The organism is Ruminococcus sp. OA3 (assembly GCF_022440845.1).
Classification (GTDB): Bacteria; Bacillota; Clostridia; order Lachnospirales; family Lachnospiraceae; genus Ruminococcus_G.
This window is the reverse complement of sequence record NZ_JAKNTO010000001.1, coordinates 3,859,927-4,045,533: the sequence shown is the minus strand read 5'-3', so window position 1 is coordinate 4,045,533 and position 185,607 is coordinate 3,859,927. Positions and strand designations below refer to the sequence as shown.

The following is a 185,607-nucleotide window of genomic DNA, read 5'->3' as shown; positions in this document are numbered from 1 at the left end:
TACGGGGGAAATGGCGTAAATACGCACTTTACTGAAATATGCTTGATACGGGTTCAAGTCCTGTTGCCCGCAGCCTATAGAGTGCGCGTTTGCGCGCTCTATTTTTTTCCGTGTTGCATTTCGTGTTGCATAATGTTCATGAAATGTGAGTTTGCAAGATTGTTCATCTCTTTTTCTTTCTCTTCAAGGGCGTGTCTGTATACTGCTTTTAGGACTCCATCATTGCCCCATCCTCCGCGCTGCATAATATATACGTCCGGAATCCCGAGTGCGTGTTGTATGCTTGCTGAATAATGACGCAAATCGTGAAAGCGAAAATGAGGGAGATTAGACTTTTCCAAAATGTGCCTGAAGCGGTCTGTGACCATGCATGGATTTAAGTTTACAATTCTTCCTTCCTTATCCTTCCACTTTTCAGCTACGAAATCCGGGAATTCGATATATCTGTCACCTGCATATGTTTTGGGCTGTCTTATGATCCATTTATGATCAGAAGACAGGACCATGTTTTCGCATACATGGACAATATTACTGTGAATGTTTCTGCTGTGAAGGGCACAGATTTCGCCGCGCCTCATTGGACCGAATGCCGCGAGTAGGATAGGGAGTTCCATCTCAGTCCCTTTTACCTGATCAAGCAGGACTCGTATTTCGCTGTCTGACGGAATATATAGCTCTGGACGTATCTTCTTAGGCAGCGCAGTATTAAGCGCGAAATCAGGGCGATACGTGCGAAGTACCGCCGATATAATCCCGTGTGTATTCCGTACTGTCTTTGGTTTATGTGTACGAGCTTCGATGTTAATTGCTTCCTGTATATCTTCCTGTGTAATATCACATATTTTAATATCCATCAGGCCTGGCACAGAACTATTTAGGGTACGCTTGTATTCTCGTACAGTAGACGGGGACAATACAGATGTGCGCTGATTGATATATTCTGTTAGGGCCTCTCTGAAAGTAAGTGAACAGTATGAACTTGCTTTCTTTCTGTCGGCTGCGTATTGAGTGGCAGCCAGCTCTGCCAGCTTCTTTCCTTCTTTGCTGGGATCGTCACTGGTGAACGATTTATATATCCTCTTCTTTTTTGTAGATCCGTCTTCAAGTGTCACGGTCTCGTAGTGGCTGAACACCTGACACCGCCATGACCCGGATGGTAATTTACGAGCTGTTGGCATAGTATCATCCTCCTTAAAAAATGGTATAAAAATAACAGCCAGCAGGAAACATGTGTTCCGCTTGCAGTAGCTGTCCGAGAATGATACAATATGTATGAATTTGGGTATGCATTCTCGGATGTATGCTTGCCGTCTCCTGTTGGCGCAGGGGGCGGTTTTTTATTATTCAAATGTACAGTCTCTTATAAGTACATTTCCAAATTTTCCATCACATCTTCCGACAATGGTTACTATATCACCTTCCGCAAGTTCCATGACTTTTTTGATTTGCTCATCGTCACTAAAATAACACTGTACAGAAGTAATTGAATATTCCTCTGCAGTGGCAAAAGTTATGTACACATCCTCCATAATATCTTTTCCGATACTTCCCACTGTGCCAGAGATGCGCATCATCTTTTCGTCGTATAACTCATCGCCGCGAACTTCATTTGCTTCATAATCTGTCAGTAAAGTGTCTGGGTCGATTTCCATTATTTCTTCTTGTGGCTGAGCTTCTTTTTGTGACTCTTCTGTAGCTTTCGCAGCAGTGTTTGTAGAAGATGTTTTTTTTGTTTCTTCTTTGTCGCCACCGCCCCCAATGGCTGCTATAACTGCAACTATTGCTATAATTACAATAAGCCCACCAATACAACTACCTTTCTTTTTTTTCTTTTTCTCTGGCTGGTTTGAGGTATAATTGCTCTTAATGTTACTATTTTCTGATGTTTTGAGTTTCATCGGATGTCCACACTTAGGACATGTTGTCGCAAGACTACTTACCTCGTTTCCACATTCTGGACAATTAATCATTGCCATATAAATCCCTCCTCTTACAAGTGTTTTTAGATCAGGTCAATTCGACGGTGATCTGGTTTATCTTAATCGCCGAAGCGGTTAATTCATTTGCCCCCGGTGTTGGCGCTGGGGCGGTTTTTAAATTATTTCAAAAATATCCTTTACTAGAAAGTATTAATTTTTCTAATCTTTGCAAATGAACCTGAGTGTCGGGTGAGTCTATTGCATCATATCCACGGTACACATATTTAACACATTCCAAGGCTTTGAAACCTAGTTTTGAAAGATCAAATGTTTCAGGAAATGAACAGTCAAGTAAAGTACCATAGTACATTGTTAGCTCCATCTTTAAATTATCAGTGTAGTAATTTGGATAATTATTTTTTATGTAATTGTAGGCTATTTCCAAATCATAATCTAATGCAGTTTTTGAATTTAAACGAGCAATTTCCAATATTTTATCAACAGATTCATTCGTATTGGGCTGTAATCCCGAAAGATCATTTGGTAATTGCGTTGGTGCGTCATACGAGTTGGGGTATTCAAATTGTATACTTGTAGTTTCTTCTAAGTTTGTAATTGCTTTATTCACTGTATCAATTTGACTTAAGCTTGCTTTATCTATGCAAGCAACATAGTAAGGTATTGCTTTTTCTGGATCATCGAGCGCGTATCCATACACCCACGCAATACTATAATACGCCGAAGCTACAGATGAACTGTTGGGATAATTTATAATAACTTTAGAGTATGACTCAAGTGAATTTTCATAATCTTCTAAATTATCGAAGCATACTCCAATGTAATACTGGGCATCATCTGCTAAATCACTTTCTGAATATGTTTCCAAAAATCCCTCAAATTCTTTTAAAGCTTCTTCTGTATCACCTTTATACCAAAGATCATGAGCAAAATCGAATTTTGTTTGTTCTTCTGCTGATGGGTTATCTGTAATATCAGTTTTGAACTCTATCTTTATACTACTTGGTATTTCAGGAACGGGAATTTTATCAATTAATTGTGTGTTTGCAGTATTCGTTTTATCAAATGATGTTTGTTCAACGGACTTGTTTTCTCCGCAGGCAGTCATAAATAAGACAAGCGAACAAGTAATCGAACAAAAAATTACAGTAATAATTTTCTTTTTCATACATATTCCTCCCTTGAATATTTTATTATTAATCGCCACTGGCGGTTAATTCATTTGCCGCCCCTGGTTGCCGCCGGGGGCAGTTTTTGTATTATGATAAACCTAATTTTGTTTTTTCTTCTTCAAGAACAGCTTTATAATCATTTAATGATTCATTTGTTTTATCCATGTATTTTTGGAAATGATCAATGTATTCTTGTTTCGGGTTGTTAGTATAATCTTGAAGGTGCTGCATAGCAATTGTATATTGACGCAATGCAGATTGAGCATCCGATAGAAGTGTCATGATTCTAGTACCCATTGGGGCGGAATTTCTATCTTTGTCAAACTCATCATAATATAATTGCAGGATCTGCTCTGAGGATTCTAGGCGCGTTAGAGTGTCAGAAATTACTGATTGTAGTTCCCCCATAGTTCCGTTATCATTTATAATTTTTGCTATCTTATCTTCGGAAAGAATAGAAAGTTCATTCATAAATACGGAATCATATTCGGTTAACATTTTTGCATATCCCACATTACTAATATGGTTGTACAAATCTGAAGTATCTATATTTGTTTGCTCTTCAGCAGTTGGAGTAACCGCAACTTCTGGAGTAGACTCTGGAGTTGCTTTTAGTGTGGGTGACTCGGTGACGGATGGTTCTTCTTCGGGAGAAATGGCAGTATCTTTAGAAACCTGATCTAATTCAGTGGTTGTAGTTGTTCCCATCACTGAAACTTCATAGCTTATTTTTCCACTTTTATATGTAAAGTCTTTAGTGTCATCTGTGGAGGCCAGTATTGCAGAGTCTGTTTTTTCTTTATCTCTTTTAGAAGTCCAACTATACTCATCTACGGACTTTACAGGCGCTGTGTAAGTGCCGATCCAGTAGATTGATTTAGTTTTGCCACCATCAGTAATCCAATTTATTTCAATAGTATCTCCAGTTATTACCGCTTCTTGATAAGAACCATTATTGTCTTCTGAGGCCCAAGTTCCAGTTAAATCGGTAGGTTCATTCTCGTCTGTGGAAATCTTTCCGGAACTACACGCTACCATAAAACAGGAAAAGCACAAAGCCAGTAAAATAATTGAAACTTTCTTTTTCATACATATCCCTCCTTGCATATTTTATTATTAATCGCCGAAGCGGTTAATTCATTTCTTGCCGTCCTGGTATTGGTAGCACTGGGGCGGTTTTTGCTGAAAAATTATTGTGCAATTGAACAGTGTGACAGAATAAGATATTGACCGTCCGAAACGCTTATATAAGATTGCCCTTCAAAATTATCGTTTGAAATAATATCGCTTTGTCTGCTATCTGGATAAATGCAATAATACCCTTCGTCTTCTGATGTTACCATGTATTCACCGGCAGGGATATTGACGCCGACTTTCATCATGCATCCTTCTTTTGCTGTGTCAAATGTATTCTGCAAACACCATTCATCAAACTTGTACGCTTTTGCGTGCGATAATTCTAAATATTCGCCATCTTGTATTGTTATTATAGAGTTATAGTCAAAATTATCATTAAATAAGATGTCATCGCCATTTGCATCTGAATTTACAGAAAAATAACCGCCGCGGCTTTCATTTGTGGCAAGCACCATATATTCGCCAGCAGGAATGTCTACTCCAACTTTAAGTGTACCAGCACCATAAGATTCAATTGTTGGCTCTGGCGGCTGCGTAGGAGTGACTGTAGGTTCAGGTGTGGAAATGGGAATGAGCTCCAAGGTGTTTAAAATTGATTTGAAATCTTTATCATAATTAATTGTATTTTCGTCAATAACACACATTCCGATAGACGCTATTCCGTAATCTGTAGGAAACCCAACCACTTGCACTGTATATGATATGCCGTCTACCTTTTGTTTATATGATAAAAATTTCGTATGTATTTTATTGTATTCAATATTCTGTACACCGCTTACCGAAATAACACCTTGACTTTTTCCTATTCCTTCGACCCACCCGTCCATATTCATATCTATATATTCATCATGTGCATTGTTGAAACCTTCGATATATCCATTTGTTAGCATAAGAAAAGTTGAATTATCGGAAGACGCATAGAAATATAAATTGTCAGAATTTTCAACATTTCTCAACTCCCAATTTGTCGGAACTTCTACTGAAAAGCTACCATGAGTAACTCTTTGTGTTCCTTTCTCAAAATCCACAGATTCAGTAATGGATTCTTTTGTTTGTTCTGGAGTTGGTGTGGAAGTCTCCAATTTCTTTTTTAACTCTTCATTTTCTTTTTGCAATGTTTCCAACTGCTTTGATACATCAGAAGATTCAGGTGAAGCGTTGGAATTGCACCCGTATATAGACGTAACAAATATGCAGCACAGCATTAAACAAATAATTTTCTTTTTCACACAAATTCCTCCCTTAAAAGTGTTTTTTCAGATCAGCCTTGAATGGTGGTCTGGTTTATTATTAATAATAAGTTTCATTTCTTTCCCGCAAACTCTCAGCGGCGTAAAATCCCGGTATGTATTCGATAGGGTGCCGAATCCGTTGGCGAGCCTTTGCAACTAACAGCTTGTTTTCTTCATACAAATAATCCGGTCTGTGTATATACATTTTACAGTAATCACATTTGTCTTCCAGCTGATTAAACAGCTCTTTTTTGCAGTTCAGACACTTCCTGATATTCCACACAAAGCATTTCAAATCATCATTGTAGAAATGTTCGTACATCAGCTTGTCAAGCAGATTCTTTTTATGGTAAATAGCATAACGCCGCCAACGCCGGTAATCATCAAAGGCATAAGTGGATGCTTCATAAGTTATTTGGAATATTTTGGACACGTCGTTTGCATTTTTGCATTCTGCATAGTATATGGCTATGCGCGGTGCAAGCAACCGGCTGGCAAAGTAATTGGCTTCCCGTTCCTTTACATTTGTATAAGGCGGTTGATGCCCCAGTACAATGTGTCCCAGTTCGTGAGCGAGTGAGAAGCGCCGCCGGCAAAACATAGCCTGGTCATTATAATAGACTTTGTTGTTTAGCCGGAAAGCATCATCACTGATCTGTTGGCATGCCTCCTGTTTCACTTTGGACTGTTCTGTATATTCGATACACTCATATCCATATTGCTCAATCATATCGAACAGATTGATCGGAAACGATTTTACGTTACATTTCTGAAAAACCTCTAAGATTTTCCATTCAATTTCCTCATGCGTCAAACAAAATCACTCCTTATGGGAGCTTAATCATCTTCTGACAAAAGTGTCCTGATCAGCTCCTGTTTTTGTTCGAGCGTGAGTTTTTTTCCGTTGCGTGCAACCATGGATTGAATATCCTCGTAGGTTGGTTCGTATTGTTTTTTCTTATTACCGTTTACCATATCTTCCAACTCTTCAACCGTGATTCCCAGTTCTTTGCAAATTTTAATCACAGCTTCTACGCTTGATTTATTAACGCCAGTTCTTTTTAGCATTGTGTATAGGCTGGTATAGGGAAGACCGCACTTTTCAGCAAAGGAACGTAAACTGTAACCATGTTCTTTAATAAGTTCTTCTAATATTTTAGCTCTTTCCATGACAGCACCTCTTTTCTGAATATCTATATTATATACGATAATGCGAATATTGTAAAGCGAATAATATGTTAAAACGTATAAAGGTATAGAATAAAATATAAAAGTATTCTCACATGCAAATATTACTATTGACAATGGTTGCTAGTGAGAATATAATACAATTAAGATATTTGCAGGAGCGAATATCAAGGAGGTGAAATTTTGTATAAGAACTTAATCCAAATTATGAAAGCTGAAAAAATAACTTTCACTCAGATTGGAGAACTTCTCGGATGTAGATATCAAACAGTTAGTGACATCGCTAATGGTAATACACAAAAGGGATTCTACTACGAGGATGCCTGCAAAATACAAAAAGTATTTTTCCCAAAATATGATATGAGCTATCTGTTTGAACGCTCATAATACAAACACACGTTCGATAAAAGTAATATACTATGGATGTATGTATATGTCAATGGGAAATGGAGGAGGTGATGTGAGAGATGAGGATGTTTTTGGTATGTGTGATAGTTTCAAGTATTGTGTCGGCGATAACAACAAAAATATTGGTCACCTACTATTATAAAATTGTAGATGACCATGTAGCGATCATGTGCGATATGACAAAAAAGTTTGTTTCTAATATTTTGGAGCAACGCATGCACGAAAAAAATTTTGACCGAGAGGGGTAAGCTTAGCACAATAATTTCTGGTTTTTGCTATTTCAAACGGGGAATGACGTTTTGTTTCCTGTGAAAACTCTTTAAAGAAATCTGTTTGTGTAAATGGATCATAAAAATCTTTGTCAGGTATTTTATCGGTTTTAGTAGCATCAATTATACCCAACCTGATTAATGATGATATTGATGCACTAGTTTGAAATATATCATAATCTTTAAATGAAGAAATAAAAACGTTTTCCAAGGCTACGGAAAATGAGCGGCTCCTAGTGTCTTCTTTAATGTAATCTACGATGGCAACAACGTCTTTTAAAGGAAATTCTTTAAGTATTTTGGCATCGAGAGGACTCATTTGCTTAATAATTTCCGCGAAACATGGGTGTACAGATGGATTATAGGCAGAATCCATCGAACTTGAAATAAGGTTCACGAAAAGTTCACGAAGCTCTTTTTCGGATACGCAAAATTTTGAATTTTCAAGCGCTTGAGCAGTGACTTGGATAGTTGGCTCAATCTGTCTCTCAATAGGAATTTTAGAGATGGAGTTAGTTAATTCATTTTCATAAATTTCAAGGTCATGCGTGTATTTGATCTCTCGTTTTCTGGCAGCCTTCGATATGCCTCCGAAAACAAGAAGCCAACAATCAGCAAGGGTAGAACCCACATTTCGAGTCGGTTCATCAGTAACATTTTTGATAGCATTATCAACACAATCGGGCAGTACTTTCATTAAAAATTCCTCCTATCGTTCATAATCGGCGCTGCAACGCCTGTATATAAATTATAGGAGAAATAGAAGAAAAAGTAAATAAAATCAAGGAGGTGTAACACATGTCAAAACAAAATTTAGTCAGAGATCCAACAAAAGAGAGAGCAGAGCTGTTTGTTTCTCTTGCCAAATATTACATGGATCTTCATAACAAAAAAAATTCAGATGTTGCAAAAGCGATTGGCGTATCTGATCAGGTGTTATATAAGCGCAGGCAATCGCCGCGTAATTTTAAATTGTCAGAAACCTTAAAAATAATGGATTATTTAAAATTTAGCGAAGCTGATCGGGCACGTGTGGTCGGTGTTAAAGTTAAAATTTATGCAATGGGAGGAAAGGACGATTGAAGCAGAAACTTATCACATCCACACTGGCTGCGTACATAGCGGTAGACCTTACCGGATGGTATGAGACGATCCCCGAGCAGCTGATCTGCTGCATAGGGCTGGGGCTGGCGGTCGCGGCGGTGTGGACGTGGATCGAAGAGAGGAGGCTGCATCATGACAAAAATGGAACAGCTGAAGTTGGAAAACGAAGTGTTGAAAAACGTTATCGCTTGCGTACAAGAGGAACTGGATCATAAAGAGGATAATCCATATATAACCTTAGGGGCGATCAGCGGTGTGATTAAATACGACGAAAAAATGAAATTTGCGCTGAAATATGGATACACAATTGACTACCGAAGATGCGAAGAAAAGAGTCCCCGCACCGACCAAAGCTTGGGGACTCAACAATAAAAATAACAATTAAATTATAACAATCTGGGGAGGAAAATGCAATGTTCTATTCGAACAATCCCGTGCTGGATGCGGAGAAAGAATCAGAACGGCAAGAGGAGCTGGCAGAACGCCCTCACATAGAGTGTGACTGGTGTCATGGTTACATCTACGAGTGTGATGATTGGCATGATGGGGATTTTAAAACAAAATTAAATGGTCTTATCATTTGCGACGACTGTCTGTCGGATTATATCAAATCGATTAGAAAGGAGCACACAGGATGAATGATATGGAGCAGCGGAGAGAACGCCTGTTGGCGCTTTTGGACACGGCGCTATCCTATGTGGACAAGGAACCCATCTATGAAAACTACACGTCCAGGAACATATTGAATTATTTAAGGAGCATCCAGGCAATCAACCAGATCATGAAGGAGGAGAGCTGATGGCGATACCAGTATTAATTATCGGGCGCTCCGGGACGGGAAAAAGCCGGAGCATAAAAAGCTGTGTGGGTAAAGACGTTAACCTGATCCGCGTATTAAACAAACCATTGCCGTTTCGGGGGAAGATTGACGGGTGGTTTACGGATGATTACCAGCAGGTCATGAAATGCCTGTTGGCGTCCAGGGCAAAATCCATCGTCATCGATGACGCGGGGTACCTGATCACAAACCATTTTATGAGGTGCCATGCAAATACGGGGGGCGGGAATGGGGTGTTTAGCCTCTATAATGACCTGGGCGATTACTACTGGAACCTGATCCAGTTCACCATCAACAAGCTGCCGGGCGACAAGATCGTCTACTTTATCATGCACGAGGATAAAAATGAGGCGGGTGATGTACGGCCCAAAACGATAGGGAAGATGCTGGATGAAAAAGTCTGCATCGAGGGCATGTTTACGATTGTCCTGCGCAGCGTGAAGGAGGGCGATGATTACCTGTTTGTAACGCAGGCGCTGGATGGGGCGGTGAGCAAGTCACCGGAAGAAATGTTCGAGAGTGTCAAAATCCCAAATGACCTGTGGCTGGTGGACCAGGCAATCCGAAACTATTACGAAATGGAGGAATTACAGAATGCAGAAACCAAATGATTATGAGACAACCAAACCCTATGGGGAGTATGAAGCCTTGCCGGCCGGCGGCTATGTGTGCCGGATTGTCCAGGTGATTGAGACTAGGAGCAAAAAAGGAAAGGACATGCTCCAGATTGCACTGGATATTGCCGAGGGGGAATACCAGGGCAAGTTTCAAAAGGAGTTTTCTGAGAATACCAGGGAGGATAAAAAATGGCCCTGTACGGTTTACCAGCTGGTCTTGGATGCGGAAGGGAAGACCAACCGTGGGCTTAAGACGTTCCTGGATGCGGTTGAGGCATCCAACCCGGGGTTCCGGGTGATCTGGGGTGACACGTTCTGCGATAACCTGCGGCACCGCCTGGTAGGGGGGATTTTTGGAAGGGAAGCGTATGAGAAAGCAAATGGGAACGGGACCGGCTGGAGCACGAAGTGCCAAAGCTTCCGGGAAACCACGGCCATCCGGGAAGGGCGGTATCAAATACCGGAAGATAAGCCATTAAAAGCAGGGCGGCAGCAGTGGCAGCCGGCAACCGATCCCGATGGTTTTATGAGCATCCCGGACGGGGCCTGCGAAGAACTGCCGTTTAACTAGGGGGAGGATATGGGGAATTATACAGAACTTGAGATCAATGAGATCATGAAGACTATGGTTGTTCTCGTGGATACACGGGAGCAGCCCACCCCCCGGTACTACCACCGCATCCGGCAGTTCCAATTCCCATACCGCCGGCAGAAGCTGGAATTTGGGGATTATTCCTGTGAGTGTACGCTTCCGGGCGGAGACGTCCTGGACTTCTCTTCGCATGTTTCGGTAGAGCGCAAACAGGATATCGAAGAACTCTGCATGTGCTTTGGGACACAGCGGAAGCGGTTTGAGAAAGAGTTTGAGTGGGCCCGCCAGAGGGAGGCGCGGCTATACCTCCTGACGGAACATCCGGACCCGAAGGAAACCCGCAATGATGTCGGGTGGTCGCAGGTATTTAACGGGTCCTATGACAGCCGACTTCCCTCAAAATCTCTCCTGGCAAGCATTTTGGCGTGGGGGGCACGCTACAACATGGTCTTCCAGTTTGCGTGCTGGAAATACAGCGGGCAGCTGATAGAAAACATCTTGTACCGGGAACTGAAGGAATATCTGAGAAACCAGGAAGCGGGTGATTAAATGGCGGCAGGATGGGTGAAACTGTACCGGAGCGTAATGGAGACGGACCTTTGGCAGGACAAGCCGTTTACGAGGGGGCAGGCCTGGGTTGACCTGATCATGCTGGCAAACCATATGGACAAGGAATTTCTTTTTGACAGTACTTATATCAGCGTGGAAAGGGGCAGTTTTATTACGAGCAAACGGAAGCTTTCCGAGCGGTGGGGGTGGTCGATCACCAAGCTGACAAAGTTTTTAAACGAACTGGAAAAGGTTGAAATGCTGGCCCAAAACAGTGACACGAAAAAAACCACCCTGAAAATCCTGAATTACGAGAAATACCAGGGGTTTGAGACGATCCTGGAAGTTGCAGAAAAAACAGGGAAAAGAACAGCAAAAGAACACCGGAAGAACACGGAAAGAACACCGAAAGAAACAAACAATAAGGAAAAGAATGATAAGAATGAAAAGAAGGTAAGGATGGGGGCACACCAGCACATCAAAATCGAACCGGTTGGGTTTGATCAACTTGTTAATGATTTTGGAAAGCCGGTCATTGATGAGTACGTGGAGAGGCTTGACCGCTATATTGAGGAGAACGGGCGGTATAAAAATGCGAACCATGCGGGCATAATCCGCAGGTGGATCACAGAGGATGCAACCAAGAGCAAAAAGAAGCCGGGGAACAACAAATTCAACAACTTCCATCAAAGAGCGTATGATTACTCGGAGCTGGAGAGGCAGTTGTTGGGGAAATAGGGGGTGTGGCATTTGCCGAGTGGAAAACCGATATCCATGGAGATAAAACAGCAGGTCTGCCGTATGGTGGAACAAGGGTATACGAACCGGAAGATTGCAGCAAGCGTTGGGGTCTGTGAAGCGACAGTCAGCAGGCTGCGCAGGCGGATGCCCATGGAGGCGAAAAACAACTCCATTAAACAAGAGGAATGGGAGAAGTGGGACGAACTTACCCGGCCATACTGGAAGGACCTCTGGGAGAAATGGGATCAGGGGATCCGGGATTTTAACATACGGGTTATGTCCTGTGCGAAAGAGCGGGAACGGCTGCGGCAGTCACAGAGGCAGAAAGAATCTGCGGAGAAAGCCAACCAATACCAGAAGCTCATACAGCAGATCGGAGGGAAAGATGATTGAGATTGAATATGTGGAGCCTACGCTGATCGATAAGATACGCCTGATCTCCGAGAAGTATAGCAAGAAACATCAGTGGGTAAAAGCTATCGAGGAGGTCCACGAATTACTGCGAGAATTAATTCTTACGTCTGAGCCGAGCGAAAATCTATGGTTGGAGATGGTAGATGTGGCGGTTATGTCAATTCAAATCGCAATGCAGCATAATGCAATGGATAAACTTGGTATTGGAATGGAGTATAAAGTTAGCCGACAACTAAAGAGGATGCTTGAAGAGGGGGTGATTACTACTGAAGAGTATGAAAAATATCAATCAAACACAAGGCATCAGTTTGACTAAAAGATGTTTAGAAGAGACATATGTACAAAATGGGAGGAGAAAATATGCTGAAATACATGACAGGTATTATCACCGGTATCGGGATTGTGTTACTGGCGGCGGTGCTACTGTCACCCCAAATAGAAGATTTGAACGATATGTGGAGGGAGATGAGCTATGAATGAGAATTATATGACCTATTTGTCTGCTTATACCGCCCATCACAACCGACGGGTGAGAACTTACGGCGGAAATATCATAACTGAGAAGGGGGCGGAATCACATTCCACGGTCAAAGAGGTTAAAAACTATTACGAAGCCATGGCGGGAATTGACAGCACAGGAGATTAACGAAATTAAGCGTGAAAAGTGCCTGCACTGTGTCTACTCCAACCGATACGGATATAGCGGGAGTATAGATAATATCAGCTTGGTGACTTGTGATTACATAGGCATTGTTGGTCAAAGCCGTGGCTGCCGCCCGGATGCGTGTGATAAGTTTATGCGCAGGCAGGCGGGGCAGAAGCGTCCGAGTAATAGGGTGATCAGTCTAAGGAGGTGATAGCGGTGGCGGAATTTATTAAAGTTCCATTGACAGCGAGGATGAAGAAGGATTATGAAGAATGTGCGAAATTGATGGATGATGGGATAGAAAAAGATTGCAGTGAATGTAGTATGAATGGCGGAAATCTGGGGTGTATAGGAGAATATTCGTGGCGTCGTGATGTAAATGACTAACTGGGGAGGTGATACCATTGGAAAAGCATATCCTTGAGCAATACACAGACTTGCAACAGGAAGAACGGGATATGGTGCGTCGGATACAGTCGGTCAGTGATAAGCTTCTGAACATGGAGATGAGCGGGTACATGGTCGCAGACTCCGTGACATGCGGGAAGAAGGGCAAGAAGCCACTGGGGACCAGGACGATCAAAGGAATCCCGATCCCTGAGTATGATAAAAAAAGGTCGGCACTTAAGACGTATAAGATGCAACTAAAGTTATTGGATGACAAGTTATTGCAAATGCTGATAGAAGTCGAGAAATACATACAATCCATAGAGGACAGCAGGATCAGGAGGATTATCAGATACCGGTACATTGATGGTCTAAGCTGGGTGCGGGTGGCTCACCGGATGGGCGGAAAACATACGGCTGATAGCTGCAGGATGGCGCATAATTTATTTCTGAGAGATGAAAAGTAATTTCGTTTTTTTCGTTTTAACTGTGCTACTATGATAGCATGGACGAAATGAAAAGAGTTCACGGCCATTAAAAACTTCCTTTACGACCGCCGGTCTTCACCGGTCGGTGGTTGTTTCGCCGCTGCACAATAGGCAGTAGGCACCTGCAGGATATGTGACTGGGTCCCAGAATGGGGTAGGCACATTATATACCGAGCATTCCTATGTCACATAAACACAGAACGTACCCGGGTGATCTTCGGACCCCGGGTCTTATTCGGAATATAGCTCATTTGTAGAGTAACCGGATGATTCCGTGATGTACCGGGTTCGATTCCCGGTGTTCCGATTTTCAGCGGCTGGCATTATCTGTGTTGGTCGCTGATCTCCCCCAAAATACAATTTTTCCAAGGCGTCCTGTAGAAATATGGGGCGTTTTTGTTGAAAAATGGAAATATTTGGTGTAGAATAAAAGAAAATATGTGCGGAGGGTATAAAAATGCCTGGATGGAATGAAATACTGGATGAGGTACATTCGACAAAGTCGCAATATGATTATGTAAGGACAAAGTATCTTAGACAACTTTCAGAATATACAAAACGAAATACAATTGCGTATTATTCGTCCTTTCTTACTAAGAGTGCAGATGGTATTGAGATTGCGGACATTGATATGACGGGGTTTATGAATGCAGTCAGGGGGATGGATTGTTCCTTGGGATTGGATTTGATCTTACATACACCCGGGGGATCTCCAACGGCGGCGGAAACTATAGTGAATTATTTAAGAGATAAGTTCAATAATGACATTAGAGTGATTGTTCCACAACTTGCTATGTCAGCAGGAACAATGATAGCTTGCTCAGCAAAAGAAATTATAATGGGGCGTCAATCAAGTTTAGGGCCAATTGACCCTCAATTCAATGGGATTCCAGCATATAATATTAAAATGGAATTTGAGGAAGCAAAAGCAGATTTAGCGGAACATCCAGAAAATGCCCAATATTGGGCAATTAAATTGCAACAATATCCAGCGGCTTTCATGAAATCCGCAATTGACGCCATAGAGTTATCAGGAAAGTTATTAGAGGAATGGTTGGGAAGTTGCATGTTCGATGCAAACTTTGAATCTGATCGGGAAGTCATTAGTAGAATTGTGTCGAAATTGAATGAGCATAATAACTCAAAAAATCATGGTAGACATTTAAGCCTTGAGTTTTGTAGAAATATCGGTCTTAAAATAAGCCAGATGGAGGATGAGCCATCATTGCAAGATCTTATTTTAAGTGTACATCATTCATACATGATTACGTTGACAAATTCTGATGTTATCAAGATAATTGAAAATCACGATAACAAAGCATATATAGCCCATTTCAGCGGAGCTTGAATTTTTTAAAAATTTGTGTTACTGTACGTTATAGGAGGAAATATCTATGGCACTGATAACAAGCGAGGAGATTCAAAAACTTTATAAAAAATGTGGAGTTACAGAAGAAAATGAAGGCATGAGAACAAAGATAAATACTGGTACATTAGGGAATAAACTAAATACCTGTAAATTATCTGCACACAACAACAGCACTGTGATGAAAATCAACTTATGATTAAAAAAAGAAAAAGGGCCACGCCTCCGGGCAGGCTCTTTTTTCACTGTTAAAACTGGATTTATTATCAAATCCCATTGACAAATACGTATAAAATGCGTATAATATAATCATAAGGAGGAGGTAATATTGAAGCGACGAATCTTAATCAAAAAGCTTGAGGAGGCAGGATTTGAATTCAAGGAACACGGCGGAAATCATGATACCTACAAAAGGGGAAGTGACACGGAGCAGGTTCCAAGACATACCGAAATCAACGAGATAACGGCAAAAAAAATCCTGAAAAAATGGGGATTGAAATAAATCCCCTCCTCTCAGGTTGTGAAAGGAGTATAGAGATGAAAAAAGCATATCCAGTTTTTATTAAACAAAGTGGTAAAGATTATCTGGTGTATGTTCCTGATATGGAGCTTTACACAGAGGGACAGGATTTACCGGATGCGATTGCAATGGCAAGAGATGCTATTGGTTTAAAGGGGATGGATCTGGAAGATGACAAACAAATCTTACCAGAACCGTCCACAAAAGAAGCTGCTGTAATGAAAGCTGCAAAAGATGTTGATGAGGATTTCGATTATTCAGATGGTCTTTTAACGTATGTTGACGTGGACTTTACTGCATACAGAAATCGAATGAAAAACAGAGCGGTAAAGAAAAACTGTACGATACCTTATTGGCTGAATGAAAAGGCAGAGGAACAGGGAATCAACTTCTCTAAAGTGTTGCAGGAGGCATTGCTGCAGCAGGTAGGAAATAAATAACGTCGATTCAATATTTACGATACAGGCATCTATCCAGTAATGGGTAGGTGCTTTTTCTAAACGAATAAGAGGTGACTTCGGTCATCTCTTTTTGATTGCAGAAAGCGAGGCGGTCGGCATGCCGATGTTCAAACGCTGTAGCAGGTGTGGTAAGAGGATACCAAGCGGAAGCAGGTGCAGCTGTCATACACAGCGTCATAAAGAGTATGACAGATTATCCAGAGATCGTAGGACAAAACAATTCTATGACAGCAAAGAGTGGGAGCATGCAAGAGCGGCAGGTCTTGAAGCTGACGAAGGAATTGACGTATACCTGTATATGACTTCTGGGAAGATCATGGCAGCGGATACCGTGCATCACATTATCCCCCTGAAGGATAACTGGGAGAAGAGAAATGATGTTGACAACCTGATGAGCCTGCATCATGATACGCACAGTATGATCGAACAGATGTACAAGCAGGATAAGGACAAAACCGTGAATCAGTTGCAGGAAATGCTTCGGGAATATCGGGGAAAATTGAAAGCAAGCGAAGGGTAGGGGCGGGTTAAAAAGTTTTCAGAAAAACCCTCCCGACCGCACGTCCTCCACACCTTACGCAAAATTCTAAAAATGACAAAAAAGTTGGAAAGGAGGGGCTGATATGCCAAGGCCGAGAAAGCCAATTGAAATGCAAAAAGGGAATCTGACCGTTGTAAACGGGCAAAAACGCAGAATGGAAGAAGAAAGCGTTATGACTGACAAAAATCAGCTGAAACGCCCTCCAATCTGGCTGATTGATGACGTTGCAAAGAAAGAATGGCGCCGGGTTGTAAAGGAGTTGGAAAAGATCAGCCTGATTGGGAATCTGGATCGGAACAACTTGGGAGGGTATTGCAATGCCTTCGCAAATTATGTGAAAGCAACAGATATCCTGAAGGATCAGGCATTTTATATTGATCGTGAGACTCGCACCGGCATAATTGTTGTAAAGAACCCGATGGTTGATATCCAGCGCAGCTACGCAGAAGAAATGCGCCGGTTCGCCGCTCTTTGCGGGCTGACGATCGATGCGCGGCTGAAAGCAGCAGCGGTCAAAATAAATACAACGGAAGACAGGGTACGGATGAAGTTTGGAGAGATCTAAGATGTCGATACTGATGGAGCTGATCTCATATGCCAAGGACTGCATTGACGGGAAGATCATCAGCAATAAGAAACACAAGTGGGCCTGCATGCGGTTGTTACGTGACGTGGAGCAGATGGGAAACGAGGAATTCCCGTACTCCTGGAATGAGGAGGCGGCGCAAAATATCGTGGATTGGTTTGCGCTTCTCAGGCACTCGAAGGGAGTCCTGTCAGGGCAACCCATCCACCTGACACTGTGGCAAAAGTTCCGTTTATGCCAGATCTACGGGTGGAAACATAAAAAGACAGGGTATAAGCGGTTTAAAAAATCATTCACAGAGGTAGCTCGTAAGAACGCCAAAAGCCAGGAGGAGGCAGGTGTTGCACTTTATGAGCTTTCTGTTATGTCCACAAAAAATCAGGAGATGTATGAGATCTACACCGCAGGTGTGAAACGTGACCAGTCGAAGATTGTATTCAACGAAGCGGGACTGATGCTGAAAGGATCTCCGTTGCGGACAAAATTCAAGATTACCCGGGATGCCATTATCCACATCAAGACAGGGAGCTACATGAAAGCACTTAGTGCAGAGGACGGGAGAAAAGGGGACGGGACCAACCCGGCCGTACTCGTGATCGATGAGTACCACCAGCATCCAACGACAGAATTTTATGATCTGGGGCTGGGCTCCAACACGAAGGAATACCTGCTGATGATCATCACGACGGCAGGGAAAGACTTGACCTATCCCTGCTATGTGACAGAGTATACGTATTGTTCCAAGGTTCTTGATCCGAATACGGATGTAGAGAACGACGAGTACATGATTGATATCCTCGAGCTGGATCCGGAAGATTATGAACCCATTGACAAGCTGGCAAATGAAAAAAACTGGATAAAAGCAAATCCCATACGGATGTCATACCCGGAGGGTGTCGATAAGATCCGCGGCGAATACCAGATCGCAAAAGAGATTCCGGAGCATATGACGTCATTTCTTACAAAGTGCATGAACATCTGGGTACAGGCAAAGGAAAACGGCTACATGGATATGGCGAAATGGAAAGCCTGCCAGGTGGATAAAATCCCGATCAACACCAAAGGAATGAGCGTCTATGTAGGTTTCGATATGTCAGCTAAGATCGACCTAACGTCGGCAGCGTTTATCATCCCGTTTTTATCCGGAGAATTTGACCAGACCGGGAAAGAGATCGTGAAATACATCGTGTATTCACACTCTTTCATCCCGAACCGGGAAAAGCTGGCCGAACGGAAAGCAAAAGACAAAGTAGACTACGATGCCTGGGAGCGGATGGGATTCCTTACAGTGACCAATACGCCGATCGTTGACCAGAATGCAGTCATGCAATATGTGCTGCAGACCTGCAACGCGCAGGACTGGCAGATTGAATGCATGTGCTTTGACCCGGCGAACGCCAGCAAGCTGATGATGGACCTGTCAGATGAGGGATACGTGGTGGAGGAGGTTTTTCAGAGTCATAAATCCCTGAATGAATCAACGCAGGGATTCCGGGAACAGGTCTACAGCAGGAACGTACTGTATACCTATAACCCGGTGCTTAATTTTGCCATGAGCAATGCGGTGATCCGGCAGAATCAGGGACTAATCAAGATCGATAAAGATGCGACTGCAAGACGGATCGACCCGGTGGATGCCGTATTGTGCGCCTTTAAGCTGGCGCTGTACCATGAATTCACATCCAGCTATCTGGAAGCAATTGATGAATTTTTAGAAAGTGACTGGTGACGATGAAGATAACAACACGAATTAAAAACGCGGTCAGTGCCTTAACGCGGCCGGTAGCAGACTTAAATGAGCAGGAACTGCTGGAGTGGCTGGGGATTTCCGGTGTGAAAAAGAATATCTTAAGCGAGGTCACGTATTATACCTGCTTAAAGATGCTCAGCGAAACAATGGGGAAGCTGCCGCTGAAATATTATCAGAGCACAGAACAGGGGAGGATCCGGGCAGACCCGACACCCATGACAAGCCTTTTGACGGTTCGCCCGAACGAGATCATGACACCGACGACTCTGTGGAGCACTACGGAAATGAACTGTCAGCATTACGGAAATGGGTATCTTTGGATCCGGCGCGTATACAACCGACACGGTGCATACGGCGGAGACTATGTTCCGCTTGATATCTGGCCGATGCAGAGCAATTATGTGGATGTTTTCATGGACGACGCCGGAATATTTGGTGGAAAAGGGAAACTGTACTATCGGTATAATGACCCAAAGACCGGGCAACAGTACCTATTCAAGAGCGACGAGGTCATGCATTTCAAGACATGGGACAGCTTTGATGGGATCATGGGGAAACCGGTGCGGGCAATTCTGGAAGAAACGATAGATGGTGCTGCGGAAAGCCAAAGCTTTATGAATAAGCTCTACAAACAAGGGCTGACAGCGAGTATGGCCATGCAGTACACAGGAGACCTGGAGGAAGTAAAGCGCAAAGCGCTGCAGAAGAAGTTTGCAGATGCACTTTCCGGACCGAAGAATGCAGGGAAAGTTATACCGGTTCCGGTCGGTCTTACTTTGACGCCCTTGAAAATGAACCTGACTGATGCGCAGTTTTTTGAACTAAAGAAATATTCCGCATTACAGATCGCCGGGGCACTCGGTATCAAACCGAACCAGATCAACAACTATGAAAAGTCCAGTTATGCGAACAGTGAGATGCAGCAGCTGTCTTTTCTGGTGGATACGATGTCTTACCGGCTTAAGATCTACGAAGAAGAGATCAACGCGAAAGCGCAATCTGATCAAGAGATTAGTGACGGATATTTCTATAAGTTCAACGAAAAGGCAATTCTTAGAACTGACGCAAAATCACAGATGGAAGTTCTGCGCGGAGCCGTGCAGGATGGAATTTACAGCAGAAACGAAGCGAGAAGTTATCTTGATCTGCCGAGTAAGGAAGGTGGGGATGAATTAACCGCAAACGGAAATTATATCCCGATTACCATGATTGGAAAACAATACGAGAAGTAGGGAGGTGAAGAAAATGGCGAAGGTTGATATCAAGGGAGATATTGTCTCTAATGACGATAAATGGATCTACGACTGGCTTGACTGGGAATCCACCTGCCCAAACGATGTAAAACGCGTTATTGATGAAACACAGCCGGAGGAGACGCTGGAGGTTATTGTAAACTCAGGGGGTGGCTCGGTCATGGCGGGTCAGGAAATCTATTCGGAGCTTCGAAAGCATTCGAATGTACAGATCGAGATCCAGAGCATTGCCGGAAGCGCAGCCGGTGTTATCGCGATGGCGGGGAAATCGAAGATCAGTCCGGTCGGAATAGTGATGATCCATAACGTATCCATAAGCGGAGCGTCCGGGGATTATCACGATATGCAGAAAAACGCAGAAATTTTAAAACAGATGAACGCTGCGATGGCAAGCGCCTATACGGCAAAATCCGGAAAACCACTAGATGAAATTTTAAAGTTGATGGATCGGGAGACCTGGTTGACAGCGAACCAGTGCCTGGAATACGGTTTTGTGGATGAAATCATGACAGACCAGCCACAGTATACCAATGGCATTTATGGCATTCGCTTAACGGATGAAATCCGGCAGAAAGTACTTGCAGAAAAGCAGGCACTGGAAGAAAAAGAAACATTAAAACAAGAGTTACTGAAAGATTTAGACCTTTACGGGGTTTAAGTCTTTTTTATTACATCAAAAAGGAGAAGAAAGATGAACAAAGAATTGTTAAAACTGCTCGACAGCATCAACCAGAAGAAGCAGCAGGTGCAGCAGCTGGCTGCAGAAGACAAACTGGATGAGGCAAAAACTGCCAAAGAGGAACTGAAAAACCTGCAGGATAGATTTGATTTACTGAAAGACCTGGAAGACCAGGCACTGGAAGGAATGCAGCAGAAAATCAATGACGGGACGGCAACGCCGGTACAGAAAAAAGACGCGGTCAAAGAGTTTGCCGATGCTGCGAGAGCCGGATTTCGGGTTACGAACTCTATGAGTGAGGGTGCACCAGCTGACGGTGGCTATACGGTGCCGGAGGATATCCAGACAAAGATCAATGAATACCGTGAAAGCAAAGCATCTTTGATTGACCTGGTGGATGTAGAATCGGTAACGACAAATAAAGGCTCCAGGACATTCAAGAAACGCTCTCAGCAGACCGGATTTACCAAAGTCGGAGAGGGCGGGAAGATCGGGGCGAAAGCGACACCGCAGTTTGAGCGTATGAGTTATGAGATCGACAAATACGCCGGATATTTTCCGGTGACCAACGAACTGCTTGATGATTCCGATGCCAACGTTACCGGCACGCTGATCAGCTGGATCGGGGATGAATCCAGGGTAACCAGGAACAAGATCATCCTTGGCGTTATCGGACAGAAGACAAAGACAGTGATCGCCGGACTGGACGATATTAAGAAAGCCCTGAATGTGACCCTGGGCTCTGCCTTTAAATCGACTTCTAAAATTGTGACCAATGATGACGGCCTGCAGTATCTGGATACCTTAAAGGACCAGAACGGCCGTGATATGCTCCAGCCGAATCCGTCCGACCCGGCGAAACTGCAGCTGAGAGCAGGCGCGACAATCGTGCCGATTGTGGTAATCCCAAACAGTGATCTGCCGTCCGATACTGCAACTGCCGGAAAAAGAAAAATCCCGCTTATCATTGGCGACCTGAAAGAGGGGATTAAGTTCTTCGACCGCAAACAACTGAGCATCATGACCTCCAACGTGGCGGCAATCGGTGAGCTGAACGCTTTTGAAGAAGACCTAACCTTATTCCGTGCGATTGAGCGCGAGGACTGCCAGCCGAAGGACACGGAAGCATTTGTCAATGGCGAGCTGACCATTGACGAAACGACACCGGCGGGGGAATAAACAGCTATAGCCTGGACAGCAGCTATACGGCCGAAGACCTGCAGGCGATGACTGTCGCACAGATTAAGTCTTTGGCCGGTGAGCTTGGCTATAGCATTACGAAGACTGTCAAAGCGGAAATAATTCAAGAATTTCTGCAGCAGCAAGGGTAGGTGATAAGATGTTTGATATGGTAAAAAGTCGATGCGGCATTGCTGATTCCGTTACGGTGTATGATGATGACATTGAAAGTTACATTGAAGACTGTAAAGAGGATATGATAACATCCGGTGTGCCTAAAGCGGTCCTAGACAAAGCCGATGCACGGGTAGTGACGGCCATAACGTTGTACGTAAAGGCATACTTGGGGAATGACAGGTCGGATACGTACAAATACCTGAACCTTTACCGTCAAAAGGTATTTCGCCTGACATTGGAAGGAAGTGAGGAGCCATGTGGAACGGGAGCGTAAGCATTCCGGTCGGAAAACATACCGTTACTAACGCAAATGGGTTTGATACAGATCAATGGGAGTTCCTGGGCGGCGTACCGGCAAACTTTACCGATGCTACCAGGGACGACTTGATTCTGGCCAACCAGAAGGGGTATACCGTTGACCAGAATATTGAAATCGCGGTCTGCAATTATCATGGGGAGGGATTTCTGGTGGATGAATCCACAGGAACTGTTTACGATATTAAACGTACGTTCCAGAAGGATAAAAGCATGATGATCCAGTTATCGTGCGAAAGGAGACCGGATGGCCAGATTTGATATTGATGGTATGAATGATTTGATGCGCGACCTGGAGAACTTGGGGCGGTTTGATGAGATTGCCACGAAAATGATTGAGGAGAGCATGCCAATCCTTGAGCAGGAAGTACGCAAAGAAGTATCGAAGTATAAAGATACCGGCGCAATGGCCGCATCTATAAAGGCTACCGGTGCAACGGCCCATAACGATGGATATTATGCAGCTGTCCGGCCAACGGGCAAAGATGCAAAAGGAGTCCGGAATATGGAGAAATTGGCTTACTTGGAATATGGAACATCAAGAGAGGCGGCAAGACCAATTCTAACAAAGGCGGTGAACACCGCGGAACCCAAGGTACTAAAAAAACAACAGGAAGTGTTTGACCGCGAGGTGGGGTTATGACCATTCATGCAAGAATCATCCAGGCGTTAAAACCGTTTGGAATGCCAGTAAAACCGGATCTTTATACAGGAACCGAAAAACGGTATATCACATTTAATTATGCGGATGATAAGGCAGTCCTTTTTGCGGACAACGCACCGCTGTGTGTGGTTGCTTATATGCAGATTCATCTTTTTATCCCATTGGATAAAGACTATTTGAACATCAAAAGCAGGATCCGGAAGGCGCTGTTTGATGCAGGGTTTACTTATCCAGAAGTGACAGAACAGATTGAAAACGATACAAAAAAACGACATATTATCTTCGAATGTGAAATCGAAGAAGAAAGTGAGGAATCATAATGGCAAAAGTAGGGTTAAAATATCCGGTATACGCGAAACTTGGAGAAGATGGCACTTATACAGGAGGAGCCGTAATCGCGAAGGCGATCAAAGCGTCTGTAACAGCAGAAAGTAATGATGTGAAATTATACGCAGATGACGGTGTGGCTGAGTCCGACAAGAGTTTCAAGGGTGGTAAGATCTCCCTGAACGTGGACGACCTGACCAACAAGACCTACTGCGAGCTGCTTGGCCATAAATTCACAGCGGCAAGCGAGTCTGATCCAGCTACACCGGAGACAGTGCTGGCAAATGCAAATGACATTGCTCCGTTTGTAGGTGTTGGTTTTTATGGAAAAGTGGTAAGAAATAATAAACCTTGCTACCTTGCAAAATGGCTGAAAAAAGTACAGTTTGCAGAGCCTGCGGATGAAACAGACACAAAAGGCGATACCGTTGCCTTCCAGACCCCAACCATTGAAGGCGATGTGTTCCAGCTGGACAATGGAGACTGGAAAGATCAGGCGGAGTTTAAAAACGAAGCGGATGCAAGAAAGTGGCTGGAGACACAGGCTGGCATCACAAGTGAATAATGAGGTGATTGTATGAGGGATTTGAGGCCAACAGGCGTACCGATTACACTTGACGGGGTGGAGAGGAATTTCCTCTTCACCTTAAACGTCATTGATGATATCCAGGAACATTTTGATAAGCCACTGGATGAAGTGATAGATCTGCTGCTGGACAAGCGGTATGCAGGGAACACGATGAGATACCTGGTTATGGTATTGGCGAATGATGAGGTTGACCGGGAGCGGCATAAAAATGAACAGTGTACGTTAAAAAAGGTCACGGAACAGGAAGTAGGATGGATGCTGACAAATAATAATATACAGGACGTCACACTGGCGGTCTTAAAAGCATATGGAATATCTCTTCCGGAAGTTGATGAGGATGACATCCCAAACACACAGAGCGGGCAACTGAGCAGCTAAACGTTGCCCGCATTCTTTATATTGGCTGCAAAATCCTGAATTATACCGAAACGGAGCTTTTCTCCATGACGCTGCGCAAATTTTTCCTACTGTACAACGAATACCTGGATATGAACGGGCTGCGGGAAAAAGAAGTAACCGTAGATGATATTTTCTAAAATGCTTGTTATGTGGTGTACCATATGCTATAATAAGAGAAAAACGAGGTGCACAATGCCGAAGGGAAACCCAAAAGCACAGACGATTGCAAGCGAAAAATATCAAAAAAAGGCTGGATATATCAGCAAGTCCTATAAACTGAAAAAAGCAGTTGTTGATGAATTTGCCGTTGCCTGCCAGCGTGCAGGCGTAAGCCAGGCAAAGCAATTGACACAGATGATGGAGGATTTTATCCGGGGGGTGGAATAGATGGAACAATGGTTCAAGATTAGACGGGTGTTATGGGGAAGCTGGTATTTTCTGTGCGCGCTTTTAGTCATCTGGCTTCCAATGTTCGGGACTCCGATTCTTATGACAAGCGTTTTCGTAATGTGGAACGGCCAAAGAAAACGCTACGAAAGGGTTGAAGATTTTTGGAAAAAGTATGGTGGACTATTTTGGCTATGTTGCATCTATCATATGTTTCGAGAGCCGGTCACGGGGTTTGCCTTCGTAATAATCGGAATTATCATGGGAATAGTTTTTAAGGAAAAATAATGTTTTATAATAATCAGGGTATAACAGCCCTGATTTTTTTATGAGGTGAAAAATGGGAGCAAGGAAAATCGGTGCGGTTATTGCGTTGGACGGAGAAAAACAATTTAAGAGTGCAGTTACAAGCGTCAATAAGGAACTGACAAGCTTAAAAGCTCAGCTCGGGCTTACCAAGGAGCAGTTTGATGGACAGGCAAACTCACTGAAAGCGCTCCAGGCAAAACATGAAGTTTTGAATAAGGTGCTGGATGCCCATAAGAAGAAGGTTGAAGAAACCAAAAAAGGGCTGAGCAACGCACAAGATTCCTACGAAAAGGTAGGAAATGGAGTTAAAGAGTTACAAACACGGTTGGAAGAGGCAAAGAAAAAAATGGAGGATATGAAAAAATCTTCCGACTCTTCTAAGAGTGCGTTAAGTGCACAGCAAAAAGAGATTGACGAGTTAAGCGCAGCGATTAAAAAAGGCGAAAATAACTATACGACCGCCGGAAACCGTGTAAAAGACTGGGAGACAAAACTCAATACCGCAGAAACGCAAGTCATTCGGGCGAATAAGGCGCTTGACAAAAATGCTCAATACATGAAAGAAGCAGAGAATTCTGCCGACCATTGCGCGACCAGTATTGATCAATATGGAAAACTGGTCAAAAAATCCACGGAGATTACGGCTGAGTTTGGAGAAAAACTTGAAAGTGCCTTTGCAAATAAGCTTGTGACCGACGGTATTGATAAACTCAAGGAGATGGGCGGCTATGTTGCGTCCGGTATCTTGGAGGCAGACTCCGCCGCAAGCCAGCTTGAGGCCAGCATGGATGTGTCCACGGCGTCGATGGAAAAATACAAAGACGTCATGAATGAAATCTATGCCGGAAATTACGGAGACAACTTTGACGATGTGGCCGGTACGATCTCCAAAGTGACGCAAAACATGGGGGAGATGGATCCGTCGAAGTTAAAAGACATTTCCGAAAATGCGATTACGCTTCGAGATACCTTCGATATGGATCTTGATGAATCTATCCGTGGCATTAACGGACTAATCACCAACATGGGAACCGACAGCCAGGAGGCGTTTGATCTTGTGGCAAAAGGCGCGCAAAACGGACTGAACCGGTCAGGTGAACTTGTAGAAAACCTTGCAGAGTATTCACAGCTATGGGGGCAGGCAGGGTTTTCGGCAGAAGAAATGTTCTCAATTCTTCAAAATGGGCTTGATTCTGGTGCCTACAACCTTGATAAGGTCAATGACTTTGTCAAGGAATTTGGAAACAGCCTCGCAGATGGAAGAATCGAGCAGCAGTTAGATTCCTTCTCGACCGGAACACAGAATCTGTTTTATCAAGTAAAAAACGGGCAGGCGTCCACAAAAGATCTCTTCCAGTCTGTAATCGCAGATTTGGCAAGCATGGAAAATCAGCAAGAGGCATTAACTATTGCCAGTGAAACGTGGAGCGCACTTGGGGAAGATAATGCGATGAAAGTAATTACATCGCTGAATAATGTAAATAATACCTATGCAGATGTTCATGGGACAATGGAAAAGATTAGGGAAGTCAAATACGATAACTTGAGCAGCCAGATCACGCAAATCGGACGGGAAATTCAAATAAAACTTGCGGAAAAGCTGGAAAAACTGCTTCCAGTCATCAAAAACGTTGCCGAATTTGCAGAAGATCATCTGGACGTATTGATTTCTGGAGCATTGGGACTAGGTGCTGCGGTCAGTGCGTGGAAGTTTAGTAAAATGAGTTTTTGGAAGGATATCATTTCTGGTCTTTTGCGAATGACAACGTCTATCGAAGGCGCATCTGCGGCTCAGGGAATCTTAAACGCAGTCATGAACATGAATCCGATTGCGCGAGTAGTAGCGGTGGTCGGTGTTGCGGTCGGTGCGTTTGCGGCATTCTATTCCATTCTGAAGGATACAAAGGATGAAAATGACAGGCTGGCAGAATCCAGTGATAAACTGAAGCGCGAGACGGATGACTTGCTGGAAAGTCAGAAGAATACCGCGCAAAAATACGAGGACACAACTTCAGAGCTGGCTGCACAGGGTGAGGTTGCGGATGATATTGCCGGGAAGTTGTTCAGCCTGTCAAAAGAGTATCAAACTACCGGCGAAGGCATGGGCGTGATGAAGAGTTATGTGGATCAGTTAAACACGATCATGCCGGGGCTCAATCTTACCATTGATGAAGAAACTGGAGCACTTAACAAAAATGCAGAAGAAATTTATGCCTCTATTGATGCATTGAACGCCTATGCGCAGGCGAAAGCAGCACAGGAACGTCTTGTTGAAATTACAAAAGAGCAGATCGACGCAGAGATTAAACTGGCAGAGATGCAAGACGAGAACAGTGATGCTGGTAAGGCTGCTGCAAAGTACGATGAATATATCAAAAAACAAAAAGAGCTGAATAAACAGCTTGAAGACGGAACCATTAACGGACAGTATTATGAGGCTCAGTTTGAAAAACTTAATTTGACGTATGATGCATATAACCTGGAGAAGGTTATCAATCAAAATCAAAAACAAGAAGATTCCTTAGAAAAACAGATCGAAGGCTTTGATAAGGAGAGAGAGGTTCTTTCTGATGTTTGCGAAGAAAATTTAAAACTAAGCGACGGAATTGCACAGACAACGGAGGCCTTAGAAGGTTCCGGCGATGCCTTTACTGCCACGACGGATGCAGCAACTGCAGCAACCGAACAGATGAAGGAAGTAGTGGCGGAATATCAACAGCAAGTCGCAGATACGATCGAAAGCCAGGTCGATCTTTTTGACGAGTTTGAAAAGCAGGAAGCAGTTAGTACGGAAAAAGTGATATCCAATATGCAACAGAACGTTGCGGCGCTGGAAGAATGGTCCAGCAATGTTCAAGCGGCAGGAAACAGGGCATCAAGAGGGTTTGCTGAGGAAATTGATAAGGGTCTGCTACAGAAATTAATTGACATGGGGCCGGAGGGAGCGGCAACCTTAGCGGCATTTGTGAATGCGACAGACGAACAGGTGCAGGCGGCAAATGAAGCTTACCGCAGAAGCCTTGACTTGGAAAGTTCAACCGCAGAAGAAGCTGCCAATGCTGTATATGAGATCGAAAACTCTGGAATACCTGAAGCAGCCGGGAAAGTCGGAGAAAAGGCAACAAAAGCAGAGGCGAGCGGCTTACAGTCCGGAGGCGGAGAAGTTGCAGAAGCGGCGAAAAACGTCAAAGACCTGACAGTAAACGAGCTGATCAAGTTGACGGATGATGCAAAAGCTTGTGGAGTGAAGGGGATGGATGCGCTAAGCATGTCGATCGCAACCGGAGCAGTAAGCGCAAGCGATGCAGCGGGTAAATTAAATGCTTCTATACAGAACCGGTTTTCTGAACTTAGCCAGAAGGCAGCGGTGAGTGGCATTTCTATCCCGGAAAATATCAGTTCCGGAATTCAGGCTGGTGGAGGAAGTGCGGTAAGTGCGCTGCAAGCGCTTGCCGGACTTTTGGAACAAAACGGAATTGATGCAGGTGAAAAGTTTAATACTGGAACCGCACAGGGAATGAAAAACACAGAGAGCAATACATCGACTGCGGCACAGGATGTTGTGTTATCTGCAAGGAATCAGGTCAGCGGATCCATCCGGTCTTTCTACAACCAGGGGCGTGAACTTGCCTTGGCGTTATCTCGTGGGATCCGATCGGGTACAAGTAATGCCGCAGGTGCCGCTACTGATGTTGCAGCATCGGCTTATGCCGGGGCTTCGCAATATGATTTTTCCAATATCGGTTATAACATGTCTGCTGGTATAGCGAGGGGGATTTACGCAGGAAAAAGCATGACGGTAGAGGCTGCTGGAAATGTCGCAGCATCCGCAGTTGCGGCAGCGAAAAGCGCAGCGGCGATCCAGTCTCCATCCAGAAAAATGCGGGATGAAGTGGGTGTTATGCTCTCCCGTGGTATGGCGGAAGGAATTACGGACGGCAGGCGCGACGTGGTGTCAAGCATCACGGAGGTCTGCAAAGGGGTTCTTGTGGCAGCACAAGATGAGTTGGAAATTCAGTCACCATCCAAAAAATTCCGAAATCTTGTAGGAAAGCAAATTTCAAGAGGTGTTGCGTTTGGAATTACCGATAACGTCAAAGGTGTCAAAAAGTCAGCAGAATGGCTTTCAAGCCAGGTGTATCAGGCGGCCAGCAAATGGATGACAAATTATAGAAAAAGCCATAAGACGAGCCTTGATGATATTGATTATTACTGGCGGGAAGTCCTCAAAAAGACAAAGTATGGAACAGAAGCCTATACCAAAGTGTGGGACCGGATTGAGGAAAACCATTTATGGGGAAAGATTGACAGCAAATTTGGCGTAAAGCGCGGGACTGGAAAAGACAGAAAATCAGACAAGGACTATTACAGTGAAATTTTTCAGGCTGCTCGGCAGTATCTTGATAACTATAGCATTACATATGATATCTCATTGAATCAGCAAAAGTGGTACTGGGAGACCGTGATTAAAAAGTTAAAAGCGGGATCACAGGCCTGGTATGACGCAAAAGGACAGCTGCAAAGCGTAAATGCACAGATTCTGCAGAGCAAACAGGACACGATCACGGAGCTTGCGAGCGTACAGGACAAGGCGCTGGATGGGTATAAGACTTATTACAAGGTATCTGCAAAGGCAGAGATGGATTATTGGAACATCTGCCGTAAACAGTTTAAAACTGGAACAGCGGAACGAATTGAGGCGGATCAGAAATACTTTGAAGCCAGGGAATCCTATTATGATCAACTTACAGAGCGGCAGCAACAGTTTAAAGACGATGCGAAGGAAATTAATGATCAATTAAAAGACGATATCAAGGATCTGGAAGATGCATACAAAGACGCGGTCACAGAGAGAAAAAATGATATCGTTTCATCTTTTGGTCTGTTTGAGAAATTTCAGAGCGAATCGGATTCCGGCGCAGTATTATTACATAATCTGAAAACGCAGGTTGCCGGAATTGCGGACTGGGAACAGCAATTAGAAGAACTTGGTGGAAAAAACATTCTGTCAGAAGGATTGTTAGAAGAATTAAGAAACATGGGACCAGAGGCATCTGCATCTATCCATGCCTTAAATACTCTGACGAAAGAGCAACTGAAGGAATACAACGATCTCTGGAACCAGAAAAACGACCTTGCAGAGTCCCAGGCTGTGAAAGAGTTGGAGCCAATGCGGCAAGAAACGATCACTCAAATTCAGGGACTACGTAAAGATGCAAAAGAAGAACTAAAAAAACTGACGGATGAATTTAATCAGGAAGTCGCGTCACTAAGCGCTGGAATGTCAAATGCCTTAAAATACCTTGCAGAACATGCGAAGACGACAGGAGAGGAAGCAATCTCCAATCTTGTCATGAACATCAGCAAAAAGGCAAGTACTGCAGAGACAAAATCGGCGATAAAGAAAGCCACAGCTTCGCTAACCGACGGGTTCAAGGACCTTCCAAAAGCAGGAGAAATTATTGGAGGGGATACACTCCAAGGAATTCTTGACGGCCTGACGGATTCAAAAAAAATCGAAACCTCCGCGAAAGGATTTGTCGAAGGGTTAAAAGCGGCAATCCAGGATGCGGCGGAAATCCATTCCCCGTCCAGAGTGTTTAAACGTGCGATCGGTATCCCAATCGCGGAAGGGATTGGCGAAGGCATCAAGGAAGGTGCACAGATAGCAGACCGAAGCGCTGCGGAGATGATTACAAGGCTTGTGGAAAATGCGAAAACGCAGATTGCAGGCCAGCAAAGTGCAATCGCAGAGTTCCAGCACAATTTAAATACATCCGGAATCTATGCAGCGAATCGGCTGATGGAGATGCCGACGGGGCAAGTATCTGCGGTAACCGGGAATTCGGGGACGGGGCTTTTGCAGGAAATGATTGCCCTTATGCGGGATTATTTTCCATACCTGGCCGAAGAAAAGCAAATCGTATTTGACGCAGACAGTGCATCTGCGGCATTACAGCCGGGAATCAGCCGGGAGATGGCAAGCGCAATAAGGAGGAGACGGTAATGCTAATTGACAACATAAACATTGCGCAGTTTTCGGCAAAACAATGGAACGTGAAAGTAGGTCATTCAGAAATTGAAAATGCGAGTGAGTGGGTACCAGGAAGACTGTTACCCGCTTTTTTTCGCAGCAGATCCGGATTTAAAGAGATCGAAATTACACTATTGGTTAAAGGAGAAAACAGGGAAGCGATCATCTCAAATCGTGGGGCAGTCCTTTCTTTGCTGATGGAGACCAGGACACTGACGCTCGATGGGTTTACGCACAAATTTCGCGTGATTTTAAAAAAGAGCAGCGCAACAGAGAGCAGTATCCACAGGTTTCACAAGCTTGTGCTGACATTTTATGGGTATGAATTCGGGGAAGAAGTGATTGAAATGTTCGAAAGTACGGCGAATATCCAGATACAGAATACGGGAACTGTACATACCCCGCTGTATCTCGAAGTCACGCCACTTACCGCAATGGAAGAACTGACGATTGCTGGAGTATGCAGGGACCAATCGCAGGTGAAGGATGAGGTGGTCATCCTAAAGAATCTAAGCGCTCAAAAATCAATTGTCTTTGATGGAGAAATCGGACTGCTAACAGAAGACGGTGTGATCAAGCAGGACTCGGACTTCTGGTCACTTCCGTGCCTTGCACCGGGGGTTAACCAGATTGATTTCAGTTCCGGGCAGGTGAACGTAACTTTGAAATGGAGGCCGAGATATATGTAAGGAAGGTGCTTTGATGCTGAAAGTCTATGATTTTGATAAAAATTTCATCAGTGTGATCGATAACTATAAAGATTTAAAAATCGAAAGCGAGCTGAAAAGTGCAGATAAAACCCTGTCTTTTACCTATCTTGGCGACCTTAAACTGCAGGAAGAATATTACCTGGAAACACAGGAAGATGAATACGTCATCAAGGAAATCAATACGGAAGGATTTCCTAAAGTGACAGCTCTTTTAAATGTAGAGGAGCTGGAAAGCAGGATATGGGAAACCTTTGCGGCTACAGATTCCACACTTAAAGAAGCGGTGAACATGGCACTTACGGATACCGGTTGGCGGGTCGGAACCTGTGAGATCGAGAAACGCAGAAGTGTTGCGCTTACCAATACCGATTCTCTGCAGGTGATCGGGAAATTGTGTGCGGCCTGGATGTGCGAATGCATCTATGACACCAAAGCAAAAACCGTGTCTTTTTTTGAAAAAATAGGAAAGGATCGGGGCATCTATTTTATCCGTGACCTGAATCTGAAGAAATCAACCGTAAATACGGATACTTACGATTATTACACGCAAATCGAGCCGGTGGGAGCGGACGGGCTAAAAATTACAGAGGTAAATCAGGGGAAAGCCTATCTTGAGAATTACCAGTATACGAAGAAAAAGAAACGGTATCTATGGATCGATGAGTCTTATACGGATCCGGAGGTCCTAAAAGAAGATGCTGCCTTAAAACTGGAAGACCTCTCCAAGCCGAAGAAATCCTACAATGCGCAGATTAGAGATCTGGCAAAGCAAAGACCGGAATATGAAATCCTTGCCTATCATCTGGGGGACCGCGTGCTATTGATCGATCCGGAGACTGGAGTGAAAGACAAGCAGCGGATCGTAAAACTGACAGTGTGGCCGGATGACGCGGATAAAAACTCCTGCGAGCTGTCCAACACGGTACTGACTTTTGAGGAATTGCAGCAGCAGTATAAGGATGCCGCGGACGTAGTAGCAAACATCACAACAAATGATGGGACTGTAAAAGGAAGCGCGGTTGATAAAATTGTCATCAGACAGATCGTCGATTTTGAAGCGAATGTAGCAGTAATCGCCCAGGGTTATTTTTCGGAATTGAAAGCGGATTACGTCTATGTTGCCGGAGAATTGGGGGCGGTAAAGGCTGCAATCGGAGAGATCACAACTACTTACTTAAAAGCTACGGACGCGGATATTAAATATGCGCAGATCGAAAACCTGAAAACAGAGTATGCTAGAATTGACCTGGCAAATATTGCACGCGGGGCGATCAAGACGGCGATGATCGGGGATGGCGTGGTTGGATCCGCGCAGATTGCTGATGGCAGTATCACAAATGCAAAAATCGTGGAGCTGTCCGCAAACAAGATCACAGCCGGCGTACTGTCGGTGGAGCGTCTGATCATCCGGGGCAACGAAAAGAGTATTGTCTATGCTCTTAACAATATTGATGGTGCACTGCAGGCACAAAACGTTGATACCCTAAACGGCGAGGTGCTGACAGACAGGACGATCACCGGTGACAAAGTTGTGGCAAAATCTATTACGGCAGGTGAAATCGCATCAAAAACCATTACGGCGAATGAAATTTTGGCCGGAGCCATCACCGCTGCTGAGCTGGCTGCGGAATGTATCACGGCGGATAAGATAGCGGCCGGTGATATCGTCGGAACCAATGGAATGATTGACTTAAAAGCAGGTACTTTTGACTACGGCAGGGGTAAAATGAGGTGGGATGGACGTAACCTGAACATCGAGGCGGACAATATGTCAATCGGCGGGAAACCGGTAGCATCAGAGGAGCAGGTGGACCATGCGAAAAGCCTGCTTGTATCTCTGTCCAATGATTATGTGACGGTTCCAACGGATTACAAAGGGGACTATACGGTATTGCCAGACTGTAAAACAACAGCGGTAGTCTACTGGGGATCAGAGGATATTACAAATTCTGTGTTTTTCTCTGTTTCCGAAAGTCCGGGTCTGACTGGAACATGGGATGCAGGGACAAAAACCTATGAGGTAACCGGGTTAGAAGAAGATTCCGGATGGGTTGAGATACGGGCGACTTATCTTAACACGCTGCGGGCATCCGCAAAGATGACGATTGTGAAACAGAAAGATGTTTCAACGGTTGGCGATAAGGTGCAGGAAATTGAATCAAAAAAAATGTACCGCGTTGAGACCCGGGTGGAAGGAAAAAGCATATTTACGGATAAAGGCGAAACATCCCTTATGCGTTGCTATGTATATAGTTGGGATGATGATATTACGGATACACTTAATCCATCCCTCTTTTCCTGGCACAGGAATTCCGGGGATGAAACCGCAGATGAGGAGTGGGATGCTTACCATACCGGAATGAAACAGATCCATATTAACACGGAGGACGTCATGAATAACGCCTCCTTTTTTTGCGCCGTAAATTTAGAGTAAGGAGAAAAAGAAAATGCCAGTATTAACGAGTTCACAACAGACGTTTGTCGACATCACAGACCAGAGGAAGCTGTCTGCATATTTAACATCAAACTTACCAAAAACACAGGTGGAAAACCCAAACGTACTGCCTCATACTTATGCGCCGTGCTGGGCATCGACAAACTTGAAATTAACGCCAGTGATCTTTCTGGACCAGACACCGGTTGCACTTGGGTCTGCCGGGCTTACTATTAATTGGAAACGAAAAGAGGGGACTGGATCGGAGGCAGCACTTGCCTCAGGTGAAACTGTATCCGGTGGAATCCTCACAGTTAATCAGAATAAGCTTTCTGGCGCTGCATCGGGGATGATTACTTATATCTGTTATATCAGCTATTATGACAGTGAGACAAAAAATACGGTTAACATCACGTCAGACATAACTTACACACTGGTCAAAAATGCAGAAAATGCCAGACTTGCGGATGTCACGGGTGACACCTATGTATTTAAGTATAACACCAGCGGAACGCTCGTAGGGGCTACGCAGGCGACACTTACCGCGTTGGTACAGGGCGTCAATATTCAGAAGTGGCAGTACAAAAACGCATCCGGCGTATGGGCGGATTATCCCACCACATCCGACAACGCGAACATTACCGGGGCGACACTGATCGTCAAACCAGCGCATGCCGTATTTTTTGATAACGTGGCAACGATCAAGCTGCTGACGGATGATGCCGACGTATATGATGTTGTAACAATCACACGGATTTATGACGGTGTCAAGGGAGAAACCGGATCACCGGGAAAGGGGATTAAGTCCACGGCAGTTACTTATCAGGCATCTGCCAGCGGAACCACAACGCCAACCGGGACCTGGAATCCCACAATACCTGCTGTTGCTGCCAATCAGTACTTATGGACACGGACAGTTATTACTTACACGGACAACTCGACCAGTACATCATATAGTATCGGTAAGATGGGGGCGAGTGGCGCGGATGGAGCACCTGGGAAAGGAGTTAAATCTACTGAGGTTACTTATCAGGCATCTTCCAGTGGAACAGATGTGCCAGCAGGCACTTGGGGGCCAACGATTCCATCGGTATCTGCAAATCAATATCTTTGGACGCGTACGGTGATTACTTATACAGACAACACAACGAGTACCGCCTACAGCATTGGCAAGATGGGGCAAACTGGGGCAACGGGTCCCGGTGGGCTTTCGGTGGTGCTCGGTAACGAATCACAGTCCATCTCTTGCACAACGGCCGGCCTGGTAGCTGCAGCGGTGGATGTTACGATTCCGTTTTGGGGATACATTGGCATTACACAGGCGGCATGTACCTGCACAGTGGGAGCATTACCATCTGGTGTAACTACAAAAAGTAATTCAGCCGCTACAGCTTCGGCACCTGGATCTGTTGTGCTTACATTTGCGGCGAATGGAACGCTTGGGGCAGCGGCGACAATGAATGGTACGATTGACCTGACATTTACGATTTCCGGAAAGACGGTGGTGAAAAAGTTCGGCTGGTCGAAATCACCAAAAGGGAACACCGGCGCGGCCGGCGTAAATGCAGTGTCGTTTTCCATTTATGCGCCGGTTGGAACGCTGGTGCAAAACCAAAGCGGATCCATAACGCTGGATATAAATGCTTATGACGGTGCGACCGCAATTACATCCGGCGCCACCTACCAGTGGGCGAAGTACACAGGTGGCAACTGGGTAGCTATTTCCGGTGCGACCTCAAAGAGCTTAAGCGTCAGCGGGGCAGACGTAGTCAATATCCAGTCTTATCGCTGTACGATGACTTATAAGAGCAAAACGTATGTGGATGTCATCACTGTAGAGGACAAGTCGGATCCGTATGTGTCAGAAATGCTGTCTATCGGAGGGTTTACAGTCAAAAATAATCAGGGCGGCGTTGTGCCATATATTATCGTACGCACAAATCAGAAAGAGGTTGACGCTTTGAAAGGGCCGATATCTGAAACGGCACCATCAAGTCCGAAGGTCGGGAATTTTTGGTATAAGATTGACCACACTGCAAAAACGGTCACGTTGATGAAATACTCTGGAAGTGCGTGGGCGGCGGCAACGGAAAAACAGAGCCTTACCTATACATGGTATAAACAGGATAAGAACGGAAATGCCGTCAGCGGGTTTAATAAGACAGGAAAAGTCATTTATTTATCTGCGGATGACATTGACAGTCTTGCATCCTTGCAGTGTGATGTATCCAATTAGAAAGGGGAGCAGCAAATGGCTACAATAACATCGTGTCAAGGTACATTCAGTGACCTAGAAGATGGAAGAATCTATGGCATGGAACTGAATACGCAGATACTCGAATTGGATAGCCAGTATTTCACAAACCCGAGCACAGTCACAGCGTCTGCGTATTACCGTGAGGGCGCTGATACGGACAGGGTGATATACTCCGGAATATTTATTATTGAAGAGACCGCCGATGGAGAAACGTGGAATATTGCATATAAGTCACGTTCAGAAGAATACGAAATACAGTTTGAGCTGATGGATGGAATTGTTACAGGGGATGGGGATACCATAGTTACAGGCGATGGATCTATGATTGGAATGAAAAGAAATATGTCCGCTGTCAGGATCTCATTGTATTCGAAGGACAACACACTGATCGACAAGCAGAATATACCGGTTGTCATCACTGCAAAGTCATTGACAACTGAACAGGTATTTAATCTGCTTACGAATAATGGGCAAGCTAAAGGAATTTATAAAGTAGGCAATCAGCTGTATGTATCTTTTGACTATATGAGGGGCGGAGATTTAACACTTGGAGGCATAGACAATAAAAATGGTGTGGTACGCATCTACGATGCTAACAATGTATTTACACTGCTCTTGGATAATCGTGGTCTTCATACGACAGGAATGACCTCTATATATAACACAAGAAAGTGGGTCGATCAAAAGGCCGGAGTTGTAAGCGGTGGTGTGTTTAGTGGTGAAGCGAAAGAAAAAGAATTGACCGGAAAGCTGGATCTTAGTGCAGCTTATTATGCGCCTGATGGTGGAGTTAATTACTGTGCTGTCCTGGAAGCGATAAGCACGATATATTTAAAATCAAGAGGTTCCACAGCCGCTTCCCTTTCAGGAAAAAATGCCACTTTTTATGGCGATATAGATGCTCATGGAACAATCCGCACAAACGAGATCAGAACACATAATAATTCAAATCTTTTTACAAAATCCTGGGATTGTGGATATGGAATTATTGCGAAGATCGCAAAGTACTATGCGGAAAATACGAGTGCTTATTACCTGTGGGTAAAGGGCGAAGATGATGACACACTTGGGCTCATTACGATAGACAACTCAGATGAACGAAAAAAGAAACATATTCAGGACTCAACAGTAGATGCGCTTTCCGTTATTAATAAAATCCGGCACGTAGAGTATGACTGGAAAGAGAATGATGGACATGTAGAAAACGGTTACATCGCACAACAACTGTCAGATGTGTGCCCCAGAATGGCGCTGCATATGGAAGAAAGTGACACATGGCAATTTGAATCGAGTGCAATTTTGCAGTATGCAACAAAAGCAATACAGGAACTAAGCACAAAAGTAGAAAGGCTTGAAAAGGCATTAAAAACTGCAGGAATATCATTAGAGGAGGTGCGAACATGGCACTAAAGAAAATAAAAGATCTGGAATTGATTACAGAGCCGGCAGACGCTGATGACGTCATCATCGAGAATACATCGTCTCAGACAAAGAGAACGAATATAGGATCCATACTTGAATTAGCAGTTGAGAAAATAAAAAATGTAACCTTCCCCGGATTGACCACAACAGCAAAGCAGTTGGTAGAATCGGTAAATGAACTGGATGGAGAGATCGGAAAACTAGAAGACCTAACAACAAACAATAAAAACAGCATTGTGGTAGCAGTTAATGAGTTGGATGGCAAAATGCAAGACAGCGATTGGAAGACAGGGACGCTGTCGACGTCTTTTGCTGCGGCTGGCGGAGAATCGGCAAATACACCTGAATACCGGAAAATTGGGAAGACAGTATTTATACGTGGGAAGGTGTCACCGCGGGCAGCTCTTGCAGGGTCCGCTTCGAGTGTTACCATTTTTTCTTTGCCTGAGGGATACCGTCCGAGCAAAGCGGAAACGCTTGTGTGTCAAGGAACAGGGAAAAGCACTTGGCTTCTTCAGATTTTTGCGGGCGGCACAGTAACATTTTCGCGATACGGAACAAATACGCTGGAAAGTTGCCCAACAAGTGCACAGCTTATGTTTAGTGCATCGTATTTGGTTGATTAAAAGTAGGGGGTAATTATGATGTGGAGATAATACGGCAACTGTTAAAGTTTTGTACAGACAACCCGTGGATTACAATCCTCGGCACCGTCACACTGATCCAGATTGCGCCGATCCGAATTGACCCGTGGAGCACGCTGCTGGGCTGGATTCGGGCGGCTCTGATCGGTGAGCTGGAGTATGACGTCAAAGAATTAAAAAAAGATTTTGATGCGGAAAAGGTAAACAGCAAACGCTGGAACATCCTTGACTTCGCGAACAGCTGCCGCAATGGCAGGCAACATACGAAGGAGGAGTGGCAGCACGTGATCAGCCAGCTGAAGGAATATGAAGTGCTCACAGACCAGAAGGGCATTGAAAATGGTGTGATCGAAGAAGAAGCGAAGTATCTGCGGAAGCTGTATGCAGAGAGAAATGAAAAGAATGATTTCCTGTAGGAGGACAAGCAGAATGAAAAATGAAACATTACATTGGTTAAAAGCAGCAGGGATTCGGGCAATTAAGACTGTGGCACAGACTGCGGTTGCCACGATCGGCACAGCAGCAGTCCTGGGAGAAGTCAACTGGGCGATGGCAGCCTCTGCGGCGGCACTGGCCGGGGTGTTATCCTTGCTGACAAGCGTTGCCGGGCTGCCGGAACTTAAAATGACAGAGGGCGAATAATCGTCCTCTTTTTTGATGCGGAGGTGTAATCATGACAGATGAGGAGATAGAAGATTTTGTGCGATACCTGGATGCGGAAACACGCTGCTGCTGTGTGGCGCCAGACCAGCAGACTTCAGAGTGTTGTGACTGCTATCTCTGTAGATTTACGTTTTTTAACCAAGTACGAGAGGAGCTGAGAAGGTTATGAAATTGACCGATTACCAGATGGACGTTATGTGCAACATTCTGGCTGCGGTGGAGACCGGCGGGCAGGTATACGGGCAGGGGCGCTGGGATGACTTTACCGAGGCTGGTAAGAATAGTGCAAATGAGAAAGCGATCACGATCGGCTGCTATCAGTTTTATGGTACAAATGCCCAAAAACTCCTGAACCGGATCCGGTCTTCTTACCCGGCGAAATTCAGGGAACTGGATACCGCCGGCATCGCTTCCGACCTGGACTGTAAAAACTGGGCGGCGTACAAGCTGTCAAAAACTTCAGCCAAGGCAAAATGTATCCAGCGCATCATAGGTTCGCAGGTGGGGATGGCTGCCCAGAAATCCCTCATGGCAGAGCAGATCGCTACGTATATTAACCGGGCTGCCACAGAGGGAGTCACAGAGGTCCAGGCTGCCATGTTCTGCGCCAATATCCAGCACCTGGGCGGGAAAGGCCCGGTGCAGCGGATCATCAAAAAGACGGGGAAACCCCTGACCATTGACCGGATCTATGCGACGCTGAAACTGGACCAGCAGGATACCAGCAACAACAACCAGGTAGGGGACAAGATCTACTGGTCCCGGCATGTGAAGGTTTATGGCTGGATCAAACAGTATATCAAGGAGGACGGGATGACAAAACAAAATGCGATTGACAAGCTGATCAGCGTGGCGTCCGCAGAAGTCGGATACCTGGAAAAGAAGAGCAACAGCCAGCTGGACAGCAAAACAGCGAATGCCGGCAGCAACAATTACACCAAATATGCCAGGGATTACCGGACATTTGCAGGCGTCAACTACCAGGGACAGGCCTGGTGTGATATGTTTGTGGACTGGTGTTTTGTACAGGCATTTGGGCAGGAGAACGCAAGGGAATTGCTTGGCGGGGGATTCTCAGCCTATACACCGACCAGCGCCCAGTATTATAAGAATAAGAAGCAGTGGCATTCCACACCGCAGGCAGGAGACCAGGTCTTTTTCCATAATGCCAGCAGGATCTGCCATACCGGTATCGTGTACCGGGTATCCGGAAATATCGTATACACGATCGAGGGCAATACGTCGGGGGCATCCGGGGTGATCGCCAACGGCGGCGGGGTATGCAAAAAGTCGTATGCACTTGGCAACTCACGGATCAGCGGTTACGGTCGGCCGGATTGGAGCCTGGTGACGGCGAGTGGGGGAGATGTACCAACAACACCGAAAGGAGATGCAGTATATATGTTCAGTATGAAAACAGTGAAAAGAGGAGAGGCCGGCACCCATGTGCTGCTGGTACAGGAAATTTTAAGGGCCCGTGGTTATAAGGGCAAAGACGGCAAGGTCCTGGAGCTCGACCGGAGCTGCGGGGACAACACGGTCTATGCCATTACTGCTTATCAGAGGGACCGGGAAAAGCAGTCCCCGGGCATCTGCGGCGGTGTAGACGGTGTTGCAGGGGAGAAGACCCTGCGGGATCTGATCGCGCTTTAAGCCTGTCCTGTGATGGGCTTGAAATAGTCTTATCAGAGAGGAGGGCAGTGTGTAACTCATTGACGTTGCAATAAGCAATCGAAGTTTCTGACGCTATATCTTGTGAAAACCCCCGGCTGCGCTATGCCGGGGGAATGTTCTTATACCGGGAACGGTTGCTGATGCTCCTCTCCCCATTCCATTCATTCAATTGGATCCAGGTCTTTTGGTTTGCTAACTTTAAAAAACTTTTCCAAAGTTGCAATTCTATCGCCGATTATATCGACTCCTTTCTTCCGGTATTATCCGGAACGCTATATATGTTTCAGAGTTTTCTTTACCTTGTACATCATTGGTAACTAATAGTCAATGGTTTTTTTTAAGTTTTTATTGTTTTTGGTAACCAATAATGTTATTATATAGGTAACCAATACAAGGAGGGTAAAACATGGTAGAGAGAAACATCATCATAGCAAAGGCAGGAGGGACTGCCGGGAAAAACTCGGTCAATTATAAAATCAGCCTCCCGGCGGATATGGTCAAGGAAATGGGAGTGACACCAGATGATAAATGCGTTACGGTATCTTATAAGGACGGAAAAATAATCATAGAAAAGAAGAAAAACGCTTGAATATTGGTAACCAATATGATATAATATACTTAAGTTAAGAGATTAACTTAATGACCGGGCAAGCGGGGAAAGGAGAGCGAAATGGAAGAGATGACAAAAGACGAATTTAAAACAATCATGGAAATGGTCAGAATGATAGTCGAAGGAAGTAAAGATAAAGAAGAGGCACTGAAGAAAATCGACAGTTTGACAATCCTTAAAGACGCAGAGAAAAAGGCTGAATAAATCAGCCCGGTAATGCAAAGGAGGGCGGGCTTGCCACCGCTCCCCTGCAAAGATATTATAACAATTTTGGATGTAGATTACAAGGTGCCCTGTCAGTTTTGTCCGGAAATATATCTTATATATGAAGGAATTCCGTGTTGCATTTCGTGTTGCATAGCCTTATTATTGGGGTCTAATAATTATATTTAAGTTACAATTATTATATTATAGATACACGCAGAAACGCAGTAAATACGGGGCTTACGGGGGAAATGGCGTAAATACGCACTTTACTGAAATATGCTTGATACGGGTTCAAGTCCTGTTGCCCGCACTGAACAGAATCGCCGGAGCTCTGATTAAAGATCAGTGTTGCGGCGATTTCTGTTTACTGAAAATTCCTTCTGGATTCGATGGTAAGCGCCCTTTTCTGTCTGTGTTAATCTCGAATTATCTTCTGAAGAAGGTATTTATGAGCTGTTTGACAGACAATTTATTATCATGTAGAATATTCCGTAATAAATACGTTACAAGTGACTGAAGTGCGGCATGGGAGGTTAAAATGGCGGTTACATCAAAACAGATCGCAGAGCTTGCAGGTGTTTCGCGGGGAACTGTTGACCGTGCACTGCATAACCGGGGGCGTGTTAAACCGGAGGTTGCAGAGCGAATCAGAAGAATTGCGGATGAGCTGGGGTACCAGCCTCATCCTGCGGGGCAGGCTCTGGTGCTTGCGGGCAGAGAGTTTAAATTTGGCGTTTATGTGCAGTCGGTTGCGACGCCAACAATGCAGATGGTGCTTGCGGGGGCAGAGAAGGCGGCTGCTGAACTAAAAGCATTTGGAGTGACGACTCTGATTAAAACGCATCCGACAATTGATAAGAAGGCGGAGATGTCGGCGATCGATGAGTTTTTGGAGGAGGGATGTCAGGCGATCGCATTTACGCCGGTTACGGAACCGGATGTGGCAAAGCGGGTTGACGGCCTTGTGGAGTCCGGGATACCGGTGGTGGTTTTCAACGGAGACTTGCCGGACAGCAGGCGCCTGTGTTATGTGGGAATGGACAATTATGTCGGGGGTCAGATCGCGGGTGTCATGATGGGATATATGTTTGCGGGTGGCGGGAAAGTGCTGCCTATCACGGCGCACCTGACGAACTATGCCCATTACATCCGTGCAAAAGGTTTTATGGAAGTGCTGCAGAGGGATTTTCCGAAGGTTGAGCTGCTTCCGCTGCAGGCCTGTTTTGACAATGATACTTTTGCGTATGAGATTACTAAGACGGCCCTCGGCGAGCATCCGGACATTGCGGGAGTGTTTTCGGCATCGAACGGTACACAGGGTGTGTGCAGCGCGATTGAGGAAGCGGGGAAGACGGGGCAGATTCGTGTGTTCACCTTTGATGCCAATCCGATGAATGTCAAAGATCTGAAGGCGGGCCGTATCAGCCTGCTGTTTGGGCAGGGGGCCGAATACCAGGGGTACCGCCCGCTTTATATTCTCTATGATTATGTGGCAAAAGGATTGAATCCGGCGGAACCAAGTGAGTATATTGAGCCAAGCGTTGTAACAAAATATAATTTGAAGTAAGCAAAACAGCCCTCTTCAGCAGAGGGATAAAAAAGCGTGCATATTGAACGCAAATTAAAATAACTGTATCAGCATTGATACGGTTATTTTTTTGGCTTGCGTGCATAAAGCTAAAAAAAACGCTGAAATTGGGAAAATAGCCTAAAAAACATAAGCGTTTATTGTAATATCCTATGAAAAAAGGATTTTTTGGTAAAACCTATTGCGTTCTCGTGAACGCTAGAATATAATGTACGTAACAAATAGATGGACACGAATACAAAATGTATGAGTGCAGAGCAAATTAGCTATGGAGGATTTGAGAATGGATTTGAGAGTGGGTATTATCGGGTGCGGAATGATTGGTAAAGAACATGCAAAACGTCTTCAGTACAAGATCCAGGGAGTCACAGTTACCGCTGTATGCGATGTTTTTGAGGAAGGTGCAAGGGCAGCATCTGAGCTGGTCGGAGGAGTCAGGGTTTATACGGATGCTGCAGAATTGATCAACGATTCGGAAGTTGATGCGGTTGTTGTTACGACTCCTGGAAATTATCACAAAGATGCCATTCTCAGGGCCATCGCTGCGGAAAAACCGGTGTTCACAGAGAAGCCTCTGACTACAACTGCGGCAGAATGCAAAGAGATTGTAGATGCAGAAATTGCCTCCGGAAAACATCTGGTTCAGGTTGGTTTTATGCGCCGCTATGACCGCGGATACAATCAGGTCAGAGAGCTGATTGAAACTGGTGATTTTGGAGCTCCTCTGGTTTTGAAATGTACTCACCGTGCGGAGTCTGTTGCAGATGACTATACGACAGAGATGGCTGTCACAGACACAGCAATCCATGAGATCGATGTACTGCCCTGGCTGATCGGCGGTGATGAGTGGGATGAAGTTCAGTGCATTATGCCTAAAGTAACTAAAAATGCGCATGAGGGACTGAGAGATCCACAGGTTATGATTATGAAAACAAAAGGCGGCGTTGTCTGCATGCTGGAAGTCAATGTGAACTGTGGATTCGGATATGATATCAACTGCGAAGTTGTCTGCGAAGACGGCGTCATCAATCTGCCATGCCCGTCCTTCCCGACCACACGCAGGAATTTTGAGGTGGCCACTGCCATTGAAAAGAACTGGATCCTGCGTTTTATTGATTCTTATGATGTGGAACTGCAGGACTGGGTTGATAATGCAAAAGCTGGAACTACGGGCGGTTCTTCTGCATGGGACGGCTACACGGCTGCGATTACAGCAGATGCTCTTGTTGCATCTCAGAAATCCGGAAAAACAGAAAAAGTCATCACCGGCGGAACACCTGACTTCTATAAAAAATAATATGATCAGTTTAAGAAAGGAACAGGCTATTATGAAAACGGGATTTAATGAAGGATGTAATCGTTTTTGCAAAAATCATTCAGTAATGGAGGATCTGGAACTCTGTGAAAAATACGGCTTTGACTACATAGATATTCAGTCGGAATGTCTTGAGCGTGATCTTGCAGAAGGGAAATATACGGTGGATGATCTCGCTGCATGGTTTGCTGATCCGAACCATAAGCTGAAAATGCTTTCCTATAATGCACTGGTCTTTTTCAATATGAAGCAGACGCAGGAGGAGAAAGATGCAGTGATGGCCAGACTGGACAGAATTATTGGAATCTGCAACAAACTTCAGTGTAAGATGATCGTTGTTGTGCCTTCCATGGATCTGCCCGTTCATGCTACAATCGATGAGATTCGTGAAGATGCTGTCGCAGTACTCAGGGATATGGTGAAAAAAGCAGAACCTCACGGAATCAGGCTTTCGCTGGAATTCTGCGGCGCTCCGGGTATGTCGATCAATCGTTTTGAAGACGCGTATGCGATTGTGCAGGAAGTGGATTCTTCGATGGTAGGAATCACGCTTGACCAGTATCATTTCCATGCGATGGCGTCCTCTTTTGATAACCTTGAAAAGGCCGACGGAAAGAAGATTTTTGTATGGCATTTGAACGGGATGGAAAATATGCCTTGCGGTGCCGCGTATAATACAGATGAAAAGCGCCTGTGGCCGGGATTGCCGGGAGACTGTCTGGATCATAAACGCTACGCGGATACACTCAAAAAGATCGGATTTGAGGGCGGTGTATGCACGATGGAGGTGTTCCGTCCAGAATATTATGCTCTCTCAAATGAGGAGAATATCAGGACGGCGGCAGAATATACGAAAACACATGTGGAGAAATACTGGAATTAACGACGCTAAACTTATAATATGTAATAAATCAGGTGCATCTGCGAATGGAACAACAGTTCGCAGATGCACCTTTTATCAGGGTTGTGAGAAAGGAAAATTTTTCGGTGTTGTATGAAAGGTTATGATTTGGTATACTGGAAGTAACTGGAACCTGATTTTCGAATACGAGGTAAATGGATTTGATGAGAGAAAAATATGAAACATTACAGGTAGGAGTATTGCGTGATGCTGCTAAAAGACGTGGTTTAAAGGGAATATCCACGATGAAGAAGAGCGAGCTGATTGAACTTATGGTGCAGGAAGATGAAAAAGAGAAACTTGAAACCGCACCTGAGAGTGATTCAGAAAAACGGATTGAAAAAGAGACAGAAGAAAAGGGCAGGGTAGATTACAATCAGCTTGACAGCGGTGAATCAGCGAACGGTATCCTGGAAGTGATGAGCGACGGATATGGGTTCATCCGATGTGAAAACTATCTCCCAGGGGAACATGATGTTTACGTTTCTCCGTCTCAAATACGCCGTTTTAATCTCAAAACCGGTGATATTCTTCAGGGTAATACCCGGGTGAAATCCCAGAATGAAAAATTCAGCGCGTTGCTGTATGTAACTAGGATAAACGGCCTGTCTCCGAATGAAAGCGTGAAACGCTGCAACTTTGAGGATATGACGCCTGTTTTTCCGAATGAACGCCTGCGGCTGGAACGCCAGGGTGGAAGTCTGGCGATGAGGATTGTGGATTTGGTAAGCCCTATCGGAAAAGGACAGAGAGGTATGATCGTTTCACCTCCAAAGGCAGGAAAGACGACACTTCTCAAGGATGCTGCAAAATCAATTCTGAAGAACAGTCCGGACATGCATCTGATTATTCTGCTGATTGATGAACGGCCGGAAGAAGTGACGGATATAAAAGAAGCGATCAAAGGGCCGAATGTAGAAGTTATATATTCGACGTTTGATGAACTACCGGAACATCACAAACGAGTTTCGGAGATGGTTATTGAAAGGGCGAAGCGTCTGGTTGAACATAAAAAAGATGTGACGATCTTTATTGACAGTATTACACGTCTTGCGAGAGCGTATAATCTCACGGTGCCGCCAAGCGGCAGGACGCTTTCCGGCGGTCTGGATCCGGCAGCGCTTCATATGCCGAAGCGTTTCTTTGGCGCCGCCAGAAATATGAGAGAGGGCGGAAGCCTGACGATACTGGCAACGGCTCTTGTGGATACCGGCAGTAAGATGGATGATGTTGTGTACGAGGAGTTTAAAGGAACGGGTAATATGGAACTTGTTCTTGACCGGAAACTTCAGGAGAAGCGGGTGTTTCCTGCTATTGACATTGGAAAATCAGGAACACGCCGTGATGATCTTCTTCTGACTCAGGAAGAGCAGGAAGCAACGTATATTATGCGGAAAGCGCTGAATGGAATGAAATCAGAAGATGCGGTAGAAAATATCCTGAACATGTTTTCGAGGACGAAGACAAATCTGGAATTTGTACAAATGGTGAAAAAACAAAAATTTCTTTAAAGAAACTTGCATTTGTAATAAGGACATGATATAATTCAAAAGCTGTTTAAATTGAGAAAATCGTGATATGATTTAAATAATGAAGAATAACAGATAGAAGAGGTGAAAAAAATGAGAGAAGGAATCCATCCAGAGTACCATCAGGCAACAGTAACCTGCAACTGCGGTAATACATTTACTACGGGATCTACAAAGAAGGATATCCACGTAGAAATCTGCTCAAAATGCCATCCGTTCTACACAGGACAGCAGAAGGCAGCAGCTGCACGCGGACGTATTGATAAGTTTAATAAGAAATACGGAATGAGCGATAATAAATAAGAGACGTTAAAACAGGTTGAGATTGGCACAATCTCAACCTATTTTTCTAATGTGAATAGATTTAAGGGGACAATATATATATGAAATCATCAAATATTGGCGGGCAGGCAGTGCTGGAAGGAATCATGATGCGCCATGAGGATGTGTATTCGGTGGCGGTACGTAAACCGGACGGTGAAATCGAAGTAAAGACGGAGCCGTATAAAAGCATTATAAAAAGTCCGCTGCTGAAAAAGACGCCGATTGTCCGTGGAGTGTTTAACTTTATAGAATCACTGGTGGTCGGGATGAAATGTCTGACCTATTCCGCAAGCTTTTATGAAGATGAAGAAGAGGAAACGGTGACGCTGACAAGGGAAGAACAGGAAAAGGCGGACGTAAAAAGAGAGAAGCAGGACAAATTGCTGATGTATGGGACGGTTGCATTTTCCATCGTACTGTCGGTGGCTATTTTTATCATGCTTCCTTATTTTATTGCAGGATTTCTGAGGAGTATCACATCATCAGAACCCATTATCGCGATCGCGGAGGCGGTCGTTCGAATCATCATTTTTCTTGGATATATCATGCTGATTTCCAGGATGAAGGATATTCAGAGGGTATTTATGTATCACGGTGCAGAGCATAAGTGCATAAACTGTGTGGAACACGGAATGGACCTGACGGTTGAGAACGTCATGAGCAGTTCTCGGGAGCATAAACGCTGCGGTACCAGTTTCCTGCTGTTTGTCATGGTGGTAAGCATTATTTTCTTTCTGTTTATCAGAGTCTCATCACCGTGGCTTCGTGTAGTGGTTCGTCTGCTGCTGGTTCCTGTCATTGCGGGGGTTTCCTATGAGATTATACGGCTTGCAGGGCGCAGTGATAATAAAATTGTAAATCTGCTCAGCAAGCCGGGAATGGCTCTCCAGAGACTGACAACAAGAGAGCCGGAAGCGGATATGGTAGAAGTTGCGATCGCGGCAGTTGAAGCAGTGTTCGACTGGAGGACGTATTTAACTGCGAATTTTTCAGACGAAGCCTTCCGGGAAGGACAGCCCGAATGAGGACCCTGGGCGAACTTCTCAGGGAAGGAAGACAGTATCTGTCGCAGCGCGGAATAGAAAACGGCGAAGCAGATGCATGGTATTTGTTGGAATACGTATGCGATATCGATAAGAACTATTATTTTATGCATACGGATGATATAATAGAGGAAGCAAAAGAAGAGCAGTACAGACTGCTGGTCGGGCAAAGAAGCCGGCATGTTCCGCTTCAGTACCTGACCCATACAGCTTATTTTATGGGTCTGTCTTTTTGTGTAAATGAACATGTATTGATACCCAGACAGGATACGGAAATCCTGGTTGAGACTGTGCTGGAGAGGATTCCGGAAGATTCACGGGTCCTGGATCTCTGTACGGGCTCAGGCTGTATTGTAGTCAGCCTTCTAAAATACGGCCGTCGCCTTCAGGGCACCGGGTCGGATATCTCTGAGTACGCACTTGAAACAGCGGGAAAAAACGCAGCCAAAAATGGAGTGAATGCCAGGTTTATAAAAAGCGACCTGTTTGAGAACATAGAAGGGCGTTACGATGTAATCGTATCCAACCCGCCGTATATTCGCACGGATGTCATACCGACCCTGATGGATGAAGTGCGCCTTCATGAACCGCTGCTTGCGCTGGATGGAAGAGAAGACGGCCTGCATTTTTACAGGCAGATCATCCTGCAGGCCGGACAATATCTGGAAGAAAATGGACTGCTGGCGTTTGAGATCGGATTTGATCAGGGAGAAGCGCTGACAGAACTGCTCTGTGATGCGGGGTACCGGGATATACAGATCATCCGGGATCTTGGTGGACTGAACCGTGTGGCACTGGGGAAAAAGTGCGGCAAAAGAAAGAAATAACAGGAGGAGAGCATCATGTTTGATAAATTGGAAGATCTTCTGATCCGTTTTGAGGAGATTTTAAGTGAATTGAATGAGCCGACGGTGGCTAACGATCAGACCAGATTCCAGAAGCTGATGAAAGAACAAAGTGACCTGCAGCCGATAGTGGATGCATATAAAGAATATAAGAAGTGTAAGCAGACAATAGAGGACAGTCTTTCCATGTTAGAGGAGGAATCTGATGCGGATATGCGGGAGATGCTGAAGGAAGAGCTGTCTGATGCAAAAAAGAGGACGGAAGAGCTGGAACATACGCTGAAAGTCCTGCTGCTTCCGAAAGACCCGAATGACAGCAAGAATGTAATCGTGGAAATCCGCGGCGGAGCGGGTGGAGATGAAGCGGCGCTGTTTGCGGCGGAAGTATACCGTATGTATGTGAAATATGCCGAATCACACCGCTGGAAAACGGAATTGATCAGTCTGAATGAAAACGGAAACGGCGGTTTTAAGGAAGTCACTTTTATGATCAATGGAAACGGAGCCTATTCACGTCTGAAGTACGAAAGCGGTGTACACCGGGTGCAGCGTGTACCGGAGACTGAATCCAGCGGGCGGATCCATACGTCGACGATCACAGTTGCGATCATGCCGGAGGCAGAGGAAATTGATTTTCAGCTTGATATGAATGACTGCAAATTTGATGTGTTCCGGGCATCCGGAAACGGAGGGCAGTGCGTCAATACGACGGACTCTGCCGTGCGTCTGACACATATACCGAGTGGTATCGTGATTTCATGTCAGGATGAAAAATCACAGCTCAAGAATAAAGAAAAGGCACTCAAAGTGCTGAGGGCCCGCCTTTATGAGATGGAGCTTGAAAAACAGCATGATGCCGAGGCGGAGGCCAGGAGAAGCCAGGTCGGTACGGGGGACCGTTCCGAGAAAATCCGTACCTATAATTTCCCGCAGGGGCGGGTGACGGACCACAGGATTAAACTGACTTTGCATAAACTGGATAACATAATGAACGGAGACCTGGAAGAAATCATTGATAGTCTGATAGCCGCTGATCAGGCTGCAAAACTCAGCAAACTGCAGGATGATTAAAGATCAGGCTGCTGAGGAAAAGAAAAAGCACAGGAGAGAAGTTATGGAGAAGAAAACAGCACTGGTAATCATGGCGGCCGGTATCGGAAGCCGGTATGGAAAAGGTATTAAGCAGCTGGAGCCGGTAGGTCCGAACGGGGAAATTATTATGGATTACTCCATTCATGATGCACTGGAAGCCGGGTTTAATAAGGTTGTGTTTATTATTCGAAAAGATCTGGAGAGCGACTTTAAACAGATAATCGGAAACCGGATTGAAAAGCTGACAGAAGTAGTATATGCATTTCAGGAGCTTCAAGACCTCCCGGAAGGATTTGAGAAACCGGATGACCGAACAAAGCCATGGGGTACGGGGCAGGCGGTTTTGAGCTGTAAAGGGCTGATAAAAGAACCGTTTGTAGTGATCAATGCTGATGATTATTATGGAAAAGAACCATTTGTAAAACTGCATGATTATCTCGTAAGTGAGATGCCCGCAGCGGACGGACACTACGACATTTGTATGGCGGGATTCATGCTTGGAAATACACTCAGTGACAATGGTGGTGTGACCCGTGGAATCTGCCGGATGGATAAAGAAAATAATCTGGTCGGTATTGCGGAGACGAAAAATATTATAAAAACCCCGGAAGGTGCCGGCATCCAGACAGAAGACGGAATTGTTCCGGTTGCTGCTGATGCTAAAGTATCCATGAACATGTGGGGGATGCAGCCTGAATTTCTGGATGAACTGGAGAGTGGATTTGTGAAATTTCTCTCTGGATTATCAGCTGAAGATTCGAAGCAGGAATATCTTCTGCCTACGATAATAGACGGGCTGCTGCAGGAGAAACGTGCAGATGTACACGTGATCAATACCGGTGCACAGTGGTTTGGCGTAACGTACCAGGAAGATAAGGATTCTGTTGTGGAGGCGTTTAGAAAGCTGATTGCCCAAGGAGTCTATCGGGAAAAGTTGTTTGATTAGAGTGATAAGGAGAGGCAGTATGGGAAAATATTTCGGAACTGACGGATTCAGAGGGGAAGCCAACATCGATCTGACGGTAGAGCACGCTTATAAAGTCGGCCGTTTTCTGGGATGGTACTTCGGACGGGAGCATAAGGCACAGATCGTGATCGGCAAAGACACAAGGCGCAGCAGCTACATGTTTGAATATTCACTTGTGGCTGGACTTACGGCGTCCGGAGCGGATGCGTATCTGCTCCATGTTACGACAACGCCGAGTGTATCATACGTTGTGAGGACCGAAAATTTTGACTGCGGCATTATGATCTCCGCAAGCCATAATCCGTTCTATGATAATGGAATTAAAATTATCAACGGTATGGGACAGAAGATGGAAGCGGATGTGGAAGCGAAAATAGAGACGTACATCGATGATGAGATACCGAAGATCCCGCTGGCTGTTAAGGAAGATATTGGACGGACGGTAGATTTTTCAGCGGGCAGAAACCGATATATAGGCTATCTGATTTCATTGCCGACCCGCTCCTTTAAAAATATCAGAGTCGGTCTTGACTGTTCCAACGGAAGTGCATTCTCCATCGCAAAGAGTGTTTTTGATGCGCTGGGCGCAAAGACGTATGTCATTCATAACGAGCCGGATGGCACGAATATCAATCAGGACTGCGGATCGACTCATATCGAAGTTTTGCAAAAATTTGTGAGGGAAAAACATCTTGATGTGGGATTTGCCTATGACGGAGATGCAGACCGCTGTATTGCTGTGGATGAGACTGGCAAAGTGATTGACGGAGATCTGATTTTATACGTATGTGGAAAGTACCTCAAAGAGCAGGGACGACTGGATAACAATACCATCGTAACGACTGTCATGTCTAATCTGGGGCTCTATAAAGCCTGTGACCGTGAGGGCATCCATTATGAAAAGACGGCAGTGGGTGATAAGTATGTCTGTGAAAATATGATGACATACGGTCACAGCCTGGGTGGTGAGCAGTCGGGGCATATTATTTTCAGCAAACATGCGACGACGGGAGACGGGATCCTGACTTCGCTGATGGTCATGGAAGTGATACTGGAAAAGAAGCTGCCGCTTTCCGTGCTTGCATCGGAGGTTGTCATCTATCCGCAGCTGCTGAAAAACGTGCGTGTTGCAAACAAACAGGAGGCCCGTGAGAATTCAAAGGTACAGGAAGTCGTGAAGTCTGTCAGCGAGCAGCTGGGAGAAGACGGACGTATCCTGGTGCGTGAGAGTGGTACAGAGCCTGTCATCCGTGTGATGGTTGAGGCGGAAAATGATGCAATCTGTCAGGAGTGTGTGGACAGAGTGATCCGTGTTATGACGGAAGAAGATTTGATTGTGGGTTAAGAGGAACTGTTCAGATGAGAAAAAAGTGTTTGGTGTTTGCAGCCTGTGTGGTTATCCTTACAGCAGGCTGCGGCAGTTCTGCAAATGAAGAATACTATGATGACGGAATTGCCTGTATGGAAAACAGTGATTATGAGGAGGCCGTTACACTGCTGAATCAGGCGATTGAGCAGGAAGAACGGCTTCCGGAAGCTTACCGGGCGCTTGGCATCAGCCAGTATGAACTGGGAGACAGTGCAGCTGCCATTGCTGCATTTTCAAGGAGCCTGAATTCCCTTGAGAATACAAACGTAGAGTTTGAAAAGGATGTCATGTACTATCTTGCACTGGCACGGAAGAATTATGGGGAGTATGAGAAAGCAGCCGAAGTGTATACGGATGTGTTGAAACTGGAAAAAGATCCGGAGACCTATTTTCTAAGGGGCGGTGTATATCTGGAACTGGAGGATGAGGAACAGGCCAAAAATGATTTTGACAGTGCAGTGGAAGACAGCCGGGATTATGAAATGTATCTGAAAATTTATCAGGCATATGCGGATAAAGGTGATACGATAACAGGAGAAGAGTATCTCCAGAGGGCTCTTGGGTTAAAGCCCAGGGAGGCATCCGATTATTATAACCGGGGCAGGATCTATTATGAACTGAAGGACTATGAGAGTGCCAGGGAAGAGCTGACTCAGGCCATCAATGAAGGGGATGCAGATGCAGTTCTGCTGCTTGGAAAGGTCTATCTGGCGATCGATGATGCGGCCAGTGCCCGAGGCCTCTACCAGGATTATCTGAAAGAGGAAGAAAATCAGGCCAAAGCATATAATGGGCTTGCGATGTGTGATATTTTCGAAAAAAATTATGATAATGCGCTGAGCAACATAAAAAAAGGTCTGGAGTGTAAAGATGCCACGGAAACCCAGAGCTTATTGTTCAATGAGATCGTCGTGTATGAATATATGCTTGATTTTGAGACAGCAAAATCAAAAATGGCAGAATATCTGGAAAGGTATCCGGACGATAAGACTGCCGTGAGGGAAAATGAGTTTTTGAAAAGCAGATAACTGCGCAATGGGGAGCGCAGGTAAGGGGAGAAGTAACCAAAAAAGTTGCATTTTACAAACAGGGGTGGGCTATGCAATTATATGAGTCAAAAAACATTGAAGAGCGGGTCATTTTGATTGGGATTCAGACAGATGCCGGCGACGACACGCAAAAATCATTGCGGGAGCTCGAGGAACTCGTCGAAACAGCCGGAGCTGTTACGGTGGGCGAGGTCATTCAGAAAAGAGAAAACATACATCCGGGAAGCTATGTGGGACCCGGGAAGCTGGAGGAGCTCAGAGAGCTGCTGTATACACTGGATGCTACGGGAATCGTCTGCGACGATGAATTATCCCCGGCACAGTACGGAACTCTGGAAAGTGAACTGCAATGTAAGGTTATGGACCGAACGCTTGTAATTCTGGATATTTTTGCCGGGCGTGCCGTCACAAAAGAGGGAAAACTGCAGGTTGAACTTGCGCAGTTGAAATATCGTGCCGCCAGGCTGGTGGGGCTGCGAAATTCGATGTCCCGTCTTGGAGGCGGGATAGGTACGCGCGGACCCGGTGAGAAGAAGCTGGAGATGGACCGCCGTATGATCCGCAACAGAATCACGCAGCTGAAGCAGGATCTGGAAGAAATGAAACGTCACAGAGAGCTGCTGCGCGGTCAGCGAATAAAGAGTAATCAGAAAGTGGCGGCGATCGTAGGATATACCAATGCAGGAAAATCCACTCTTTTAAATACCCTGACAGGTGCGTCGGTACTGGAAGAGAACAAGTTGTTTGCGACGCTGGATCCGACGACCCGCGTGCTTGACCTGCCGGGCAAACAGCAGATTTTATTGACAGATACCGTTGGTTTTATACGGAAACTGCCGCACCATCTTGTAGATGCATTTAAGAGTACGCTGGAAGAGGCAAAATTTGCAGATATTATTATACATGTGGTGGACGCGTCAAATCCGCAGATGGATGAGCAGATGCATATTGTGTATGATACGCTTCGGCAGCTGGGAATAGAAGGAAAGAAAATTATTACGCTCTTCAATAAACAGGATCAGGTAGACTGTCCTGAAAATCTGAAAGATCTTCAGGCTGACTGTATCATCAGGACATCAGCGAAGACCGGGACAGGCATGGAAGAACTGAAGGAAGAACTGGTGCGCATGCTTCAGGCCGAGCAGATTTATATTGAACGTTTCTATGGATACGACAGAGCGAATGTCATCAGCATGATCCGACAGGTCGGACAGGTTGTGGAAGAGGAATACTATCCGGAAGGTATTTCTGTCAAGGCTTATGTACCGGTGGAAATATATGGAAAAGTGTGATGGAAAAAGTCCGTAAATTTGCGGGAGCCCCTAGAAATGGGGGCTCCCGGTTGTCCAGCATACAATATATGGTATTTTGCGTATTGACGGGTCCGGCATCCTTTGATATGATAGTTCCATAGCGCAGTCAGGGACTTAAGGATTGCAGAGGAGGCAGATGTAATGTTTAAAGTAGAAAAAAGAGACGGAGCCATAGCTGATTTTGAGCTTGCGAAGATTACCGAGGCGGTCGGCAAGGCATTTGAAGCAAATCAAAAGCAATATAGTCAGGATATGCTGGAGATGGTGAGTCTGCGTGTCACCTCTGATTTTCAGAAAAAAATCAAAGAGGATAGGGTTAATGTAGAAGATATTCAGGACAGTGTGGAAAATGTTTTGATACAGTGCGGATATTCTGACGTGGCAAAAGCGTATATCCTGTACAGAAAACAGCGGGAAAAAGTCCGCAATATGAAATCCACGATCCTGGATTACAAAGAGATCGTAAACAGCTATGTCAAAGTGGAGGACTGGCGTGTAAAAGAGAATTCCACAGTAACGTATTCAGTAGGCGGCCTGATTTTAAGCAACAGCGGTGCGGTAACTGCCAACTATTGGCTGTCCGAGATTTATGATCCGGAGATTGCAGATGCACATCGAAATGCAGATCTGCATATTCATGATCTGTCCATGTTGACCGGGTATTGTGCAGGCTGGTCGCTGAAACAGCTGATCATGGAGGGCCTGGGTGGAATAAAAGGAAAGATTACATCCTCGCCGGCGAAACACTTAAGTGTTCTCTGTAACCAGATGGTCAATTTTCTGGGCATCATGCAGAATGAGTGGGCAGGAGCACAGGCATTTTCCTCTTTTGATACATACCTTGCACCGTTTGTTAAGGTAGATAATCTTTCTTATCCGGAAGTAAAGAAATGTATTGAATCATTTATCTACGGGGTCAATACGCCAAGCCGCTGGGGGACGCAGGCACCGTTTTCCAATATTACACTGGACTGGACGGTACCCCAGGATCTTGCAGAACTCCCGGCGATTGTCGGCGGAAAAGAGATGGATTTCAGGTATAAAGACTGTAAGCCGGAGATGGATATGATAAACCGCGCGTTTATTGAGACAATGATTGAGGGAGATGCCAATGGAAGAGGCTTCCAGTATCCGATTCCCACATATTCCATCACATCCGATTTTGACTGGTCGGATACGACGAATAACCGTCTGCTGTTTGAGATGACCGCAAAATACGGTACACCGTATTTTTCAAATTATATCAACAGCGATATGGAACCGAGCGACGTGCGGAGTATGTGCTGCAGGCTGCGCCTGGACCTGAGGGAGCTTCGCAAGAAAACAGGAGGATTCTTCGGTTCAGGTGAGAGCACCGGTTCGGTGGGGGTTGTGACCATCAATATGCCACGTATCGCTTATCTGGCAAAGAACGAAAAAGATTTCTATCAGAGACTGGACCATATGATGGATCTGAGTGCAAGGTCACTTCATGTGAAGCGAGAAGTCATTACAAAGCTGCTGAATGAAGGGCTTTATCCATATACGAAACGATATCTGGGGACTTTTGACAATCATTTTTCAACAATCGGGCTGATCGGTATGAATGAAGTTGGACTGAATGCGAAATGGCTCGGGGGAGATATGACGGATGTGCGTACACAGGAGTTTACAAAAGAAGTGCTGAACCATATGCGCAATAAACTATCTGATTATCAGGAAGAATATGGAGATCTCTATAATCTGGAAGCGACACCTGCTGAATCGACAACGTATCGTCTGGCAAAACATGACCGGGCAAAATGGCCGGATATCAAGACAGCCGGAAGCAAGGGAGACACGCCGTACTATACCAACAGTTCACATCTTCCGGTCGAGTTTACATCGGATATCTTTGATGCACTGGATATCCAGGATGAACTTCAGAGTCTGTATACTTCGGGGACGGTGTTCCATGCGTTCCTTGGTGAAAAACTGCCGGACTGGCAGTCTGCAGCGTCCCTGGTCCGGAAGGTTGCAGAGAATTATACGCTGCCGTACTATACATTATCACCCACTTATTCTGTATGCAAAGATCACGGATATATTGCAGGTGAACATTTTACATGCCCGACCTGCGGACAGCCGGCAGAGGTTTACAGCAGGATCACGGGGTACTATCGCCCGGTTCAGAACTGGAACGACGGCAAGAGTCAGGAGTATAAAAACCGGACAGTATATGATATCGGGAATTCTGCGATAAAGAAATCGAAGAAGGCAGCGGCAGCTGTCATCGATGAGACGGTAGCCGTGGAAAACGGTGAAGGATTTAAATACCTGTTTACGACAAGTACCTGTCCCAATTGTAAAGCGGCGAAGGAGATACTGGAGGGAGAGGCATTTGAAATAATCGATGCTGAGGCGAATCCGGATCTTGCAGCGAAGTATGGGATCATGCAGGCGCCGACACTTGTGGTAGTGGACGGCGATAACATGAAGAAATATGTAAATGCTTCAAATATTCAGAAGTATGTGGAGACACACTGAAGATTTATCTGTAAAAGTCCGGGACAGCGGTTGTGCGTAAGCGCGGAGCAACCGACTTTTATGATTGGTGATGTCTGTTTAGCAATTTGAAAAGAGATGGTTCGGAAGGTGGAAGCCTGGAACCATCTCTTTTGTATTTCGCCAGACACTTTTGACGAGTTTCTGAGACCGTGCTATGAAGAAATCATTCCATTCCTCAGAGAGCGCGGAGTACAGAATGTATTTGTTGATACAGATGGTGATTTTACGAAACTGATTCCGAATTTTACATCATCGGGTGTCGATGGATTCCTGCCCGTGGATGTCAATGCAGGGGTTGACATCGTGGATGTAAGAAGACGGTTTCCGGAGGTGAAATTTATCGGTGGATTCAATAAACTGGAGATTCTGAAAGGACCAGAGGCGATTGACCGGGAATTTAACCGTCTGCGACCTGTGATCCTGCAGGGCGGATATCTGTGCGGTATCAACCATCAGGCGGCTCCGGGGACTCCATATGAATATTATCAGTCCTACATAAAACGTCTGGGCGAAGTCATGGCAGAATGCCGTGGGGAGCACATTATAAAATAAGCCTGTAATACTCTCGTTTCATAATATCATAGATGAAAACACAGGGACCATAAAAGGGGAAATCTTTTTATGGTCCCTGTGTTTTCTTATGTTATATCTGGAATATGGGTAATGAAAAGCGTGAATCTCTTATGTAAAATTTAAGTATACGATAACAAATTAAAATAGTATGGAGGTACATATGGGAACAAAAAAAGCAAATATTTTGTTTTTCTTCACGGATCAGCAGCGCTGGGATACCTGCGGCTGTATGAATCCGAACCTGAATCTTACACCGAATCTCGACCAGCTGGCAGAAGACGGAGCCTGTTTTGAAAAAGCTTACACGTGCCAGCCTGTCTGTGGACCGGCGCGGGCATGCCTTCAGTCAGGGATGTACGCCACAGAAACTGGCAACTATCATAATCTGTGCAGACTGGATCCGGGGTCCTGCGCTCCCCTGGCCGAGTATGTCAACAGAGACGGATATAAAACGGGTTATGTCGGAAAGCTGCATCTGGCACAGACGACAGACGGACCGGTGCCGCCCGAATTTCACTATGGATATAAAGATTACTGGCGGGCAATGGATGTTGTGGAATGGGGCTCGCTGCCCTACGAAGGGGGACTGTACGATGAAAACGGAACTTTAATACCCTACAAAAATCAGTACAGGGTGGATTTTACAACTGATCTGCTTCTGGAGTTTCTGGAACGGGAAAAAGACTCAGAGGAACCTTTCTTTACGATGATGTCATTGATCGAACCGCATCATCAGAACTGTATGTACCGGTATGTTGCACCAAAAGGTTATGCCGAACGGTATCAGAATGCCTGGATTCCGGGGGATCTGGCTGTACGGCGGGGACAGGGAGACTGGGAAAAGAATCTGCCGGATTATTACGGCATGATCAGGAGAATTGATGAAAATCTTGGACGCGTGGTGAAGGCGCTGAAGAAAAACGGTCAGTATGAAAATACATACATTATCTTCAGCAGCGACCACGGGAGCCATTTTCGGACAAGAAACGGAGAATATAAACGTGCATGCCATGATGCGTGCACACATATTCCGCTGGTGGTTCATGGGCCGGGTATTAAAAAAGGCTATCGTGAGAGTGAAAAGCTTGTCAGCCTGATCGACATACCCGCCACGATCCTGGATATGGCAGGAATAAAGAAACCACACCATTATCGTGGAAGATCGCTACTTCCTCTGATGAGAGGTGAAGAGGTCAGCTGGAGAGAGGAAGTGTTTATACAGATTTCAGAATCTCAGGTGGGACGCGCGCTCTGCGATGGAAAATACAAGTATTCCGTGTCTGCTCCGGGAGTCGACGGGTTTGCTGTTCCGGGCGCGGACATATATCGGGAGGAGTTTTTATATGACCTTCAGGCTGATCCGGATGAAAATGTAAATCTAGTTGCAGATGGCAGTTATGAGGGGGTGCGGAAAAAATTGCGCATAGCCATGCTGGGGTATATTGAGGAAGTGGAGCATTATACTCCTGAGATTCTTCCGGCTGAATGCAGATAAAGTGTCTTTAACAGTGCAGGGAAAGAATCATTTTTTTTCTGCACTGTTTTTTTGATTTGTCGGACATATTTCGCACTGAAAAAGGCAGATTATTGTTGGTTTTGCTGTAAATAAAGTGAACAATCTGTAATTTCTTATGTTATATCTGGATTCTGAATAGTGAAAACTGCAAAATATTCACGTAATATATAACTATGTTGTAAAGCAGAACGGCAAGATAGAAGGAGGTGTAAGAAAAGCCGGATGAAGACAGTATTTATTTTATGTGACACAGTGAACCGCAGGATGCTGGATATCTATAACAGCAATCCGGCAGAGACGGCTCAGATGCCCAATCTGGACCGCCTGGCACAAAAAGGAATGGTTTTTGATAATCACTGGTGTGGGAGCGCGCCCTGCATGCCGGCGCGAAAGGACATTATGACCGGGCGGCTGAATTTTCTGGAAAAGCCATGGGGGGCGATCGAACCTTATGAGCAGACGCTTCAGAATGTATTGGCTGAAAAAAATGTACATACGATGATGTTCAGCGATCACTCTCATTATTTGATTCCGGGAGGCGAAAACTATACGAAAGGATTTACTGCATGGGAAGTGTTCAGAGGACAGGAAGGAGATTCGTGGTGTGTGCCCCCTGACCAGGGAGGGATTCGAAAAGAAGTAAGACCGAAGGGATTCAAGGGAGAATATTCTGCGTCAGAGGAGGCAAACAGACAGAGACTAAAAACGGAAAAAGATTATCCGAGTGTCAAGACGTTGAGCAGTGCTGCAGAATGGCTGGAGCAAAATCATCAGGCTGATAATTTTATGCTTTGGGTGGAAGCATTTGACCCGCATGAGCCATATGACGTTCCTGAGAAATATCTGGACCTCTATGAAAAAGATTATATTGGTTTTGATGTGAATCACCCCGATTATCAGCCGAATATTTTCACACGGGAAGAGACGCAGCATCTGAAAAACCGGTGTAAGGCATTGATGACGATGACAGACGCCCATATTGGTGAAATCCTGGACGTATTGGATGCATATGGCATGTGGAAGGATACGATGGTAATATTTACGACGGACCATGGATTCCATCTGGGGGAACACGGATATATGGCAAAAAATTATATGGCACCGTACAACGAGGTATTCCATATACCGCTGATCATCTGTAAACCCGGGTGTGAAGCGGGGCGGAGTCAGGCGCTGACACAGAACATTGACGTGATGCCGACTATGCTGGATTACTTTGGGGCTGACAAAAAACTTCATTATCCGCTGCACGGGAAAAGTCTGATGCCGGTCCTGGACAGGGAGGCCAGGCAGGTCAGAAGCGGAACCATCTTTGGATACTTTGGAAAACAGGTTGGCTATACAGACGGAACTTATGTGTATATCAAAGCAGCCAAAGACGACAGAAACCGGCCGTTAAATGTTTACACAGCCGTGCCGAGCATTCTCAGACAGTACTTTGGAGCGGACGATGCGGTCAGTAAAACAGACTATGACAAAATTGAGATGGGAAGATTTTTATCCTGGACGAACTATCCGGTATATAAAATACCGGCTGACATCATTAACTTCAGAAATCCTTCGCAGGAGTTCTCTTGCCGGTCCCAATATAACGGGGACAATCTTCTGTTTCATATAAAAGAAGATTATCTTCAGGAATATCCCATTTCAGATGAAAAACTGGAGCGCAAATATATCAGGCAGTTAAGAGACTGCATGCAGGAGTGCGATGCGCCGGGGGAACAGTTTGAGCGGCTGGGTATTTGATGCGGCTGAATACGTATTCGGATTAAGACGTCCGATAGTAGAATAGAAGTTTTAAGAAAGCGGGATATAACATGACATCCAGAGAGCTTGCCGCGTTGGCAGGAGTGTCGCAGTCGACAGTCTCCCGGGTTTTGAATAACTGTGAAAATGTTTCTGACAGAAAACGACAGAAAGTGATGGCACTTGCCCGTGCCTATAATTTTGAACTGGATGGCAACGCTAAAAGTTTAAAAACACAGAAACTGAACAGAGTTGGAGTTTTTCTCTCAGACTATTTTGTAGGGTTCGACAGGAATCTGTTCTGGTCCAGCATCTATTCTAAGCTGCATACACAGCTGCAGGGGAAAGGATTCACGACACTCCCGGTATATGCCTGTGAAGACACGACAAAGGCCACGCTCAACCGGCTGATCGGGCAGAGACAGATGGACAACATAATTTTGGTTGCTACTGACAAGTTTTATGAAGAAGACAGCCTGCAGATCCTGTTTGAAAAAGAAATTCCGTTTGTGTGTCTTTATGATATGACAGAAGATAACCACTATTATCATAGACAGAATGTCAATATCATAGAGCTGGATTTCAGGGGTGCGGGAAGAATTGCGGCTGAATTTCTATATCAGCGTGGGCACCGACGGCTCGCGCTGCAGGTGAATCCGAAGGATCAGTCCAACAACAGCAGATGCAGCGGATTTCGCGGGGCGCTGCCCGGGGACTGCAGTGTCCGGGAAGTCAGTGCGGGGAGTGGAGTAAGTCCGATTACATTTGAAGGGGGATATGCGGCGGCAGAAGACCATATTGATACATTCAGGAAATGTACAGCGGTTCTTGCTGCAAATGATGCAGCTGCAATCGGTATGATAGCTGCGCTGCAGGAGCGTGGACTGAAGGTTCCGGATGATATCAGTGTTATCGGTATCAATGATATTCCAATGTGTAAGTGGTGGAGACCGCATCTGACAACGGTTGCGTTTGATGTTCAGGAGATTATAACACATACGATAGACCTGCTGACCCGGGAAGGCGAGGCGAGGCAGATTATGATAACCCCAAAACTTGTTGTGAGGGAGTCAGTAAAGTGAGTGCGGGGTGTAAGACAGATTTATGAAGCGATAACAGCTTTGTAAATAAAACAATATCATGTATAGGAGGATGACAAATGAAAGGTATGAAAAAAATAATCAGTTTATTGCTGGTTCTGGCAATGGCAACGGCATTGTGTGCGTGCGGGGGGAAAAAAGAAGAAGCTAAGGAAGAACCTGGAGCGACCAGTGAGAATGAGGCTGCGGAAACGGCACCCGATGAGAAAAAAGACGGCGAATTGACGCCGAGCGGGGATACCATTCATATTGCGGCGCTGATTAACACAGACGGTCTGGCGGTATGGTATGCTGACAAAATGGGGTATTTTGATGAACTGGGATTAAAGACGAATATCACATATTTTGTAAATGGAACACTGGAAAATGAAGCGCTTTCTGCAGGAGAAGCAGAGATTGGGTTTAACGGATTTGCAGGCGTGTATGCACTGGCCACGGGAGATTACACAATGGTTGCAGACTGTGATGACGGAAAAGGGCTTGCCGTTTATGTAGATCCCGAGTGTCCTGTTGCTGATGTGCAGGGGGAATACAGTAAAGAAAATCCGGATGTCTACGGTAATGCTGAGACGGCAGCCGGACTGAGCTTTGGCGTGACGCTGGGAACTGTTCAGCAGATCATGGTGGATTCTTATTATGCAAATCTGGGACAAAAAGATTATAATCTTGTGAGCATGGATGCGGCATCCTGCTATAATGCACTGATCAGCGGTGAGGTTGATGGAGCAGCATTAACTATGAATTACTGTGCGGCAGCTGAAGCGGCGGGTATGGTATGTCTGGGAACGTATGAGGGAATCACGGGTGTCGGAACCGGATCAACAGTGATTGTGCCGAATGACTATCTAAAGAGCAACCGTGATGACATTGTACTCACACTGAAAGCGGTATTCAAAGCACTGGACGAGATTCAGAACGATGAACAGCTGGAATTTGACCAGGGAATGGAATTTTTTAAAGAGATGGGAACGGAGTATACAGAAGATGAGATGTGGACAGAAATCAATGTCCGTGACCTGTATTCTTATGAAAAACTGAAGGACCTTAAATATGGAAATCATGTGGTATTCTCGGCGATTGAGCTGACCAAACTGGGTCTGCTGGATGAAGGAAGTGCAGATGCAGTGGCTAAGAGCATCAATAAGGATCTGCTGGAAGAGGCAACGGGCGTTTCCATTACAGTTGAGATGCCGGAAGGATATTAAATATTCACAATGCCGTGGGCAGCTTCCACGACAAACAACGGGTTAAGACGGGAGGGTTTATTATGCCTGCTGAGAAAGCTAAAAAGAGAAAAAAGAAACAGTCTTATATCTGGCTGTCGGTCTTGTCGCTTGTATTGTTTTTCTGTATCTGGTGGCTGTTTACGGAGGGGAGTCTCGGAACCATCAAGGAAAATGTACTGCCCGGGCCAATGAAAGTACTGCGTACACTGATCGACAAATTTTCAAACAGGAATCCCGACGGAGCCACGATGCAGATGCATCTGTGGGCGAGTCTCAAAATTACGTTGATTGGTTATATCATTGGCTGCCTGGTGGGAGTGCCGCTTGGGATATTTATGGGCTGGTATGAGAAGGCGGATATGTTTATCAATCCGATTTTCGATTTTATCAGACCGATTCCGGGGATTGCATGGACACCGCTGTTTATTCTTCTCTTCGGTATCGGTATGTTGCCGAAGGTGATCGTGATTGCACTGGCAACCTTCGGACCGGCTCTGGTAAATACTTATACCGGTATTAAGCAGACGAAAGAGGTTCACATCTGGGTTGGACAGACCTTTGGCGCCACGAAGTTTGAGATTCTCCGCAAAATAGCTATCCCATCATCGATTCCGTTTGTACTGACCGGAATGCGTGTCGGTCTTGGGGTTGCCTGGTCGACAATTATAGGGGCAGAAATGCTGGCAGCTACGGCAGGACTTGGATATCTGATCAATCTGTGCCGCGGAATCTACCGTCCGGATATCATTATAGCCGCCATGATCTGTGTAGGACTGATAGGGGCAGCGCTCGGATATCTGCTGACACTTCTGGAACGGCAGCTGATGAAAGGGGGAAGATGGTGATGACTTTGAGAAAAGCGAAATTCTGGCAGAAGCTGGCCGCGGGGGTGATATCTTTTGCGGTTCTGATCATGATTTGGCAGCTGGCGGCCATGAACCCTACTTTCAGTCAGGTAATGCCCGGACCGTTTGAAGTTCTGCGTAAATTTTTCGGATCATTTGTAGAACCGATAGGGAAAAATGTCATGGTTTACCATGTGCTGATCACGCTGTCAAGATGGGCAGTAGGATTTATCACGGCGACAGTACTGGGAATTGCACTGGGACTTGCGATGGGATGGTATCCGAAGTTTGAATCCTTTATGCGGCCTCTTTTTGAACTGGTCCGCCCGATACCCACGCTTGCGTGGATTCCGCTGGTGATCCTGTGGTGTGGAATCGGTGAATTTGCGAAATATACACTGGTATTCATAGGAGCTTTTATGAGCATTGTGCAGAATGCCTATCACGGAGCCAAGTCTGTAGATCATTCCATCGTAGATGCAGCGCAGATGCTCGGCTGCAATAACCGGCAGCTGTTTTTCACAATCGTCATTCCGGCTTCTGTACCGGCAATATCGGCGGGGCTTCAGATCGGCGTGGCTTCGGCATGGTCGTCTGTCGTAGCAGCAGAGCTGGTCCGCTCATCGAGCGGTATCGGATGGATCGTGGTGACAGGACAGCAAAACAACAACATGACACAGATTCTGGTGGGAATCCTGGTCATTGCGGTGATCGGACTGATATTGGCACTGTTGATAAGGAAAGTTGAGGATGTGTTATGCAGATGGAACAAACGCGGAAGATAGATGAGAACTTTATTATGCTGAAACATGTGGATAAAGAATTTGAAAAAGTCAAAGAGGGAGGCGTATTTAAAGTTGTTTGGGATCTCAATCTTAATGTCAGAGAAAATGAATTCCTGGTACTGTTCGGCCCGGGACAATGCGGGAAGACCACAATTTTAAATATGATCGCAGGTTTCCAGGAGCCGACTGCTGGTACGATTGAAATGAAAGGAAAAGGGATTCATGGACCGGCCCCTTCCAGGGGCATGGTGTTTCAAAATCTTGCCATATTCCCGTGGCTGACCGTCATGGGAAATGTGGAATACGGTCTGCGGATGAAAGGGGTAGATAAAAAGACACGCCGCGAAAGGGCACAGTATTATATTGATCTGGTAGGTCTGAAAGGATTTGAGAATCATTACCCCATTCAGATATCCGGAGGCATGAAGCAGCGCGTTGGCATTGCCAGAGCATACTGCAATGAGCCCGATGTGATCCTGATGGATGAACCGTTCGGCGCCCTTGATGCACAGACCCGTTACCTGATGCAGGATGAGATCATCAGGATATGGGAAGCAGAGAAACGGACGGTTATCTTTGTCACGAATAATATTGAGGAGGCGGTCTATGTGGCAGACAGGATCATTGTGATTCGCAACTGCCCTACCAATGTAAAAGCGGAGTATGAGATCAATCTGCCGAGGCCAAGAAGCTATATTGATCCTGAATTTCTGGAGCTGCGCCGCGAGATCAACAGTGTTGTGGATCATACGCTTTAATACGGGAGGTAAATATGGCTGATAAAAAAATTAAAATTCAGGTAGATCATCTGACGAAAAGGTTTGGGGATCTTACAGTCCTGGATGATATCTCGTTCGATGTGGAGGAAGGGGAATTCCTCTGTATTGTCGGGCCAACCGGATGTGGAAAGACCACTTTTCTGAACAGTGTAACGAAACTGTACGATATCACTGCCGGACAGATCCTTGTAAACGGCGAGGAGGTCAATCTGCAAAAGCACAATATTTCATACATATTTCAGGAGTTTTCAGCGATGCCGTGGCTTACAATCGAACAGAATGTCGAATTTGGTCTGGATATCAAAAAAGTTCCGAAGGCGGAGAAAAAGGAACTGGCAGATGAGATGCTGGAAATCGTAGGATTGTCTGATTTTCGTAATTTCTATCCGCAGCAGGTCTCGACAAGTATGAACCAGAGGATTGGAATCGCGCGTGCATTTGCTACGAAGCCGGAAATTCTGTTGATGGATGAACCGTATGGACAGCTGGATATTGATCTGCGTTTTAAGCTGGAGGATGAACTTGTAAAACTGTGGAAAAAGACCGGGACTACCGTTTTGTTTATTACGCATAATGTGGAGGAGGCAGTTTACCTGAGTGAACATATCATGGTGCTGACGAATAAACCGTGTCATGTGAAAACTGTGATAGAAAATACGCTGCCCAGGCCGCGGGATGTCATGTCCCTTGAGTTTGTAAAATTGAGAGATCATGTGACAGAAATGATTAAATGGTGGTGAGCAGCTCATGGCATTTGTCTTATTTGCAGTAAGCCTGCTCGCATCGGCAGTCGGTGCGGTAGCAGGATTTGGGGGAGGGGTTATCATAAAACCGGTGCTTGACGCATTTGGAATCCTACCTGTGAGCACGGTCAGTTTTCTGTCCGGCTGCACTGTGCTCGGTATGTCGGCGGCATCCCTGCTCAGAGGAAGGAATGACGGTGTGAAACTTATGGTTAAGACAAGTACACCGCTTGCCGCCGGTGCAGCTGTCGGGGGATTGATTGGGAAAACATTGTTTGACCTGGTACGCCGGCAGTTTGCAGATGAAAATATGCTGGGATTCATACAGACGGCACTGCTGCTGGCTACGACGGTCATGGTGCTGGTCTATGTAATAAAAAAGAACCGGCTGCGTACGCTGCGGGTGGAAAGTATTGCGGTGTGTCTGGTTATTGGTGTTTTTCTGGGCACAGTCTCTTCATTTCTCGGTATAGGAGGGGGGCCCGTCAATGTTGCGGTGCTGTTTTTTTTCTTTTCCATGGATGCAAAGACAGCAGCCAGGAATTCGATCTATATCATTCTGTTCTCGCAGGCCTTCAATCTGGCTGCGGCAATTGCAAAAGGAAATGTCCCCGTATTTTCCGGCAGCAGTCTGGTGCTGATGATGGCGGGCGGCATTGCCGGTGCCTTTGCAGGAGCGGAGATTTCGAAGCGAATTGATTCCAGGAATGTAGAAATACTGCTGTATATACTGATGATACTGATCGTCGGGATCAACTGTTATAATCTGGCTGCCTTTGCAATGCTTTCGCCTTTTTAAGACTGGAAATTTGTGACCTGCTGTACTGCTCCGGCATATAATGTTAGCAGCGAAAAATATAGCTGTTGCAAGGAGGACAAATAGGAAATGCGTAGTCAGCAAAGGTTCAGTGATGTTGCCAGGTCTTATCTCTGCTGTTATTATGAAATACTGAAGAATATGATTGATGATATGGATGGTGCACAGCTCACTGACAGTCTCTCACACAACTTCATCGTCCAGATGATTCCGCACCACAGGGCTGCCATTGAAATGTCTTATAATATTCTGCAGTACACAACCTGTATACCATTACAGGATATCGCCATTGGTATCATAGAAGAACAGACCATGAGTATTCAGAATATGCTCAGTATTCTGGACCGTTGTGCTGAGCTTAGGAATTCACAGCAGGACTTGTGCCGTTATCACAAGAGTTATCAGCAAATTACGCAGACCATGTTCACACATATGCAGGATGCCTGCTCGACCAATAATATTAACGCCGATTTTATACGTGAAATGATTCCGCATCATAAAGGAGCGATCAGTATGTCTCAAAATGCACTGCAGTTCGACATCTGTCCGGAACTTGTGCCCATCCTACGAGCGATCATTAAGTCGCAGCAGAAAGGGGTATGTGAAATGGAACGGTTGCTCAGGTGTATATAAAAATCGGGAGAAAAACGCAGATCTGTTGGCAGTGGATCTGCGTTTACTGTCTTTATCTTAAATACCGCGAATCTTAAGATTGCGGTATTCGGTAGGTGTTTTGTGAAACTGATTATGAAAATAGTTTGAGAAATAAGCATCACTCTGAAACCCCGTTTTGTCAGCGATTTCCCGGATACTCCAGTCTGTATCTCTGAGAAGTATTTTTGCAGCGTTCAGCCGTGTCTGGATCAGATACTGCTTAGGTGTGATCCCTGTCTGGCTTTTGAACTTTTCTGAAAAATAACTGGCGTTCAGGCAGGCCATACCGGCAAGCTCCTGTACGGTCAAAGGCAGATAGTAGTTCGCCTCGATGTAATGAATGGATTGATCAATCACAGATTCCCTGCCGGCTTCTGAACCGTGCTGCAATGTGAGCAGGTCACTCAAAATCGTATGAATATGGCTGGAAATGATTTCCTCATAGAGCGGTGTCTGCTGAATGAATCCTTCTGCAATGTCCATCAGTGCGCGGTGTGTGCGGTTGATATGGGGTGGCGTATATGCGTGCTGATACTCGTGAATACGGGAGACAAGCTCCGGAGAACGATTGCCGCGAAAACGTACAAACAGCAATTCTGTATCCTTGCATGCTGCATACAGATGAGCCTTGGAGGTGTCGATGACTCCGATCTCATGATCGTGCAGCAGATATTCTTTCCCATCGATAATGATCAGCATTTCACCGTGTACCACATATTGAAAAGAGAAATAGCGGAAGTTAGAGAGAGGACGAGAGGTAACGTAATGCCTGTTTAAATGATAATGCCCTCCCTGCTCGGTATAAAACAGATTTTCCTTAGCAAAATCAGAGGGGAAATTAATATAGTATTCGGAATCTTTCAGCAGGATTCCGGCTTCGCCAAAAGGTTTCATAACAGCACTCCTGAATCTGTATTTTCTTATGTTATATCTGGATTCTGAATAATGAAATAAAGGTAAAAATAGCGTAATATTATAGATATATTATAACACGTAAGGCTAATAAATAACAGAGAAAACATGGGAAAAATGAAGTTGGAGGAAAAGAATGTTAACGAGAAAAAGTTTCATTGCGGCAATGCGGGGAGAAAAAACGGACAGGGTTCCACTGCTGATGCGGGAGGGGTTCGAGTACTGGTGGGAACCCAGGGGAAAAGATGAATTCAAAGCGGGCTGGATGAATGATTCCGGATACCGCAGGCTGATTCAGGCTGTCAGGGAGAGCGATGCCTACATACTTTGTCAGGATCAGTCTTTTCTGTTTAATCGTTTTATGATGTCAAGCACGGACAGAATTAAGACTGTGACGAAAGATGTGGATCATAATACAAAAGACATCTTCGGAGAGCTGCACACAAAAAAGGGTGTACTGAAATTCCGTGATTCCGTATTTCGAAACCAGTGTACCCAGTGGATCATGGAAGTTCCGGTCACAGAGGTGGAACAGATGGAAGAACTTCTGGATACGCCGTTTGAGATTAATGATGAAACGGTTGCACATGCTGCCCGGGAGGTGCGAGATACCGTGGAACGTCTTGATGAACGAGTGATCTATCAGTTTTTCGTGCCTTCACCGATCGTGACAATTTCGCGGTGTATGACGTTTGAAACATTCCTGGAGCTGTCACTGACAGAGCGGGATCTGATGATGGATGCACTGGAAGAGATCACCCGCAGACAGATAAAAATGGTAGATGCAGTTGCACCGAAACTGCCTGATCAGATTGTGTTCTGGATGGGAGGCTCTGAGCAGTGCACGCCTCCGATGATGAACCCTGAAGCATTTGACCAGCTGGTGGAACCATATGATTCCAGGGTCGTGAAAAAAATTAAAGAGTATGGATATGCGGTGGGATGCCATTGCCATGGCAAAGTACGCCATGCTGTCGAGGTCATGCGAAGGATCGGATATGACGCGACGGAGCCGGTGGAACCAAAACCACAGGGAAATGTATCAATGAAAGAAGCATTTGAGATCACAGAAGGACAGCTGACGCTGATCGGCAATCTGGAGTGGGCAGATCTGGAACTGGCATCAGAAGAGGAAATCCGCCGCAAAGTCAGAGCGCTGGAAGAGGTCAGGAATGAGCGCCTGATCGTAGCATCTTCTGCCGGTCCCATTACGACGGTGACGGAAAAGCTGGTTGACAACCATCTGGCGTGGCTGGATGAATATCAGAAAATATTTGGATAAAACTGGCGTATTTGTTTTACCGGTTTGTATTGGCGCCTCTAGTATATTAGTGCCTGTCTTGCAGGCTGACAAAATTCTGAAACAGAACAGGAATTACATAGAATCTTCCGTATTTGATGTTATAATAAAAACAGTTAACGGGATATCGATGTGGAGGATTTTTTTTATGCGGGGTTGGGACGAAAGAAAGGTTTATGTTGCCAGGCACTGTCATCAGGATTGTTTCTGGGGACTCGGGTTTCAGGATGGCTATCTGGAATTTCCTGTGCGTGATACTTCCGCCATAACAGTGCTGCCATGGGAAGACAATATATCTGTGAAGCCGCATCGGCATTCATATTATGAATTTGCGCTGGTAACAAAGGGATCCTGCATCCACAGCTATAAAGGTGTCAAGGCGCCTCTGGTGCCGGGGGATGTTTTTTTAATAGAGCCGCATCAGGAACACAGTTATGAGATTCAGGCATCGGTTCATATCATAAACTGCAATTTTATTGCCGAGGGGCTGGGAGATGACTGCAACGAGGTGATATCAGGGGCTTCCAGGCACAGATCTGCCAGTCATATGGAGGAGGATACAAAACGGCACTGGGATGAGCTGCTACGGTATGTCTCGCTGGATGAGCAGGAGATCAGCCAGGAGGTGCGGCAGTCATATCTGAACACACAGGGGATCATCCATCTGGAGAGCAAGGAGATGGAAGAGGTAGAGCGGCTGCTGTGGGTGATGATTGATGAGCAGGAAAAAAATGGACTCAATTCAGGGTATGCAAAAGCGGCGTATCTGCAGTTGATCCTGATCCTGTTTCAGCGGGTACAGGTGCAGAAAAATCAGCGGATCAGCAGATACTCCACTCAGAAAAAGGCGATGATCTATGATGCACTTGCCTATATAGAAGAACATCTGGATGAAAAAATAGATTTTGAAGAGATCTCCGGAAATTCATTTCTGAGCCCCAGCTATTTTCGGGCAATTTTTAAAGATGTGACAGGTTTGACACCGATCGAATATCTGAATCGTATGCGGATCGTCAAGTCGCTGGAGTATCTGGAGATGGAGCAGCTGTCCATTACAGACGCGGCTGCCAGAGTCGGGATCTTTGATTCCAACTACTATTCGCGTCTGTTCAAGAAAGTGATGGGATATTCGCCGCGTTATTTTAAGAGCATCCGGGAAAAGGCATAGATAACCTAGGCGTGCAGTGATTCGTCAATCATAAATGAAATCATCAGATGAGTCAGTTGTTTCATATTTTGAAAATCAATTCCCGTCAGTTCGATGATCTTATTAAGGCGGTAAATACACGTCGTCCGGTGGATGAACAGTGCTTCTGCTGTATGGGAAGTATTAAATTTGTGCTCGATCAGGGCTTTAAGCGTCAGAATCAGGCAGCTGTGCGGATGAAGGGTATCATATTGCTTTAAGATACGGATTGCCGGATGGCAGAGCTCAGATGCAGGATATTGGGACACACACTGGGACTTCAGATAATCGTATATAAAATCAGAGAAATAGTAATACCAAAATGACGGCGCCCTCTTATCGCCGATGGAGAGTGCCGTATCTGCTTCACTGCAGAACGTTTGTATGTCGTAAATGTGCGTAAAAGGGTTGCTGATGCCTATCTTGCATAACGTATCCCGCAGGAACACTTTGAAGTTGTCTGGAAGCGGTTCTTCACTTCCCGGCAGTGACAAATTCCGTACACAGAAAATGCCCGCCGCATTACTGATAAAACAGCTGTTTTTAAGCAGAGCCTCAACCTGCATGCGAATAAAATCAAAAGAGATCGTAAAATGATCCTCTTCCAGAAATTTAAACTTGATCACCTGATAACGATGCTCCTTTTCCCAGCCATACGAGGAGAGTACAGCAGTGTATCTGTGCATGTCCTCAACAGTTCCCTGTATGATATGATTCACGATACGGTACAGACTGTGCCTGCTGTCGGAATAGGGAGAGGAGCTGCTTTCAACGGAGAAAGCATGTGTTATGGAGTCGCCAAGCGCTTCAATCACGGAGAGTTTTCCGTCGAAAAATGTGAGCTTTTTAAATTTAGCCACCAGCCTGGCGCAATATCTACGGTTTAAAAAGATGTTGATATAGTACAGAAGCTGATCGGGATTGCCTGACGAATAGTTTTGAACGCCGTGGAGTGAGAACGCTTCTTTGAATTCTTTCTCCTGATTGTATTCGGTGACCTGTTCCCAGGTCATACTTGAGGTCTGCGGGAAATTTGACACTTTGTAGAAGTCTTTCGTCGTGACCAGATAATGATAATCGGCGTCGATCAGGGCCATTTCCATATTCGTCAGCCGTGAAGCAGTATCAAACAGTTCTTTGGCGTACTGCAGACCGGATTGCACCCTCAGCAGCAGGCTGTTGAAACGGTCAAACTGTGTCCGGAACTGCTGAAGCTGATTGGCCAGTTCAAAAACGGAGATCTTTTCATTGACATAAATGACATCGAAATCTTTGTGAAAGAGTGGTTTCTCCTCCGGATTCTTCAGGCATATCCATGTATAACCGCTGCGGTCCTTCAAATTTACAAATGTGGGGTAGGAGATGATCTGCAGGTATTGCATGCTGAGCTCGGCAGCGGATGGATAAAACAGAAATCCTTTCAGGGGAATGTCCTGAAAAGACCTGTCCGGACGTTCCATGCAGAGTGTTGCTGACAGTGTTTCATATATAAGACTTGCAGTGAGTTCCATAACCTGCCTCCTTTTACTGTTACTACAAAATGTAGCAAAAACATTTATAAATGTCAATATTCCGTGAGTTAATCATGGCGGGCCAGAATGCTATAATAGAGACAACAGGATGATGCAGAGGTCAGAAAGGATGTGCAGTATATGGGCAGAAAAAAATTTGATAGCAGTGAACTGGAGATTATTGACTACAGGAAATGTGGAGCCATGGCTATTTTTAAACCGCTGTTCGGAGGAGATGTTCCGCCGGAACCGGTCTATAACACACCCATAACTCCAAAAGAAAACTGGAGACTTGCGGCAGCGGGCAAAAAGCCCTGCTGGATTCCCAGAGGAGGATGGGGGTTCTGTGATATCAATGTGTTCAGGCCCAGAATTCATCCCGACAATGTTGTGACGCATATCATATGTGACGGGGAAGGGGATTACCCGTATACTTCCAATACCATGACGAGCAGTTGGTTCGGGCTGGAATGGGTATTTGTGCCGCATGTGGGCGGGGCCACGGTCAAGCCGGGACATCCCAGGGTTCTGGATGCCTCCTGCTGGGATGGTTATGTGTCTCTGCCGAATCTGGACGATATGGACTTTGCAGAATGCGGAGAAAAAAATAAGGAGTTTCTGAATACGCCGAAGATGAACCAGCTGGGGATCCTGTCGGGATTCTGGGAGAGACTGATGTCCCTGATGGATGTGGAGGGTGCAGCCGTTGCTCTGATCGATGAGGAGCAAAAAGGCGGAGTACACCGGCTGTTTGACGCCCTGTGTAATCTGTATGATGCGTATATTGAACGCATGGTAAAGCACTGTGAGATCGACTGTGTGCTGGTTCACGATGACTGGGGAACACAGAACGGTCCGTTCTTCTCGCTGGATACCTGTATGGAGATGATTGCTCCTTATCTGAAGCGCATGGTGGAATCGGCTCACAAGCGCGGTCTGCTGTTCGAACTGCACAGCTGCGGAAAAATGGAGAAACTGGTGCCCGCCATTCTGGAGGCGGATGTGGATATCTGGTGTCCGCAGAGCATCAATGATTTTGACTGGCTGGTTGAGACCTATAAAGAGGAACCTCTGATCTTTGGTAAACAGGGAATCGAGGTGCCGCAGGGACTCGACGACGAGGAGTACCGCCGGCTTGGCAGAGACTGGGCGGCAAAATATATTGACTATCACGTGTGTACGGCGACCCGGGGGATTCCGGAAGCGTTTACGCAGGGTGTATATGAGTACAGCCGGATGGCTTATCAGGATGCGGAAGATTAATTGATAATTTGCAGGGGATGCCCTTTCCGGGCAGAAGTTTGCTTAATGCAGGCTTCTGCTGGGGAAAGGGTATTTTTGTTGGAATAACTTGTTATATAATGTAATGAATGGATAAAATGCAGCGTATTCTTTTAAATTAATACATATTCATATTGCATATACGGTCAATAACTCAAAGAAAACGGTCAGTTTTTGGATAAATATGAATTGATGATAAAATATAAAAGAAAGAGGGATGGCAATGATCAGGGTTGCGATAACGGATGATAATGAGTTGTTTTTAAAGATTGTGGAGTCTATTGTGAAAACCTGTTTAAGAGAGAGGAAGGTGGTATACGAGATAAAGACCTATGCAGCTTCGGGGAATTTGCTCTGGGATTTGGAAGAACACGCTTATTTTGATATCCTGCTAATTGATATCGAAATGCCCGGAGTCAATGGTCTGGAACTGGCACGGCAGATACGTTTGCGATACCTGCAGCCTTATCTGGTGTTTATAACCTCCCATGTGGAGTACAGCGTGGAAGGGTATGAGTACAATGCTTACCGATATGTTTTAAAAGACTGCGTGGAAGATAAGCTTCCGCTGGTATTGGAAAAGATCGTGGGGGAACTGGAGAAAAAAGTTCAGAGGCAGTATATCATTGAATTGTACTCGAAGGTTCAGAAGATCGATTATGAAGAAATTTATTATCTTCATGTTGAAGGAAAGTATACATATTTCCACACGGGCAATGAAGTTTTCCGTGAGCGGATTACACTGAATAAGGCATATCAGAAGCTGAATGCAGACGAATTCGTCTACATTGATAAAAGTAATGTTGTAAATCTGCATCATGTGATGGAATTAAAAGACCGGCTTGTGGTGATGCGCGGCGGAGAAAAGCTGCCGGTCAGTATTCCGCAGTATCGTGGAATCAAACAGGCAATCAGCAGTTATTGGAGCAGATCATGATCAGTGGCGGCCAGATGTTAAGGATTCTTGAGATCATCGTTACTACCTGCTGTGGAATTCAGTTGGGATTCCAACCCTGTAAGATGCGATGGAGTCATTGGGCGGCGAAAGTGATGTTTGGCGTGTTGGTGGGGTTCTGGCTCACGATAGAGATTGGGAATACGTTTTTTGGAAAATATGCAGATATAGAATATGCAATTACAGAAGCATATTATTTTGTGATAATTTTTATTTTTTTTGACATTGGACTTTTGCAGGCGTTTGTGCAGAGTGTTTTTTACTGGCAGAGCTTAATGATAATACAAGCCTTTGCTATTCAGTGTTGCTGCATGGCAGAACAGATAACTTTTTTTGATTACAATGCAAAAACGCAACCATGGCATTGGATTCATATTGGAACGACAATAGGAACGATTGTGATGTCTGTGGCGTTGTATCGCTGGAGGAAAGGGAAAGCATTTGTTGAATTCCGACATAAAAGACATTATGGCTTTGCAGTTGCTGCGCTGGTGGCAGAAGCGGCGCTTTACAATTTGCTGATGTTTGACGCTGAACGATCGGGGAATATACCATCCAGTGATGATATGGTGTTTGTTACTTTTTTTATGGTATTTCTTGGCAGCGTAGGGATGCTGATGTGGATGATATCAGCTTATGCGAATGCGAGATATAACAATATTATGATGACAGCGAATTATCAGCAGGTCAGCAAACAGTATCGGCTCATCCATGAATTATATGGAGAAAAAAGAAGGCAGATTCATGATTCAGTTCAGCAAAATATTTTATTGACAGAGTATCTGGAGAGTGGAAATATTGAGGATGCGCTCACTTACCTAAGGGACATTAATCAACAGATAAAACAGAAAAGTGTTTGCACCTATACAGGAATTCCATTCATTGATTTTATGTTGGACTATAAAAGGAATGCAGCGAAACAGTCAGGGATTGAATTTGTCATGGAAATGGATGTGTATTTTTGTCCAATGGAACAGAACGATATGTGCATTCTGCTGGGTAATCTTCTTGATAATGCAATAGAAGCAGTGCAGAATATGGAGAGAGATAAGCGCTTGATTCATATCAAAATGCGCACAGTCAACCAGATTTTTATTCTGCGGATTTCGAATTCATATTATGGAAAACGCCGAATTATTGATGGCAAATATCAGACGACAAAAAGTGAGCGGCAGATACATGGGATTGGACTTGAGAGTGTCATGCAGATTGTGGAACGATATGGGGGTGAAATGAAAATTCAGAATAGTGGAGAAAGGTTTGAGGTTACGGTTACTATTTTTAAAAATATGTTAATTGAAGAGGAAAAAAATGGAAGATAAAGCGATGATAATGGAATTTGACAAGTGTGTAGGAGATATATTATTGGAGTTTAAGAACATAGAAAATATAAGTGGACACTATGATGGTGATATAGAACTATTATGGACCAAGCAAGGAAACTTCTTAAGTGTTCTTTGTTGCTGACATATATAATGCGACGGACAGAACGAAAAATTCTGTCCGTTATTTTTTGAGGGGAATCAGTACATGACATTTGAGACTATACAAAAAACAATCAATGAAAATGAATATTTAAAAAAAATTCTTAGCGGAGAATTGTGTGAAACAATATGCCAGGATACCTGTCTTGCAGACATGCTGCATCGCCTGCTGGAAATGAAGGAGCGGGATCACGGTGAGTTCAGGATGACTATGGACAGAGATAAGCCATGCCCAATATCCGATGATTTACCGCTGTATTTACCTGTTTATCAAAATTTTTTTGAGCACGCTCAAAAGTCTATATCGGACATGTGTGAATCCCGGGGGCTGAGTGAACACATCATTGGTCAGTTATCGGATAAGTTAATCCGGCATTTGCAGTGGATTTATCTGCGGTGTCTGATACAGGATATGCATAATGTCAAAAACCAGAAAAAGCTGAAAGGCTCTGATGAGCAGGAGGAGTATCAATATTATCTGGAACGATATTTGAAAAGCAGTGAATATCAGGCCGCTTTTTTAAAACGGTATCCAACTATTCTGCCGGTAATGTTTGAGAAAACAGAAAAAGTGGCCATATACATCGATAAGATTTTGCGCCATTTGGAAAAGGATCATCGGGAGATTGTTCACACATTATGCAGGGATCATGAATTTCAAAGTGTTGTGGATATGCAGCTGGGAATGTCGGATGAACATTGTCCGGGACAGACGGTTGCAAAGCTTAGATTTGATAATGGGTATACGATTTATCATAAACCGCGAAGCTTGAAGTCAGCAGTGAACTTTGAATGGATCAATCGTTGGCTTTGCGTAAGCTGCGGGCTAAAGCATTATCACCGGGCTCTGATCGATTGCGCAGATTACGGATGGGAGGCAGAAGTCACGTTTCAAAGCTGTCAGCAGGAGGAAGAAGTTGAGCGGTTCTATCGGAGAATGGGAATGCAGCTGTGTCTGGCGTATGTGCTGCATATCTCTGATCTGCACTATGAGAACATGGTGGTTCACGGTGAATATCCGGTCTTGATTGACCTGGAGGTTTTTCCTAATCGCAAGACATTAAAGGGATCTTCAGGTCAATCTTCGGTCTTGTGGGATACGGTTATGAATGCGGGGATACTGCCGGATCACGCATGGGACCGACCGGTAAATGCCGGGCTTTTTGGAGAGCAAAAAGAACAAAAATTTCCGTTTAAAATGCCCCGGATCATAAATCGGCATCGGTCAGATATGCAGGTTGCGTACGATTATCCTGCGATGTCTGCAAAAAATATTCTGCCGGTGCAAAATGGATACACCGTTGATTATTGGCAGTATATTTCATCGGTTTTGTCCGGGTTTACGGAGGCGTACAGGACGATTATGGAGAGACGGGAAGAATTTAAAAATCTTGTCAATCCTGTCGCTGAACAAAAAAGCAGATATCTGTTTCGTCATACACAGGAATATGTCATGTACCAGAATATCTCTAATTTTCCGGAGCTGATGCAGAAAAAGGAACATCGTTATCTGGTGCTGCTGCGTATGAACCAAAATCTTTCCTGTCAGGAAAAACATCGATACCGGATTTTAGAATATGAGATGGAAAGCATTTACCAAATGTGTATCCCTGTTTTTTATGTACAGGGAAATATCTTATACATGGGAAACGGGGAGAAAATTTCAGGTTATTTTACAGACTCCGTACAGGAAATGCTGTTCAGTAAAATAGAACATTTATCTGAAAGAGACCTTGCACTGCAGCGGAAAGTAATATTGACTTCGTTTTTACCGGCAATCAAAAATCCCGGGGATGGCACAGCGCAGCCGCAAAAGAGATTAAATCTGCCTGAATTGGCAACGCCCTGTGCAATCGCAGATCATCTGTTGGAGAACCGGTATGAAGAGGGAGAAAACGGCACCTGGTTTGGCATTGGATATGGACGGGAAGGGCGGGTATATCTGGAACCGGTGGATATGTACCTGTATCGTGGGATTTGCGGGATTGCGGTATTTATGACTGCTGTAAATCGTCAATACCCTTGTGAAAAATATCAGGAGGCATGTAAGCAGCTGACGAAAAAGCTGTTTTGCTATACGGATGAATGGTCAGATGAAAAGAAGAGGAGGCAGCGGCATCGGTGGGGGTTGTTTACCGGGGAGGCATCTTTTGTGTATACATATCTCCTTTTATACCGTATTAAAAAGGATGAGAGGTATCTGGAATATGCAGACAGGCATGGAAGGATCGTATGCAGACATCTGGAGAATGTAAAAGAGAATGATCTGCTGGATGGAAAAGCCGGAGTTATGTTGGCGTTGATTTCATTATATGAGCAGACGGGGAAAAACAGATATCTGGATGCCGCAATGCAAGCGGCGGAACTTCTGATCGAAACAGCTGTTTTGACAGATGAGGGAATTGGCTGGCTGACGGAAGGACAGGCATATCCGTTGGCTGGGATGGCTCATGGCTGCTGCGGCATTGCATTGGCATTCGCCAGACTGTGGAAGATGACGAAGAATAAGCGCTATCATCAGGTCGTGGTAAATGCAATCAAGTATGAAAATTTGCTGTATGATGAAGAGTCGGGAAACTGGAAGGATCTGCGCAACAATAAGGAGGGAACACAGGACACATCGGCGTGGTGCCATGGAGCTCCCGGGATTCTGGCGGCGCGGCTTACGATCAGAAAAATCATGGACTTGTCTGCGGAACAACTATTATTGCCTCAGGCTCTAAAAAAAACACAGGAAACTTATAAAGCATCTGAGTGCCTGTGCCATGGGAATATGGGGATTCAGGAAATTCTGAGGTATGCGTCCGTTGGGAGACAGGAAAAGTATTACAGTACATGCAATATATTCTGTTTGTCACTTGAAGATTATCTTAATCCGGGTTTTATGACGGGCCTCTCAGGGATTGGATATGCACTTCTGTGTAAAGATATTCATTCTCTGCCTGACGTAATGTGTCTCTGCTGAAAGGATAAAAGATATAAAAACAAAGAAAAAAGACAAAATGAAAAAGGATGATATTTATATGATAGGGTGTGTACAAACAATGAAAGTAATGATTGAGATTTTCGTTGTCTGTGACAGCTCATCACAATCAGTGTATAAGGCAAGGAGGAGAAGTATGAAGCAAATGAAGAAAAAAATAGGAGCGTTTTTATTGATTAGCATACTTGTAATAGGAAACGTGATTCCTGTATCTGCCGCAGAGATGTCGGGATTTCCGATGCTGAGCTCGTCTTCCTATACGTCAAGATATGCCAAGGCAATTCAGGTTATGATGCTTAATTATAATAGTACGACGAGACGTTATATAACACAAACGGGCGGCGCGGATGGAAGCTATGGACAGGGTACAGTGAATGCTGTTCAGAGAAATAGAACATTTATCTGAATCCAGGGCTTATGACCGGGCTGGCGGAGATCGGATATGCGCTTTTGCAGAAGGATTTTTCATTAAATAATATTTTATGCTTTTGATGAGTGAATAATAAGTCAATAAATAAAAGATAACGGACAAAATGGAAAAATACTGAAAAATTATGTTATTGTATGTGAAGGAAATGAATTATTTGTTCGATATTAATATTTGCAGGTGGAAACGTTAAGCAAACAATGAAGGGGGGGAGGTTCCAATGAGAATTAAGTGAAGGTGGGCGGAAGTCAAAGGCTAAAATCATGTCACAAAGAACACTGGTTATTACAGGTATGAAAGGAGAAGCTTATGAAACGTTTTAGAAATTTATTTGTCACATTCTGTATGATTATCACAATGATTACACCTGTGGCAGTTTTTGCAGAGGGAAATAATGCACAAGCAGGTGCTGTTCAGCCAAGATCAGATCTCAGTAAAACTGTAACAGATAACGGAAAAAACAGATATAGTGTTTCAGCACACACGTCTAGAGCTGGAAAAAATGCAATTGTAAGTACATCTTTTAGCGTATCATATTATTATGGTGGGACGGCTACAGATAAAGCGAGAGTAAATGGATATACAAAGAGCCTAACCGCTAGAGCACAAGTCGCTTTGAGTGGAGGCGGTGGCAATACTCTTGGTGGTAGTGGTTCAAAGACAGGTGCAAGTGGCAGCTATTCTAAAGCACAAACGTATTTGTATAATATTTCTGCTGTTTCCGGAACACATGCATTTTCCTGCAATGGCGGAAGTACAAGTATTGCTACAAGTGCATAAAATGATGATCGCTACCCAGTGCTTATAGCCGGGTAGCGATATTGAGTTTTAAAATGGTGATTATTATGAAAAGAAAATACATACTTCCCCTTATCATTCTGGCTGCTCTGGCGGCCTTTCTGTTCTTTGGCGTCAGAACACGCAGCATGCCTGCAGAAATAAAGCTTTCACAAACAAACGAAGATGCGGTTGTCTACGGCGCAGATGGATGGGGAGAATCCTATTCGGTCAATGATTATGGGATGCTGTATGCCAGGGACAATGTCATCCGATACTATGATCTTGGGGCAGAAGAGTCGTATGCGTTGTGTGACAAGGCAAATTGTCTGCATTTAAACGAGAAATGTACGGCATGGTACCGTGACTGGACGGCGGTACATGGCATCGCATATTATCAGGACGGCATCTGTTTGTTTAAGCGAAATGATGATAAAAACACATACGAACTGATCCGCATGGATGTCACCGGAAAAAATCAGAAAGTGATCGCCAGACTCGACATTGGGGACTGGAAAAGCGGTTCCTGGTATCTTTCATCGCTTGGGGATATTTATTACAGCGCCGGTCGGGCGGTTGTCGGGGCAGATTATACATGGATCGAGGGAGAAGGGGATTCCTCACAGACGCAAAACTGCATACAGTATCTGCTGATCGATATGGTGGATGGAGCGGTGTCGGAGGTCAATGAAAAGACCACGGACTCGACCGTGTATGAACTCCAAGGAATCTCGGAGGACGCCTTGTTTTTTAAGAAAACAGTATCGGAAATTGAGCAGTTATCGGAAAAGGAATTTGAAGAAGCGTATGCTTCCGGAATGTTCCGCGGAGAAATCCATACGGAGGATTCGATGGAGCGCTATCTGGAGTATCAGGGCAAATGGTATCCGGCTCACAGCGATCAGAAAGATGAGTATATCAAGTACAATATCAAGGATTCGAGTGAAACACTTCTGGAAGAAACGCCATTGACCATGACATTTGATGAGGAGGGGTATCTGGTCGAGACACTTTCCAAATATATAGTGTTGGGAAGCTACGAACAATCTTATCTGGTCAGTGAACCGGATTGGGATCATGAGAGCGGCGAATATTTCCTGTGGGATCTGGCGAAGAATGAAAAAACCCCTCTTTTCAACATTGAACACGGTGGTACGCTTGCCTGGGAGACGGGCAGCTTAGCACTCGGCATTTATGATGAGTCGAAGATTTTGTATTGCGAGTATATAGATGAGACGACGGCGAACATACTGGAGCATGACTTAAAGACTGGGGACAGTCGGGAACTGTTCGAGGATGTGCGCAATATTTCCTTCCGGATTATCAACGTGACGGAAGAATTTTTCATCGGAAAGATCTATACAGATACGGGGTACGGCGTATATAAAATACGGCGGGAAGACTATTTTGCGGGGAATCTTGACAAGGTGGTTAAACTCAGGGTTTAAAAGGGAGATGGGTATGAAACTTGAGGCGGTGGAGCTCGATAAGCGGTATCAAAAAGTACATGCGTTAAAAAAAGTCAGTTTTTCTCTGGAAGAGGGAATTTATGGACTTTTGGGACCGAACGGTTCCGGTAAAAGCACTTTGATGAATATTGTTACAACGAATCTCAGACCATCATCAGGAGATGTCCTGTGGAATGGGCTTGAAATCAATAAGCTTGGCAAAGAATACCGGAAAATTCTGGGTTATGTTCCGCAGCAGCAGGCGTTATATCCGGATTTTACGGTCATGGATTTCATGCAGTATGTGGCGCTGCTGCGGGAGGTGCCCGCAGATGCTGCAAAAGCAGCCATCGCAGATATTTTAAGGGAAGTGGAACTGGAGGAGGTCAGCCGGTTTAAGATCCGCATGCTGTCCGGAGGGATGAAGCAGCGGCTTTTGATCGCTCAGGCTCTGGTGGGCTCGCCGGAACTGCTGATTATGGATGAACCCACGGTGGGATTGGATCCCAAGCAGCGCTGTCAGATTCGCACGTTAATCGAGCTGATTGCGAGAGGGAGAATCGTTGTAATCGCAACCCATATTGTATCGGATCTGGAATCGATTGCGGATGAGATCCTTCTGTTGAAGGAAGGGCAGCTTCTGAAAGCTGGAAGCCCTTCCGGCCTGATGCGCGAAACGGCCGCTCTGGCGAAGAAACCCATGCATTCGCTGGAAGAGGTCTACCTCTATTACTTTGGAGCGTGATATGCATAAGATCATCTTTTATGAACTGAAAAAAGTATTTCATAAGCGAACACTGCTTCTCTTTGTCGGTCTTGGTTTCCTCATCAATGCCCTGCAGCTTCTTTATCGGATCGAAACGCCGGACGAGGATGGTTATTCGGTGCGGGAATTCTCTGAGGTGTATGAAGCTTATGCGGGCGACGGTAGGACTTCTTCATTTTTCGAGCACGAGATCGAGCGGAAGACACTGTTACTGGATGAGGAATTTTTTCAGCGGGACTACACAGAGATACGTGTGCTGGAGCATATGCGGCAGCAGGCTTGGCAGCTGGAAGGCTATGATACATTTTTGACCGATGTAGCAAAGCGAACGGAAAAAATGCAAAAATCCCGCCTGTTTGCGCAAAAGGGGGCGTATTTCTACCGCAATTTGCAGCAGACACAGGAGGCCTATGACACCTTAACAGATGTCGCCGTTGCAGCGGATTTCGATGAGGGTGTGCTGCTCTATACAGACAGTCGGGTTACGGATGTTTTCTGCCTGCTCATTGTCATGGTTGTTGGCGTGCAGGTCTTTGCGGCTGATTACGAATCCGGCGCCGGGGCGCTGTTCCGGTGTATGAAGCGCGGGCATGCAGAACTGTTTTTTATGAAGATTTTGGCTGCCTGCATGATCACATTTGCCATCTATGCGCTGTTTTATGGGACAAATTATCTCTTAATTGACCATATCGTTGGATTTGGGGATACGGACAGGGCGATACAGTCTGTGGTCGGGTATTTTACGAGTGCGCAGCGACTGTCAGTGGGTCAGTACCTGCAGGTTTTTTTCCTGGCTAAGATCGTCGGAGCCGTCACGATCGGCATATTATTTGCCGCAGTGTGTACCGTGGTTCGAAATTCTGTGTTATCGATTGGGATCGGAACTGCCATCTACGGGATTGCGTATCTTGCACATACGAAGATACCAGCTTATTCCTGGTTGGGTGTGCTGAAAATGATCAATCTTTATCCACTGGATCAGGTGCGGTACTATTTTATGGAATATGAAAATATCAATGTGTTTTCACTTCCGGTCAGCCGGTTTGCCTGTGGCGTGGTCAGCGTGCTGTTGTTTATGCTGCTCGGAACGGCAGCAGCATTTATCTGTTATACGAAAGATATCCGCATCGTTTTGGCAACCCCCATACGGCTGGGGCAGGCGGCAGCGCACTATGCCAGGCGGGTACGAAACCGCCGCCGACCAAAACGAAGCCTGCTGTCGTATGAGATGGATAAGCTTTTTCGGATTAACAAAGGAATTTTTGTCATGTTGTTTTTGGTCGGCTTTCAGCTGGTCAACGGCATAACTGCCAACTATTTTATCGACAGCGGTGAATTTTATTATCGGTCGTACTCGGATCGGCTGTGCGGGGAACTGACGGAAGAAAAGGATGCGTATCTGGAAGCGGAAAAGGAGCGGTTCGCAGCGTTGGAGACAGAGCGGGAGCAGTACCTTGTAAAATATAATCACGGGGAGATCAACCAGACAGAATTGGATTATTATCTCGAGCGTCTGGAGGCGGATGCGGCACGGCAGAACAGTTTTGAGCGGGTCTATGAACAGTACACTTCTCTGCGCGCCAGGGAGGAGGAGGGGGCTGCTGTGCAGTATCTTTATGTTACGCCCTGGAATCTGCTGTTTGGTCCGGAAGCTGTGAGGGGGACGCTGCTGCTGTACGGAATCGCAGCTGGTGTTTTGATCCTTTTGTTTTCTTCCTGTGGTGCACTGGAGTACAGTACGGGTGTGGAGCAGCTGATTCAAACGTCAGTTGTCGGGAAACGGGGGATCTGGCGGCGGAAGTTTGCGATCGGGCTTATAACGTCCGCCGTGGTAAGCGGGATCACGTTCCTGCCCCAAATGGTGAGAATCATCCGTGTGTTTGGTTTGTCCGGATTTGACGCTCCGGTATCCAGTTATATTCCGCACTCTGTGCTGCCGGAAGCTCTTACAATGGGAAGTTATTTTATCATGCACATTGTGATCAGATTGATAATGATGGAAGCGGTAATGACAGGGATGCTTTTTCTGTCAGAGCGGTCGAAAAATCGAATTGTTGCCATTATATTGGGAACGTTGGTGTTTTTGGTTCCGGTTCTTATTTTGTTTGTGTTGTTGCCTTCTGCGTATAAATTATAGATTATGAGAGATTTCAGAATGAGAATGTCAATTCCATTTTGGTTTACCGGTGGTGCGCCGAACAATCTGTACGCCGTTGGGGTTCGGAGAACATCTTAAGCGAAAAAATTTATCGATAAGTGAAAAAATGTAGAAAAACAGTATGCAGAAGATTATAATGAAAGTTATACTATTATGAATGTTATAAGGAGGCGGATAATATGAAACACCATAAATTCTGGGCGTGGGGCATTGTGATTTGTCTCATTATGGCAATTTATACAGGCTATAAACATAAGTAGAACGGAGGTACATAAGATGTTGGATTGTTTTAAATGTATTAATTTTAAAAAGACCGGAATTTTTGCAGCGGGTGTGCTGTTTGGAACCGCGGGAATCAAACTGTTGTCCAGCAAGGACGCAAAAAAAGTTTATACAAATTGTACAGCAGCGGTATTGAGAGCAAAAGAATGCGTGATGAAGACGGCTACCACGGTTCAGGAAAATGCTGAAGATATCTATACGGAGGCAAAACAGCTGAATGAAGACCGGATGACGGAAGAAGAGATCGATGATGCCAAGACAGATGCTGAAGGTCCGGAAACAGCAGAAGAAGCAGTAACCGAATAAAAAGCGCATGGCACCTGTAGAAACTTCTACAGGTGTTTTTCGCCGAAGCGTACAAAAAGGGCTGCCGGCGGCAGGCTTTTTTGTTGGAAAGAAGGATAATATGAAGTTTAAGATCAAACACGAGATGCAGGGCAGAATCCGCATTCATGTGATGCAGAAGCACATGACATATGAAGAGGCAGATATCTTATTATATTATCTCCATAACCTGAAATACGTCACATTTGCGAAAGTATATGAACGCACGCAGGATGCAGTCATCCATTATGTGGGCGGAAGAGATGAGACTGTGGATTCTCTTAAAAAATTTCAGTATCGGGACGTAAAAGTTCCGAAAGGACTGATTGAAAATTCCGGCAGGGAGCTCAATGCGAAGTACTGGGAGAAACTGACGAACAAGGTCATACTGCGGGTGGGCAACAAGCTGCTGCTCCCATACCCCGTTCAGGCGGTATTGGCGGCTGTCAAATCTGTCAGATACATCTGGAAAGGATTACAGACGCTGGCTAAAGGAAAAATTGAAGTACCGGTTCTGGATGCCACGGCAATCAGCGTATCGATTCTGAGAGGCGATGTCAATACGGCAAGTTCCATTATGTTTCTGCTTGGAATCGGAGAGATTCTGGAAGAGTGGACTCATAAAAAGTCGGTGGATGATCTGGCAAGGACGATGTCGCTGAATGTGGGAAAAGTCTGGATGGTGCGCCAGGACCAGGAGGTCCTGGTGCCGTCTTCCGAGATAAAAGCGGGGGACCAGGTTCGGATACGGATGGGGAATGTTGTGCCGTTTGACGGCATTGTCACGGAGGGTGATGCCATGCTGAATCAGGCATCGCTCACCGGAGAGTCCGTGCCGGTCAGAAAGACTGTCGATAAATACGTTTACGCCGGAACGGTTGTGGAAGAAGGTGAGATCACGGTCTGCGTGAAGGAGGCGGAGGGCTCCAGCAGATATGAAAAGATCGTCACGATGATTGAAGAATCAGAAAAACTAAAATCGATGCTGGAGAGTAAGGCGGAGCATCTGGCTGACCGTCTGGTTCCCTACACACTTGCCGGGACAGTGGCTACCTATCTGGTTACCGGAAATATAACAAAGGCACTGTCAGTTCTTATGGTGGATTTCTCCTGCGCACTGAAACTGGCGATGCCGATCTCCGTACTGTCGGCGATCAGGGAAGCAAGTTTGTATAATGTGACAGTTAAGGGCGGGAAATATCTGGAGGCAGTTGCGCAGGCAGATACGATCGTTTTTGACAAGACGGGGACGCTGACGAAAGCAAAACCGACGGTTGTGGATGTAGTCTCGTTCTGTGATCTGGAACCGGATGAATTGCTTCGCACGGCAGCGTGTCTTGAGGAGCATTTTCCACATTCCATGGCTAAGGCGGTTGTTCAGGCGGCAAAGGCGAAAAAGCTATACCACGAAGAAAAACACTCAAAAGTGGAGTACATCGTCGCCCATGGAATCTCAACAATGATTGATGGAGAGCGGACGGTGATCGGTAGCTATCACTTTGTCTTCGAGGATGAAAAATGTGTGATTACAGAAGAACAGAGACAGAAGTTTGAGGAACTTCCCGCGGAATATTCTCACCTTTATCTTGCGATTGAAAACCGTCTGGCTGCTGTCATCTGTATTGCTGATCCATTGAGAAAAGAGGCTGAAGCCGTAGTGAATTCTCTGAAAAAAGCGGGAATCAGCAAAGTGGTTATGATGACGGGGGACAGTGAACGCACGGCTAGTGCCATCGCATCCAGGATTGGTGTGGATGAGTATTATTCGGAAGTACTTCCGGAGGATAAAGCGAAATTTGTGGAAAAAGAGAAAGCACAGGGTAGAAAGGTTATCATGATCGGAGACGGGATCAACGATTCACCGGCACTTTCCGCTGCGGATGTCGGGATTGCAATCAGCGATGGCGCAGAGATCGCCCGGGAGATTGCGGATATTACGATCGGGGCAGATGATCTGTTTGGAATTATGACGTTAAAGGCCATCAGCGACGGATTAATGAAGAGGATCGGCAGGAATTACAGATTTATCGTGGGCTTTAATGCGGGACTGATCGTGTTGGGGATCGGAGGAATCTTACAGCCTGCTGCATCTGCGTTTCTCCATAATACATCGACGCTGGCGGTCAGCTTAAAAAGCATGCAGAATTTATTAAATTAAAATGTGCAGATTGGGCAATGGTAACGCGTTTCTTTACCAATGTTGCATTCGGGGGTTCTTTTGTTATAATGGTTAAAGATTATTAACGAAAGGAGTTCGCGATGTCAGATCATACGATAAAAATTAACCGGGAGACATGTATTGGATGTAGTCTCTGTGCAAAGACTTGTGTTGCGCATAATATAAAACTGGATGATGGAAAAGCTAAAATTATATCTGATAACTGTGTCATGTGTGGGCAGTGTTCTGCTGTCTGTCCGAGAGAGGCGATAACCATCTCCGGCTATGATATGAATCCGGTCCCCCGTAAAGAAACGGTTCGTCTGGACCCGGATGATGTATTAAATGTTATACGATTTCGAAGAACGGTCAGGCAGTTTCAGAACAGAGGAATTCCAGAACATGTACGGGATCAGATTCTGGAGGCGGGAAGACTGACCCACACGGCAAAGAACCTGCAGGATGTTTCTTTTGTTGTTCTGGACAAACAAAAAGGGTGGATTGAACAGATGGCTGTCCGTTTATTCCGAAGAATAAAGCCCTATGCTGATCTGTTCAGCCCCATGGCGAAAAACGTTGAAATAGATGATCACTTTTTCTTCTTTCATGCGCCTCTTGTGATTGTTGTTTTGGCGAAGGACACAACCAATGGTATTCTCGCGGCACAAAACATGGAATTTGTAGCGGAGGCGAACGGACTGGGGGTACTGTTCAGTGGATTCTTTACATCTGCAGTCAATGCTTCACGTAAGATAAAAAGAGCGCTGAGAGTTCCCCGGGGGAAAAAAGCGGCGGCGACGCTGGTGCTTGGTTATCCGGATGTAAAGTATTTGCGCTCCGCACAGCGTGAAAAACTGAATGTCAGATACATGTGAGGAGTTGATGATGGAAAAGGATTGTGAAAAAAGATTACAAAAAATCGTGTGCGGTTTTCAGGATTGCAGACACGCTTTTACCGCTATTGGTGATGAGACAAGACAACTGATTCTGCTTGTACTCCTGGGCAGTGATCTGTCTGGAATCCGGGTTGGTGAAATCGCAGAGAAAACTCATCTGACAAGGCCTTCTGTCTCTCATCATCTGCAGATATTAAAAGAGGCCGGAATTGTAGCCATGAGAAAAGAGGGCACAAAGAATTATTACTATGTCAGCCAGGACGAAACGCAGTGGAAAGAAATGGCTGATTTGATCAGTCTGATCTATGAAAGCGTCAGGCATATCAGCAGTGCGCAGACATCGCCTAGGGGGAGGGGACGGGACATCTGTCACAGTAAGAAGTGAAGACAGCTGCCGGAAGTATTCCGGCAGCTGTCTTAAGTTATGTGGATTCTTTACAGGAGATTGTAACCGGCAGCACCATGCGATACGGGTCCATCGTACCGTTTTCGATATAATCGATCAGAACCTGCACACAGGTTTCCGCCTGCAGGGCACACTGAACATCGATGGATGTGATTGACGGGGTACTCATTTTTCCGATGATGCTGTTGTCAAATCCTACCAGAGCAATATCATTTGGAACAGAAAGCCCAAGTTCGGCAAATATTTTTGCAGCGAGCACCGCCATGTTGTCGTTGGTGCAGATAAATGCTTCCGGATAGTTTTTCATCTCGCTGAGTTTGCTGCGCAGGCGTGCCAGATCATAGACATGAGTTTTGTCCAGGTCAGTTACCATCCATTCCTGGCGGGGCAGGACGCCAAAATGGAACATAGCCCCCATAAATCCCTCATAGCGCTCCATGAAACCTGTGCTGTGGAGCGGATTTCCAATGAAACCAATTTCACGGTATCCTTTTTCGAGCAGATACTGCACTGCCTTGTGAGCTCCTTCCAGATTGTCTTCGATGACAGTTGGCACTTTCAGAGTATGGTAGCGTGTCCCCGTGGCGATCAGCGGCAGGTTTGTCGCAGCGATCTTGGCCACGATCCGTTCCTCCATATCACCGAGAACAATAAGTCCGGAAATTGAATTTGTCTCAAAAATATCTCTTAATGCATCCGGCTGTGTATCGCACGCATCACCCTTAAAGACCATCATATTATATCCGCGGTCGTGAACCCTGGACAGGATATTCTGATAAAAGCTCATATAAAAATAAGAATCCTGCAGGCGTTCTCCGGTGGAAATCAGGCCTATATTGTGAAGGTCAGGTTTATTTTTCTGTTCCAGGTATCCCATCTGCAGTGCGGTCTGCCATATTAACTCTCTGGTTTCTTTCCTGACCGAAGACATGTTGCGAAGAGCAAGAGAAACCGTGTTGATAGAAACGCCCGTCTTCTCTGCAATATCTTTCATTGTTACCTTCATAAAGAGCTCCTCATCTAATCCATAAGTTTGTATATCCTAATCTTCCTTCTTACTATAATCAATCCGTGTCGGAATGTCAAATCCAAACATAATATTAATATTAATTTCAATTCTATACTTTAGCATTCCTGCTGAAAATAAAAGGAACCGTGGTTTTAATGTTTTGAAAACATGGTGAAATATTGTATTTCTGCGCATTTTTCAATGCAAATGAGCGAAAAACTAAACTTTTTTTAGGATTCTTGCACGGAAAGTACAATGCCTGAAATTTGATGTAAAATTCCATAAAAAACCTGCAGGTGTTTTTGGTAAATATTAATAAAAATGAAAAATAATATTATTGAATGTGATAAATAATATTAAAATACAGGACAAAAATTCCTAATAAAATCGTGAAAATAGATGGTTATTAATATTAATTTATGCAAGAAAGCAATAGTAATTTCTGATGATTAATAATACTATGGTGGCAGGTCGAAAAAGAAAAACATGAACGTGATCAAGAGAAGGAGGGTAAAATGGAGGAATATGTAGTTAGCCTGAAGCACATAACAAAACGTTTTCCCGGTGTTGTAGCACTGAGGGATATGTCCCTGAACATACGTCCCGGAGAAATTCATGGTCTGATCGGGGAAAACGGTGCCGGAAAATCGACTTTGATCAAAGTGCTGACAGGGGTCAATATCCCTGAAGAAGGCGAGATTCACATAGGCGGGCAAAAAAGAGCCATCCGATCACCGGTTGATTCGAGGAATCTCGGTGTTGCATGTGTGTACCAGGAGCTGAACATCGTTTCACTGCTGTCAGTTACAGACAATATTTTCATCGGCCGATCGATTAAAAAGAAGAACGGACTGCTGGATTATAAAAAAATGGATCAGGAAGCGAGGGAGGCGCTGGAATCTCTTGGACACGGGGAAATTGATGTTCATACTCAGTGCGGAAAACTGGGCATCGGACTTCAGCAGATGGTGGAGATCGCGAAGGCGGTTGCCATCAATGCACGGCTGATCATAATGGATGAGCCGACCTCAAGTCTCGGCGAGGGAGAAGTCAGGCAGCTGATGAAAACGGTCCGCCGGCTGAAGGAAAAGGGAATCGCTATCCTGTTTGTATCACATAAACTGGAAGAACTTTTTGAACTCTGTGACCGGGTGACCGTTATGCGCGACGGCCAGCATATCATCACAGAAGACATTCAAAATATGGACAATGACAAATTGATAGAGGCGATGGTTGGAAGGACGCTTGAGAACCTGTATCCGAAAGAACAGGGGGTAAAGGGAAAAGAAGGGCTGCGGGCAGAACATCTGATGGCGGAGGGGGTGCTGCATGATGTGAGTTTTACCGCATACCACGGCGAGATTCTGGGATTTGCCGGGCTGGTAGGTGCCGGCAGAACAGAGACAATGCGTGCAATCTTCGGGGCAGACCCTTTGGACAGCGGCAAAGTTTATGTTGAAGGAGAGGAAGTACAGATTAAAAATCCTACGGAAGCCATCGCAAAGAAAATTGCATTTCTGACAGAGGACAGAAAAGGGCAGGGGCTTGTTCTCTCTCAGAGTGTAAAGACGAACCTGATCATGTCAAGTATGAAACGGTTCCGCAGAAATGGTCTGTTTGATTTTAAGAAGATAGAAACGGTCAGCCGGGAGAATATTGAAAAGCTGAAGATTAAGACACCGACGAGTGAGGAGGTTGTCGCTCAGCTCTCAGGAGGAAATCAGCAGAAGGTGGTCATTGGAAAATGGCTGAACAGCGATTCGGAGATTTTTATCTTCGATGAGCCGACAAGAGGGATCGATGTCGGTGCCAAGATTGAAGTTTACAACGTTATGAATGAGCTGGTAAGACAGGGAAAATGTATCATTATGATTTCATCAGAGCTTCCCGAGGTGCTTGCCATGAGTGACCGTGTAATTGTCATGCGTGAAGGCAGGATAACCGGAGAGATCGAAAGGGCAACCGAACATTTTAATCAGGAATCAATTATGAAAGCTGCATGGGGAGGTACACTGTCATGAAAAAGAATATGAAAAGTGCATTGATGAAGATCGCGCCACTGCTGGCGCTGATCATACTGGGAATCATCCTGGCATTTATGCTTCCGGGGAAATTTTTAAGGGGCAGCAACCTTATGAATATTCTGAAGCAGGCCGGTATCAACTGCATGATTTCCGGGGGTATGCTGGTGGTACTTATCACAGCCGGTATCGACTTATCCGTTGGTTCCAATACGGTACTGGGTGCCTGCTTTATCGGAGTGCTGATGCAGAAATTTGGAATCACAAATCCATTTGTACTGATGGGAGCGGCGCTGCTGATCTGCACGCTCATGGGATTTGTCAACGGGACACTGCTGACAAGACTTAACCTGCCGCACCCTTTCGTATCGACACTTGGTATGAAAAATGTACTGCTTGGATTTGCGCTGCTGATTACAGATTCAACCCCAATTGGTTTTATGAACAAAGGTGTTGATTCGACACTGTTCCTGGGGTCTGCAACGATTGGAGACTTTCCGGTCAGCTTTATCGTGGTAATTATTGTTTACGCTATCTTTCATGTTTTTCTTACCAGGACAGCCCTGGGCCGCCAGATCTACTGTGTTGGGGGTAATGCAGAAGCGGCCCGTCTGTCCGGAATAAAGTCAAAGAATGTATTAACATTTGTCTATTCACTCTCCGGGTTTATGTGCGGCCTCGCCGCAATCATCCTGGTTGGCCGCGTGACAACGGCAAATGCGACGGCAGGCACTACATATGATACGGATGCGATCGCAGCCTGCATTATTGGCGGTGCGTCATTTACAGGCGGAAAAGGTACAATCTGGGGGACTATGATGGGCGCAATCCTGATCGCCACGATTCGAAATGGATTGAACCTGTTCGGAACCAAAAATGATATTCAATACATTGTCATTGGAGCGGTTATCATTCTTGCAGTTACGATAGATGTTGTCCGCAACCAGATGGAGGCAAAGGCCAGAAGACTGGCGGCCAAATAACAGTTGATTGAGAAAGGAGATCATAAAAATGAAAAAACTGAGAATCGGTGTCATCGGTCTGGGGAGACTGGGATATCATCACGCAATGAATGTAACAAAGAGTCAGAGGGCAGCGCTTACTGCGGTATCAGATCCTTTTCCGGATGCACTGAAAAGAGCCGTCGATAATTTCGATGTAGAGGGCTATGCGGATTATAAAGAGATGATAGTCAGTGATGATGTGGATGCGATCGTGGTGGCGACCCCTACCAAGACACATTATGATGTACTGATGGACTGTATTGCAACCAAAAAACCGATATTTGTAGAAAAACCGATCACCTTTACGGTAGAAGAATCAGAGGTGATTATGAAGGAAGTGGAAAAGCAGGGTGTATTCCTTCAGGTAGGGTTCATGCGGCGGTTTGATCCCGGCCATATGGCGGCGAAAGAAGCTGTTATGAGTGGAAAATGTGGTAAGCCGATCTACATTCATGACTGCCAGAGGGACCCCAACGGTCCGCCACCTGCATACGTTCCGGAAAGCGGAGGCCTCTTCGTGGACATGGGTATTCATGACCTGGACGTTGCGCGATGGCTGATGGGAAGAGAGATCACAGAGATCTATGCACAGGGTGCAGTGCTGAAACATGAGTTCCTGAAAGAATTAAATGATGTGGATGACGGACAGATGCTGTTGAAATTCCAGGACGGCGGCCTCGGTATGATCGAGATCAGCAGAAATGCAAATGATGTATACGATACACGGACAGAGGTTATCGGTCTTGAGAAGAGTGTATTTGTCGGACAGAATCAACTCACACCGTACACAATGATCGGAAATCAGGAGATCACCGTAGACATGGCAAACTGGTGTCTGGGAAGATTTAAAGATGCTTACGAGATAGAGATGCAGACATTTATCGACTGCGTACTCGAAGGAAAACCGTCGCAGGTGACGGCTTATGACGGTATGATGGGGATTAAGCTTGCACTGGCTGCAACAGAATCACACCGCTCAGGCAAATCGGTTACATTAGAATATTAAACCATAAAAACAAAAGGGAGGATTTTAGGATGAAGAGAAGATTATTGGCAGTGTTGCTGACTGCAGGACTGGTTCTGTCGATGACAGCGTGCGGAGGGAAGTCTGAGGAAAGTGCTTCGGGCAGTGCGTCAGAGGATGCATCTGCAGAGGACACGGGAGGCGGCGAAGCAGACGCAGGCGGAAATGATGCAGCAGAAGATGCCGGCGGAGCAGATGCGAAAGATATCAGCATCGCAGTTAATCTGAAAACACTGAACAGTGAATACTGGGGAAATGTTAAGGCCGGATGTGATAAAGCGGCTGAAGAGCTTGGTATCGAAGTCACTGTCAACGGGCCGGATGCGGAGAGTGAGATCGCTCAGCAGGTTACTCAGATCGGTGATCAGCTGGCGCAGGATGTAGATGCCATCATCGTCGCACCGTGTGATACGGATGCGGTATCCGGTGCACTGGAAAGTGCTTCGGGCGAGATCCCTGTCTTTTTTATCGATCAGGACGTGGATTTTCCGGGAAAAACATCTTTCGTAGGAACCAGTAACGTGGACGCTGCTAAAAAGGGCGGTCAGTATATCGGAGAAAAAATCGGAAAAGACGCCAAAGTAGTCATCATCTACGGACAGGAAGGCGAGAGTACATCCAATGCAAGAACTCAGGGTTACAAAGAGGGGCTTGCTGAGTTCGGAATCGAGCCGATTGCTGAGATGTCGGGAAATAACGTTTCCGATACTGCAAAGGCGGCAATGGAGGATCTGCTGACCCGTTTCAACAACGAAATTGATGCTGTTCTGTGCATGAATGATGACACGGCAATCGGTGCACTGTCAGCATGCCAGGATGCGGGTGTTGCAGAAGATATCACGATCATCGGATTCGATGGCAACCAGTCTGCAGTTGAACTGGTTGCGGCAGGCGATCTGGAGGCTACGATCGCGCAGCAGCCGACTGAAATGGGATACATTGCGACCATGAACGCGTACAAGGCAATTAACGGCGAAACTGTAGAAAAGGAAGTTCCGGTTGAAACGATCTTTATCACCAAAGATAATGCTGCAGAATATGTGAAATAAGTAAAAAAGAGGAATCCCGGGAGATGGGATTCCTCTTTTTTGATTCTCTGTCATCAGAATACAAAACCCCGGTATTGCAGGTCAGCGCAATATCGGGGCTGTCAGCTATTTTGTGGCTTCTTTCAGCACACGCACATCCTCTTTCATCAGTTCAAAATAATCCGGATTCAGATGGCGCATCGGTGCAAGTTCATACAGGTTCTCAAGGATGATCCAGCCTTCATAATTCTGCTCTTTCAGATAGTCGATGGAGCCGTAGAAATCTGCGACGCCAGTCCCGATCACCGCGTTTGCGATACAGCCCTTTGTACTGTCTTTCACATGCAGCTGATTGCCCATATGCGGATAAATCCCTTTTAGCACATCCACCTGTTTATATTCTGTAAAGTATGTATAATTATCACTGTCGTAGAACAGGGAAAAGTTTTCACGGTCAACCATGTCCACCAGCTGAAGCTGTTTCTCGACACTCAGAGGATTCTCACATGATATTTCAATGCCCTTGTCAGCGGCATAGTCACAGAGATAACGGTACCTCTTTGCTGTCAGTTCCAGTTTTTCCTCCGTGTCTGCCAGGCTGGCATTGAAGTTGGAGAAGAACACCATCGGTATTTTCATGTATTCTGCGGCATCCACAGCTTTTGTTACCCAGTGATTGACTGCGTCGTACATGGGATCACCCTCGGGTGTGAAGAATGGTACATTGTCACCGTCACTGCATCCGATATTGGCATATTCAATGCCATATTTCTGCTGTGCGTCCAGGTATAAATCCTGAATCTTTTTCTGGGACAGGGCCCAGCCGTGCTCGTAGCTGCCGAACTCCAGAGACATTCCATCCAGCCCCATTTCCGATACGATCTGCGGTGCAAAAACTCCGGTTCCCGGAACGCAGAAGTTACAAATCCCCAATTTTACATTCATAATAGTTGCTGCTCCTTTCAGATATTCGCCGCTTTTTCGGACGACATATTAATAAGTACATGATATCATGTGCGCAGAAAAAGAAGCGCTCATATACCACCATTATTATACCTTATCTGAGTCATCGAAAGAAGTGAAAAGTGCAGCCTGGGGCAAAGTGTGCAAGAATTGGAAAGTCTGGATGCACAGGGATATCAGGGGGCCGTCTCTTCATCGGAGGAAGCGATGACGACATCCACGCCGGCACTTCTCAGGTACTCGATAGATTCTGCAGGCGCTTTTGAATCTGTGATCACAAGATCCAGTGCTTCTGAAGAACATGTCTTATACAGAGCGTTGATGGAAAATTTACTGTAATCTGCTGCCACCAGAATTTTACTGGCTTTTTCAAAGATGCTGCGCTTCAACATGCCCATCTCGATATTAAAATCGGTCAGCCCTTCGTTGACGTTGAATCCGTCTGTACTGACGATTGCCAGATCGATTCTGGAAAAGCAGTTGAGAAAATCCACAGACAACATACCTGTGGTGATCAGTTCATCCTTTTTCATGGCGCCTCCGATGAAATAAAGCGTATGGTTGGTTCGGGTACTGATCTCCAGCGCAATGTGTATGGAGTTGGTGATGATCGTAAGATCCTCTTTTTGATTCAGAAGTTTCGCCAGTTCGAAAATTGAGGTGCCGGAATCCAGTGCGATGGTGCAGCTGTCCGGAATCCGGTGAAGCATTTCTACTGCAATCTGAGCTTTTTCGCGCTGGTTCTGTACAGAGCGGACATTCCAGGGCTCCATGTCAGCGGGGGAATCGTTGTCCGGGCGCAGTACGGCTCCGCCGTAAACGCGCTTAACGATCCCTTCCTGCTCCAGCTGCTTCAAATCACGGCGTACTGTTTCGAGGGATATGCTGAAAGTCTCACACAGCTCTTTGTTGGAGATATTTTTTTTTTCATAATATAATTGTTTCATTTGACCAAGTCTGTCTTGCTTCATTTTGGACCCCTTATGTGGAATCATCGATAGGATGATTGTAATATAGCAAATTATACCAACAAAACGGTCAAAAAGCAATGGATTTAAAGAAAGAAAATAGATAAAGCAGACAAAAAATGAGGGAAAAATATAAAAATCCAACTAAAATGACAATAAAACGACTATATTTGTTGGGATATATTGACAAAATAATGAGGAAATGGTAAAACATAAATATAAATGACAATGTTATGAGGGGGTTAATGACTAAGTTTTGAGTAAGTGAGGTGATAGGAGGTGCGTTTGACTTGTGATCTGCATATTCACAGCCGGTATTCATTTGACAGCAGTGAGTCGCTTGCGGAGATCTGTCGTTGGGCCGTGAAACGAAATATAGGTGTCATAGCGATAACTGACCACTGCGATATGATACAGGGCAGGGATGGAATTGCTTACTATCTTGAGGTGGAGAAACAGAGGATAAAAGCATTCGAAAAAGTCCGTGAGGAGTATCAGCAGCTGGAGGTACTGTACGGTATTGAAATTGGTAATGCCATTGACTGCCCGGAGGAGACGAGGAAGTTTCTGAAATTAAGGAAATTTGATTTCATTATAGGTGCTATTCATTTTCTGCCTGACGGGGGTGATATTTATAAGCTCCCCTACCGGGATGCCGGGGAAGTAAAGAGGATGTTCCGGGATTACTTTATCTCAGTGGAAAAACTGGTCCGGCTGGGAGGGTTTGATTCCCTGGCACACCTGGATTATCCGCTGCGCGTACTGAAAGGGAAAGTCTCAGCTCCTACCATTGAGAACTATCGCGAGCTGGTTGAACCCATACTGTCAGGACTGATCCTCCAGGGTATTGCGCTGGAAGTAAACACCAGAGGAATCTATGACTGGCAGGGAAGGGTTGGACCGGAAGACTGGGTGCTGACACGTTACAGAGAACTGGGCGGCAGACTGCTTACTATTGGAAGTGACGCTCATACGGCATTCAGGACGGGTGTCGGATTTGAAAATGCGGCGGAAATGTTGCGGCGGACCGGGTTTCGGTCTTACACCATCTACCGCGGCAGGAAGCCAGTGGAAATACCTATATAGGGACAGCTTAACACGGGAACGTATCTGTACAGAGAGAGAAATGTAACCAATCGAGCGAAGGGTGAATGAGAAAGGATGAAAAGTATGAAGTTTAGAAAAGCGGCGGCGTTAGTCCTGGTGACCGTTATGGCTACAGCGGTCTTTGCCGGGTGTGGAAAAGGTGATGCGGGGGAAGGAGAAGTGAAAGGAGAGGATCAGGAGAAAGCACTGGACCTTCGTACGTTAACTTTGGATGAAATTGAAGAGGGAGCAAAAAAAGAGGGCAGAGTCTCTTCGGTGGGAATGCCGGATGAGTGGGCGCACTGGGATCTGAGCTGGGCTTCTGTCCTTGAAAAGTATGGACTGGAACATGACGATGTGGATCTGAGTTCAGGCGAAGAGATCGCAACTTTTGTGGCAGAAAAAGATGATCCTACGAAAGATGTAGGAGATGTGGGCTATGCATTTACCTCCACGGCAATGGCCGAAGAGTGTCTTCAGCCCTATAAGGTTTCCTGCTGGGATTCCATTCCTGACTGGGCAAAGGATCCGGACGGTAACTGGACCGTAAGTTATACGGGAACCACATGTTTTATTTTTAACGATGCGGCTATCGAAGGGGAAGACCTTCCGACAACCTGGCAGGAGCTTATGGAAAGCGATATTGTGGTAAATATGGGGAATGTAGTAGGAGGGGCGTCTTCTCAGGCAAATATCCTTGCATGCGCCATCGCCATGGGAGGCGGATTCGACGATGTGCAGCCAGGGATTGATTATTTTAAAAAGCTGGCCGAACAGGGGCGGATCCATCCCTCAGAGGGACAGGTGTCAGAAATGGTTTCCGGTGAGGTGGAGTGTTTTGGAGGAAGGTTTGATTTCAACGGCACTGCGTGGGCGGATGAGTACAATGCCCAGGAACTTGAGGGACTCCATATTACGACTGTAATTCCACAGGACGGCGCCATTACGACGGGATATGCACTCATCATTAATAAATGGGCACCGCATCCCCATGCGGCTGCTCAGACTGTGGAATATATGCTCAGCGAAGAGGGACAGATCGAGAGGGCATACGGCGGCGCGCGTCCCATACGGTCAGATATCGAGATTCCGGCAGATGCGCCTGTACTTGGAGACGAATGGTATGAAAATACGACATCCCCGGAAAGTGCAGATGCCCTGCAGGAAGCCTGTGATGAGATCGCACGCCTCTGGGAAGAGGAGGTTATTCCGCTGCTTGGATGACTCTGGCGGGAAATAACGAATGATACAGCCGGATGACGTCATGTTCTCCGGCTGTGTGCTGAATGCAGTTTTGCTTTGAACCAGGGAGGAGATTTGTATGGCTGATGCAAAAGTAATATTGATCATGATTGATGCGCTGGGGTATGAGACGGCGTGGGCGAGATGCGGGTATCTCGGCCATCTGGTGGAACAGAATAAAGGGGCTCTCTATCGGGTGAAAGGAGAGCTTCCGGCACAGTCAAGACCCATGTACGAGACTGTGCTGACGGGGCTTACCGTCCGGGAACACGGGATCTGTTCAAATGAAATGGTCCGCCCAAGTAAATGTGAAAACCTTTTTTCAATAGCGAAGAAAAACGGGAAAACGACAGCCGCAGCTGCTTACATGTGGATTGCAGAATTGTACAATGGGATTACGGCGTATTGTTCGCTGACGGACCGTTATCAACTGGGAAATGCTGCAGGGCTTATTGAAAACGGGATTTTTTACTGTGTTGATGATTACCCTGACAGCCATCTTTATGCTGACGGTGACTATCTGAGAAAAGCATTTCACCCGGATTTTCTGCTGATCCACCCCATGAATGTAGACGATCAGGGGCATAAACACGGACAGGGAAGCAGAGCGTATGAGCATGCGGCTGAAATGTCAATCAACATCATCGACTGTTATCTTGACCAGTGGCGCCAGGATGGGTATGATGTGGTCGTTACTGCGGATCACGGCATGGATGAGCTGGGGTATCATTTTGGGGATACACGGCTTCAAAGAGAGGTTCCCTTGTTTATTATTTCAGATCAGATACAGCCGGGGAACTATGGGGACCATACGGTTTCTCAATTAAATGTAGCTCCGCTGGTATGCAGATTAATGGGAATGGAGTTCTCCGGGGGCATGGTGGATCCGTCAAAAGAAATCAGGTGGTGAATATGATGAAACAGAAACTGAAAAAAATGATTCATTTACTCCCGGCTGCTCCGTTTTTTATTCTGGTGTTCTTCTTTTTGGCGCTTCCTTTCTGCAATATGGTCATCCAAAGCTTTCTGGATCCGAAGAGCGGGAGCGTGACCCTGCAGAATTACGTGGCAGTCTTTACGAAACCTGCGTATTATATGGCTACCTGGAACAGCGTAAAAGTTGCAGTGATCGGTACTGCAGCGGGCATGCTCCTGTCATTTTTTGCAGCACTTGCTGTGTCTGCGCTGGGAATCCCGGCCAGAAAGAGGTTTATGCCTGTTTTGAATATGACGCAGAATTTTGCAGGGTTCCCGCTGGCGTTTGCGTTTATGCTGATGCTGGGACACAATGGTTTTATTCGGCTTATGGCGGAAAATTCAAAGTTCCAGGTGCTCACCGGTTTTAATCTTTACAGCAGTGAGGGGATGGTACCGATGTTTGTATGGTTTGCAATTCCCCTGGGAACGCTGCTTTTGATTCCTGGATTTGAGGCGATTCGCAAAGAGTGGAAGGAATCAGCCACTCTGATGGGTGCCACGGGCTTTCAGTTCTGGATAAAGGTTGGCATACCCAACCTGGCGCCCACTCTGCTGGGAACCACCAGCATGGTGTTCGCGGATTCCATTACAACTTATACGACAGTGTATATGATCATGGGTTCCAATGCAACCATGCTTCCAATTAAGATTGCAGGTATGTTTTCGGGCGATTCCAAGCAGCAGACAGAACTGGGGTCGGCGCTTTCGATCACCATGATCGTTATCATACTGGCTGTGATGGGGATTACGAATCTCATCAAGAAAAAATACGTAAAAGGAGGGATTGGACAATGAAAAAAAACAGGATCTTGTATCATACAATATTGATCGTACTGGCAATTGTTCTTTTACTTCCGGTGATCGTGACGCTGGTTTATTCTCTCTCGGAAAGCTGGCTGACCCTTTTGCCCAGCGGATTCCCCAATTTTGCATACTGGAAAGAGCTTTTCACTGCAAGGCCGGATTTCTGGGCGGCGATCGGACGAAGCCTGGTCATCAGTGTATTTCCGATCTTTATCTCGGGAATCTGTGTGATCATGGGCATGTATGTTGCGATCTTGTATTTTCCAAAGGTCGATACTGTCATGCAGAGCATATCCATGATTCCCTATACGCTGCGGGGGGTAGTCCTTGCTATCTCTGTACTGGCCCTCTATGCGGGAAATGTGACGATATTCGGCAACAGAATGGTCATGCTGGTGTGTGTCTACTGTGTGGTGATTCTGCCTTTTGTGTACAGGGGTATTCGCAATAATCTTTACGCCATCAATGTGCGGCAGCTGCTGGAAGCGGCGGAGCTTCTGGGGGCAAACGGACTTTACACGTTTTTTCGGATCATTGTACCCAATATGCTCTCTGGTATTCTTGTATCTGCGCTGATGGCTCTGGGTGCTATTTTTACGGACTATGCCGTTATTAAAATTATTGCAGGCAGCAGGTATGAAACAGCGCAGGCGGTGCTGTATAATGCCCAGAAAAGAGAAGCGGGACCTATGACCAGTGTTATCGTAGTTATGATGTTCGGCATTACGCTGCTGATCGCTGTCATCTCATACAGTCTGCAAAACAGAACCAGAAAAAGTTCAAAAACGGAGCGGGGGGAATAAGGTATGTCGTATATCAGGTTTGACCATGTCAATAAATATTTTGGAGAGAATCACGTTTTGCGTGACATAACGCTGGATATTGCGCAGGGGGAACTGGTGACTTTTCTCGGACCGTCCGGGTGCGGAAAATCAACACTGCTCCGCTGCCTTTCCGGTCTGGAGTCTGTGACGGACGGGAAAATCTATCTGGAGGGAAATGACATCACGGAGCTGGAGCCAAAGAAACGGGGCATCGGCATGGTGTTTCAGCAATACAGTCTTTTTCCGAATCTTACGGTGGAGCAGAATGTGGCGTTTGGCCTGAAGATCCAGAAACGGCCGAAGCGGGAAATCTATCAGCGGGTACAGGAAATGCTGGAGATCGTCGGTTTGAAAGAAAAGCTTCATCAGTATCCGGGAGAATTGTCCGGCGGGCAGCAGCAGCGCGTTGCACTGGCACGAGCCCTGGTGACGGAACCGAAAGTTCTGCTTCTGGATGAACCACTGTCTGCGATTGATGCGCTGCTCAGAAGAAATCTGCAGGTGGAGATCCGCCGTATACAGAAAGAGTTGAACATTACAACCTTATTCGTCACACATGATCAGGATGAGGCGATTGTGATGTCTGATCATATCCATCTCTTCAATGTGGGCACCATTGAACAGTCCGGAGTGCCGGTGGAACTGTATACGAAACCACGGACGAGGTTTGCGGCAACCTTTATCGGACACTATAATATCATCGATGCAAAGCTTTTTGAGAATTGCAGCGGCATAAAAATCGCCTGTAAGGATATCGCCATCCGCCCTGAGATCATTGAGATCAGCAAAGTACCTCGGGAGCATATGGATACAGTTACCATGAAAGGAAGCATAGCGGGAAGCCTGTCACATGGAAATATTATCAGATATATTGTTGAGTGTGGCGGTTTTCAGCTGGATGTGGATATTCTGTTTGATGCATCCAAGCTGTTTGCAGACGGAGAAGAAATCTATCTTTCATTTGGAAAGGAACACGTATTAGAACTGGAATAAAGGAGGCTTAAAGTGTCTTTGGTACACGAACTTTTTAAGGTTATGCCTTTGCAGCAGGAGGTCATATATTCCCTGAGGATCCTGACCGCCTGTGTCTGCGGACTGGCCATCGGAATCGAGAGAACTTCCCGTCTGAAACAGGCGGGTATCCGTACGCACTGCATCATTGCCTGCACGGCTTCGGTTATGATGATCATATCTAAATACTGCTTTGGCGACATGGGAGACGCCGCCGGGAATTTTCTGGAGGGAACAAGAGGTGCGGACCCTGCCCGGATCGCGGCGCAGGTTGTAAGCGGAATCAGTTTTCTCGGAGCAGGAGTACTTTTAAAAAAAGGTGATACGATCAAAGGACTGACCACTGCTGCCGGATTCTGGGTGACCACAGCCATCGGTCTTGCCATCGGCTCCGGCATGTATTACACGGGGATTTTCACCACTGTTCTGGTCATTGTGATACAGGTGATTTTTCACCGGGTACATATCGGGGGAGATACCTCCACCTATACGGTAAAAGTTATCATGGAAGAGTCTGCGGCGCACCGGTCGCAGCTTGTAGAAGAACTGAAGCAGAATCATATGAAGGTATCGGTGGGAAAGGTGGAAAAAATGGAGGGCGGTCTGTTGACAGTGGAGCTTCTGATCACCACATCACTGCCCTTAAGCCTGGAGGAGGCTGTGGTGATTCTGAAAAGAAATCAGGCGATTTCCTCCATATCACTTTGAGTAAACAACAAAGTCATTAAGATAAAATTCCTCAGCTGTGCTGTCAGGAGCCTTATCTTAATGACTTTTTTTGCGATTCCATTTTGTTTTCGTACTATTGACAAACATATCCTGTGATGTTCTGCCATGGATGAGCCCATGTGCCAAATACTCTGTAGAAAATCAAATTTATCACATCATATTAGAAAATTCTCTTATTGTGCTTGTATAGTCTTGAAATGTGCTAGGAACAGACATCTGGAATACGGTAAACTTTAATTACCATATGGAAACGGACATAACAAAAAGAATGACCAACAAAAAGGAGGAATGTAACAATGAAAAAACTGGCAGCGATGATACTGAGTGTAGTAATGGTGTTTTCCATGGCTGGATGTCAGGGGAATACCGAAAAAGAAACAAAGGAGCCGGCGGGCACTGGCAGTGTATCAGAAGAGAACGGCAAAGAATCCAGAAGATATGCACTTTTTCTGGCAAGCGTTCCGAATGAGACCACCACATCGATCAGGGACCAGGCGATAGAGACTGCAAATGAGATGGGAATCACAGTAGAAGTTTTTATCGGAAATGATGAGCAGGCGACACAGGTGGGGCAGATTGAAACATGCATCACAGAAGGATACGATGGGCTGATGATTGAACCGATCAGCAGTGACGGCTGTCTGTCTGTTATGAAATCAGCGAAAGAGGCAGGGATTGCAATGGTTACAGTCATGCAGGATTGTGCGGACCCAAGTCTTGTAAGTGCACACATTGGCGCTGACCATGAAGGTGCGGCTGCGCTGCAGATGAAAGAAGTCTGTGAAGCACTGGGCGGCAAAGGCAAGATTGCGATCATTGACGGTGTCATGGGATCCACAGGTCAGATTCAGCTGACGGCAGGATATGAGTCCGTACTGAAAGACTATCCGGATATTGAAGTGGTGGAGGAGCAGAGCGGCAACTGGATGATCGACGAGGCGATGGATATCACAGAGACGTGGCTGCAGAAGTATGATGATCTTGACGCCATCCTTGGACAGAGTGATCAGATGGCACTCGGTGCGCTTCAGGCATGTAAGGATGCAGGTATCACGATTAACATTTCCGGACGTGATGCACAGACAGCGGCTCTCAAAGAAGTGGAAGCGGGGACCATGTATGGAACGGTGAGCCAGAGTGCCTGTCAGATGGGGGACATGGCTGTGAAAGTTATCACGGATGTACTGGACGGAAAGAGCGTGGAGGATAAGTATTTTACAGAGAATGCATTTGTAACAAAAGATAATGTTGCTGACTATATGTAAGTAATTGTACGAAAACAATGCGACAGGGAAGGTGAGAAGGTGTCAGTATGTCAGAGTATGTATTGGAGATGACAGATGTCGAAAAAAGTTTTCCGGGCATTAAAGTTTTAAAGGGCGTCAGCCTCCGGGTAAAACCGGGGGAGGTCCACGCCCTGATGGGGGAAAATGGAGCGGGCAAATCGACGCTGATGAAAATTCTGATGGGAATTTACACTGCCGATGCGGGAACCGTGCTGATTGACGGAAAGCAGGAAAATATCAGGGGACCCAAAAGTGCGATGGAGCACGGGATTTCCATGATTCACCAGGAACTTAATCCGGTGCTTGACATGCAGGTTTTTGAAAATGTTTATATGGGGCGGGAACTGAAAAGCGTCCCGGGGTTGGTTGATAAGAAGAAAGAACAAAGAGAAACGCAGAAACTTTTGGATGCTCTTGGGATTCCGATCTCTGCGACCCGGATGATGCGGGAATTAAGTGTCGCTCAGTGCCAGCTGATTGAGATTGTAAAAGCGATTTCGATCAATGCCAGACTGGTGATCATGGATGAACCAACATCAGCGATTACTGACAGGGAAATCGCCACGCTGTTTGAACAGATCGCCAGGCTGAAGAAAAATGATGTGGCCATTATTTATATCTCACATAAGATGGATGAGATCTTTCAGATCTGTGACCACATCACCGTGCTGCGGGACGGGGAATATGTCGGGGATGATGAGGCATCCAACCTGAACCAGGAAAAGCTCATACGCATGATGGTGGGAAGGGAAATCAATGATGTCTATCCCAAGAGCGAGGTGCCGATAGGTGAACTTGTCTTTGAAGTGAAAAATCTGAATTATAAAAATAAAGTGAAAAATGCAGGGTTACAGCTGCATGCGGGGGAAATACTCGGAATTGCCGGACTTGTAGGGGCAGGCAGAAGCGAACTGGTAGAAAGCATCTTTGGAATTCGTAAAAAAGACAGCGGCAATATCTATAAAGACGGAAAAGAACTACATATCACGCATCCGCGCCATGCGATAAAGAATAAGATAGCATTGATTACAGAAGACAGAAAATTTACCGGCTTGAATCTGATGGGATCTGTAAAAGAAAACATTACGCTGGCCTCTCTGGCAGATACCATCTCAAAAGGAGGACTGATATTAAAAGGAGAGGAAGCAAAGCAGGCGGATCAATATATTGATCAGCTTAAGATCAAGACTCCTGGCAGAGAGACGCTGACTGGAGATCTGAGCGGCGGAAACCAGCAGAAAGTAGTTGTGGCAAAATGGCTGTTGACAGAACCGGACGTTATTATCCTGGATGAGCCTACAAGAGGTATCGACGTTGGGGCAAAGCGTGACATCTATCTCCTGATCGGGGAGCTTGTCAGGCAGGGAAAAGCGGTTGTTGTGATTTCATCTGAGATCCCCGAGATTATGGGGCTTTGTGACAGGGTCATCGTGATGGCGGCAGGAAAGATAACAGGTGAAGTTATGAGAAAAGACTTTACGCAGGAGCTGATCATGACATATGCTGCAAAATTTGGGGAGGATGGCAGTGATGAAAAAAATACAGAAAAGTAATATCTTAAGAGATTATGGGCTGATTATCATTTTTCTCGCCGTGGTGATTGTCCTGGCGATCGTAACACCGACTTTCAGGAAGCCCATGAACCTGCTGAATGTCATCAAACAGGCGTCTGTGAACGGCATTCTGGCGTTTGGCATGATGATCGTAGTGATTACCGGGGGGATTGACCTGTCGATGGGGTCGATCGTAGGTTTTTCCGGAGTCTGTGCCGCACTGTTTGCACATCCGGGAGAGTACCTGCTGATTGTTCCTGTGCTGATTGCACTGTTGGCAGGGGCGGTCTTTGGTCTGATCAATGGCGTCGGTGTGGCATACGGCGGACTGCCTCCGTTTATCATCACGCTGGGAACGATGAGCATCGCACGCGGACTGGCACTTGTTTTCAGCGGCGGGATACCGATTATCAATCTGTCTGAGACATTTACGAACATGTCTTCCGGTTCACTGGCAGGCATCCCATATCTGTCATTTTATTTCATTGGGACCGCTTTGGTTTTTGCTTTTATACTGAATAAAACAGTATTTGGACGTCACGTCTATATGATCGGCGGCAACAGCGTTGCGGCAAAGGTCTCCGGTATCGATGTAAAGGCGCACTTATTACTGGTATATATGATTTCGGGACTTTGTTCCGGACTTGCAGGGCTTTTGATGGCGTCCAGGACGAACCAGGGGTCTCCTACAATGGGCGTGACTTATGAGATGGATGCGGTAACTGCGGTGGTGATCGGCGGCGTGTCTATGTCAGGCGGAGCTGGCAAATGGTATGGTGTCGTGATCGGCGCCCTGCTGATTGCAGTTATTGAAAACGCGTTGACGATATTCGGCGTGGATCCGAACTGGAAACAGGTAGTGAAAGGTGCGATCATCATCGGTGCTGTGCTGCTGGATGTCAAGAGCAAAGGATCGAAAGAATAAAGCGAAAAAAATGGAGGGAAGAAAATGACAGCAAAAGAAAGAGAGTACAAAACCCTGTGCTTTTCAAATGAAGGACTGGACAGGGGGGCAAAAGAAGAAACGATGGAACCGTGGGATCTGACGGTGGCTAATTGGGAGGCATCCGGCCTGAAGTCGGACTTTACAAAAAAGATGAAGACGCCTCCTGTGCCAACGGAACTGGGCTTTCTCCCCAAAGACCGCGTGACAGAACCGTGGGAACATTATTATATGACAGTACTTGCAGATGAGGTGTTTGAACTGGAGAAAAAAATCGGTTATGATCCGCTGGTGCGCATGGCATTTCGCATTCCGTTTCTGAGTTATGAGGAAGAGGTGCTGGAAGAAGACGAAGAGACCTTTGTGAGGAGAGACGTTGACGGGTGGCAGAGAAGGTATTATAAACATAAAACTGTGAAGACGTCACTGGACGCCATACCGGTAAAGCCGATCGTCTGGGATGAAGAGTCATGGGAAAAACATAAAGCACATACGCTGGAAGCATACCGGACATACTGCACGGATGAAAACATGGAAAAGATGTATGGAACATACAGAGAAATCAGTGAGAGCGGGGCGTATCCGATCCGGTTTCGTCTGATGGGATTTTTCTGGATTCTGCGGGATCTGATGGACAATGAACCGATGCTGTATGCATGGTATGACTATCCGGAGATGATAAGGGATATTCACCGTTTCCAGCTGGATATGTATAAAGAACAGATGGATAAAATTCTGAAGATCGTAAAACCGGGCGTACTGTTCTTTGAGGAGGACCTGAGCGGAAAAACGGGGCCGATGATTTCTCCGGATACGTTCGATGAATTTCTGCGACCATGTTATGAGGAAATCATACCTTTCCTGAAGGAGCGGGGAGTCGGACACGTGATCGTGGATACAGACGGTGACTTTACAAAATTGATTCCAAACTTTATGGAGTCTGGTGTGGATGGATTTTTACCGATTGATGTCAATGCAGGTGTGGACATTGTAAAGGTGAGGGAGCAGTATCCAACGCTGAAATTTATCGGCGGATTTAATAAACTGGAACTGTTGAAGGGACCGGAAGCGATCGACCGTGAATTCAGACGTCTGGAACCTGTCATCCGCCAGGGCGGATATCTCTGTGGGATTGATCACCAGGCCGCTCCGGATACGCCGTGGGAGTATTACCAGTACTATGTAAAGCGGCTGGGCGAGGTAATGGCAGAGTGCCGGGGAGAAAAATAAAGTCACAGTGCATTTGCGTATTGTGCTTGCATCGTGTCATATTGTGCTAGTGAAATATAAGAATTCCGTGATAACCTTGCAGTATACAGAGTTTTTTGGGATAATCTTATATAGGAAATTTTCTTTAATTGGTATTATTTATATAACAGGAGGCGGCGCCAATGACGCAAAAAGCACAGATTCCGGAAAAAAGCCAGTATCCCTATAAGAAATTTAAAGTATATGATTCTACTCCGATTTCGGTCGAGATGTGGAACGATCAAAAATCCGTGGAAATGCACTGCCACCGGTTTTATGAGTTTACCTTGATTACCAAAGGGTCCTGCATTCACAATTACCGCGGCGTACAGGTGCCGCTGATTCCTGGGGACATCTTTATGATCGAGCCTAACCAGCCGCATGGGTATGAGATTCAGGCGCAGGTGAGCATCGTCAACTGTCTCTTTTACCCGGAACAGTTAAGCTATGAAAATAATCAAATGCTGCAGAGTACCCGGATGGGAGAGAAGAGCGAGGACATTAAAAGGCAGTGGGAGGAACTGCTACAGTATGTCAGTCTTGAGGATACCGGGACAGAGAGTAATGTGCGTCAGGCAAATCTGAATGCCCAGGGAATCATTCATCTGAACAGTACAGAACTCAGCTATGTAGAGTCATTACTGCGGGAGATGGTAAGGGAACAGGAAAATAAGGAAATCAATCTGGAATATGCAAAATCGGCTTACCTGCAGCTGATCCTTGTGATGCTGAGCCGTGTACAGATCAAGAGAGCGGAAAAAATCAATCATCATTCCAATCAGAAAAAAGATATGATTTTTGATGCCCTGGTTTATATAGAAGAACATCTGGATGAAAAAATTGATTTTTCCAGTCTGGCCGAACAGAGTTTTATGAGTCCCAGTTATTTTCGGTCTATTTTTAAGGATGTGACGGGACTGACACCTGTGGATTATCTGAACAGGATGCGCATTGTAAAGTCTTTAGAGTATCTGGAACTGGACAAATCCACGATTGCTGATGCCGCCGCCAGAGTTGGGATCTTTGATTCCAACTACTACTCCAGGATGTTTAAGAAGGTGATGGGTTACTCACCAAAGTATTTTAAAAGTATCCGGGAGTGAAAATGAGTGAAACAGAAACGCCGCAAAACGAAATGTTTTGCGGCGTTTCTTGCTTTGACGTATTGAATGAAAATAATAGGATTATTATAAATTTGCGTGCACGTTTACAGGATAATAAAACTGAAAAGCTGTTGCGTTTTGTGCTTGTATCGTCTCATATTGTGCTCATAGAAAGTGAGAATTTTGTGCTATACTCAAACTAGAAAGCAACGAAATGTACATAAAAAACAAAAACGATAAGAAAAATTTATGCAAAGTGCACATTAATTGAGGCGTTTGTATAATAAATTACAAAAACATTTATCTTGGGAGAATGTACTGATTTATTGAAAACGGGGTAATGAATTAAGTGCTAGTAGCAATAGGAAATCACCTCTGATCCAAGAGGACGGGGGATTTTATAAAAACGGGATCAAAAGATTCCAGAAACTATCAAACAGGTTTAGCAAAGGGAGGCATTCAAAAAATGAAGAAGAGAGTATTAGCGGGTATTATGGCAGGGTGTATGATCATTGGTACATTGACAGCCTGTGGACAGGGCGGCACAGATGCAGAAAAAACTGACGATTCTGCATCGACGGCAACAACAGAAGAGGCAGGAGACTCATCCGAGGGGGAAGCATCCTCAGAAGATCTGAGAGTGACCATGATATTATCAGACCGTGATGAGTGGCTGAGTGAGATGGAGTCCGGAGCACTCGCAGCAGCAGAAGAAATAGGAATTGATCTGGTTACGCAGGATGCGCAGAAAGATACGAGTAAAATGCTGCAGTTTATCGAGACAGCTAAAAATGATGGTCAGAAAGCAGTTATTGTCAATATGGTAGACCCGGAAACAGGTCAGGAATGTATCGATGCTGCCGGAGATATGAAAGTCGTATTTGTAAACAGATATCCTACGGATTTGAGCCTCTTGAATGAAAGTGCTGTATACGTTGGATCTGATGAGAATCAGGCAGGCGATCTTCAGGCTGAATATCTGACAGAGTACTTTGAGGAAAAAGGACAGACAGACATTAAATATATTCTGCTGAGCGGAAATTATGGTCTGACCGCTACAACGCTCAGAACAGATTCTGCATTAAATGGACTGAAAGAAAGAGGCATAAATGCAACAGAAGCAACGGCCCCGCTTGTTGCGGACTACAACCGTGCTGAGGCACAGGATATGATCACCCCTATTCTGGATACAACAGAGTTTGACTGTATTATCGCTAACAATGATGCGATGGCATTGGGTGCGGTTGAGGCAATGATCGACGTAGGACAGGACCCGGCAAGCGTTCCGATCGTAGGGATTGATGCATCTACGGATGGACGTAAATCCATTGCAGAAGGCCAGATGGCTATGAGTGCATTCCAGAATGCGATCGGTCAGGGAAAAACTGCTGTACTGGCAGCGAAAAACCTGCTGGAAGGAAAGGCTGCCAACGAAGGCAGCGAGTACAGTGTAGATGCTGAGAATGAATTCATCATCTGGGTTCCGTTTGAGCGCGTAGACAAAACAAACGTAGCGGATTATGACTGATTGTAATTAACAGACAACTATAAACATTGGTCACAGATGCCGGTCCTTGACCGGCATCTGTCAATATAAAATTAGGACTGAGGTGAATGGGTTTGAGTGAAGAATATGTTCTGGAGATGCATGATATCGTAAAAGAATTCCCTGGAGTTCGCGCATTGAAGGGCGTTCAGTTAAAAGTACGCCCGGGAACCGTTCATACGCTGATGGGCGAGAATGGTGCCGGAAAATCCACATTGATGAAATGCCTGATCGGCATCCAGCCGGTAACATCAGGAAAGATTATCTATAAAGGAAAAGAAGTCAGCTATAAATCCACACAGGAAGCACTGGACGCCGGGATCTCGATGATCCACCAGGAACTCTCCCCGGTGTATGAGCGCTCCGTGTGTGACAACGTATGGCTTGGCAGGGAACCGAAAAAAGGGATCCTGACCGACCACAGGAAGATGTATGACGACTGCGTGGAACTGTTTTCGCGCATGGGCCTTGACATAGACCCGCATGATAAGATGAAAGACCTGACCGTCGCAAAAATGCAGATGGTTGAAATTGTAAAGGCGGTATCCTATGATTCGTCGATCGTAATCATGGATGAGCCGACCTCGGCGCTGACGGAGTCAGAGGTTGAGGACCTGTTTCAGATAATTGCAGACTTGAAAGAAAAAGGCGTGGCCATAGTTTATATTTCGCATAAGATGGACGAGATCTTCCGGATCAGTGATGACATCACGGTGTACCGTGACGGGGAGTACATCGCGACGGACCGGGCGGAGAACCTGACGCAGGACAAGCTGATCCAGCTGATGGTAGGGCGCGAGATCACGGATATGTTCCCGAAGACGGAGTGCCCGATCGGGGATGTGGTGCTGAAGGTGGAGGACCTGTGCGCAGGCCGGCTGGTACAGCACGTATCGTTTGAGCTGAGGAAGGGAGAGATCCTGGGATTCGCAGGGCTTGTGGGAGCAGGCCGGACGGAGACGATGGAGACGATCTTCGGGATGCGGCACAAGACGTCGGGAAAGATCGTAAAAGACGGGAAAGAGCTGGACATCAAAAGCCCGAAGGATGCGATTGAGAACCATATCAGCCTGCTGACGGAGGACCGGCGCGGGAATGGGATCGTGGGGCTGTTGAGCGTGCGTGAGAACATGGTCATGGCAAACCTGAACCTGAAGGCGTACGGGATGCCGCTGAATGCGAAGAAGATGTGCGAGGACGCGCAGACGTACATAGATAAGATCCGGGTGAAAACCCCGACGATGGAAACCCCTATCCAGAACCTGTCCGGAGGGAACCAGCAGAAAGTGCTGGTCGGCAGATGGCTGCTGACGAACCCGGATGTGCTGATCGTGGATGAGCCGACACGAGGGATCGATGTCGGGGCGAAGTCCGAGATCCATGCCCTGCTGTCGGAACTGGCAGGCCAGGGGAAAGCGATCATCGTGGTATCATCGGAGATGCCGGAAGTCATGGGAGTGGCGGACCGCATGGTGGTGATGCACGAAGGGCACGTGAGCGGAATCCTGGACCGTTCGGAATTCTCACAGGAATTGATCATGAAATATGCGACTTCCCATGAAGGGGAAGCGAAAGCGAATTAGAAGGGGGCAACCAAATGAACGCGAAAACAAAGAAACGCTTATCTGATAATATGATCTGGATCGTGCTGATCGTCCTGGTCATCCTTGTAAGTATCATCAACCCGAAATTCTTAACGATTGCCAACCTGCGGACCCTGCTGACGGGAGAGTCCATCAAGGGGATCATGGCGTTCGGTGTGGCATTTGCGATCCTGACGCGAGGCATCGACCTGTCGATCGGGGCATCCGCGGCGCTGATCGCGTGTGTGACCGGTGCGCTGGTACAGCCGGTGGACCTGGCAACAAAAGCGCTGGCAAACTTCGGCGTGCAGGTACCGGCGATTGTGGCAATCCTGCTCGGCATGGTGATGGGTATCGCCATCGGGGCGATCCAGGGTGCGCTGATTGCGTACACGAAGATGCCGGCATTCATCGCGACGCTGGGCGGCCAGCTGATCTGCCGTGCGGCGGCGAAGATCTTCACGACGCGCCCGGTATCGAACCTGTCGGACGGCTACCGCGTGCTGGGAAGCGGGAAGATCGGGCCGATCCCGATCATCATCGTGGTATTTTTGATCGTCTTCGGGATCGCAGCCTTTATCCTTGGGCAGACCCGATTCGGAAAGAGCTTATATGCGATCGGCGGAAATGACCAGGCGGCGCGTGTAGCGGGTATCAACGTAGAGAGAAACCTGGTGCTGACATACGTATGGTGCGGCGCCTGTGCAGCCCTCGGCGGAATCCTGCTGGCAGGGCGTGCGGGATCAGCGGACCCTGCAAACTCCGGTTTGAACTACGAGCTGGATGCAATCGCAGCGGCGACGGTCGGGGGGACATCCCATACGGGAGGAATCTGCCGCGTGACAGGAGTGCTGTGCGGTATCCTGATCCTGGGAGTCATCAACAACGGCCTGGTACTGATCGGAGTGAATGACAACTTCAGTAATATCATCAAGGGCCTCATCATCGTCGGAGCGGTTGCGATGGATATGAGAAAGAACGCAAGAAAAGCATAGTAATTTCCTATAGTCTTTTACTCCGGCTAAGAGCGGAAAGACCTTGTGATAAAAGTTGAATCGCAGGGTCTTTCCTACATTAAATAAGAGTAAAAAAATATTTGCGTATTGTGCTAGTATCGTGTTGTATTGTGCTCACATGGCAAATGGAAATCATGCTATACTCAATATAGAAACAAGGAAAAAATGCAGAAAACAAGGGCTTTCATAGGAAATTATAAAATGAATAAGTTGTACGGATTTTTTTGAAAGGTATTTTTTTCTGTGACTATGTTTTGTGCTTGAACAAAAAATAAAAACATATTATCAAAGGTAATTGAAAGGAGAAAAAGACAATGAATGCATGGGAGAGAGAAGTTGCAACGTTAAGTTTTTCAAACGAAGGCCTGGACCGCGGATGTATCGAGGAGAGTATGTATCCATGGGACAAGACAGTGGCCAACTGGGCAGAGCAGGGATATGACACAGGTTTTCTGGAGCAGGTACATTTTGCAACACTGCCGACCGACAACCTGTATGCTTTCAACGAACCGTATGAGCCATGGCAGGATTATTACAATACCATGATGGCAGAGCCGGTCTTCCGCCACGAGACAGGACTTGGATGGGACCCGGTAATCCGCATTGCTTTCCGTATCCCGTTCATCTCTTACGAAGAGGAGATCAGGGAAGAGACGGATGAGTACGTGATCAAAAGGGACCGTGACGGCTGGGTGCGGAAATATCCGAAAGACGGCAGCCTCGTAACGCCCGTAAAACCGGTGGTGACCTGTATGGAAGACTGGCTGGAGTACAAGGCACATATTCAGGAACAGATCAAGATTCACCTCACGCCGGAGAACATGGAGAAGGCTTACGGAAAATACCGGGAGGGCTGCAAAAACAAGGACTTCGTAGTGAGACTGCGTGTCAGCGGATTCTTCTGGACGCCACGGTTCCTGATGGGAAATGAGGAGCAGCTGTATGCTTACTATGATGAGCCGGAAGTACTGCAGGACATCTGCCGTTTCGTGACCGACGTATACAAAGAGCATCTGGACGGTATCCTGAAGATCGTGACGCCGAGCCTGGTATTCTTTGAGGAGGACCTGAGCGGAAAGACAGGACCGATGATCTCCCCGGATATCTTTGAGGAATTTATGACCCCATACTATAAGGAGATCATCCCGTTCCTGAAAGAACGCGGTGTGCAGAACGTGATCATGGACACAGACGGCGACTTCACGATCATGATCCCGAAAATCCTGGAATGCGGGCTGGACGGTGTGCTCCCGGTTGATGTAAACGCGGGGGTGGATATCGTAAAAGTAAGGGAACAGTTCCCGACACTGAAATTCATCGGCGGATTTAACAAGCTGTGCATTATTGACGGAAAAGAGGCCATTGAGGCAGAACTGGACCGTCTGCGCCCGGTAATCAAACAGGGCGGGTGTATCGTATGCACAGACCATCAGGCAGCACCGCACACACCGCTTGAGAACTACAGGTATTACAGCCGCAGGCTGAAAGAAGTGGTTGCCGAACTGCGCAATGAGAATGTAGAGATAGGATAAAACTTTCGATTTTCTGCACAATTTGATCAAATGATAGAAAAGCGCTTGCACATACTAAAATGCAGGGGTAAACTTAATACAGAACAAGCAGGAAAAGATGCCATGAAGACATAGTGCTGCGTGGCATCTTTATTTCATTTGACGGAAAATGCGATTTGGGGGAGACAAGAGTGAGAGAAAGCTTTCACTCATCCCTGATATTAGCCGCAGTGAATACGGCGGGGGAGGTAAATATGAAAATGACATGGGAGCTGGGAATCCTGATTTTTGTTGCGCAGTTTATCGGTTATATTATTAAAGGGCTTGTCGGGTTTGGCAATCCATTGATAGCAAATCCCGTTATGGCAATGAGAATTGATAATAAGTTTATCACTCCGGGAGTGCTTCCGGTAGATACCTGTGTCAATATTTATATGTCTGTGAAGAACAGAAAATCATTTTTGCCGGGGCTCGCATTGCCGATCGCCGTCTGTATCATGGTCGGTGTGGTTCCGGGCATTTTATTTTTAAAAGTTGGATCCCCATGGATTATAAAAGCCCTGCTAGGCGTATTGATCATCGGACTGGGAGTGGAGATGCTCACAAGAAAGCGGGATCAGGAAATAACCACAAAAAATAACCCTGTTATCATGGGATTTATTTCCGTGATCTCCGGTTTTCTCTCCGGCCTCTTCGGAATCAATATGCTGTTTCTGGCGTATCTGGAACGCCGTGTGGCAAACAGGCAGCAATTCAGGGCTAACGTATGTTTTATCTTTGTGTTTGAAAATGTATTTCGTCTTATTATGTATGCGATAAACGGCATGTTCAGTATGTTCACGGTAGGAATCACACTGCTCTCTATACCGGCGGCAGTATTTGGAATCCTGATTGGAAGCAGGATCGATCTGCGCCTGAATGAGAAGACAGCGAATCGCCTGATTAATGCGGTATTCATTTTAGGAGGTGTCAGCATCCTGGTAAAAGCATTGATATTTAAAGCATAATTTAATAAATAAAAATGTAATAAAAAATGCATGGATCTGTTTACAGGAACCGTGCATTTTTTGTTCTGTTATGGGCAGTATTTACATAAAGTGGATGTTGCAGAGACTATATTCTTTGATAAAACTATAACGTACAATTTTGCGGATAAGATTTCATAAATAGGTTATGATAAATACTGGAATTCTGGTATAATATTCAGTAAATTTGAAAAAAAAGAAAAAAAAGCTCGCTAATTGATTGACAAACTTTTAACATTCAGGTATATTTATGTAATAGTAAGAAGGGTGGTGACGGTGTTGTTAGAAGATACGATTAAAGTGGTAAAAGAGGCGGAGACAAAGTCCGGTGAAGTCGTAAAGGAAGCGGAGGAAAAGGCGCAGGCCATGATTCTGAACGCAAAAGAAGATGCGGTGCGAATTGTGGCGGAGAGAATGGCACAGGCCAGAGGAGAAGCGTCCAGACGCCTTGCGGCGGAACAGGAGAACGGAAAGATACTGGAGGAACAGTCCCTGCAGGAAGCCGATAAGCTGATTGCAGGCTTGAAAGAGACTGCATCCCAAAAAGAATCAGAAGCCGTCCGGCTGCTGATTTCTGAGGTAATCTGAGAAAAAATAAAAAAGTAAGGAGGGATGCGGGTATGGCAGTATTGAAAATGCAGCGGATTTCAATCTGTGCCCTCAAAAAGCACAGGAAGGCAGTACTGGAACGGCTGCAGTCACTCGGGGCTGTTGAAGTGGATATCCGTCTGGAAGATGACAGCGGGCTTTTCAGAATGGATACTTCCGGTTCCAGAAGTGGTTTCTTAAAATATGCGCAGACGGCAGAGCGCGGACTTGAAGTACTGCAGAAATATCTGCCTGAGAATCAGTCAATGTTTTCCAGCCTGGCAGGAAAGCCGCTGATTGGGCAGAGGCAGTATGAAGGGGTCATAGAACAGCGGGATAGATACATCGCTGTAGCGAGAAAACTGATAGATCTGGAAAAAGGAATCGCTGAACACATAGCAGGGATACAGAAGCTGGAAACACAGATAGAAGGACTGACTCCCTGGCTGCCACTTGGAATTCCCATGAGTTACAGGGGAACACGCCAGACCGATATTCTGATCGGAACACTTCCGCAGGTGATGACTCTGGAAGAATTGTATACCGTGTTCGCACAGCATGCACCGGAGGTGGAGGCGGTAGACTTTGAAATCATTTCAACAGATAAAGACTTTACTTATCTGGCAGTTATGTGCATCAAGGCAGACAGAATCCGGGTTGAGACGGCGCTTCGTACGATTGGATTTGCTTTCCCGTCACAGCTGCCGAGGAAGAAGCCGGCAGTGGTCAGGGAAAAGCTCGAGGAAGAGAAACAGGTACTTGAGATGGAAATCCAGGAATTAAAGCAGAAAGTTACAGCCTGCCAGGACGAAAGGCAGAACCTGAAGCTTACCGCTGATTATTTCCGTATGCGTGCCGATAAATACGAGGTACTGGGACAGTTGCCGCAGACAGAAAATGTGTTCTTTATCAGTGGCTATATCCCCCAGGAAAAGGCACAGTCAGTTGCAGACGATCTGATCCGGAATTTTGAAGCGATGGCTGAACTGGAAGAGGTCTCGGAGAAAGAGGAGCCACCGGTTCTGCTGAAAAATAATAAATTCGCACAGTCTGCGGAAGGTGTGCTTGCTTCATTTGGACTGCCTGGCAAAGGCGAGATAGATCCGTCGATGGTAATGTCGATTTTTTATGTTTTCCTGTTCGGGCTGATGCTTTCGGATGCCGCGTATGGATTGATCGTGATGATAGCCTGCGGAGCGATGCTGGTAAAATTCCCGAGAATGGGTGAGAGCCTGAAAAAATCAGTACAGTTGTTCTTCTGGTGTGGTGTATCCACATTGTTCTGGGGAATCATGTTTGGAGGATACTTCGGAGATCTGATCACAGTTGTCTCAGGGACTTTCTTTGGCCATGAAGTGACGATACCGGCACTGTGGTTCGTGCCGCTGGATGATCCTATGAAGCTTTTGGTATATTCAATGCTGTTCGGACTGATCCATCTTTTCACCGGGCTGGGAATGAAGGGATATATGTGCCTGAGAGACCGGAAGTATATGGATTTCTTCTGTGATGTGGTTCTGTGGTTCTGCCTGCTGGTCGGACTGGTACTGATGCTGCTTCCAACGGAAATGTTTGCTTCGATTTCCAAGATGACATTTCATTTTCCGGCAGCGGTGGTTACCTTAAGCAAAGTTCTGGCTCTTGGAGGTGCGCTTGGAATCCTGCTGATGTCGGGACGGTCATCAAAAAACTTTGGTGTCCGCATTGCACTGGGAGCCTATGATCTTTACAATATAACGGGCTGGCTCAGTGATATCTTGTCTTACTCCCGGCTGCTGGCTCTCGGGCTTGCCACAGGCGTAATGGCCTCGGTATTCAATCAGATGGGCAGCATGGCGGGCGGAGGAGTTCTGGGTGCGATTCTGTTTATTCTGGTTTTTGTCGTCGGACACACATTTAATATCGGAATCAACCTGCTGGGCGCGTATGTGCATACCTGCCGTCTGCAGTATGTAGAGTTTTTTGGTAAGTTTTATGAAGGCGGGGGAAGAGCATTCAACCCCTTTAAAAAGAATACAAAATATGTAGATATCAAGGAGGAAAAAATTCTATGAGTGGTATTGTTTGGGCATTAGCGGGAGCAGCGATTGCAGTAATTCTTGCGGGCATGGGGTCCGCGTACGGTGTCGGCGTGGCAGGTCAGGCAGCCGCAGGTGTAGTGACGGAGGATCCGGATAAATTTGCCAAGGTGCTGATCCTTCAGCTGCTTCCCGGTACACAGGGTATATATGGTCTTCTGGTAGCCTTTTTGACATTGTCCAAGGTAGGTGTGCTGGGAGGCAATCTGGCGGACATCAGTCTGTCTACCGGTCTTTTGATCTTTGCAGCCTGCCTGCCTATCGGAATTGTTGGTCTGATCTCAGCAAGAAATCAGGGAAGGACTGCAGTAGCGTCCATCGGTATTATTGCAAAAAAACCGGAACAGTTTGGTAAAGCGATACTGTTCCCTGCGATGGTGGAGACATATGCGATTCTTGCTCTGCTGGTTTCCATTCTTGCAATCTTTGGAATCCCTGTATAAACCGGTAGAAAAAGGAGAGCTGATAGATGACTGGATTGGATAAGATTATCAAGCAAATCGCGGAAGAAGCCAGCAGCGTAGCTCAGCAGAAAATCAAAGCAGCTGAAGTGGAGGCAAAGAAAATCACAGATGCGGCGAGGGAAGAAGCAGAGAAACAGGCAGCGGCTGTTCTGAATCAATCAGATGCCGATTGCAGGAATTACCGGGAGCGTGTAAAATCCCGGGCAGACTTTCAGAAAAGGACTGAAATTCTCAAGGCAAAACAGGCACTTATCTCGGATGTGATAGAAAAAGCATATCAGGAGATGGTGAATGCGGATGATTCGACATATTTCGAATACATCGAAAAGATGCTGGAAGAATTTATCCGTCCAGAAGAGGGCCTTATATGTTTCTCTAAAAAAGATCTCGCCAGGCTGCCGTTTGGATTCAAGGCGAAAGTAAAAATGACTGCTGCTAAAAAAGGCGGTTCCCTGAAAGTTTCTGATGAAGCGGGGAACATTGAGGGAGGCTTCCTCCTGATCTATGGAGGGATTGAAGAAAACTGTACGTTCCGGGCACTTTTTGATACGAAGCAGGAACAGCTTGTAGACCGCGTTCATGAATTTTTATTTTCCTGATGCGCCTTAGAACCGAGGAGGGTTATGCATGTCTGATATTGATTACACCTATGCGGTCGCGCGGATCCGTGCCCTGGAAGTTTCTCTGTTCTCTGCGGCAACGCTGGAACAGCTGATAGCCTGCGATTCGTTTGAAGGCTGTATCGCTTTTCTGCAGGAACGGGGCTGGGGTGACCCTCAGGGAGAGGCGGACGCGGATGCGATATTAAAGCGGGAACGGGAGAAAACATGGGAGACAATTCGGAGCATGGTCTCAGATATGAAGCCATTCGATGTATTGTCCTACCAGAATCTGTTCCATAATCTGAAAGCGGCCATAAAAGAGGTCTGCACAGAAGAGATCAATCAAAATATATTTTATGAAGAATGCCCGATCGGGCGTGACGAGATGCTCCGTATCATTCGGGAGAAGGACTTCTTAAGTCTTCCCGTATTTATGCAGGAGCCGGCAAAAGAGGCATACGAAACACTGCTGCATTCACGGGATGGACAGCTTTGTGATGCGATTTTGGATCAGGCAGCGCTGAAAGCCATTTATCTGGCGGGACAGCAGTCAAAAGACAGGATCGTGAAAGAATATGCAGAATCGCTGGTGGCAGTCACTGATATTAAGATTGCAGTGCGCGCGCAGCGGACAAAAAAATCCCTGGAATTTATGAAGCGATCCATGGCAGAGTGTGAAAGCCTGAATATCGAAACACTCTGCAAGGCGGCACTCCAGAGCTTTGAGGCGATCTGTGAATATCTGATTTCCGCAGGATTCAGAGAAGCGGCAGAGGCACTGAGCCAGTCTTCTTCAGCATTTGAATGCTGGTGTGACAATCGTCTGATCGAAACGATCCGGCCCCAGAAATACCAGCCATTTTCGATAGGACCGCTGATCGCTTATATTCTGGCAAGGGAGAATGAAATAAAAACGGTGCGAATTATTCTGACCGGCAAGCTCAATGACTTTCCGGAGCAGTCAATCCGGGAAAGGATAAGGGAAATGTATGTTTAGAATTGCAGTTATGGGTGCATATGACAGCATCTTCGGGTTCGCGACGCTTGGTCTTGAGACATTTCCGGTATCTACCCGGGAAGAGGGTGAGAAAATACTGAAGCAGCTGGCTTCAGGAGGAAAATACGGTGTGATTTACATCACAGAGGCGATGGCCGCCGAGCTCGAAGGGCTCATTGAAAAATACAAAGAAAATCTGCTTCCGGCCATCATCCTGATACCTGGAGTGTCGGGAAATACGGGAGCCGGCATCAAAGGGGTAAAAAAATCCGTAGAACAGGCAGTTGGATCGGATATTCTGTTCGGAGATGATGAGAATAATGGATAGAAAGGCGGGTGGCAGTGCACATGAGCAGAGGCACGATTAAGAAAGTAGCAGGACCTCTGGTCATCGCGGAAGGAATGCGGGACGCCAACATGTTTGATGTTGTGCGTGTCAGCAACCAGCGACTGATCGGAGAGATTATTGAAATACACGGAGACCAGGCATCCATTCAGGTATACGAGGAGACTTCAGGACTGGGGCCTGGTGAACCTGTTGAATCTATGGAGGTTCCGCTGTCTGTGGAGCTTGGACCTGGTCTGATCTCCAGCATTTACGACGGTATCCAGAGACCGCTGGATGATATCATGAAAGTATCCGGCAACAACCTAAAGCGTGGGGTGGAGGTTCCTTCACTGAAACGTGATAAAAAATGGAAGTTCGAGCCTGTTGTCAAAGTGGGCGACGTTGTACAGGAAGGTGATGTCATCGGGACTGTACAGGAGACCGTCGTCGTGTGTCAGAAAATCATGGTGCCGTTTGGAATGAAAGGCACGATCAAAGAAATCCGAGAAGGAGAGTTTACGGTCGAAGAGACTGTGGCTGTACTTACTTCTGCAGATGGTGAAAAGAATCTGAAGATGATGCAGGAATGGCCGGTAAGGCGCGGCCGCCCCTATCAGAAAAAACTTCCGCCGACAATGCCGCTGGTGACAGGACAGCGTGTTGTTGATACATTTTTCCCGATTGCCAAAGGCGGGGTAGCAGCAGTTCCGGGGCCGTTTGGAAGCGGTAAGACTGTGATACAGCATCAGCTCGCAAAATGGGCTGAGGCAGACATTGTCGTCTATATCGGGTGCGGTGAGCGCGGTAATGAGATGACAGATGTTTTGAATGAATTTCCGGAGCTGAAAGATCCCAAGACCGGTGAGTCTTTGATGGAACGTACAGTTCTGATCGCAAATACCTCAGATATGCCGGTTGCGGCACGAGAGGCATCTATTTATACAGGTATTACAATCGCTGAATATTTCCGTGATATGGGTTATTCTGTTGCGTTGATGGCGGATTCCACATCACGATGGGCCGAGGCTCTCCGTGAGATGTCGGGACGGCTGGAGGAGATGCCGGGTGAAGAAGGATATCCGGCGTATCTGGGAAGCCGCCTGGCGCAGTTCTATGAACGTGCAGGCCAGGTAATATCACTCGGAACGGAAGGACGCGAAGGTGCGCTGTCTGTGATCGGTGCGGTATCTCCTCCTGGAGGGGATATCTCCGAGCCGGTATCCCAGGCGACACTTCGTATCGTAAAAGTGTTCTGGGGACTGGATTCATCACTTGCTTATAAACGGCATTTTCCCGCGATCAACTGGCTGACGAGTTATTCGCTTTATCTGGACAGTCTGGGACCGTGGTTTGATGCCAATGTGGCTGATGACTGGATTTCGGACCGGCAGAAATTGATGAGTCTTTTGCAGGATGAGGCGGAGCTGGAGGAGATCGTGAAGATGGTCGGTATGGATGCACTGTCTGCATCAGACCGGCTTAAGATGGAAGCGGCGCGTTCCATCCGCGAAGACTTCCTGCATCAGAACTCGTTCCACGAGATCGATACGTACACATCTCTGGAAAAGCAGCTTCTGATGATGCGTCTTGTAATTGGCTATTATGAGAAATCCAGGGAGGCACTGGAACAGGGCGCATCCATTCAGGGACTGATCAAGATGGCTGTCCGTGAGAAAATCGGACGGTATAAGTATACGAACGAGGCGGATATAGAAAAAGAATATCGACTGGTCAGTGAAGAGTTGACGAAGGAAATTGCCAAACTGATCGGGAAGGAGGACGACTGATGCCAAAAGAATATAGGACAATTCAGGAAGTCGCCGGCCCTTTGATGCTGGTTCGGGGAGTGGAACATGTAGCATATGACGAACTGGGTGAGATTGAGCTTGCCAGCGGTGAAATACGCCGTTGTAAAGTTCTTGAAATTAACGGAAGTGATGCGCTGGTTCAGCTGTTTGAGAGTTCAACCGGTATCAATCTCTCCAACAGTAAAGTGCGTTTTCTGGGAAAAAGTATGGAGCTCGGTGTATCTGAGGATATGCTGGGCAGGGTCTTTGACGGACTGGGCAGACCGATCGATGACGGTCCTCAGATTTTGCCGGATGCAAGAATGGATATCAACGGACTTCCGATGAATCCGGCAGCAAGGACCTACCCTGAGGAGTTTATTCAGACTGGAATTTCAGCAATTGACGGACTGAATACGCTGGTAAGAGGGCAGAAGTTGCCGATCTTTTCTGCTTCCGGTCTTCCGCATGCCAATCTGGCTGCTCAGATCGCAAGACAGGCGAAAGTACGCGGTACAGACGAACCGTTTGCCGTTGTATTTGCAGCGATGGGAATCACATTCGAGGAATCCAATTTCTTTATTGAGAGTTTTAAGGAGACGGGAGCAATTGACCGAACAGTACTGTTCGTCAATCTGGCAAATGATCCGGCAGTGGAGCGTATTGCGACACCGCGAATGGCTCTGACTGCTGCAGAATACCTGGCGTTTGAGAAGAATATGCATGTTCTTGTTATCCTGACGGATATCACAAACTATGCGGATGCACTTCGTGAAGTATCCGCGGCACGAAAGGAAGTTCCCGGGCGCCGTGGCTATCCCGGATATATGTATACTGATCTGGCTTCTCTGTATGAAAGAGCCGGGCGCCAGCATGGAAAGAACGGCAGTATCACCATGATTCCGATCCTGACGATGCCGGAGGATGATAAAACTCATCCGATCCCTGACTTAACAGGGTATATCACAGAAGGTCAGATTATCTTAAGCCGTGAACTATACCGGAAGGGCGTCACGCCTCCAATTGATGTACTGCCGTCCCTGTCACGTCTGAAAGATAAGGGAATAGGTGAGGGGAAGACGAGAGCTGACCACTCTAATACCATGAATCAGTTGTTTGCAGCTTATGCCCGCGGCAAAGAGGCGAAAGAGCTGATGGTTATTTTGGGAGAGGCTGCACTGTCTGATATCGACCTTATCTATGCGAAATTCGCAGATGCGTTTGAGAAAGAGTATATTTCCCAGGGTTATATGACAAACCGCGATATTGAAGAGACACTGGCTATTGGATGGAAGTTGTTGTCTATTCTGCCGAGGAGTGAACTGAAGCGTATCGATGATAAATTCCTGGATCAGTACTATGAGGAACAGGAGTAACGCAAAAAACACCCTTTGGGTGTATCGGAAAGGGGTGATGGCAGTTGGCACAGGCACAGGTAAATCCAACCCGAATGGAGCTGACCAGACTGAAGAAAAAGCTGGTCACGGCGACGAGAGGCCACAAACTGCTGAAAGATAAACGTGATGAGCTCATGAGACAGTTCATGGACCTGGTCAGGGAGAATATGCAGCTGAGACAGCGTGTGGAGCAGGGGATCCTGTCAGCGAACCAGAACTTTGTCATTGCAAAGGCAGGTATGACCGAGGAAGCGATGCACACTGCGCTGATGGCGCCGAAACAGGAGGTCTATCTGGAACCGGATGAAAAGAACATTATGAGTGTGGATATTCCCATCTTTGATTACAGGACCAGAACGCCGGATGACAATGATATCTACTCTTATGGATTTGCGTTTACTTCCAGTGACCTGGATGACGCAGTCAGGTCTCTGGCAGACATACTGCCTGAGATGATAAGGCTTGCGGAATGTGAAAAATCCTGCCAGCTGATGGCGGCGGAGATCGAGAAGACGAGGCGCCGCGTAAATGCTCTGGAACATGTGATTATTCCCGAGACCCAAAAGAATATTAAATATATTACGATGAAGCTGGATGAGAATGAACGAAGCACACAGATCCGTCTGATGAAGGTTAAGGATATGATGCTGGAAGAAGCACATCACTATAAAGAAAAGATGCAGTAAAGCGCGCAAAAAAAGAGTTTCGAAAAAGAAGCTCTTTTTTTGTGCGCTTTTTTAGACGATGAGCAGAAATACCGCATAAAATCAAAAGAAAAAGACATACTATTCCCATGTTTTATCTTGTAAGTAAATAAGACTCTCACTTCTACAGGTGGTGAGTAATAACAAATCCGTCCTGGTGGGAGTCTGGTCTCCTTCCAGGATAAAGCCTCCGGCGGATTGCAGAGTCGCACAGATGTAGGAGTTCATGCAGGGCATGACGTGCGGCTCGCAGAAAGTACGCTGGAGCGTACTTGAATTGAAAGTTCCGGACGGCGGTTGGGCAAGCTTGCTTGCACAGATGCCCGGACATTGGACTTTCATTCATGTGATGTCTGTTTATTATGAAAGGAAGCGGGGAAATGGCATGGAGCAGTTTAGTCTGAAAACAGAAATTATCATTGGCAGTGCCGATTTAAAAGAGCTGTTAAAAGACATACAGAGGGTATTTATCGTGACGGACGGCTTTATGGCTGAGAGCGGAAAAATATCTTATGTGACGAAACAACTGGAAGACGCCGGAATCACGTATGGGGTTTTCTCCGAAGTGCGTGCAGACCCGGATATTGCTACGGTAGCAAAGGGAATGGAGCAGATGGAGACACTGGAGCCGCAGGCTGTGATTGCATTTGGAGGCGGTTCACCCATAGACGCGGCAAAGGCAATGGTGTTTTTTGGGCAGAAGCAGAAACCGCAAAACGGGTGCAGATTTATCGCGATACCGACGACGAGCGGAACGGGATCAGAGGTCAGCCGGTTTGCAGTCATCAGTGATCCTCTGAAAGAGGCTAAATATCCGCTGACGGATGATGCGCTTCGGGCGGATATAGCGGTTCTTGATGCGTCGCTGACTTTAAGTGTTCCTCCGGGAGTGACAGCTGATACGGGGGTTGATGTGCTGACGCATGCGATGGAAGCATTTGTCTCTGAGACGGCAAATGATTTCACGGATGCCGCAGCCGAAAAAGCAATTCGTATGGTGCATGAAAATCTTCTGGAGGTTTTTGCACATCCGGATAACCGGTGTGCGCGTCAAAAAATGCACAATGCATCATGCCTGGCGGGAATTGCGTTCAGCAGTGGAGGGCTTGGGATCAATCACAGTATGGCTCACACACTTGGCGCGCATTTTCATCTGCCGCATGGAAAAGTCAACGGGATACTGATGCCCTATGTGATCTCATATAATTCAGGTTACCGTGAGGGGCTCACAAAAGCAGCCGGACGATATGAACTGATCGCCCAAATGATGGGAGTTGAGAACGGGGACAGCAGACAGAGTGTCTTTAATCTGATACGTCTGATACGGCAATACAGAAAACAGCTGAATATCCCCAATACGATTGCCGAGGCAGGCGTGACAGCGGAGGAATTCGAAGAAAACTTAAAAGAAATGGCACAGGCAGCCTATGCAGATGGCTGTACAAAGACGAATCCAAGAAAATGTACGATCGATGATCTGATCGGCATTTTCCGGAATGCCTATGACGGCAGGCTTTGATAAAAAAGAGGTGATGAATCTATGACAGACCAGGAGAAAACCCGTATTGTTCAGGAGTTTGTACCGGGAAAGCAGGTAACGCTGGCACATATCATTGCTCACCCGGTAGATACACTCTACGCGAAGCTTGGCATGACAGACGCTCCGGGTGCGATTGGGATCTTTACGATCACCCCGAGTGAAGCCGCCATAATAGCAGCGGATGTTGCCAGTAAAGCGGCCGGTATTTCTATTGGGTTTATCGACCGGTTTAACGGATCTCTGGTGATCAGCGGTGATGTGTCAGGTGTAGAGGCTGCACTTGGGGGCGTTCTGGACGTTCTGTGTGAATCCATGGGTTTTGCGTCTGTTCCGGTGACCCGGTCATGAAAAAAGTTATTTTAATCGGAAAATCAGGGTCAGGAAAGACATCACTGTGTCAGCGCCTGAGCAGTCAGGATATGAAATACTGTAAAACGCAGAGTGTGCAGCTCATCAATGAGACATTTCTCGATACGCCGGGAGAATATCTGGAACGGCCGCGGATGCGCGGGGCGCTCAGCGTGACTGCGGCGGATGCACAGCTGATTCTTTTTATACAGGAAGCGGCGGCAGAGGACAGCATGTTCCCGCCGGGTTATGCATCTTCATTTAACAAGCCCTGTGTCGGAGTTGTATCAAAAGCCGATATGGCTGATGGGGAACAGACAGAAAGGGCAAAGAATTTTCTGAAGATGGCGGGAGCCAGTAAGATCTTTGTAACCAGTGCGAGAGAAGGCCAGGGGCTTTATGAGCTGGCTGCATTCCTGGAGGACGGGAAGAGGTGAGTGTTGTGAGAGAGTCGATATACAGTGTGGGAATTGATGTAGGGACTTCGACGACCCAGCTCATTTTCTGCAGACTGACGATGGAAAACCAGGCAAGCAGTTATGTAGTGCCGCGTATAGGCATTGTTGAAAAAGAAGTGATTTATAAAAGCCGGATTTATTTTACACCACTCTCCACACAGTCAGACATTGACGTGGAGAAGCTGAAAGAAATCGTACGTGTGGAGTATCAGGCTGCCGGTATGACACCGGCAGATTTAAAGACAGGAGCTGTGATCATTACAGGAGAGACGGCCAGGAAGAAAAACGCAGATGATGTGTTGGCAGCCCTGAGTGATATGGCGGGTGATTTCGTGGTGGCAGTGGCGGGTCCGGACCTGGAATCGGTTCTGTCCGCCAAAGGTGCCGGGGCAGACCGGATTTCGGAAGAAAAACGTATCACGGCGGTCAATATTGATATTGGCGGAGGAACCAGCAATATTGCACTGTTTGAAAAAGGAAGCCTCCGGGGAACAGCGTGTCTGGATATTGGAGGACGCCTGATTAAGGTGTCGGATGGTGTTGTAGATTATATTTATCCCAAGATCACGGCGCTTTCCAGGACACACGGTATAGATATACAGGTGGGAGACCCAGCAGACGTTCAAAAGTTGTCAAAAGTCTGCGACCTCATGGCGGAACAGCTGGCGATGGCAGTACATCTGTCCAGGCCGGACGGGATACACCGGAAGATGTATACAAACGACGGTGTGGAGATGACAGATTCTCCCAAAGCCGGGGCAATTATGTTCTCCGGCGGTGTGGCTGAGTGTATGCGTGAGGCGGACGGTGAAGATGTTTTCAGATTCGGGGATATCGGCGTATTGCTGGCGGAAGCAATCAGCCGTAATGCTTCTCTTGGCAGTATACCGTGGTATCCGGCCAGAGAGACGATCCGGGCAACCGTTGTGGGGGCGGGGTCCCATACGACGGAAGTGAGTGGAAGTACAATATCCTACGTTTCAGACTGTCTTCCCCTGAAGAACGTTCCGGTGCTTCGGGTAGAGCAGCAGGATGAACAGAATCTGGAGACGTTTCGAGATTCCATCGCTGCGCAGCTTCCCATGTTCGGTGAAAATGGAGAGCCGGGTCTTGCCGCAGTTTCATTTTCTGGAAATTTTCATACGGATTTTGTGAGGATTCAGGAGCTGGCAGCAACACTGGCTGATGTTCTGAAAGACAAGATGAAAACACATCCCCTGATCCTGGTGATGGAAAATGACATTGCGAAAGTTCTGGGGAATGCACTGAATGTAATGCTGGAAAACAGCAGGAAAGTTTTATGTATCGACGGAATCCATGCCGGGAGCGGAGATTACCTCGACATCGGAGAGCCGGCAGCGGGGGGAAGAGTTGTCCCCGTAGTGATTAAAACATTAATATTTAATTCCTGAATGACAGGAAAGGAGAGTGAACAAATTGATTCTGAAGACATCATTATTTGGACATACGTATGAGTTTCAGTCTCTCAGGGAAGTGATGGCGAAAGCCAACGAAGAGAAGTCCGGCGATAAGCTGGCGGGTGTAGCTGCTGAGTCCGCGGAGGAACGCGTCGCGGCAAAAGTAGTTCTCTCACAGATAACCCTGAAAGAACTCCGGAATCATCCGGCCGTCCCGTATGAGGAGGACGAAGTAACAAGAATCATCCAGGATGGGGTAAATGAATCCATCTACCGGGAATTTGAGCATATGACGGTGGCAGAGTTCCGGGAGTGGATCCTGGACGAGCGTACATCGGGGGAGATGATAAAACGGGCATCCAGAGGCATTACGAGTGAGATCGTCGCTGCAGTCTGCAAGCTTATGGGAAATCTGGATCTGATCTATGCGGCTAAAAAGATCAGGATTACTGCACACTGCAACACGACGATCGGTCTGCCGGGAACATTTTCCTCAAGACTTCAGCCCAATCATACGACGGATGACCCAAAGGGAATTATGGCTTCTGTCATGGAGGGATTCAGTCTCGGATGCGGAGATGCGGTACTCGGGCTGAACCCGGTAGATGATTCTGCAGAGAGCGTCGCACGTATCTTAAAAGGCTTTGATGAATTCAAGCATAAATGGGAAATTCCGACTCAGATATGTGTATTGGCCCATGTGACGACTCAGATGGAGGCGATTCAAAAATTTCATGCGCCGATGGATCTGATGTTTCAGTCGATTGCAGGATCCCAGAAAGGTAATGAAGCGTTTGGGATCAGCGGGACAATGATTCAGGAGGGTTATGACATGATGATGCGGGAAGGGACTTCGACCGGACCGAATGTCATGTATTTTGAGACCGGGCAGGGATCAGAGCTCTCCTCCGAGGCACACCATGGATGGGACCAGGTTACGATGGAGGCAAGATGCTATGGATTTGCCAAAAAGTATCACCCATTCCTGGTAAACACGGTAGTCGGTTTTATCGGTCCGGAATACCTTTACAATTCAAAGCAGGTGATCCGCGCAGGTCTGGAAGATCATTTTATGGGAAAACTAAGCGGAATTTCCATGGGATGTGATACCTGTTATACCAACCATATGAAAGCTGATCAGAATGATCTGGAAAATCTGGCAGCGCTTCTAGTGGCAGCGGGCTGTAATTATATCATGGGTGTGCCGCAGGGCGATGACTGTATGCTGATGTATCAGAGCAGCGGTTATCATGAGGCTGCTGCGCTCCGGGAGATTTTCGGACTGCGTCCGATTCCTGAATTTGATGCATGGCTTGAAAAAATGGGATTCTCGAAAGACGGAAGACTGACATCTCTGGCGGGTGATGCTTCCGTATTCCTGACAGACAAAGGAGGGATGTGACATGGTGGATGAAAAACAGCTGCGTGATATTATCCAGCAGGTGCTGGGTGAAATGGAAGTGACAAAAGACAGTCAGGGGAAAGCCAGTGTACAGCAGGCAGTGCGCCGGACACAAGATGTAAAAGAACACGTCGAGGCAGGATGCATACCGGATGTATCGGAAGTAGATATCCGCAGACAGTATCTGGTAGAACATCCGCTCAACCGCGAAGCATATTTTGAGATCAAACAGGCAGCACCGTGCCGGCTCGGCATCGGAAAGGCAGGGGCACGTTATAAGACACTGCCGTACCTGCAGTTCCGTGCAGCACATTCTGCCGCTCAGGATGCCGTATTTTCAGATGTTGATCCTGAATTTGTGGGACAGCTCGGACTGTTTACAGTCCAGACACAGTGTGAGAATAAGGATGTCTATCTGACCCGTCCGGATCTCGGCAGGAAGCTGAATGAAGAGGGAGTTAAGACTGTCAAAGAAAAATGTGCCAAAAACCCCAAAGTACAGATTTATGTTTCGGATGGCTTGAGCTCAGCGGCAGTTGAGGCGAACACCAAAGATGTGCTGCCGAGTATCCTGCAGGGATTGAAAAGCTACGGAATCGAAACTGGCACACCATTTTTTGTAAAGTACGGACGCGTTGGAGCGATGGACCAGATCTCAGAGCTTACGGGAGCAGATGTCACATGTGTGCTGATCGGTGAACGGCCGGGACTTTTGACGGCGGAATCCATGTCAGCCTATATCGCATATAAGGCAACGGTTGGCATGCCGGAATCCAGAAGGACAGTCGTATCCAATATTCACAGAGAAGGAACGATTCCGGCAGAGGCAGGCGCTCATATCGCTGATATTATCAAGACGATTCTGGATAAAAAAGCGAGCGGAACTGATCTGAGGATCTAAGAAAGGAGGGATGACGGATGAAAGGCGATTTATTGAAAGCAAAGGTACTTGCGGCGAGGGTGATCCCCAATGTAAGTCCTGAACTTGCAAAACAGCTGTCTCTAACAGAGGAGCAGAAAGCTGTGGCACTGCTGACAAGTGACTGCGATGATGTGACATATACAGCACTTGATGAGGCGACCAAAAAAGCGGATGTCTCGGTTGTCTATGCCAAGAGCTTTTATGCGGGGGCGGCTAACGCAAATACCAAACTGGCAGGGGAAGTGATAGGCATTCTTGCCGGACCCACACCGGATGAAGTGAAAAGCGGACTGGAGCAGGCGATGTACACGATAGAACATGAAGCGGCGTTTGTTTCAGCAAATGAGGATGACAGTATTGCATATTATGCCCACTGTGTCTCAAGCACAGGATCATATCTGTCGGAGGGTGCAGGAATCCGAAAAGGGGAAGCGCTGGCATATCTGATAGCGCCGCCGCTGGAATCCCTGTATGGGCTGGATGCAGCTCTGAAGGCGGCAGATGTACGCCTCTGCGTATTATATGCTCCTCCGTCGGAGACGAATTTCGGAGGCGGACTTCTGACAGGAACACAGTCTGCCTGCAAATCTGCGTGTGAGGCATTTGCACAGGCAGTAGAATCAATAGCCGATAATCCAGTCCGATAACCTGCGGAGGTAAAAAATGAAAGCATTAGGCATGATCGAAGTATATGGAATGGTTCCGGCTGTGGAAGCGCTCGACGCAGCACTGAAAGCGGCTGATGTGCATGTGACAGAAGTGAAGCCTGTCAAGGGAGGTCTGGTGACTGTCATGATAAATGGTGATGTTGGGGCTGTCAAAGCTGCGGTCGATGCGGCACAGTCCGCAGCAGCGCGCACCGGGACAGTAAATGCGGTGCATGTTATCGCAAGACCCGCCGGCGGGCTTGAGAAAATATTGGGAGCAGAGACAACTTCTGTGCCGGAGCCGGTACAGGATAATCCGCCGGCCGACAGTTTGCAGCAGCCGGCAAAAGCACAGCCGGCAGATGCACTACAGGCGACAGAGGGGCAGCAGTCTCCGGAAGAAAAGCCTGTTAAAAACAAGACAGTCAGAACGAAGCCGGCACAGGCAAAAGAACAGGAGTGATAACGTATGCAATTGTATGACAAAGACCTTTTGTCGGTACAGGAAGTCCGGGAGCTGGTGGAAAAGGCCAGAGCTGCACAGGAAGAGCTGAGTAAAAAAGATCAGCAGGATGTGGATCGTCTGGTCAGATCCATAGCACACGCGGGGGTGCGTAACGCACAGAGACTGGCAGAAATGGCCCACAATGAAACAGGCTTTGGAGTGACAGCAGATAAGGTGATCAAAAATGTATTTGCAAGTAAGGGTGTCTATGATTATATCAAGGATATGAAAACGATTGGGGAACTGTCCAGGGATAATGAGAAAAAACTTCGGACACTGGCAGTTCCGGTCGGTGTGATTGCCGGGTTGATACCCTCTACAAATCCGACCTCAACAGCACTTTACAAGGCGCTGATATCGGTGAAAGCCGGCAATGCCATTGTGTTTTCACCGCATCCGAATGCTTTGGAATGTATCCTTGAGACGGTGAAAGTCATCCGTCAGGCACTTGCCGAAGCGGGCGGAAATGAAGACCTGGTATCCTGCATCACCATACCGACGATGCAGGCGACCGACAATCTGATGAAGCATCCGGATATCTCGATGATCCTGGCAACAGGGGGCTCGGCGATGGTAAGAGCAGCCTATTCTTCCGGGACACCGGCGATCGGTGTGGGCCCCGGAAATGGTCCGGCATTCATCGAGAAGACAGCAGATTTGAAAACAGCCGTACGCCGTATCCTGGATTCCAAGACATTTGACAACGGAACCATCTGTGCGTCGGAACAGTCGGTGGTATGCACATTTGAGATGGAAGCGGCAGTAAAGGAAGAGATGCAGCGCCAGGGGGCCTATTTTCTGAACGAACAGGAACGGAAAAAACTCGGAGAATTCATCCTGCGTGCAAACGGGACGATGAACCCGATGATCGTAGGACGGGATGTGCAGCATATTGCCAAACTGGCGGGACTCACGATTCCGGAAAATACCCGGGTGATCGTTGCGAAAGAAGACGGTGTCGGACGTGGCCATCCGTACTCGAATGAGAAACTGGCTCCTATCCTTGGATTTTACACAGCCAGCGATTATGTGGAGGTATGTGATCTCTGCAGGGAGATTCTGTACTACGAAGGTGCGGGACACACATTTTCCATCCATACCCAGGATGAAAAAATTGTCGATTATTTTTCCAGACGGATTCCGGTTTCACGGCTTCTGGTGAATACCTCAAGTGCAATCGGAGGAATCGGAGGTTCGACAAATCTGGCGCCTGCCCTGACGCTTGGATGCGGAGCCATCGGCGGAAGTGCCACTTCAGAAAATGTAGGGCCAATGCATCTTTACAACCTGCGCTATGTGGCATATGGAACAAAAGAGATTGATGAGATCAGAGCGGAAGCACCGAAGTGCCCGGAAGGAATCTGCAGTGACTCTGAGGTTTCACGGGAATCAGTGGATGCAATTGTTAAAAAAATCATAGAAAAACTTCAGGCAGTTTGATAAGGAGGAATTATTATGGCAGCAATGCAGGCTTTAGGTATGATTGAGACAAAAGGACTTGTCGCAGCAATTGAGGCGGCTGATGCAATGGTAAAAGCGGCAAATGTTATGCTGATCGGCAAAGAGCACGTTGGAGGCGGACTGGTGACAGTCATGGTTCGCGGAGATGTGGGAGCAGTGAAAGCGGCTACAGATGCGGGCGCAGCGGCAGCAGAGCGCGTGGGAGAGCTGATTTCCCTGCATGTAATCCCAAGGCCACACGAGGAAGTAGAGAGTATCCTTCCCAAATAGTCAAATACCTCGCGGCAAGCTACGGGGTATTTGACCCTCGCGGCAGTCACCAGAGTCAAACAAGCCTGACTTTGGCTCGTTGCCCGCGGGAATAAAGGGAGGTGTTAGACGTGAAAGTATTCACAGAGACAATGGTCCGGGATATGATGAAAACATCCCGGGTCCCGGTATTTCAGGTGCCGGAGGGAAAAATTCTCTCTCCGGCAGCAAAAGAATACCTGCAGCAGCAGAAAGTGGAGATCAGTTATCAGAAGGATGATTCAGCGGCCAGACCGGCAGCTGCAGCGACAGGGTATACGGACTATGAGACGGGTATGAGTTATGCGGCGAAGCCGGAACATATGACACAGCTTACAGGAAATCTGCTGGTACCCAAAAACCACTCCCGCATTATATTCCGCGGAAAACTTGACACACTGGAGGCAACTGTAGTGCTTACCCAGATTCAGCTGGAGGCAGTGCAGGGACCGAAGGAACTGATTGCAGATCTTTCGGATATCATGCGGGTGCTCAGAGAAATGATGAAATGTGATGTGCTGGATGAGCCGTTTAAAAATGACATGATTATTGGCCTGACCCATGCACAGTTAAGAGAACGTTCACATGATCCGCTGAAATTTTACGGGGTAAAGCAGATGATTCCCCCGGACTACAGTCTCGGAGCAGTCCATGCACTGCTGAACCGTCTGCGGACGGCGGTACGGGAGACAGAAACCGCGGCAGCCGGTGCATTTCTGCAGGGCGAACAGGTGATGAGAAAAGATATACTGGAAGAGCTGAACCGCCTGTCAAGCGCCGTGCACATTATGATGTGCAGGTATCTGGGCGGTGGTTATGGAGTGAATAAGGAGGAGTAAGATGGAGCAGACAGTACAGACCGTGCTGGAGGTCATGCAGAAAGAGGGGCTGATACAGGTTGAAGTCTCTGCAAGACATGTACATCTGTGTGAACGGTCAATAAAAGTTTTGTTCGGGCCGGACGCAAAGCTGACACCGAAGCGTGATCTCTCACAGATTGGACAGTATCTTTCAGAGGAAAGAGTCAATTTAATCGGACCAAAAGGAAGAAAAGACAAGATAGCAGTTCTCGGACCGCTGCGGAAGGAAACACAGGTGGAGCTTTCAAAAAGTGACTGTATCTCACTGGGCGTAACTGCTCCGGTTCGTCAGTCGGGGGATACGAAAGATTCCGGTGCGATCACGATCGAAGGTCCTCGCGGGACTCTTGAGATCAAAGAAGGAGTCATCATTGCCCAGAACCATGTACACATGACGCCAGAATCTGCAGGACTTCTGGGCCTTAAGGATAATCAGCACGTGAAAGTTGCCGTTTTTTCTGAACGTCCCATTATCTATGGAGATGTGGTGATCCGTATCAGTGAAAAATTCAGGACCAGAATGCACATTGATTTTGATGAGGCCAATGCCGCATTGATCAGCGGATTTACACTTGGGAGGATCATAGCAGATGAATCCTGATCTGGAACGAATCGATACGTATCTGGAGAAGGTGGAAAAATCAGAGTACGAGGCCATGATCCCTCAGAGTAACGGGCTTAAAGTCGGCGTTGACCTTGGGACAGCATATATTGTCCTGGTTGTGCTGGATGCTCAGAACAATCCGGTCGCATGTGAAAAACAGGCGGCACAGGTACTGCGTGACGGGGTGGTGGTGGACTATACAAAGGCACTGCAGATCGTCAGGGAACTGAAAGAGAAGCTTGAGACCAGGATTTCTCATGCCCTGCAAAACTGTGCTATCGCAATGCCTGCGGACACCGAGAGCAGTGTAAAGACGCATCAGTACGTTGCAGAGGGTGCCGGATTTGAAGTGACTGATGTGTTGGATGAACCGACAGCGGCAAACGCGGTTTACGGTATCAGAGACGGAGTCGTCGCAGATATCGGAGGCGGAACAACGGGAATAGCCGTATTTAAAGATGGAAAAGTTATACATGTTCATGATGAGCCGACTGGCGGAACACATGTATCATTGGTGCTTGCGGGTCATTACCATATGACTTTTGACGAGGCGGAACGTTTTAAGCAGGACGACCGCAATCATGAAGAAGTACTTTCGGTGGTGCATCCGGTCCTGGAAAAAATGGGAGTTATTATCAGACGCGGTGCGGGTACTTACAACCCGGATGCTGTTTACCTGTGCGGCGGAACCTGCTGTCTGACCGGGATCGAAAAAGTGATAGAAAGGGAAACCGGGATTTTAACAGTAAAGCCAAAGCATCCGTTTTTGGTGACCCCGGCGGGAATCGCCATGAACTGCAGGCTGTAAGGAGACGATGTGATGGATTACGACGCACTGATTGATGAGGTCGTAAGAAGAGTTTTGGAACGGCTTCGGGAAGAAAAGAAATGGAAACAGAAAAAAAGGCTGCTCACGGAGCATGATGTGATGGAAGCATACAAAAGCGGAATCACAGAGATCGAGCTGTGTGAAAAGGCACTCGTATCGGAACTCGCAAAAGACTGTGCACGCGAGAAACATGTCGCGCTGATCTGGCCTGGAAAACAAAAAGAAAGGCCGGGTGAGACGTTCTGAAGACGGGAATTGTAATTGGAAATATATGGGCGACCAGAAAAGAAGAACGGCTTCTTGGATACAAACTTCTCCTTGTGAGGCCAATCGACATGACAGACCAGTCCTTAAAAGAAGCACCGATTGTGGTGATCGATACGATCGGTGCCGGAATGGGAGAAACGGTGATATTCGTAAGCGGCAGTTCTGCACGCAGTATGGCGAGAGAAACAGATGCGCCTGTGGACGCTGCGGTCGTCGGTATTGTTGACGGACAGGAAATTGATGAGACGGAGGGAAAAGGATGTTTCAGGAACTAGTGAACCATATTACAGATTTCAGTGTATTTACGGACAGCATAAGAGAATGGGTAACTCACTTATCCATAAACTCCGTCATCATATTTATCATGATGATTTTTATGATTGTGGGTGCGGTGGATAAGATCCGCGGAAATAAACACGGATACGGAGAACAGTTTGATGAAGGATTTATGGCGATGGGACCGCTGGCAATCGCAATGGCTGGTGTGGTAGCCGCAGCTCCGGTTCTTGCCATCCTGCTGAAGCCGATCATCGTACCGCTTTATCAGCTGGTAGGTGCGGATGCCTCCATGTTTGCGACAACACTTCTGGCATGTGACATGGGCGGATACCCGCTTGCCATGCAGCTCGCGGGAAATGATGCGATCGGAAATTTTGCCGGGCTGATCCTGGGAACGATGATGGGACCGACCATCGTCTTTACGATACCGGTCGCGCTGTCCATCATTTCCAAAAAAGACAGGCCTTATCTTGGGGCGGGAGTTCTGGCAGGACTTATCACAGTGCCTATTGGATGTATTGTAGGCGGGCTACTGATGAATCTGACACCGTATAAGATTAATTTACTGACGATTCTGGTGAATCTGATACCGGTTATTATCATTGCCGGTCTGATCGTGATCGGACTGTGGTTTGCTCCCGGGAAAATGATCTCAGGATTTAATAAATTCGGTACTGCAGTGACAGTCATCATTACAATCTTTACGGCAATCGCAGTTTTTGAATATCAGACAGGTATTCATCTTCCGCTGTTTGATATCATGGTGATTCCTGATGCGGACGGTGTTGTTCCGCTGGAGTCAGGCCTTCTCGTCTGCGGACAGATTGCAATCGTGCTGATCGGCGCCTTCCCGATGGTGAAGTGGATCACGAAGACGTTTGGCAGGGCACTGAATAAGATCGGCGGTGCGCTTGGCATGGATGAAACAGGATCCGCCGGTCTGGTGGCGACGCTTGCCAATAATATTGCCATGTTTAATATCATGGGTGAGATGAATCCGAAAGGTAAACTGCTGAATGTTGCATTTGCCGTAGGGGCAGCTTTTGTTTTCGGTGATCATCTCGGATTTACTGCGGGAGTCAATTCAGATATGATTTTTCCGGTCGTTATCGGCAAACTGGCAGCCGGCATTACAGCACTGGTACTTGCCAATATACTGGCACCGAAACTTCTTGCCAAAGTACAGAACAGTGTGAAAGAGACAGCATAGGAGGAGTGTATGAATATCAGTGAACATTTAATACGTGAGATAGTAGAAAAGGTTCTGGCAGAATCGGCAGACGCGGGCAGAGATGAATTTGTCAAAAAGAAAACTCCGGAAGGAGTACTTATGGTAAAAACGGAGACTGTAAAATGTGAGCCATTCGAACAACAGGGTGTAGCGGTCAAAGATATTGTGTCTCTTCATGAAGCGCCCCGAATTGGGGCGGGAATCATGGAGCTGGATCATACAGATTTTGCATGGACTCTGACTTATGATGAATACGATTTTGTGATTGACGGGGTTTTGGAAATTGAAGTCGGCGGGCAGGTGCTCCGTGGGGAAAAAGGAGATATACTCTATATACCAAAAGGAAGTCGGATACATTTCCGGACTCCATCGACAGCGAGGTTTGCATATTTTGTCTATCCTGCGGACTGGCAGACACAGTCATGATTCCTCTTCATTCGTTTCAGAAGGCGGACTCAGAAGGCTTCCACGTGTGACTGCCTTATCACCGAACCGCTTTCTGATACTGTCAAGTGCGGCATCCAGTTTTTTTTGTTTCTCAGAGTCCACAGAGGATTCTGTTGCTGCTATATCCCCGGAATTTTGTATGGGCACCTGAAAATCAAAGATAGACATCTGAGTGGGGGTATCCTCCGGAACCAGTTTTGTGGTGCGGATACCGAGAAGGCGGATGGGAACTCCATTCCAGATTTCGTCAAACAACTGGCAGGCATACCGGTGAAGTATGCCTGTTGTATTTGTAGGTGTCAGCAAAGTAGTCTGGTGGGAGACTGTTTCAAATGTGTGATATTTTATTTCAACACAGACTGATCCGGCGAGCTGACCTGCCTCCCTCAACCTGCCTGAGACGCTGATCGCAAGCGTAAGAAGTACCTTTTTGGCTTCTTCCGCTGTGACAGCGTCTTTTTTCAGTGTTGTAGAATTACCAATCCCTTTGGCATCCTGCGGATTTGCAGTGACCGGACGCCTGTCTATTCCGTTTGCAAACTCCCACATCTGTCTGCCATGGCTCTTGAAATGAGTCATTAAGAATTCTGGATTGGCAGCAGCAAGCTCACCGATCGTGTGGATGCCAAGTTCGTTCAGGCGGGATGCACTTGAGTGTCCGACCATATACAGTTCGCCTACCGGAAGAGGCCACATTTTCTGCGGAATTTCATCTTTCCAAAGGGTATGGACACGGTCGGGTTTCCGAAAGTCACTCGCCATTTTAGCGAGCAGTTTATTGGGAGCTATGCCGATATTGACTGTAAACTTAAGTTCCTCACGGATCCGGTCTTTGATCGTCTGCGCGGCTTCCATGCAGGAAGGAAAACGATGGGCTATGGGGGTATAATAAAGAAAACATTCATCTACGGACAGTTTCTCAATGTCAGAGGTATAGGAGTGCAGAAGCTCCATCAGACGGCGGCTGTACTGACCGTAGAGTGTGTGATCGGGCGGAGCAATCGTGAGCATCGGGCATTTTTTCAGCGCCGCTGCTACCGGTTCTCCGGTTACGATGCCGAATGCTTTTGCGGGAACAGATTTTGCCAGTACGATACCCCGGCGGCTTTTTTCATCGCCCCCGATAATAGATGGAATTGTTCGCAGATCAAGCGTTTCACCATTCTCGAGCATGTGGGCGGAAGTCCAGCTTAAGTAAGCTGAGTTTACATCTATATGGAATATAATGTCAGACACAATCACTCACCTCCTGAGAGCATTTTAGCAAGATCTGTGAAGAGATGTCAAATCTCACGTTTTACTTTTCACCAAAAGTTTATTATAATGGAAGAAAAGTGTACCAAAGGAGAAATTAAGATGAATACGACGGCTGATGAGATGGAACTGGAATGGCTGAAGATGGAAGACCCTGAACGGTTTTCCAAAAAAGCAAAACAGTTTTCAGACGCGATGATGATATATCGATGTGCAATTCGGGAAGTTCAGACGAAGCTCGAGGTTCTTGATGATGAATTTTCTGTGCGTCACAGAAGAAATCCTATCGTTTCTATTAAAACAAGAGTGAAAAAACCTTTGAGCATAGGGCGAAAACTGGAAGTAAACAATCTGCCGTATACTGTGGAGAGTATGATCGAAAATCTTCATGATGTTGCAGGGATACGCGTGATCTGTGCCTTTATCGATGACATTTATCACATTGCCCAGATGCTCTCACAGCAGGATGACATTCGTGTGCTGCGAATTAAGGACTATATAGAGAAACCCAAGCCGAATGGATACCGGAGTTACCACATGATCATAGAAATACCGGTGTTTTTCTCGGACAGGAAACAATATGTGAAAGTGGAAGTTCAGATCCGCACGATGGCAATGGACTTCTGGGCCAGCCTGGAACATCAGATACGCTACAAAAAAGAGATTGCCGGCCAGGAAGATCTGGAAGTCATCAGCAGGGAACTGACGGAGTGTGCGCAGATCATCGCACAGACTGATGTGAGGATGCAGAATATCAAGGAGATGATCGGAGAATTTTCTAAAATAGATTAAAGCAGAGTCTAAATACGAGTATCTGCATATACTATACCAAACAGACTGACAGGAGCAACCCGGATGTTTTACGAAAAACCAAATCCGTTTTTTATGGCATATCCATTTGCCGATACATGGGAGCAGGAGCAAAGACAGGAGAGGGAAGCGCGGTTGATGAAGTCGTTCTACCCGAAAACAACATCTAAAGTGCAGGATACTGTCGAACGGGAATGTGACCGGATGGAATATGAAGGCAGTATGATGTATGATGAGTATCCGGACAAATTTATGATGGAACAGATATGCAAAAGAATTGAAGAAGAGATCTTGGACAGTGAAATTGAGATGCAGGAAAAGAGGAATCCGTGGCTTTCTGACCTGGTTCGTGTGATGTTTTTCAATGAGATGTACCGCAGACGCTGCCGCCATCAGAGATGCCGCAGATATTTTTAATTCTTAACTGTCAGGACGGCTCATCTTCCTGACTGAAAATTCTTTATAAATAGTAGTTGTGGTTTTTTTGCAAAACCATTACAATAATAGGGTGACCGGGGTATGGACTTGTCAATACCGGGTCACTCTCATTATTTTAACGGGGTATAAGATTAATATGGAAGAATTAGAAAAATTACTGATGGAATATGTCAATATAGATTTAAATCAAATGATTTTGAGCAAGGCCAGGGGAAAACAGACAGTCTCCAAAGTCAGAATCCGCCCGGTACTGTTAAAGGAAGAGCTATTTTTTCAGATGACATGCACGGAAGGTGCTAAGGAGCTCCACAGCAACTGTTCGCAGGAGGATACGATAGATGCTGTTCTGAAATGGATGGAGGAACAGTTTGGCCAGCTGCAGCTGCATGCGCGTACTGCCGATGTGACAGCACTGGTCAGTAAAAAAGGGAAACTTACAGTAAAATGCAAAAAACATACACCGGTACAGCAGCAGAACAGAAATCTTGCACATAACCGTGTGAAGGACTACATTCTCCCGGCTGGCAGACCAGTTGATTTTCTGGTCGATCTGGGAGTAATGAAACCGGATGGACAGATTGTTACCAAAAGATATGATAAATTTCGCCAGATCAACCGTTTTCTGGAGTTTATTGAGGACATCATTCCCAGACTGGACAAAAACCGTGAATTGACAATCTTGGATTTTGGTTGTGGGAAGTCCTATCTGACATTTGCAATGTATTATTATCTTCATATTGTTAAACAATATGAAATACAGATCATCGGCCTGGATCTGAAGGCAGATGTGATCGAGCACTGCAATCATCTTGCAAAAAAATACGGATATGACAAATTACAGTTTTATGTGGGAGATATTGCCTCCTTTGACAGGAATGAACCGGTTGATATGGTAGTGACGCTGCATGCGTGTGACACTGCCACAGACTATGCACTTGCAAAAGCGGTTGCCTGGAATGCGTCCGTGATTCTGTCTGTGCCATGCTGCCAGCATGAACTTAACGGACAGATACATAACGAGATCCTGGAGCCGGTGCTGTCATATGGAATCTTAAAAGAACGGATAGCAGCTCTGATCACGGATGGACTGCGGGCAGGTATGCTGGAAGAACAGGGGTATGAGACACAAATCCTGGAATTCATTGATATGGAACATACGCCGAAAAATCTGCTGATCCGGGCAGTGAAAACAAATCGTCCGGCAGACAGAGATAAGGCGCTGGAGGCATGTATGCAGTCTTTACATGCGGAGCCGACACTTAAGAAATTATTATATGACCAGGAACATCCGGGAGGAGCCGAATGAAAAGAAGTTTATTAAAGGGACTGATTCTGGGTACAATTTTTGTATTTTCAATCATTCTCTTTTCTAATATATTAAATAAAGATGTATCGGAGGAGACAGGGAAAATGGGGGAACCCACTCTGCCGGTACTTTACATGGAACTTGCGGACATGCTGGTAAATCCCATGTATGGATATCACGAGGAGATGCAGCCGCAGTATTACCGCGAGAGCATCACGCCACTCACAACGAAGAGGGAACTTTCGGTGACGGTCAATACTTACGGAAATGATATCAAAAGCATTTCTTATAAAGTGATGAGTGCGGATGGGTCAGAGACGGTTGAAAATGGGAAGATTGGTAAACTGACCAAAGAGGACCAGTATGTAACGGCTGATTTTAAGCTCGAAAACCGAATTTTGATGAACCAGGAATATCTGCTCTGTTTCCAGGTTGACTGCGGGGAAGAAGAGCCAGTATATTACTACACGCGCATCGTACAGCGGGCGGGGCTGAATGTGAGCCAGTATCTGGAATTTGTCAGGGATTTCTATGAAAAGTGTTTCAATAAAGAGACGGCAAGAGATCTCACGAGATATTTAGAACCGGATGAGACTGTTACAAATTCAAGTTATACAAAAATCAATATCCACTCCAGTTTTGACCAGCTGACCTGGGGAACACTTGCCCCCAAACTGTGGCGAAAAGCAGTTCCGACTATACGTGAAATAAACGAAACGACATGCACGATCGTTCAGAGTTATGAAATGACTGCAAAAGATACGGAGGACAATACGGAATATTATAATGTTGATGAATATTATCGTATGAGATATTCGCAGTCCAGGGTGATGCTGCTGGACTTTGAGCGCAGTGCACAGGAAATTTTTGACGGATCGCTTCCGGTATTGACGAAACAGGGGATCAATCTGGGAATCGTTGATGCTCAGATTCAGTATATGTCTAACCAGAATGCAGATATTATTGCATTCGTGCAGGAAGGAGAACTGTGGTCTTACAACCGCAGTGCAAATAAAGCAGCCCATGTGTTTGGTTTCAGAGGTACAGAACATGCAGAGAATGCAGATGAACGTAAGAGCAATTCCCAGCATGATATAAAGATTATCCGGGTTGAGGAGTCCGGCGACCTTGATTTTGTGGTTTATGGTTATATGAATTGCGGGGATCATGAAGGCTATACCGGAGTGAGCGTATATCATTACAGTGCAGAACGCAATGTTTCAGAGGAGCAGGTGTTTATACCGAGCACAATGTCATATGATTTCTTAAAGGACGATGTAGAAAAACTAAGTTACGTAAATCAGGATGATCAGCTTTATTTACTGCTGGAAAACAGTCTCTTCCACGTTGATATCCAGGAGAAAACGTATGATACAATACTGGAAGACATTTCTCCGGACTGTATGGTCGTCTCAAAGTCTCAGGCTTCTGTAGCGTGGATGGATCAGATGCAGGAATACGCTTCATCGAGTCTGACGGTAATGGATCTTAACAGCGGAGAACAGCGTGTGGAAGAAGCAGGGAGCAAAGAGAAGATACAGGCACTTGGATTTATCAATGAGGATCTGATCTATGGACTTGCAAGAGATGAAGATATCGTGACCGATGCCGCAGGCAATACAACATTTGCCATGCATAACGTCAGGATTCAAAATTTCAGAGGTGAAATTGTCAAAGAATATCAACAGGATGGAACCTGGGTAAGCGCCGCGGTATTTCAGGAGGGACTTGTTGAACTGAAACGCGTACAGTGGCAGGAGAATGCCTATGTGGCGGTGACGAGCGAAAATATCATGAATAATTTACAGACAAGTGAAGAAACTGTTAGTATTCACCTGAGTGTCAGCAGCAGGAAGGGGACACAGGTGGCACTCGATTTCAGCAAAAGTGCGAAAAGTAAGGCGATGCTGGTGGTGGAGACTGAATATGTGATCCCAAAGAACAGCACATCCATGGCACTTGAGATACCAGAGGCAAATCAACAGCTGTATTACATTTATGCAAAAGGAGCTTTTTACGGCGCGGCAACCAAGAGTAATCTCGCGATCATGACGGCAAATGACCAGGCCGGTGTGGTCTTAAACAGTGATCAGCAATATGTCTGGGAACGTGGAAACAGAAAAGATAAGGTTCAGATTTCCACAGAGGAGATTCCGGAATCTGTACTGTCGGGAACGCTGGATGAAAATGCTCTTGCTGACGCACTGGGAGGGGACTATACGGCATTGAATATGACCGGATGTACTCTGGAGAGTGTGCTGTATCAGGTGAGCGAAGGTCGTGCCGTTGTGGCACTCACGCCGACGGGAGAAAGTGTTGTGATCATAGGATATGATATCTATAATACGATTCTATATAATCCGGCGACACAGGAGACATATTATTATGGAATGAATGACAGCACTACGCTGTTTGAGAGTGCCGGAAATGTTTTCCTGGGCTATATGGAAACACTGGCAGCGAGAACCGGAAAATAGTAACAATTCCCCCGCCGGATGAACTGTTACGTAAAATGATCGTGAGGAGAAAATGCGATGGACAGCAGAATTGAAGTGCTTGCCGCAGGTCTGGTGAATTATTCCTGCGGCGTAAAAGCAGGAGACAGAGTTTATATTCACTATATCGGCAGGGACACCAAAGAGCTTGCCCGGCAGTTGGTGAAAGAGGTATACCGGGCAGGGGGCATTCCGTTTATTCATTTCACGGACCCTCAGCTGCAGCGGGAGCAGCTGCTGCACGCTACAAAAGAACAGATGGAGCTGATGGCAGAGGTCGATGCACTTGAGATGTCAAAAATGGACTGTTACATCGGCGTGCGGGGAAGTGATAACGTATCAGAACTTTCCGATGTGCCGTCCGAGTGCATGGCGTTGTATGATACGTATTACCAGACTCCCGTACACCATGGGATCCGTGTACCCAGGACGCGCTGGGTGATACTGCGGTATCCCAATGCTGCAATGGCACAGCTGGCCGGGATGAGCGTGGAAAAATTTGAGGATTTCTATTTTCAGGTCTGCAATCTGGATTATTCAAAGATGCATGCGGCGATGGGGGCGCTGACTGAATATATGGAACGCACGGACAAAGTGCGTATCACCGGCCCGTGTACAGATCTTTCATTTTCCATCAGGGACATTCCCGCAATACCGTGTGCAGGGAACATGAACATACCGGATGGGGAGGTATATACCGCACCGGTCCGTGAATCTGTAAATGGTAAGATAACGTATAATGCGCCGTCACTGTATAATGGCTTTACCTATGACAATATCTGTCTGGAATTTGAGGATGGTAAAATCATAAAGGCAACTGCAAATGATACGGAGCGGATCAATGAAGTATTCAACACGGATAAAGGCGCGAGGTACATCGGAGAATTTGCGATCGGTGTCAATCCGTATATTCTGGAACCGATGAAAGATATTTTATTTGATGAGAAAATTCAGGGATCGATTCATTTCACGCCGGGAAACTGTTATCAGGAAGCTCCAAACGGGAATGAATCCGCGATTCACTGGGATCTGGTGTTGATCCAGCGTCCGGAATACGGCGGCGGAGAAATCTATTTTGACGATGTACTGGTCAGAAAGGACGGACGTTTTGTTGTTCAGGAACTTGAGTGCCTGAACCCCGAAAATCTGCAGTAGTGAATAAGATGATGCCAGGGTTCCAAGATAAGTACAGGAAGAAAGAAAATCTTCCTGTACTTTTTCTTTTCTTGCAACAAAATGTGAGGTATGAGACACTGTATATATGAAATGCATTTCAAATAAAGGGGTGAGAATATGGAGGACTGCAAAGTTTTGGTTGAACGGGCAAGGGCAAAAGACAGGGATGCGTTTGCCAGCCTGTATGAAATGGTCTATGCTGATATGTACCGTTTTGCTTTATATACACTGAAAAACTGTCATGATGCGGAGGACGTAGTCGCAGATGCAGTTGCAGATGCTTATTATGGAATCTGCGGGCTGAAAGAAGCGGAAGCCTTTAAAAACTGGATTTTTAAGATCTTGTCTAACAAATGCAGGCGCAGGCTGAAGGAATATACCCGGAAGACGTCTGAGTTGCCGGATGATCTCGAGAAGGGCGGGGATTTTACAGAGGATTTTCAGGTGCGGCAGGCGTTTGCCAGACTGTCTGATGAAGAACGCCTGATTATTTCCATGCACTTGTTTGCAGGATACACCAGCCGGGAAATTGCCAGGATCCTACATAAAAATGAGAATACGATTCGCTCAAAGGAAAGCCGGGCATTAGCAAAGATGAGACAGATGTTGGAAGAATAGGAGGGCGAGTTTATGAATGATGATAAATTGCTGGAAAAAATCAAACGTTCAGCTGACTCCTGCGATGTGCCTGAGGGTCTGAAACCGGAAATGATTGATTTTGCCGGACAGTCAGGGCAGGAGAAAAGAGACAGAAAAGTAAGAAGGGGTATCCGCTATTTTGCGGCTGCAGCGGCAGCTGTTGTTGTGCTGCTGCTGGTGATCACACAGGTCCCTCTGAGACAAAAGGAATCTTCTGATGCTTCGAATACTGCTTCAGCCCAGAGCGGGAGCCACGACGCGAAGGTTGCCGGAAAAGAAGATGGTACAAAAGAAGAGACGGCTGAGGGCAAAAGGGTTTTGGATACGATGTATGCCCGGGCTGAAAATTATGATGATATCTACGACGCATTTCAGACTCAGGAAAATTACGCAAAAAGCTGGTCAGTGGATGATGCCATGGAGGCCGACGGAGCTGCAGTTTCCGGTTCTTCAGACAGCAATGTGACGTCTGCAGAGTCAGCTGTTGCCGATGCGGCCCCCGCTGCAGCCGATACGGGGGGAAGTGCAGAGTATTCCGGGACCAATGTACAGGTAGAAGGCGTGGACGAAGGTGATGTTGTAAAAACGGACGGAGAGTACCTGTATATCATACGGAACAGCCGCGATATACGGATCGTTAAGGCGGACGGAGCTGATCTGGAAGAAGTATCCGTGATCAGGCTCCCGGAAAAAGCTTCGGAGGGCAGCATTCAGGAAATCTATCTGGATGGCGATGTACTCAACATCGTATGTCAGCGGTACGACAATTCTCTGAAGGAGAAATCCGCAGACACTTATTATATGAACTACCGGGCAGTGACCACGCTGTATACCTACGACCTGAAAGACAGGAAAGAGCCGAAACTGACTGGCGAAGTTTCACAGGACGGAACTTATCATACCTCACGCAAGGTAGGAGAATATATCTATCTGTTCACTGATTACTATCCAGCGTATCAGCTGGAAAGACAGGAAGCATATGACGGCGATGATCCATACGGTATCATGCCGCTCGCAGCCGGTGAAGCGTTTGCAGTCTCCGACATTTATCTTCCGACGGAAGGCGGCGGGTCACAGTATCTGCTCATCACATCTGTCAACATCGGAAAACCAGATGAGATTGCAGATAAGAAGGCGATCCTGGACAGTGCGAGCCGTTTTTACGTCAGTACGGAAAATATTTATCTGGAACGGGATATGTGGGAGAATACGGGTGATCAGACAGCGATCGCCAAGTTCAGTTTCAGGGATGGAAAGATCGAAGGTGTGGGCGCTGCGGTCATAGGCGGTACCGTTACCGATGATTTTGCGACAAATGAATATGACGGTTATCTTCGCGTCCTGACGACGCGGTGGTCAGGGAGCACTCAGGATAACTGCATTTATGTGCTGAATCAGGATATGGAGATCGCAGGAAAAGTGGATGGCCTGGCAGAAGGAGAAAGTATCTATTCGGCACGGTTTATGGGCAATACAGGATATTTTGTAACGTACCGGCAGGTGGACCCTCTCTTCTCAGTGGATTTTACGGACCCGGAAAATCCGAAAGTTCTGGGAGAGCTTAAGGTAACAGGATTTTCGGAATATCTCCATTTTTATGGAGAGAACCGGCTGCTGGGAATCGGATGGGAGACAGATCCGGATACCGGAACACGGAAAGGCCTGAAACTTTCGATGTTTGATATATCCGACCCTTCGGAGGTGAAAGAGATCAGCAAGAAGGTGATTGAGAATATTGATTATTTTCCTGGGGAATATAACTATAAAGCGTTAACCGTCAGCCCTCAGAAAAATGTGATAGGATTCGTTACTACCAGTTACGGGAATATAGGAGGATCAAACAGCAGTTATTTTGTATTTCGTTATGATGATAAGAAAGGGTTTGAAAATGCCATGGCATATTCATCACAAAATGATGTGTCCTCTGAATTTGAGAATTCCAGAGGTGTCTATATCGATGATACCTTTTATATCGCAAACAGTGATGAGGTGCTGGCTTTTGATATGAAAAACGGATATGAAAAGACTGGAGAACTGAGAGACTGATTTTGGAACGGACCGGCTGATGCCGGTCCGTTCTGTACGGCAATGGTGTTATCCCCTCTTGAAACTGCCGCGTGAGCGTGCTAAAATGGGGGAAAAGTGAAAAATAGGGAGAAACGGAATATGAAACTGACAACAATTCGTGAGATTTATAAAGACAGAGATACTTACCTCGATCAGGAAATAAGTGTCGGCGGCTGGGTCCGCAGCGTGCGGGATTCTAAGACGTTTGGGTTTATCGTTCTGCATGACGGAACATTTTTTGAGACACTTCAGGTCGTATATCATGACAAAATGGCTAATTTTTCAGAGATATCAAAGCTTAATGTAGGTGCTGCGGTTATCGTAAAAGGAAAGCTGGTTGCGACGCCTCAGGCTAAACAGCCCTTTGAGATACAGGCCGATGAAGTGACGGTAGAAGGTGCATCCGCGCCGGATTATCCCCTTCAGAAAAAACGGCACAGTCTGGAGTACCTTCGTACGATCACGCATCTTCGTCCGCGTACGAATACATTCCAGGCAGTATTCCGCGTGCGGTCACTGATCGCATATGCGATTCACCAGTTTTTCCAGGACAGAGGATTTGTCTATGTCCATACACCGCTGATTACAGGGAGTGACTGTGAAGGTGCCGGCGAGATGTTCCGTGTGACGACGCTTGATATGGATAAGATACCAAGGACTGAAGAAGGTACGATTGACTACTCTCAGGACTTTTTTGGAAAAGAAACGAATCTGACAGTGAGCGGACAGTTAAACGGTGAGACATATGCGCAGGCTTTCCGCAATATCTATACGTTTGGTCCTACTTTCCGTGCAGAGAACTCCAACACCACCCGCCATGCCGCGGAATTCTGGATGATCGAGCCGGAGATCACATTTGCAGATCTGGAGGACAATATGGACCTCGCAGAGAGCATGCTGAAATATGTCATCCAATATGTATTGGAACAGGCGCCGGAGGAGATGAATTTCTTTAATTCATTTGTTGACAAAGGTCTGCTGGACCGTCTGAATCACGTACTGAATTCAGAATTCGGACATGTTACCTACACGGAGGCGATCGAGATTCTGGAGAAAAACAACGATAAGTTTGAATATAAAGTATCATGGGGAGCGGACCTGCAGACGGAACATGAACGCTATCTGACGGAAGAGGTGTTTCAACGGCCAGTGTTTGTGACAGATTATCCGAAAGAGATTAAAGCGTTTTATATGAAGCTGAATGACGATGGAAAAACGGTAGCGGCAATGGACTGCCTTGTACCGGGAATCGGTGAAATTATCGGCGGAAGCCAAAGAGAGGACGATTACGATAAACTTATCAGCAGAATGTCAGAATTAAATCTGAACGCGGAAGATTACGCGTTCTATCTGGACCTCAGAAAGTATGGTTCTACCCGCCATGCTGGATTTGGCCTGGGATTTGAGCGATGTGTCATGTACCTGACGGGTATGAGTAATATCAGAGACGTGATTCCATTCCCGAGAACGGTTAATAACTGTGAATTATAAAAATTACAGATTGTAATTGCGATGAGTGAACAGAAGTATTTGATATGCTTCTGTTTTTCTTTTCTGGACAAACAGAGCCAGTCATGATATGATGTAGAACAGAACAAATGTTTGCAAAAGACATGAAAAGGAGAGTCAGTAGGATGCATTTTTTTCATATAGCGGATGTGCATCTGGGAGCGTCGCCTGATGCGGGGTTTCCATGGAGCGAAGAGCGGAAAAATGAGATCTGGGACAGCTTCTGCAATGTGATCTATGCAGTCAGGGAGGAAAAACCAGAACTGTTGTTGATTGCCGGAGACCTTTTTCACAGGCAGCCGCTGCTCCGTGAATTAAAAGAGGTGGACTATCTGTTTTCTACGATACCGCAGACGACGGTAGTGATGATCGCGGGTAATCATGATTATATCAGACAGGATTCTTATTATTTAAAATATCCATGGAGCAAAAATGTGATAGGACTTTGGAAAGAGCAGCTTGAGGCTGTCTATGTTCCCCAGGCAGACGCCTGGATATACGGAAGGAGCTATCACAGCAGGGAACTGCAGGATGATGACGTCTGCAAAACCGGAGCGCTTCAGAAAGCAGGATGCCATATTTTGCTGGCACATGGGGGCGATGAGCGTCATATGCCGATTCGTACTGAACAGCTTGCGGCGGGCGGATTTGATTATATTGCATTAGGGCATATTCACAGACCTCAGACCATCATTAAAAATATGGCGGTATTTGCCGGGGCACTGGAACCCATCGACCGCAATGATATCGGTCCTCACGGCTATATTCGGGGAACTTATCTTGACGGCAGGGTATCTGTGAAATTTGTGCCGTCTGCATTGAGATCCTATATTCCGCTGACGGTTACTGTTACGCCGGATACTACGCAGTTTTCACTGGAGGAACAGATTTCAGCACAGATAGCGGAAGAGGGAGCAGATCATATATTTAAAATAGAACTGCACGGCTTCAGGGATTCACAGATGAATATTGATCTGCACAGGATTCGGGAGCTCGGCAACGTCGTTGATGTAGCGGATGAGACGCAGCCTGATTATGAATTTGAGCTGCTGGAAGAGCAGTATGAAGGGAGTCTGGTTGCGGCTTACATCAGACATTTTAAATACAGTGAGGAGCCAAAAGAGAAAAAAGCTTTATATTATGGGCTGCAGGCTCTGCTTGCATCCAAAAAGGATATGTGATCAGTATGACGATCAAAGAATTGGAAATAAAAAACTTTGGAAAATTTCATGACCGTAAAGTCCGGATGGAACCGGGAATCAACCTGATTTACGGACCGAATGAAAGCGGAAAAACGACACTGCATACGTTTATTAAAAGCATGCTTTACGGAATGCGCAGACAGCGTGGCCGCGCCGCGGGAAAAGATGTTTACAGCAGATACGAGCCATGGGAAAACGGCACTTATTATGCAGGGACACTCAGGTTTGAGAGCGGAGAAAAAATTTTCTGTATCAGGCGCGGTTTTCATAAGAACAGTCTGCAGGAAGAGCTGATCTGCGAGTCTGACGGGGAAAAGCTTTCCATTCCACATGGGGATCTGAAGATGCTCCTGGGAAATGTAAGCGAAGCCATGTTTGATAATACCGTATGTATCGGGCAGCTGAAGAGCCGGACGGACGAAGGCCTGCCGGGTGAACTTCGCAACTATATGGTAAATTATCAGGAGAGCAGCGTGCCGACTCTGGATGTGGAAGAAGCACTGTATCATTTAAAGTTGGACAGGAAAGAATATGAACATCAGATGAGGGAAGAGCGCCAGGAACTGCAAATGAAGCAAAAAGAGCTCAGAGGCAGGATGGGGTATGTTGAGAAGGAACTGACAGACGCTGCGATACAGTTGGAAATGCAGAAAAAACAGTTGCATGAAGTATCCCGTGATAAGAGTAAGGAATCCAAAGAGTGTGTAGAAAAAGGACTGAGAGGATTCTGGGCACTGGGAGGGCTGGCACTGATTTTGGTACTGGCAGGGATTTTATTTCGTGCGCAGGCGGTTATACAGGTTGTGGCTTTCTGCTGTGCGCTGCTGGCTGGTGCATTAATCGTGGCAAAATATAACCGGCAGAGACATTTTCAAGTGAAGGAGAAAGAGAAACAGCTTGGTGATACTTACAGGCAGAAAGAAGAGGCGGACAGGCTGAGGTGGGAGATAGACAGGTTAAAGCAGGAGTGTGCGGAGAGAAGTACAGAACTGGAGAACCTGAAAAATGAACTTCAGGAGCTTGTACAGACTATGACAGGTGAGAATCCGCTTCAGGACGATATTGATGCCATTGATCTGGCTATGGAGGCCATCGAGAAGCTGTCTGCCGGCAAAAAGAACTGGCTGGGTGAAGAACTGCAGAGAAAAACTGCTGCCATACTATCTGCAATCACACATGGAAAATATGCCTCCATTCATTTTTCAGATGATATGCAGATGGGGATCTGCACGAGAGATGCCTATGTGTCTCCCGAACAGCTGAGCAGAGGAACTCTGGAGCAGATTTACTTTGCATTTCGTATGGCAGTGAGCGAAGTCGTATGCCGTGAGGAAAGACTTCCCCTCATGTTAGATGAAGTATTTGTCATGTACGATGACGAACGGCTGGGAGAGACGCTGCAGTGGCTTGCAGGCTGCGGACTCCAGGTCCTTTTGTTTACCTGTCACAGAAGGGAAGGACGTCTGCTTGAGAAGCTTAAGATACCGTATCATGAAATTAGTCTGGCACAGAAGGAGTAAAATATGTTATTGATAGGAAGTCACTTATCCTCGGCAAAAGGGTTCCTGCATATGGGACGGGAGGCGGTGAAGATCGGGGCCAATACGTTTCAGTTTTTTACAAGAAATCCCAGAGGAAGTAAAGCAAAAGAATTGGATCTTCAGGATGTAGCTGCATTTCTGGCGTATGCGAAAGGTGCCAGAATCCACACGATACTCGCGCATGCTCCGTATACGCTGAATCCGTGTTCCAAGGACGAAAAAACCAGGGAATTTGCAATGATCACCATGGAAGATGATCTGCGCAGAATGGAATATCTTCCAGGCAATTATTATAATTTTCATCCGGGCAGCCATACCGGACAGGGCACAGAAAAAGGAATAGAACAGATTGTAAGTCAGCTGAATGAGCTGCTCACGCCCAAACAGTCGACAACCGTGCTGCTGGAGACAATGGCAGGCAAGGGGACAGAGATCGGAGGGCGTTTCGAGGAAATCCGTGCGATTTTGGACGGTGTGGACTGCAGTGAGAAGATGGGGGTCTGTCTGGATACGTGTCATGTATATGATGCGGGTTACGACATTGTCGGCCATCTGGATGATGTGATTGAAGAATTCGACAGAGTCATAGGACTTACCCGGCTGAAGGCGGTTCATCTGAATGACAGCAAGAATCCTTTTGGCAGTCATAAAGACCGTCATGAGAAAATTGGCGAAGGCAGTATCGGACTGGAAGCGTTTGAAAAGCTGATTAATCACCCCGCACTGCGCGAATTGCCATTTTATCTGGAGACACCAAATGAGCTGGACGGTTATGCACAGGAAATCAGCATTCTGCGGTCCCGCTATCAGTGCGAATGAAGGGATTGAATACCGGCGGCAGGTGAATTACCATTCACGCTGACCGCCGGTTTTGATTAATCTTATATTAATATTCTTAGAATGATTCGTGATTTCGGTATTTCTTCAGCACCTTCTGGATGCGTTCCGCAGGGTCGAGCAGGCTGCTGATGGATACATCATGGTTCAGATGGTCTATAATAAAGGCGATGTATTTACTCAGATCACAATTGATGTAATATGGCCTGTGAAGCAGTTCAGGGTCCTGATAAACAAGGTTGGTAGTCAGCATGCGGTCAAACAGACCGGCTTCAAACGCACGGTCAAACTTTTCCAGACCATTTGTGAATAAACCGAAAGTAGAACACATGAAGATTTTAGCGGCCTTGCGTTCTTTTAAAAGCTGAGCAACTTCGATCATGCTGTCCCCTGAAGAAATCATATCGTCAATGATGATCATATCTTTCCCTTCGACATCAGCTCCAAGAAATTCGTGAGCAACAATGGGATTTTTTCCATTGATGATCGTGGAATAATCCCTGCGCTTATAAAACATACCCATATCGACGCCCAGATTGTTTGCGATATAAATTGCACGGCTCATACCCCCTTCGTCAGGGCTGATCACCATCAGATGATCACTGTCGATCCTGATATCCGGTTCATTGCGGAGGAGACCTTTGATAAACTGATATGCGGGCTGTACGGTTTCGAATCCGTGAAGAGGGATTGCATTCTGAACACGGGGATCGTGAGCATCAAAGGTTATAATATTTTCCACGCCCATTTCCACCAGTTCCTGAAGTGCATTAGCACAATCCAGAGATTCCCGTCCGGAGCGTTTATGCTGCCGGCTTTCATATAAGAATGGCATAATGACATTAACCCTGCGGGCTTTTCCGCCGACAGCAGCTATGATGCGTTTTAAATCCTGAAAGTGATCATCGGGGGACATACGGTTTTCATATCCGCACAATTTATAGGTCAGGCTGTGATTGCAGACATCAACCAGAATATAAAGATCATCGCCGCGCACAGATTCACGGATAATGCCCTTTGCCTCCCCTGAACCAAAACGCGGAACAACAGAATCGATCAGATACGTGTCACGCTCATATCCCTCAAATGCGATGGAAGACTTATATTCGTGCTTCCTTTCTTTTCTCCATTGTACCAGAAAATTATCCACTTTCTTTCCTGTCTCCATGAAGCTGTTCAGTGCTATGATTCCGAGACGGCCAACAGGAAGCGTCTCCAGTTGCTTGACATTGCTTTCTTCCATTACTGATTTCCTCCTCGCAGTTTTTTTTGAATACGAATATCATTTCCTATCAGTTTGATCATAGTGTAATTACTGGAAATTCGGGAAAAGACGCGTTCCGAATACATTTCTGAAAACCGTTCCAGTGACAGATTGGTAGAGATCAGTGTGGATTTCTCACGCATCAGCCGCTCATTAATGCAAAGGAACAGCTGGGATGCCACAAAACTGTTCGTCAATTCGGTTCCCAGATCATCGATAATCAGCAGATCACAGTCAAAAATATGTTCATTCAATTCGGATGAGTCTTCAGAACGGGAAAACGTATTCTGAGCCAGCAGATCAAACAAATCGAATGCTGAGAAATAGATGACACAGTGAGCGGTGTCGATCAATTCTCTGGCAATACAGTGGGAGAGAAACGTTTTCCCCACCCCGGTATCTCCATAGAGAAACAGATTGTCGAATTTTTGGTCAAAACTGCGGATAAAGTCAAGTGACTTTTCTACGGCCAGACGCGCGGTGTCAAGCGCCGAAAGGCCGGTTGCTTCACTGACTACCGTTTCCGGATAGTAGTCGTAGGAAAAGGTATCAAAGTTTTCTTTCTTTAGTATTTCCTTAATATTGGACTGGGTATACAAAAGGTTAATTGCGGCTTTTTTAAAACAGCTGCACTTTTCGGTCCCTGTATATCCGGTATCGCAGCACAGCGGACAATCATAGTGCATGGTGAGATAATCTTCGGGATAGCCGTAAGCAGCCAGAAGATGTTTTCTTTCATCCGCCAGATCAGCGATCACATGTGCCAGATTAAAATCGGCAGTCTCACCCGCTCCAAGAAGCGCTTTTGCTTTTTGAATGGACAGTCTTGAAATTTCCCGGTCAATTTCTTCAAGGCGTGGAATTTCTCCGTATGCTTCACTGATGTGCTCGTCCAACATATGTTTGTTATGAAGTTGTCTGCGGTTGTAATCCCGCATGATTTCATCGTATTGTGAATTTTTCAGAGGCACGTAAATCTCCTTTACTTTTTCAGCAGCTGTTTTTCAAGATCAGAGAAATTGTAATCCCGCTGATGAAAGTTATTGAATTTATTGGAGGTTTTATTCTGAATCCTGGGCGCAGTCCGTTCCCTGGATTCTTTGTGGCGAACGTCCAGTTCCTGTATATCTGAAAAAGACAGGACCCCCTTTTTATGCCATGCTCCCAGTATGCCATCCGCATATTGAAAGCTTGGCTTACCGGTCTGATTGATCGTTCTGGCACATGCCTCCAGGATGATATCGGTTGTAAAACTATAGTCTTTCATCCAGCGATCAATCATCTGGATCTCTGATTCCACGGGATTTCTGCCGGTGATGCCGAAAGCTTTCATAACTGAAAAATAGTGTTTGCTGAAAGTGTTCGTTTCCTGTTTGGCCATTTTGACCGTAGTTATCCCTGACTGCGCCCATGCAAGCGCAACCTTTTCCATGTAACGGATACTCTTGCTGCCTTTGGAAACGCAGTATTCGATCAGATATTCAATCAGATCTGCAGAAAAGTGCAGTTCTTCATAGAAATATAAAATGCGTGTCGTTTCCGTTGGAGACAGAGTCTTTCCGAGATACTGCTCTGCAATGAATAAGAGCTGCATGACTTCTTCATTTTTTTTCAGCTCTTTTACTCTGTCGGGAGTCAGCGAATAAGCTGCCGGAGCCGGTTCGGTTTCTGGCTGAGAATAAACCGGGGAAGCCGTTTCTTTTTCGGAAACGGCTGAAATCCCGGAATCCGTCTGCTCTGAAAAAGGAAGCAGTGTCAATCCGGTAATCTGATTGGCAGTACCAATTGTCAGACGCAGAACGTCTTTCTTGTCCCAGTAACGGAGTGCACGCTCAACATCATTTTCTGTACAGTCAAATGTGTCCGCGATGGATGAAAGTGTGAGCGAGCAGTCGGCAGATGAGATCATCCTCAACAGATAGAGATATATTTTTACAAACTCTCCGTTTGCTTTTGGCATGTACAAATCCAGAAAGTGGTTTGACACAATCGTTACATCTTCAGAACTGTTATTATGTATTTTTAATGGGTTCATAAAATCACCGTCAATATCTGTAATTTTCAGGAAAATCATACGTTTTCCTAAGGTCAAACACATTATAGCATACACGTGTCAGAAAGAGAATAGCCTTTTTTTGCAGGGGGCTTTTCGGCTTAAATACGGGTCGGATTGTGGAAAATGTGGATGGTGTGGATAAGTATGTGGTTTTGTCACTATTTGCAACCATAAATGTCGTTTCATAGAGAAAAAACGTCGAAAATACGTATTATGGTGTCGAAAATTATGTTAACGGAGTTATACACAAAAAATCCACAGCGGATACACACAAAAAATGTGTATAACACTGTGGATAGTGTGGATAAATTACTGGCCAAGCAGTTTTTCGCCGATGGTGACAACATCTCCGGCACCCATAGTTATCAACAAATCACCGTGTGTACAATTTTCCAGTAAAAAATTTTCGATTGCGTCAAAAGTTGAAAAGTACAGGCATTCCGTTCCCAGATCCTGGATGCAGGTCTGAAGGTCTTTCGATGTGATTCCGATGGTGTTTTTTTCGCGCGCTGCGTATATATCACAAAGAATGACGGTATCTGCAAGTGTCAGAGCTTCTGCAAACTCATGCAGCAATGCCTTGGTACGGGTATAGGTATGTGGCTGAAAGACACACCACAGCTTTTTGTGAGGATAGTTTTTTGCGGAAGTTAGAGTGGCTTCTATTTCAGTCGGGTGGTGTGCATAGTCGTCAATGACAGTTACACCGCCAATTTCTCCTTTATGTTGAAACCTGCGGTCTGTTCCCAGAAAACCCGAAAAGCCTTCCTGGATGATATCAGAATCAAGTTCAAAAAGCTGTGCGGCCGCAATGGACGCGAGCGCATTAGAAACATTATGAAGACCGGGAACCTTCAATGAAAAAGTGCCGATTTTGTTTCCGTTTCTGAGGCAGTCAAAGGTCGGATGCCCGAAGCTGTCGAAACGGATGGCGGCAGCCGTATATTCGGCCTTGGAATTCAGACCGTATGTGATAACGCGGCAGGAAAGACCGTCCGTGACTGTTTCATATTCGGGTGTATCACTGTTGATGATCAGTGTGCCGTCATCTGGCAGCAGCTCTGCGAATTTCCGGAATGAACGGCGAATGTCATCGATGCCCGTAAAGAAATCCAGGTGATCGGCATCCATGTTCAGTATGATACTGATTTTTGGAAAAAAGCTGAGAAAGCTGTTTGTATACTCACAGGCCTCGGTGATAAAGGTACCGGAATTTCCAACCCGGATATTCCCATGAATAGATGGAAGAATCCCTCCGACAGATATTGTCGGATCACAGTTGCCCTGCATCAGTATATGGGAAAGCATGGAGGTTGTTGTCGTCTTTCCATGAGTGCCGGATACGGCGATCGGAACCTCATAATTCTTCATGATCTGTCCCAGAAGCTGGGCACGTGTCAGCATGGGGATTGATCTTTCCACAGCCGCTGCATATTCCGGGTTATCCGGGTGGATAGCAGCTGTGTAGACCACAAGGTCTACGGAATCATCAATGTTGGAGGCACGCTGCCCGTAGTAAAGGACGGCGCCTTTTTCTTCCAGCTGTTTTGTCAGAGCGCTTTCCTTTGCGTCGGATCCGGAGATCTGAAAGTTTTCTTTCAGCAGAATCTGGGCGAGACCGCTCATGCTGATGCCTCCAATGCCGATGAAATGGATGTGCATAGGCTGATTGAAATCTATGGTGTACATTGTAGTAACTCCTTTTCTATGTAATTAAAAATATTATACGCTTAAGTTAAAAAAATGAAAAGGGTTTCTTTATGACAGTGTACGAATTGTATAGTAATGTATAATCGATAGGAACTATTGGTAGCGCGAAAATCCCGGTTTCGCGTAAAAATTAGTCGAATTTTAGGTAAATTGTTCTAAAAACAGATGTTTATAAGGATAAAAATATGTAAAAGTTGTTCACTAATGTGCTAAAGTATGGTATAATTCATTTATTATATATGACAAGAGGTGATTGCATGGTTAAGAAAGAAATGATCGCTATGCTGCTTGCAGGAGGGCAGGGCAGCAGGCTGGGCGTATTGACAGAGAAAGTAGCAAAACCAGCAGTAGCATTTGGCGGCAAATATCGAATCATTGATTTTCCGCTCAGCAATTGTATTAATTCCGGCGTAGATACGGTAGGTGTATTAACACAGTACCAGCCATTGCGTTTGAACGCTCATATCGGGATTGGTATACCGTGGGATTTGGATAAGAATGTCGGTGGTGTAACAGTCCTTCCTCCATATGAAAAAAGTGAAAACAGTCAGTGGTACACGGGCACCGCAAACGCGATCTTCCAGAATATGGATTACATGGAAAGCTATAATCCGGATTATGTCCTGATATTATCAGGAGACCATATTTATAAGATGGATTATGAAGTGATGCTTGATTTCCATAAAGCAAATAAGGCAGACGTGACGATTGCAACGATGCCGGTGCCGCTTGAGGAAGCCAGCCGATTCGGTATCATGATTACGGATGAAACCGGGCGGATTACGGAATTTGAAGAAAAACCGGAAAATCCGAGAAGCAACCTGGCATCAATGGGGATCTACATTTTCAGCTGGAAGACATTAAAAGAGTCCCTGGTAGCTTTGCGGGAACAGAAGGGGTGTGACTTCGGCAAACATATCCTGCCATACTGCAGAGATAATGGAAAACGTCTCTTTGCGTATGAATTTAATGGGTATTGGAAAGATGTCGGTACACTGGGTTCCTACTGGGAAGCAAATATGGAACTCATAGATATTATTCCGGAATTTAATTTATATGAAGAGTTTTGGAAAATATATACAAAGGGGGATATTATCCGTCCTCAGTATATTTCGAATGATGCAGTGGTGGAAAAGAGTCTGATCAGTGAGGGGTCTGAGATTTATGGCGAAGTACATAATTCAGTCATAGGCGCAGACGTCACGATTGAAGAAGGAGCCATTGTACGCGGTTCGATTATTATGCGGCATTGCCGGATTGGTGCCGGAACTGTAATTGATAAAGCGATTATTGCGGAAAATGTTACGGTGGGCAGCAACGTGGTGATGGGAGCCGGAGAAGAAGCGCTTAATGTGCTGAAACCGGCAGTTTATAGCTTCGGGCTCGTAACAGTTGGGGAGAACAGTGTGATTCCGTCTAATGTAGTGATCGGAAAAAATACTGCAATTACCGGTACGACCACGCTTGAAGACTATCCGGGCGGAGAGCTGATAAGCGGCGGAGCAATAATTGGGAAGGATGGTAAATGAGTATGAGAGCATTGGGAATTATTCTGGCAGGCGGAAACAGTAATAAGATGAGGGAATTATCAAAGAAGCGTGCGATTGCGGCAATGCCTGTTGCAGGAAGTTACCGAAGTATCGACTTCTCGCTGAGCAACATGTCTAACTCTCATATTCAAAAAGTCGCTGTTTTGACACAGTATAATGCCAGATCATTAAATGAACATTTAAGTTCTTCAAAGTGGTGGGATTTCGGACGTAAACAAGGGGGCCTTTATGTGTTTACGCCAACCGTCACATCTGATAACAGCTGGTGGTACCGCGGTACAGCCGATGCGATCTATCAGAATCTTGAATTTTTAAAGAGCAGCCATGAACCGTATGTGGTAATTGCATCCGGTGATGGCGTGTATAAGCTGGATTATAATAAAGTTTTGGAATACCACATTAAGAAGCGTGCAGATGTAACTGTTGTGTGTACAGATTGTGAAGCCGGCACGGATATCAGCCGTTTCGGTGTATTGAAAATGAATGAAGACCATCGGATTGAAGAATTCGATGAAAAACCAATGATTTCTACTTCCAACACAATATCTACAGGTATTTATATCATCAGAAGGCGCCAGCTGATCGAGATGATTGAGCGGTGTGCGCTGGAAGATCGTCATGACTTTGTAAATGATGTACTGATTCGTTATAAAAACCTTAAGAGAATTTACGGATATAAGATTGATACTTACTGGAGCAATATTTCCACGGTAGAGTCCTATTATCAGACAAACATGGATTTCCTGAAACCAGAAGTGCGAAAACATTTCTTTTCTGACAATCCTGGAATTTGTTCCAAGATTGATGACCTTCCGCCGGCAAAATACAATCCGGACAGCCAGGTAAAAAACAGCCTGATTTCCAGCGGCTGTATTATCAATGGGCATGTGGAAAATTCGGTGCTGTTTAAGAAAGTATATGTTGGGAACAACTGTGTGATTAAAAATTCGATTATTTTAAATGGGGTATATCTGGGGGACAACACTCATATTGAGAACTGTATCGTTGAGAGTCGTGATACAGTGCGTGCAAATTCCTATCACTGCGGTGAAGATGGCATTAAAATCGTAGTGGAAAATAATGCACGCTACGTCATCTAGAGGGAGAACAGGAAGGAGAAAGGTTATGAATATTACGGACGTAAGAGTTAGGAAGGTTGCTAAAGAAGGCAAAATGAAAGCGGTGGTTTCCATCACCATAGATGAAGAGTTTGTTGTTCATGATATCAAAGTTATTGAAGGAGAAAAAGGGCTGTTTATTGCGATGCCGAGCAGAAAAGCAACAGATGGTGAATATCGTGATATCGCGCATCCGATCAATTCTCAGACACGCGAAAGGATCCAGTCCATTATTTTAGGGAAATATGAAGAGGCGATGGATATGGAAGAAGCTGTCGCTGAATAATGTAGGTTTGTCAAACATATGTTACAGTGACATCAGATAATTATCCAGTACCTGTTTTGGGGTTTTCCATCCAAGTGGGCGCATAGGAAAGTTATTATAATCTCTGCGGTTATAGAGTTTTAACTGTTTGCTGAAGTCTTCAAAAGAGTAAAAACTGTGGACAGCATAGAAACGCTCATTGTCTTTCCTGTGGCTTCGCTCCACTTTGCCATTATGCCTTGGAGTAAATGGACGTATCAGCTTGTGCCTGATGCCGTATTCCTTAAGCCGGACTTGAAAGATGGTAGGTTTATCCGAACCGCCGTAAGAGCTGAAGCGTTTGGTAAATTCCTGACCATTATCAGTCTGGACACATTCGACAGGGCAGGGAAACGCTTTGATAAGATGCTCAAGGAACAAGGCAGCGGAATAGGAGCTGTGTTCTTCAAATGCTTCCACAAACCGCCATCTGGAGTACTCATCAATGGCGGTGTACTGATAAAACCGTTGGTCTTTGGCTTCATTCATGAGGCAGGCAGAAGGGACAAATTTCACGTCAATCTGAATCCGCTGTCCGGGATAGGCCATCTGCTCATAAGGCTTAGGAATGTACTTGGGATTAGGAGGATGAACAGCCATAATCCCCTGTTTTCTAAGGAAACGGTAAAGCCCGGGAATAGAACGGGAATAACCGCGCTGCATAAGTTTTACCCAAAAGATGACTAAACCAGCCTCAGGATTACGTCTGCGCATATCGGTAATCATTTTGATCTCCTGAGGCGTATGCTGATTAGGATGGCTGTGTGGGCGTCTGGAGCGTTCACGGAGGGACTCCATAGAGCCGTCAAAGCGACGTTTCCAGCGATAGATATACTGCCGATTGGTTTTATATTTAACGGCAGCTTTGGTAACGCCATACTTCTCAGCGTAACGGATCAGGGATAGACGGTATCTCATATCTTGTGTTATACTAGCCATAGCAGGGAACTCCTTTGTTTATGTTGTGGTTGTGGTGACTAAAATATAACACAAAGGAGAGATCCCTGCATTTTAATTATTCAGTTGTAACATATGTATTGTAATCCTACATATGGAAGAAGCTGTCGCTGAATAAAACATAGACAAACAACCGGTTTATGTGATATTATTATAATACGATTATTATGTGCCCTGCCGATACTCAGTACCGGCAGGGTTTTTCTGCGAATTATTTTGTATGGGAGGTTATGAAAATTGGAATTGCCGCAGGGATTCAACAGGAGAATGGAACAGATGCTGGGCGGAGAGTATCAGGAATTTATAAAAAGTTATGATGAGCCCAGACAGTTTGGCCTGAGAGTCAATACATTGAAAATATCACCCCGGGAATTTGAAGCCATCGCCCCGTTTTCGATCACGCCGGTACCGTGGGTACCGAATGGGTATTTCTATCGGGAGGAGGATATGCCGTCCAGACACCCCTATTATTTTGCGGGACTTTATTATCTGCAGGAGCCGAGTGCAATGACGCCCGCTTCGCGACTTCCTGTTGAAAAGGGCGACAGAGTTCTTGATCTGTGTGCGGCTCCCGGCGGAAAGGCCACCGAACTGGGAGCGTTAGTAGGAAGAGAAGGACTCCTGGTCGCCAATGAGATCAATGCATCACGGGCAAAAGCACTTTTAAAAAATATTGAGATGATGGGAATTGAGAATGCGTTTATAACCAATGAAAAACCTGGAAATCTGAGCCGTTGTTTTGAAGCATATTTTGATAAAATCCTTGTGGATGCACCTTGTTCAGGGGAAGGTATGTTCAGGAAAGAACCGGAAGTGGCAGCTGTCTGGGATGAAAGCCGACCGGCTTATTTTGCAAAACTGCAGAGAGATATTCTGGATAACGCAGTAAAGATGTTGAAACCAGGCGGAATGCTGCTGTATTCTACCTGTACGTTTTCCAGTGAGGAAAATGAAGGCAGTATATCGAGGCTGCTTGCAGACCATAAAGATATGAATCTGATAGAGATTGAGCCATATGAGGGGTTTTCCAAAGGAAATCCGGTGTGGGGAGACGGCAATGTTCAATTAGAAAAATGTGTCCGGATCTGGCCGCATAAAATGCGAGGAGAGGGCCATTTTATGGCGCTCCTGAAAAAGGACGGCATTCTTCAAAAAAATTCGGATTATAAAATCCCGGGTTCTTATCAACCTTTCAGCGGAATGGAAAAAAGCCAGCGTCAGCTGCTGGAAACTTTCTGCCAGAATGTGAAAACAGAGCGATTTACAGCAGGGATCGATGTGCGGGGAGAAAAAGTATATAAGGTGCCGGAATTTGGGCGGGAGGTAAAGGGACTCAGGTTTTTGAGAAACGGACTATATCTGGGGGATCTTAAGAAAAACCGTTTTGAACCACAACAGCCGTTTGCAATGGCACTCCGGCGAAAAGAATTTGAATCTGTACTTACGCTGTCAGTTGAAGACGAAAGAGTAGAGCGATATTTGAAGGGGGAGACGATCTTTGTCGAAGCAGGAGAATGTGAGCAGAAAAATGGCTGGAAGCTTGTCTGTGTCGAAAGTTTTTCTCTGGGATGGGGAAAATTGGTGAATGGCGTCTTAAAAAACAAGTATTTGTGTGCTTGGCGCAAAAATTGACTTTCGTTAAGCCGATTATTGTGGGAGATTTAGTCGAAAAATATACAAAAAAACTACGATTTATTACGCATATGTTACAGAGTGTTAAAAAATAGCTTTTATTTTGTGAAGAACTGTGATATAATTACAATCACGAACGAAAAATAAGAGGTATTTTATTATGAATCGTAAAAAATTATTAAGTTTTTTATTAGCAGGAATCCTGGCTGTCACGACAGCAATGCCGGCGCTTGCGGCCACAACACAAGATAAAATTCAGGATGCCAGAGCTGCGAAACAGCAGACAGAATCTTCACTGAATGAGGCTCAAAACAAAATTGAGAATCTGGAATCAAAAAAAGGAGAATCGGAAGCTTATCTGGACGAGCTTAACACTCAGCTTACTGATTTAAAGAACAGTCTGGAAGAACTTCAGAGGCAGTCAGAAGAAAAGCAGCAGGAACTTGAAAAGGTTCAGGCAGAGCTAGAGGAAGCAAAAGAGAAAGAAGCCCGGCAGTATGAGGATATGAAACTCCGTATTCGCTATATGTATGAGCAGACCAATTCCGGGTATCTGGAAATGCTTTTTGATTCCGGCAGTTTTTCTGAGTTCCTGAACCGGGCCGACAATATCTCACAGATATCACGGTATGACCGCGATATGCTGAAAAGCTATCAGGAGACAAAAGAGACGATAGCCCAGCACGAAGAGACAATTAAAACAGAAAAGTCTGAGATTGAAGCTCTGCGCGCCGCGAGTACTGAAAAACAGGGCCAGGTTGAAGAACTAGTCCAGGTTACATATAATCAGATCAATACATATGCTGCAGATTTACAGGATGCGGAATCCGAGGAAGCAGTTCTTTTGAATAAAATCAGCAGTCAGGAAGCAGATATCAATGCATTGCTGAAACAGGCAAAAGATGAAGAGGCCGCAGCAAAAAAAGCAGCAGAAGAAGCAGCCGCCAAGAAGGCAGCAGAAAAAGCCGCAGCGGAGAAAGCTGCTCAGGTTACAGAACAGGAAGAACAGCAGGCTGACAGAGAAGATACTTCAGCAGAAGAGAGTTCAGAAGAACCGGAGTATACTGATACAGAGAATGAGACAAGTTCTCAGTCAGAGATATCAGAGGAAGCAAGCCAGGAAGAGCCTGAACAAGTTGAAGAAGAACCGGAAAGCACGGAGACCTCTTCAAGTTCAAACAGCAGTTCACAGGGAAGTTATCTCGGAAGCTTTAAGCTGACGGCATATTGTTCATGCAGCAAATGCTGCGGACAGTGGTCGGGCGGTTCGACCGCGAGCGGAACGACACCGACTGCGGGCAGGACGGTTGCCATGGGAGGAATTCCGTTTGGTACAAAATTAATGATCAATGGACAAGTCTACACGGTAGAAGACCGTGGAACGGCATATGGACATGTTGATATCTTTATGGGAAGTCATCAGCAGGCACTGAATTTCGGTATGCAGTACGCAGATGTTTATATTGTAGGATAATATGATGGACAAAAGAATCGTCGCTGAGTGGTGACGATTCTTTTGTTTTTAATTTTAGAAAAAAACAAAAAAATTCCAAAAAGTACTTGATTTTCTAAAATGCCAATGATATAATAACAAAGCTGGTTGACGAAGCGTGGCTCAGTTTGGTAGAGCGCTGCGTTCGGGACGCAGAGGCCGCAGGTTCGAATCCTGTCGCTTCGACTATAAAAAAACACCGTAAGATCGCTATCTGTCGATCATACGGTGTTTTTGCGTAACTGGATACTTTTAATTTGACGTTTGATTCCTGCTTTGCTATACTGATAGTAGATAAAATAGTCCACAAAAGGAGTAACCAATGCTGTTCACAAAAGAAAGCGATTATGCAATCCGCATTGTGCGGGCGCTGAGAAGCGGGGAAAAAATCAGAGCCAAAGATATCTGTGAATGTGAAGAGATTCCAGAGGCTTTTGCATATAAAATATTAAAGAAGCTGGAGAAAGCACAGATTGTCCGTGTGACTCGTGGAACACATGGTGGATGCATGCTTGTTAAAAACCCGGAAGAATTATATCTGTATGATATTATTTTGGCCATAGAACCTGATTTTGCAATCACACACTGCATGAGAAAGAGTTGCAGCAGGAACCTGCCGGACCAGCCATGTCAGGTGCATGCGGAATTGATCAGGGTGCAAAAACTGCTTCAGGACGAACTGAAATCAAAATCGCTTGCAGATATTTTGAGGTAATGGAAGAGTGCCAATTATTTACTGAAGAAAAGATACGAAAAAGATGTTGTTTCATACAGCATCTTTTTCGTATCTGGGAGGATACAGACGGATGCGGATCCATGGATTTAATAAACTGACTTTGCTAGATTACCCTGGCAAAGTCGGCTGTACGGTATTTGTGGGCAACTGTAATTTTCGATGTCCATTCTGTCACAACGCCGGACTGGTGATATCTCCGGAGAATGAACCGGTGCTGGATGAGGAAGAAGTACTTTCTGTTCTTAAAAAGCGTCAGGGGATATTGGAAGGTGTATGTATAACAGGCGGGGAGCCGACCCTGTCCGGAGACCTCGGCGAGTTTCTGGTAAAGATTAAACGGCTTGATTATCCGATAAAACTGGATACAAATGGATATAAACCACAGACGTTAAAAGAACTGACGGAAGAAAAGTTGATTGATTATGTGGCTATGGATATAAAAAACAGCCGTCAGAAATACGCACTGACAACAGGCGTTTCTCAGATTGATATCAGCAGAATTGAAGAGTCCGTCTCTTATCTGATGAAAAGTTCTCTGGAATATGAGTTTCGTACAACGGTGACCAGAGAACTTCATCAGATTTCAGATTTCGTAGCAATCGGAGAATGGCTGAAAGGGTGCTCTCGCTATTTTCTACAGGCTTATCGGGAAACAGAAACTGTAATATCACCTGTATTTTCCGGATACAGCCAGAACGAACTGCAGCATTTTGCAGATCTGCTCAGGGAGTGGATACCAACTGTAGATATCAGAGGAGCAGATTAGTCAATGATGCGGTACCAGTATCCGAAGCGGGGAACATTTCTGGTGCCGGAATTGGCTGCCTTGAAATAAGGAAAACCATACATATCTGCCATAAATCTTTCCTTTGGCGTGTAAGTACCCGGTACGCCAAAGATATAAACGGATTTGTCATGGTCCTCCATTTTTCCAAGGATAAGATGATGGTGCTCGGAATAGGCGTGGAGGATAAGAGGGTTATTTCCTATCAGCCAACGCTCTTTCCTGAGTGCGGGCAAATCTTTTAAATCCAGTCTGACGCATTCTGTTATGCTTCCGTCGGTGAACGGGCTGATAGATTCATAAAGATCCATCACACGTTCCCAGCGGGAAAGAGGGGGATCCGGAATAAAATCCATCAGTTCTGCCGGAGACTTTTCTTCTTTCGGCAACTCCTTTACCTCTTCTGCCTCAAGTGAAGGTTCTTCGGAACTATCCTCTGCGGGAGAATTAGTTTCCTCCGCCGATTGAGGGAGATCGTTATCAGAGAAACCGTCGCCATTTTCCGGGTACGGTTCGGCTGGCACTGCATCTGAATCCTGTTCTATATCGGAGAGAGATTCAGGGACACGGAAGTTCTGTGGGTTAACAGGAAGATCATCCCAGGCGCTTGCATAACAAAGAGTACCTCCGCACAAAAGGATAATTCCATTTAGGTCTTTCATTGGAATACCGGAGCCATTTAAATCCTGGTCAGCAGTTTTGAGGCAGCATCCAATGGCCCCTGAAGAGGTCTGAGTACTGCCGAGAAAGATTCCCGGGAGCTTATCATCATTACGGGTAAAGCCAAAAATCTGAACCGGGACAGAGGCGGCAAGTGCGGAATCTTTAATATGTATTTCCAGCTTGAAGATTCCTCCTTTGGCTTCTGCTTTCAAAAATCCCCGGTTATATGTTTTCTTTTCGTTTTTATATTCATAAAGGTAAGAAATAAATCGTCTGTAATCGGACAAGGCGAATGTTTCCTTTCGAGTATGTGTTCTATGAAAACATATGTAATAAAACCCGGAAATATCACTGAGATATAAAAATATTATGGGGAGTGAGTGCTATGGAGCAACATGAAAAGTACATGAAAGAGGCAATGCGCCAGGCAAAAAAGGCATATGCATTAAATGAAGTACCGATCGGCTGTGTAATCGTCTGTCAGGATAAGATTATTGCCCGTGGATATAATCGAAGAAACACGGATAAGAATACACTTTCCCATGCAGAAATGAATGCAATCCGGAAAGCAAGTAAAAAGCTGGGAGACTGGCGTTTGGAAGGGTGTACGATGTATATAACGCTTGAACCATGTCAGATGTGTGCAGGAGCTATTGTGCAGGCAAGAATAGACCGCGTGGTAATCGGCAGTATGAACCCAAAAGCAGGGTGTGCAGGCTCTTTGCTAAACCTTTTGGAGATGGATAAATTTAATCACCAGGTGGAAGTCATCCGGGGGGTTCTTGCTGAAGAATGCAGTCAGATGCTGTCAGAGTTCTTTAAAGAACTGCGAATCCGGAAAAAAACAAAGAAATCCGTTGACGAAAAGGGCGGTTCATAATATAATGAATGTCGTGTGAATTTCATATTTGGAGACGTATCGAAGTGGTCATAACGAGCTTGACTCGAAATCAAGTTGTCGGGCAACCGGCACGTGGGTTCGAATCCCACCGTCTCCGCTCCATAAACCCCAGTATTTACTGGGGTTTTTGATTTTCGTGTTGCACAATATTTTTATAATATCAGTTTATTTTGCTCACATATTGTGTTGAACATGGTTTTACGGCAAAGCTTATATTTCTGTGAAGGTATAGCGTTTTCGGATGCCGGCACAACATATCTCATATAAGATGTCACCGTTCTGGTTAGTATTACAGGAAACTGTTGCATCGTCCGTAATAAACTGAGACATATAGCTTTCAATGTTATCAGTTTCTATTTCTTCAATTGAGGTACGGGGCTTGGGTGAACAGGTGTCATAGTATTCACAGTATAATTCATATTCTTTCATGGGCTTCTCCTTGATAATAATGAAGTGTATTCTGTTACAAGAAAATTATATCACGTAACTTTGGGAGATGTAATAAATTTTTATGAAGCCTATGAAAAGAATCGGTCTTTAGCGAAACAGTATGCCGGGCTCTGGACGAGACGTGATGGAAGCGCTTTATGTTTGGCGAAATCAACAGAAAACTGCCCGTGTCTAACGGGCAGTACTAATCGCTCGACAAAATTCGACAAATAGAAGTGAAAAATTAACCAGCAATCAAAATGCTGGCAAATCAGTAAGATATGTACAGAGATATAGGATCAGTTCTTTGGGAGAGGGTGGTTCAATTAGTTTTCGTTTTACGATCTGTTCCAGTTTCGTGTGATCACCATACTCCCAACAATCGCTGGAAGCTCTGGATATGCTTCTGGCAATCGATTTTACAGGCAGGCCGGTTTCCTGAGAGATCAACGGATACACCTGCCGTTCCAGATTGAGTCCCGTATAAAAAGGCAGTTGACAGCTGTAGTAAACCGCCAAAGCCAGGCAATAATAACTTTTGTGGCATGGATGTCCGGATATGGACTGAATCAGTGTAATAACATCTCTTAAAGTCATAAAGTTCTCCTCCTTAAGTGTATATCTTAACAATAATTTTACACTGACTCGACTAAAAATGGAGAAGAATAGACAATAGTAGACGCAAAAAAGAGATGTTATAGGAAACATGCAATATTATGGCATGAAATTTTCAGGTTATGGATGAGGAAAGATATACTGATATGATTAGATATAAGCCATTATGGGACGTCATGAAGAAGCGTAGGATTACAACATACAACCTTGAAAAGAGGGGGATTGCCCCCAAAACACTTCAAATTCTCAGGCACGATAAAAACATTACAATGATGACTGCCGGAAGGCTGTGCAGGATCTTAAATTGCAGCATAACAGAGATCGTTGAATTTGTAGAAGACAGACAGGGAATGGGGGAATAGATAGTTTGATTTTTTCAATACGATACTTTCCAGACTTCCCGTAAAAATATGGATATTTTGTAATTCAGGATACTATAGAAGAGGCGCTGGTTGCATGAAATTAAGTGATGTGCTATATCATGATATTTAAGAGATACTGATCTGGTAAAATGCAATACAAAAATAAATGGAAATAACTACCATTTGATTTTCGCGTTACAGTTATTTATAATAAACTTGTAGCATAAGACTAGAATATTTATGGCAATCATTGTATGCTGCGCTATGGATCCCCCGGCATTTTGCCTGCCGGGGGTATTTTTTTTGTTTTGTAAATCATTGCTTATAAAAATCAGATAACTTATGATAATATAGTAGCGATAAACTCAAACATATGCAATCTATCATGCGCTATGGATTACCCCCGGCTTACAGCCGGGGGTAATCGCATGTCAAAGATATCTTCAGCTTTCATTGTCCATAGGTGAGAGAACAGATAAAAAACCATGAATGGAAGTGTCATAAAAACGATACTGGTTTCTTCCGTCTTTTTTTGAGGCATAAAGGGCCTGGTCAGCACAATGAAACAATTGCTGATAGTCCCTGGCGTTGTTGGGGTAAATGGCAATGCCCATACTGATAGATATTTTAAACCCTTTATAAATATCGGTCAGCGAATTGAAGATACGGTTTACCTGATTTTGGATATCCCCTTTAAACTCTGTGAAAATCATAAATTCATCACCGCCTACACGCGCCGAGATATCTTCCGACCGGATATTGGATAAGATGCGTTGTGCAACATATTTCAGGACATGGTCTCCAAACAGGTGGCCATACGTGTCATTGGCATATTTAAAATAGTCAAGGTCAAAGAGAATCAATGCATACTTATGATCACCGCCGCCTGACAATGCAGTTTCAATCATGTTCTGTGCGGTCAGATGGTTATACAGTTTTGTGAGGGAATCTCGGGTTGCCAGCTGTTTAAATGTGTCCAGCTCGGTTTGCTGCTCATGTATATCAATAAATTTACCGATAGCACCGGTGTAATGAGGAAGTTCTTCGTCATCCCAGAGCGTACGCGCCACTGTTCGAAACCAGCGGGGCTGTCCCTGGAGGTTTAAACAGTATGTGGCACTTACGAGCGGGGAAGAAGGCGTTGTCTTTCCAAGCAGTAATCTTAAATTATCCAGATCTTTTCTGGAGAAGATGCTGAGAACTTCTTCGCTTTCTATTGGGTGAAGGATCAGCTCATTGACACCGAGGTGTTTTGCTCCCCACTCGGATAATGTGAGCATATCTGTGGTCAGGTTGTATTCAAACTGCACTTCGCGTGACATGGAAGCAAAAAATTGATATTTTGTACGTTCCTGTTCAAGAAGTGAAAGCGTACGGTCGGATGCATAAAGATCACCTCTGGCCATCAGCTCTGAGGTAATACGCTGTGTTTCCGGCTGAGTCATCCCAGTCAGTGAACGGACTTTTACTTCTTCTGACAAATGAATATTAACCGCCTGCAGACATTCCAGAAGAAGCGGGTGAAATGCCCCGCATTCGCCGGACAGAATCATTTTCATTGCAGTATCATGAGAATATGCGGCTTTGTAGACTCGCGGACTGATCAAGGCATCGTAAACATCTGCAAGTGAAACAATCTGGGCTGAAATGGGAATTTCGTCACCTTTCAAACCATCTGGATATCCGTTTCCGTCATAGCGTTCATGATGCCAGCGACAGATGTCATGTGCAACCTGAACCAATTCTTCCTGTTTCTTATGCGGTGCGTTTTTGAGTATTTCAGCCCCGATAATTGTATGGTTTTTCATGATCTCAAACTCGTCCGGCGTTAGCTTTCCCGGTTTGTTCAGTATCTTTTCCGCAATGGAAATCTTGCCGATATCATGCAGTGCGGAAGCATTTACAATAAGGGCAATTTTTGACAGCGTCAAGCCGTATGGGTTGTCACGCTTCATCGTTTCTTTGAGAAGCAACTCCGTTATAGTTCGAATATGAAGGACATGAAGCCCACTTTCACCGTTGCGAAATTCTACAATGTTGCTCAGTATTTCGACCATCAGAAAATTATTTTTTTCTTTTTCAATAATCTGCTCACTCACCATGCCTTGCAGCATTTTTTGTTTGGCATAGAGCATAATTGTGTTTTTGACTCGTCTGCGGACGATTTTCTCATCGAAAGGGCGGCTGATATAATCAGTTGCTCCAAGATCGTAAGCCTGATCGATGTAAGAGGAAGATGTTTCAGCGGAGATCATGATGACGGGAATAGAATTTATCTGTTCGTTTTTATTCATTGTAGCCATCACTTCAAAGCCATCCATTCTCGGCATTACGATATCCAGCAGAACAAGTGAGATCTTACTTGCATACCTCTCTAGAACAGAAATAGCTTCCAGACCGTTAGAGGCCTCCAGAATTTCGTAATCAGCGGCAAGCATATCAGCCAGCAGGGAACGGTTCATCTCGGTATCGTCAACGATTAATATTTTATGTTTTCTTTCCATAGACTACTCCGACAGTATGTGTTTAAAGGATCTTCTTCAGATCGCTCATTGTGTTTTGATAATCGGTTTCCACTTGTTTGAATAAACGGTCAGTGTCTGAGGAGGACTGACCATCTCGAAGATTGTCTGCCAGAGCACTGCTGGAACGAAGGAGCGGTAACAGGTCCAGATTCAGGCAGATGCCTTTTAAAGAATGTACGGCAAGAAAAGCATCTTTGTAGTTCCCGGCATTGAGGGCATTTAAAAGCATTTCAAAATTATTGTCCTCCAATATTTTGGAGAGGTATTTACGCAGTCTTTCTTCGCTGCCGAGTCTGCGCAGTGTATTTTGAAAGTCAACGCCTGTAGAAGTATAATATTCCTGAATCGTCATAACTAATTCCTCCCACGATATATCTTTATCGAGTATTTTCATCTATTTATAAGTATACACTGATTGTAATAGGGGTACAAGGATAACTGTGACTTTCAGGTAATAATAAAAAGGAGTCAATCGTGTTGATTGACTCCTGCGTCTGTCCAGCATATGGTATAAAGAACAGAATATTTCAAATAAAATTTTTATCCGTGCGCCGCCCTTCGAACGTTGCTCACAGACGTTACCTCTACAGTTAACTCAATCCAGGCGCCCTCACGGCACACAGAAGCGTCTACTTAGTGCTGCTTCATTCCTGACCTGACACGATTCATAGATTTCTGTTGCGTAAGACCCAGACGTCATCGCCACTTATAAAGGGCAGCTCTGCAAGACAAGGCCCTCAGTTTGGCATCACCCCTGCTGTAGCGGATTGCAGGTACAGGGCACCGCTGACTCCCCGGCTGCACGGACTTTAAGTATATCCTGTTTTGTGAGGAAAGTCAAGCAGAGGTGGACAGTCTTTCAAAAATAATATATAATAATTTTATCATAAAAAGACAGGATGTGAATTTAGTGAAACGTATTGGATTATTGACAAGCGGAGGAGACTGCCAGGCACTGAATGCTACGATGCGCGGTGTAGTAAAAGGGTTGGCGGCCAATATTGATGAGCTGGAAGTTTATGGTTTTATGAATGGATATAAGGGTCTTATCTACGGGGATTATCGGATGCTGACCGCAGCAGATTTCTCTGGGATTTTGACTAAAGGAGGGACTATCATTGGCACATCACGCCAGCCATTCAAGCTGATGAGAGTACCGGATGAAAATGGTCTGGACAAAGTGGAGGCAATGAAACAGACATATTATAAACTACGTCTTGACTGCCTGGTGATTCTGGGAGGGAACGGTACACAGAAAACGGCAAACCTGCTTAGTGAAGAAGGACTGAATGTACTGCATCTGCCAAAAACGATAGACAATGACATCTGGGGGACAGATATGACGTTTGGCTTCTACAGTGCAGTTAATATTGCAACAGATGCGATTGACTGTATACATACCACGGCTGCATCTCATAACCGGGTATTCATTGTGGAAATAATGGGGCATAAAGTTGGGTGGCTTCCGCTGTATGCGGGGATTGCGGGAGGTGCTGATATTATCCTGATTCCAGAGATTCCGTATGATACAGAGAAAGTAGTGGAAGCGATAGAAGCCAGAGCGAAAGCGGGAAAGGGATTTACAATCCTGGCAGTCGCGGAAGGTGCGATTTCCAAAGAGGATGCCCGGCTTTCTAAAAAAGAGTTGAAACGTAAGATTGAAGCGAGGACTCATCCATCCGTTTCCTATGAACTGGCTGAGAAGATTCAGAAAGCTACAGGGCTGGAGATACGCATCACTGTTCCGGGACATACTCAGAGAGGCGGAAGTCCGTGTCCATATGACAGAGTACTCTCGACGAGAATTGGTGCTGCCGCAGCAAAATTGATCATGGATGGGGAATATGGATACATGGTCGGACTCGTAAATGGAAAAACTAAAAAAGTACCGCTTGCTGAGAGTGCAGGCAAGCTTAAAACTGTACCTGTGGATGCTCAGGAAATTCTGGAAGCAAAGCGGATCGGCATCAGTTTTGGAGACTAAGTCAGAAAGAGGCGTTTGAAAATGAGCTATACCGCTTTATACCGAAAGTTCCGTCCGGATTCATTTGAGGATGTGAAAGGTCAGGACCATATTGTTACTACTCTGAAAAACCAGGTCAGGGCAAACCGTATCGGGCATGCATATCTGTTTTGCGGAACGCGGGGAACCGGAAAAACGACGGTGGCAAAAATACTGGCAAAAACAGTAAATTGCGAGCATCCGATTGATGGGAGTCCCTGCAATGAATGTGAGATGTGTAAGGCCATTCAGGCAGGGACTTCCATGAATGTCATAGAGATAGACGCGGCATCCAATAACGGTGTCGATAACATCCGTGAAATCAGGGAAGAAGTTGCGTACAGGCCAACGCAGGGAATTTATAAGGTGTACATTATTGATGAAGTTCATATGTTATCAACAGGAGCATTTAATGCGTTGTTAAAAACGCTGGAAGAACCTCCTTCGTATGTGATCTTTATACTGGCTACTACAGAAGCACACAAGATTCCGATTACGATACTGTCACGCTGCCAGAGATATGATTTCCGCAGAATTACAATCGATACTATTGCAGATCGTATGACTGAACTGATGAAACAGGAAGGCGTGGAAGCGGAGGAGAAAGCAGTCCGCTACATTGCCAAAGCGGCCGACGGTTCACTTCGAGATGCGCTAAGCCTGCTCGATCAGTGCATTGCTTTTTATCTGGGGCAAAAGCTGACGTATGATAACGTACTGGAAGTATTGGGTACGGTAGACACGGAGATTTTCAGCCGGATGCTCCGTCAGATCATCGACAGAAATGTTACTGAGGTAATCCATTCGCTGGAAGAACTGGTTCTGCAGGGGAAGGAAATGGGGCAGTTTGTCTCGGATTTCACCTGGTATCTGAGAAATCTTATGCTGGTAAAATCATCTTCTGATTCTGATGAGATGCTGGATATATCAGGAGAAAATCTCCAGATGCTGAAAGAAGAGGGAGAAATGATCGAGACCGAAACGCTGATCAGATATATCCGTATACTGTCTGAACTTTCAAGTCAGATTCGCTACGCATCGCAGAAAAGAGTGCTCGTTGAAGTGGCATTGATTAAATTGTGCAGACCGTCCATGGAGACAAATCTGGATTCGGTCTTGGACAGAATCCGTGTATTGGAAGATCGGATTGAGCAGGGTGTTGTGGTGAAAGCTCCTGACGTGCAGGAAATGTCCGGAGGATGCAATGAAGAAAAAAAGCAGTCGGCCAATTTACCGAAGCCGGAAAAAGCGGCGCCAGAAGACCTCCAGCGGGTTAAAAACGAGTGGAGAACTATTGTGGGTCAGACAGAAGGTATGTTCCGAAGTTTTTTGCAGACTGCTGTTCCGAAATACAATGGCCAGACAGGAGAAGCTAAATTGTATGTAGAGTTTTCGAATAGTCTGGCGCAGAATTATGTGGGAAATGCAGAGGCGGCACAGCGTCTTGCAGACATCATTGAGAATCAAATAGGGAAGAGTGTCGAACTTGAACTGATTCTTGCAGACAGAGAAGTGAGCAAGGGGTTGGCAGAAATATCAATTGATGATATATTAAAAGACAAGATTCAGATGGAAGTTGATATCGAAACATAATGTATTTTAGAAACAGGAGGAAAGAAAAATGGCGAAACGCGGAGGTTTTCCGGGTGGAATGGGTATGCCGGGCAATATGAATAATCTGATGAAGCAGGCACAGAAAATGCAGAAACAGATGGAAGAAAATCAGAAAGCCCTTGAAGAAAAGGAATTTACGGCAACGGCGGGCGGCGGCGCTGTCGAGATCACAGTATCCGGAAAAAAAGAAGTGACAAAGGTGAAACTTGCAGAGGAAGCAGTTGACCCGGATGATGTAGAGATGCTGGAAGATCTGATCATGGCAGCTACTAATGAAGCACTGCGGAAGATGGAGGAAGAGTCGGCTGCAGTCATGTCGAAGCTGACAGGGGGGTTAGGCGGAGGACTGCCTTTCTGATCATGGAATACTATAGCGGACATATTAATAATCTGATTGAGCAGCTTTCGCGTCTTCCGGGAATAGGAGCAAAATCTGCAGGCCGCCTGGCATTTCACATCATGAATATGCCAAAGGATGAGGTGGAGCAACTGACTTCATCTATCATCAAAGCCAGGGAAAATGTGCAGTACTGCAGACAATGTTATACTCTGACAGATGAAGAACTGTGCCCGATCTGTAAAAATACAAAGCGAAACCACAGAGAAATTATGGTGGTTGAAAATACCAGAGATCTTGCCGCATATGAGAAGACCGGTAAGTATGAAGGGGTTTACCATGTGCTACATGGGGCTATTTCTCCAATGCTGGGCATTGGTCCGAATGATATTAAATTAAAAGAACTGATGCAACGGCTTCAGGAGGATATTGACGAAGTTATCATTGCGACAAATTCCAGTCTGGAAGGGGAGACAACAGCGATGTATATCAGCAAGCTGGTTAAGCCGACAGGAATTAAGGTCAGCAGGATCGCGAGCGGAGTTCCGGTCGGGGGGGATCTGGAATATATTGATGAAGTAACATTGCTGCGTGCGCTGGAGGGCCGCGTAGAGCTTTAACAGGAAAGGGTTATTATGAAACAGCCAAAAGCCATAACGAACAGAGAGTTTTTTGAATGTATCAGGGATATTATTTATCATCCTGTTGTACTACAGATGAAACAATTTTCTCAGCACTGTGATACGGACTGTTATCAGCATTGCCTGATGGTTGCGTATTACAATTTCAGTATCTGCAGGTCTTTGGGGCTTGACGCGCGGTCTGCGGCCAGGGGAGGAATGCTTCATGATTTGTTTTTGTACGACTGGAGAAAGCACCGGGAGAAGACAGGGGATCACTTCCATGCCATGACACATCCCTGGACGGCTTACCGAAACGCAAAAAAATACTTTTCAATAAATTCAGTTGAGAAAGAAATTATAACGAAACATATGTGGCCGGTTACGTTTATTCCGCCCAGGTATCCAGAGACTTATGTAATATGTCTGACAGATAAATATTGTGGTACTCTGGAAATAGCAGAATACTATTCCGGAAGGTTGAGCAGCTCCCGCATTGGCAGACCATTGGCCAAAATGATGCAGAAGCTGTCGGATAACCGGCCCAGACCTCAGGAAATAGTACCGGAACTGCTCGTCATGGAAGCAGCAGGAGAAAGAAAACGCAGATTTTCATAGGAGGCATCTATTGCTGTCAGAATTCCATTGGTGATGGAATCTGCCATGTTGATAACGGTGGACAGCCGGGTTGTCTGAAGGAGAAAGTGTTCAAAAGTTCCGGATACATTGATAATTCCGGTAATGAAAATATCTCCGACATGCGGCAGATCTTTGTTAACGCCTGAACCCGGACGGATTGATCCGGTACCGAGCGTTATAAAGCCGATATGCTTTTTGGAACCCAAAGAGGCATCGATTGCAACGATGAGTGCAAGAGGATGCCTCTTTTTTATTTGCTGGATCATTTCTTCCAGATTTAAGGCATGTACAGGGTTTTCTAAAGTGCCGTAAACAAATATGTGAGGCCAGCAATACTGAGAAAGCTGATGCCCGATCAGAGGCCCCAGGCTGTCGCCTGTGATTCGGTCACTTCCGATACACAGAAATACAAGTTCCCTCCAGTCTCTTTCGACCTGTGAGACGGCATCTTTTAATAAATACGCAAGTTCACTGCTTGCGGAGCTTCTTTTGCTGTTGATATAAAAAACGGGAGAAAGTCTTTGGGTGAGCATGGCAGTTTTGTCCTTTCCTGGTTCTTATCTATAGAATATTCAAAACTGCATGAAAAAATACATTGCAAAACATGTCGTTAAATTTTTGAGAAGCGGATACCTAAAATGATAAAATTTGCAGTTTCCCCATGCTATTGTTTACCCCGAAGGGGTGATTAATTTATGATCGAAATCATTTATAATGAGAAGAACCAGGGGAGTACAACAGACAACGGGATTTTTCATCTTCCAAACAACATCCGGCAGATAGGGGAGACAAGGCCTCATCTGAAAATATACATGGAGGATTACGCGTATACGTATTTAAAGAGAATGTCCGGAAATCATATGGAGGGAGGATGTGCGGCGATCTTACTGGGGGAAGCCAGGTGGGAAGAATCAGTGTCGTACATTTTTATCAGAAGTGCTCTCGGTGTGGAGAACATGGAGATTGCTGAAGAACATATGGACTTTAAAGACGCTGTGTGGAGTCAGATACACAAAGATATGGAACAGTTCTTTCCGGAACAGGAGATCATAGGATGGTCGCTGTCACTCCCTAATTTTAATATGGAGATCAGTGATCTGATTTTGAAAACACACCTGAATCATTTTGCAGGTAATCAAAAAGTTTTATTTGCCATGGAGCCAACTGAAAAAGAGGAAGCTTTTTTTGTGTATGATAATGGTAAATTGAACCGGCAGAATGGATATTACATTTATTATGAAAAAAATGAACAAATGCAGGCCTATATGATAGAAAAAAATGGAAACACATCTATTGAGGACGACGAAAAAGTACCAGACCGGGCGGTTGTTGATTTTAGAAAAATCGTTGCGGGTAAAAAGGAGCGTGACAAGAAGGACAAGGGCGGAAAATCGTATCTCACGGCAGTCTGCGCAGCTGCGGTAGTGGTTGCCCTGGGCTTTACGTATGTAAATCATTATCGGACAGTCCAGGAGGTTTCAGACACTGCACAGGAAAATGAGATGGCGATGACGAGCAGTACTGAGCAAAGCGTAAATGGGAGTGAAAAAGAGAAGCTGGATGCCAATCCTGCCGATGATATGCAGGAGGAAGATAACAGTGTGAACGGCGAAGCCCAGGATAATGCTGATCAGGAAGAATCAGACACTGAAAATCCAGGGGATGCAGCTGCATCTGATGAGAGTGATGATCCGGAAGAAACCTCGATGACAGAAGATGTGCAGAAAAACAACGAGGTGGATTCGGCATCAGATTCAGAAAATACAGTGAATAAGGAAAATGATCAGACGGATACATCGGCAACGCCATCACCAACCGCGGAGGCGGAGAACCGATCTGAAACACCGGCTTCAGTTGGTGCGCGTCAGAAATATGTAGTACAAAAAGGGGATACATTAAGTAAGATCAGTAAAACATATTATGGAAGTACAAAAAAGATCCAGGATATCTGTCAGCTTAACCAGCTTGATTCGGAAGATTTAATTTATGCAGGACAAATTATTTTACTCCCGTAAAAGAGTATGCTATAATCAGATAAGCTAAAAAACATGAGATAAAAAAGGAAAGCATGATATATGGGATCATTTAAGAATAAAATTAAGAGGCTTGTTAAACGTAAACAACAGTCTCCGAGGGAAAATACAAAAGCCGCACCGGGTAAAAACCAGGAACCGGAAGCATACAGGAAAAGAATTATGGACCACCGCAAACGCATTCTGATCAGAACCGGAATTGTAGCCGTGGTGATCGTTGCGGTTGTACTGATAGCGAAAACAGTGGTTGAGCGCTGGCATTATAAAGATTATAAAGTTGTATCATCCAGTGTTCAGGAGGATACGATGTCAACCAGTTATGTACAGCTGGATAATTATCTGCTGAAGTATACTGGTGATGGAGCCTCTTTGCTGGGGAGCAGCGGAAAGAGTCTGTGGACACAGGCTTATGAGATGAATAATCCAACCGCAGACGCCTGTGGAACAACATCCGTCATTTATGATGAAAAGGGGACCAACATGGTAATCTTTGGAAGAGGCGGGAAAATGGGCGAAGTGAGTACAGAAATGCCCATCTTAAAAGCCAAAGTTGCTTCGCAGGGTGTAGTAGCGGCAATTCTTGAAGATGGCGAAAATACCTGGATCAATTTTTATTCGACTAGCGGTGCACAGATCGCAACAGGAATGACGAGAGTGGACAGCCCGGGTTATCCGGTGGATCTGGCAGTGTCACCAGATGGATTGTTGATTATGGTAACATATCTGTATGTAGAGGATAATAAAACAACAAGTTATGTTGCATTTTACAATTTTGGTAATACGGGACAAGGTCAGATGGACAATATGGTCAGCGGCTATACGTATGAAGGAACACTGGTACCGCAGGTGGCTTACATGAGAGAAGGAAAATCGGTCGCTTTTTGTGATGATGGTTTTGTACTCTATACTGGAAAACAGATTCCAAAGGTTGACTGTGAGGTAAAAGTGGAGAAAGAGATTATCAGTACTTTTTACAATGCGGATTATGTGGGAATGGTATTCAGAAGTGATGATGCAGAAAAGCAGTACACGCTGGTTCTCTATAATGCCAATGGCAAGCAGGTTTTTGAAGAAAACTTTAATATTGAGTATACTTCTATTAAGATCAGTGATGATCAGATTCTCATGAATAACGATACACAGCTGTGTGTTTTCAGTTTAAAGGGTCATGAAAAATTTAATGGAAACCTGGATGAGGGCAGTATTAAAGATGTGTTCAAAATTGATGCAAACCGTTATCAGGTGATTGTGGACAGTGGGATTAAGACAATAAAGCTGTCATAATGAAAAATACTAAAGGAGAGTATTATGAACTGGTTGTTTTGGGTGCTTCTGGTTTTTACAGTACTTCTGATCATCAGAGGGGCACGCAAAGGTTTTTTTCGAACAGCAGTATCGATGGTATCAATGATACTGGTACTGCTGATTGTTTCATGGATCAATCCTTATGTAGGTGAATTTTTAAGGGAAAGCACTCCGGTATATGATTTTGTTCAGGAAAACTGCGAGAGGCTTCTGGCACCTCAGGCGGCGGAAAGCGCAGGACTCCCCGAGGGTGCGGACCTGACGAAGAATATGGAAATTCCGTTGGAGGATCAGATTAAAGTTATTGAAGGCACGCCTCTGCCGGAGCTGGTGAAACAAGCATTACTGGAGAATAATAACTCGGAAATTTATAGTACTCTGGGCGTGGAATCATTCATGGATTACATTACAGGGTATATCGCATATTATATTACCAACGGGATCGGCTTTCTGCTTTCTTTTATTATCGCTACGGTTATTCTAAAAGTGATATTATATGCGATTGACATTTTGACGGGGCTTCCGGTCATTAGCTTCTTTAATGTAATTGGCGGTATGCTTCTGGGAATTGTACAGGCAGTATTGTGGATATGGGTGATTTTTCTGGTTGTTACAGTGGTGTCTAATACAGAAGTTGGCACAATGCTCATGCAGCAAATTGAAAGTGATATCGTGCTTCAATACTTATATGAAAAAAACGCTCTGCTGAATGTAATATTGTCAGTGATTATGGGATAAAAAGCGTTAAAGAAATTTCCAAAAACATGTTGACATATTTGCACGAAAATGGTAATATAAAAGTCCACCGAGTGTTCGGTGGACTTTTATTCGTCAAAAACAGATAAATTTAAAAAATAAAAAAGTTATTGACACAGAATGGAAGGCATGGTATTATATCAGAGTTGCCGCTGAAACAAACGGTAACGGACAAGCACTTTGATAACTGAACAGTAAAACACATCCTTGAAAATTCTAAAAAAGAATTTCATTAAATTGACGAAAAGTCAAAACCAACAGTAAAAGGGATAAGATAGCCAAGAGTTATCTTGAACTGGAACAAACACTTAATTTGAGAGTTTGATCCTGGCTCAGGATGAACGCTGGCGGCGTGCTTAACACATGCAAGTCGAACGAAGCACATGAAACGGACATCTTCGGAAAGAAGTATTATGTGACTGAGTGGCGGACGGGTGAGTAACGCGTGGGTAACCTGCCGTATACAGGGGGATAACAGTTAGAAATGACTGCTAATACCGCATAAGCGCACAGAGTCGCATGGCTCGGTGTGAAAAACTCCGGTGGTATACGATGGACCCGCGTCTGATTAGGTAGTTGGTGGGGTAACGGCCCACCAAGCCCGCGATCAGTAGCCGACCTGAGAGGGTGACCGGCCACATTGGGACTGAGACACGGCCCAAACTCCTACGGGAGGCAGCAGTGGGGAATATTGCACAATGGGGGAAACCCTGATGCAGCGACGCCGCGTGAGCGAAGAAGTATTTCGGTATGTAAAGCTCTATCAGCAGGGAAGAAAATGACGGTACCTGACTAAGAAGCCCCGGCTAACTACGTGCCAGCAGCCGCGGTAATACGTAGGGGGCAAGCGTTATCCGGATTTACTGGGTGTAAAGGGAGCGTAGACGGCATAGTAAGTCTGATGTGAAAGGCGGGGGCTCAACCCCTGGACTGCATTGGAAACTATTAAGCTGGAGTGTCGGAGAGGTAAGTGGAATTCCTAGTGTAGCGGTGAAATGCGTAGATATTAGGAGGAACACCAGTGGCGAAGGCGGCTTACTGGACGATCACTGACGTTGAGGCTCGAAAGCGTGGGGAGCAAACAGGATTAGATACCCTGGTAGTCCACGCCGTAAACGATGTATACTAGGTGTCGGGGGGCAAAGCCCTTCGGTGCCGCAGCAAACGCAATAAGTATACCACCTGGGGAGTACGTTCGCAAGAATGAAACTCAAAGGAATTGACGGGGACCCGCACAAGCGGTGGAGCATGTGGTTTAATTCGAAGCAACGCGAAGAACCTTACCAAGTCTTGACATCTCTCTGACCGGTACGTAACGGTACCCTCCCTTCGGGGCAGAGAAGACAGGTGGTGCATGGTTGTCGTCAGCTCGTGTCGTGAGATGTTGGGTTAAGTCCCGCAACGAGCGCAACCCTTATCCTTAGTAGCCAGCATTTGAGGTGGGCACTCTAGGGAGACTGCCAGGGATAACCTGGAGGAAGGTGGGGATGACGTCAAATCATCATGCCCCTTATGATTTGGGCTACACACGTGCTACAATGGCGTAAACAAAGGGAAGCGATCACGCGAGTGTCAGCAAATCCCAAAAATAACGTCTCAGTTCGGATTGTAGTCTGCAACTCGACTACATGAAGCTGGAATCGCTAGTAATCGCGAATCAGAATGTCGCGGTGAATACGTTCCCGGGTCTTGTACACACCGCCCGTCACACCATGGGAGTCGGATATGCCCGAAGCCTGTGACCCAACCGTAAGGAGGGAGCAGTCGAAGGTGGAGCCGATAACTGGGGTGAAGTCGTAACAAGGTAGCCGTATCGGAAGGTGCGGCTGGATCACCTCCTTTCTAAGGAAGAAGAAGTAGGCATTGAGCATTTGATGAGAACGAGCCGGAAGGCGAAGGTCGAATCTAGTGCGAAAGCCCGCCTGGACACTTAGCGAATGCGAGCGAAAGCGAAGCATGAGGTTAGTGACCACGGTGAAGAGATGTGTTTTACTGTTGAGTTATCGAAGAGATAACGCACTGGTGAGGAAACAAAGAGCAGCTTACTGCACAACGTAAGCAGAGGAAGTTCCACTGACGTGGAACAGCATTCACACTAAGCTCGGAAGGACCTCGCTAAGTGTTCAATGTTTCTGGTGGCGATGCGCTTAGGGGAAACACCCGTACCCATCCCGAACACGATGGTTAAGACTTAAGCG

General features: G+C 45.8%; 183 protein-coding genes, 2 tRNA genes, 2 rRNA genes and 1 other RNA gene (1 of these 188 only partly in view). 162 read left to right on the top strand and 26 right to left on the bottom strand.

Going from position 1 to position 185,607, the window contains the following annotated elements; translation table 11 throughout:
* Window positions 1-98: 98 nt before the first annotated feature.
* From MCG98_RS18695 to MCG98_RS18665, 7 genes are all read right to left on the bottom strand, one after another.
* Entirely contained in the window at window positions 99-1,178 is a 1,080-nt protein-coding gene (locus tag MCG98_RS18695) for a site-specific integrase (protein WP_240299839.1), read from the bottom strand.
* 162 nt (window positions 1,179-1,340) lie between these two features.
* On the bottom strand, window positions 1,341-1,976 hold the full coding sequence (locus MCG98_RS18690) for a zinc ribbon domain-containing protein (protein ID WP_240299838.1): 636 nt from the start codon (window positions 1,974-1,976) through the stop codon (window positions 1,341-1,343).
* 127 nt (window positions 1,977-2,103) lie between these two features.
* Complete coding sequence (locus tag MCG98_RS18685) at window positions 2,104-3,105, bottom strand: tetratricopeptide repeat protein (RefSeq protein WP_240299837.1); 1,002 nt, start codon at window positions 3,103-3,105, stop codon at window positions 2,104-2,106.
* A 91-nt stretch (window positions 3,106-3,196) separates the two neighbouring features.
* Complete coding sequence (locus MCG98_RS18680; RefSeq protein ID WP_240299836.1) at window positions 3,197-4,198, bottom strand: hypothetical protein; 1,002 nt, start codon at window positions 4,196-4,198, stop codon at window positions 3,197-3,199.
* A gap of 101 nt (window positions 4,199-4,299) precedes the next feature.
* A complete protein-coding gene (locus MCG98_RS18675; RefSeq protein WP_240299835.1) occupies window positions 4,300-5,475 on the bottom strand; it encodes a hypothetical protein in 1,176 nt (391 codons plus the stop codon).
* 61 nt (window positions 5,476-5,536) lie between these two features.
* On the bottom strand, window positions 5,537-6,292 hold the full coding sequence (locus MCG98_RS18670; RefSeq protein WP_240299834.1) for an ImmA/IrrE family metallo-endopeptidase: 756 nt from the start codon (window positions 6,290-6,292) through the stop codon (window positions 5,537-5,539).
* A 23-nt stretch (window positions 6,293-6,315) separates the two neighbouring features.
* Window positions 6,316-6,648 (bottom strand): helix-turn-helix transcriptional regulator, encoded by a 333-nt coding sequence (locus MCG98_RS18665; RefSeq protein ID WP_240299833.1) that lies wholly within the window; start codon window positions 6,646-6,648, stop codon window positions 6,316-6,318.
* 201 nt (window positions 6,649-6,849) lie between these two features.
* Here MCG98_RS18665 and MCG98_RS18660 point away from each other — a divergent pair, with 201 nt between their 5' ends.
* Window positions 6,850-7,053, top strand: a complete 204-nt coding sequence (locus MCG98_RS18660) for a DNA-binding protein (protein WP_240299832.1) — start codon at window positions 6,850-6,852, stop codon at window positions 7,051-7,053.
* A 216-nt stretch (window positions 7,054-7,269) separates the two neighbouring features.
* On the opposite strand, the gene MCG98_RS18655 is transcribed toward MCG98_RS18660, so the two are convergent.
* Window positions 7,270-8,040: a DUF4393 domain-containing protein gene (locus MCG98_RS18655; protein ID WP_240303353.1), complete on the bottom strand. Its 771-nt coding sequence runs from the start codon at window positions 8,038-8,040 to the stop codon at window positions 7,270-7,272.
* Window positions 8,041-8,141: 101 nt separating this feature from the next.
* Here MCG98_RS18655 and MCG98_RS18650 point away from each other — a divergent pair, with 101 nt between their 5' ends.
* The 65 genes from MCG98_RS18650 (at window position 8,142) to MCG98_RS18330 (ending at window position 68,500) form a co-directional block, all read left to right on the top strand.
* Window positions 8,142-8,426 carry a hypothetical protein gene (locus tag MCG98_RS18650; protein WP_240303352.1) on the top strand — a complete coding sequence of 95 codons (285 nt, stop codon included), beginning with the start codon at window positions 8,142-8,144 and terminating at the stop codon, window positions 8,424-8,426.
* A complete protein-coding gene (locus MCG98_RS18645; protein WP_240303351.1) occupies window positions 8,423-8,662 on the top strand; it encodes a hypothetical protein in 240 nt (79 codons plus the stop codon). Before MCG98_RS18650 ends, MCG98_RS18645 begins: the two co-directional genes overlap by 4 nt.
* 198 nt (window positions 8,663-8,860) lie before the next feature.
* Window positions 8,861-9,085, top strand: a complete 225-nt coding sequence (locus MCG98_RS18640) for a cysteine-rich small domain-containing protein (protein ID WP_240303350.1) — start codon at window positions 8,861-8,863, stop codon at window positions 9,083-9,085.
* Window positions 9,082-9,246, top strand: coding sequence for a hypothetical protein (locus tag MCG98_RS18635; protein ID WP_240303349.1), 165 nt, complete (start codon window positions 9,082-9,084; stop codon window positions 9,244-9,246). The genes MCG98_RS18640 and MCG98_RS18635 overlap by 4 nt, the downstream gene beginning before the upstream one ends.
* Complete coding sequence (locus MCG98_RS18630; protein WP_240303348.1) at window positions 9,246-9,896, top strand: ATP-binding protein; 651 nt, start codon at window positions 9,246-9,248, stop codon at window positions 9,894-9,896. The genes MCG98_RS18635 and MCG98_RS18630 overlap by 1 nt, the downstream gene beginning before the upstream one ends.
* Window positions 9,880-10,473, top strand: a complete 594-nt coding sequence (locus tag MCG98_RS18625; protein ID WP_240302983.1) for a DUF669 domain-containing protein — start codon at window positions 9,880-9,882, stop codon at window positions 10,471-10,473. Before MCG98_RS18630 ends, MCG98_RS18625 begins: the two co-directional genes overlap by 17 nt.
* 9 nt (window positions 10,474-10,482) lie before the next feature.
* Window positions 10,483-11,043 carry an ERCC4 domain-containing protein gene (locus MCG98_RS18620; protein WP_240303347.1) on the top strand — a complete coding sequence of 187 codons (561 nt, stop codon included), beginning with the start codon at window positions 10,483-10,485 and terminating at the stop codon, window positions 11,041-11,043.
* Window positions 11,044-11,781 (top strand): hypothetical protein, encoded by a 738-nt coding sequence (locus MCG98_RS18615; RefSeq protein ID WP_240302981.1) that lies wholly within the window; start codon window positions 11,044-11,046, stop codon window positions 11,779-11,781. It begins immediately after the preceding gene.
* 12 nt (window positions 11,782-11,793) lie between these two features.
* The gene (locus MCG98_RS18610; protein WP_240303346.1) at window positions 11,794-12,177 is read left to right on the top strand and encodes a helix-turn-helix domain-containing protein; all 384 of its coding nucleotides are present in this window, start codon (window positions 11,794-11,796) and stop codon (window positions 12,175-12,177) included.
* Window positions 12,170-12,514, top strand: coding sequence for an SHOCT domain-containing protein (locus MCG98_RS18605; protein ID WP_240303345.1), 345 nt, complete (start codon window positions 12,170-12,172; stop codon window positions 12,512-12,514). Before MCG98_RS18610 ends, MCG98_RS18605 begins: the two co-directional genes overlap by 8 nt.
* A 156-nt stretch (window positions 12,515-12,670) precedes the next feature.
* The gene (locus MCG98_RS18600) at window positions 12,671-12,844 is read left to right on the top strand and encodes a hypothetical protein (RefSeq protein WP_240303344.1); all 174 of its coding nucleotides are present in this window, start codon (window positions 12,671-12,673) and stop codon (window positions 12,842-12,844) included.
* 216 nt (window positions 12,845-13,060) lie between these two features.
* A complete protein-coding gene (locus MCG98_RS18595) occupies window positions 13,061-13,231 on the top strand; it encodes a hypothetical protein (protein WP_240303343.1) in 171 nt (56 codons plus the stop codon).
* Window positions 13,232-13,248: 17 nt separating this feature from the next.
* Complete coding sequence (locus MCG98_RS18590; protein ID WP_240303342.1) at window positions 13,249-13,698, top strand: hypothetical protein; 450 nt, start codon at window positions 13,249-13,251, stop codon at window positions 13,696-13,698.
* 478 nt (window positions 13,699-14,176) lie between these two features.
* Entirely contained in the window at window positions 14,177-15,067 is an 891-nt protein-coding gene (locus tag MCG98_RS18585) for a serine protease (RefSeq protein WP_240303341.1), read from the top strand.
* Window positions 15,068-15,113: 46 nt separating this feature from the next.
* Entirely contained in the window at window positions 15,114-15,284 is a 171-nt protein-coding gene (locus MCG98_RS18580) for a hypothetical protein (RefSeq protein WP_240303340.1), read from the top strand.
* A 129-nt stretch (window positions 15,285-15,413) separates the two neighbouring features.
* On the top strand, window positions 15,414-15,587 hold the full coding sequence (locus MCG98_RS18575) for a type II toxin-antitoxin system HicA family toxin (RefSeq protein WP_240303339.1): 174 nt from the start codon (window positions 15,414-15,416) through the stop codon (window positions 15,585-15,587).
* Window positions 15,588-15,622: 35 nt separating this feature from the next.
* Window positions 15,623-16,045, top strand: a complete 423-nt coding sequence (locus MCG98_RS18570) for a type II toxin-antitoxin system HicB family antitoxin (RefSeq protein WP_240303338.1) — start codon at window positions 15,623-15,625, stop codon at window positions 16,043-16,045.
* A gap of 118 nt (window positions 16,046-16,163) precedes the next feature.
* Entirely contained in the window at window positions 16,164-16,586 is a 423-nt protein-coding gene (locus MCG98_RS18565; protein ID WP_240303337.1) for an HNH endonuclease, read from the top strand.
* A gap of 103 nt (window positions 16,587-16,689) precedes the next feature.
* A complete protein-coding gene (locus MCG98_RS18560) occupies window positions 16,690-17,172 on the top strand; it encodes a phage terminase small subunit P27 family (protein ID WP_240303336.1) in 483 nt (160 codons plus the stop codon).
* Between the two features lies 1 nt (window position 17,173).
* Entirely contained in the window at window positions 17,174-18,922 is a 1,749-nt protein-coding gene (locus MCG98_RS18555) for a terminase TerL endonuclease subunit (RefSeq protein ID WP_240303335.1), read from the top strand.
* Window positions 18,923-18,924: 2 nt separating this feature from the next.
* Window positions 18,925-20,175 (top strand): phage portal protein, encoded by a 1,251-nt coding sequence (locus tag MCG98_RS18550; protein WP_240303334.1) that lies wholly within the window; start codon window positions 18,925-18,927, stop codon window positions 20,173-20,175.
* A gap of 13 nt (window positions 20,176-20,188) precedes the next feature.
* Complete coding sequence (locus tag MCG98_RS18545; protein ID WP_240303333.1) at window positions 20,189-20,854, top strand: head maturation protease, ClpP-related; 666 nt, start codon at window positions 20,189-20,191, stop codon at window positions 20,852-20,854.
* A gap of 33 nt (window positions 20,855-20,887) precedes the next feature.
* Window positions 20,888-22,054 (top strand): phage major capsid protein, encoded by a 1,167-nt coding sequence (locus MCG98_RS18540; RefSeq protein ID WP_240303332.1) that lies wholly within the window; start codon window positions 20,888-20,890, stop codon window positions 22,052-22,054.
* A gap of 169 nt (window positions 22,055-22,223) precedes the next feature.
* A complete protein-coding gene (locus tag MCG98_RS18535) occupies window positions 22,224-22,505 on the top strand; it encodes a hypothetical protein (protein WP_240303331.1) in 282 nt (93 codons plus the stop codon).
* Complete coding sequence (locus MCG98_RS18530; protein WP_240303330.1) at window positions 22,487-22,807, top strand: hypothetical protein; 321 nt, start codon at window positions 22,487-22,489, stop codon at window positions 22,805-22,807. The genes MCG98_RS18535 and MCG98_RS18530 overlap by 19 nt, the downstream gene beginning before the upstream one ends.
* Complete coding sequence (locus MCG98_RS18525; protein WP_240303329.1) at window positions 22,794-23,189, top strand: HK97-gp10 family putative phage morphogenesis protein; 396 nt, start codon at window positions 22,794-22,796, stop codon at window positions 23,187-23,189. The genes MCG98_RS18530 and MCG98_RS18525 overlap by 14 nt, the downstream gene beginning before the upstream one ends.
* The gene (locus MCG98_RS18520) at window positions 23,186-23,530 is read left to right on the top strand and encodes a phage tail protein (RefSeq protein ID WP_240303328.1); all 345 of its coding nucleotides are present in this window, start codon (window positions 23,186-23,188) and stop codon (window positions 23,528-23,530) included. The genes MCG98_RS18525 and MCG98_RS18520 overlap by 4 nt, the downstream gene beginning before the upstream one ends.
* Complete coding sequence (locus MCG98_RS18515) at window positions 23,530-24,102, top strand: major tail protein (RefSeq protein ID WP_240303327.1); 573 nt, start codon at window positions 23,530-23,532, stop codon at window positions 24,100-24,102. The genes MCG98_RS18520 and MCG98_RS18515 overlap by 1 nt, the downstream gene beginning before the upstream one ends.
* 12 nt (window positions 24,103-24,114) lie before the next feature.
* Window positions 24,115-24,504, top strand: coding sequence for a hypothetical protein (locus tag MCG98_RS18510; RefSeq protein ID WP_240303326.1), 390 nt, complete (start codon window positions 24,115-24,117; stop codon window positions 24,502-24,504).
* A 213-nt stretch (window positions 24,505-24,717) separates the two neighbouring features.
* Window positions 24,718-24,912 carry a chemotaxis protein gene (locus MCG98_RS18505; protein ID WP_240303325.1) on the top strand — a complete coding sequence of 65 codons (195 nt, stop codon included), beginning with the start codon at window positions 24,718-24,720 and terminating at the stop codon, window positions 24,910-24,912.
* 340 nt (window positions 24,913-25,252) lie between these two features.
* Window positions 25,253-31,228: a phage tail tape measure protein gene (locus MCG98_RS18500; RefSeq protein ID WP_240303324.1), complete on the top strand. Its 5,976-nt coding sequence runs from the start codon at window positions 25,253-25,255 to the stop codon at window positions 31,226-31,228.
* A complete protein-coding gene (locus MCG98_RS18495) occupies window positions 31,228-31,944 on the top strand; it encodes a phage tail family protein (protein WP_240303323.1) in 717 nt (238 codons plus the stop codon). Before MCG98_RS18500 ends, MCG98_RS18495 begins: the two co-directional genes overlap by 1 nt.
* A 13-nt stretch (window positions 31,945-31,957) precedes the next feature.
* Window positions 31,958-34,399, top strand: a complete 2,442-nt coding sequence (locus tag MCG98_RS18490; protein ID WP_240303322.1) for a phage tail protein — start codon at window positions 31,958-31,960, stop codon at window positions 34,397-34,399.
* A 13-nt stretch (window positions 34,400-34,412) separates the two neighbouring features.
* Window positions 34,413-36,635, top strand: coding sequence for a hypothetical protein (locus MCG98_RS18485; protein ID WP_240303321.1), 2,223 nt, complete (start codon window positions 34,413-34,415; stop codon window positions 36,633-36,635).
* 15 nt (window positions 36,636-36,650) lie between these two features.
* Entirely contained in the window at window positions 36,651-38,066 is a 1,416-nt protein-coding gene (locus tag MCG98_RS18480; RefSeq protein ID WP_240303320.1) for a tail fiber domain-containing protein, read from the top strand.
* The gene (locus MCG98_RS18475; RefSeq protein ID WP_240303319.1) at window positions 38,057-38,704 is read left to right on the top strand and encodes a hypothetical protein; all 648 of its coding nucleotides are present in this window, start codon (window positions 38,057-38,059) and stop codon (window positions 38,702-38,704) included. Before MCG98_RS18480 ends, MCG98_RS18475 begins: the two co-directional genes overlap by 10 nt.
* Window positions 38,705-38,724: 20 nt before the next feature.
* Window positions 38,725-39,138 carry a hypothetical protein gene (locus tag MCG98_RS18470; protein WP_240303318.1) on the top strand — a complete coding sequence of 138 codons (414 nt, stop codon included), beginning with the start codon at window positions 38,725-38,727 and terminating at the stop codon, window positions 39,136-39,138.
* Between the two features lie 13 nt (window positions 39,139-39,151).
* Window positions 39,152-39,364 carry a holin gene (locus MCG98_RS18465; RefSeq protein WP_240303317.1) on the top strand — a complete coding sequence of 71 codons (213 nt, stop codon included), beginning with the start codon at window positions 39,152-39,154 and terminating at the stop codon, window positions 39,362-39,364.
* A gap of 186 nt (window positions 39,365-39,550) precedes the next feature.
* Window positions 39,551-41,038, top strand: coding sequence for a CHAP domain-containing protein (locus tag MCG98_RS18460; protein WP_240303316.1), 1,488 nt, complete (start codon window positions 39,551-39,553; stop codon window positions 41,036-41,038).
* Window positions 41,039-41,465: 427 nt separating this feature from the next.
* The gene (locus MCG98_RS18455) at window positions 41,466-41,648 is read left to right on the top strand and encodes an AbrB/MazE/SpoVT family DNA-binding domain-containing protein (protein WP_240303315.1); all 183 of its coding nucleotides are present in this window, start codon (window positions 41,466-41,468) and stop codon (window positions 41,646-41,648) included.
* Between the two features lie 81 nt (window positions 41,649-41,729).
* Window positions 41,730-41,873, top strand: a complete 144-nt coding sequence (locus MCG98_RS18450) for a hypothetical protein (RefSeq protein WP_240303314.1) — start codon at window positions 41,730-41,732, stop codon at window positions 41,871-41,873.
* Window positions 41,874-42,414: 541 nt separating this feature from the next.
* Window positions 42,415-43,443 (top strand): LacI family DNA-binding transcriptional regulator, encoded by a 1,029-nt coding sequence (locus MCG98_RS18445; RefSeq protein ID WP_240303313.1) that lies wholly within the window; start codon window positions 42,415-42,417, stop codon window positions 43,441-43,443.
* A gap of 304 nt (window positions 43,444-43,747) precedes the next feature.
* Window positions 43,748-44,761, top strand: a complete 1,014-nt coding sequence (locus MCG98_RS18440) for a Gfo/Idh/MocA family oxidoreductase (protein WP_240303312.1) — start codon at window positions 43,748-43,750, stop codon at window positions 44,759-44,761.
* 31 nt (window positions 44,762-44,792) lie between these two features.
* Window positions 44,793-45,662 carry a sugar phosphate isomerase/epimerase family protein gene (locus MCG98_RS18435; protein WP_240303311.1) on the top strand — a complete coding sequence of 290 codons (870 nt, stop codon included), beginning with the start codon at window positions 44,793-44,795 and terminating at the stop codon, window positions 45,660-45,662.
* 182 nt (window positions 45,663-45,844) lie between these two features.
* Window positions 45,845-47,191 carry a transcription termination factor Rho gene (gene rho / locus MCG98_RS18430; protein WP_240303484.1) on the top strand — a complete coding sequence of 449 codons (1,347 nt, stop codon included), beginning with the start codon at window positions 45,845-45,847 and terminating at the stop codon, window positions 47,189-47,191.
* A 111-nt stretch (window positions 47,192-47,302) separates the two neighbouring features.
* Complete coding sequence (gene rpmE / locus MCG98_RS18425) at window positions 47,303-47,512, top strand: 50S ribosomal protein L31 (protein WP_240303310.1); 210 nt, start codon at window positions 47,303-47,305, stop codon at window positions 47,510-47,512.
* An 80-nt stretch (window positions 47,513-47,592) separates the two neighbouring features.
* A complete protein-coding gene (locus tag MCG98_RS18420) occupies window positions 47,593-48,558 on the top strand; it encodes a DUF1385 domain-containing protein (RefSeq protein WP_240303309.1) in 966 nt (321 codons plus the stop codon).
* Window positions 48,555-49,403 carry a peptide chain release factor N(5)-glutamine methyltransferase gene (prmC, locus tag MCG98_RS18415; RefSeq protein WP_240303308.1) on the top strand — a complete coding sequence of 283 codons (849 nt, stop codon included), beginning with the start codon at window positions 48,555-48,557 and terminating at the stop codon, window positions 49,401-49,403. The genes MCG98_RS18420 and prmC overlap by 4 nt, the downstream gene beginning before the upstream one ends.
* A gap of 15 nt (window positions 49,404-49,418) precedes the next feature.
* Complete coding sequence (gene prfA / locus MCG98_RS18410; RefSeq protein WP_240303307.1) at window positions 49,419-50,492, top strand: peptide chain release factor 1; 1,074 nt, start codon at window positions 49,419-49,421, stop codon at window positions 50,490-50,492.
* Window positions 50,493-50,535: 43 nt separating this feature from the next.
* A complete protein-coding gene (locus MCG98_RS18405) occupies window positions 50,536-51,459 on the top strand; it encodes a sugar phosphate nucleotidyltransferase (protein WP_240303306.1) in 924 nt (307 codons plus the stop codon).
* A gap of 19 nt (window positions 51,460-51,478) precedes the next feature.
* Window positions 51,479-52,825, top strand: coding sequence for a phosphoglucosamine mutase (glmM, locus tag MCG98_RS18400; protein ID WP_240303305.1), 1,347 nt, complete (start codon window positions 51,479-51,481; stop codon window positions 52,823-52,825).
* Between the two features lie 14 nt (window positions 52,826-52,839).
* Window positions 52,840-53,877 (top strand): tetratricopeptide repeat protein, encoded by a 1,038-nt coding sequence (locus tag MCG98_RS18395; protein ID WP_240303304.1) that lies wholly within the window; start codon window positions 52,840-52,842, stop codon window positions 53,875-53,877.
* Window positions 53,878-53,948: 71 nt separating this feature from the next.
* Complete coding sequence (gene hflX / locus MCG98_RS18390; RefSeq protein WP_240303303.1) at window positions 53,949-55,190, top strand: GTPase HflX; 1,242 nt, start codon at window positions 53,949-53,951, stop codon at window positions 55,188-55,190.
* Between the two features lie 162 nt (window positions 55,191-55,352).
* On the top strand, window positions 55,353-57,716 hold the full coding sequence (locus MCG98_RS18385; RefSeq protein WP_240303302.1) for a ribonucleoside triphosphate reductase: 2,364 nt from the start codon (window positions 55,353-55,355) through the stop codon (window positions 57,714-57,716).
* A gap of 96 nt (window positions 57,717-57,812) precedes the next feature.
* Window positions 57,813-58,289: a uroporphyrinogen decarboxylase family protein gene (locus MCG98_RS18380; protein ID WP_240303301.1), complete on the top strand. Its 477-nt coding sequence runs from the start codon at window positions 57,813-57,815 to the stop codon at window positions 58,287-58,289.
* Between the two features lie 181 nt (window positions 58,290-58,470).
* A complete protein-coding gene (locus MCG98_RS18375) occupies window positions 58,471-59,805 on the top strand; it encodes a sulfatase-like hydrolase/transferase (RefSeq protein WP_240303300.1) in 1,335 nt (444 codons plus the stop codon).
* 243 nt (window positions 59,806-60,048) lie between these two features.
* Window positions 60,049-61,572 (top strand): sulfatase, encoded by a 1,524-nt coding sequence (locus MCG98_RS18370; RefSeq protein ID WP_240303299.1) that lies wholly within the window; start codon window positions 60,049-60,051, stop codon window positions 61,570-61,572.
* Window positions 61,573-61,643: 71 nt separating this feature from the next.
* Complete coding sequence (locus MCG98_RS18365; RefSeq protein ID WP_240303298.1) at window positions 61,644-62,654, top strand: LacI family DNA-binding transcriptional regulator; 1,011 nt, start codon at window positions 61,644-61,646, stop codon at window positions 62,652-62,654.
* Window positions 62,655-62,731: 77 nt separating this feature from the next.
* Complete coding sequence (locus tag MCG98_RS18360) at window positions 62,732-63,877, top strand: hypothetical protein (RefSeq protein WP_240303297.1); 1,146 nt, start codon at window positions 62,732-62,734, stop codon at window positions 63,875-63,877.
* A 62-nt stretch (window positions 63,878-63,939) separates the two neighbouring features.
* Window positions 63,940-64,743: an ABC transporter permease gene (locus MCG98_RS18355; RefSeq protein WP_240303296.1), complete on the top strand. Its 804-nt coding sequence runs from the start codon at window positions 63,940-63,942 to the stop codon at window positions 64,741-64,743.
* Window positions 64,743-65,528, top strand: coding sequence for an ABC transporter permease (locus tag MCG98_RS18350; protein WP_240303295.1), 786 nt, complete (start codon window positions 64,743-64,745; stop codon window positions 65,526-65,528). Before MCG98_RS18355 ends, MCG98_RS18350 begins: the two co-directional genes overlap by 1 nt.
* Window positions 65,507-66,286, top strand: a complete 780-nt coding sequence (locus MCG98_RS18345) for an ABC transporter ATP-binding protein (protein WP_240303483.1) — start codon at window positions 65,507-65,509, stop codon at window positions 66,284-66,286. Before MCG98_RS18350 ends, MCG98_RS18345 begins: the two co-directional genes overlap by 22 nt.
* A 14-nt stretch (window positions 66,287-66,300) precedes the next feature.
* On the top strand, window positions 66,301-67,047 hold the full coding sequence (locus MCG98_RS18340) for an ABC transporter ATP-binding protein (RefSeq protein WP_240303294.1): 747 nt from the start codon (window positions 66,301-66,303) through the stop codon (window positions 67,045-67,047).
* Between the two features lie 7 nt (window positions 67,048-67,054).
* Window positions 67,055-67,849 (top strand): sulfite exporter TauE/SafE family protein, encoded by a 795-nt coding sequence (locus tag MCG98_RS18335; protein ID WP_240303293.1) that lies wholly within the window; start codon window positions 67,055-67,057, stop codon window positions 67,847-67,849.
* Window positions 67,850-67,936: 87 nt separating this feature from the next.
* On the top strand, window positions 67,937-68,500 hold the full coding sequence (locus MCG98_RS18330; protein WP_240303292.1) for a DUF305 domain-containing protein: 564 nt from the start codon (window positions 67,937-67,939) through the stop codon (window positions 68,498-68,500).
* Window positions 68,501-68,557: 57 nt separating this feature from the next.
* Here MCG98_RS18330 and MCG98_RS18325 read toward each other — a convergent pair whose 3' ends face one another.
* Complete coding sequence (locus MCG98_RS18325; RefSeq protein ID WP_240303291.1) at window positions 68,558-69,415, bottom strand: AraC family transcriptional regulator; 858 nt, start codon at window positions 69,413-69,415, stop codon at window positions 68,558-68,560.
* A gap of 154 nt (window positions 69,416-69,569) precedes the next feature.
* Here MCG98_RS18325 and MCG98_RS18320 point away from each other — a divergent pair, with 154 nt between their 5' ends.
* Both MCG98_RS18320 and MCG98_RS18315 read left to right on the top strand, forming a co-directional pair.
* Window positions 69,570-70,715, top strand: coding sequence for a uroporphyrinogen decarboxylase family protein (locus MCG98_RS18320; RefSeq protein ID WP_240303290.1), 1,146 nt, complete (start codon window positions 69,570-69,572; stop codon window positions 70,713-70,715).
* Window positions 70,716-70,881: 166 nt separating this feature from the next.
* On the top strand, window positions 70,882-71,901 hold the full coding sequence (locus MCG98_RS18315) for an AraC family transcriptional regulator (RefSeq protein WP_240303289.1): 1,020 nt from the start codon (window positions 70,882-70,884) through the stop codon (window positions 71,899-71,901).
* 5 nt (window positions 71,902-71,906) lie between these two features.
* Here the strand turns inward: MCG98_RS18315 and MCG98_RS18310 are convergent, their stop codons facing one another.
* Window positions 71,907-73,430: a helix-turn-helix domain-containing protein gene (locus MCG98_RS18310; protein WP_240303288.1), complete on the bottom strand. Its 1,524-nt coding sequence runs from the start codon at window positions 73,428-73,430 to the stop codon at window positions 71,907-71,909.
* Between the two features lie 141 nt (window positions 73,431-73,571).
* Between MCG98_RS18310 and MCG98_RS18305 the strand changes: the two genes are divergently transcribed.
* The 14 genes from MCG98_RS18305 to MCG98_RS18240 all read left to right on the top strand — a co-directional run bounded on the left by MCG98_RS18305 (window position 73,572) and on the right by MCG98_RS18240 (window position 89,754).
* Window positions 73,572-74,693, top strand: coding sequence for a uroporphyrinogen decarboxylase family protein (locus MCG98_RS18305; RefSeq protein ID WP_240303287.1), 1,122 nt, complete (start codon window positions 73,572-73,574; stop codon window positions 74,691-74,693).
* Between the two features lie 241 nt (window positions 74,694-74,934).
* Window positions 74,935-75,648 (top strand): LytTR family DNA-binding domain-containing protein, encoded by a 714-nt coding sequence (locus MCG98_RS18300; RefSeq protein ID WP_240303286.1) that lies wholly within the window; start codon window positions 74,935-74,937, stop codon window positions 75,646-75,648.
* Window positions 75,645-76,988 (top strand): ATP-binding protein, encoded by a 1,344-nt coding sequence (locus MCG98_RS18295; protein WP_240303285.1) that lies wholly within the window; start codon window positions 75,645-75,647, stop codon window positions 76,986-76,988. Before MCG98_RS18300 ends, MCG98_RS18295 begins: the two co-directional genes overlap by 4 nt.
* Window positions 76,978-77,133, top strand: coding sequence for a hypothetical protein (locus tag MCG98_RS18290; protein WP_240303284.1), 156 nt, complete (start codon window positions 76,978-76,980; stop codon window positions 77,131-77,133). Before MCG98_RS18295 ends, MCG98_RS18290 begins: the two co-directional genes overlap by 11 nt.
* Before the next feature lie 63 nt (window positions 77,134-77,196).
* Window positions 77,197-80,115, top strand: coding sequence for a type 2 lanthipeptide synthetase LanM (lanM, locus tag MCG98_RS18285; protein ID WP_240303283.1), 2,919 nt, complete (start codon window positions 77,197-77,199; stop codon window positions 80,113-80,115).
* A 154-nt stretch (window positions 80,116-80,269) separates the two neighbouring features.
* Window positions 80,270-80,539: a hypothetical protein gene (locus MCG98_RS18280; protein WP_240303282.1), complete on the top strand. Its 270-nt coding sequence runs from the start codon at window positions 80,270-80,272 to the stop codon at window positions 80,537-80,539.
* Window positions 80,540-80,869: 330 nt separating this feature from the next.
* Window positions 80,870-81,340 (top strand): hypothetical protein, encoded by a 471-nt coding sequence (locus tag MCG98_RS18275; RefSeq protein ID WP_240303281.1) that lies wholly within the window; start codon window positions 80,870-80,872, stop codon window positions 81,338-81,340.
* Between the two features lie 65 nt (window positions 81,341-81,405).
* Window positions 81,406-82,785, top strand: a complete 1,380-nt coding sequence (locus MCG98_RS18270; RefSeq protein WP_240303280.1) for a hypothetical protein — start codon at window positions 81,406-81,408, stop codon at window positions 82,783-82,785.
* Window positions 82,786-82,798: 13 nt separating this feature from the next.
* Window positions 82,799-83,530, top strand: coding sequence for an ATP-binding cassette domain-containing protein (locus MCG98_RS18265; RefSeq protein ID WP_240303279.1), 732 nt, complete (start codon window positions 82,799-82,801; stop codon window positions 83,528-83,530).
* Between the two features lies 1 nt (window position 83,531).
* A complete protein-coding gene (locus MCG98_RS18260) occupies window positions 83,532-85,688 on the top strand; it encodes a hypothetical protein (protein ID WP_240303278.1) in 2,157 nt (718 codons plus the stop codon).
* A gap of 297 nt (window positions 85,689-85,985) precedes the next feature.
* Window positions 85,986-86,297, top strand: a complete 312-nt coding sequence (locus MCG98_RS18255) for a DUF6110 family protein (RefSeq protein ID WP_240303277.1) — start codon at window positions 85,986-85,988, stop codon at window positions 86,295-86,297.
* Window positions 86,298-86,397: 100 nt separating this feature from the next.
* Window positions 86,398-88,473 carry a heavy metal translocating P-type ATPase gene (locus MCG98_RS18250; RefSeq protein ID WP_240303276.1) on the top strand — a complete coding sequence of 692 codons (2,076 nt, stop codon included), beginning with the start codon at window positions 86,398-86,400 and terminating at the stop codon, window positions 88,471-88,473.
* A 101-nt stretch (window positions 88,474-88,574) separates the two neighbouring features.
* Window positions 88,575-89,348 carry a nitroreductase family protein gene (locus MCG98_RS18245; RefSeq protein ID WP_240303275.1) on the top strand — a complete coding sequence of 258 codons (774 nt, stop codon included), beginning with the start codon at window positions 88,575-88,577 and terminating at the stop codon, window positions 89,346-89,348.
* Between the two features lie 10 nt (window positions 89,349-89,358).
* The gene (locus MCG98_RS18240; RefSeq protein ID WP_240303482.1) at window positions 89,359-89,754 is read left to right on the top strand and encodes a metalloregulator ArsR/SmtB family transcription factor; all 396 of its coding nucleotides are present in this window, start codon (window positions 89,359-89,361) and stop codon (window positions 89,752-89,754) included.
* A 37-nt stretch (window positions 89,755-89,791) separates the two neighbouring features.
* On the opposite strand, the gene MCG98_RS18235 is transcribed toward MCG98_RS18240, so the two are convergent.
* Entirely contained in the window at window positions 89,792-90,781 is a 990-nt protein-coding gene (locus MCG98_RS18235) for a LacI family DNA-binding transcriptional regulator (RefSeq protein ID WP_240303274.1), read from the bottom strand.
* A 518-nt stretch (window positions 90,782-91,299) separates the two neighbouring features.
* On the opposite strand from MCG98_RS18235, the gene MCG98_RS18230 reads away from it, so the two are divergent.
* The 4 genes from MCG98_RS18230 to MCG98_RS18215 are packed head-to-tail and all read left to right on the top strand — an operon-like array spanning window position 91,300 to window position 95,882.
* Complete coding sequence (locus MCG98_RS18230; protein WP_240303273.1) at window positions 91,300-92,805, top strand: sugar ABC transporter ATP-binding protein; 1,506 nt, start codon at window positions 91,300-91,302, stop codon at window positions 92,803-92,805.
* A complete protein-coding gene (locus MCG98_RS18225; RefSeq protein ID WP_240303272.1) occupies window positions 92,802-93,788 on the top strand; it encodes an ABC transporter permease in 987 nt (328 codons plus the stop codon). The genes MCG98_RS18230 and MCG98_RS18225 overlap by 4 nt, the downstream gene beginning before the upstream one ends.
* A gap of 28 nt (window positions 93,789-93,816) precedes the next feature.
* Window positions 93,817-94,815: a Gfo/Idh/MocA family oxidoreductase gene (locus MCG98_RS18220; protein ID WP_240303271.1), complete on the top strand. Its 999-nt coding sequence runs from the start codon at window positions 93,817-93,819 to the stop codon at window positions 94,813-94,815.
* Window positions 94,816-94,844: 29 nt separating this feature from the next.
* Window positions 94,845-95,882: a sugar ABC transporter substrate-binding protein gene (locus tag MCG98_RS18215; RefSeq protein WP_240303270.1), complete on the top strand. Its 1,038-nt coding sequence runs from the start codon at window positions 94,845-94,847 to the stop codon at window positions 95,880-95,882.
* A gap of 105 nt (window positions 95,883-95,987) precedes the next feature.
* On the opposite strand, the gene MCG98_RS18210 is transcribed toward MCG98_RS18215, so the two are convergent.
* The gene (locus MCG98_RS18210; RefSeq protein ID WP_240303269.1) at window positions 95,988-96,806 is read right to left on the bottom strand and encodes a sugar phosphate isomerase/epimerase family protein; all 819 of its coding nucleotides are present in this window, start codon (window positions 96,804-96,806) and stop codon (window positions 95,988-95,990) included.
* A 194-nt stretch (window positions 96,807-97,000) separates the two neighbouring features.
* A complete protein-coding gene (locus tag MCG98_RS18205) occupies window positions 97,001-97,795 on the bottom strand; it encodes a DeoR/GlpR family DNA-binding transcription regulator (RefSeq protein WP_240303268.1) in 795 nt (264 codons plus the stop codon).
* A gap of 282 nt (window positions 97,796-98,077) precedes the next feature.
* On the opposite strand from MCG98_RS18205, the gene MCG98_RS18200 reads away from it, so the two are divergent.
* The 44 genes from MCG98_RS18200 to MCG98_RS17985 all read left to right on the top strand — a co-directional run bounded on the left by MCG98_RS18200 (window position 98,078) and on the right by MCG98_RS17985 (window position 139,710).
* Window positions 98,078-98,878: a histidinol-phosphatase HisJ family protein gene (locus tag MCG98_RS18200; RefSeq protein WP_240303267.1), complete on the top strand. Its 801-nt coding sequence runs from the start codon at window positions 98,078-98,080 to the stop codon at window positions 98,876-98,878.
* Window positions 98,879-98,962: 84 nt separating this feature from the next.
* On the top strand, window positions 98,963-100,102 hold the full coding sequence (locus tag MCG98_RS18195) for an extracellular solute-binding protein (protein ID WP_240303266.1): 1,140 nt from the start codon (window positions 98,963-98,965) through the stop codon (window positions 100,100-100,102).
* 97 nt (window positions 100,103-100,199) lie between these two features.
* Window positions 100,200-101,030, top strand: coding sequence for an alkaline phosphatase family protein (locus tag MCG98_RS18190; protein WP_240303265.1), 831 nt, complete (start codon window positions 100,200-100,202; stop codon window positions 101,028-101,030).
* Between the two features lie 2 nt (window positions 101,031-101,032).
* Window positions 101,033-101,893: an ABC transporter permease subunit gene (locus MCG98_RS18185; protein ID WP_240303264.1), complete on the top strand. Its 861-nt coding sequence runs from the start codon at window positions 101,033-101,035 to the stop codon at window positions 101,891-101,893.
* Complete coding sequence (locus MCG98_RS18180; protein WP_240303263.1) at window positions 101,890-102,705, top strand: ABC transporter permease subunit; 816 nt, start codon at window positions 101,890-101,892, stop codon at window positions 102,703-102,705. The genes MCG98_RS18185 and MCG98_RS18180 overlap by 4 nt, the downstream gene beginning before the upstream one ends.
* A gap of 3 nt (window positions 102,706-102,708) precedes the next feature.
* On the top strand, window positions 102,709-103,719 hold the full coding sequence (locus tag MCG98_RS18175) for an ABC transporter ATP-binding protein (RefSeq protein WP_240303262.1): 1,011 nt from the start codon (window positions 102,709-102,711) through the stop codon (window positions 103,717-103,719).
* A gap of 12 nt (window positions 103,720-103,731) precedes the next feature.
* Window positions 103,732-104,445 carry an MgtC/SapB family protein gene (locus tag MCG98_RS18170; protein WP_240303261.1) on the top strand — a complete coding sequence of 238 codons (714 nt, stop codon included), beginning with the start codon at window positions 103,732-103,734 and terminating at the stop codon, window positions 104,443-104,445.
* Window positions 104,446-104,762: 317 nt separating this feature from the next.
* On the top strand, window positions 104,763-105,731 hold the full coding sequence (locus MCG98_RS18165; protein ID WP_240303260.1) for a sugar ABC transporter substrate-binding protein: 969 nt from the start codon (window positions 104,763-104,765) through the stop codon (window positions 105,729-105,731).
* Window positions 105,732-105,778: 47 nt separating this feature from the next.
* Window positions 105,779-107,305: a sugar ABC transporter ATP-binding protein gene (locus MCG98_RS18160; RefSeq protein WP_240303259.1), complete on the top strand. Its 1,527-nt coding sequence runs from the start codon at window positions 105,779-105,781 to the stop codon at window positions 107,303-107,305.
* Window positions 107,283-108,230, top strand: a complete 948-nt coding sequence (locus MCG98_RS18155) for an ABC transporter permease (RefSeq protein ID WP_240303258.1) — start codon at window positions 107,283-107,285, stop codon at window positions 108,228-108,230. The genes MCG98_RS18160 and MCG98_RS18155 overlap by 23 nt, the downstream gene beginning before the upstream one ends.
* Window positions 108,231-108,254: 24 nt before the next feature.
* Entirely contained in the window at window positions 108,255-109,478 is a 1,224-nt protein-coding gene (locus MCG98_RS18150; protein ID WP_240303257.1) for a uroporphyrinogen decarboxylase family protein, read from the top strand.
* 161 nt (window positions 109,479-109,639) lie between these two features.
* A complete protein-coding gene (locus MCG98_RS18145; protein WP_240303256.1) occupies window positions 109,640-110,599 on the top strand; it encodes an AraC family transcriptional regulator in 960 nt (319 codons plus the stop codon).
* A gap of 2 nt (window positions 110,600-110,601) precedes the next feature.
* On the top strand, window positions 110,602-110,802 hold the full coding sequence (locus MCG98_RS18140; protein WP_240303255.1) for a hypothetical protein: 201 nt from the start codon (window positions 110,602-110,604) through the stop codon (window positions 110,800-110,802).
* A gap of 263 nt (window positions 110,803-111,065) precedes the next feature.
* A complete protein-coding gene (locus tag MCG98_RS18135; RefSeq protein ID WP_240303254.1) occupies window positions 111,066-112,127 on the top strand; it encodes a substrate-binding domain-containing protein in 1,062 nt (353 codons plus the stop codon).
* A gap of 86 nt (window positions 112,128-112,213) precedes the next feature.
* Complete coding sequence (locus MCG98_RS18130; protein ID WP_240303253.1) at window positions 112,214-113,728, top strand: sugar ABC transporter ATP-binding protein; 1,515 nt, start codon at window positions 112,214-112,216, stop codon at window positions 113,726-113,728.
* A gap of 14 nt (window positions 113,729-113,742) precedes the next feature.
* A complete protein-coding gene (locus tag MCG98_RS18125) occupies window positions 113,743-114,723 on the top strand; it encodes a hypothetical protein (RefSeq protein WP_240303252.1) in 981 nt (326 codons plus the stop codon).
* A 335-nt stretch (window positions 114,724-115,058) separates the two neighbouring features.
* Entirely contained in the window at window positions 115,059-116,276 is a 1,218-nt protein-coding gene (locus MCG98_RS18120) for a uroporphyrinogen decarboxylase family protein (protein ID WP_240303251.1), read from the top strand.
* A gap of 233 nt (window positions 116,277-116,509) precedes the next feature.
* Window positions 116,510-117,262, top strand: coding sequence for a sulfite exporter TauE/SafE family protein (locus MCG98_RS18115; RefSeq protein WP_240303250.1), 753 nt, complete (start codon window positions 116,510-116,512; stop codon window positions 117,260-117,262).
* 294 nt (window positions 117,263-117,556) lie between these two features.
* The gene (locus tag MCG98_RS18110) at window positions 117,557-117,868 is read left to right on the top strand and encodes a hypothetical protein (protein WP_240303249.1); all 312 of its coding nucleotides are present in this window, start codon (window positions 117,557-117,559) and stop codon (window positions 117,866-117,868) included.
* A gap of 32 nt (window positions 117,869-117,900) precedes the next feature.
* Window positions 117,901-119,922, top strand: a complete 2,022-nt coding sequence (locus MCG98_RS18105) for a V-type ATP synthase subunit I (RefSeq protein ID WP_240303248.1) — start codon at window positions 117,901-117,903, stop codon at window positions 119,920-119,922.
* Window positions 119,919-120,389, top strand: a complete 471-nt coding sequence (locus MCG98_RS18100; protein WP_240303247.1) for a V-type ATP synthase subunit K — start codon at window positions 119,919-119,921, stop codon at window positions 120,387-120,389. Before MCG98_RS18105 ends, MCG98_RS18100 begins: the two co-directional genes overlap by 4 nt.
* Before the next feature lie 26 nt (window positions 120,390-120,415).
* Window positions 120,416-121,009 carry a V-type ATP synthase subunit E gene (locus MCG98_RS18095; protein ID WP_240303246.1) on the top strand — a complete coding sequence of 198 codons (594 nt, stop codon included), beginning with the start codon at window positions 120,416-120,418 and terminating at the stop codon, window positions 121,007-121,009.
* A gap of 28 nt (window positions 121,010-121,037) precedes the next feature.
* Window positions 121,038-122,009: a V-type ATPase subunit gene (locus tag MCG98_RS18090; protein WP_240303245.1), complete on the top strand. Its 972-nt coding sequence runs from the start codon at window positions 121,038-121,040 to the stop codon at window positions 122,007-122,009.
* Window positions 122,002-122,337, top strand: coding sequence for a V-type ATP synthase subunit F (locus tag MCG98_RS18085; protein WP_028529081.1), 336 nt, complete (start codon window positions 122,002-122,004; stop codon window positions 122,335-122,337). Before MCG98_RS18090 ends, MCG98_RS18085 begins: the two co-directional genes overlap by 8 nt.
* Window positions 122,338-122,357: 20 nt before the next feature.
* Window positions 122,358-124,124, top strand: coding sequence for a V-type ATP synthase subunit A (locus MCG98_RS18080; protein ID WP_240303244.1), 1,767 nt, complete (start codon window positions 122,358-122,360; stop codon window positions 124,122-124,124).
* Window positions 124,124-125,500 carry a V-type ATP synthase subunit B gene (locus MCG98_RS18075; protein WP_240303243.1) on the top strand — a complete coding sequence of 459 codons (1,377 nt, stop codon included), beginning with the start codon at window positions 124,124-124,126 and terminating at the stop codon, window positions 125,498-125,500. Before MCG98_RS18080 ends, MCG98_RS18075 begins: the two co-directional genes overlap by 1 nt.
* Before the next feature lie 44 nt (window positions 125,501-125,544).
* Window positions 125,545-126,207 (top strand): V-type ATP synthase subunit D, encoded by a 663-nt coding sequence (locus MCG98_RS18070; protein ID WP_240303242.1) that lies wholly within the window; start codon window positions 125,545-125,547, stop codon window positions 126,205-126,207.
* Window positions 126,208-126,451: 244 nt separating this feature from the next.
* Window positions 126,452-127,744 (top strand): 1-propanol dehydrogenase PduQ, encoded by a 1,293-nt coding sequence (locus tag MCG98_RS18065; protein WP_345891699.1) that lies wholly within the window; start codon window positions 126,452-126,454, stop codon window positions 127,742-127,744.
* Window positions 127,745-127,765: 21 nt separating this feature from the next.
* A complete protein-coding gene (locus MCG98_RS18060) occupies window positions 127,766-128,113 on the top strand; it encodes a BMC domain-containing protein (RefSeq protein WP_240303241.1) in 348 nt (115 codons plus the stop codon).
* Window positions 128,110-128,550 (top strand): EutP/PduV family microcompartment system protein, encoded by a 441-nt coding sequence (eutP, locus tag MCG98_RS18055; protein ID WP_240303240.1) that lies wholly within the window; start codon window positions 128,110-128,112, stop codon window positions 128,548-128,550. Before MCG98_RS18060 ends, eutP begins: the two co-directional genes overlap by 4 nt.
* A gap of 5 nt (window positions 128,551-128,555) precedes the next feature.
* Window positions 128,556-129,983 carry an ethanolamine ammonia-lyase reactivating factor EutA gene (locus MCG98_RS18050; RefSeq protein ID WP_240303239.1) on the top strand — a complete coding sequence of 476 codons (1,428 nt, stop codon included), beginning with the start codon at window positions 128,556-128,558 and terminating at the stop codon, window positions 129,981-129,983.
* Between the two features lie 25 nt (window positions 129,984-130,008).
* Window positions 130,009-131,391, top strand: coding sequence for an ethanolamine ammonia-lyase subunit EutB (locus tag MCG98_RS18045; RefSeq protein WP_240303480.1), 1,383 nt, complete (start codon window positions 130,009-130,011; stop codon window positions 131,389-131,391).
* Window positions 131,392-131,395: 4 nt separating this feature from the next.
* Window positions 131,396-132,292 carry an ethanolamine ammonia-lyase subunit EutC gene (gene eutC, locus MCG98_RS18040; RefSeq protein ID WP_240303479.1) on the top strand — a complete coding sequence of 299 codons (897 nt, stop codon included), beginning with the start codon at window positions 131,396-131,398 and terminating at the stop codon, window positions 132,290-132,292.
* A gap of 17 nt (window positions 132,293-132,309) precedes the next feature.
* Window positions 132,310-132,960 (top strand): ethanolamine utilization microcompartment protein EutL, encoded by a 651-nt coding sequence (gene eutL, locus MCG98_RS18035; protein ID WP_240303238.1) that lies wholly within the window; start codon window positions 132,310-132,312, stop codon window positions 132,958-132,960.
* Between the two features lie 16 nt (window positions 132,961-132,976).
* Window positions 132,977-133,423, top strand: a complete 447-nt coding sequence (locus MCG98_RS18900) for a BMC domain-containing protein (protein WP_275891348.1) — start codon at window positions 132,977-132,979, stop codon at window positions 133,421-133,423.
* A 6-nt stretch (window positions 133,424-133,429) separates the two neighbouring features.
* The gene (locus MCG98_RS18025; protein WP_240303237.1) at window positions 133,430-134,905 is read left to right on the top strand and encodes an acetaldehyde dehydrogenase (acetylating); all 1,476 of its coding nucleotides are present in this window, start codon (window positions 133,430-133,432) and stop codon (window positions 134,903-134,905) included.
* A gap of 15 nt (window positions 134,906-134,920) precedes the next feature.
* A complete protein-coding gene (gene eutM, locus MCG98_RS18020; RefSeq protein WP_028529092.1) occupies window positions 134,921-135,196 on the top strand; it encodes an ethanolamine utilization microcompartment protein EutM in 276 nt (91 codons plus the stop codon).
* A gap of 110 nt (window positions 135,197-135,306) precedes the next feature.
* Window positions 135,307-136,053 (top strand): ATP-binding protein, encoded by a 747-nt coding sequence (locus MCG98_RS18015; RefSeq protein ID WP_240303236.1) that lies wholly within the window; start codon window positions 135,307-135,309, stop codon window positions 136,051-136,053.
* 1 nt (window position 136,054) lies between these two features.
* Window positions 136,055-136,675: a phosphate propanoyltransferase gene (pduL, locus tag MCG98_RS18010; RefSeq protein ID WP_240303235.1), complete on the top strand. Its 621-nt coding sequence runs from the start codon at window positions 136,055-136,057 to the stop codon at window positions 136,673-136,675.
* Complete coding sequence (gene eutJ / locus MCG98_RS18005) at window positions 136,665-137,486, top strand: ethanolamine utilization protein EutJ (RefSeq protein ID WP_240303234.1); 822 nt, start codon at window positions 136,665-136,667, stop codon at window positions 137,484-137,486. Before pduL ends, eutJ begins: the two co-directional genes overlap by 11 nt.
* A gap of 12 nt (window positions 137,487-137,498) precedes the next feature.
* Window positions 137,499-137,753 (top strand): hypothetical protein, encoded by a 255-nt coding sequence (locus MCG98_RS18000; RefSeq protein WP_240303233.1) that lies wholly within the window; start codon window positions 137,499-137,501, stop codon window positions 137,751-137,753.
* Window positions 137,750-138,049 carry a EutN/CcmL family microcompartment protein gene (locus MCG98_RS17995; RefSeq protein WP_240303478.1) on the top strand — a complete coding sequence of 100 codons (300 nt, stop codon included), beginning with the start codon at window positions 137,750-137,752 and terminating at the stop codon, window positions 138,047-138,049. The genes MCG98_RS18000 and MCG98_RS17995 overlap by 4 nt, the downstream gene beginning before the upstream one ends.
* Window positions 138,034-139,263 carry an ethanolamine utilization protein EutH gene (locus MCG98_RS17990; RefSeq protein ID WP_240303232.1) on the top strand — a complete coding sequence of 410 codons (1,230 nt, stop codon included), beginning with the start codon at window positions 138,034-138,036 and terminating at the stop codon, window positions 139,261-139,263. Before MCG98_RS17995 ends, MCG98_RS17990 begins: the two co-directional genes overlap by 16 nt.
* Before the next feature lie 9 nt (window positions 139,264-139,272).
* A complete protein-coding gene (locus MCG98_RS17985; protein WP_240303230.1) occupies window positions 139,273-139,710 on the top strand; it encodes a cupin domain-containing protein in 438 nt (145 codons plus the stop codon).
* Here the strand turns inward: MCG98_RS17985 and MCG98_RS17980 are convergent.
* Window positions 139,705-140,967, bottom strand: coding sequence for a DNA polymerase IV (locus tag MCG98_RS17980; protein ID WP_240303229.1), 1,263 nt, complete (start codon window positions 140,965-140,967; stop codon window positions 139,705-139,707). The genes MCG98_RS17985 and MCG98_RS17980 overlap by 6 nt on opposite strands.
* Before the next feature lie 120 nt (window positions 140,968-141,087).
* Between MCG98_RS17980 and MCG98_RS17975 the strand changes: the two genes are divergently transcribed.
* From MCG98_RS17975 to MCG98_RS17925, 11 genes are all read left to right on the top strand, one after another.
* Window positions 141,088-141,777, top strand: a complete 690-nt coding sequence (locus tag MCG98_RS17975; protein WP_345891698.1) for a GTP pyrophosphokinase family protein — start codon at window positions 141,088-141,090, stop codon at window positions 141,775-141,777.
* Between the two features lie 63 nt (window positions 141,778-141,840).
* Entirely contained in the window at window positions 141,841-142,212 is a 372-nt protein-coding gene (locus MCG98_RS17970) for a hypothetical protein (RefSeq protein WP_240303228.1), read from the top strand.
* 157 nt (window positions 142,213-142,369) lie between these two features.
* Window positions 142,370-143,539 carry an SAM-dependent methyltransferase gene (locus MCG98_RS17965; protein WP_240303227.1) on the top strand — a complete coding sequence of 390 codons (1,170 nt, stop codon included), beginning with the start codon at window positions 142,370-142,372 and terminating at the stop codon, window positions 143,537-143,539.
* On the top strand, window positions 143,536-146,016 hold the full coding sequence (locus tag MCG98_RS17960) for a hypothetical protein (protein ID WP_240303226.1): 2,481 nt from the start codon (window positions 143,536-143,538) through the stop codon (window positions 146,014-146,016). The genes MCG98_RS17965 and MCG98_RS17960 overlap by 4 nt, the downstream gene beginning before the upstream one ends.
* A 57-nt stretch (window positions 146,017-146,073) precedes the next feature.
* Window positions 146,074-147,189: an aminopeptidase gene (locus MCG98_RS17955; protein ID WP_240303225.1), complete on the top strand. Its 1,116-nt coding sequence runs from the start codon at window positions 146,074-146,076 to the stop codon at window positions 147,187-147,189.
* A gap of 138 nt (window positions 147,190-147,327) precedes the next feature.
* Window positions 147,328-147,828: an RNA polymerase sigma factor gene (locus MCG98_RS17950; protein ID WP_240303224.1), complete on the top strand. Its 501-nt coding sequence runs from the start codon at window positions 147,328-147,330 to the stop codon at window positions 147,826-147,828.
* 12 nt (window positions 147,829-147,840) lie between these two features.
* Window positions 147,841-149,895 carry a beta-propeller domain-containing protein gene (locus tag MCG98_RS17945; protein WP_240303223.1) on the top strand — a complete coding sequence of 685 codons (2,055 nt, stop codon included), beginning with the start codon at window positions 147,841-147,843 and terminating at the stop codon, window positions 149,893-149,895.
* Window positions 149,896-150,015: 120 nt separating this feature from the next.
* The gene (gene asnS, locus MCG98_RS17940) at window positions 150,016-151,407 is read left to right on the top strand and encodes an asparagine--tRNA ligase (RefSeq protein WP_240303222.1); all 1,392 of its coding nucleotides are present in this window, start codon (window positions 150,016-150,018) and stop codon (window positions 151,405-151,407) included.
* A gap of 143 nt (window positions 151,408-151,550) precedes the next feature.
* On the top strand, window positions 151,551-152,606 hold the full coding sequence (locus tag MCG98_RS17935; RefSeq protein ID WP_240303221.1) for a metallophosphoesterase: 1,056 nt from the start codon (window positions 151,551-151,553) through the stop codon (window positions 152,604-152,606).
* A gap of 5 nt (window positions 152,607-152,611) precedes the next feature.
* The gene (locus MCG98_RS17930) at window positions 152,612-154,147 is read left to right on the top strand and encodes an ATP-binding protein (RefSeq protein WP_240303220.1); all 1,536 of its coding nucleotides are present in this window, start codon (window positions 152,612-152,614) and stop codon (window positions 154,145-154,147) included.
* Between the two features lie 3 nt (window positions 154,148-154,150).
* Window positions 154,151-154,987, top strand: coding sequence for a deoxyribonuclease IV (locus MCG98_RS17925; RefSeq protein WP_240303219.1), 837 nt, complete (start codon window positions 154,151-154,153; stop codon window positions 154,985-154,987).
* 76 nt (window positions 154,988-155,063) lie between these two features.
* On the opposite strand, the gene MCG98_RS17920 is transcribed toward MCG98_RS17925, so the two are convergent.
* From MCG98_RS17920 to murC, 4 genes are all read right to left on the bottom strand, one after another.
* Complete coding sequence (locus tag MCG98_RS17920) at window positions 155,064-156,248, bottom strand: ribose-phosphate pyrophosphokinase (protein WP_240303218.1); 1,185 nt, start codon at window positions 156,246-156,248, stop codon at window positions 155,064-155,066.
* Complete coding sequence (locus tag MCG98_RS17915; protein ID WP_240303217.1) at window positions 156,248-157,240, bottom strand: ATP-binding protein; 993 nt, start codon at window positions 157,238-157,240, stop codon at window positions 156,248-156,250. Before MCG98_RS17915 ends, MCG98_RS17920 begins: the two co-directional genes overlap by 1 nt.
* An 11-nt stretch (window positions 157,241-157,251) precedes the next feature.
* Complete coding sequence (locus MCG98_RS17910; protein ID WP_240303216.1) at window positions 157,252-158,343, bottom strand: DnaD domain protein; 1,092 nt, start codon at window positions 158,341-158,343, stop codon at window positions 157,252-157,254.
* Window positions 158,344-158,634: 291 nt separating this feature from the next.
* A complete protein-coding gene (murC, locus tag MCG98_RS17905; protein ID WP_240303215.1) occupies window positions 158,635-160,014 on the bottom strand; it encodes a UDP-N-acetylmuramate--L-alanine ligase in 1,380 nt (459 codons plus the stop codon).
* Window positions 160,015-160,292: 278 nt separating this feature from the next.
* Between murC and MCG98_RS17900 the strand changes: the two genes are divergently transcribed.
* Genes MCG98_RS17900 through spoVG form a run of 3 tightly spaced genes read left to right on the top strand, consistent with a single transcriptional unit; the run spans window position 160,293 to window position 162,989 of the window.
* On the top strand, window positions 160,293-161,564 hold the full coding sequence (locus MCG98_RS17900; RefSeq protein ID WP_240286001.1) for a glucose-1-phosphate adenylyltransferase: 1,272 nt from the start codon (window positions 160,293-160,295) through the stop codon (window positions 161,562-161,564).
* 2 nt (window positions 161,565-161,566) lie between these two features.
* Window positions 161,567-162,685, top strand: a complete 1,119-nt coding sequence (glgD, locus tag MCG98_RS17895; protein WP_028529117.1) for a glucose-1-phosphate adenylyltransferase subunit GlgD — start codon at window positions 161,567-161,569, stop codon at window positions 162,683-162,685.
* A 25-nt stretch (window positions 162,686-162,710) separates the two neighbouring features.
* On the top strand, window positions 162,711-162,989 hold the full coding sequence (gene spoVG, locus MCG98_RS17890; protein ID WP_240286003.1) for a septation regulator SpoVG: 279 nt from the start codon (window positions 162,711-162,713) through the stop codon (window positions 162,987-162,989).
* A gap of 21 nt (window positions 162,990-163,010) precedes the next feature.
* Here spoVG and MCG98_RS17885 read toward each other — a convergent pair whose 3' ends face one another.
* Window positions 163,011-163,946 carry a DDE-type integrase/transposase/recombinase gene (locus tag MCG98_RS17885; RefSeq protein WP_240286005.1) on the bottom strand — a complete coding sequence of 312 codons (936 nt, stop codon included), beginning with the start codon at window positions 163,944-163,946 and terminating at the stop codon, window positions 163,011-163,013.
* Between the two features lie 255 nt (window positions 163,947-164,201).
* Here MCG98_RS17885 and MCG98_RS17880 point away from each other — a divergent pair, with 255 nt between their 5' ends.
* From MCG98_RS17880 to MCG98_RS17860, 5 genes are all read left to right on the top strand, one after another.
* Window positions 164,202-165,596 (top strand): RsmB/NOP family class I SAM-dependent RNA methyltransferase, encoded by a 1,395-nt coding sequence (locus MCG98_RS17880; RefSeq protein ID WP_275891347.1) that lies wholly within the window; start codon window positions 164,202-164,204, stop codon window positions 165,594-165,596.
* A gap of 160 nt (window positions 165,597-165,756) precedes the next feature.
* Complete coding sequence (locus tag MCG98_RS17875) at window positions 165,757-167,070, top strand: hypothetical protein (protein WP_240303214.1); 1,314 nt, start codon at window positions 165,757-165,759, stop codon at window positions 167,068-167,070.
* A gap of 130 nt (window positions 167,071-167,200) precedes the next feature.
* A tRNA-Pro gene (locus MCG98_RS17870) sits at window positions 167,201-167,274 on the top strand.
* 136 nt (window positions 167,275-167,410) lie between these two features.
* On the top strand, window positions 167,411-167,803 hold the full coding sequence (locus MCG98_RS17865) for an Rrf2 family transcriptional regulator (protein ID WP_240303212.1): 393 nt from the start codon (window positions 167,411-167,413) through the stop codon (window positions 167,801-167,803).
* Window positions 167,804-167,894: 91 nt separating this feature from the next.
* The gene (locus MCG98_RS17860; protein WP_240303211.1) at window positions 167,895-168,590 is read left to right on the top strand and encodes an anaerobic ribonucleoside-triphosphate reductase activating protein; all 696 of its coding nucleotides are present in this window, start codon (window positions 167,895-167,897) and stop codon (window positions 168,588-168,590) included.
* On the opposite strand, the gene MCG98_RS17855 is transcribed toward MCG98_RS17860, so the two are convergent.
* Entirely contained in the window at window positions 168,587-169,558 is a 972-nt protein-coding gene (locus MCG98_RS17855) for a hypothetical protein (protein ID WP_240303210.1), read from the bottom strand. The genes MCG98_RS17860 and MCG98_RS17855 overlap by 4 nt on opposite strands.
* Before the next feature lie 98 nt (window positions 169,559-169,656).
* Here MCG98_RS17855 and tadA point away from each other — a divergent pair, with 98 nt between their 5' ends.
* Together tadA and MCG98_RS17845 are read left to right on the top strand one after the other, a co-directional pair.
* The gene (gene tadA / locus MCG98_RS17850; RefSeq protein ID WP_240303209.1) at window positions 169,657-170,151 is read left to right on the top strand and encodes a tRNA adenosine(34) deaminase TadA; all 495 of its coding nucleotides are present in this window, start codon (window positions 169,657-169,659) and stop codon (window positions 170,149-170,151) included.
* 30 nt (window positions 170,152-170,181) lie between these two features.
* Window positions 170,182-170,269, top strand: a tRNA-Ser gene (locus tag MCG98_RS17845).
* Between the two features lie 113 nt (window positions 170,270-170,382).
* On the opposite strand, the gene MCG98_RS17840 is transcribed toward MCG98_RS17845, so the two are convergent.
* Together MCG98_RS17840 and MCG98_RS17835 are read right to left on the bottom strand one after the other, a co-directional pair.
* Window positions 170,383-170,601 (bottom strand): acyl-ACP--UDP-N- acetylglucosamine O-acyltransferase, encoded by a 219-nt coding sequence (locus MCG98_RS17840; RefSeq protein WP_240303207.1) that lies wholly within the window; start codon window positions 170,599-170,601, stop codon window positions 170,383-170,385.
* Window positions 170,602-170,856: 255 nt separating this feature from the next.
* Window positions 170,857-171,198 (bottom strand): sporulation initiation factor Spo0A C-terminal domain-containing protein, encoded by a 342-nt coding sequence (locus MCG98_RS17835; RefSeq protein WP_240303206.1) that lies wholly within the window; start codon window positions 171,196-171,198, stop codon window positions 170,857-170,859.
* A 140-nt stretch (window positions 171,199-171,338) separates the two neighbouring features.
* On the opposite strand from MCG98_RS17835, the gene MCG98_RS17830 reads away from it, so the two are divergent.
* Window positions 171,339-171,578, top strand: a complete 240-nt coding sequence (locus MCG98_RS17830) for a helix-turn-helix transcriptional regulator (protein ID WP_240303204.1) — start codon at window positions 171,339-171,341, stop codon at window positions 171,576-171,578.
* A 443-nt stretch (window positions 171,579-172,021) separates the two neighbouring features.
* Here MCG98_RS17830 and MCG98_RS17825 read toward each other — a convergent pair whose 3' ends face one another.
* The 3 genes from MCG98_RS17825 to ffs form a co-directional block, all read right to left on the bottom strand.
* On the bottom strand, window positions 172,022-174,082 hold the full coding sequence (locus MCG98_RS17825; RefSeq protein ID WP_240303203.1) for a diguanylate cyclase: 2,061 nt from the start codon (window positions 174,080-174,082) through the stop codon (window positions 172,022-172,024).
* 22 nt (window positions 174,083-174,104) lie between these two features.
* Window positions 174,105-174,455 (bottom strand): Hpt domain-containing protein, encoded by a 351-nt coding sequence (locus MCG98_RS17820; RefSeq protein ID WP_240303202.1) that lies wholly within the window; start codon window positions 174,453-174,455, stop codon window positions 174,105-174,107.
* Window positions 174,456-174,647: 192 nt separating this feature from the next.
* Window positions 174,648-174,909: signal recognition particle sRNA large type (ffs, locus tag MCG98_RS17815), an RNA gene on the bottom strand.
* Between the two features lie 104 nt (window positions 174,910-175,013).
* Here ffs and MCG98_RS17810 point away from each other — a divergent pair.
* The 5 genes from MCG98_RS17810 to MCG98_RS17790 are packed head-to-tail and all read left to right on the top strand — an operon-like array spanning window position 175,014 to window position 179,294.
* Window positions 175,014-176,087: an ATP-dependent 6-phosphofructokinase gene (locus tag MCG98_RS17810; protein ID WP_240303201.1), complete on the top strand. Its 1,074-nt coding sequence runs from the start codon at window positions 175,014-175,016 to the stop codon at window positions 176,085-176,087.
* Between the two features lie 21 nt (window positions 176,088-176,108).
* The gene (dnaX, locus tag MCG98_RS17805; RefSeq protein ID WP_240303200.1) at window positions 176,109-177,698 is read left to right on the top strand and encodes a DNA polymerase III subunit gamma/tau; all 1,590 of its coding nucleotides are present in this window, start codon (window positions 176,109-176,111) and stop codon (window positions 177,696-177,698) included.
* A gap of 28 nt (window positions 177,699-177,726) precedes the next feature.
* A complete protein-coding gene (locus MCG98_RS17800; protein WP_028529146.1) occupies window positions 177,727-178,077 on the top strand; it encodes a YbaB/EbfC family nucleoid-associated protein in 351 nt (116 codons plus the stop codon).
* A gap of 2 nt (window positions 178,078-178,079) precedes the next feature.
* Entirely contained in the window at window positions 178,080-178,676 is a 597-nt protein-coding gene (recR, locus tag MCG98_RS17795) for a recombination mediator RecR (protein WP_240303199.1), read from the top strand.
* 15 nt (window positions 178,677-178,691) lie between these two features.
* Entirely contained in the window at window positions 178,692-179,294 is a 603-nt protein-coding gene (locus MCG98_RS17790; protein WP_240303198.1) for an HDIG domain-containing metalloprotein, read from the top strand.
* Here MCG98_RS17790 and yyaC read toward each other — a convergent pair.
* Window positions 179,228-179,848: a spore protease YyaC gene (gene yyaC / locus MCG98_RS17785; RefSeq protein ID WP_240303197.1), complete on the bottom strand. Its 621-nt coding sequence runs from the start codon at window positions 179,846-179,848 to the stop codon at window positions 179,228-179,230. The two genes, MCG98_RS17790 and yyaC, sit on opposite strands and share 67 nt — an antisense overlap.
* Window positions 179,849-180,010: 162 nt before the next feature.
* Here yyaC and MCG98_RS17780 point away from each other — a divergent pair, with 162 nt between their 5' ends.
* From MCG98_RS17780 to rrf, 5 genes are all read left to right on the top strand, one after another.
* Entirely contained in the window at window positions 180,011-181,330 is a 1,320-nt protein-coding gene (locus MCG98_RS17780) for a LysM peptidoglycan-binding domain-containing protein (protein ID WP_240303196.1), read from the top strand.
* Between the two features lie 60 nt (window positions 181,331-181,390).
* Window positions 181,391-182,632: a DUF5711 family protein gene (locus tag MCG98_RS17775; protein WP_240303195.1), complete on the top strand. Its 1,242-nt coding sequence runs from the start codon at window positions 181,391-181,393 to the stop codon at window positions 182,630-182,632.
* Window positions 182,633-182,656: 24 nt separating this feature from the next.
* The gene (locus MCG98_RS17770; RefSeq protein WP_240303194.1) at window positions 182,657-183,391 is read left to right on the top strand and encodes a CvpA family protein; all 735 of its coding nucleotides are present in this window, start codon (window positions 182,657-182,659) and stop codon (window positions 183,389-183,391) included.
* A 327-nt stretch (window positions 183,392-183,718) separates the two neighbouring features.
* Window positions 183,719-185,251 (top strand): 16S ribosomal RNA (locus MCG98_RS17765).
* A 289-nt stretch (window positions 185,252-185,540) separates the two neighbouring features.
* Window positions 185,541-185,607 (top strand): 5S ribosomal RNA (gene rrf, locus MCG98_RS17760); it runs 51 nt beyond the window's last position.

Coding starts and splice junctions, on each gene's coding strand:
- MCG98_RS18275 (WP_240303281.1), top strand. CDS start 80,870: ATGAAACGTTTTAGAAATTTATTTGTCACATTCTGTATGATTATCACA.
- yyaC (WP_240303197.1), bottom strand. CDS start 179,848: ATGCTCACCCAAAGACTTTCTCCCGTTTTTTATATCAACAGCAAAAGA.
- MCG98_RS18565 (WP_240303337.1), top strand. CDS start 16,164: ATGCCGATGTTCAAACGCTGTAGCAGGTGTGGTAAGAGGATACCAAGC.
- MCG98_RS17900 (WP_240286001.1), top strand. CDS start 160,293: ATGGTTAAGAAAGAAATGATCGCTATGCTGCTTGCAGGAGGGCAGGGC.
- MCG98_RS18320 (WP_240303290.1), top strand. CDS start 69,570: ATGTTAACGAGAAAAAGTTTCATTGCGGCAATGCGGGGAGAAAAAACG.
- MCG98_RS18180 (WP_240303263.1), top strand. CDS start 101,890: ATGAAAAAAAACAGGATCTTGTATCATACAATATTGATCGTACTGGCA.
- MCG98_RS18635 (WP_240303349.1), top strand. CDS start 9,082: ATGAATGATATGGAGCAGCGGAGAGAACGCCTGTTGGCGCTTTTGGAC.
- glmM (WP_240303305.1), top strand. CDS start 51,479: ATGGGAAAATATTTCGGAACTGACGGATTCAGAGGGGAAGCCAACATC.
- MCG98_RS17910 (WP_240303216.1), bottom strand. CDS start 158,343: ATGATTTTCCTGAAAATTACAGATATTGACGGTGATTTTATGAACCCA.
- MCG98_RS18260 (WP_240303278.1), top strand. CDS start 83,532: ATGCATAAGATCATCTTTTATGAACTGAAAAAAGTATTTCATAAGCGA.
- MCG98_RS18465 (WP_240303317.1), top strand. CDS start 39,152: ATGAAAAATGAAACATTACATTGGTTAAAAGCAGCAGGGATTCGGGCA.
- MCG98_RS18640 (WP_240303350.1), top strand. CDS start 8,861: ATGTTCTATTCGAACAATCCCGTGCTGGATGCGGAGAAAGAATCAGAA.
- MCG98_RS18370 (WP_240303299.1), top strand. CDS start 60,049: ATGAAGACAGTATTTATTTTATGTGACACAGTGAACCGCAGGATGCTG.
- MCG98_RS18655 (WP_240303353.1), bottom strand. CDS start 8,040: ATGAAAGTACTGCCCGATTGTGTTGATAATGCTATCAAAAATGTTACT.
- MCG98_RS18345 (WP_240303483.1), top strand. CDS start 65,507: ATGGAACAAACGCGGAAGATAGATGAGAACTTTATTATGCTGAAACAT.
- MCG98_RS18315 (WP_240303289.1), top strand. CDS start 70,882: ATGCGGGGTTGGGACGAAAGAAAGGTTTATGTTGCCAGGCACTGTCAT.
- MCG98_RS18490 (WP_240303322.1), top strand. CDS start 31,958: ATGCTGAAAGTCTATGATTTTGATAAAAATTTCATCAGTGTGATCGAT.
- MCG98_RS18190 (WP_240303265.1), top strand. CDS start 100,200: ATGGCTGATGCAAAAGTAATATTGATCATGATTGATGCGCTGGGGTAT.
- MCG98_RS18105 (WP_240303248.1), top strand. CDS start 117,901: ATGGCAGTATTGAAAATGCAGCGGATTTCAATCTGTGCCCTCAAAAAG.
- MCG98_RS18355 (WP_240303296.1), top strand. CDS start 63,940: ATGCCTGCTGAGAAAGCTAAAAAGAGAAAAAAGAAACAGTCTTATATC.
- MCG98_RS18300 (WP_240303286.1), top strand. CDS start 74,935: ATGATCAGGGTTGCGATAACGGATGATAATGAGTTGTTTTTAAAGATT.
- MCG98_RS18900 (WP_275891348.1), top strand. CDS start 132,977: ATGAAAGCATTAGGCATGATCGAAGTATATGGAATGGTTCCGGCTGTG.
- MCG98_RS17875 (WP_240303214.1), top strand. CDS start 165,757: ATGAATCGTAAAAAATTATTAAGTTTTTTATTAGCAGGAATCCTGGCT.
- MCG98_RS18235 (WP_240303274.1), bottom strand. CDS start 90,781: ATGAAGGTAACAATGAAAGATATTGCAGAGAAGACGGGCGTTTCTATC.
- eutL (WP_240303238.1), top strand. CDS start 132,310: ATGAAAGGCGATTTATTGAAAGCAAAGGTACTTGCGGCGAGGGTGATC.
- MCG98_RS17860 (WP_240303211.1), top strand. CDS start 167,895: ATGCGGATCCATGGATTTAATAAACTGACTTTGCTAGATTACCCTGGC.
- MCG98_RS18295 (WP_240303285.1), top strand. CDS start 75,645: ATGATCAGTGGCGGCCAGATGTTAAGGATTCTTGAGATCATCGTTACT.
- MCG98_RS18380 (WP_240303301.1), top strand. CDS start 57,813: ATGGTTCGGAAGGTGGAAGCCTGGAACCATCTCTTTTGTATTTCGCCA.
- MCG98_RS18375 (WP_240303300.1), top strand. CDS start 58,471: ATGGGAACAAAAAAAGCAAATATTTTGTTTTTCTTCACGGATCAGCAG.
- MCG98_RS18625 (WP_240302983.1), top strand. CDS start 9,880: ATGCAGAAACCAAATGATTATGAGACAACCAAACCCTATGGGGAGTAT.
- MCG98_RS18340 (WP_240303294.1), top strand. CDS start 66,301: ATGGCTGATAAAAAAATTAAAATTCAGGTAGATCATCTGACGAAAAGG.
- recR (WP_240303199.1), top strand. CDS start 178,080: ATGGAATACTATAGCGGACATATTAATAATCTGATTGAGCAGCTTTCG.
- MCG98_RS18535 (WP_240303331.1), top strand. CDS start 22,224: ATGGTAAAAAGTCGATGCGGCATTGCTGATTCCGTTACGGTGTATGAT.
- lanM (WP_240303283.1), top strand. CDS start 77,197: ATGACATTTGAGACTATACAAAAAACAATCAATGAAAATGAATATTTA.
- MCG98_RS18510 (WP_240303326.1), top strand. CDS start 24,115: ATGAGGGATTTGAGGCCAACAGGCGTACCGATTACACTTGACGGGGTG.
- tadA (WP_240303209.1), top strand. CDS start 169,657: ATGGAGCAACATGAAAAGTACATGAAAGAGGCAATGCGCCAGGCAAAA.
- MCG98_RS18310 (WP_240303288.1), bottom strand. CDS start 73,430: ATGGAACTCACTGCAAGTCTTATATATGAAACACTGTCAGCAACACTC.
- MCG98_RS18230 (WP_240303273.1), top strand. CDS start 91,300: ATGGAGGAATATGTAGTTAGCCTGAAGCACATAACAAAACGTTTTCCC.
- MCG98_RS18560 (WP_240303336.1), top strand. CDS start 16,690: ATGCCAAGGCCGAGAAAGCCAATTGAAATGCAAAAAGGGAATCTGACC.
- prmC (WP_240303308.1), top strand. CDS start 48,555: ATGAGGACCCTGGGCGAACTTCTCAGGGAAGGAAGACAGTATCTGTCG.
- MCG98_RS18365 (WP_240303298.1), top strand. CDS start 61,644: ATGACATCCAGAGAGCTTGCCGCGTTGGCAGGAGTGTCGCAGTCGACA.
- MCG98_RS18255 (WP_240303277.1), top strand. CDS start 85,986: ATGTTGGATTGTTTTAAATGTATTAATTTTAAAAAGACCGGAATTTTT.
- MCG98_RS18290 (WP_240303284.1), top strand. CDS start 76,978: ATGGAAGATAAAGCGATGATAATGGAATTTGACAAGTGTGTAGGAGAT.
- MCG98_RS18205 (WP_240303268.1), bottom strand. CDS start 97,795: ATGAAGCAAGACAGACTTGGTCAAATGAAACAATTATATTATGAAAAA.
- MCG98_RS18530 (WP_240303330.1), top strand. CDS start 22,487: ATGTGGAACGGGAGCGTAAGCATTCCGGTCGGAAAACATACCGTTACT.
- MCG98_RS18125 (WP_240303252.1), top strand. CDS start 113,743: ATGAACGCGAAAACAAAGAAACGCTTATCTGATAATATGATCTGGATC.
- MCG98_RS17985 (WP_240303230.1), top strand. CDS start 139,273: ATGAATATCAGTGAACATTTAATACGTGAGATAGTAGAAAAGGTTCTG.
- MCG98_RS17885 (WP_240286005.1), bottom strand. CDS start 163,946: ATGGCTAGTATAACACAAGATATGAGATACCGTCTATCCCTGATCCGT.
- asnS (WP_240303222.1), top strand. CDS start 150,016: ATGAAACTGACAACAATTCGTGAGATTTATAAAGACAGAGATACTTAC.
- MCG98_RS18605 (WP_240303345.1), top strand. CDS start 12,170: ATGATTGAGATTGAATATGTGGAGCCTACGCTGATCGATAAGATACGC.
- MCG98_RS18025 (WP_240303237.1), top strand. CDS start 133,430: ATGCAATTGTATGACAAAGACCTTTTGTCGGTACAGGAAGTCCGGGAG.
- MCG98_RS18500 (WP_240303324.1), top strand. CDS start 25,253: ATGGGAGCAAGGAAAATCGGTGCGGTTATTGCGTTGGACGGAGAAAAA.
- MCG98_RS18435 (WP_240303311.1), top strand. CDS start 44,793: ATGAAAACGGGATTTAATGAAGGATGTAATCGTTTTTGCAAAAATCAT.
- MCG98_RS18060 (WP_240303241.1), top strand. CDS start 127,766: ATGACAGACCAGGAGAAAACCCGTATTGTTCAGGAGTTTGTACCGGGA.
- MCG98_RS17835 (WP_240303206.1), bottom strand. CDS start 171,198: ATGACTTTAAGAGATGTTATTACACTGATTCAGTCCATATCCGGACAT.
- MCG98_RS18210 (WP_240303269.1), bottom strand. CDS start 96,806: ATGAATGTAAAATTGGGGATTTGTAACTTCTGCGTTCCGGGAACCGGA.
- MCG98_RS18680 (WP_240299836.1), bottom strand. CDS start 4,198: ATGAAAAAGAAAGTTTCAATTATTTTACTGGCTTTGTGCTTTTCCTGT.
- MCG98_RS18515 (WP_240303327.1), top strand. CDS start 23,530: ATGGCAAAAGTAGGGTTAAAATATCCGGTATACGCGAAACTTGGAGAA.
- MCG98_RS17935 (WP_240303221.1), top strand. CDS start 151,551: ATGCATTTTTTTCATATAGCGGATGTGCATCTGGGAGCGTCGCCTGAT.
- MCG98_RS18155 (WP_240303258.1), top strand. CDS start 107,283: ATGAAAAAAATACAGAAAAGTAATATCTTAAGAGATTATGGGCTGATT.
- MCG98_RS17780 (WP_240303196.1), top strand. CDS start 180,011: ATGATCGAAATCATTTATAATGAGAAGAACCAGGGGAGTACAACAGAC.
- rho (WP_240303484.1), top strand. CDS start 45,845: ATGAGAGAAAAATATGAAACATTACAGGTAGGAGTATTGCGTGATGCT.
- MCG98_RS18350 (WP_240303295.1), top strand. CDS start 64,743: ATGACTTTGAGAAAAGCGAAATTCTGGCAGAAGCTGGCCGCGGGGGTG.
- MCG98_RS18395 (WP_240303304.1), top strand. CDS start 52,840: ATGAGAAAAAAGTGTTTGGTGTTTGCAGCCTGTGTGGTTATCCTTACA.
- MCG98_RS18600 (WP_240303344.1), top strand. CDS start 12,671: ATGAATGAGAATTATATGACCTATTTGTCTGCTTATACCGCCCATCAC.
- MCG98_RS18280 (WP_240303282.1), top strand. CDS start 80,270: ATGAAGCAAATGAAGAAAAAAATAGGAGCGTTTTTATTGATTAGCATA.
- MCG98_RS18545 (WP_240303333.1), top strand. CDS start 20,189: ATGGCGAAGGTTGATATCAAGGGAGATATTGTCTCTAATGACGATAAA.
- MCG98_RS17840 (WP_240303207.1), bottom strand. CDS start 170,601: ATGAAAGAATATGAATTATACTGTGAATACTATGACACCTGTTCACCC.
- MCG98_RS18100 (WP_240303247.1), top strand. CDS start 119,919: ATGAGTGGTATTGTTTGGGCATTAGCGGGAGCAGCGATTGCAGTAATT.
- MCG98_RS18630 (WP_240303348.1), top strand. CDS start 9,246: ATGGCGATACCAGTATTAATTATCGGGCGCTCCGGGACGGGAAAAAGC.
- MCG98_RS18150 (WP_240303257.1), top strand. CDS start 108,255: ATGACAGCAAAAGAAAGAGAGTACAAAACCCTGTGCTTTTCAAATGAA.
- MCG98_RS18090 (WP_240303245.1), top strand. CDS start 121,038: ATGTCTGATATTGATTACACCTATGCGGTCGCGCGGATCCGTGCCCTG.
- MCG98_RS18615 (WP_240302981.1), top strand. CDS start 11,044: ATGGCGGCAGGATGGGTGAAACTGTACCGGAGCGTAATGGAGACGGAC.
- MCG98_RS17865 (WP_240303212.1), top strand. CDS start 167,411: ATGCTGTTCACAAAAGAAAGCGATTATGCAATCCGCATTGTGCGGGCG.
- MCG98_RS18620 (WP_240303347.1), top strand. CDS start 10,483: ATGGGGAATTATACAGAACTTGAGATCAATGAGATCATGAAGACTATG.
- MCG98_RS18455 (WP_240303315.1), top strand. CDS start 41,466: ATGGTAGAGAGAAACATCATCATAGCAAAGGCAGGAGGGACTGCCGGG.
- prfA (WP_240303307.1), top strand. CDS start 49,419: ATGTTTGATAAATTGGAAGATCTTCTGATCCGTTTTGAGGAGATTTTA.
- MCG98_RS18075 (WP_240303243.1), top strand. CDS start 124,124: ATGCCAAAAGAATATAGGACAATTCAGGAAGTCGCCGGCCCTTTGATG.
- MCG98_RS18460 (WP_240303316.1), top strand. CDS start 39,551: ATGAAATTGACCGATTACCAGATGGACGTTATGTGCAACATTCTGGCT.
- MCG98_RS17775 (WP_240303195.1), top strand. CDS start 181,391: ATGGGATCATTTAAGAATAAAATTAAGAGGCTTGTTAAACGTAAACAA.
- MCG98_RS18550 (WP_240303334.1), top strand. CDS start 18,925: ATGAAGATAACAACACGAATTAAAAACGCGGTCAGTGCCTTAACGCGG.
- MCG98_RS17825 (WP_240303203.1), bottom strand. CDS start 174,082: ATGGAAAGAAAACATAAAATATTAATCGTTGACGATACCGAGATGAAC.
- MCG98_RS18220 (WP_240303271.1), top strand. CDS start 93,817: ATGAAAAAACTGAGAATCGGTGTCATCGGTCTGGGGAGACTGGGATAT.
- MCG98_RS17770 (WP_240303194.1), top strand. CDS start 182,657: ATGAACTGGTTGTTTTGGGTGCTTCTGGTTTTTACAGTACTTCTGATC.
- MCG98_RS18095 (WP_240303246.1), top strand. CDS start 120,416: ATGACTGGATTGGATAAGATTATCAAGCAAATCGCGGAAGAAGCCAGC.
- MCG98_RS18570 (WP_240303338.1), top strand. CDS start 15,623: ATGAAAAAAGCATATCCAGTTTTTATTAAACAAAGTGGTAAAGATTAT.
- MCG98_RS18585 (WP_240303341.1), top strand. CDS start 14,177: ATGCCTGGATGGAATGAAATACTGGATGAGGTACATTCGACAAAGTCG.
- MCG98_RS18420 (WP_240303309.1), top strand. CDS start 47,593: ATGAAATCATCAAATATTGGCGGGCAGGCAGTGCTGGAAGGAATCATG.
- MCG98_RS18085 (WP_028529081.1), top strand. CDS start 122,002: ATGTTTAGAATTGCAGTTATGGGTGCATATGACAGCATCTTCGGGTTC.
- MCG98_RS18215 (WP_240303270.1), top strand. CDS start 94,845: ATGAAGAGAAGATTATTGGCAGTGTTGCTGACTGCAGGACTGGTTCTG.
- MCG98_RS18450 (WP_240303314.1), top strand. CDS start 41,730: ATGGAAGAGATGACAAAAGACGAATTTAAAACAATCATGGAAATGGTC.
- MCG98_RS18505 (WP_240303325.1), top strand. CDS start 24,718: ATGCCGAAGGGAAACCCAAAAGCACAGACGATTGCAAGCGAAAAATAT.
- MCG98_RS18305 (WP_240303287.1), top strand. CDS start 73,572: ATGGGCAGAAAAAAATTTGATAGCAGTGAACTGGAGATTATTGACTAC.
- murC (WP_240303215.1), bottom strand. CDS start 160,014: ATGTACACCATAGATTTCAATCAGCCTATGCACATCCATTTCATCGGC.
- MCG98_RS18335 (WP_240303293.1), top strand. CDS start 67,055: ATGGCATTTGTCTTATTTGCAGTAAGCCTGCTCGCATCGGCAGTCGGT.
- MCG98_RS18405 (WP_240303306.1), top strand. CDS start 50,536: ATGGAGAAGAAAACAGCACTGGTAATCATGGCGGCCGGTATCGGAAGC.
- MCG98_RS18540 (WP_240303332.1), top strand. CDS start 20,888: ATGAACAAAGAATTGTTAAAACTGCTCGACAGCATCAACCAGAAGAAG.
- eutJ (WP_240303234.1), top strand. CDS start 136,665: ATGAATCCTGATCTGGAACGAATCGATACGTATCTGGAGAAGGTGGAA.
- MCG98_RS18160 (WP_240303259.1), top strand. CDS start 105,779: ATGTCAGAGTATGTATTGGAGATGACAGATGTCGAAAAAAGTTTTCCG.
- MCG98_RS17830 (WP_240303204.1), top strand. CDS start 171,339: ATGGATGAGGAAAGATATACTGATATGATTAGATATAAGCCATTATGG.
- MCG98_RS18115 (WP_240303250.1), top strand. CDS start 116,510: ATGAAAATGACATGGGAGCTGGGAATCCTGATTTTTGTTGCGCAGTTT.
- MCG98_RS18475 (WP_240303319.1), top strand. CDS start 38,057: ATGGCACTAAAGAAAATAAAAGATCTGGAATTGATTACAGAGCCGGCA.
- MCG98_RS18225 (WP_240303272.1), top strand. CDS start 92,802: ATGAAAAAGAATATGAAAAGTGCATTGATGAAGATCGCGCCACTGCTG.
- MCG98_RS18080 (WP_240303244.1), top strand. CDS start 122,358: ATGAGCAGAGGCACGATTAAGAAAGTAGCAGGACCTCTGGTCATCGCG.
- MCG98_RS18185 (WP_240303264.1), top strand. CDS start 101,033: ATGATGAAACAGAAACTGAAAAAAATGATTCATTTACTCCCGGCTGCT.
- MCG98_RS17930 (WP_240303220.1), top strand. CDS start 152,612: ATGACGATCAAAGAATTGGAAATAAAAAACTTTGGAAAATTTCATGAC.
- glgD (WP_028529117.1), top strand. CDS start 161,567: ATGAGAGCATTGGGAATTATTCTGGCAGGCGGAAACAGTAATAAGATG.
- MCG98_RS18495 (WP_240303323.1), top strand. CDS start 31,228: ATGCTAATTGACAACATAAACATTGCGCAGTTTTCGGCAAAACAATGG.
- MCG98_RS18135 (WP_240303254.1), top strand. CDS start 111,066: ATGAAGAAGAGAGTATTAGCGGGTATTATGGCAGGGTGTATGATCATT.
- MCG98_RS18240 (WP_240303482.1), top strand. CDS start 89,359: ATGGAAAAGGATTGTGAAAAAAGATTACAAAAAATCGTGTGCGGTTTT.
- MCG98_RS17950 (WP_240303224.1), top strand. CDS start 147,328: ATGGAGGACTGCAAAGTTTTGGTTGAACGGGCAAGGGCAAAAGACAGG.
- MCG98_RS18440 (WP_240303312.1), top strand. CDS start 43,748: ATGGATTTGAGAGTGGGTATTATCGGGTGCGGAATGATTGGTAAAGAA.
- MCG98_RS17945 (WP_240303223.1), top strand. CDS start 147,841: ATGAATGATGATAAATTGCTGGAAAAAATCAAACGTTCAGCTGACTCC.
- spoVG (WP_240286003.1), top strand. CDS start 162,711: ATGAATATTACGGACGTAAGAGTTAGGAAGGTTGCTAAAGAAGGCAAA.
- dnaX (WP_240303200.1), top strand. CDS start 176,109: ATGAGCTATACCGCTTTATACCGAAAGTTCCGTCCGGATTCATTTGAG.
- MCG98_RS17925 (WP_240303219.1), top strand. CDS start 154,151: ATGTTATTGATAGGAAGTCACTTATCCTCGGCAAAAGGGTTCCTGCAT.
- MCG98_RS18695 (WP_240299839.1), bottom strand. CDS start 1,178: ATGCCAACAGCTCGTAAATTACCATCCGGGTCATGGCGGTGTCAGGTG.
- MCG98_RS18065 (WP_345891699.1), top strand. CDS start 126,452: ATGCAGGGCATGACGTGCGGCTCGCAGAAAGTACGCTGGAGCGTACTT.
- pduL (WP_240303235.1), top strand. CDS start 136,055: ATGGAGCAGACAGTACAGACCGTGCTGGAGGTCATGCAGAAAGAGGGG.
- MCG98_RS17960 (WP_240303226.1), top strand. CDS start 143,536: ATGAAAAGAAGTTTATTAAAGGGACTGATTCTGGGTACAATTTTTGTA.
- MCG98_RS18520 (WP_240303328.1), top strand. CDS start 23,186: ATGACCATTCATGCAAGAATCATCCAGGCGTTAAAACCGTTTGGAATG.
- MCG98_RS18690 (WP_240299838.1), bottom strand. CDS start 1,976: ATGGCAATGATTAATTGTCCAGAATGTGGAAACGAGGTAAGTAGTCTT.
- MCG98_RS18165 (WP_240303260.1), top strand. CDS start 104,763: ATGAAAAAACTGGCAGCGATGATACTGAGTGTAGTAATGGTGTTTTCC.
- MCG98_RS18120 (WP_240303251.1), top strand. CDS start 115,059: ATGAATGCATGGGAGAGAGAAGTTGCAACGTTAAGTTTTTCAAACGAA.
- MCG98_RS17965 (WP_240303227.1), top strand. CDS start 142,370: ATGGAAGAATTAGAAAAATTACTGATGGAATATGTCAATATAGATTTA.
- MCG98_RS18250 (WP_240303276.1), top strand. CDS start 86,398: ATGAAGTTTAAGATCAAACACGAGATGCAGGGCAGAATCCGCATTCAT.
- MCG98_RS18580 (WP_240303340.1), top strand. CDS start 15,114: ATGGCACTGATAACAAGCGAGGAGATTCAAAAACTTTATAAAAAATGT.
- MCG98_RS18685 (WP_240299837.1), bottom strand. CDS start 3,105: ATGAAAAAGAAAATTATTACTGTAATTTTTTGTTCGATTACTTGTTCG.
- MCG98_RS17800 (WP_028529146.1), top strand. CDS start 177,727: ATGGCGAAACGCGGAGGTTTTCCGGGTGGAATGGGTATGCCGGGCAAT.
- MCG98_RS18325 (WP_240303291.1), bottom strand. CDS start 69,415: ATGAAACCTTTTGGCGAAGCCGGAATCCTGCTGAAAGATTCCGAATAC.
- MCG98_RS18270 (WP_240303280.1), top strand. CDS start 81,406: ATGAAAAGAAAATACATACTTCCCCTTATCATTCTGGCTGCTCTGGCG.
- MCG98_RS18665 (WP_240299833.1), bottom strand. CDS start 6,648: ATGGAAAGAGCTAAAATATTAGAAGAACTTATTAAAGAACATGGTTAC.
- rpmE (WP_240303310.1), top strand. CDS start 47,303: ATGAGAGAAGGAATCCATCCAGAGTACCATCAGGCAACAGTAACCTGC.
- MCG98_RS18145 (WP_240303256.1), top strand. CDS start 109,640: ATGACGCAAAAAGCACAGATTCCGGAAAAAAGCCAGTATCCCTATAAG.
- MCG98_RS18000 (WP_240303233.1), top strand. CDS start 137,499: ATGGATTACGACGCACTGATTGATGAGGTCGTAAGAAGAGTTTTGGAA.
- hflX (WP_240303303.1), top strand. CDS start 53,949: ATGCAATTATATGAGTCAAAAAACATTGAAGAGCGGGTCATTTTGATT.
- MCG98_RS18385 (WP_240303302.1), top strand. CDS start 55,353: ATGTTTAAAGTAGAAAAAAGAGACGGAGCCATAGCTGATTTTGAGCTT.
- MCG98_RS17955 (WP_240303225.1), top strand. CDS start 146,074: ATGGACAGCAGAATTGAAGTGCTTGCCGCAGGTCTGGTGAATTATTCC.
- MCG98_RS18485 (WP_240303321.1), top strand. CDS start 34,413: ATGCCAGTATTAACGAGTTCACAACAGACGTTTGTCGACATCACAGAC.
- MCG98_RS17970 (WP_240303228.1), top strand. CDS start 141,841: ATGTTTTACGAAAAACCAAATCCGTTTTTTATGGCATATCCATTTGCC.
- MCG98_RS18650 (WP_240303352.1), top strand. CDS start 8,142: ATGTCAAAACAAAATTTAGTCAGAGATCCAACAAAAGAGAGAGCAGAG.
- MCG98_RS18140 (WP_240303255.1), top strand. CDS start 110,602: ATGAGTGAAACAGAAACGCCGCAAAACGAAATGTTTTGCGGCGTTTCT.
- MCG98_RS18555 (WP_240303335.1), top strand. CDS start 17,174: ATGTCGATACTGATGGAGCTGATCTCATATGCCAAGGACTGCATTGAC.
- MCG98_RS18265 (WP_240303279.1), top strand. CDS start 82,799: ATGAAACTTGAGGCGGTGGAGCTCGATAAGCGGTATCAAAAAGTACAT.
- MCG98_RS17975 (WP_345891698.1), top strand. CDS start 141,088: ATGAATACGACGGCTGATGAGATGGAACTGGAATGGCTGAAGATGGAA.
- MCG98_RS18195 (WP_240303266.1), top strand. CDS start 98,963: ATGAAGTTTAGAAAAGCGGCGGCGTTAGTCCTGGTGACCGTTATGGCT.
- MCG98_RS17790 (WP_240303198.1), top strand. CDS start 178,692: ATGAAACAGCCAAAAGCCATAACGAACAGAGAGTTTTTTGAATGTATC.
- MCG98_RS17920 (WP_240303218.1), bottom strand. CDS start 156,248: ATGGAAGAAAGCAATGTCAAGCAACTGGAGACGCTTCCTGTTGGCCGT.
- MCG98_RS18360 (WP_240303297.1), top strand. CDS start 62,732: ATGAAAGGTATGAAAAAAATAATCAGTTTATTGCTGGTTCTGGCAATG.
- MCG98_RS18245 (WP_240303275.1), top strand. CDS start 88,575: ATGTCAGATCATACGATAAAAATTAACCGGGAGACATGTATTGGATGT.
- MCG98_RS18480 (WP_240303320.1), top strand. CDS start 36,651: ATGGCTACAATAACATCGTGTCAAGGTACATTCAGTGACCTAGAAGAT.
- MCG98_RS18330 (WP_240303292.1), top strand. CDS start 67,937: ATGCGTAGTCAGCAAAGGTTCAGTGATGTTGCCAGGTCTTATCTCTGC.
- MCG98_RS17990 (WP_240303232.1), top strand. CDS start 138,034: ATGTTTCAGGAACTAGTGAACCATATTACAGATTTCAGTGTATTTACG.
- MCG98_RS18175 (WP_240303262.1), top strand. CDS start 102,709: ATGTCGTATATCAGGTTTGACCATGTCAATAAATATTTTGGAGAGAAT.
- MCG98_RS18130 (WP_240303253.1), top strand. CDS start 112,214: ATGGGTTTGAGTGAAGAATATGTTCTGGAGATGCATGATATCGTAAAA.
- MCG98_RS18525 (WP_240303329.1), top strand. CDS start 22,794: ATGGCCAGATTTGATATTGATGGTATGAATGATTTGATGCGCGACCTG.
- MCG98_RS18445 (WP_240303313.1), top strand. CDS start 42,415: ATGGCGGTTACATCAAAACAGATCGCAGAGCTTGCAGGTGTTTCGCGG.
- eutM (WP_028529092.1), top strand. CDS start 134,921: ATGGCAGCAATGCAGGCTTTAGGTATGATTGAGACAAAAGGACTTGTC.
- eutP (WP_240303240.1), top strand. CDS start 128,110: ATGAAAAAAGTTATTTTAATCGGAAAATCAGGGTCAGGAAAGACATCA.
- MCG98_RS17820 (WP_240303202.1), bottom strand. CDS start 174,455: ATGACGATTCAGGAATATTATACTTCTACAGGCGTTGACTTTCAAAAT.